The 223,726-nt window shown below is 65.4% G+C and carries 214 protein-coding genes, 4 tRNA genes, 1 other RNA gene and 2 pseudogenes (1 of these 221 cut by a window edge); 104 read left to right on the top strand and 117 right to left on the bottom strand.

Translation table 11 applies throughout. The annotated features are described in order from the left end of the window. The 4 genes in view from hrcA to ACFO0A_RS09035 are tightly spaced (at most 49 nt apart) and all read left to right on the top strand, a layout consistent with a single transcriptional unit that may run on beyond the window. On the top strand, positions 1 to 521 hold the 3' end of the coding sequence (hrcA, locus tag ACFO0A_RS09050; protein WP_379538685.1) for a heat-inducible transcriptional repressor HrcA. It extends 559 nt beyond the left edge of the window; the window shows 521 of its 1,080 coding nt (coding positions 560-1,080); the start codon falls outside the window, past its left edge; the stop codon is at positions 519 to 521. Then, positions 518 to 1,105, top strand: a complete 588-nt coding sequence (grpE, locus tag ACFO0A_RS09045) for a nucleotide exchange factor GrpE (RefSeq protein WP_379538684.1) — start codon at positions 518 to 520, stop codon at positions 1,103 to 1,105. Before hrcA ends, grpE begins: the two co-directional genes overlap by 4 nt. Continuing rightward, positions 1,102 to 2,325, top strand: a complete 1,224-nt coding sequence (locus ACFO0A_RS09040; RefSeq protein WP_379538683.1) for a threonine synthase — start codon at positions 1,102 to 1,104, stop codon at positions 2,323 to 2,325. The genes grpE and ACFO0A_RS09040 overlap by 4 nt, the downstream gene beginning before the upstream one ends. A gap of 49 nt (positions 2,326 to 2,374) precedes the next feature. After that, positions 2,375 to 3,022, top strand: coding sequence for a glutathione S-transferase family protein (locus tag ACFO0A_RS09035; RefSeq protein WP_379538682.1), 648 nt, complete (start codon positions 2,375 to 2,377; stop codon positions 3,020 to 3,022). A 19-nt stretch (positions 3,023 to 3,041) separates the two neighbouring features. On the opposite strand, the gene ACFO0A_RS09030 is transcribed toward ACFO0A_RS09035, so the two are convergent. Both ACFO0A_RS09030 and ACFO0A_RS09025 read right to left on the bottom strand, forming a co-directional pair. Beyond that, positions 3,042 to 3,509 carry a vgr related protein gene (locus tag ACFO0A_RS09030; protein ID WP_379538681.1) on the bottom strand — a complete coding sequence of 156 codons (468 nt, stop codon included), beginning with the start codon at positions 3,507 to 3,509 and terminating at the stop codon, positions 3,042 to 3,044. Between the two features lie 44 nt (positions 3,510 to 3,553). Beyond that, entirely contained in the window at positions 3,554 to 4,063 is a 510-nt protein-coding gene (locus tag ACFO0A_RS09025; RefSeq protein WP_379538680.1) for a copper chaperone PCu(A)C, read from the bottom strand. A 203-nt stretch (positions 4,064 to 4,266) separates the two neighbouring features. Between ACFO0A_RS09025 and dnaK the strand changes: the two genes are divergently transcribed. Together dnaK and dnaJ are read left to right on the top strand one after the other, a co-directional pair. Then, positions 4,267 to 6,189, top strand: a complete 1,923-nt coding sequence (gene dnaK, locus ACFO0A_RS09020) for a molecular chaperone DnaK (protein ID WP_379538679.1) — start codon at positions 4,267 to 4,269, stop codon at positions 6,187 to 6,189. 69 nt (positions 6,190 to 6,258) lie between these two features. Further along, entirely contained in the window at positions 6,259 to 7,371 is a 1,113-nt protein-coding gene (gene dnaJ / locus ACFO0A_RS09015; protein WP_379538678.1) for a molecular chaperone DnaJ, read from the top strand. Here dnaJ and ACFO0A_RS09010 read toward each other — a convergent pair. After that, the gene (locus ACFO0A_RS09010) at positions 7,330 to 9,732 is read right to left on the bottom strand and encodes a patatin-like protein (RefSeq protein WP_379538677.1); all 2,403 of its coding nucleotides are present in this window, start codon (positions 9,730 to 9,732) and stop codon (positions 7,330 to 7,332) included. The genes dnaJ and ACFO0A_RS09010 overlap by 42 nt on opposite strands. 89 nt (positions 9,733 to 9,821) lie before the next feature. On the opposite strand from ACFO0A_RS09010, the gene radA reads away from it, so the two are divergent. The 9 genes from radA to ACFO0A_RS08965 all read left to right on the top strand — a co-directional run bounded on the left by radA (position 9,822) and on the right by ACFO0A_RS08965 (position 20,895). After that, on the top strand, positions 9,822 to 11,189 hold the full coding sequence (gene radA, locus ACFO0A_RS09005; protein ID WP_379538676.1) for a DNA repair protein RadA: 1,368 nt from the start codon (positions 9,822 to 9,824) through the stop codon (positions 11,187 to 11,189). 11 nt (positions 11,190 to 11,200) lie between these two features. Continuing rightward, a complete protein-coding gene (locus ACFO0A_RS09000; RefSeq protein ID WP_379538675.1) occupies positions 11,201 to 11,731 on the top strand; it encodes a CvpA family protein in 531 nt (176 codons plus the stop codon). Then, entirely contained in the window at positions 11,728 to 12,162 is a 435-nt protein-coding gene (locus ACFO0A_RS08995) for an iron-sulfur cluster assembly scaffold protein (RefSeq protein ID WP_379538674.1), read from the top strand. The genes ACFO0A_RS09000 and ACFO0A_RS08995 overlap by 4 nt, the downstream gene beginning before the upstream one ends. Before the next feature lie 45 nt (positions 12,163 to 12,207). Next, a complete protein-coding gene (locus ACFO0A_RS08990; protein WP_379538673.1) occupies positions 12,208 to 13,851 on the top strand; it encodes an MFS transporter in 1,644 nt (547 codons plus the stop codon). Next, positions 13,817 to 14,911, top strand: coding sequence for an alanine racemase (gene alr / locus ACFO0A_RS08985; RefSeq protein ID WP_379538672.1), 1,095 nt, complete (start codon positions 13,817 to 13,819; stop codon positions 14,909 to 14,911). The genes ACFO0A_RS08990 and alr overlap by 35 nt, the downstream gene beginning before the upstream one ends. Before the next feature lie 71 nt (positions 14,912 to 14,982). Next, positions 14,983 to 15,561 (top strand): polyhydroxyalkanoate synthesis repressor PhaR, encoded by a 579-nt coding sequence (gene phaR / locus ACFO0A_RS08980; protein WP_379538671.1) that lies wholly within the window; start codon positions 14,983 to 14,985, stop codon positions 15,559 to 15,561. Positions 15,562 to 15,623: 62 nt separating this feature from the next. Then, positions 15,624 to 17,174, top strand: a complete 1,551-nt coding sequence (locus tag ACFO0A_RS08975) for an aminoacyl--tRNA ligase-related protein (RefSeq protein WP_379538670.1) — start codon at positions 15,624 to 15,626, stop codon at positions 17,172 to 17,174. Between the two features lie 60 nt (positions 17,175 to 17,234). Beyond that, complete coding sequence (locus tag ACFO0A_RS08970) at positions 17,235 to 18,593, top strand: M28 family peptidase (protein WP_379538669.1); 1,359 nt, start codon at positions 17,235 to 17,237, stop codon at positions 18,591 to 18,593. Positions 18,594 to 18,624: 31 nt separating this feature from the next. Further along, positions 18,625 to 20,895 (top strand): ribonuclease R family protein, encoded by a 2,271-nt coding sequence (locus tag ACFO0A_RS08965; protein ID WP_379538668.1) that lies wholly within the window; start codon positions 18,625 to 18,627, stop codon positions 20,893 to 20,895. Positions 20,896 to 20,899: 4 nt separating this feature from the next. On the opposite strand, the gene ACFO0A_RS08960 is transcribed toward ACFO0A_RS08965, so the two are convergent. After that, the gene (locus ACFO0A_RS08960; RefSeq protein ID WP_379538667.1) at positions 20,900 to 21,361 is read right to left on the bottom strand and encodes a universal stress protein; all 462 of its coding nucleotides are present in this window, start codon (positions 21,359 to 21,361) and stop codon (positions 20,900 to 20,902) included. A 135-nt stretch (positions 21,362 to 21,496) separates the two neighbouring features. On the opposite strand from ACFO0A_RS08960, the gene ACFO0A_RS08955 reads away from it, so the two are divergent. Continuing rightward, positions 21,497 to 22,876 carry a pyruvate dehydrogenase complex dihydrolipoamide acetyltransferase gene (locus tag ACFO0A_RS08955; RefSeq protein WP_379538666.1) on the top strand — a complete coding sequence of 460 codons (1,380 nt, stop codon included), beginning with the start codon at positions 21,497 to 21,499 and terminating at the stop codon, positions 22,874 to 22,876. Between the two features lie 272 nt (positions 22,877 to 23,148). Further along, positions 23,149 to 24,561 carry a dihydrolipoyl dehydrogenase gene (lpdA, locus tag ACFO0A_RS08950; protein WP_379538665.1) on the top strand — a complete coding sequence of 471 codons (1,413 nt, stop codon included), beginning with the start codon at positions 23,149 to 23,151 and terminating at the stop codon, positions 24,559 to 24,561. 17 nt (positions 24,562 to 24,578) lie between these two features. On the opposite strand, the gene ACFO0A_RS08945 is transcribed toward lpdA, so the two are convergent. Continuing rightward, complete coding sequence (locus ACFO0A_RS08945) at positions 24,579 to 24,899, bottom strand: PilZ domain-containing protein (protein WP_379538664.1); 321 nt, start codon at positions 24,897 to 24,899, stop codon at positions 24,579 to 24,581. Positions 24,900 to 25,029: 130 nt separating this feature from the next. Here ACFO0A_RS08945 and ACFO0A_RS08940 point away from each other — a divergent pair, with 130 nt between their 5' ends. Continuing rightward, positions 25,030 to 26,331, top strand: coding sequence for an aromatic ring-hydroxylating oxygenase subunit alpha (locus tag ACFO0A_RS08940; RefSeq protein ID WP_379538663.1), 1,302 nt, complete (start codon positions 25,030 to 25,032; stop codon positions 26,329 to 26,331). A 21-nt stretch (positions 26,332 to 26,352) separates the two neighbouring features. Here the strand turns inward: ACFO0A_RS08940 and ACFO0A_RS08935 are convergent. Further along, positions 26,353 to 26,442: transfer RNA gene (locus ACFO0A_RS08935), tRNA-Ser, on the bottom strand. A 198-nt stretch (positions 26,443 to 26,640) separates the two neighbouring features. Between ACFO0A_RS08935 and ACFO0A_RS08930 the strand changes: the two genes are divergently transcribed. From ACFO0A_RS08930 to mazG, 8 genes are all read left to right on the top strand, one after another. After that, the gene (locus tag ACFO0A_RS08930; RefSeq protein WP_379538662.1) at positions 26,641 to 27,630 is read left to right on the top strand and encodes a lytic murein transglycosylase; all 990 of its coding nucleotides are present in this window, start codon (positions 26,641 to 26,643) and stop codon (positions 27,628 to 27,630) included. Beyond that, positions 27,627 to 28,805, top strand: a complete 1,179-nt coding sequence (locus ACFO0A_RS08925) for a D-alanyl-D-alanine carboxypeptidase family protein (protein WP_379538661.1) — start codon at positions 27,627 to 27,629, stop codon at positions 28,803 to 28,805. The genes ACFO0A_RS08930 and ACFO0A_RS08925 overlap by 4 nt, the downstream gene beginning before the upstream one ends. Then, complete coding sequence (gene tmk / locus ACFO0A_RS08920) at positions 28,802 to 29,452, top strand: dTMP kinase (RefSeq protein ID WP_379538660.1); 651 nt, start codon at positions 28,802 to 28,804, stop codon at positions 29,450 to 29,452. The genes ACFO0A_RS08925 and tmk overlap by 4 nt, the downstream gene beginning before the upstream one ends. After that, complete coding sequence (locus ACFO0A_RS08915) at positions 29,449 to 30,414, top strand: DNA polymerase III subunit delta' (protein ID WP_379538659.1); 966 nt, start codon at positions 29,449 to 29,451, stop codon at positions 30,412 to 30,414. Before tmk ends, ACFO0A_RS08915 begins: the two co-directional genes overlap by 4 nt. Positions 30,415 to 30,456: 42 nt before the next feature. Beyond that, a complete protein-coding gene (gene metG / locus ACFO0A_RS08910) occupies positions 30,457 to 31,992 on the top strand; it encodes a methionine--tRNA ligase (RefSeq protein ID WP_379538658.1) in 1,536 nt (511 codons plus the stop codon). Then, positions 31,992 to 32,780 (top strand): TatD family hydrolase, encoded by a 789-nt coding sequence (locus ACFO0A_RS08905; RefSeq protein ID WP_379538657.1) that lies wholly within the window; start codon positions 31,992 to 31,994, stop codon positions 32,778 to 32,780. Before metG ends, ACFO0A_RS08905 begins: the two co-directional genes overlap by 1 nt. Next, positions 32,777 to 33,544: an MBL fold metallo-hydrolase gene (locus tag ACFO0A_RS08900; RefSeq protein ID WP_379538656.1), complete on the top strand. Its 768-nt coding sequence runs from the start codon at positions 32,777 to 32,779 to the stop codon at positions 33,542 to 33,544. Before ACFO0A_RS08905 ends, ACFO0A_RS08900 begins: the two co-directional genes overlap by 4 nt. A gap of 301 nt (positions 33,545 to 33,845) precedes the next feature. Then, positions 33,846 to 34,607, top strand: a complete 762-nt coding sequence (mazG, locus tag ACFO0A_RS08895) for a nucleoside triphosphate pyrophosphohydrolase (protein ID WP_379538655.1) — start codon at positions 33,846 to 33,848, stop codon at positions 34,605 to 34,607. A 6-nt stretch (positions 34,608 to 34,613) separates the two neighbouring features. Here mazG and hflX read toward each other — a convergent pair whose 3' ends face one another. The 7 genes from hflX to dusB form a co-directional block, all read right to left on the bottom strand. Next, positions 34,614 to 35,990, bottom strand: a complete 1,377-nt coding sequence (gene hflX, locus ACFO0A_RS08890) for a GTPase HflX (protein ID WP_379538654.1) — start codon at positions 35,988 to 35,990, stop codon at positions 34,614 to 34,616. Beyond that, a complete protein-coding gene (hfq, locus tag ACFO0A_RS08885; protein WP_379539635.1) occupies positions 35,963 to 36,553 on the bottom strand; it encodes an RNA chaperone Hfq in 591 nt (196 codons plus the stop codon). Before hfq ends, hflX begins: the two co-directional genes overlap by 28 nt. A 162-nt stretch (positions 36,554 to 36,715) precedes the next feature. Continuing rightward, the gene (ntrX, locus tag ACFO0A_RS08880; protein ID WP_379538653.1) at positions 36,716 to 38,101 is read right to left on the bottom strand and encodes a nitrogen assimilation response regulator NtrX; all 1,386 of its coding nucleotides are present in this window, start codon (positions 38,099 to 38,101) and stop codon (positions 36,716 to 36,718) included. Between the two features lie 25 nt (positions 38,102 to 38,126). Then, positions 38,127 to 40,370 (bottom strand): sensor histidine kinase, encoded by a 2,244-nt coding sequence (locus ACFO0A_RS08875; protein ID WP_379538652.1) that lies wholly within the window; start codon positions 40,368 to 40,370, stop codon positions 38,127 to 38,129. Positions 40,371 to 40,456: 86 nt separating this feature from the next. Next, positions 40,457 to 41,902 carry a sigma-54-dependent transcriptional regulator gene (locus ACFO0A_RS08870; RefSeq protein WP_379538651.1) on the bottom strand — a complete coding sequence of 482 codons (1,446 nt, stop codon included), beginning with the start codon at positions 41,900 to 41,902 and terminating at the stop codon, positions 40,457 to 40,459. Then, positions 41,899 to 43,026: a two-component system sensor histidine kinase NtrB gene (locus ACFO0A_RS08865; RefSeq protein ID WP_379538650.1), complete on the bottom strand. Its 1,128-nt coding sequence runs from the start codon at positions 43,024 to 43,026 to the stop codon at positions 41,899 to 41,901. The genes ACFO0A_RS08870 and ACFO0A_RS08865 overlap by 4 nt, the downstream gene beginning before the upstream one ends. Positions 43,027 to 43,040: 14 nt before the next feature. Beyond that, positions 43,041 to 44,057, bottom strand: coding sequence for a tRNA dihydrouridine synthase DusB (dusB, locus tag ACFO0A_RS08860; RefSeq protein ID WP_379538649.1), 1,017 nt, complete (start codon positions 44,055 to 44,057; stop codon positions 43,041 to 43,043). 71 nt (positions 44,058 to 44,128) lie between these two features. On the opposite strand from dusB, the gene ACFO0A_RS08855 reads away from it, so the two are divergent. Genes ACFO0A_RS08855 through ACFO0A_RS08845 form a run of 3 tightly spaced genes read left to right on the top strand, consistent with a single transcriptional unit; the run spans position 44,129 to position 46,392 of the window. Further along, positions 44,129 to 45,283 (top strand): bifunctional 2-C-methyl-D-erythritol 4-phosphate cytidylyltransferase/2-C-methyl-D-erythritol 2,4-cyclodiphosphate synthase, encoded by a 1,155-nt coding sequence (locus tag ACFO0A_RS08855; protein ID WP_379538648.1) that lies wholly within the window; start codon positions 44,129 to 44,131, stop codon positions 45,281 to 45,283. Positions 45,284 to 45,325: 42 nt separating this feature from the next. Next, positions 45,326 to 45,862, top strand: a complete 537-nt coding sequence (locus tag ACFO0A_RS08850) for a hypothetical protein (protein WP_379538647.1) — start codon at positions 45,326 to 45,328, stop codon at positions 45,860 to 45,862. Between the two features lie 23 nt (positions 45,863 to 45,885). After that, positions 45,886 to 46,392 (top strand): CinA family protein, encoded by a 507-nt coding sequence (locus tag ACFO0A_RS08845; RefSeq protein ID WP_379538646.1) that lies wholly within the window; start codon positions 45,886 to 45,888, stop codon positions 46,390 to 46,392. Here ACFO0A_RS08845 and ACFO0A_RS08840 read toward each other — a convergent pair. Together ACFO0A_RS08840 and lipA are read right to left on the bottom strand one after the other, a co-directional pair. Further along, a complete protein-coding gene (locus tag ACFO0A_RS08840; RefSeq protein ID WP_379538645.1) occupies positions 46,353 to 46,814 on the bottom strand; it encodes a type II toxin-antitoxin system RatA family toxin in 462 nt (153 codons plus the stop codon). The genes ACFO0A_RS08845 and ACFO0A_RS08840 overlap by 40 nt on opposite strands. Before the next feature lie 6 nt (positions 46,815 to 46,820). After that, positions 46,821 to 47,759 carry a lipoyl synthase gene (lipA, locus tag ACFO0A_RS08835; protein ID WP_379538644.1) on the bottom strand — a complete coding sequence of 313 codons (939 nt, stop codon included), beginning with the start codon at positions 47,757 to 47,759 and terminating at the stop codon, positions 46,821 to 46,823. Between the two features lie 65 nt (positions 47,760 to 47,824). On the opposite strand from lipA, the gene ACFO0A_RS08830 reads away from it, so the two are divergent. Both ACFO0A_RS08830 and ACFO0A_RS08825 read left to right on the top strand, forming a co-directional pair. Continuing rightward, complete coding sequence (locus ACFO0A_RS08830) at positions 47,825 to 48,496, top strand: carbonic anhydrase (RefSeq protein ID WP_379538643.1); 672 nt, start codon at positions 47,825 to 47,827, stop codon at positions 48,494 to 48,496. Between the two features lie 51 nt (positions 48,497 to 48,547). Next, positions 48,548 to 49,279: an NYN domain-containing protein gene (locus ACFO0A_RS08825; protein WP_379538642.1), complete on the top strand. Its 732-nt coding sequence runs from the start codon at positions 48,548 to 48,550 to the stop codon at positions 49,277 to 49,279. 63 nt (positions 49,280 to 49,342) lie between these two features. Here the strand turns inward: ACFO0A_RS08825 and ACFO0A_RS08820 are convergent, their stop codons facing one another. Beyond that, positions 49,343 to 50,680: a hypothetical protein gene (locus tag ACFO0A_RS08820; RefSeq protein ID WP_379538641.1), complete on the bottom strand. Its 1,338-nt coding sequence runs from the start codon at positions 50,678 to 50,680 to the stop codon at positions 49,343 to 49,345. A gap of 303 nt (positions 50,681 to 50,983) precedes the next feature. Here ACFO0A_RS08820 and gyrA point away from each other — a divergent pair, with 303 nt between their 5' ends. Together gyrA and ACFO0A_RS08810 are read left to right on the top strand one after the other, a co-directional pair. Beyond that, positions 50,984 to 53,740, top strand: coding sequence for a DNA gyrase subunit A (gyrA, locus tag ACFO0A_RS08815; protein ID WP_379538640.1), 2,757 nt, complete (start codon positions 50,984 to 50,986; stop codon positions 53,738 to 53,740). A 1-nt stretch (position 53,741) separates the two neighbouring features. Further along, entirely contained in the window at positions 53,742 to 54,632 is an 891-nt protein-coding gene (locus ACFO0A_RS08810; protein WP_379538639.1) for a TauD/TfdA dioxygenase family protein, read from the top strand. Here ACFO0A_RS08810 and ACFO0A_RS08805 read toward each other — a convergent pair. Beyond that, positions 54,559 to 55,260: a lysoplasmalogenase family protein gene (locus ACFO0A_RS08805; RefSeq protein WP_379538638.1), complete on the bottom strand. Its 702-nt coding sequence runs from the start codon at positions 55,258 to 55,260 to the stop codon at positions 54,559 to 54,561. The two genes, ACFO0A_RS08810 and ACFO0A_RS08805, sit on opposite strands and share 74 nt — an antisense overlap. 75 nt (positions 55,261 to 55,335) lie before the next feature. Here ACFO0A_RS08805 and trmFO point away from each other — a divergent pair, with 75 nt between their 5' ends. Then, positions 55,336 to 56,706 carry a methylenetetrahydrofolate--tRNA-(uracil(54)-C(5))-methyltransferase (FADH(2)-oxidizing) TrmFO gene (gene trmFO / locus ACFO0A_RS08800; protein ID WP_379538637.1) on the top strand — a complete coding sequence of 457 codons (1,371 nt, stop codon included), beginning with the start codon at positions 55,336 to 55,338 and terminating at the stop codon, positions 56,704 to 56,706. Here the strand turns inward: trmFO and serB are convergent. After that, positions 56,703 to 57,587: a phosphoserine phosphatase SerB gene (serB, locus tag ACFO0A_RS08795; protein ID WP_379538636.1), complete on the bottom strand. Its 885-nt coding sequence runs from the start codon at positions 57,585 to 57,587 to the stop codon at positions 56,703 to 56,705. The genes trmFO and serB overlap by 4 nt on opposite strands. Between serB and miaA the strand changes: the two genes are divergently transcribed. The 5 genes from miaA to ACFO0A_RS08770 all read left to right on the top strand — a co-directional run bounded on the left by miaA (position 57,580) and on the right by ACFO0A_RS08770 (position 62,703). Next, positions 57,580 to 58,539: a tRNA (adenosine(37)-N6)-dimethylallyltransferase MiaA gene (gene miaA / locus ACFO0A_RS08790; RefSeq protein ID WP_379538635.1), complete on the top strand. Its 960-nt coding sequence runs from the start codon at positions 57,580 to 57,582 to the stop codon at positions 58,537 to 58,539. The two genes, serB and miaA, sit on opposite strands and share 8 nt — an antisense overlap. Positions 58,540 to 58,680: 141 nt before the next feature. Continuing rightward, the gene (ilvB, locus tag ACFO0A_RS08785; protein WP_379538634.1) at positions 58,681 to 60,429 is read left to right on the top strand and encodes a biosynthetic-type acetolactate synthase large subunit; all 1,749 of its coding nucleotides are present in this window, start codon (positions 58,681 to 58,683) and stop codon (positions 60,427 to 60,429) included. Next, positions 60,429 to 60,944: an acetolactate synthase small subunit gene (gene ilvN / locus ACFO0A_RS08780; protein WP_379538633.1), complete on the top strand. Its 516-nt coding sequence runs from the start codon at positions 60,429 to 60,431 to the stop codon at positions 60,942 to 60,944. Before ilvB ends, ilvN begins: the two co-directional genes overlap by 1 nt. Positions 60,945 to 61,015: 71 nt before the next feature. Then, entirely contained in the window at positions 61,016 to 62,035 is a 1,020-nt protein-coding gene (gene ilvC / locus ACFO0A_RS08775) for a ketol-acid reductoisomerase (RefSeq protein ID WP_379538632.1), read from the top strand. A 44-nt stretch (positions 62,036 to 62,079) separates the two neighbouring features. Continuing rightward, positions 62,080 to 62,703, top strand: a complete 624-nt coding sequence (locus tag ACFO0A_RS08770) for a YceI family protein (protein ID WP_379538631.1) — start codon at positions 62,080 to 62,082, stop codon at positions 62,701 to 62,703. 6 nt (positions 62,704 to 62,709) lie between these two features. Here ACFO0A_RS08770 and ACFO0A_RS08765 read toward each other — a convergent pair whose 3' ends face one another. After that, the gene (locus ACFO0A_RS08765) at positions 62,710 to 63,849 is read right to left on the bottom strand and encodes an epoxide hydrolase family protein (protein ID WP_379538630.1); all 1,140 of its coding nucleotides are present in this window, start codon (positions 63,847 to 63,849) and stop codon (positions 62,710 to 62,712) included. Between the two features lie 42 nt (positions 63,850 to 63,891). Then, a complete protein-coding gene (locus ACFO0A_RS08760; protein WP_379538629.1) occupies positions 63,892 to 66,012 on the bottom strand; it encodes a M13 family metallopeptidase in 2,121 nt (706 codons plus the stop codon). A 606-nt stretch (positions 66,013 to 66,618) separates the two neighbouring features. Here ACFO0A_RS08760 and ACFO0A_RS08755 point away from each other — a divergent pair. After that, positions 66,619 to 67,176 (top strand): MarR family transcriptional regulator, encoded by a 558-nt coding sequence (locus tag ACFO0A_RS08755; protein WP_379538628.1) that lies wholly within the window; start codon positions 66,619 to 66,621, stop codon positions 67,174 to 67,176. An 8-nt stretch (positions 67,177 to 67,184) separates the two neighbouring features. Here the strand turns inward: ACFO0A_RS08755 and eno are convergent, their stop codons facing one another. Continuing rightward, a complete protein-coding gene (gene eno, locus ACFO0A_RS08750) occupies positions 67,185 to 68,468 on the bottom strand; it encodes a phosphopyruvate hydratase (protein ID WP_379538627.1) in 1,284 nt (427 codons plus the stop codon). 212 nt (positions 68,469 to 68,680) lie between these two features. On the opposite strand from eno, the gene ACFO0A_RS08745 reads away from it, so the two are divergent. The 5 genes from ACFO0A_RS08745 to ACFO0A_RS08725 are packed head-to-tail and all read left to right on the top strand — an operon-like array spanning position 68,681 to position 71,041. Beyond that, positions 68,681 to 69,385 (top strand): hypothetical protein, encoded by a 705-nt coding sequence (locus ACFO0A_RS08745; protein ID WP_379538626.1) that lies wholly within the window; start codon positions 68,681 to 68,683, stop codon positions 69,383 to 69,385. Between the two features lie 31 nt (positions 69,386 to 69,416). Continuing rightward, entirely contained in the window at positions 69,417 to 69,836 is a 420-nt protein-coding gene (locus tag ACFO0A_RS08740; protein ID WP_379538625.1) for a phage holin family protein, read from the top strand. Beyond that, on the top strand, positions 69,833 to 70,171 hold the full coding sequence (locus ACFO0A_RS08735; RefSeq protein ID WP_379538624.1) for a hypothetical protein: 339 nt from the start codon (positions 69,833 to 69,835) through the stop codon (positions 70,169 to 70,171). Before ACFO0A_RS08740 ends, ACFO0A_RS08735 begins: the two co-directional genes overlap by 4 nt. 17 nt (positions 70,172 to 70,188) lie before the next feature. Then, positions 70,189 to 70,761: a hypothetical protein gene (locus ACFO0A_RS08730; protein ID WP_379538623.1), complete on the top strand. Its 573-nt coding sequence runs from the start codon at positions 70,189 to 70,191 to the stop codon at positions 70,759 to 70,761. Positions 70,762 to 70,819: 58 nt separating this feature from the next. Further along, the gene (locus ACFO0A_RS08725; RefSeq protein WP_379538622.1) at positions 70,820 to 71,041 is read left to right on the top strand and encodes a DUF4170 domain-containing protein; all 222 of its coding nucleotides are present in this window, start codon (positions 70,820 to 70,822) and stop codon (positions 71,039 to 71,041) included. Positions 71,042 to 71,056: 15 nt separating this feature from the next. Here ACFO0A_RS08725 and greA read toward each other — a convergent pair whose 3' ends face one another. The 3 genes from greA to carA form a co-directional block, all read right to left on the bottom strand. Beyond that, positions 71,057 to 71,533: a transcription elongation factor GreA gene (gene greA / locus ACFO0A_RS08720; RefSeq protein WP_379538621.1), complete on the bottom strand. Its 477-nt coding sequence runs from the start codon at positions 71,531 to 71,533 to the stop codon at positions 71,057 to 71,059. A gap of 131 nt (positions 71,534 to 71,664) precedes the next feature. Then, complete coding sequence (carB, locus tag ACFO0A_RS08715; protein ID WP_379538620.1) at positions 71,665 to 74,988, bottom strand: carbamoyl-phosphate synthase large subunit; 3,324 nt, start codon at positions 74,986 to 74,988, stop codon at positions 71,665 to 71,667. Continuing rightward, a complete protein-coding gene (gene carA / locus ACFO0A_RS08710) occupies positions 74,988 to 76,169 on the bottom strand; it encodes a glutamine-hydrolyzing carbamoyl-phosphate synthase small subunit (protein WP_379538619.1) in 1,182 nt (393 codons plus the stop codon). The genes carB and carA overlap by 1 nt, the downstream gene beginning before the upstream one ends. Before the next feature lie 201 nt (positions 76,170 to 76,370). Here carA and ACFO0A_RS08705 point away from each other — a divergent pair, with 201 nt between their 5' ends. From ACFO0A_RS08705 to rpoD, 3 genes are all read left to right on the top strand, one after another. After that, on the top strand, positions 76,371 to 76,823 hold the full coding sequence (locus ACFO0A_RS08705) for a GatB/YqeY domain-containing protein (RefSeq protein WP_379538618.1): 453 nt from the start codon (positions 76,371 to 76,373) through the stop codon (positions 76,821 to 76,823). 120 nt (positions 76,824 to 76,943) lie between these two features. Beyond that, on the top strand, positions 76,944 to 78,839 hold the full coding sequence (gene dnaG / locus ACFO0A_RS08700) for a DNA primase (RefSeq protein ID WP_379538617.1): 1,896 nt from the start codon (positions 76,944 to 76,946) through the stop codon (positions 78,837 to 78,839). Further along, the gene (rpoD, locus tag ACFO0A_RS08695; protein ID WP_379538616.1) at positions 78,817 to 80,817 is read left to right on the top strand and encodes an RNA polymerase sigma factor RpoD; all 2,001 of its coding nucleotides are present in this window, start codon (positions 78,817 to 78,819) and stop codon (positions 80,815 to 80,817) included. The genes dnaG and rpoD overlap by 23 nt, the downstream gene beginning before the upstream one ends. Before the next feature lie 57 nt (positions 80,818 to 80,874). Here the strand turns inward: rpoD and ACFO0A_RS08690 are convergent, their stop codons facing one another. Next, entirely contained in the window at positions 80,875 to 81,660 is a 786-nt protein-coding gene (locus ACFO0A_RS08690; RefSeq protein ID WP_379538615.1) for a transglutaminase-like cysteine peptidase, read from the bottom strand. 192 nt (positions 81,661 to 81,852) lie between these two features. Between ACFO0A_RS08690 and rpiB the strand changes: the two genes are divergently transcribed. From rpiB to ACFO0A_RS08655, 7 genes are all read left to right on the top strand, one after another. Further along, positions 81,853 to 82,320: a ribose 5-phosphate isomerase B gene (gene rpiB / locus ACFO0A_RS08685; RefSeq protein WP_379538614.1), complete on the top strand. Its 468-nt coding sequence runs from the start codon at positions 81,853 to 81,855 to the stop codon at positions 82,318 to 82,320. Further along, positions 82,317 to 83,630 carry a serine hydroxymethyltransferase gene (gene glyA, locus ACFO0A_RS08680; RefSeq protein WP_379538613.1) on the top strand — a complete coding sequence of 438 codons (1,314 nt, stop codon included), beginning with the start codon at positions 82,317 to 82,319 and terminating at the stop codon, positions 83,628 to 83,630. The genes rpiB and glyA overlap by 4 nt, the downstream gene beginning before the upstream one ends. Before the next feature lie 2 nt (positions 83,631 to 83,632). Then, positions 83,633 to 83,851 carry a hypothetical protein gene (locus tag ACFO0A_RS08675; protein WP_379538612.1) on the top strand — a complete coding sequence of 73 codons (219 nt, stop codon included), beginning with the start codon at positions 83,633 to 83,635 and terminating at the stop codon, positions 83,849 to 83,851. After that, positions 83,852 to 84,313: a transcriptional regulator NrdR gene (gene nrdR, locus ACFO0A_RS08670; RefSeq protein ID WP_379538611.1), complete on the top strand. Its 462-nt coding sequence runs from the start codon at positions 83,852 to 83,854 to the stop codon at positions 84,311 to 84,313. It abuts the gene before it with no gap. Between the two features lie 4 nt (positions 84,314 to 84,317). Then, complete coding sequence (locus tag ACFO0A_RS08665) at positions 84,318 to 85,034, top strand: RNA methyltransferase (RefSeq protein ID WP_379538610.1); 717 nt, start codon at positions 84,318 to 84,320, stop codon at positions 85,032 to 85,034. 205 nt (positions 85,035 to 85,239) lie between these two features. After that, complete coding sequence (gene rpsD / locus ACFO0A_RS08660; protein WP_379538609.1) at positions 85,240 to 85,854, top strand: 30S ribosomal protein S4; 615 nt, start codon at positions 85,240 to 85,242, stop codon at positions 85,852 to 85,854. Between the two features lie 133 nt (positions 85,855 to 85,987). Next, positions 85,988 to 86,179 carry a hypothetical protein gene (locus ACFO0A_RS08655; protein WP_379538608.1) on the top strand — a complete coding sequence of 64 codons (192 nt, stop codon included), beginning with the start codon at positions 85,988 to 85,990 and terminating at the stop codon, positions 86,177 to 86,179. Positions 86,180 to 86,285: 106 nt separating this feature from the next. Here the strand turns inward: ACFO0A_RS08655 and ACFO0A_RS08650 are convergent, their stop codons facing one another. Continuing rightward, positions 86,286 to 87,791: a M28 family peptidase gene (locus tag ACFO0A_RS08650; protein WP_379538607.1), complete on the bottom strand. Its 1,506-nt coding sequence runs from the start codon at positions 87,789 to 87,791 to the stop codon at positions 86,286 to 86,288. A gap of 106 nt (positions 87,792 to 87,897) precedes the next feature. Beyond that, the gene (locus ACFO0A_RS08645) at positions 87,898 to 88,683 is read right to left on the bottom strand and encodes a 3-hydroxybutyrate dehydrogenase (RefSeq protein WP_379538606.1); all 786 of its coding nucleotides are present in this window, start codon (positions 88,681 to 88,683) and stop codon (positions 87,898 to 87,900) included. Positions 88,684 to 88,791: 108 nt separating this feature from the next. Between ACFO0A_RS08645 and ypfJ the strand changes: the two genes are divergently transcribed. From ypfJ to ACFO0A_RS08630, 3 genes are all read left to right on the top strand, one after another. Beyond that, complete coding sequence (ypfJ, locus tag ACFO0A_RS08640; RefSeq protein ID WP_379538605.1) at positions 88,792 to 89,655, top strand: KPN_02809 family neutral zinc metallopeptidase; 864 nt, start codon at positions 88,792 to 88,794, stop codon at positions 89,653 to 89,655. A 93-nt stretch (positions 89,656 to 89,748) separates the two neighbouring features. After that, positions 89,749 to 90,408 (top strand): hypothetical protein, encoded by a 660-nt coding sequence (locus ACFO0A_RS08635; protein ID WP_379538604.1) that lies wholly within the window; start codon positions 89,749 to 89,751, stop codon positions 90,406 to 90,408. Between the two features lie 47 nt (positions 90,409 to 90,455). Continuing rightward, positions 90,456 to 91,604, top strand: a complete 1,149-nt coding sequence (locus ACFO0A_RS08630) for an alpha-hydroxy acid oxidase (RefSeq protein WP_379538603.1) — start codon at positions 90,456 to 90,458, stop codon at positions 91,602 to 91,604. Here the strand turns inward: ACFO0A_RS08630 and creD are convergent. The 6 genes from creD to sdhC all read right to left on the bottom strand — a co-directional run bounded on the left by creD (position 91,601) and on the right by sdhC (position 98,336). After that, complete coding sequence (gene creD, locus ACFO0A_RS08625; protein ID WP_379538602.1) at positions 91,601 to 93,001, bottom strand: cell envelope integrity protein CreD; 1,401 nt, start codon at positions 92,999 to 93,001, stop codon at positions 91,601 to 91,603. The genes ACFO0A_RS08630 and creD overlap by 4 nt on opposite strands. Positions 93,002 to 93,088: 87 nt before the next feature. Next, entirely contained in the window at positions 93,089 to 94,666 is a 1,578-nt protein-coding gene (locus ACFO0A_RS08620) for a M56 family metallopeptidase (RefSeq protein ID WP_379538601.1), read from the bottom strand. Then, positions 94,663 to 95,067, bottom strand: coding sequence for a BlaI/MecI/CopY family transcriptional regulator (locus tag ACFO0A_RS08615; RefSeq protein WP_379538600.1), 405 nt, complete (start codon positions 95,065 to 95,067; stop codon positions 94,663 to 94,665). Before ACFO0A_RS08615 ends, ACFO0A_RS08620 begins: the two co-directional genes overlap by 4 nt. Positions 95,068 to 95,657: 590 nt before the next feature. Beyond that, positions 95,658 to 97,499, bottom strand: coding sequence for a succinate dehydrogenase flavoprotein subunit (sdhA, locus tag ACFO0A_RS08610; RefSeq protein ID WP_379538599.1), 1,842 nt, complete (start codon positions 97,497 to 97,499; stop codon positions 95,658 to 95,660). 1 nt (position 97,500) lies between these two features. Next, positions 97,501 to 97,884: a succinate dehydrogenase, hydrophobic membrane anchor protein gene (sdhD, locus tag ACFO0A_RS08605; RefSeq protein ID WP_379538598.1), complete on the bottom strand. Its 384-nt coding sequence runs from the start codon at positions 97,882 to 97,884 to the stop codon at positions 97,501 to 97,503. A gap of 11 nt (positions 97,885 to 97,895) precedes the next feature. Beyond that, positions 97,896 to 98,336 carry a succinate dehydrogenase, cytochrome b556 subunit gene (gene sdhC / locus ACFO0A_RS08600; RefSeq protein WP_379538597.1) on the bottom strand — a complete coding sequence of 147 codons (441 nt, stop codon included), beginning with the start codon at positions 98,334 to 98,336 and terminating at the stop codon, positions 97,896 to 97,898. 199 nt (positions 98,337 to 98,535) lie between these two features. Between sdhC and ACFO0A_RS08595 the strand changes: the two genes are divergently transcribed. From ACFO0A_RS08595 to ACFO0A_RS08580, 4 genes are read left to right on the top strand one after another with little or no spacing between them, the layout of a single operon-like run. Then, a complete protein-coding gene (locus ACFO0A_RS08595) occupies positions 98,536 to 99,282 on the top strand; it encodes an SDR family NAD(P)-dependent oxidoreductase (protein ID WP_379538596.1) in 747 nt (248 codons plus the stop codon). Next, positions 99,279 to 100,190 (top strand): 50S ribosomal protein L11 methyltransferase, encoded by a 912-nt coding sequence (locus ACFO0A_RS08590; protein WP_379538595.1) that lies wholly within the window; start codon positions 99,279 to 99,281, stop codon positions 100,188 to 100,190. Before ACFO0A_RS08595 ends, ACFO0A_RS08590 begins: the two co-directional genes overlap by 4 nt. Beyond that, positions 100,163 to 100,891, top strand: coding sequence for a DUF2459 domain-containing protein (locus tag ACFO0A_RS08585; RefSeq protein WP_379538594.1), 729 nt, complete (start codon positions 100,163 to 100,165; stop codon positions 100,889 to 100,891). The genes ACFO0A_RS08590 and ACFO0A_RS08585 overlap by 28 nt, the downstream gene beginning before the upstream one ends. Before the next feature lie 40 nt (positions 100,892 to 100,931). Next, positions 100,932 to 101,282 (top strand): hypothetical protein, encoded by a 351-nt coding sequence (locus tag ACFO0A_RS08580; protein ID WP_379538593.1) that lies wholly within the window; start codon positions 100,932 to 100,934, stop codon positions 101,280 to 101,282. Positions 101,283 to 101,288: 6 nt separating this feature from the next. On the opposite strand, the gene ligA is transcribed toward ACFO0A_RS08580, so the two are convergent. The 7 genes from ligA to ACFO0A_RS08545 form a co-directional block, all read right to left on the bottom strand. Continuing rightward, positions 101,289 to 103,349: an NAD-dependent DNA ligase LigA gene (gene ligA, locus ACFO0A_RS08575; RefSeq protein WP_379538592.1), complete on the bottom strand. Its 2,061-nt coding sequence runs from the start codon at positions 103,347 to 103,349 to the stop codon at positions 101,289 to 101,291. Next, entirely contained in the window at positions 103,346 to 104,047 is a 702-nt protein-coding gene (locus ACFO0A_RS08570; RefSeq protein ID WP_379538591.1) for a GNAT family N-acetyltransferase, read from the bottom strand. Before ACFO0A_RS08570 ends, ligA begins: the two co-directional genes overlap by 4 nt. Further along, a complete protein-coding gene (gene recN, locus ACFO0A_RS08565) occupies positions 104,044 to 105,708 on the bottom strand; it encodes a DNA repair protein RecN (RefSeq protein WP_379538590.1) in 1,665 nt (554 codons plus the stop codon). The genes ACFO0A_RS08570 and recN overlap by 4 nt, the downstream gene beginning before the upstream one ends. A 68-nt stretch (positions 105,709 to 105,776) precedes the next feature. Further along, complete coding sequence (locus tag ACFO0A_RS08560) at positions 105,777 to 108,242, bottom strand: TonB-dependent receptor (RefSeq protein WP_379538589.1); 2,466 nt, start codon at positions 108,240 to 108,242, stop codon at positions 105,777 to 105,779. Between the two features lie 114 nt (positions 108,243 to 108,356). Next, positions 108,357 to 108,536: a YezD family protein gene (locus tag ACFO0A_RS08555; RefSeq protein WP_379538588.1), complete on the bottom strand. Its 180-nt coding sequence runs from the start codon at positions 108,534 to 108,536 to the stop codon at positions 108,357 to 108,359. A gap of 91 nt (positions 108,537 to 108,627) precedes the next feature. Continuing rightward, positions 108,628 to 109,056 (bottom strand): RrF2 family transcriptional regulator, encoded by a 429-nt coding sequence (locus ACFO0A_RS08550; RefSeq protein WP_379538587.1) that lies wholly within the window; start codon positions 109,054 to 109,056, stop codon positions 108,628 to 108,630. Between the two features lie 66 nt (positions 109,057 to 109,122). After that, complete coding sequence (locus tag ACFO0A_RS08545) at positions 109,123 to 109,932, bottom strand: outer membrane protein assembly factor BamD (RefSeq protein ID WP_379538586.1); 810 nt, start codon at positions 109,930 to 109,932, stop codon at positions 109,123 to 109,125. A 203-nt stretch (positions 109,933 to 110,135) separates the two neighbouring features. Between ACFO0A_RS08545 and ACFO0A_RS08540 the strand changes: the two genes are divergently transcribed. After that, positions 110,136 to 110,534 (top strand): response regulator, encoded by a 399-nt coding sequence (locus tag ACFO0A_RS08540; protein ID WP_379538585.1) that lies wholly within the window; start codon positions 110,136 to 110,138, stop codon positions 110,532 to 110,534. A gap of 16 nt (positions 110,535 to 110,550) precedes the next feature. Here ACFO0A_RS08540 and ACFO0A_RS08535 read toward each other — a convergent pair whose 3' ends face one another. The 5 genes from ACFO0A_RS08535 to ACFO0A_RS08515 form a co-directional block, all read right to left on the bottom strand. Continuing rightward, entirely contained in the window at positions 110,551 to 112,071 is a 1,521-nt protein-coding gene (locus ACFO0A_RS08535) for a sensor histidine kinase (RefSeq protein ID WP_379538584.1), read from the bottom strand. Positions 112,072 to 112,149: 78 nt separating this feature from the next. Then, positions 112,150 to 113,658, bottom strand: a complete 1,509-nt coding sequence (locus tag ACFO0A_RS08530) for a Ppx/GppA phosphatase family protein (RefSeq protein ID WP_379538583.1) — start codon at positions 113,656 to 113,658, stop codon at positions 112,150 to 112,152. Further along, positions 113,655 to 115,820: an RNA degradosome polyphosphate kinase gene (locus ACFO0A_RS08525; protein WP_379538582.1), complete on the bottom strand. Its 2,166-nt coding sequence runs from the start codon at positions 115,818 to 115,820 to the stop codon at positions 113,655 to 113,657. The genes ACFO0A_RS08530 and ACFO0A_RS08525 overlap by 4 nt, the downstream gene beginning before the upstream one ends. Positions 115,821 to 115,909: 89 nt before the next feature. Next, positions 115,910 to 117,712, bottom strand: coding sequence for a translation elongation factor 4 (lepA, locus tag ACFO0A_RS08520; protein WP_379538581.1), 1,803 nt, complete (start codon positions 117,710 to 117,712; stop codon positions 115,910 to 115,912). Positions 117,713 to 117,776: 64 nt separating this feature from the next. Further along, positions 117,777 to 120,026: a putative bifunctional diguanylate cyclase/phosphodiesterase gene (locus tag ACFO0A_RS08515; protein WP_379538580.1), complete on the bottom strand. Its 2,250-nt coding sequence runs from the start codon at positions 120,024 to 120,026 to the stop codon at positions 117,777 to 117,779. A 178-nt stretch (positions 120,027 to 120,204) separates the two neighbouring features. On the opposite strand from ACFO0A_RS08515, the gene ACFO0A_RS08510 reads away from it, so the two are divergent. The 7 genes from ACFO0A_RS08510 (at position 120,205) to ACFO0A_RS08480 (ending at position 128,129) form a co-directional block, all read left to right on the top strand. Next, entirely contained in the window at positions 120,205 to 121,032 is an 828-nt protein-coding gene (locus tag ACFO0A_RS08510; protein WP_379538579.1) for an alpha/beta fold hydrolase, read from the top strand. A gap of 57 nt (positions 121,033 to 121,089) precedes the next feature. Further along, a complete protein-coding gene (locus ACFO0A_RS08505; protein WP_379538578.1) occupies positions 121,090 to 122,787 on the top strand; it encodes a PHA/PHB synthase family protein in 1,698 nt (565 codons plus the stop codon). A 26-nt stretch (positions 122,788 to 122,813) separates the two neighbouring features. After that, complete coding sequence (locus ACFO0A_RS08500; protein WP_379538577.1) at positions 122,814 to 123,635, top strand: alpha/beta fold hydrolase; 822 nt, start codon at positions 122,814 to 122,816, stop codon at positions 123,633 to 123,635. After that, positions 123,635 to 124,957 carry an FAD-dependent oxidoreductase gene (locus ACFO0A_RS08495; protein WP_379538576.1) on the top strand — a complete coding sequence of 441 codons (1,323 nt, stop codon included), beginning with the start codon at positions 123,635 to 123,637 and terminating at the stop codon, positions 124,955 to 124,957. The genes ACFO0A_RS08500 and ACFO0A_RS08495 overlap by 1 nt, the downstream gene beginning before the upstream one ends. 68 nt (positions 124,958 to 125,025) lie before the next feature. Further along, positions 125,026 to 126,774: an N-acyl-D-amino-acid deacylase family protein gene (locus tag ACFO0A_RS08490; protein ID WP_379538575.1), complete on the top strand. Its 1,749-nt coding sequence runs from the start codon at positions 125,026 to 125,028 to the stop codon at positions 126,772 to 126,774. Further along, on the top strand, positions 126,771 to 127,787 hold the full coding sequence (locus tag ACFO0A_RS08485; RefSeq protein ID WP_379538574.1) for a zinc-dependent alcohol dehydrogenase family protein: 1,017 nt from the start codon (positions 126,771 to 126,773) through the stop codon (positions 127,785 to 127,787). The genes ACFO0A_RS08490 and ACFO0A_RS08485 overlap by 4 nt, the downstream gene beginning before the upstream one ends. A gap of 69 nt (positions 127,788 to 127,856) precedes the next feature. Then, on the top strand, positions 127,857 to 128,129 hold the full coding sequence (locus tag ACFO0A_RS08480; protein WP_379538573.1) for a DUF4242 domain-containing protein: 273 nt from the start codon (positions 127,857 to 127,859) through the stop codon (positions 128,127 to 128,129). 37 nt (positions 128,130 to 128,166) lie between these two features. Here ACFO0A_RS08480 and dnaN read toward each other — a convergent pair whose 3' ends face one another. From dnaN to ACFO0A_RS08455, 5 genes are all read right to left on the bottom strand, one after another. Further along, positions 128,167 to 129,294, bottom strand: a complete 1,128-nt coding sequence (dnaN, locus tag ACFO0A_RS08475; RefSeq protein WP_379538572.1) for a DNA polymerase III subunit beta — start codon at positions 129,292 to 129,294, stop codon at positions 128,167 to 128,169. Positions 129,295 to 129,491: 197 nt separating this feature from the next. Then, positions 129,492 to 130,040, bottom strand: a complete 549-nt coding sequence (locus ACFO0A_RS08470; RefSeq protein WP_379538571.1) for a hypothetical protein — start codon at positions 130,038 to 130,040, stop codon at positions 129,492 to 129,494. Continuing rightward, the gene (fabG, locus tag ACFO0A_RS08465) at positions 130,037 to 130,804 is read right to left on the bottom strand and encodes a 3-oxoacyl-[acyl-carrier-protein] reductase (protein ID WP_379538570.1); all 768 of its coding nucleotides are present in this window, start codon (positions 130,802 to 130,804) and stop codon (positions 130,037 to 130,039) included. The genes ACFO0A_RS08470 and fabG overlap by 4 nt, the downstream gene beginning before the upstream one ends. 2 nt (positions 130,805 to 130,806) lie before the next feature. Then, on the bottom strand, positions 130,807 to 131,742 hold the full coding sequence (gene fabD, locus ACFO0A_RS08460; protein WP_379538569.1) for an ACP S-malonyltransferase: 936 nt from the start codon (positions 131,740 to 131,742) through the stop codon (positions 130,807 to 130,809). Positions 131,743 to 131,766: 24 nt separating this feature from the next. Beyond that, positions 131,767 to 132,600, bottom strand: coding sequence for an LD-carboxypeptidase (locus tag ACFO0A_RS08455; protein WP_379538568.1), 834 nt, complete (start codon positions 132,598 to 132,600; stop codon positions 131,767 to 131,769). 123 nt (positions 132,601 to 132,723) lie between these two features. Here ACFO0A_RS08455 and ACFO0A_RS08450 point away from each other — a divergent pair, with 123 nt between their 5' ends. Continuing rightward, the gene (locus tag ACFO0A_RS08450; RefSeq protein ID WP_379538567.1) at positions 132,724 to 134,142 is read left to right on the top strand and encodes a glutamate ligase domain-containing protein; all 1,419 of its coding nucleotides are present in this window, start codon (positions 132,724 to 132,726) and stop codon (positions 134,140 to 134,142) included. Between the two features lie 58 nt (positions 134,143 to 134,200). Here the strand turns inward: ACFO0A_RS08450 and ACFO0A_RS08445 are convergent, their stop codons facing one another. Continuing rightward, complete coding sequence (locus ACFO0A_RS08445; protein WP_379538566.1) at positions 134,201 to 135,445, bottom strand: S8 family serine peptidase; 1,245 nt, start codon at positions 135,443 to 135,445, stop codon at positions 134,201 to 134,203. 234 nt (positions 135,446 to 135,679) lie between these two features. Between ACFO0A_RS08445 and rpsF the strand changes: the two genes are divergently transcribed. The 4 genes from rpsF (at position 135,680) to ACFO0A_RS08425 (ending at position 138,477) form a co-directional block, all read left to right on the top strand. Beyond that, complete coding sequence (gene rpsF / locus ACFO0A_RS08440; protein WP_379538565.1) at positions 135,680 to 136,099, top strand: 30S ribosomal protein S6; 420 nt, start codon at positions 135,680 to 135,682, stop codon at positions 136,097 to 136,099. 3 nt (positions 136,100 to 136,102) lie between these two features. Next, positions 136,103 to 136,327, top strand: coding sequence for a 30S ribosomal protein S18 (gene rpsR / locus ACFO0A_RS08435; RefSeq protein WP_379538564.1), 225 nt, complete (start codon positions 136,103 to 136,105; stop codon positions 136,325 to 136,327). 12 nt (positions 136,328 to 136,339) lie between these two features. Continuing rightward, on the top strand, positions 136,340 to 136,939 hold the full coding sequence (rplI, locus tag ACFO0A_RS08430; protein WP_379538563.1) for a 50S ribosomal protein L9: 600 nt from the start codon (positions 136,340 to 136,342) through the stop codon (positions 136,937 to 136,939). 98 nt (positions 136,940 to 137,037) lie between these two features. Then, positions 137,038 to 138,477, top strand: a complete 1,440-nt coding sequence (locus ACFO0A_RS08425; protein ID WP_379538562.1) for an AMP nucleosidase — start codon at positions 137,038 to 137,040, stop codon at positions 138,475 to 138,477. A gap of 10 nt (positions 138,478 to 138,487) precedes the next feature. Here ACFO0A_RS08425 and ACFO0A_RS08420 read toward each other — a convergent pair whose 3' ends face one another. From ACFO0A_RS08420 to ffh, 12 genes are all read right to left on the bottom strand, one after another. Further along, positions 138,488 to 138,979, bottom strand: coding sequence for a YbjN domain-containing protein (locus ACFO0A_RS08420; protein ID WP_379538561.1), 492 nt, complete (start codon positions 138,977 to 138,979; stop codon positions 138,488 to 138,490). Between the two features lie 56 nt (positions 138,980 to 139,035). Then, positions 139,036 to 139,797 carry an alpha/beta fold hydrolase gene (locus ACFO0A_RS08415; protein WP_379538560.1) on the bottom strand — a complete coding sequence of 254 codons (762 nt, stop codon included), beginning with the start codon at positions 139,795 to 139,797 and terminating at the stop codon, positions 139,036 to 139,038. After that, on the bottom strand, positions 139,794 to 140,231 hold the full coding sequence (locus ACFO0A_RS08410) for a GFA family protein (protein WP_379538559.1): 438 nt from the start codon (positions 140,229 to 140,231) through the stop codon (positions 139,794 to 139,796). Before ACFO0A_RS08410 ends, ACFO0A_RS08415 begins: the two co-directional genes overlap by 4 nt. Next, the gene (locus ACFO0A_RS08405) at positions 140,228 to 140,875 is read right to left on the bottom strand and encodes a 2-hydroxychromene-2-carboxylate isomerase (RefSeq protein WP_379538558.1); all 648 of its coding nucleotides are present in this window, start codon (positions 140,873 to 140,875) and stop codon (positions 140,228 to 140,230) included. The genes ACFO0A_RS08410 and ACFO0A_RS08405 overlap by 4 nt, the downstream gene beginning before the upstream one ends. Next, entirely contained in the window at positions 140,872 to 141,339 is a 468-nt protein-coding gene (locus ACFO0A_RS08400) for a GFA family protein (RefSeq protein ID WP_379538557.1), read from the bottom strand. The genes ACFO0A_RS08405 and ACFO0A_RS08400 overlap by 4 nt, the downstream gene beginning before the upstream one ends. A 16-nt stretch (positions 141,340 to 141,355) precedes the next feature. After that, the gene (locus tag ACFO0A_RS08395; protein WP_379538556.1) at positions 141,356 to 141,985 is read right to left on the bottom strand and encodes a hypothetical protein; all 630 of its coding nucleotides are present in this window, start codon (positions 141,983 to 141,985) and stop codon (positions 141,356 to 141,358) included. A 5-nt stretch (positions 141,986 to 141,990) separates the two neighbouring features. Continuing rightward, positions 141,991 to 143,016, bottom strand: coding sequence for an aspartate-semialdehyde dehydrogenase (locus ACFO0A_RS08390; RefSeq protein WP_379539634.1), 1,026 nt, complete (start codon positions 143,014 to 143,016; stop codon positions 141,991 to 141,993). Between the two features lie 102 nt (positions 143,017 to 143,118). After that, the gene (gene rplS / locus ACFO0A_RS08385; protein WP_379538555.1) at positions 143,119 to 143,505 is read right to left on the bottom strand and encodes a 50S ribosomal protein L19; all 387 of its coding nucleotides are present in this window, start codon (positions 143,503 to 143,505) and stop codon (positions 143,119 to 143,121) included. Further along, positions 143,502 to 144,245, bottom strand: coding sequence for a tRNA (guanosine(37)-N1)-methyltransferase TrmD (gene trmD / locus ACFO0A_RS08380; protein WP_379538554.1), 744 nt, complete (start codon positions 144,243 to 144,245; stop codon positions 143,502 to 143,504). The genes rplS and trmD overlap by 4 nt, the downstream gene beginning before the upstream one ends. Beyond that, positions 144,242 to 144,736, bottom strand: coding sequence for a ribosome maturation factor RimM (gene rimM, locus ACFO0A_RS08375; protein ID WP_379539633.1), 495 nt, complete (start codon positions 144,734 to 144,736; stop codon positions 144,242 to 144,244). The genes trmD and rimM overlap by 4 nt, the downstream gene beginning before the upstream one ends. Next, positions 144,733 to 145,260, bottom strand: coding sequence for a 30S ribosomal protein S16 (gene rpsP / locus ACFO0A_RS08370; RefSeq protein ID WP_379538553.1), 528 nt, complete (start codon positions 145,258 to 145,260; stop codon positions 144,733 to 144,735). The genes rimM and rpsP overlap by 4 nt, the downstream gene beginning before the upstream one ends. 34 nt (positions 145,261 to 145,294) lie before the next feature. Then, complete coding sequence (gene ffh / locus ACFO0A_RS08365; protein WP_379538552.1) at positions 145,295 to 146,740, bottom strand: signal recognition particle protein; 1,446 nt, start codon at positions 146,738 to 146,740, stop codon at positions 145,295 to 145,297. Positions 146,741 to 146,998: 258 nt separating this feature from the next. Between ffh and ACFO0A_RS08360 the strand changes: the two genes are divergently transcribed. From ACFO0A_RS08360 to ACFO0A_RS08335, 6 genes are all read left to right on the top strand, one after another. Then, positions 146,999 to 148,693: a putative bifunctional diguanylate cyclase/phosphodiesterase gene (locus ACFO0A_RS08360; protein WP_379538551.1), complete on the top strand. Its 1,695-nt coding sequence runs from the start codon at positions 146,999 to 147,001 to the stop codon at positions 148,691 to 148,693. 65 nt (positions 148,694 to 148,758) lie between these two features. Beyond that, on the top strand, positions 148,759 to 149,574 hold the full coding sequence (dapF, locus tag ACFO0A_RS08355; RefSeq protein WP_379538550.1) for a diaminopimelate epimerase: 816 nt from the start codon (positions 148,759 to 148,761) through the stop codon (positions 149,572 to 149,574). Then, on the top strand, positions 149,571 to 150,752 hold the full coding sequence (locus ACFO0A_RS08350; RefSeq protein WP_379538549.1) for a MiaB/RimO family radical SAM methylthiotransferase: 1,182 nt from the start codon (positions 149,571 to 149,573) through the stop codon (positions 150,750 to 150,752). The genes dapF and ACFO0A_RS08350 overlap by 4 nt, the downstream gene beginning before the upstream one ends. After that, positions 150,749 to 151,675 (top strand): signal recognition particle-docking protein FtsY, encoded by a 927-nt coding sequence (ftsY, locus tag ACFO0A_RS08345; RefSeq protein ID WP_379538548.1) that lies wholly within the window; start codon positions 150,749 to 150,751, stop codon positions 151,673 to 151,675. The genes ACFO0A_RS08350 and ftsY overlap by 4 nt, the downstream gene beginning before the upstream one ends. Positions 151,676 to 151,716: 41 nt before the next feature. Continuing rightward, a complete protein-coding gene (locus tag ACFO0A_RS08340; RefSeq protein WP_379539632.1) occupies positions 151,717 to 152,385 on the top strand; it encodes an inner membrane-spanning protein YciB in 669 nt (222 codons plus the stop codon). A 58-nt stretch (positions 152,386 to 152,443) separates the two neighbouring features. Beyond that, complete coding sequence (locus ACFO0A_RS08335) at positions 152,444 to 153,034, top strand: urate hydroxylase PuuD (RefSeq protein ID WP_379538547.1); 591 nt, start codon at positions 152,444 to 152,446, stop codon at positions 153,032 to 153,034. A 120-nt stretch (positions 153,035 to 153,154) separates the two neighbouring features. On the opposite strand, the gene ACFO0A_RS08330 is transcribed toward ACFO0A_RS08335, so the two are convergent. The 14 genes from ACFO0A_RS08330 to ACFO0A_RS08265 all read right to left on the bottom strand — a co-directional run bounded on the left by ACFO0A_RS08330 (position 153,155) and on the right by ACFO0A_RS08265 (position 164,231). Then, on the bottom strand, positions 153,155 to 155,095 hold the full coding sequence (locus ACFO0A_RS08330; protein WP_379538546.1) for a potassium transporter Kup: 1,941 nt from the start codon (positions 155,093 to 155,095) through the stop codon (positions 153,155 to 153,157). 175 nt (positions 155,096 to 155,270) lie between these two features. Further along, entirely contained in the window at positions 155,271 to 155,918 is a 648-nt protein-coding gene (locus tag ACFO0A_RS08325; protein ID WP_379538545.1) for a tetratricopeptide repeat protein, read from the bottom strand. Further along, positions 155,915 to 156,331, bottom strand: a complete 417-nt coding sequence (locus ACFO0A_RS08320) for a cytochrome c-type biogenesis protein (protein ID WP_379539631.1) — start codon at positions 156,329 to 156,331, stop codon at positions 155,915 to 155,917. The genes ACFO0A_RS08325 and ACFO0A_RS08320 overlap by 4 nt, the downstream gene beginning before the upstream one ends. Continuing rightward, positions 156,331 to 156,909: a DsbE family thiol:disulfide interchange protein gene (locus tag ACFO0A_RS08315; protein ID WP_379538544.1), complete on the bottom strand. Its 579-nt coding sequence runs from the start codon at positions 156,907 to 156,909 to the stop codon at positions 156,331 to 156,333. Before ACFO0A_RS08315 ends, ACFO0A_RS08320 begins: the two co-directional genes overlap by 1 nt. After that, positions 156,906 to 158,867 (bottom strand): heme lyase CcmF/NrfE family subunit, encoded by a 1,962-nt coding sequence (locus tag ACFO0A_RS08310; protein WP_379538543.1) that lies wholly within the window; start codon positions 158,865 to 158,867, stop codon positions 156,906 to 156,908. Before ACFO0A_RS08310 ends, ACFO0A_RS08315 begins: the two co-directional genes overlap by 4 nt. 10 nt (positions 158,868 to 158,877) lie before the next feature. Continuing rightward, complete coding sequence (gene ccmE / locus ACFO0A_RS08305) at positions 158,878 to 159,345, bottom strand: cytochrome c maturation protein CcmE (protein WP_379538542.1); 468 nt, start codon at positions 159,343 to 159,345, stop codon at positions 158,878 to 158,880. Further along, positions 159,342 to 159,491 carry a hypothetical protein gene (locus tag ACFO0A_RS08300; protein ID WP_379538541.1) on the bottom strand — a complete coding sequence of 50 codons (150 nt, stop codon included), beginning with the start codon at positions 159,489 to 159,491 and terminating at the stop codon, positions 159,342 to 159,344. Before ACFO0A_RS08300 ends, ccmE begins: the two co-directional genes overlap by 4 nt. A 17-nt stretch (positions 159,492 to 159,508) precedes the next feature. After that, on the bottom strand, positions 159,509 to 160,252 hold the full coding sequence (gene ccmC / locus ACFO0A_RS08295; protein ID WP_379538540.1) for a heme ABC transporter permease CcmC: 744 nt from the start codon (positions 160,250 to 160,252) through the stop codon (positions 159,509 to 159,511). Between the two features lie 138 nt (positions 160,253 to 160,390). Beyond that, a complete protein-coding gene (locus ACFO0A_RS08290) occupies positions 160,391 to 161,455 on the bottom strand; it encodes a Glu/Leu/Phe/Val family dehydrogenase (protein ID WP_379538539.1) in 1,065 nt (354 codons plus the stop codon). Positions 161,456 to 161,508: 53 nt separating this feature from the next. Beyond that, a tRNA-His gene (locus ACFO0A_RS08285) sits at positions 161,509 to 161,585 on the bottom strand. A 160-nt stretch (positions 161,586 to 161,745) separates the two neighbouring features. Then, complete coding sequence (gene gspK, locus ACFO0A_RS08280) at positions 161,746 to 162,747, bottom strand: type II secretion system minor pseudopilin GspK (protein WP_379538538.1); 1,002 nt, start codon at positions 162,745 to 162,747, stop codon at positions 161,746 to 161,748. Beyond that, on the bottom strand, positions 162,744 to 163,346 hold the full coding sequence (gene gspJ, locus ACFO0A_RS08275; RefSeq protein ID WP_379538537.1) for a type II secretion system minor pseudopilin GspJ: 603 nt from the start codon (positions 163,344 to 163,346) through the stop codon (positions 162,744 to 162,746). The genes gspK and gspJ overlap by 4 nt, the downstream gene beginning before the upstream one ends. Then, positions 163,346 to 163,741, bottom strand: coding sequence for a type II secretion system minor pseudopilin GspI (gene gspI, locus ACFO0A_RS08270; protein WP_379538536.1), 396 nt, complete (start codon positions 163,739 to 163,741; stop codon positions 163,346 to 163,348). Before gspI ends, gspJ begins: the two co-directional genes overlap by 1 nt. Further along, positions 163,728 to 164,231: a GspH/FimT family pseudopilin gene (locus tag ACFO0A_RS08265; protein WP_379538535.1), complete on the bottom strand. Its 504-nt coding sequence runs from the start codon at positions 164,229 to 164,231 to the stop codon at positions 163,728 to 163,730. Before ACFO0A_RS08265 ends, gspI begins: the two co-directional genes overlap by 14 nt. Before the next feature lie 78 nt (positions 164,232 to 164,309). Here ACFO0A_RS08265 and ACFO0A_RS08260 point away from each other — a divergent pair, with 78 nt between their 5' ends. Then, the gene (locus ACFO0A_RS08260; RefSeq protein WP_379538534.1) at positions 164,310 to 164,960 is read left to right on the top strand and encodes a prolyl hydroxylase family protein; all 651 of its coding nucleotides are present in this window, start codon (positions 164,310 to 164,312) and stop codon (positions 164,958 to 164,960) included. Here the strand turns inward: ACFO0A_RS08260 and ACFO0A_RS08255 are convergent. From ACFO0A_RS08255 to rpsB, 13 genes are all read right to left on the bottom strand, one after another. Next, entirely contained in the window at positions 164,957 to 165,844 is an 888-nt protein-coding gene (locus tag ACFO0A_RS08255; protein WP_379538533.1) for a lysozyme inhibitor LprI family protein, read from the bottom strand. The genes ACFO0A_RS08260 and ACFO0A_RS08255 overlap by 4 nt on opposite strands. 191 nt (positions 165,845 to 166,035) lie before the next feature. Further along, positions 166,036 to 166,263 (bottom strand): 50S ribosomal protein L31, encoded by a 228-nt coding sequence (gene rpmE / locus ACFO0A_RS08250; RefSeq protein WP_379538532.1) that lies wholly within the window; start codon positions 166,261 to 166,263, stop codon positions 166,036 to 166,038. Between the two features lie 102 nt (positions 166,264 to 166,365). Then, the gene (gene fabZ / locus ACFO0A_RS08245) at positions 166,366 to 166,860 is read right to left on the bottom strand and encodes a 3-hydroxyacyl-ACP dehydratase FabZ (RefSeq protein WP_379538531.1); all 495 of its coding nucleotides are present in this window, start codon (positions 166,858 to 166,860) and stop codon (positions 166,366 to 166,368) included. Positions 166,861 to 166,880: 20 nt separating this feature from the next. After that, entirely contained in the window at positions 166,881 to 167,540 is a 660-nt protein-coding gene (locus ACFO0A_RS08240) for an OmpH family outer membrane protein (RefSeq protein WP_379538530.1), read from the bottom strand. Beyond that, a complete protein-coding gene (bamA, locus tag ACFO0A_RS08235) occupies positions 167,540 to 170,245 on the bottom strand; it encodes an outer membrane protein assembly factor BamA (RefSeq protein WP_379538529.1) in 2,706 nt (901 codons plus the stop codon). Before bamA ends, ACFO0A_RS08240 begins: the two co-directional genes overlap by 1 nt. Before the next feature lie 166 nt (positions 170,246 to 170,411). Next, the gene (rseP, locus tag ACFO0A_RS08230; protein ID WP_379538528.1) at positions 170,412 to 171,527 is read right to left on the bottom strand and encodes an RIP metalloprotease RseP; all 1,116 of its coding nucleotides are present in this window, start codon (positions 171,525 to 171,527) and stop codon (positions 170,412 to 170,414) included. Next, positions 171,528 to 172,688 (bottom strand): 1-deoxy-D-xylulose-5-phosphate reductoisomerase, encoded by a 1,161-nt coding sequence (dxr, locus tag ACFO0A_RS08225; RefSeq protein WP_379538527.1) that lies wholly within the window; start codon positions 172,686 to 172,688, stop codon positions 171,528 to 171,530. It abuts the gene before it with no gap. Then, positions 172,685 to 173,410 (bottom strand): phosphatidate cytidylyltransferase, encoded by a 726-nt coding sequence (locus ACFO0A_RS08220; RefSeq protein WP_379538526.1) that lies wholly within the window; start codon positions 173,408 to 173,410, stop codon positions 172,685 to 172,687. The genes dxr and ACFO0A_RS08220 overlap by 4 nt, the downstream gene beginning before the upstream one ends. Then, entirely contained in the window at positions 173,397 to 174,041 is a 645-nt protein-coding gene (uppS, locus tag ACFO0A_RS08215) for a polyprenyl diphosphate synthase (protein WP_379539630.1), read from the bottom strand. The genes ACFO0A_RS08220 and uppS overlap by 14 nt, the downstream gene beginning before the upstream one ends. A gap of 83 nt (positions 174,042 to 174,124) precedes the next feature. Continuing rightward, positions 174,125 to 174,682, bottom strand: a complete 558-nt coding sequence (frr, locus tag ACFO0A_RS08210; RefSeq protein WP_379538525.1) for a ribosome recycling factor — start codon at positions 174,680 to 174,682, stop codon at positions 174,125 to 174,127. Position 174,683: 1 nt separating this feature from the next. Next, a complete protein-coding gene (pyrH, locus tag ACFO0A_RS08205; RefSeq protein ID WP_379538524.1) occupies positions 174,684 to 175,406 on the bottom strand; it encodes a UMP kinase in 723 nt (240 codons plus the stop codon). A gap of 118 nt (positions 175,407 to 175,524) precedes the next feature. Further along, positions 175,525 to 176,451 (bottom strand): translation elongation factor Ts, encoded by a 927-nt coding sequence (gene tsf, locus ACFO0A_RS08200; protein WP_379538523.1) that lies wholly within the window; start codon positions 176,449 to 176,451, stop codon positions 175,525 to 175,527. A 63-nt stretch (positions 176,452 to 176,514) separates the two neighbouring features. Continuing rightward, positions 176,515 to 177,309 carry a 30S ribosomal protein S2 gene (gene rpsB, locus ACFO0A_RS08195; protein WP_379538522.1) on the bottom strand — a complete coding sequence of 265 codons (795 nt, stop codon included), beginning with the start codon at positions 177,307 to 177,309 and terminating at the stop codon, positions 176,515 to 176,517. A 345-nt stretch (positions 177,310 to 177,654) separates the two neighbouring features. Here rpsB and ACFO0A_RS08190 point away from each other — a divergent pair, with 345 nt between their 5' ends. Beyond that, positions 177,655 to 177,915: a hypothetical protein gene (locus tag ACFO0A_RS08190; protein WP_379538521.1), complete on the top strand. Its 261-nt coding sequence runs from the start codon at positions 177,655 to 177,657 to the stop codon at positions 177,913 to 177,915. On the opposite strand, the gene ACFO0A_RS08185 is transcribed toward ACFO0A_RS08190, so the two are convergent. The 3 genes from ACFO0A_RS08185 to ACFO0A_RS08175 form a co-directional block, all read right to left on the bottom strand. Further along, the gene (locus ACFO0A_RS08185) at positions 177,869 to 178,708 is read right to left on the bottom strand and encodes a CDP-alcohol phosphatidyltransferase family protein (protein WP_379539629.1); all 840 of its coding nucleotides are present in this window, start codon (positions 178,706 to 178,708) and stop codon (positions 177,869 to 177,871) included. The genes ACFO0A_RS08190 and ACFO0A_RS08185 overlap by 47 nt on opposite strands. Then, positions 178,708 to 179,457 carry a phosphatidylserine decarboxylase gene (locus ACFO0A_RS08180; RefSeq protein WP_379538520.1) on the bottom strand — a complete coding sequence of 250 codons (750 nt, stop codon included), beginning with the start codon at positions 179,455 to 179,457 and terminating at the stop codon, positions 178,708 to 178,710. Before ACFO0A_RS08180 ends, ACFO0A_RS08185 begins: the two co-directional genes overlap by 1 nt. 105 nt (positions 179,458 to 179,562) lie before the next feature. Then, positions 179,563 to 179,648: transfer RNA gene (locus ACFO0A_RS08175), tRNA-Tyr, on the bottom strand. Between the two features lie 145 nt (positions 179,649 to 179,793). On the opposite strand from ACFO0A_RS08175, the gene rlmB reads away from it, so the two are divergent. Continuing rightward, the gene (rlmB, locus tag ACFO0A_RS08170) at positions 179,794 to 180,600 is read left to right on the top strand and encodes a 23S rRNA (guanosine(2251)-2'-O)-methyltransferase RlmB (RefSeq protein WP_379538519.1); all 807 of its coding nucleotides are present in this window, start codon (positions 179,794 to 179,796) and stop codon (positions 180,598 to 180,600) included. Positions 180,601 to 180,632: 32 nt separating this feature from the next. Next, positions 180,633 to 181,487: a hypothetical protein gene (locus ACFO0A_RS08165; protein ID WP_379538518.1), complete on the top strand. Its 855-nt coding sequence runs from the start codon at positions 180,633 to 180,635 to the stop codon at positions 181,485 to 181,487. 101 nt (positions 181,488 to 181,588) lie between these two features. On the opposite strand, the gene ACFO0A_RS08160 is transcribed toward ACFO0A_RS08165, so the two are convergent. The 8 genes from ACFO0A_RS08160 to ACFO0A_RS08125 form a co-directional block, all read right to left on the bottom strand. Continuing rightward, positions 181,589 to 181,861, bottom strand: coding sequence for an HU family DNA-binding protein (locus ACFO0A_RS08160; RefSeq protein ID WP_379538517.1), 273 nt, complete (start codon positions 181,859 to 181,861; stop codon positions 181,589 to 181,591). A 222-nt stretch (positions 181,862 to 182,083) separates the two neighbouring features. Next, on the bottom strand, positions 182,084 to 184,501 hold the full coding sequence (gene lon / locus ACFO0A_RS08155; protein WP_379538516.1) for an endopeptidase La: 2,418 nt from the start codon (positions 184,499 to 184,501) through the stop codon (positions 182,084 to 182,086). Between the two features lie 144 nt (positions 184,502 to 184,645). After that, positions 184,646 to 184,984 (bottom strand): YbaB/EbfC family nucleoid-associated protein, encoded by a 339-nt coding sequence (locus tag ACFO0A_RS08150; protein WP_379538515.1) that lies wholly within the window; start codon positions 184,982 to 184,984, stop codon positions 184,646 to 184,648. After that, positions 184,981 to 186,690, bottom strand: a complete 1,710-nt coding sequence (locus tag ACFO0A_RS08145; protein WP_379538514.1) for a DNA polymerase III subunit gamma/tau — start codon at positions 186,688 to 186,690, stop codon at positions 184,981 to 184,983. Before ACFO0A_RS08145 ends, ACFO0A_RS08150 begins: the two co-directional genes overlap by 4 nt. Before the next feature lie 36 nt (positions 186,691 to 186,726). Then, an RNA gene (ffs, locus tag ACFO0A_RS08140) (signal recognition particle sRNA small type) lies at positions 186,727 to 186,821 on the bottom strand. 36 nt (positions 186,822 to 186,857) lie between these two features. Beyond that, positions 186,858 to 187,136, bottom strand: a complete 279-nt coding sequence (locus ACFO0A_RS08135) for an ETC complex I subunit (RefSeq protein ID WP_379538513.1) — start codon at positions 187,134 to 187,136, stop codon at positions 186,858 to 186,860. Between the two features lie 48 nt (positions 187,137 to 187,184). Then, the gene (gene hrpB / locus ACFO0A_RS08130; RefSeq protein ID WP_379538512.1) at positions 187,185 to 189,653 is read right to left on the bottom strand and encodes an ATP-dependent helicase HrpB; all 2,469 of its coding nucleotides are present in this window, start codon (positions 189,651 to 189,653) and stop codon (positions 187,185 to 187,187) included. 23 nt (positions 189,654 to 189,676) lie between these two features. Then, positions 189,677 to 190,633 carry a polyprenyl synthetase family protein gene (locus ACFO0A_RS08125; protein ID WP_379539628.1) on the bottom strand — a complete coding sequence of 319 codons (957 nt, stop codon included), beginning with the start codon at positions 190,631 to 190,633 and terminating at the stop codon, positions 189,677 to 189,679. Positions 190,634 to 190,754: 121 nt separating this feature from the next. Between ACFO0A_RS08125 and ACFO0A_RS08120 the strand changes: the two genes are divergently transcribed. Further along, positions 190,755 to 191,072 carry a chorismate mutase gene (locus tag ACFO0A_RS08120; RefSeq protein WP_379538511.1) on the top strand — a complete coding sequence of 106 codons (318 nt, stop codon included), beginning with the start codon at positions 190,755 to 190,757 and terminating at the stop codon, positions 191,070 to 191,072. A 10-nt stretch (positions 191,073 to 191,082) separates the two neighbouring features. Here ACFO0A_RS08120 and ACFO0A_RS08115 read toward each other — a convergent pair whose 3' ends face one another. From ACFO0A_RS08115 to ACFO0A_RS08100, 4 genes are all read right to left on the bottom strand, one after another. Next, on the bottom strand, positions 191,083 to 192,435 hold the full coding sequence (locus tag ACFO0A_RS08115; protein WP_379539627.1) for a sensor histidine kinase: 1,353 nt from the start codon (positions 192,433 to 192,435) through the stop codon (positions 191,083 to 191,085). A gap of 85 nt (positions 192,436 to 192,520) precedes the next feature. Beyond that, complete coding sequence (locus tag ACFO0A_RS08110) at positions 192,521 to 193,198, bottom strand: response regulator transcription factor (RefSeq protein WP_379538510.1); 678 nt, start codon at positions 193,196 to 193,198, stop codon at positions 192,521 to 192,523. Positions 193,199 to 193,300: 102 nt separating this feature from the next. Next, positions 193,301 to 193,600, bottom strand: coding sequence for a PepSY domain-containing protein (locus ACFO0A_RS08105; RefSeq protein ID WP_379538509.1), 300 nt, complete (start codon positions 193,598 to 193,600; stop codon positions 193,301 to 193,303). 75 nt (positions 193,601 to 193,675) lie between these two features. Then, positions 193,676 to 194,392 (bottom strand): SIMPL domain-containing protein, encoded by a 717-nt coding sequence (locus ACFO0A_RS08100; RefSeq protein WP_379538508.1) that lies wholly within the window; start codon positions 194,390 to 194,392, stop codon positions 193,676 to 193,678. A 126-nt stretch (positions 194,393 to 194,518) separates the two neighbouring features. Between ACFO0A_RS08100 and ACFO0A_RS08095 the strand changes: the two genes are divergently transcribed. Continuing rightward, positions 194,519 to 196,315 (top strand): ABC-F family ATP-binding cassette domain-containing protein, encoded by a 1,797-nt coding sequence (locus ACFO0A_RS08095; RefSeq protein WP_379538507.1) that lies wholly within the window; start codon positions 194,519 to 194,521, stop codon positions 196,313 to 196,315. Between the two features lie 9 nt (positions 196,316 to 196,324). Here the strand turns inward: ACFO0A_RS08095 and ACFO0A_RS08090 are convergent, their stop codons facing one another. Beyond that, the gene (locus ACFO0A_RS08090; RefSeq protein WP_379538506.1) at positions 196,325 to 196,810 is read right to left on the bottom strand and encodes a DUF6456 domain-containing protein; all 486 of its coding nucleotides are present in this window, start codon (positions 196,808 to 196,810) and stop codon (positions 196,325 to 196,327) included. 117 nt (positions 196,811 to 196,927) lie between these two features. Between ACFO0A_RS08090 and ACFO0A_RS08085 the strand changes: the two genes are divergently transcribed. Together ACFO0A_RS08085 and ACFO0A_RS08080 are read left to right on the top strand one after the other, a co-directional pair. Next, positions 196,928 to 197,500, top strand: coding sequence for a helix-turn-helix domain-containing protein (locus ACFO0A_RS08085; protein WP_379538505.1), 573 nt, complete (start codon positions 196,928 to 196,930; stop codon positions 197,498 to 197,500). 11 nt (positions 197,501 to 197,511) lie between these two features. Continuing rightward, positions 197,512 to 198,717, top strand: a complete 1,206-nt coding sequence (locus ACFO0A_RS08080; protein WP_379538504.1) for a glycosyltransferase — start codon at positions 197,512 to 197,514, stop codon at positions 198,715 to 198,717. Here ACFO0A_RS08080 and secF read toward each other — a convergent pair. The 3 genes from secF to yajC are packed head-to-tail and all read right to left on the bottom strand — an operon-like array spanning position 198,714 to position 201,715. Further along, positions 198,714 to 199,688 (bottom strand): protein translocase subunit SecF, encoded by a 975-nt coding sequence (gene secF, locus ACFO0A_RS08075; RefSeq protein ID WP_379538503.1) that lies wholly within the window; start codon positions 199,686 to 199,688, stop codon positions 198,714 to 198,716. The genes ACFO0A_RS08080 and secF overlap by 4 nt on opposite strands. 11 nt (positions 199,689 to 199,699) lie before the next feature. Beyond that, the gene (gene secD, locus ACFO0A_RS08070) at positions 199,700 to 201,304 is read right to left on the bottom strand and encodes a protein translocase subunit SecD (RefSeq protein WP_379538502.1); all 1,605 of its coding nucleotides are present in this window, start codon (positions 201,302 to 201,304) and stop codon (positions 199,700 to 199,702) included. Positions 201,305 to 201,364: 60 nt separating this feature from the next. Next, positions 201,365 to 201,715: a preprotein translocase subunit YajC gene (gene yajC / locus ACFO0A_RS08065; protein ID WP_379538501.1), complete on the bottom strand. Its 351-nt coding sequence runs from the start codon at positions 201,713 to 201,715 to the stop codon at positions 201,365 to 201,367. Positions 201,716 to 201,920: 205 nt separating this feature from the next. Between yajC and ACFO0A_RS08060 the strand changes: the two genes are divergently transcribed. Together ACFO0A_RS08060 and ACFO0A_RS08055 are read left to right on the top strand one after the other, a co-directional pair. Beyond that, a tRNA-Pro gene (locus ACFO0A_RS08060) sits at positions 201,921 to 201,997 on the top strand. A gap of 166 nt (positions 201,998 to 202,163) precedes the next feature. Then, positions 202,164 to 202,643, top strand: a pseudogene (locus tag ACFO0A_RS08055) (acyl-CoA dehydrogenase family protein); the annotation flags it as partial. Positions 202,644 to 202,751: 108 nt separating this feature from the next. On the opposite strand, the gene ACFO0A_RS08050 reads toward ACFO0A_RS08055, so the two are convergent. Next, positions 202,752 to 205,064, bottom strand: coding sequence for a TonB-dependent receptor (locus tag ACFO0A_RS08050; protein ID WP_379538500.1), 2,313 nt, complete (start codon positions 205,062 to 205,064; stop codon positions 202,752 to 202,754). A gap of 59 nt (positions 205,065 to 205,123) precedes the next feature. On the opposite strand from ACFO0A_RS08050, the gene ACFO0A_RS08045 reads away from it, so the two are divergent. Next, entirely contained in the window at positions 205,124 to 205,333 is a 210-nt protein-coding gene (locus ACFO0A_RS08045) for a hypothetical protein (RefSeq protein WP_379538499.1), read from the top strand. Between the two features lie 199 nt (positions 205,334 to 205,532). Here the strand turns inward: ACFO0A_RS08045 and ACFO0A_RS08040 are convergent, their stop codons facing one another. Beyond that, positions 205,533 to 206,303, bottom strand: a complete 771-nt coding sequence (locus ACFO0A_RS08040) for an enoyl-CoA hydratase/isomerase family protein (RefSeq protein WP_379538498.1) — start codon at positions 206,301 to 206,303, stop codon at positions 205,533 to 205,535. A 200-nt stretch (positions 206,304 to 206,503) separates the two neighbouring features. On the opposite strand from ACFO0A_RS08040, the gene ACFO0A_RS08035 reads away from it, so the two are divergent. From ACFO0A_RS08035 to ACFO0A_RS07995, 9 genes are all read left to right on the top strand, one after another. Beyond that, positions 206,504 to 207,643, top strand: a complete 1,140-nt coding sequence (locus tag ACFO0A_RS08035; RefSeq protein ID WP_379538497.1) for an acyl-CoA dehydrogenase family protein — start codon at positions 206,504 to 206,506, stop codon at positions 207,641 to 207,643. Beyond that, the gene (locus ACFO0A_RS08030) at positions 207,640 to 208,626 is read left to right on the top strand and encodes an acyl-CoA dehydrogenase family protein (RefSeq protein WP_379538496.1); all 987 of its coding nucleotides are present in this window, start codon (positions 207,640 to 207,642) and stop codon (positions 208,624 to 208,626) included. Before ACFO0A_RS08035 ends, ACFO0A_RS08030 begins: the two co-directional genes overlap by 4 nt. 13 nt (positions 208,627 to 208,639) lie before the next feature. Further along, positions 208,640 to 209,818, top strand: a complete 1,179-nt coding sequence (locus ACFO0A_RS08025) for an acetyl-CoA C-acyltransferase (RefSeq protein ID WP_379538495.1) — start codon at positions 208,640 to 208,642, stop codon at positions 209,816 to 209,818. A gap of 127 nt (positions 209,819 to 209,945) precedes the next feature. After that, positions 209,946 to 210,932, top strand: a complete 987-nt coding sequence (locus ACFO0A_RS08020; protein ID WP_379538494.1) for a thiamine pyrophosphate-dependent dehydrogenase E1 component subunit alpha — start codon at positions 209,946 to 209,948, stop codon at positions 210,930 to 210,932. Continuing rightward, positions 210,929 to 211,936: an alpha-ketoacid dehydrogenase subunit beta gene (locus tag ACFO0A_RS08015; protein WP_379538493.1), complete on the top strand. Its 1,008-nt coding sequence runs from the start codon at positions 210,929 to 210,931 to the stop codon at positions 211,934 to 211,936. Before ACFO0A_RS08020 ends, ACFO0A_RS08015 begins: the two co-directional genes overlap by 4 nt. A 3-nt stretch (positions 211,937 to 211,939) precedes the next feature. After that, entirely contained in the window at positions 211,940 to 212,170 is a 231-nt protein-coding gene (locus ACFO0A_RS08010) for a biotin/lipoyl-containing protein (protein ID WP_379538492.1), read from the top strand. A 133-nt stretch (positions 212,171 to 212,303) separates the two neighbouring features. Then, positions 212,304 to 212,861 carry a nuclear transport factor 2 family protein gene (locus tag ACFO0A_RS08005; RefSeq protein WP_379538491.1) on the top strand — a complete coding sequence of 186 codons (558 nt, stop codon included), beginning with the start codon at positions 212,304 to 212,306 and terminating at the stop codon, positions 212,859 to 212,861. A gap of 85 nt (positions 212,862 to 212,946) precedes the next feature. Continuing rightward, positions 212,947 to 213,507 (top strand): nuclear transport factor 2 family protein, encoded by a 561-nt coding sequence (locus tag ACFO0A_RS08000; protein WP_379538490.1) that lies wholly within the window; start codon positions 212,947 to 212,949, stop codon positions 213,505 to 213,507. Positions 213,508 to 213,534: 27 nt separating this feature from the next. Then, the gene (locus ACFO0A_RS07995; RefSeq protein WP_379538489.1) at positions 213,535 to 214,452 is read left to right on the top strand and encodes an alpha/beta hydrolase; all 918 of its coding nucleotides are present in this window, start codon (positions 213,535 to 213,537) and stop codon (positions 214,450 to 214,452) included. 80 nt (positions 214,453 to 214,532) lie between these two features. On the opposite strand, the gene ACFO0A_RS07990 is transcribed toward ACFO0A_RS07995, so the two are convergent. Beyond that, entirely contained in the window at positions 214,533 to 215,744 is a 1,212-nt protein-coding gene (locus tag ACFO0A_RS07990) for a helix-turn-helix transcriptional regulator (protein WP_379538488.1), read from the bottom strand. Between ACFO0A_RS07990 and ACFO0A_RS07985 the strand changes: the two genes are divergently transcribed. Together ACFO0A_RS07985 and ACFO0A_RS07980 are read left to right on the top strand one after the other, a co-directional pair. Continuing rightward, positions 215,728 to 216,900: a sulfotransferase family protein gene (locus ACFO0A_RS07985; RefSeq protein WP_379538487.1), complete on the top strand. Its 1,173-nt coding sequence runs from the start codon at positions 215,728 to 215,730 to the stop codon at positions 216,898 to 216,900. The genes ACFO0A_RS07990 and ACFO0A_RS07985 overlap by 17 nt on opposite strands. Positions 216,901 to 216,928: 28 nt before the next feature. Continuing rightward, complete coding sequence (locus ACFO0A_RS07980) at positions 216,929 to 217,411, top strand: VOC family protein (protein ID WP_379538486.1); 483 nt, start codon at positions 216,929 to 216,931, stop codon at positions 217,409 to 217,411. A gap of 120 nt (positions 217,412 to 217,531) precedes the next feature. Here ACFO0A_RS07980 and ACFO0A_RS07975 read toward each other — a convergent pair whose 3' ends face one another. The 5 genes from ACFO0A_RS07975 to ACFO0A_RS07955 form a co-directional block, all read right to left on the bottom strand. After that, a complete protein-coding gene (locus tag ACFO0A_RS07975; RefSeq protein WP_379538485.1) occupies positions 217,532 to 219,271 on the bottom strand; it encodes an FAD-binding protein in 1,740 nt (579 codons plus the stop codon). 138 nt (positions 219,272 to 219,409) lie between these two features. Continuing rightward, positions 219,410 to 220,588, bottom strand: a complete 1,179-nt coding sequence (locus tag ACFO0A_RS07970; RefSeq protein WP_379538484.1) for a cytochrome P450 — start codon at positions 220,586 to 220,588, stop codon at positions 219,410 to 219,412. Between the two features lie 77 nt (positions 220,589 to 220,665). Continuing rightward, a complete protein-coding gene (locus ACFO0A_RS07965) occupies positions 220,666 to 221,904 on the bottom strand; it encodes a cytochrome P450 (RefSeq protein WP_379538483.1) in 1,239 nt (412 codons plus the stop codon). Between the two features lie 57 nt (positions 221,905 to 221,961). Beyond that, positions 221,962 to 222,621: a TetR/AcrR family transcriptional regulator gene (locus ACFO0A_RS07960; protein WP_379538482.1), complete on the bottom strand. Its 660-nt coding sequence runs from the start codon at positions 222,619 to 222,621 to the stop codon at positions 221,962 to 221,964. Positions 222,622 to 222,649: 28 nt separating this feature from the next. Next, complete coding sequence (locus ACFO0A_RS07955; protein ID WP_379538481.1) at positions 222,650 to 222,937, bottom strand: GMC oxidoreductase; 288 nt, start codon at positions 222,935 to 222,937, stop codon at positions 222,650 to 222,652. A gap of 321 nt (positions 222,938 to 223,258) precedes the next feature. Here ACFO0A_RS07955 and ACFO0A_RS07950 point away from each other — a divergent pair. Next, positions 223,259 to 223,726 (top strand): annotated as a pseudogene (locus tag ACFO0A_RS07950) (IS6-like element IS6100 family transposase); the annotation flags it as partial.

Genomic DNA, 223,726 nt, shown 5'->3' with positions numbered 1-223,726 from the left:
CGGGCAACTACCTCTCGCGCCGCCTGGCGGGGCGCACTCTCGCCGAGGCGACGGGGGCGATCCGGGCCGAGATTTCCAGCGGCCGCAGCGCGCTCGACGATGCGAGCCGCAACCTGGTCGAGCGCGGGCTGGCGGTGTGGAGCGAGGACGCCGCGCGCCGCCCGGTGCTGATCGTGCGGGGGCAGGCGAACCTGCTCGACGACACCGCCGCACGCGACATCGAGCGCGTCCGCCAGCTTCTCGACGAGCTGGAAAATGCCGAGTCCATCGCGGGCGTTCTCGACGCCGCGCGCGAGGCGGAGGCCACGCGCATCTTCATCGGCAGCGAGAACCGGCTCTTCTCGCTTTCCGGCTCTTCGGTGATCGCCTCGCCGTGGCGCGATGGGGAAGGGCGGATCGTCGGCGTGGTAGGGGTGGTCGGGCCGACGCGGTTGAATTATGCGCGGGTGGTCCCCATGGTGGACTTCACCGCTCAATCGCTGAGCAAACTCATCGGAAAAGACGGATTCTCGCGCACATGACGGATAACGATACCACCGCCGACGAGGCTCGCGCCCAGGCCGAAGCCAAGGCCGCGGAACTCAAGGGCGTGCCGGAAGAACTGATCGACCGCGAGGACGATGCGGCCGACGGAATGAACTCGCTCGCGGGCCTTCAGGAAGAACTCGCGACCGCCAAGCAGGACGTCCTCTACGCCCGCGCGGAAACGCAGAACGTGCGCCGCCGGATGGAGAAGGACATCGCCGATGCCCGCGCCTATGCCGCGACCGGCTTTGCCCGCGACATCCTTTCGGTCGCCGACAACCTCGCCCGTGCATTGAGCGCGATCCCCGCGGACCTGCGCGACGACGAGCGGCTCAAGGGCCTTGTCGCCGGGATCGAAGCCACGGGACGCGAGATCGACAAGACTTTCGCCGCGCATGGCATCAGCCGCATCGCCGCGGTGGGGCTTCCGCTCGACCCGCACCAGCACCAGGCCATGCTCGAGGTCCCCAGCGCCGATGCGGAACCCGGCACCGTGCTGCAGGAGCTTCAGGCCGGCTACATGATCAAGGACCGCCTGCTGCGCCCGGCGATGGTCGCGGTGGCCAAGAAGGGCGAGTGAACGGCAACCTTTCAGCCGAACGGCAGACTTTCGTCACCCACCTCGAGTGCTCGCTGACCGGCGAGCACTACGCGGCCGACACTCTCCACGGGCTGTCGCGGGCAGGGCGGCCCTTGCTCGTCCGCTACGACCTCGAGGCGGCAGGCAAGGCGCTGGATCGCGACGCGCTGACAAGGCGCGAGACCGATCTGTGGCGGTGGCGCGAACTGCTGCCCGTGCGCCAAACGTCGAACATTGTCAGCCTTGGCGAGATCGAGACTCCGCTCGTCCCGATCCCCGCCTCGGGCGGAGCCGAAGTGCTGGTGAAGGACGAGGGGCGGCTGCCGACCGGTTCGTTCAAGGCGCGTGGCCTAGTCATGGCGGTGACGATGGCGCGCGAGCTGGGCGTCAGGCGAATCGCGATGCCGACGAACGGCAACGCCGGCGCGGCTCTGGCCGCCTATGCCAGCCGCTGCGGGATCGAGACGGTCGTGTTCTGCCCCGACGACACGCCCGAGATCAATGTCCGCGAGATCGCTGCGCAGGGCGCCCGGGTCTATCGCGTCAACGGGCTGATCGACGAATGCGGCGCCTTGGTCGCGCGCGGTGCCGCCGAAGGGCTGTGGTTCGATTTCTCCACGCTCAAGGAGCCCTACCGGATCGAGGGCAAGAAGACGATGGGCCTGGAGCTGGCGGCGCAGTTCGACTGGCGCCTGCCCGACGCAATCTTCTATCCCACGGGCGGCGGCACTGGCCTCATCGGCATGTGGAAGGCGTTCGACGAGCTTGAGCAGCTTGGCTGGATCGGGCCCGAGCGGCCCAAAATGTTCGCGGTTCAGGCCAGCGGCTGCGCGCCGATCGTCAAGGCATTCGAGGACGGCGTCGAGCATGCCGAGCGCTGGGAGGACGCGCACACCGTCGCCGCGGGCATCCGCGTGCCCAAGGCGGTAGGAGACTTCCTGATCCTGCGCGCCGTGCGTGAAAGCGGCGGGCGCGCGCTGGCGGTGGACGACGCCGCGATTCTTTCGGCAGTAAACGTCTGCGCGCGGCGCGACGGCCTGCTGCTATGTCCCGAAGGCGGCGCGACGCTGGCCGCCTACCGCGATGCGCTGGCTGCCGGACTGGTGAGCGCCAGCGACCGCGCGGTCCTGTTCAACTGCGCCACGGGGCTGAAATACCCGATGCCCGAAGCCAATGCGGCGCTCGACAAGAACGCCGCCATCGACCTCGCGGCGTTGTGATCGGCCCCGCCTTGATGCACCCTGTCGGGGGCACGAGAGGATCGACGGCATGACCGGATTGACCATCTGGACTTACGATTGGGTTCCCGAGGGGCCGCGAGGCTTCGTGCGCGACCTGCGGCTGCGGTGGGCGTGCGAGGAAGCCGGCCTGGACTACGCCATCGCCACGGTCCCGTTCGACGGCCGCGAGACCAATCATCTCGATCGGCAACCGTTCGGGCAGGTCCCGTACCTGTCGGACGGTTCGGTGGAGATGTTCGAAAGCGGCGCGGGCCTGCTCCACATTGCGGGCAAGAGCGAGGCTCTGATGCCGTCCGATGCGACGGGCAAGGCGCAGACCTTGCAGTGGACGCTCGCCGCGCTCAATTCGATCGAGATGGTTACCCTGCCTTGGTGGTTCCTGGCCCTGTCCGGCGACGAAAGCAGCGCCCTGTCAGGCTGGGTGGCCAAGCGCCTCTACCAGCTTGAAACGGTCTTGGCCGGGCGCGAGTGGCTTGCCGCTGACCGCTTTACCGTTGCCGACCTCTTGATGGCGGATGTCCTGCGAATTCCGAAGGTGCGCTCGTTCGGACAGCGCCCGGCAAGCGAGGCGTTCGTCGCGCGGCTGACGGATCGCCCGGCTTTCCGGAAGGCTCACGCCGACCAGATAAGTCAATTCGAAGCTGCCGACCGGACCAGAGCGCAAGCCACCGCCTGAACGTCCTCCAAGGCGAACTTCACCCCATTCTGAACGGCAGGATCGCGCGCATCGCCTCGGCCGGAAGCGACCCCGCGACCGGATGGCCGCGCTCGGCCAGGAAAGTGTGCTTCACGATCTCGGCCTGCTGCTCGATCCCGTAGCGTGCCAGCGGCCAGCCGGGCCGGATCGCATAATCGTAGCGGCAGAGCGGGTGGCGCATCGCGACCAGCCACCAGCTTCCATGCTGCTGTGCCTGCCAGACGTGAGTCAGCTCGTGAATGAACAGGGCCTGCCGGGAAAGCGGAGCGCCAGCGAAGTCGTCGGTATAAAGGTCACCGCGGGGATGGAAATGCAGATGCCCGCGCGGCGCCATTGCGGTCTGCCGGGGCTGGAACGGGAAGAACTTGCGGCGCCGGATCGAGACTCGGGAATAGTCGATCGCCGATCCGAACACCGACTGCGCCAGCGCAATCTCGCCGGAAGTAAGCGGGCGCGCCCCGCCCACCGCGCAGGCGGGGGCGGAGGCAACCGTGGCGGACAGCGGGTCGTTCAGTGCGCGCTCCCCGCGTTGCCGACCGTCGTAACCGTCGCCGGCACGCTTGCCTTGTCGCCGTTGTCGAAGGTCAGGGTCAATTCGGTCTTGTCGCCCGCTTTCAGCGTGGGCGCCAGGTCATAGACCATGACGTGCATCCCGCCCGGCGCGAAGCGGACCGTCTTGCCTGGCTCGACCAGAACGCCGCTCACCGGCTTCATCGAGGACATGCTGCCGGGCATCGAATCCATCGTCTGGTGAAGTTCGGCGCGGCCCGCGCCCGCGACGTCGACGCTGACGATCCGCCGCGGCGGACCCGAACCCTGGCTAACCTCGAAATAGGCGGCGCCGGGACGGCCCGCGATGACGGGAAGCTGCACGGTCGCCTGGCCCACGGAGATGCCCGGAGCGTTCTCGGGCGTGGCATCGGCGGTCTCGCTCGGGGCGGGAGAGGGCGCCTTGCCCTCGCATCCGCCAAGGGCAAGCAAAACGGTGGCTGCTGCAATCGGGAAAGCGCTTCTGAACATGACAGGCTCCAGCGTGCCGCAGGTATGGGCCGCGCGCGCTTGCCTAGTGCGGCAACGGCCTTGTGCCAAGCACTTGTCCCGGCACTTGTCCCGCGCGAAACCCGCCCTATATCGCGCCCACCAAGAGCCGCCGAAGCGCGCTTGCCCTGCGGGGGAGCGCCCAGCGCGCGGTGTCCAATTGCGAAAAGGAAATGGGGTAAACCATGGCAAAAGTTATCGGTATCGACCTTGGCACCACCAACAGCTGCGTCGCTGTGATGGACGGGGGCAAGCCCAAGGTCATCGAGAATTCCGAAGGCGCGCGTACCACGCCCTCGATCGTCGCCTTCACTAAGGACGGCGAGCGTCTTATCGGCCAGCCGGCGAAGCGCCAGGCGGTCACCAACCCCGACAGCACGATCTTTGCCGTGAAGCGCCTCATCGGCCGCCGGTTCGACGATCCGGTGACCAAGAAGGACACCGAGCTGGTTCCCTACACCATCGTCAAGGGCAAGAACGGCGACGCGTGGGTCAAGGCGGGCGAGGAATACTCGCCGTCGCAGATCAGCGCGTTCATCCTCCAGAAGATGAAGGAAACCGCCGAGAGCTATCTCGGCGAGACCGTGACCCAGGCGGTCATCACTGTTCCCGCGTACTTCAACGACGCCCAGCGCCAGGCGACCAAGGACGCCGGCCAGATCGCGGGCCTCGAAGTGCTGCGCATCATCAACGAGCCGACCGCGGCGGCGCTGGCCTATGGCCTCGAGAAGAACGACGGCAAGACCATCGCGGTCTATGACCTCGGCGGCGGCACCTTCGACGTCTCGATCCTCGAGATCGGCGACGGCGTGTTCGAGGTGAAGTCGACCAACGGCGACACCTTCCTGGGCGGCGAGGATTTCGACTCCAAGCTGGTCGAATATCTGGCCGACCAGTTCAAGAAGAAGGAGAACATGGATCTCCGCACCGACAAGCTGGCCCTCCAGCGGCTGAAGGAAGCCGCCGAAAAGGCGAAGATCGAGCTGTCGAGCGCGCAGACCACCGAGATCAACCTGCCCTTCATCACCGCGCGCATGGAAGGCGGGGCGACCACCCCGCTGCACCTCGTCGAGACGATCACCCGTTCGGACCTCGAGCGCATGGTCACCGACCTGATCAAGCGGACGATGGACCCGTGCAAGAAGGCGCTGGCCGATGCCGGGCTCAAGGCCTCGGACATCGACGATGTCGTGCTCGTCGGCGGCATGACCCGCATGCCCAAGGTGCGCGAGGCGGTGAAGGACTTCTTCGGCAAGGAACCGCACACCGGCGTCAATCCCGATGAAGTCGTGGCGATGGGCGCAGCGATCCAGGCCGGCGTGCTGCAGGGCGACGTCAAGGACGTGCTGCTCCTCGACGTGACGCCGCTGTCGCTGGGCATCGAGACGCTGGGCGGCGTGTTCACCCGGATGATCGATCGCAACACCACGATCCCGACCAAGAAGAGCCAGACCTACTCGACCGCGGACGACAACCAGCAGGCGGTGACCATCCGCGTGTTCCAGGGCGAACGCGAGATGGCGGCGGACAACAAGCTGCTCGGCCAGTTCGACCTCGTCGGCATTCCGCCGGCGCGGCGCGGCGTGCCGCAGATCGAGGTCACCTTCGATATTGACGCCAACGGCATCGTGAACGTCAGCGCGAAGGACAAGGGCACCGGCAAGGAGCAGCAGATCCGCATCCAGGCGTCGGGCGGGCTCAGCGACGCGGACATCGACCAGATGGTCCGCGACGCCGAGAAGTTCGCCGAGGAGGACAAGAAGCGGCGCGCCGATGCCGAGGCGAAGAACAACGCCGACAGCCTCGTCCACGCGACCGAGCGCCAGCTTGAAGAGAACGGCGACAAGATCGACGCCGAGCTCAAGAGCCAGATCGAGGCGGCGATCGCCGAGGCCAAGACCGCGATCGAAAGCGGCGACGCCGAGGCGATGACCGCCAAGACCCAGGCGCTTACCGAAGTCGCGATGAAAATGGGCCAGGCCATTTACGAGAAGGAGCAGGCCGCAGGCGCCTCGCCCGGCTCGGAAGGCGGGGCCGCGGCGTCCGAGGGCGGTGCCGACGACGATGTCGTCGATGCCGAGTTCTCGGAAGTCGACGACAACAAGTGATGCAATAGGGAATGAACGCGAGCGCCGGTCCCGTAATGGGGCCGGCGTGACCGTTCAGGGGTCATCACCATGTCAGTCCAGACCGATTACTACGAACTGCTCGAGGTCGAGCGAAACGCCGACGATCGCACGATCAAGTCGGCCTATCGCCGCATCGCGATGCAGTGCCATCCCGACAAGAATCCCGGCTGCGCCGATTCCGAGGCGCGGTTCAAGTCGGTGAGCGCGGCCTACGCCTGCCTCAGCGATCCGCAGAAGCGCGCGGCTTACGACCGCTTCGGTCATGCCGCGTTCGAGAACGGCGGAATGGGCGGCGGAAACGGCGGCGGCGCCGACTTCGGCGATCTCGGCGACATCTTCGAGACGATCTTCGGCGGCGCATTCGGCGGACGCCAGCAGCAGGCCCGCCGAGGCGCGGACTTGCGCTACGACATGGAGATCGGCCTCGACGACGCCTTTCACGGCAAGAAGACCGAGATCGAGATCGAGGTCTCGACGGCTTGCGAGCCGTGCAACGGCTCGGGAGCGGAGCCCGGCACTTCGGCCCGGCGCTGCAACCTGTGCGGCGGCCACGGCAAGGTCCGGGCACAGCAGGGCTTCTTCATGGTCGAACGCGCCTGTCCGACCTGTCACGGCCGCGGCGAGGTGATCGAAAGCCCCTGCCGTGCCTGCGGAGGAGAGGGCCGCGTCGACCAGGCCCAGACGCTGAGCGTCGAAATCCCCCCGGGCGTCGACAACGGCACCCGCATCCGCCTTGCCGGCAAGGGTGAGGCCGGCCCCTTCGGTTCGCCCCCGGGCGACCTCTACATCTTTCTCCACGTGAAGCGCCACGCGCTGTTCGAGCGTGACGGCACGACCCTGATCACCCGCTGCCCGATCAGCTTCACCACCGCCGCGCTTGGCGGGGAAATCGAGATTCCGGGGCTTGACGGCGAACGCCACGTGATCGCGATCCCTTCGGGAATCCAGTCGGGCAAGCAGCTGCGCAAGCGCGGGGCCGGGATGCCGGTCCTCCAGGGGCGCGGCCACGGCGATCTGGTGGTGGAAATCCAGGTCGAGACGCCGAGCAAGCTCAGCGCGCGGCAGCAGGAATTGCTCAGGGAGTTACAGCAGACCGAGACGGGAGAGGAATGTCCGCAGTCACGCGGGTTCTTCGACCGCATCAAGGCGGTCTGGTCCTGAACTGACCGCAGTTGGCGCAGGTGCGGGCCGGGCGAGAGGAGCCATCGAGATCTCCACCTCGCCACGGAGCGTGCCGACCAGCGTGGGATCGGCCTGAAGTTGGCCTTCCTCCTCATCGAGGATCGCGAGGAACGCCCGCCGCTTGAAGTCAGCCAGGACTCCCGCGTCGAGCGGCTCCTCGACGGTCGAGGCGATGAGGTCGATGACCCGCTCGGCGCCGTGAAGCCGCCCCCACAGGTAGTCGTTCTCACGGTAGGCGCGGCTGAAGAACGCGCCGAAGCTGAAGAACTCGACCCCGCGCAAGGTCGCGGCGGTGCCGCCCTTGCGGATTGAGCCGCAGTCCTCGGGCGAGATGCGGTCGACCTTCACCGGGTCGTATTCGTTCAGCCCTTCGCCGCGCAGCAGCGGCAAGGTCGCCACGTCGTAGAACGGGAAGCCGAGGTAGGTCAGCATCACCCGGCGGCGCAGCGCGCGCGGCATTGTCGCCATCGCATCCGCAAGGATCCTGTCCACCTCGAGGTCGAGCGCGGCAAGGTCGCGGGTGCGCGCGATGTGATCGAGCGCGGGGCCCGGATCGTCGAGCGCCCCGTCGGCAAGGCTGGCGAAGTCCTCGCCCAGCGAGGCTAGCGGTTCGAGCGCGATATAACGCGCCAGCGCGGCGAACACCGCCTCGCGCGCCGCCTCGCGCGCGGTCCCGGCAACATCCTCGAGATCGGCCCAGCCCACCGCCAGCCGCCGCGCCAGCAATCGCAGGCGCCTGATGCGGAAAGGCAGGTCGTGCGCCCGGAAGAACGTAATGGCCGGCGCGGTTGCCCCACCGCGCAGCGAGGCCATGCGGTCGAGCCCGGTTTCGTGGAGATGCTGCCAAATTCGCGCCGCCAGCGCGCCGCGCGTCGCGGCGGTCGAACCGCCCATCGCTGCGGCGATCGTCGCCGATAGCTGCTCGACGATTCCGGCGGCCTTGGTCTGGGCATATGCGTGGAATGCAAACCCCGCACGCTCCGCCGCCGCCTGCTGCGCCTTGGCCCGCCACGCGGTGAGCCGGCGCGCGGTGGGCCGGTAGAGCGACAGCGTGCGCCCGAACAGGTGCTCGACCGCCTCATCCACCTCGGGGCGCAGCGCTTCGACGATGCCGCGCATCTTGGCCATCTCGCGCGATTGCTCGGCGATCGCCTCGAGGTTGTCGCGGATCGGCTGCTCGCGCGGGATGCTCGACAGCGATCCGGCGATCGCGGCGAAGAAGCCGACATGGCGGTTGGCGCGCGCGCCTGCTTCCACCTTGTTCCGGTCGGGCCGGGGATCGATGTACACGATCCTGCGGTCCACCTCGCGTTGCGCAGGGCGGTCGCGCAGGACCGCGATGGCCTGCGAGAACGGCGCGTTGACGAGAACCGACCCGTCGACGAGCGAAACCTGGTCCACGTCGCCGCGCCCGGTGTGGTGCGGCATGATCCGCGCCAGGAACGCCGACCGGCCGGGCCAGGCGATGCCGCGCTCGTCGGCCAGGCGGTCGATCTCGGCCACTGTCAGCGGAGGGAAGGCTCCGGGAAAGCTGGCGGTGGCGCGGGCGGCCATGATCAGTTCGGGCGGCGGGGCGAGATCGTCGACATTGCTCGCCGAGCGGCGCGAAACAGCGCGGAAGCCGATCGACAGGCGGTGCTCGCTTTCCTCGACCACCGGCGGGCTGTTGAGCCGCAGGACCTCGGCGTGGCCGTTGAAATCGGTCGCGGTGACGAACAGGTCTAGCGGATGGCCAGGCGGCAGCAGCGGGCCGTCGCCGCCGCCTTCGTCCATGGTCTCCAGCGCGTCGGCGATCAGGCGGGTAAAGCCGATTCCGCTGAACGGCGGGGCGAACCAGCGCGCCCGGATCAGCCGCGAGAGTTTCAGCCGGACCTCGGCCCGCGTTTCTGGCGCGACGGTGCTCGACACCACGTTACCCGGACGCTTGAGCATGAACCACACCAGCGGCTGCGCCCAGAACTTGCTGAAGCGCGAAAAGGGCCGCGCGTCGGGATCGAGCAGGACATCGACATCCGCTTTTTCCAGCCACAGGCTGGTCAGCGGCTCGAGGCTCTGCCCGCTGGCGATGGCCTGGGAAAGGAACACGCCGTTGATCCCACCGGCGCTCGCTCCCGCGACGATGTCGGTCAGCACGCGCACGCGAAGCGCGCGGTCGCGCTCTATCGCCGCGAGCAACGCGCGGTAGATGCCTTCCACCCCCGGCGGCGGTGCGGTCCCCTCCAGAAAGCCCCGGCTCGCCCGCGTGGCGCGCCAGACTTCCTTGGTGACCCCGTGCATGTAGACCGCAAGGCTGATGCCCCCGTAGCAGATCAGCGCAATACGCAGTTCTTTCTGCCGCATCGTGCGAGAATGTCACGTTGCGGCCAAACCCTCAACCATTGCGGTGCGCGGCATTGCGTTCGCACTATGTTCCAGCTATCCGCTGGCCCATGAGCAAGGCCAAGCGCAAATACGTCTGCCAGGCATGTGGCGGGGTTTCGCACCGCTGGCAGGGCCAGTGCGCCGACTGCGCCGAATGGAATACCCTGGTTGAGGAAGCCGCCGCGACCGTGTTCTCGGAAAAGCATGACCTGTCCTCGGGCGGGCGCGCGTTCCAGTTCGTCGCTCTCGATGCGCCGCTGGCGCTGCCCCGGCGCCAGCCCACTGGGCTTGGGGAGTTCGACCGGGCTCTCGGCGGCGGGCTGGTGCCGGGCTCCGCAATCCTGATGGGCGGCGATCCCGGGATCGGCAAGTCGACCCTCCTGCTCCAGGCCGCGGCCCGGATTGCGCTGGCGGGCGGCGACGCGGTTTACATCAGCGGCGAGGAAGCGGCCGACCAGGTCCGCCTTCGCGCGGATCGCCTGGGGCTGGGCAAGGCGCCGATCCGGCTCGCCTCGGCCAGCTCGGTGCGCGACATCCTGACCACGCTGGGCCAGATGCGCCCGCCTTCGCTGCTGGTGATCGATTCGATCCAGACCATGCACTCCGACCAGATCGAAGGTGCGCCCGGCACCGTCAGCCAGGTTCGCGGCTGCGCCTTCGAACTCATCCGCTATGCCAAGCAGAACGGCGTGGTCCTCGTGCTCGTCGGCCACGTCACGAAGGACGGCAGCATTGCGGGTCCGCGGGTGCTCGAACACATGGTCGACGTGGTGATGAGCTTCGAGGGCGAGCGCAGCCACCAGTTCCGCATCCTGCGCGCGCTGAAGAACCGTTACGGCGCGGTCGACGAGATTGGGGTGTTCGCCATGGCCGGGGCGGGGCTGGAGGAAGTCGGCAATCCCTCGGCACTGTTTCTCACCGGCCGCGAGACCGCGGTACCGGGCAGCGCGGTATTCCCCGTGCTGGAAGGGACGCGGCCCGTACTGGTCGAAATCCAGGCGCTTACCGTCAGGCTGGCGAGCGGGGCCACCCCGCGCCGGGCCGTCGTGGGATGGGACAGCGGCCGCCTGGCAATGGTGCTGGCGGTGCTCGAGGCGCGCTGCGGGCTGAACTTTTCCTCCGCCGAGGTCTATCTCAACGTCGCCGGGGGCTACCGCCTGACCGATCCCGCCGCCGACCTGGCCGTTGCCGCCGCGCTCGTTTCGGCGCTCGCGGACCGGCCGCTTCACGCCGAATCGGTCTGGTTCGGCGAGCTTTCGCTGGCGGGAGAGGTGCGGCCTGTCTCGCATGCCGCCTTGCGCGGCAAGGAAGCCGCCAAGCTTGGCTTTCGCGTCGCCTACGGACCCGAGCCGACCGGCGAACCGATTGCCGGCCTGCGTCACGAAACGGTTCGGCTGCTGCCAAATCTCGTTGACCGGATCATGGGCGCGCAATAGCTTAGCCACGCATGACGGGTTTCGACATTGTGGTTCTCCTGATCATCGGCGTCGGCGCCGTATCAGGCTTCATGTACGGCTTCGTGCAGGAAGTGCTTTCGCTCGCCGCGTGGATTCTCGCGCTGTTCGCGATCCACTATCTCCACACCCCGCTGTCCGTGGAACTGGCCAAGTTCTTCCCGACGGAGACTGGCGCCACCGTGCTGGCCTTCGCGCTCCTTCTGCTCATTCCCTACGGGGTGATGAAGCTGCTGGCCCGCTGGGCGGGCACCGCATCGCGCAATTCCGTGCTCGGCCCGATCGACCGGCTGCTGGGGTTCGGCTTCGGTGCGGTGAAGGGCCTCATCATCGTCGTCCTGGGTTTCTCGGTCCTCGTGCTGGGCTACGATACGGTCTGGGGCGTGGGTGGCCGTCCTTCGTGGATCGTACTCTCGCGCAGCTATCCCTTCATCAACGCCAGCAGCGAGGCGCTGGTGACCATGATCGGCGAGCGCCGCGCAGAGGCGGCGGCGGCGGCCCGGGAAAAGCCGGAAGTGAAGTGAGCGCCGCGGCGCTCTATACCCCGCAAGTCCTCGCGGCGGCAGTCGACCTGGCCGCATATCCCCTCGATCCCGGCGCGCCGTTCCAGGGTCATGCCAGTGCGCGCGCCTGCGGCAGCACGCTCGATCTCAGCATCACCCTCGACGATGCGGGCACGATCCAACGCATCGGGGCAAGGGCGCGCAGCTGCGCGATCGGGCAGGCCGCGGCGGTTCTGTTCGTGCGCGGCGCGGCGGGCCACACCGGTGCGACCATCGCGGCGGCGCGCGATGCCATGGTCCGCTGGCTGGCCGATGCCGAAGCGCCGCTGCCCGACTGGCCCGGCCTCTCCCTGATCGAGCGCGCCCGCGCCTACCCGGCCCGTCACGGCGCGATTCTGCTGCCGTGGAATGCGGCGCTGGATGCGCTGGCATCGGTGGCCGTGCCCGGCTAGAGAGCGCGCATCGGGCCGGGTGTGGCGGCCTTTCGGGGAGGGTAAATGGCCGCCAGTCAGCCGCAGCCGAGCGCGTCGGACATCCGCTTGATCATCGCCGCGTCGTCGGCCGGCACGATCTTCGAATGGTACGATTTCTTCATCTACGGAACGCTCGCCGCGATCATCGGCAAGGCGTTCTTCCCCGCCGGCAACGAAACGCTCCAGCTGCTGCTGGTGTGGGCAGGCTTTGCCGTGGGCTTCGGGTTCCGGCCGCTGGGCGCGGTGCTGTTCGGATTTCTCGGCGATCGGCTCGGGCGCAAATACACCTTCCTGGTGACGGTCACCCTGATGGGCATCGCCACGGCGGGGGTGGGGCTGACCCCGTCCGCCGCCAGCATCGGCATCGCGGCGCCGGTCATCATCATCCTGCTGCGCGTGATCCAGGGGCTGGCGCTGGGCGGCGAGTACGGCGGCGCGGCGATCTATGTGGCCGAGCATGTTCCGTTCGAGAAGCGCGGCTTCTACACCAGCTTCATCCAGGCCAGCGTGGTCGGCGGATTCGTGTTTTCGCTTATCGTGGTCCTTTTGTGCAAGGCTTCGATGAGCGAGGACGTCTGGAACGCCTGGGGCTGGCGCATTCCGTTCATCCTCTCGCTCGGTCTCCTGGCGATCTCGCTGTGGATGCGCCTCAAGCTTTCGGAAAGCCCGGTTTTCCAGGCGATGAAGGATGAAGGGTCGCTTGCCGCCAACCCCTTCGTCGAGAGCTTCACTTATCCCGGCAATCGCAAGCGCCTGTTCGTGGCGCTGTTCGGGATCGCCGCTGGCCTCACGGTGATCTGGTACACCGCGATGTTCTCGGGCCTCAGTTTCCTCAAGGGCGCGATGCGGATGTCCGATACCGCGGCCGAACTGGTCGTGGGCTTCAGCGCGGCGATCGGGATGATATTCTACCTGATCGCCGGCCGCTTTTCCGACCGGGTCGGACGCCGGAAGCCGATCCTGTGGGGATATGCGCTGACCCTCCTGATGCTGTTCCCCACCTTCTGGCTGATGGGCAATGCCGCCAATCCCGCGCTGGCCGCGGCGGCCAAGGACTATCCGGTCGCGGTTTCCGGGCCCGATTGCCACTACAACCCCTTCGCGCAGGAACAGAAAAGCGACTGCGGCAAGCTGCTGGGCGATCTTGCCGCGCTGGGCGTCCCCTATGACCTCCGCGCCGCGCCGACCCTGGGCGTAACGGTGGGCGCGGGCACCGCGCTCCCGATGGAAAGCTATGCCTGGGCCGACAAGGCCGCGCGCGGGAAGCAGCTTGGCGAATGGCTTAAGCAGGCTGGCCACTACGACCTTGCCAAGCAGACGCCGCCCGCTGCGAACATCGCGGTGATCATCCTAGCGCTGCTGGTGCTCATGGCGCTGTCAGCCGCGACATATGGGCCGGTGGCGGCGCTGCTGGCCGAGATGTTCCCCCCGCGCATCCGCTACAGCTCGATGTCGATCCCCTACCATATCGGCACCGGCTATTTCGGCGGGTTCCTGCCGTTGATCGCAAGCTACGTCGTGGCCCGCACGGGCAATCCCTATTCGGGCCTGTGGTACACCTGGGGCGTCGTTGCGGTCTCGCTCGTCGTCGCATGGTGGGGCCTGCGCGGCGGCGCGCCGGAGGAATTCCGCGATGATGTGGCAACGGGCGATGCCGTTGCCGCCTGAGATTGCCCCTTCGCCTGCGCCGCTTCCGTCATCTCCGCTGCGCCTGCGCCTCGACACGCAGGCTCTCGCCGACAACTGGCGCGCGCTCGACCGGCTGTCAGGGAGCGCTGCTGCCGGCGCCGCGGTAAAGGCCGACGCCTATGGCCTTGGCGTCGCCGTTGCAGTGCCGGTCCTTGCCGAAGCGGGCTGCCGCGATTTCTTCGTCGCGCATTGGGGCGAGGTGCCTGCTCTGGCCGGGCTCGTCCCGGCAGACCGCGTGGCGGTGCTTCACGGGCCGATGAACGATGCGGAGGCTGCGTTCTGCCGTGCCAGCGGCGTGCTGCCGGTCATCAACAGCGTCCCCCAGGCCGCGCGCTGGTCGGCTACCGGCGGCGGCCCCTGCCACCTGATGGTCGATACCGGGATCAACCGCCTCGGCGTCGAATCCCATCGCCTCGGCGATCCGGCCATCGCCGGGCTCGAGGTCGAGACGTGCCTCAGCCACCTGGCCAGCGCCGACGAGAATTCGGCGCAGAACGCGGTCCAGCTCGCCCGCTTTGCCGAAGTGCGCGCGGCGGTCCCGGCGCGGCGCTACAGCCTGGCCAACAGCGCGGGCATCGCGCTGGGGAACGCCTATCACGCCGATCTCACGCGGCCCGGCCTCGCGCTCTACGGCGGCATCCCGCGCGACGAGCTTGCCGGGCATATATCCCAGGTCGCCTACCCGCAGGCCGCGGTGATCCAGGTCCGCGAGATCGCGGCGGGCGACAGCGTGGGCTACAACGCCACATTTACCGCACCCGCGCCGATGCGCGTCGGCGTGATCGCGCTCGGCTATGCCGATGGCTACTTGCGCTGCTGGTCGGGCAAGGGTCGGTTTTCCTGGCAGGGCAGGGACGTTCCCGCTCTGGGCCGGGTGTCGATGGACATGACCGTCGTCGACCTGACCCATGCTCCGGGATGCGCCGAGGGCGATTGGCTCGAGGCGGCGTACGAGCCGCTCGCGGCCAGCGCGGCGAGTGGGCTGTCGCAATACGAATTGTTCACGCTTCTGGGCCAGCGTTTTCAGCGCGGTGGATAGCGATGTTGCGCTGCACATGCTGCGCCTGCTAAGGTGACTGCAACGCACGCATTGCGAACAAGGGGTGCAGCATGAGCCAGGCGAAGAAGGATGCCGAGGGTGAAACCGTCGTCATCAAGAAGTACGCGAACCGCCGACTCTACAACACCCGTTCGTCGAGCTACATAACGCTCGAACATCTCGCGCAGATGACCCGCGACGGGGTCGAATTCCAGGTCCTCGACGCCAAGACCGGCGCCGACATCACCCATTCGATCCTCACCCAGATCATCATGGACGAAGAGGCGGGGGGAGAGCAGATGCTGCCCACCAGCTTCCTGCGCCAGCTCATCGGCATGTACGGCAATTCCATGCAGGCCCTGGTCCCCGGCTACCTCGAAGCGTCGATGGAGCATTTCCGCGAGAACCAGGCCAAGCTGCGCAAGGCGATCGAGGACAGCATGGGCACCAATCCGCTGGCCCAGCTTGCCCAGCGCAACATGGAAATGTTCAAGGCCGCGGCCACCGCGTTCGTCCCCGGGATGAAGGGCGCCGGCACCCCGGCCGAACCCGCCCCGGCCGCCGAAGGCGACAAGGATCAAGAGGAACTGGCCCAGCTCCGCGCGCAGATGGCCGAAATGCAGCGCAAGCTCGACGCGCTCAGCAAGTAGGCGCTTTCGGTCAGGCCTCGCGCCTCTGGCGCTAGGCCGGACGGCGCGCTAACGCCCGCGCCATGAATCAGAGCCCAGCCATCCGTCACGCGCTTTCCGTCAAGCGTTCCGAAGACTTTGCCCAGTGGTACCAGGCCGTGATCGCCGAAGGCGACATGGCCGAGGAATCGGGCGTGCGCGGCTGCATGGTGATCAAGCCGTGGGGCTACGGCATCTGGGAGCGCATCCAGGCGTTGCTGGACGCCGAGATCAAGGCCACCGGCCACGACAACTGCTATTTCCCGCTGTTCATTCCGCTGAGCTTCTTCGCCAAGGAGGCCGAGCACGTCGAAGGCTTCGCCAAGGAAATGGCCGTGGTCACGCACCACCGCCTGATCGCCGACGGCAAGGGAGGCCTCGTTCCCGACCCCGACGCGAAGCTCGAAGAGCCGCTGGTCGTGCGACCGACTTCGGAAACCGTGATCGGCGCGGCGATGAGCCGGTGGATCCAGTCGTGGCGCGACTTGCCGCTGCTCACCAACCAGTGGGCCAACGTGGTGCGCTGGGAAATGCGCACGCGGATGTTCCTGCGCACCAGCGAGTTCCTCTGGCAGGAGGGCCACACCGCCCACGCCGACAAGGCCGAGGCGATGGAAGAGACGCTCAAGATGCTCGAAGTCTATCGCGCGTTCGCCGAGGGACCGCTGGCGATGCCGGTGATCGCCGGCGAAAAGCCCGAGAACGAGCGCTTCCCCGGCGCCGACGCGACCTATTCGATCGAGGCGATGATGCAGGACGGCAAGGCCCTCCAGGCCGGCACGTCGCACTATCTCGGGACCACCTTCGCCCAAGCCGCCGACATCCGCTACCAGGACCGCGAGGGCCAGCAGACGCTATGCCACACGACGAGCTGGGGCGTTTCGACCCGGATGATCGGCGGGCTGATCATGACTCACGGCGACGACGACGGGCTGCGCGTTCCGCCGCAGGTGGCGCCGCACCAGATCGTGCTTTTGCCGATGCTGCGCGAGAATGACGGCGATGCCGCGCTCCTCGAATATTGCGAGGGCATCCGCAAGGAGCTCGCCGGCCTGTCCGCGCTGGGCGAGCCGGTTCGCGTGCTGCTCGACAAGAAGGCCGGCAAGGCCACTGCCAAGCGCTGGGCCTGGGTGAAGAAGGGTGTGCCGATCATCCTCGAGATCGGCGGGCGCGATGCCGAAAGCGGGCAGGTCAGCGTGCTGCGCCGCGACCGCCTGTGGCGCAGTGACGCCAAGCCCGATTTCGCCGTGCGACCGCGCGCCGACTTCATCGCCGATGCCGGCGCGACGCTGGAGGACATCCAGTCGGGCCTTTACGCCGAGGCGCGCGAACGCCGTGACGCCAACATCCGCCGCGACGTCGCCGACGTCGCCGCGCTCGAAGCGCTCTACGGCGAAGGCTCGGACTTCACGGGCTGGGCCGAGATGGTCTGGTCGCGCCCTACCGGCGCGGCGCTCGATGCGGTCGACGCCAAGCTCAAGGCGCACAAGCTGACCATCCGCAACACGCCGATGGACGGCGCGCCTGTCAGCGGCACTTGCCCGTTCACCGGCGAGCCGGCGGTCGAGCGGATCTACGTCGCCCGGTCGTACTGACGACAGCGGAGTTTGCCGCGGCACTTGCCAGCGCGTTCGCGGCGGGCAAGTGTCGCAAGCATGACTCGCAAGCCCCTGATATTCGCCGCGTTGCTCGCCGCGCCGCTTCCCGCTCTTGCCCAGGGCGCGCCTTCGCCCGCGCCCGAAGCCGCCGTTTCGCAAGAACGGCTGCACAAGGATGTGGAGCGACTCGTCGCTTTCGGTACGCGCCACACGCTGTCCGACCAGCAAAGCAAGAAGCGCGGGATCGGGGCGGCACGCCGCTGGGCGGAGGCGGAATTCCGCAAGACCTCGAAGGCATGCGGCAATTGCCTCCAGATCGTGCTGCCCGAAAAGATGGTCACGGGACCGCGCATCCCCACGCCCGTCCGCTTGGTTGACGTCGTGGCGATCCAGCGCGGGACCGAGCGGCCGAACGAGGTCGTGATCGTCCAGGGCCACATCGACAGCCGCGGCAGCGACGTCATGGATGCGAAAGTCGATGCCCCGGGCGCGAATGACGACGGATCGGGCACCACGCTCGTGCTCGAGGCGGCGCGCGTCCTCGCCGGGCGCAAATTTGCCGGCACCATCGTTTACGCGGTCCTGTCCGGGGAAGAGCAGGGCCTGTTCGGCGGCCAGCTTCTGGCCGATTATGCCGCGCAGCAGGGCTGGACGGTCAAGGCCGTGCTCAACAACGACATCGTCGGCGGAACACACGGCTCGGACGGGGTGGTCGACGACACGCATGTCCGCGTGTTCTCGGAAGGGCCGCGCGCCGACGCCGACGACAAGCTGCGCGCAGCCGCGCGCCGCGACGGGGGTGAGAACGACAGCCCGTCGCGCAATCTCTCGCGCTTCGTTGCGGGTCTGGCCGGCGACAAGGACGGCGACCTGGCGGTTCGCCAGGTCTGGCGCGCGGATCGCATGGGCCGGGGCGGCGATCACCTGCCGTTCCTCGACAAGGGCTTTCCCGCGATCCGCTTCTCGGTGGCGATCGAGGATTACGAGCACCAGCACCAGGACGTGCGGACCGAAAACGGGGTGAAGTTCGGCGACACGATCGACGAGATGGACTTTCCGTACCTCGCCAAGGTGGTGAAGCTCAATGTCCGGACGCTGGCGGCGCTCGCCCGCGCGCCGATGCCGCCCGCCACGACCGCGCAGGCTGCGGTGCAGACCTTCACCGACGTCAAGTGGGACGCGGTGCCCGGCGCGGTCGGCTACACCGTTTGGCGCCGGCGGACAGACGAGGCCAACTGGTCCGAGCCGCTAATCGCCGATGCCGCCGCGACCAGCGTCCGCCTGGCCGGGGTGCGGGGCGACGACTGGGTGTTCGGCGTCAGCGCGCGCGCCGCCGACGGCAGCGAGAGCCCGGTCGCATCGGCGGTGCCCGGAGGCGCTTTCGCGCCGCTCGCCGCGACCAAATCGGTCCCTTGATCGCGCCGGGGGCGCGGCCCATAGGAAGGCCATGCCCTCACGCAAAGCCGCACCCGCCGGTCTCCCCTCGCGGGCCCAGATCCTCGAGTTCATCAAGACCGCGCCCGGCGTTGCCGGCAAGCGCGAGATCGCGCGCGCCTTCGGGTTGCACGGTCACGAGAAGATCGCGCTCAAGGCATTGCTCAAGGACATGGCCGACGAAGGGCTGATCGACGGCGACAAGCGCGCCTTCCACCGCCTCGGCGGCGTACCCAAGGTCACCGTCCTGCGGGTCGTGGACATCGAGGACGGCGAGGCCATTGCGATCCCCGACGCCTGGCAGCCTGATGACGCCACGCCGCCCCCGCGCCTGCGGGTGATCGAGCGGGGGAAGGGCCGCCAGGCCCAGCCCGCGCTGCGCAAGGGCGACCGCGTGCTGGCGCGGACCGAGGAAGCGGGCAAGGGCTGGCTCGCCCACCCGATGAAGCGCCTCCCCGCCTCTGCCGACCAGACGCTCGGCGTCATCGAGTTCGACGGTGCGGGCAAGCCGTGGCTCGCCCCGGTCGACAAGCGGATTCGCAATTCCTCGCCGGTCAGCGATCTGGGCGGGGCCGAAGCCGGGCAACTGGTGCTCGCCGAACCCTCGGGCCGCTCGCCGCGCGCCGGGGTCAAGGTGACCGAAATCCTCGGCGATCCGCTCGCCCCGCGCGCGTTCAGCCTGATCGCGATCCACAAGCACGGCATTCCCTTCGCCTTCGCTCCCGAGACGCTGGCCGCCGCCGAAGCCGCCGCGCGCCTGCCGCTGAGCGAGGAGCAGCGCGAGGATCTCCGCGCCCTGCCGATCGTCGCGATCGACCCGGCCGACGCCCGCGACCACGACGATGCGATCTGGGCCGAGCCTGACGGCAGTGCCGACAATCCCGGCGGCTTCCGCGCGGTCGTCGCCATCGCCGACGTCAGCTTCTACGTCCGTCCCGGCAGCATGATCGACCGCGAGGCGCGCAAGCGCGGCAACTCGGTCTATTTCCCCGACCGGGTCGTTCCCATGCTGCCCGAGGTGCTTTCGGCCGAGGTGTGCTCGCTCAAGGCCGGGGCCGACCGAGCTGCGATGGCCTGCCACCTGACGATCGATGCCCACGGCCGCGTCACCGGATGGCGCTTCACCCGCGCACTGGTGCGGATCGCCGAAGTGATCGCCTACGAGGACGCGCAGGCCCGCATCGACGGCGGCACCGCGGGCGAGCCGTTGCGTCACCTGTGGGCCTGCTGGGCGCTGCTGGCCAAGGCCCGCGCCGCGCGCGATCCGCTCGAGCTCGAGCTGCCCGAGCGCCGGGTGGTTCTCGACGAGCAGGGCAAGATCGCCGAAATCGCGCTGCGCGAGCGGCTCGATGCGCACCGCGTGGTCGAGGATTTCATGATCTCGGCCAATGTCGCGGCGGCCAAGGCGCTCGAAAGCAAGGTCGCGCCGGTGGTGTACCGGATCCACGAGACGCCGGGCCGCGAAAAGCTCGTCGCGCTCAAGGATTATCTCGCCACGTTCGACCGCAAGCTGGCGCTGGGTCAGGTCATCACGCCATCGCTGTTCAACCGCATGCTCAAGGACATCGCCGACGAAAGCGAGAAGGCGCTGATCATGGAAGCCGTGCTGCGCAGCCAGACCCAGGCTTATTACGGCCCGCGCAATGCCGGGCACTTCGGCCTGGCGCTGGGCAGCTACGCGCATTTCACCTCGCCCATCCGGCGCTATGCCGACCTCCTCGTCCACCGCGCGCTGGTCGACGGTTTCGCGCTGGAGCAGCCGCGCCCGCAGGACCGCTCGATCCCCGCGACTTCCGGGCTGTCCGACGTCGACCGCGACGACCTGACCCGGATCAGCGAAGTCATCAGCACGACCGAGCGCCGGGCGATGGAAGCCGAGCGCGACACCATCGACCGCTACGTCGCCGCATGGCTTGCCGGACGGGTCGGCGAGGTGTTCGAGACGCGCGTCACCGGCGTGCAGAAATTCGGCCTCTTTGCGACCATCGTCGGCCTGGGCGGTGACGGCCTGGTCCCGGTGTCCACGCTGGGCGCCGAACGCTTCGATTACGACGAGAAGGCCCGCACTCTCGTCGGCGCGCAAACCGGCGAGGCCTATTCGGTCGGCCACCGGATGAAGCTGCGCCTTGCCGAAGCCAATCCGCTGACGGGCGCGCTGAAGTTCGAGCCCGTCGACCTTGTGCCGGGCAGCGGCCGGGTGGAGCGGCGCGGCGCGCGTCCCGGCCCAGTGATGGGCAAGCGCGGCCGCCCCGCCAATATCCGTCACCAGGGGCGGCGGCGCTAGGCGCTCAGCTCATCCGGTCGATCTCCTCGTCGGTCATCGATCCGGGCACGATCATCAGCGGACACGGTAGCTGGCCGGGATGCCCGGCGGCAAAGTGCGCGACGAGCGGGCCCGGCCCGCCCTGCGCCGCCGCGCCGAGCACCAGCGCCGAAACCTCGGGATGGTCGGCGAGGTAATCCTTGATGATCTGCACCCCGTCGCCCTGCTGAACGGAGATGACCGGCATTTGCCCGCTTTCGCTGGCCAGATGTCCGGCGGCTGACGTCACGAGAACCTCGGCGCGGTTGCGCGCTTCTTCCTCGATAGTGGCCTGGACACCGCCGAAGGCGACGAAATCCTGCCGTGGCACCAGTGCCACGATATGCACCTGTCCGCCGGTACGCGCGGCGCGCCGCGAGGCGAATCGCAAGGCGAGGCGCGCCTCGTCGGTCTCGTCCATTATCACCAAATAGATGCGTTGCGGCATCGCAGGTCCCCTCTATCAGGGCTTGTGCGGTCAGATCGGGGCGGGCGCAAGCCGCTTGCCCCTTGACCCCTTGGGCGCAGGGGGCGAAATGGCCGTTCCGCGCGCCCAGCCGAACCATACAGGGGACCACGCCCAATGCCGATCGCGATCAAGATGCCAGCCCTGTCGCCAACGATGGAAGAAGGCACGCTGGCAAAGTGGCTGGTCAAGGTCGGCGACAAGGTTTCCTCGGGCGACATCATGGCCGAGATCGAGACCGACAAGGCGACGATGGAGTTCGAAGCGGTGGACGAAGGCGTCATCACCGCGATCGAGGTGCCCGAAGGCTCGGAAGGGGTGAAGGTCGGCACCGTCATCGCCACCCTGGCCGAAGAAGGTGAGGATACGAAGGCCGCCCCCGCCGCAGCCTCGGCCCCGGCTCCAGCTCAGGCCCCAGCTCAGGCCAAGGCAAAGGACGAACCCGCACCGGCGGCAGCTGCTCCCGCACCGACCCCATCTCCGGCACCCGCACCGGCCCCGGCACCCGCCGCGCAGGCAGCGCCCGCCCCCGCACCGGCAGCCGCCGCAAGCGCTCCCGCTGACGACGACCGCATTCTTGCTTCGCCGATCGCGCGCCGGATCGCGGCCGAAAAGGGCATCGATCTGTCGAGGATCAAGGGCACCGGTCCTGGCGGCCGGATCGTGAAGGCCGATGTCGAAGGCGGCGAGGGCGCTCCCACCGCGGCGGCCGCTCCCGCTCCCGCTGCCGAGCCTGCGCCTGCCGCGGCTTCCGCGCCTGCGGCCGCCAAGGCTCCGGCGCCCGCCGCGGCGGTGTCGGATTTCGGCATTCCGTACGAGGCGACCAAGCTCAACAACATCCGCAAGGTCATCGCCCGCCGCCTGACCGAGGCGAAGCAGACCATACCGCACATCTACCTCACGCTCGACGTGCGGCTCGATGCGCTGCTCAAGCTGCGCGGCGAACTCAACAAGGCGCTCGAACCGCAGGGCGTGAAGCTCTCGGTCAACGACCTGCTGATCAAAGCGCTGGCCAAGGCGCTGGTCCAGGTGCCCAAGTGCAATGTCAGCTTCGCCGGTGAAGAACTGCGCACCTACAGCCGCGCCGACATTTCGGTCGCGGTCGCCGCGCCTTCGGGTCTCATCACCCCCATCATCGTCGATGCCGGCAACAAGTCAGTCTCGGCGATCAGCACCGAGATGAAGGCGCTCGCCGACAAGGCGCGCGAGGGCAAGCTGCAGCCGCACGAATACCAGGGCGGGACCGCGAGCCTCTCCAATCTCGGCATGTTCGGGATCAAGCAGTTCGACGCGGTGATCAATCCGCCCCAGGCGATGATCCTGGCGGTCGGCGCCGGCGAGCCGCGCCCATATGTGGTGGACGGAGCGCTGGCCATCGCCACGGTGATGAGCGCGACCGGCAGCTTCGACCACCGGGCCATCGACGGCGCCGACGGCGCGGCGCTGATGGCCGCCTTCAAGGCGCTGGTGGAGGCACCGCTCGGCCTGGTCGCCTGACCGTGAACGGGTGGCGCTGTCCTACTTCACCGGGATCTGACACGGTCCCGGAATGACGACCGGCCCGACTCTCGACGAACGTGCGGCAGCGAAATTTCCGAACAGCCGCGCGCAACAGGATTTTAATTTCCCGCGACAGGCAATGTGTCGCTTTATCCCTTCAGACTGGCGCAAACGCGCGGGTTCGGGCCAGGTGACGGCGAGGGTGACAGGTGTCACTTGTGTCACCCTGGGCGCGGATCGAACCAGGGCCCGGGGCCACGGAGATATGCATGGCTGACCAATACGACCTTATCGTTCTCGGCTCCGGCCCCGGCGGCTATGTCGCCGCGATCCGTGCAGCACAGCTTGGCCTCAGGACCGCGATCGTCGAGCGCGAGCTGCTCGGCGGCATCTGCCTCAACTGGGGCTGCATCCCGACGAAGGCCTTGCTGCGCTCGGCAGAGATCTTCCATTACATGAACCACGCCAAGGATTACGGCCTGGCGGCAGAAAAGATCACTGCCGACCTCAACGCGGTGGTCCAGCGCAGCCGCGGCGTGGCCAAGCAGCTCAACCAGGGCGTCACGCACCTGATGAAGAAGAACAAGATCGCGGTTCACATGGGCACCGGCAAGCTCGTCGCGCCGGGCAAGCTCGAAGTGACCGGCGACAAGGGCACCGAAACGCTCGAGGCCAAGCACATCATCGTCGCCACCGGCGCGCGGGCGCGCGACCTGCCGTTCGCCAAGGCCGACGGCAAGCGCGTCTGGACCTATCGCCATGCGATGGTTCCGCCCGAGATGCCGACCAAGCTGCTGGTCATCGGCAGCGGCGCCATCGGGATCGAGTTCGCGAGCTTCTATAACGACATGGGCGCAGATGTTGCCGTCGTCGAGATGCTCGACAGGGTGGTTCCGGTCGAAGATGCCGATGTCTCGGCGTTCCTCGAAAAAGCGCTGAAAAAGCAGGGGATGACGATCATGACCGGCGCGGGGGTGGAAAGCCTTGCCGTGTCGGATGCGGGCGTCGCGGCGAAGATCAAGGGCAAGGACGGCGCGGTCGTCGACGGCCAGTTCAGCCACGTGATTGTTGCGGTGGGGATCGTGCCCAACACCGAGTCGATCGGGCTGGAGGAAGTGGGCGCCAAGCTGGACCGCGGCTTCATCCAGATCGACGGCTACGGCCACACCGGGGTGCCCGGGCTATGGGCGATCGGCGATTGCGTCCCCGGACCATGGCTGGCCCACAAGGCGAGCCACGAGGGCGTCACCGCAGCCGAGTCGATTGCCAAGGAACTGGGCAACGCCGACGTTCATCCGCACCCGCTCGACCCCAACAACATCCCCGGCTGCACCTACTGCCACCCGCAGATCGCCAGCGTCGGGATGACCGAGGCCAAGGCCAAGGAGGCGGGCTTCACGGTGAAGGTCGGCGCGTTCCCGTTCATGGGCAACGGCAAGGCCATCGCGCTCGGCGAGGCCGAAGGCTTCGTGAAGACGGTGTTCGATGCCCGGACGGGCGAGCTGCTGGGCGCGCACATGATCGGCGCCGAGGTGACCGAACTCATCCAGGGCTATGTTGTCGGCAAGACCCTGGAGACGACCGAAGCCGAACTGATGAACAGCATTTTCCCGCACCCCACCCTGTCCGAGATGATGCACGAATCGGTACTGGCCGCTTACGGCCGCGCGCTTCACATCTAGGACCGGGAACTTGCCGCTCAGGCGGCGGCGCGGGCCACGATATTTTCGAACACGGCGATGTGAAGGCGGCGTTCGAATTCGCAGCCGACGATCTTCTGGGCAGTCCAGCAGATCCGCGCGTTGAGGATTTCGAACCCCGGAATGCGCACCCGCACCGGTAGCGCGGCGTCGTATTCGGGAAGCCAGGCGATGCGGAAGCCGGTTTCCGAGATGTCGCTGAGTCGAACGGGTTTCCACGGACGCAGGCCTTGGCGAATCTCGCAGACGAGCGACACTTCCGCCCGGTTCCCCTGCTTGCGCACCGGCAGGCCGTCGATGGAAAAGTTTTCGTGACGCATCTGGACCCCGTTTTGTTTCGTTTCCGAACAGAGACTAGCGCGGCCCTCTTGCGGAATGGTTAGCGGCAAGGGTGGCCAGCGAAGTTTCCGTCTCACCATCGCTGCTTGAGATAGTAGCACGCGTAATATAATGATCGGTTATCCGGGGCGTCGCAAGGTCGGGAGAGGTCGAGTGAAGGAAGAGGCGCGCAAGCAGCTGGAGTTTGTCGCGGAGGATGTCCTGCGACATTTCGATGCTGGCACCGTCCGGCTCGAACCGGAAATCGGAAGCGTCGAAAGCTCGGTCTACACCGATCCCGAGCGCTTTGATCGCGAACGCGAGCACATCTTCCGCAATCTCCCGCTCATGCTTGCGATGAGCTGCGAGCTCGAGGGACCCGGGAGTTACAAGGCGCTGCAGGTGGCAGGAACGCCCGTGCTGATCGTGCGCGGCAAGGACGGCACGGCGCGCGCGTTCCTCAACGCCTGCTCGCACCGCGGCGCCATTCTGGACGAAGACTGCGGCAAGGCCGCGCGCTTTACCTGCCCCTATCACGGCTGGACCTTCGGCCGCGAAGGCGAGCTGCTCGGCGTCGCCTATTCGAAGATCTTCGGCGAAGCAGACCGCGGATCACTGGGGCTGAAGCCTTTCCCGACCTTCGAGAGGGCTGGCATGATCTGGGTCATCCTGAACGAGCATTCGAAGCTAGACGTGTCGGCATTCCTGCAGGGCTATGACGACATGCTGGAAGGTTTCGGGTTCGAGAACTGGCGCATGATCAGCCGCCGCGTTCTCAACGGTCCGAACTGGAAGCTCTGCTTCGATGCGCACCTTGAGTTCTATCACATCCCGGTGCTTCACAAGGACAGCTTCGGGTCAATCGATCCGCGTACGCTCTATTACAACTACGGACCGCACCAACGCCTTGCACGCCCGAGCGAAGGCCGGAACGGACCTGACAACGTCGACATATTCCAGATGCGGGATCGAGCGTCCGAGGACTTGCCGGACGAAAGTCTGATGTTCGGCGAGTGGATCATGTTTCCGAACGTCTCGATCAATACGTTCTACGCTGGCGGCAGGGGCGTCATCGTTTCTCAGGTCATCCCCGGCGAAACGGTGGATCAGTCGGAGACCATCCAGCTTTTCCTGCTGGCCGACGAGCCTGACGTCGCAGGGCGGAACGAGGCCGCGCAGACAGCCGATTTCCTTGCGAAGGTCGTGGGCGAAGAAGATTTGCCGACCTCGCTCGGACAGCAGACCGTGATGCGCTCGGGCGCGATGGACCGCATCCTCTTCGGTCGAAACGAAGGGGGGCTTCAGCAATTCCATAGCTGGGTCGAGCGCATCGTTTCGACGCCCTTCGACGATTTGCCGTCGCTCTTCGCGTCTGCGCGCGGAGTTGGGGACAAGGCCGCCATGTTCCGAGAGCCTGAAAGCGTTCCCGGCTGACTCCCTGGGAAGAAAGTAAATTGGCGGACAGGGTGGGATTCGAACCCACGGTGAGCTTCCACCCACGGCGGTTTTCAAGACCGCTGCCTTAAACCACTCGGCCACCTGTCCGGGATGACGGCGGCTAGCGTTACGAGGACGGTTTGTCACCTGCCGTATGCCAGGGGCGTCGCGGCGCGATCGATCTGCAAATGCCTGGGAAAAGGGATTCCCTAGAACGAAACTCCGTGCGACAGTTGGCGGATGCCTAATTTCGCGCCGCTGCGGCGACTTGCCCGACCGATCCTGGCGCTTTTTGCCGCAGGGCTGATGTCCGCGCCCGCAAGCGCGCAATTCTCCGACGAGGCAAGCGGGTTCAACGCTTACCTTCAATTGCTCGCCGCACGCGCTCGCAGCGAGGGAGTGAGCGAGAGGACGATAGCGCTCACGACTTTGGGACTGACCTTCAATCCGCGGGTCATAAGCCTCGACCGCTCGCAGCCCGGGGGCGGCCCGACCGGCAATACCTTTACTCCGTTCGAGCCCTACTTGCGCTCCCACGTCGATTCGGCGCGGATCAGTGCGGGGCAGCGGCAGTTCGCCGCGGCCGCTAGCCAAGCTTATTCAATCGAACGTAAATATGGCGTGCCGGCCAAGATCCTGTTTGCGATCTGGGGGCACGAAACCAACTACGGCACCTATACCGGCGATTTCGATCTGGCGCGCTCGCTGGCGACGCTCGCTTACGAAGGTCGTCGGCGTGACCTGTTCGCCGAGGAATTCATCGCCCTGATGAAAATGATTGATCGCGGCGTGCCGCGTTCGCGGCTTCAGGGCAGCTGGGCTGGCGCCTTCGGCAATCCACAGTTTCTGCCATCGATCTACCTTCGCGTCGCAGCCGATGGCGATGGCGATGGCTTTCCCGACATCTGGTCAAGCCGCGCTGACACGCTCGCGTCGATTGCCAACTACCTGCGCGACGCTGGGTGGCGACCGGGGCAACCCTGGGGGATGGCGGTGAACGTCCCGGCATCGCTTGACCGGGCGTCGCTCGGCTCCACGCTCGCTTCGCCGCGTTGTCCCCAGGTCCATGCCCGGCACAGTGAGTGGAAATCGATGGCGGAATGGCGGGCGCTCGGGATCGCACCGCAGAGGGGCGTTTGGGCCGCGGACAATGTCATGGCCACGCTCCTCGAGCCGGACGGCCCCGGACGGACTGCATATCTCCTGACCGGCAATTACCGCGTCATCCTCGATTATAACTGCTCGAACTATTACGCCTTGTCCGTGGGGCTACTGGCCGACGCCATCGCATCGTGAACGGGCCATCAAGGATCGCTTTGGGCACACTCGGCAATGCAGGCCTGTTCCTGCTTGCTCTCGCCGCCCAACCTGCTGCCGCCGGCGCGCAGCCCGCTCAAGCCGAACAGGTGAGAGCGCCAATCGCTTTGCTTAGCGACCTTGGGTCCGGCCGCGTCCTGATCGCGCGCGATGTCCATCGCCGCTTCATGCCCGCCTCCCTGACGAAGATCATGACGGCCTACGTTGCGTTCGAATTGATGCAGGAGGGCAAACTCCAGCCCGGGCAGCGCTTTGTCGTCTCGGATGATGCCTTCCGGAAATGGGCGAACGTGGGATCGACCATGTTCCTCTCCCGAGGGTCGACGCCGACCGTGGATGAGCTACTCGGCGGAATCATGACCGTCTCGGCCAACGATGGCTGCATCGTCCTGGCTGAGGGGATAGACGGATCGACCGCAAGGTTCGTCTCACGAATGAATGCCACCGCACGCAAGCTGGGCATGAAGGACAGCCATTTCGGCTCGCCCAACGGATGGCCGGACCAGGGCGCGACATATACGACGGCGGCCGACCTTGCGACTTTGGCAGCCGCTATGATGCGCCGTCATCCCTTACTCTATCGGCACTATGTCGGCCACCAGTCGATGACCTACAACGGCATCACTCAACCGAACCACGTCCCTCTTTTCGGGGTCGTAGTCGGGGCCGATGGACTGAAGACAGGATTTACAAACGAATCCGGCTACGGGCTTGTGGGGTCGGCTTTGCGCAACGGCCGCCGCCTTCTCGTGGTCGTCGCAGGGTCGGACACCCCCCGGCAACGCAAGGACGAAGCGCGCGATCTGCTCGAATGGGGTTTCGCACGATGGAGTGACGCAAGCGTCGCCCCGGCCGACAAGGTGATCGGTTCTGCTCGTGTGCAGGGCGGCGCAGCGCGTAGTGTCGACCTCGTCGCACCCCAGAGCTATTTCCTCACAGTTCGCCGGGGCGAGCCACTGGATCACACGTTGGCAATCCGTTACAGCGGGCCTCTTTCCGCACCCATCGGCAAAGGCCAACCCATCGCCGACCTCGTGATTCGCGCACCCGGACAGCCGCCTCATCTATTCCCCCTGGTCGCCGCGGTCGATGTGCCCGTTGCAGGCTTCTGGGCGCGGCTGCGGGACGGGCTGCTGGGGCTCATCGGGCTGTGAGCGACCATGAGGCTGCGCGTGGGCGCTTCATCGTTTTCGAGGGCGGGGAGGGCGTGGGCAAATCCACCCAGGCTCGCCTTCTTGCCAACGCCCTGCGCGCAACCGGGCTAGCAGTCGACCTGACACGCGAGCCCGGCGGAACTCCGGGGGCCGAGGCCATTCGCGCGCTGCTGCTCGATGCCGGAGGGTCCGATTGGGGACCAAGGGCCGAAGCACTGCTCTTCGCGGCGGCACGGTCGGATCACGTCGAAAAGCTCATAATGCCTGCCCTGGAAACGGGGCGCTGGGTCGTATGCGACCGGTTCATCGACAGCAGCCGTGCATACCAGGGCGCGGCCGGAGGGATGTGCGATGACGACATCCTTGCGCTGCACCGCATCGGCAGCGCCGGCTTGTTGCCCGATCTCACGATCGTCTTGCGACTTGAGCCACAAGCAACGCAAACCCGTCTTCGCGCGCGTGACGGAGACGCTAGCGATCGTATCGGCGGTCGCGCGCCAGAATATCATGCAGCGGTCGCCTCGGCTTTTGAGGGGTTCGCCGCGGCCGAGCCCGCCCGCTTCGTGATTGTCGAGGCGAGCGGTGAGGCGGAGGAAGTCCATGGGCGGGTGATGATAGCGCTGAAACGCTTTGAGCACGGCCGATGACACGCCTCAGAGGACACGAGGATGCCTGGGCAACCTGGCGCGGCGCAATGCGGGGCGGACGCATGCACCACGCGTGGATCCTGGCTGGGCGTCGCGGGCTCGGCAAAGCGCAGTTTGCCTATCGCGCCGCATCTGAGCTCGTGGCTGAGGACGGCCACGAACAATTACCCGCAACAGGGCATCCCGACATTCTTGGCCTCACGCCGCTCGCGGCCACCGAGGATGAAGAGAAAAAGCGCCTCGAAGGAAAAGCATTCCTGGCCAAGCGCAACATCTCCGTCGAGCAAATCCGGCAAATGCAGCGCCGGTTGACCACGCGGCCCACAATGGGTGCGCGCCGGGCCATCGTGATCGATGCGGCGGACGACCTGGAAAAGAGCGCGTTCAATGCCTTGCTCAAAAGCCTTGAGGAACCTCCGCAAGGTACCTTCTTCCTGTTGATCGCGCATCAGGCCGGACGACTGCCGGCGACGATCCGCTCGCGATGCCGAATCCTTCGCTTTGCCGATCTTCCAGACGAGCTGATCGACGGTATTCTCGTCGAAGCGGCTCCTGACAGTTCAAATGAAGAACGACGCGCAGCGCGGATGGCGGCAAACGGATCTCCGGGTGCCGCCTTGGCGTTCCTCGACCGCGGATTGGGCAACGTACAACATCTCTTCGAGCGACTGGCGGGGGAGGGTGACGCTGACCTTGCACTTCGTGGGCAGTTGGCAGGCGAGATTGGCCCCCGTCCCGATCGCGAGAAGATTGCGGCAGTTCTGGAGGCCGCGCGCATGGTCCTGGTTCGTGCGCTGCCTGATGCCGAACCGGGCCGGCAGCGGCGGATCGTCGCCGCGCATGGCAAGGTTTCAACGCTTATCGGCCAGGCGCCGGTGTATAATTTCGATCCCGGCATTCTGATGCTTGAAATTGGCGGGTTGCTGGCGTCGACCGCTGATCCTAGAGATGCGGCGCATTAGCGCCGGAAACCGGCCGCAACGGAAAAGAACAGAACCCGGCCGATGGCGGACCCCTATTACATAACCACTGCAATCAGTTACCCCAACGGCCCGCCCCACATTGGCCACGCATATGAGGCGATCGCGGCTGACGTCGTGGCGCGATTCCAGCGACTGCGCGGGCGCGACGTCCGTTTCCAGACGGGCACCGACGAGCATGGTCTAAAGATGTTTCAGAAGGCACGTGAGCTCGGCGTGGAGCCGGCAGCGCTTGCCGAAGAAATGTCATCCTATTTCATCAGGATGTGCGACGCCCTGAATGTATCGTATGACAATTTTCAGCGGACCTCCGACCCAAGGCATCATGTTGCCAGCCAGGCACTGTGGCAGGCGATGGCGGCGAACGGCGATCTCTATCTCGATCGCTATGAAGGCTGGTACTCGGTCCGCGACGAGGCATACTACGACGATAGCGAACTGAGCGAAGGGGAGGGCGGGGAACGACTTTCTCCACAAGGCACGCCGGTTGAGTGGACGGTCGAGGAAAGCTGGTTCTTCCGCCTGTCGCGCTATCAGGAACCGCTGCTCGAGCTCTATCGCAACAATCCGGGGTTTCTGCGCCCGGAAAGCCGGCGCAACGAAATGACCGCGTTTGTAGAAGCCGGACTGCGCGACCTCTCAGTATCGCGGACGAGCTTCGACTGGGGCGTGCAAGTGCCCGGATGGCCCGAACATGTGATGTACGTCTGGATCGATGCGCTCACCAACTATCTGACGGGCCTCGGGTACCCTGAGAAGACCCCGGAAATGGCGCGCTACTGGCCGGTCGACGTTCATCTGATCGGCAAGGATATCGTGCGCTTTCATGCCGTTTACTGGCCGGCCTTCCTGATGAGCGCCGGAATCGCGCTCCCCCGCCAGGTATTCGGTCACGGATTCCTGCTGAATCGCGGACAGAAGGAATCCAAGTCGCTCGGAAATGTGACCGATCCGCTGGCTCTCGCCGAGCGCTTCGGCGTCGATACACTTCGTTATTTCCTCATGCGCGAGGTCGTGTTCGGTCAGGACGGAAGCTACTCCCCCGAAGCGATCGTCGCCCGGGCCAACGCCGAACTTGCCAACAGCTTCGGCAATCTCGTCCAGCGCGTATTGTCATTCATCGCGAAGCAGTGCGGCGGCGTTCTGTCGCCATCCCCCGCGCCGCTGGATGGCGACCTCGAACTGGCTCACAAAGTTCGCACTGCCTGTGCGACGGAACTTCCCGACGCGTTCGAACGCCTTGCGTTCTCTGTGGGAATGGACGCGTGGATGCAGGCGGTATTCGCCTGCAACCAGTACGTTGATGAACAGGCGCCTTGGGCTCTGCGGAAAACCGATCCGGAACGGATGGAGCGCGTGCTCACGACTTTGTGCGGCTGTATCCGCGACCTCGCCATCGCTATTGCGCCGGTCGTCCCCGTAGCTAGTTCCCGCATTCTCGACATGCTCGATGTACCGGTAGATCAGCGCACCTATGCGGATCTCGAACGCGACCTCGCAAGATTTCGCGTCGTCGATCCCGCGCCTGTCTTTCCGCGTCTGGATCTGGACCAGTCCTGATGCTTGTCGATTCGCATTGTCACCTTAATTACAAGGGTTTGGTCGACAAACAGCAAGAAGTGCTCGAACGCGCACGCGCGGCGGGCGTTGGCGGATTTCTCAACATCTCGACACGCCAATCCGAGTGGGGCGCAGTGGTCGCGACCGCCGAGCGCCAGCCCGACGTTTGGGCGAGCGTGGGCATTCATCCTCACGAAGCGGACGAGCACGCCGACCTTGGTGCCGGCGCCCTGATCGCTGCCGCCGGGCACCCGCGCGTGGTGGGGATTGGCGAGACCGGACTGGATTATTACTACGATCATTCCGATCGTGAGGCTCAGCGCGCGTTGTTCCGAGTTCACATCGATGTCGCACGCCAGACAGGCCTGCCGCTGATTGTCCACACCCGCGATGCAGAGCACGACACTGCATCGATCATCGCGGAAGAGATGGAGAAGGGCGCTTTTCCGGCCCTCATCCACTGTTTTACGGCGTCGGCGGATTTCGCCGCACGGATGCTCGTCCTTGGCCTGACTATCTCGATTTCAGGAATAGTGACGTTTAAGAACGCCCGCGACTTGCAGGAAGTCGCGCGCAAATTGCCGGCTGACCGGCTTCTGGTCGAAACGGATTCACCCTTCCTGGCGCCTGTGCCTTATCGCGGCAAGACATGTGAGCCCGCATTCGTTGCCGATACAGCTCGCTTCCTCGCAGCCTTGCGCGACACCTCGTTCGATCGCCTGGCGCAGGAAACGACTGCGAATTTTAGAAGGTTGTTTTCCAGAATTCCGGAAACAACCGCGGCATGAAGTTGGTCATGCTCGGCTCCGGAACGTCAACCGGCGTCCCCCGGATCGGAAACGACTGGGGCCTGTGCGATCCGGATGAACCTCGCAATCGGCGTACGCGGGTTTCGATAGTGCTGGAAAGCGCCGCAGGGACCCGCTTGCTCGTCGATACATCGACCGACTTGCGCCAACAGCTTCTTTCGAACCGTATCTCGCAGATCGACGCAGTGTTCTGGACTCATGACCATGCGGACCATTGCCATGGCATTGACGACCTGCGTCCACTCCGCATGGCGCGCACCGCTGCAATTCCGGGATATGCGGCAGACGAGACGGTTCGGCGACTGAGGCAAAGGTTCGGATACGTCTTTGCCGGCCAGCATGGCTATCCCACGATTGTCGCGCTCGACACTCTCGATCGCCTGCGGATCTGCGCTGGGTTTGGAGTCTTGACCTGCCAGATGCCTCACGGACCGGCACAGAGCACGGGTTATCGGTTTGAATGCGACGGTTTTTCCGTAGGTTACGCCACTGACTTCAGCGCAATTACGGACGGCATGGTTGCACTCTTTGCAGACGTTGATCTTCTTGTCGTAGACGCTCTGCGGCGCGAACCGCACCCGACACATGCCCATTTAGGCATGGCGCTTGAACTCATTGAACGATCCAGCGCCAGGCGCGCAGTTCTGACGCATCTGGACAAGAGCATGGATTTTGCGACGCTTGTGCGCGAGTTACCGTCCAATACCGAGCCGGGTTACGACGGGCTGGAGATCACGCTTTGAATCAGATGACGGCAATTGCCTTGGTCGGTCTCTTGATGGCTGCGGTCGTTGTGGGCGCAAACTTTCGTTCGACGCGCGTTCGGGGCGTCACTGGGTCGAGGCGGCTCGCGATCATTCTCATTTGGGTTGCTTTGATTTGCGTGACGGCGTTCGCTTTTACACGATCCGGCTGGCGGTAGTTCTTACCGCAACCCATCGTGTATTTAACATAATATATATTATCAGTTTGCCAAGGTGGGCTTAGGCACCTCCTCAAGCCCTGCGCGGGGGACCCCAGATGCAACCGCATGATAGTAAGCCCATGACCCGGCTCCTCGCAATCATGGCCCGGCTACGCGATCCACAGACAGGCTGCGAATGGGATCGCGTGCAGGACTTTTCAACGATCGCCCCATACACGATCGAGGAAGCTTATGAGGTTGCTGATGCCATTCAGCGGCAAGACATGGCAGACCTCAAGGACGAGCTTGGCGACTTGCTCCTCCAGGTCGTTTTTCATGCACGCATGGCTGAGGAAGCCGGCCTGTTCGACTTCGCCGATGTCGCGACGTCGATCTCTACGAAGCTCGAAACCCGTCATCCGCATATTTTCGCCGACGGAACTCAGGACAGCCGACCGCAGAGCGACCGCTGGGAGGACCTGAAAGCTGCCGAACGACTAGCTCGCGGCGCTGGCGGTGCTCTCGATGGTGTAGCACTCGCCTTGCCTGCGCTCCTTCGCGCAGAGAAGCTGCAGCGACGCGCTGCCCGACAAGGCTTTGACTGGCCGGATATCCAAGGCCCAACGGAAAAAGTTCAGGAAGAACTCGAGGAGCTTGCCGCTGCGGCAACGCCCGAGGAACGGGTTGAAGAAGCCGGCGATCTCCTCTTTGCCGTGGTCAACCTGGTCCGCAAAAACGGCGTCAGTGCAGAAGAAGCGCTGCGAGCGGCCAATTCCAAGTTCGAGCGTCGCTTCAAAGCGATGGAGGATCACGCGGCGAAACAGGGCGAACCGTTCGCTGAACGCTCTCTCGACGATCAGGAAGCCCTATGGCAGGCCGTCAAGTCAGCAGAACGAGCCTGACTACGATCAGGCTGGTTCGGATTGCTGGGACCAGCGCCCGAATTCGCGGGCGGTAAGCCTCACCGTCACACGTCGCTGGGCGCCCTCCTCATCGCTCGACGGTTCGTCGGATAGCACCTCGCCATGCGCATGAAGCCAGGCCAGGCGTTGTCCGTCCGAGGCCGGGACGAGGAATTGATATCTTTTCGCCTCACCCGTCAGGATGCCTGCGATCCTCTCGAGAAGGGCATCGACCCCTTCGCCGGTCAGCGCCGAAACCGGCACGGCCGGCCGGTTGGCGGGCTGTACCGAAACAAGATCCTTTCGGACCGCAATTTCATCTCCTTCAAGCAGGTCGAGCTTGTTCCACGCCTCGATGATCGGGATTGTGCTCTCGCCCCCGCCTTCTGAGACGATGTCCAGTTCGGTGAGTACTTGTTCGACCTGCGCCTTTTGCATCGCAGTTGCCGGGTTGGCGATGTCCCTGACATGGACGATGCAATCAGCAGCGGTGACTTCCTCAAGGGTGGCGCGGAATGCCGCAACGAGCTGCGTCGGCAAATCGGATATGAACCCAACGGTGTCGGACAGGATTGCCTTGTCGACGCCGGGCAGGCGGATGGCGCGCATCGTGGGATCAAGAGTTGCGAATAGCAGGTCTTCCGCCATCACCCCGCTGCCGGTCAGCCGGTTGAACAGGGTAGACTTGCCCGCGTTGGTGTAACCCACGAGAGCCACAATAGGCCAAGGCGCGCGCTGGCGGCGTTCGCGGTGCAAGCCACGAGTGCGCCTCACCTGCTCAAGCTCACGGCGGATGCGGGCCATCCGCGTGCGGATCATCCGCCTATCCGCCTCGATCTGGGTTTCGCCGGGGCCGCCGAGGAAGCCGAAACCGCCGCGCTGACGTTCGAGGTGAGTCCAGCTGCGGACGAGCCGACCGGCCTGATAATCGAGGTGAGCGAGTTCGACCTGCAACCGACCCTCAGCGGTCGCCGCCCGTTCCCCGAAGATTTCGAGGATCAGGCCGGTTCTATCGATAACCTTGCGGCCAAGCTTTTCCTCGAGATTGCGCTGCTGGACCGCGCTGAGCGAGCCGTCGACCACAATCAGGTCGGCATCTTCCTGTGCCGCCTCCACCCGGATGCGGTCGATCTGTCCTTCCCCGAACAGCGTGGCGGGACGGACAGCGCGCACGCCGATTGCGAAGGCTGCGACAATCTCCAGCCCTATCGCGCGCGCAAGTCCCTGCGCTTCTTCGAGCCGAAGATCCACGTCGCCCCCGCTGCGGCCGCGGATATCCGGATGGACGACAACCGCCCGGGCACCCCGGGTGACTTCGCCGACAGTCTCGTCGGCACCGAACGTTGGACCGTCGCTCAGCTCGATTCGTCCTCGTTGTCCCACTCACCGGTGAGATCGACGGGCGCGGTGGGCTGAATGGTCGAGACCGCATGCTTGTAGGCGAGTTGCACGTAACCGTCTCGTTCCAGCATCGTGCAGAACAGGTCGTAGGCCGCTACCCGGCCTTGCAACATCACGCCGTTGACCAGGAACATCGTCACGGGAACTTCCGCATTGCGAATGCTGGACAAGAAAACATCCTGCAGGAGCCGTGCCTTGCGGTTGGTATCATCGCCGCTTTCGAGGAACGGCTCGAGAGCTAGCGGCTGCCCCGGCATGATCGTGGATATCGCATGCTTGTAGACCAGTTGCGACTGACCGTCCCGCCGCAGCAGGATCGAGAAATTGTCGAACCAGGTGACGATGCCCTGAAGCTTGACCCCCTTCACCAAGAACATGGTGACGGGAATCTTCCCCTTCCGCAGGTGATTCAGAAAAACGTCCTGCAGGCTTTGCTGCCTTCCGGAGGCTCCTGCCGCCTTCTTGGCAGCGGCGGGCTTCGGGCTTTCCGCTACCGGTTCCGGAGCGGGGGGTTTGGGACGAGCGCTCAAGGTCTTACCAGCCATCATTTTTCTCCGTGGCTCATTGGCGGCGCCCGGTGGGGACGCCGCGATCTGGCCCTGCACAGCGCGGACTTTTTCCGCTGCGGTTGCCGGACCGGGTTCCTGCAAGATCACCTTAATCCGCCGCTCACGCGCCGTAAACGGATTTGAGGGAGCGAGGTTCCGCTATTCGGGATCGTCGCCGTCGCGGCGCTCTACCATGCCGAGTAGCTTGAGCTTGCGGTGCAGCGCGGACCGCTCCATCCCGATGAAACTGGCGGTCTTGGAGATGTTGCCTGAGAAGCGGCGGATCTGGACTTTCAGGTATTCACGCTCGAAGTTTTCCCGCGCTTCGCGAAGGGGCACTCCCATAAGCGCCGAAGAGCCGTTTTCCGCGCCGACTTGGCTGCTGACCAGTTCGGAAGGGAGCATGTCGGCATCGATCCGGCCAAGCCGCTCCCGCGGGGCGAGGATGACGGTCCGCTCGACGACATTGCGCAATTGCCGGACGTTGCCAGGCCAGTCGTAGCTTTGCAGCGCGGCCATCGCTTCGATTGAGACACCCGGGGCGGCGACACCGTGGTCCGCGGCGTAGCGCGCGAAGAAATGATCGGCGAGCGCGGGTATGTCATCCCGCCTCTCAGCCAGCGAGGGAATCGTGACCGGAACTACGTTGAGCCGATAGAAAAGATCCTCGCGAAACCGCCGCTCGGCGATTTCCCTTTCGAGGTTCCGCGACGTTGCAGACACGACCCGCACATCGACCCGGATCTGGCGGTGCCCCCCTACCCGTACGAATGCCTGTTCCGTAAGCACGCGCAGGATCCGCGCCTGGCTCGACGCGGGCATGTCCGCCACCTCGTCGAGGAACAGCGTTCCGCCATCGGCCATTTCCAGCAGGCCGGCACGGACAAGCTTGCCCCCCTCCTCTTCCCCGAACAGTTCCTGCTCAAAGCGTTCCGGCGTGATGCGAGCCGAATTGACCGTAACGAAGGCGTTGCCCGCGCGCGGGCTCCAGCTGTGGAGAAGACGAGCCGCGACCTCCTTTCCCGACCCCGCAGGGCCAGTGATCAAGAGCCGGCTGCCGGTATTGGCAACCCGCTTCAGGGTGGCACGCACCTGATTGATCAGCGGACTATTGCCCGTGAACTCGTCAGCGATTGCGAAGTCCTGGCGCAAGCGGGCGTTTTCCCGGCGCAGGCGCTCTGTCTCGGTCGCACGCTCGACCAGCAAAAGCAGGCGTTCTGCCTCGAACGGCTTTTCGATGAAATCCATCGCGCCGCGGGCTATCGCCGAAACAGCGGTATCGATGTTTCCGTGACCGGAAAAAATGATTACGGGCAGCTCGGGCTCTCGCGCCTTGATTGCATCTAGCACTTCGAGCCCGTCCATCGGGCTGCCATGCAGCCAGACGTCGAGTAGGACGAGGCTGGGTCTGCGCTCGTCGATCGAGGCAAGCGCCGCTTCGCTGTCTCCCGCGGTTCGGCAGCTATAGCCTTCATCGCTGAGGACGCCCGAAACAAGTTCACGAATGTCTCGTTCATCGTCAACGATCAGGATGTCGAGCGCCATCAGGCAATCTCCGGTGTTGAATACGTCATTCGGCGGCCGCCCGACCGTCGCCGGCCTCGCGTTCGGCACCTTGTTGGAGCGGTGAACGAGCAAATGTCAGCGTGACTTCGGCCCCACCTTCGGGCGCGGTGGCAAAGGTCATCTCACCGCCGTGTTCCTCCACGATCTTGTTGACGATCGCGAGGCCCAGTCCGGTGCCCTTCTCGCGGGTTGTAACATATGGCTCCACGATTCTCTCGCGATCCTGGGGAAGGCCGATGCCATTGTCAGCGACCTTGACCGTCAGAGTCCGGTCACTGCCCCTGACATCGACCGAGATGCGGCCGCGATAATCCGGCTCGGCCCCGCGCTGGCGCGCCTCAATCGCTTCGACCGCGTTTTTCAGCACGTTCGTCATTGCCTGGCCGAACTGGTGGCGGTCGCATTCAATCTCCCCCGCCCCTTCCGCGCTGTAACGGAAGTCGATGCCCGGAGCGCCAACCTCTTGGAGAAACACGGCTTGGCGGACGAGGTCGCCCGCGTCTTCCGAGCGGAAGACAGGCTTGGGCAGACGGGCGAAGCTCGAAAACTCGTCCACCATCTTCCGAAGGTCGCCGACCTGCCGGATGATCGTATCGATCAGTTCGTCGAACAATTCAGGATCGAGTTGGATCTGCTTGCCGTAGCGGCGCCGCAATCGCTCGGTAGCAAGCTGGATCGGCGTAAGCGGATTCTTGATTTCGTGAGCGATGCGCCGCGCCACGTCGGACCAGGCTGCCTGCCGCTGGTCCAGGAGCTGGCGGGTAATATCTTCGAACGTGATAACGTGACCGATCGGATCCTTGGCGATCTTCACGGCCAAGGTAAGCAGTTCGCCCCCCCGATTGTACTGCACGACCCCATTGGACAACGCGGCATCGACAAGTGAGGCAAGCTGGGGTGCGAACTCGGCGAGCGGCTGACCCAGGTGAGGATAGCCATCGCGGCCAAGAAGTATCCGGATTGCGGAACTGTTGATGAGCCGAACCATGCCTTCCTCGTCGACCGAGATGATTCCGGCGCTGATCGATTCCACGACAGCCTCGATGAAGGCCCGGCGATCCTCGAGTTGGGCGTTCGCGCCAACCAGCGCCCGCGTCTGCCGGTCGATCTGTTCGGTCATCCGGTTGAACGCGCGATTCAGGAGCCCGATCTCGTCCGCGCCCGAACGATGGGGAACGCGCATGGCAAAATTCCCGCTTCCGACCGTCCGCGCCGCCGAGACGAGCTCTGCCAGCGGGGCCACTTGGCGGTCGGCAAATCGCAGCGCGAACCATACCGAAAGGGCGACAAGTGCAAGGCTGATGAACAGCAGTGCCAAGTTGAAACGAAGCTGAAGATTGCGGGCGCGCTGGGTGAGAACGTCGTAAGCCTTGAGCACGCCCTGCGCACGCTCCCATTGACTAAGCGCAAGGGCATCGGAACTGCGAGCGGCATAGAGATACACGCCCGACGCCGCGTCGATAGCTGTCGCGCCTTCGATCCGGCTGGCCGTTGCGGATACGACCACTTGCTCTCCGGCATCGAGCTTGCGCAGCGTCTCTGGGGAAATGCGCGTTCGCGAACTGTCCTTTTCAGGATCGACGATCGCTGCGGTCAGTAGCTTTCCGTCGGTAGTACGTTGAAGAATGGCGCTTTCGTTGAGCCGGCGGCTGACGACCTGGAACGAGTAACCCTCGGCAAACTCAGGGCTCGTGATCTTGGCCTGCGAAAGATAGTCACGCAGGTCTCCCGCCATGGCGACGGTCTCGTTCCCGACATCGCGAAGGTTCTGTTCATAGTAACCGCGCGCGAGCTTGTTCGCATTTTCGAGCATCCCCCGCGAATTGTCGGAGAACCAGAACTCAACGCCGGACTGGAACAGCAGCGACGCGAACAGGACTACGAGCAGCGTCGGCACGGCGGCAACGAGCGAGAAGAGCCAGACGAGCTGGACATGCAGCCGTCCCGTGCTGCCCATGATATTCCGCTGTGCGCGCCGAAGCGCTGCACGCCGCCCGACCAGCACGATGAGCGCCATTGCAGGAACAAGGGTTCCAACCAGCAGACTCGCCGCAAGGGTGGACGGGAGGAGTTGAGACTCTGCCTGGCGGGAATCGACGGCAAACCAACTGGTGATGCCCATGCCGACCAGCGAAATGCCGGCGATGACTTCCAGCCATCCGTAGATATTGCTTCGGCGAAGTGCGATGGACAGCCGTCGCCACCAGCGGGGCCATCGCTTGGGGCCCGGGAAAGTGTCGGCGGCCATCGTGGCTAATCTACAACGCTGCTGTTGCCTGTTTGCAAGCGCTAATCGTTGAATTGCGGCAGAAACGCCACATATCTAGTAATCGTCTAGTGTCGCGCAGCGAAATCTTCGGCTGAAATCGACAACTCAACAAGCCGCTTGCGCAGTGTGTTGCGATTTAGGCCCAGCAGTCGCGCCGCCTTCACCTGGTTGCCGGCCGTCGTCGTAAGGGCATGGGCAAACAGCGGGCGTTCGAACGCTGCGAGCGCGGCGTCGTAGAGGGTGCCCGCGGGAGGAGTCTCGATCGCAAGCCATCGCGCAAGTGCCGACCCGATCCCGGCATCGATCGATTGCGCATCCCTAGCTTCGGGCAGATGCCTGTCGCTACGCGGCGTACTTTGCTCGAGAAGTGCAACAACCGCGCCACGATCAACGGTTTCATCTCGCGCCAGCAAGGCCAGGCGAAAGATAAAATTTCGCAACTCGCGCACGTTCCCGCGCCAATACTGCTCCGCGAGCGTAGCGACCGCGTCCGCCGAGAGCCGGCGGCGCGGCAATCCCTCGGCGCTGGCTTGGGCCAGAAAATGACGCGCCAGAGGCTCAATATCGTCTCGCCGCTCGCGCAACGCGGGCAGTTCGACCGGCACGACGTTCAGGCGATAGAACAGATCCTCGCGAAACTGTCCTTCGGCGATCATCGGGGCAAGGTCGCGGTTGGTTGCGGCGATGATTCGCGTGTCCACGCGTATTTCGTCGCGGCCTCCAACCCTGCGTACGCTGCCCGACTGAAGAGTGCGAAGTAGTCGAGTCTGGGCCTGCATCGGCATGTCACCGATCTCGTCGAGGAACAGGGTTCCACCGCTTGCCTGCTCAAACTTTCCAATATGGCGCGCCATCGCCCCGGTAAATGCGCCTTTCTCGTGTCCGAAAAGCTCGCTCTCGATCAGCTCCGCGGGAATGGCTGCTGCATTGACCGCCACGAAGGGACCGCTTGAACGATTGCCGAGGTTATGGATCGCTTCGGCGACCAGTTCCTTCCCGGTGCCGGACTCGCCCAGGATAAGAACCGTAAGGTCGTTGCGCAGCACGCGCGTGATCATGCGATAGACGTGCTGCATCGGCGCGCTGTGCCCGACAAGCGGCAATGATGGAGGGAGATCGACTCCGCCGTCGACGATGTCGGATTCGGCAGAAAGACCTGCCGCCCGGTCCACGGCACGGACCAGTTCGTCGAGGTCGAAGGGCTTGGGGAAGTATTCGAACGCACCCGTGTCACTGGCGCGGACTGCGGTATCGAGTGTGTTACGCGCCGAAAGAATGATGATCGGCATGTCGGGCTTCAGCGCGCGGACTGACCCGAGTGTCTCGATACCGTCCCCGTCCGCGAGCACCACGTCGGTAAGCATCGCAGCGAAATCGTGATCGCGCAGAAGCCGGTCGCGTCCGGCGATGCTGTCGCTGCGGCTGACGGCAAAACCTTCAGCCTCGAGCGCGGCGGTGATCACGACGGCAATCGATGCGTCGTCCTCAACAAGCAGGATGCGGCGAGTCATTTCGCACTGGCCTCTCGTTGTGCCGGCATTGGTCGCTCGGCGGCTACTGGTAGGTGGACCCGGAAATGGGTCAAGCTCGTAGCAGCGTCGCGATCATGCGTGATCCGGCCGTTCATCTCGCGTACGAGTTTCTGGACCATGGCAAGGCCAAGGCCCTGACCGTGATCCTTGCCGGTCACGAACGGATCGAAGATGTGATCCCGCAGCGCCGGATCCACACCGGGTCCGTTGTCGCTCACGCGTAACTCGATTGGAAGCCTAACGGGAGCGCGGTCTTTGCCGCCGACAAGGCGGATCCCGCTCGCAAATCGCGTGCTCACTATCACGCGCGGATTACGGACCCCGTTGCTCGCCTCGCGCGCGTTCGTCAGCAGATTGAGAACCACCTGGACCAGCGCGTCGGCGCTAGCCAGTATCGGCGGCAGCGAAGGATCGAACTCCTCTTCGATCGACCAGCTACCGTTGCTTCCGGCAGCAATAACAGCTTGCGCGCGACGCACCGCCTCGTGGAGATTGCAGGGCGCGGAAGGTTCGGTCCCAGCGCGGCTGAGGGACTGCATGCGGTCGATAAGCTTCGCGATGCGATCGACTTCGGATGTGATCAATCCCGTCAAGGCGAGGTCATCGTCGCCGAGCTTGCGGGCTAGCAGCTGTGCCGCGCCCCGGATGCCCGCCAACGGGTTCTTGATCTCGTGTGCAAGAACCTCGGGAGCGCGCAAGGCTATGCCTTCGCCGGCGCCGGACCCAGCTCCATCACCTGTCAGGGCCTCGACCCCGATGGGCTCGTTGAGCGTCAGGAGCTGCCACCCAGGACAATGAGCGACCGGCGCAATTGCAATGTCCAACGGGCGCGTCTCGCGCCCGGCAATCCGGGTAACGACGCCGCGTGCGAGTAGCTGCGCGTCTCCCTCCCCCAACGCTTCGAGCACGCGCGGTTGATCAAGATCGAGGAGGGCACGGACAGGCCGCCCGATCAGGCGGCGGGCCCCCTGCCCCGTCAACTGCTCAGCCGCCGGATTGGCGGCTGCGATCGTCAGATCCGGTCCGACGAGCAAGACCGCCAATGGCAGGCTGGCTACGATCCGCTGGGGATCGGGTCGCCTGAAGTCGGCAAGGCCGCTCATCCGACCACCTCAGGTCACGCGGCCGCGCGCGCCACGGCGGGATCGTAAAACGCCTCGAGCGCGTGGCGCACGGCTTGCGGATTGTCGATGAAGTTCACGCGATTGCGGAACTCGGCAGAGCCCGGCAGACCCCGCGTGTACCAGCCCAGATGCTTGCGCGCCATCTTGACCCCGACCTCGGTGCCGTAATGCTCGAGCATGGCGTCATAATGCTCTATAATCAGGTGATATTGCTGGTCGAGCGTCGGAGCGGGAAGCTCGGTACCGTGACGCAGCCAGTGCATCACCTGGCCCAGCAGCCAAGGCCGACCGTAGGCCCCTCGGCCGATCATCACCCCGTCAGCACCGCTTTGCGCCAGAGCTGTCGCGACATCGCCGATCCCGCAGATGTCGCCATTCACGATGACAGGAAGCGAAACTGCTTCCTTTACCCGGCGGACGAAAGCCCAATCCGCCTCGCCCTTGTACATCTGGCAACGGGTCCGGCCGTGGACGGTGATGAGCTGCGCCCCGAGATCCTCGGCGATATGGGCCAGCTCGGGTGCATTGAGGGAGGCGTGATCCCAACCCATGCGCATCTTGACCGTAACCGGCACGTCGACGGCTTCGACCGTCGCCCTGATCAGAGCGGCGGCTAGCGGCAGATCACGCATGAGCGCCGATCCGGCATCGCCGTTGACGACCTTCTTCACCGGACAGCCCATGTTGATGTCGATAATCGCGGCGCCGCGATCGGCATTGAGCTTTGCGGCCTCGGCCATTTCGTTCGGGCTGCATCCGGCGAGCTGTAGCGAAACGGGTTCTTCCACCGCATCCCAAGCCGCCTTCTGAAGGGACTGGCGTGTTTCCCTTATCATGGCCGGGCTTGCGATCATCTCGGTCACATTCAGGCCCGAACCGAAGCGGCGCACAAGCCGGCGGAACGGCATGTCGGTTACGCCGGTCATCGGGGCCAGAACCACAGGATCGGCGACCCGGACATGGCCGATCATGATCGGCGCGAGCCGTGGCGGAAGGGGTGCGATTGTCATGAAGCGTGCCTAAAAAACGGGCAGCGCATACCGCATTGGCGGAAAGGCGGCAAGGCTGATAGAGCGCGGACGTGTCCTCCCCTGCTGTCCCCACGAAAATTGCCGCAATTGTGCTTGCCGCAGGACAAGGGCTCCGCGCCGGAGCGCCTGTTCCGAAGCAGTTCGCGCCGCACCTGGGCAAGCCGCTGATGCGTCATTCGGTCGAGGCATTCGCCCACGCCGGGATTTCGCCGATTCTCGTCGCAACGCGCAGCGACCTTCATGCAGCCGCGCAAGACGCGCTCGCTGGAATAGAGGGAGTCACTCTCGTTTCCGGCGGGGCCATGCGGCAGGATTCGGTCAGGGCAGCACTTGAAAGACTGGCCTCAGATGCTCCTGACCTGGTCCTTATCCATGACGCCGCTCGCCCGGGATTGACCACAGCTGTTATCTTACGCCTCATCGATGCTCTGTCGAGCGCGCCTGGGGCGATCCCGGTGCTGCCGGTGGTCGACAGCCTCTTTCGCGAAAATGAAGGGACTGTCCCGCGAAATGGGCTGCACCGCGTCCAGACTCCCCAGGCGTTTCGCTTTCCGGAGATCCTCGCCGCACACCGCGAATGGAAAGGCCCTGCGGCTGCTGGTGACGACGCGGAAGTCGCCCGCCGTGCGGGCCTCGAGGTGGCGCTGGTCGAGGGGGACGAGGCTTTGCGCAAAGTGACGTTCGCTGGTGACCTTCAGCCTTCGGCCGTGACGAAAGCGGTCCATCCGCGCACCGGGACCGGTTTCGACGTCCATCGGCTGGTTGCGGGCGAAGAGCTCTGGCTTTGCGGCGTCCGTATAGACCACGATCGCGGTCTTTCCGGCCACAGTGACGCCGACGTCGCGCTCCATGCCCTGACCGACGCCGTTCTCGGGGCTGCCGCCTGTGGCGACATCGGCGAACATTTCCCGCCGACGGATCAACGCTGGCTCGGCGCTAGTTCCGACCGCTTCCTGGCACACGCCGTCGCCCTTGCCGCCAAAAGCGGCTATGCGATTGGAAACGTTGACGTCACCATCATCTGCGAGGCGCCCAAGATCGGTCCATACCGCGCGCAGATGCGGGCGCGGATCGCCGACATCCTCGACGTTGACATCGACGCGGTCAGCGTCAAGGCAACCACGACAGAGCGGCTGGGATTTTCCGGGCGCGGCGAAGGCATAGCGGTTCAGGCCAGTGCCACAGTTGTCCCCATAGTCCCGTGATGACCCCGGGGGATTGCCCGGAATGGAAAGGATCGAATTACAATGCGCGCTACCTTCAAACATGCGGCACTCGCGCTCGCCCTTGCACTGCCTCTTCAATCGGCTGCCGCCGCGGCAACAACGAGCGCTTGCCTCACTCCGCGCGAGATCAAGTCGGTGGTCGCCTTTGCGATGCCCAGCGTGCTAACCGGAGTTATCGATCATTGCAGCGCCGCCGTGCCTAGCGACGGGTTTATGCGCCGTAACGGTCCCGCACTCATCGCAAGCTATGCGCAGGGCAAGCAAGCTGCCTGGCCGGTAGCGCGCCAAGCCTTCTTCAAGCTCGCGGGAGACAAGGACAAGAGCACCGTCGACATGGTCGCGGGAATGCCGGACGCTGCCCTGCAACCTTTTGTCGAGGGCATGATCGGTGGCATGATCGGACAGAAATTGAAGCCGGGGCAGTGCGTTATGGCCGATAACCTGATGCGACTTCTTAGCCCGCTTCCCGCCAGTAATACGGTGGAGCTCGTAGGAATTCTTGCCGGAATGGCCGGCGACGAGCAAAAGCCAGGTTCACTGCCAATCTGCAAGTCCTGACCACTGCGGGCGCAACCAGAGTGATGACCGATTCCCTTCTGCCAGACGACCTCGTCGCACTCGCCCGACGAGTGGTCGCCGCCAATCTCGCCAGCGGCAGGAAGATTGCGCTGGCGGAAAGCTGCACGGGGGGCCTGGTCGCGGGGGCGCTGAGCGAAATCCCCGGCAGTTCCGCGGTTCTGGACCGCGGATTCGTGACCTACTCGAACGAGGCGAAGCAAGAACTACTGGGGGTATCGCGCGACCTCATCGAGACCTTCGGCGCGGTTTCGGTCGCCGTCGCCTGGTCGATGGCGCAAGGCGCCCTCGCCCACAGCCATGCCGATGTGGCGGTTGCGATCACGGGCATCGCCGGTCCCGATGGCGGTTCCGAGCAAAAGCCGGTCGGTACGGTCGTGTTCGCCTGCGCGCATCGCGGCGATACCGAAGAAGACGCCAATGCCGAGATGCGGATATTCGAGGAGGCGAAAACCCGCGCGGATGTGCGTCGTCAGGCTGTCCTGGTCGCGCTGGAACTGCTGCTACCATAAAGCGCGGCGGCTCGCGCCTCGAAGGCCGAGACCATCTTACGAAAGGCGCGGTCCAGATACTGGCCGGCTAGTGCCTCGAAGATCGTGCTGCGAAAGGTGAAATCGACGCAGAACTCGATGCGGCTGCGTTCTGGCCCGAGCGGGTGGAATTGCCAGACATTGTCCAGGCTGCGCATCGGACCGTCAACATAATCGACGTCGATCATCGAGGGCCGGGCCTTGACCACGCGTGAAGTGAACTTCTCGCGGAGCGCGTTGAACCCGACCACCATATCGGCGACCATCGCTTCTTCGCTGTCGCTTCGAATTCGGGTCGCGATGACCCAGGGCAGGAACTCAGGATAGCGTCGAACGTCGGCGACAAGGTCGAACATCTGTTCGGCCGACCAGGGAAGCTCGCGGGTTTCGGTGATCCTGGGCAAGGTGCGTCAGGCGCCGGCGCGGGCCAGCTTTTCCTCACGGGCGGTGCGCATCGCGCGGAAATCATCGCCCGCGTGGTAACTGGACCGGGTCAGCGGGCTCGACGCCACCTGCAGGAAACCCTTTGCGCGCGCGATCGCGCCGAAGGCGCCGAACGCCTCCGGCGTCACGAAATCCTGCACCTTGGCATGGCGCGGAGTGGGCTGGAGGTACTGGCCCATCGTCAGGAAATCGATGTCGGCGCAGCGCATGTCGTCCATCACCTGATGGACTTCAAGCCGCTCCTCTCCGAGGCCCAGCATGATGCCCGACTTGGTGAAGATGCGCGGATCGTGCCGCTTCACCTCTTCAAGAAGGCGCAGGGACGCATAATAGCGCGCCCCTGGGCGAATGGTGGGATAGAGCCGCGGCACCGTCTCGAGATTGTGGTTGTATACGTCCGGACCCGCCGCGACGATGGCTTCGACCGCAGGGCGCATCTTGTTCCGAAAATCGGGCGTCAGGATCTCGATCGTCGTACCCGGTGTCGTCCGGCGTAGCGCCTCGATCACCTTCACGAACTGGCCGGCGCCGCCATCAGGCAAATCGTCGCGGTCGACCGACGTGATGACGATGTGTTCGAGCCCCAGGCTGGCGGCGGCCTGGGCGACATGCTCCGGCTCGTCGCGGTCCACCACGCGCGGCATGCCGGTCTTGACGTTGCAGAATGCGCAGGCGCGCGTGCAAACGTCGCCGAGGATCATCACGGTGGCGTGCTTTTTGGTCCAGCACTCGCCAATGTTGGGGCAGGCTGCTTCCTCGCACACCGTGTTCAGGCCGAGATCACGCATGAGCTTGCGCGTCTCGCCATAGCCCTTGCTGGTGGGGGCCTTCACCCGAATCCAGTCAGGCTTGCGCTGGCGGTCGGGACGAGCGGTGATTGCAGGCACGGCGGCAGGGCTGTTCATGCGGCCCAGATAATGGCGAACACACACCCTTGCCAGTGCCAAATGTGCGCGCCATGAGGCCAGTTATGACCGACACCACTCCCCCCGCCTCCGCCCCTTCGCCCGTTTTCGAGAATCTGGTCGCCGGTTACAGGCGCTTTCGCGAAACCGGTTGGACGCCCAGACGCGATCGGTGGGCCGAACTCCGCGAGGGCCAGGAGCCCGAGGTGATGGTGATCGCCTGCTCCGACAGTAGGGTGGACCCGGCGCAGATATTCGATGCAGCCCCCGGCGAAATGTTCGTGGTGCGCAACGTCGCTGCGATGGTACCTCCCTTCGAGACCGCGCCGGGTCATCACGGCGTCTCTGCCGCGCTCGAATTCGCAGTCCAGGTCATCGGCGTGAAGGAGATCGTGGTGCTGGGCCACGGCATGTGCGGCGGGGCCCGTGCTGCGCTGACCCGTGAACTTCATGGCAACCCCCCGGGCGAAGGCGGCTTCATCGCCGATTGGATCGCCATGCTCGACGAAGCACGCGCCGAAGTCGTGCCCCGGCTCGGAACCACCGGGCGGACAGCGGAGCGCGCGATGGAAGAGGCCGGTGTCAGGGTAAGCCTGGCAAACTTGCGGACCTTCCCGTGCATTCGACGCAAGGAACGTGAGGGAACGCTGAAGCTGCGCGGCGCATTTTTCGCGATCTCGGACGGCGTCCTGCACGTTATGGACGAAGTGACGGGCGAATTCCTCCCGACCGTCTAGCGCTCCCGTGGCGGCAGTTGCTCCGAGTCCGGTGCTGCGCCACAAGAGGGCATGGATGATCTAAGCCCGCCGCTGCGCAACATCGCCTTGTTGATCGATGCCGATAATACCTCGCCCGCCGGCATCGACCCTGTTCTCACGGTCATGGCCGAGCTTGGGCAGGTGAACATACGGCGCGCTTACGGCAACTTCGCCAAGCAGGGCCTGTCAAAGTGGGACAAGATAACGAATCGCTTCGGCATCCGTCCGCATCAGCAGTTCGACGTTTCCAAGGGCAAGAACGCCACCGACATGGCGATGACGATCGATGCGATCGATCTGCTCTATCAGGGAAAGGTCGATGGGTTCGGGATCATGAGTTCCGACAGCGATTTTACCCCGCTCGTCAGCCGCCTGCGCCAGGACGGGATCGTCGTATACGGCTTCGGGAGTTCCAAGACGCCCGAGGCGTTTCGCACGGCTTGCACCCGTTTCATCGACGTCGATGCACTGATCGCCAACGATGCTGCAGATAACGGAGGGCGCCAGGAATCCGAGCCCCCCCAGAAGTTGCCGGTGGAGGAAGAGCTGAACGATCTTCTCGGCGCTGCGTGGAAGGCATCGAAGCGCGATGAGGAAGGGTTCGCGGCACTCAGCGAAATGGGCAACATCGCCGGAAACCGCTCCAGCTTCGACGTTCGAAACTATGGTTACAAGCGGCTGTCCGACCTCCTGAAGGACAGCACCCGGTTCAAAGTCGAGCGGCGCGAGGACAAGCAACTCTACGTCAAGCGACTTCGCTGAAGCCCGGAATCAGAACGGGCGACAGTTGCCTGCCGCCCGCCTGTTTGATTGGGTTACCTTTAATCAGCCTGCAGCGCCGGCCATCTTCTGGTTGACGTAGATCAGCCACATCTTCGCGAGCGGCAGACGGGTTCCCCCGACCTTGCTGAAGCTGTCCTTGGCCGCAGCCCACTTGCCTTGGTCGACCTGAGCGATGCCCAGACGGGTATAGGCGCGATCCTTGTCGATTCCGCCCTTGGCGATCGCCGCCTGATAGAGCGATTCGGCCTGTGCCGCGTTGCTGTAGTTCAGGTAGGCGTCGGCCAGCGAAAGAGCTGCAGTTCCATTCGGGGAAGCCTTTGCGCTCGCAACCTGCCCGCCAAGTGAAGCCTTGTCGCTCGAGATGCGCCCGTTTGCCGTCGCACGAGCTTCGGAAACCCAAGGCGCCGATGCGCTCAGCTTGCCCGCGGCGATGCCGCTGTCGAGGATCTTGAGCACTTCTCCGGGGAGCCGGCGCGCATCGAGAGCTTCGACGTATTCCTTGTACTCTCCCTGCACGTACTGCGCATCGTTGTTGAAGGCGCCCGTGCGCTGCATCAGCCGGAACAGATCGACGTTTTCCTGCGGACCGTAGTTGGCAAAACGGCGAACGAGCTGGGTCGAGCCGAGCCAGTTGAACGCGGTCGGGTAAAGTTCGACCTGCGTCATCGCCCAATCCATCGCCTGCGGCCCCAGCTTGGCATTGTAAGCGATCAGGTTGGCGCGCTTCAGCCAGTTGTTCGGAACGGTCTGGCCGGCGGCGCGACGCGCGTCGACGGCGCTCCGGATCTGGGCCAGGCCGCCGGCGGGATCGCCCGCCTTCACATAGCTGTCTGCGAGAAGCTCGACCGCGTCGTCCGACGGATACTTGCCCGCGACGGCAGCGGCGAGCGCGGTCTTGGCGGCAGCGTAGTCCTTGTTCGCATAGGCAAAGTTGCCAAGGTAATACTGGAACTCCGGTAGCTTGTCGGCCCCGATCTGTCCGCTGTCGACAATGTACTGGGCGCCGCGCTGACGCAGCTTGATGTCATTGTTGTAGCCACCGAGATTGATCGCGAACTGGCCAGCGACAAGTCGGTCGGTCGGCGTCTGGATGGCAGCTTCGGCGGCCGCCATCATCGCGGCAGTGCCGGCGAGCGCCGCATCGAGCTCAGCCTGGCCGGCGGGACCTTTGGCCTTGGCGACCTTTGCCTTGTCGAGCGCGATCTGCAGCGGCTGCGCTGCGGCCGCAAATTCCTTCGAAAATTTCCCGGCTGCCTTGGCCTCCGGCTTCGGCTTTTCAGTCTTGGCCTGCGCGGGAACAGCGGCGCCGGCGACGGCCACGCCTGCCGCGAGAACCACGCCCAAGGTGATGCGCCCCGAAGTGAAGCTGAACTTGCCCATGTCATCGTCTCCTGATGGAGCCGCTCCTAAGCGGCCCTTGATCGCTAGAATTCCGCCGCGGCTAGTGGCGTCAATTCCACTGCTTGGCAACCAGCGGCCTGCTAAGGTTCTGGCGCTGAACGGTAATTGAATGTTTCCCGCTACTCACGTTCAGAAATAGTTCGGTCTGGCTGAACGTACGTGCATCGATGTGTGGAAAACTCGTTCCAGCGCGGCCCGTTCCCGGCACGATTGCTGGCATTCTTCGCGCCATTGCCGTAACTGGTTTTCTCCCCCGCCAGCAACGAAAAGACCCGGCCCGAAGTGAGCGACGATACCGACATTCTCGAGGCAGCCGCCCCAATTCCCGATCCCGAATTCCAGCGGATCGACATCGTCGACGAGATGAAGACAAGCTATCTCGATTACGCGATGAGCGTGATCGTGGCGCGGGCCCTGCCCGACGTGCGCGACGGTCTGAAACCAGTTCACCGCCGGATCCTGTTTGCCAGCCAGGAAGGCGGCTTTGTCGCGGGGCGGCCCTATCGGAAGTCGGCCAAGATCGTCGGCGATGTGATGGGCAACTATCACCCGCACGGCGACAGCGCGATCTACGATGCGCTGGCGCGCATGACCCAGGACTGGTCGATGCGGCTACCGCTAGTCGATGGCCAGGGCAACTTCGGGTCGATGGACCCCGACCCGCCGGCCTCGATGCGGTATACCGAGGCAAGACTCGCCCGCGTCGCAAACAGCCTGCTCGACGATCTCGACAAGGACACTGTCGATTTCGTCGACAATTATGACGGATCGCGGACCGAGCCCCAGGTTCTGCCTGCCCGCTTTCCCAACCTGCTCGTCAACGGCGCCGGCGGCATCGCGGTCGGCATGGCGACCAACATCCCGCCGCACAATCTGGGCGAAGTGATCGACGGCTGCCTGGCGATGATGGATAATCCGCTGATCTCGGCGGACGAACTGTTTGCCATCATTCCCGGACCCGATTTTCCGACAGCTCCGATCATCCTCGGCAATGCCGGCGCGCGCGCTGCCTACACCCAGGGTCGCGGCTCCATTCTGCAGCGATGCCGGCACGTCGTCGAGGAATCGCGGGGTGATCGCCGTTCGATCGTGCTCACCTCGATCCCGTTCCAGGTTGGCAAGAACGGCCTGGTCGAGAAGATCGCCGAGGCCGCCAAAGACAAGCGGATCGAGGGCGTTGCCGACATCCGCGACGAATCGAGCCGCATGGGCGTGCGCGTCGTCATCGACCTGAAGCGCGATGCAACGCCTGAAGTGGTGTTGAACCAGTTGTGGCGCCACAGCCCCGCCCAGTCGAGCTTCCCAGCTAACATGCTGGCAATCCGCGGCGGCCGGCCTGAAACGCTCTCATTGCGCGAGATCATCGCCGCATTCATCTCCTTCCGCGAGGAGGTGATCACCCGCCGGACGAAGTTCGAACTCAACAAGGCGCGGGACCGCGCGCATCTGTTGCTCGGCCTCGTCATCGCAGTGACGAACCTCGATGAGGTGGTCCGCATAATCCGGGCCGCGCCCAACCCCGCAGCAGCCCGTGAACAGTTGCTCGCACGGGAATGGCCGGTGGGCGAAATCGCCCAATATATTCGCCTCGTCGAAGCGATTGAAGACGACCTCGACGACGGGACCGAAGGACCGGGCGCCACCTATCGCCTGTCCGAAGCCCAGGTCCGGGCGATCCTCGACCTTCGGCTTCACCGTCTTACCGCGCTCGGACGGGACGAGATCGGTGGCGAGCTTCAGGAACTTGCCGACGCTATTGCCGGCTACCTGGAAATTCTCGCCGACCGCCGCAAGCTTTACGCCGTAATGCGCGAGGAACTGGTCGAAGTGCGCACTGCCTTCGCCACGCCGCGCGTCTCCGAGATTGCGCCCGCTTGGGACGGGATCGAGGACGAGGACCTAATCGAGCGCGAGGAGATGGTCGTGACCGTCACGCTCGACGGTTACATCAAGCGCACGCCACTCTCGACGTTTCGTGCCCAGGGCCGCGGCGGCAAGGGCCGCGCCGGGATGGCGACGAAGGAAGAAGATGCGGTCGCGACGATGTTCGTCACCAGCACGCACAATCCCGTCCTGTTCTTCTCGACCGCGGGGAAAGCCTATCGCCTCAAGGTCTGGCGCTTGCCGGAAGGCGGGCCGGCAACGCGCGGCCGGCCGATCGTCAACCTGCTGCCTGCGCTGGACAAGGACGAGACGATCGCTGCCGTCCTCACCCTGCCCGAGGATGAAGACAGCTGGAACGATCTCCACGTCATGTTCGCGACCGCGCGCGGCGTGGTGCGGCGCAATTCGATGGGGGCGTTTTCGAACATCCCGTCGAACGGCAAGATCGCGATGCGGTTCGACGAGGATAGCAACGACCGGCTGATCGGCGTCGCGCTGCTCACGCCGAACGACGACGTCCTGCTCGCGACGCGCCAGGGCAAGGCGATCCGCTTTGCCGCCGACGACGTGCGCGAGTTCCAGAGCCGGACTTCGACCGGCGTGCGCGGCATGACCCTCAAGCGTGACGACGAGGTCATCTCGCTCTCAATCCTCCACCGGCTCGACGCTGATGCCGAAAAGCGCGAACAATACCTGCGCTTCGCCCCCTGGAAGGGAGAGCGCGAGGGCGATCCCTTGCTTGACGAAGCCACGATGGCGGCGATGGACGAGGACGAGCAGTTCATCCTCACTGTCTGCGCCAATGGCTACGGCAAGCTGTCCTCGGCCTACGAGTACCGCCGTACCAACCGGGGCGGTCAGGGGATCACGAATATCGACAATATCGCGCGCAACGGGCCTGTCGTGGCGAGCTTTGCGGCGACCAAGATCGATCAGCTCATGCTGGTCACAGATCAGGCAAAACTCATCAGGCTGCCGCTTGAGAGTCTGCGCGTCATCGGCCGCGGCAGCGCCGGCGTGCGCCTTTTCAACGTGGCCGACGATGAGCACGTGGTCAGTGCCGTGCGCCTTGCCGACGCCGGCGACGACACGGACGAGCCGGAGGGTGAAGCGGAAGCGACGACAACGCCTGAAACCCCGGACGGCGAGGATTGACGTGATCGAGGTCGAACCTTCCGGAGCGGCGTGCGGAGCGCGCGTCACCGGAGTCGACCTCACCCGGCCGCTGGACGCGGAATCGATATCCGCGATCCGGCGCGCATGGCTCGACCACCAGGTTCTGGCGTTTCCGGGTCAGAAGATGGACGACGACGATCTTGAACGATTTACCGTCGCGTTTGGTGGGTTCGGCACCGATCCGTTCTTCGCCCCCATACCTGGACGCGAGCATGTAGCGGCGATCTTGCGCGAAGCGGACGAGCAGACCCCGTTATTCGCGGAGAACTGGCATACCGACTGGAGCTTTCAGGCCCGTCCGCCCGCCGGGACCTGTCTTCTCGCGGTCGATATTCCACCCTTCGGCGGCGACACCCTGTTTGCGAATCAGAATGCCGCGTGGGAAGCGCTTGAGCCCGAACGCCAACGCGAGCTGGAAGGCCTAGTCGCGATCCACTCGGCCCGCCTCGCCTATTCGCCCGATGGTACCTATGGGAAGGGTGACGCGGGGCGCAGCATGGCCATTCGCCCGAGCGAGGAAGCCCTGGCGACACAAGCCCACCCTCTCATTGCGATCCATCCCGAAACCGCAAGAAAGGGCTTCTTCTCCTGCCTCGGGTACATCATCGGAATCGAAGGTATGCCTCAAGCCGAGGCGACCGCCCTGCTCCGCGAACTCTACGCCTGGCAAAGCTCGGACCGGTTCGTTTACCGCCACAAATGGGAACCCGACATGCTCGTGATGTGGGACAATCGCGCCGTTCTCCACCGCGCCACGGGCGGCTACGAAGGGCACCGGCGCGAGCTTCACCGGACAACTATCGCGGCATGGGACGATGCCCGGCGGAACGACGATCAACCCGGGGATGTGCGGCCGCGCGAAGCATCTTGAGCACGCCCGTGCAGATCAGCAGCTGCCCGCAATAGTACAGCGGCCAGATCAGGATGTCCGGAAGCGCAGAATTGGCGAGCGGCCCCATGCGCGCAAAAATCAGAAGATCCGAGGCAACGAACAGGAGCGCGCCGGTCCCAACGCGATAGCGGGGAAACGAGCTCGTCCACGCCATTCCAGCCATGCCCCCTAGCGCCAGCGCATAAAGCGCGATCGGAAGAGCCATGTTCCTCTCGGAAGGAAGAAAGTAGCCGCTCAACGGGACGCCGATGAGAAGCGCGACCGCAAGCATCTTCTGGCTCGCGGTCGTGGTATCCCGACGATGTCGCGCGTAAAGCGCAATCGCGAAGAGATGGGCGGCAAAGAACGCCGCCCCTCCCGCAACGGGATCGATTTCGATGGCGCAATCGCCGACCGCTCCAAGGGCCATAACCGCCGTGAGCAACCGTCCGTCGGTTCCGGCGTGGCGGGCAAACGCGTATATCGCCAGAAATCCGACGCCTGCGCCCTTCCAGCCAATCTGGTAGAGGCCGGGAAGTCGGCTCTCGCCAACGAACATCCAGGTCACGCCGAAAAACAGGCTGGCGAGAAGCCAGGGTCGCTTTTCAGCCAGAGCTCGACGCGGCATGGAAATGTTCCCCCAGTTGCATTCCCCAGACCAATGACATTGGCAATCGGCCAGCGCCAGCCGTATGGACGGCCGATGATCCATGACATTCATATCATCGGCGGCGGATTGGCCGGCAGCGAGGCTGCGTGGCAGTTGGCCCGGCGTGGGTTGCGCGTCCGACTTTCCGAAATGCGCGGAAGCGGCGAGCGCACTCCCGCCCACCACACCGATTGTCTGGCTGAACTCGTCTGTTCGAACAGCTTCCGATCCGATGATTCGGACAAGAATGCCGTTGGCCTGCTTCACGATGAAATGCGCCGCTGCGGCTCGCTTATCATGGCCGCCGCTGACAAGGCTCGCGTTCCCGCCGGCTCGGCGTTGGCCGTCGATCGCGACATTTTCTCCGCTGAGGTGGAGCGAGCGATTGGCGCACTGCCGAACTTGACGATAGCGCGCGAGCGGATCGACCAGCTTCCCGAAGCCGGGCTGACGATCGTTGCGACCGGCCCACTTACCGCCACTTCGCTCGCTGAAAGTATAGCCGGCGCGACGGGCGCCGATGCGCTGGCCTTCTTCGACGCGATCGCGCCGATCGTCCACCACGACAGTATCGACATGGACATCGCCTGGATGGCGAGCCGATGGGACAAGGGCTCCGGTCCCGACGGCGACGGCAAGGACTACATCAACTGCCCGATGGACCGGGATCAGTATGAGGCGTTCCATGCCGGGCTGCTTGCAGGGGACAAGACGCAGTTTCGCGAATGGGAAGCTAACACGCCATATTTCGATGGATGCATGCCGATCGAGGTCATGGCCGAGCGAGGCGTCGAAACCTTGCGGTTCGGCCCGATGAAGCCCGTGGGCCTCGACAATCCACGCACCGGGCGCTGGCCTTACGCGGTGGTGCAACTGCGGCAGGACAATGCCCTCGGGACACTGTGGAACATGGTGGGCTTCCAGACCAAGCTGAAGCACGCCGCGCAGGTCGAGCTTTTCAGAACCATACCCGGATTGCAGAACGCCGAATTCGCACGGCTGGGCGGACTGCATCGCAACACCTTCATCAACTCGCCGATGCTCCTGGACCGGCAATTGCGCCTCAAGTCAGCTCCACATGTCCGCTTCGCCGGCCAGATCACCGGTTGCGAAGGGTATGTCGAAAGCGCTGCAGTCGGCCTCCTCGCGGGCATGATGACCGCAGCAGAACTCAGCGGCCGCGAGTGGGCGCCGCCGCCTCGCACCACCGCTTTAGGTGCGCTGCTCAGCCACATCACGGGTGACGCCGAGGCTGCGACCTATCAGCCGATGAACGTCAATTTCGGACTCTTCCCGCCAATGGGCGACGTAAAGAAGAAGGTGCGTAAGGAAGCCTACACCGCCAGGGGCAAGGCTGACCTGGCGGCCTGGCTCGCGTCACACGCGGTCGGGGAAAGCCCCGTCCTCGCCACCGCGGCGAGCTAGTCGCGCACCCATTCGGTACGGGGAATATCGAAAAGGTCCAAGACCGCGGTCAGGTCGCCGCGCTCGATCCATCCTTGTCCGGCCTCGCGAGCGGCAGGCTTGGCCCGGTAGGCAACGCCCCAAGTCGCCGCGGTCAGCATCGGGATGTCGTTTGCGCCGTCGCCCATGGCCAGGCTGGTCGTATGATCGCCCAGTCTGTGCTGTTCTTCCTGCAATACGTGAGCCTTGACGCTGCTGTCGGTGATCGAACCGACCAGCCCGCCGGTCAACCTCCCATCCTGAACCTCCAGGCGGTTCGCAACAACCCGATCGAACCCCAGAAGTTCAGCGACCGGATCGGCAAAGGCGTGAAATCCGCCCGTGACCAGGACCGTATAGCAGCCCTTCTCCCGCAGTGTTCGCACCAACGTCCTTGCCCCCGGCATCGGGGCGATGCGTTCATCCAGGCATTGAGTGATCGCGCTGTCGGGCATTCCTGCAAGCAGGGAGACGCGCTCGCGCAGGGCGCCTTCGAACTCCAGTTCTCCGCGCATCGCCCTTTCCGTTATCGCAGCGATCTGCGGCTTGATGCCGGCGAAATCGGCGAGTTCGTCGATGCATTCCGCAGCGATCATCGTGCTGTCCATGTCCGATACGAACAGCTTCGGCACCTCGAAGGGCCTGTCAGAAACGATCAGATCGCTTGGCGAAAAGCACTCATCGAGGATGGCACGCACTGCCTGCTGCTCTCCGTCGGGGAGCAGTATCTCGATCGCGTCGCTTCCGCTGCGCACCGTCTCGGCCATGGCCACGATCCAGCCCCGCGCACGCAGCATCTCGCGTGCACGATCGAGATTGTCCGCAATCGACGCGGTCTCTGCTAACAGGCGGGCGATGAGCAATTCGATCTCCTTGGCCGACACTGGCGACCAGCCGAAGCTGGCGCTTATTGCTGGGCCGACCGCGAGCGGCAAGAGCGAACTGGCGGTCAGGCTGGCCTTCCAGCTTGGCCAGTCCGGCCGCGATGCCGTGGTCATCAACGCTGACTCGGCGCAGGTTTACCGAGATCTGACTGTTCTGAGCGCCCGCCCTACCGAAGCCGAAATGCGCGGTGTGCCGCACCGCTTGTTCGGGACCTGGGATGGCTCCGTGGCGTGCTCGGCGGCGGACTGGGCCGCGGCTGCGAAGGCCGAGATCGACGCTGCTCACCACGCCGGGGCGATACCGATACTCGTCGGCGGCACGGGCCTTTACATCAGGACGCTGCTCGACGGGATCGCGCCTGTTCCGCCGATCGACCCTTCGATCCGCGCGGAAGTGCGCTCCCTTTCCCCCGCCGATCTAGGCGAAATGCTCAGGCGCGAAGACCCCGCCGCGGCCTCGCGGATTGCGGCGGCGGACCGCACACGCCTTGCTCGGGCTCTTGAAGTCGTCCGGTCAACAGGCCGACCCCTGTCTGAATGGCAATGTCAACGCGCGGGCGGAATTGCACAGTCCGTCGACCTTCACCCCCTGATCCTGCTGCCCGAACGAGACGCACTTTACGCAAGATGTAACGCGCGATTCGGAGACATGATCGAAAGAGGCGCGGCCGAGGAGGTGATCGCGCTTCTCGAACGAGGGCTCGACCCGGCCCTCCCGGTAATGCGCGCGATCGGTGTACGTGAGATCGCCGCATGGCTGGATGGATCGATTGGGCGTGACGAGGCAGTAAGTCGCGGGCAGCAGGCAACCCGCAATTATGCGAAGCGGCAATACACCTGGCTGGCCCATCAGCCCCCGGCACATTGGATGCGCCTGTCGCCACAATCTTGCGATATCACCGGCCAATTTGCATCTTTATTTCGCATTTAACCGGTTGACAGAGCATTTTATGTCTTCTAGCGCGCTCTCACGAACTTGGAGAGGCGGCCCGGCCAGCGAAAAGCTGCGTCGGGCCGGTTTCTTGATGGGCGGCGGACGTTGCGGTCGGCCCGAGCAAACGAGGAAAGCACAGTGAGCAGCGAGCGCAGTGGCGCCGAAATCCTGATCGAAAGCCTCGTCGCGCGCGGGGTCGAATTCGTATTCGGCTATCCGGGCGGAGCGGTGCTCCCGATCTATGACGCCCTCTTCTCGGACGAGCGGATTCGCCACATCCTCGTGCGCCACGAGGCAGGGGCTGCCCATGCCGCGGAAGGCTATGCCCGTTCGACCGGCAAGCCCGGAGTCGTGCTCGTGACATCCGGTCCGGGCGCGACGAATGCGGTCACCGGGATTGCCGATGCATTCATGGATTCGATCCCCATGGTAGTCCTCACCGGCCAGGTCGCCACCGGGCTGATCGGCTCGGATGCCTTCCAGGAGGCCGACACGATCGGCATCACCCGCCATTGCACTAAGCATAACTACCTGGTGAAGAATCCGGCAGACCTCGCGGCCACAATCGACGAGGCTTTCCGCATTGCCACCGAAGGACGTCCCGGCCCCGTGCTGGTCGACATTCCCAAGGACGTGCAAGTCGCCACAGCCAACTGGGACGATCGCATCCCGCAACAGCGCAACCGGTACCTGCCGCAGGTGGCCGCACCAGAAAATGACGTTGCTTCTGCCGCAGCCTTGATTGCGGCGGCGCGTGCGCCGGTGCTGTACACCGGCGGCGGCGTCATCAACTCGGGACCCGAGGCAAGCCGCCTGTTGCGTGAATTGCAAAAGCTGACCGGCGCACCGGTGACCTCGACCCTGATGGGGCTCGGCGCCTTCCCGGCTGCCGACCCTGCCTGGCTGGGCATGTTGGGTATGCACGGGACCTACGAAGCCAACATGGCCATGAACCGCGCCGACCTGCTGGTCTGCGTCGGCGCGCGGTTCGACGACCGCGTCACCGGTCGGCTCGACGCATTTTCGCCTGGATCCACCAAGATCCACATCGACATCGATCGTGCATCGATCAACAAGACCGTGGCGGTTGATCTGCCCCTGATCGGCGATTGCGCGCAGGTCCTTGGCCAGATCATAGATGCCTGGACATCCGCGGGCCACAAGCGCGCGGACCTTTCCGAATGGACCGCGCGGATCAATGGCTGGCGCGCACGCGACAGTCTGGCCTATCCGCGATCGTCTTCGGAGATCATGCCACAGCTGGCGGTCGAGCGGCTCTATGCCCTTACCAAGCACCGCGATCCGATCATCACGACCGAAGTCGGCCAGCATCAGATGTGGGCGGCACAGCATTTCCATTTCAACGGTCCGAACAAATGGCTCACCTCGGGAGGACTCGGAACGATGGGTTATGGCCTGCCTGCCGCGATTGGCGCGCAGTTGGGTTCTCCGGACGCGCTGGTCATCGACATCGCTGGCGAAGCATCGATCCAGATGAATATCCAGGAACTTGGGACTGCGAGCCAGTATCGGCTTCCGGTCAAGGTGTTCATCCTCAACAACGAGTTCATGGGAATGGTCCGCCAGTGGCAGGAACTCACTTACGAGAGTCGTTACTCCAACTCCTATTCGGATAGCCTGCCGGACTTCGTGAAGCTGGCCGAGGCCTATGGCTGGAAGGGCATTCGCATCACCAGCGAGAGCGAGCTGGACGCCGGTATCCATGCGATGCTCGATCACGATGGCCCGGTGATCGTGGATTGCCTCGTTTCCAAGGAGGCCAACTGCTACCCGATGATCCCTTCCGGTGCGGCGCATACCGACATGATCCTCCACGGCGACGCGGTTGCCGGGACGATGGACGACGAAGCAAAGGCTCTCGTGTGATGAAGATTGCCGAACAGCAGGGCGAACGGCACGTCCTGACAGTGACGGTCGACAACGAGGCCGGCATCCTTGCGCGCATCGCTGGCATGTTCACGGCGCGTGGCTACAATATCGACAGCCTGACGGTCGCCGATATCTCCGAGAACCATCAGGTCAGCCGGATCACAATCGTCACGCACGGGCCACCCGCGGTGATCGACCAGATCCGCGCGCAGCTTGAGCGGCTCGTTCCGGTGCACAAGGTCATCGACCTGACCGAGATGGGCGCCCACGTCGAGCGCGAGCTGGCTCTGGTCAAAGTCACGGGCAAGGGCGATACCCGCGTGGAAGCCCTGCGCGTCGCCGACGTATTCCGGGCGAAAGTTGTCGACACGACGACGGGAAGCTTCATCTTCGAGCTGACCGGAGCGCCCGACAAGATCGACAGCTTCGTTGTCATCATGCGCGAGCTCGGCCTCGTTGAGGTCGGCCGAACCGGAATTGTCGGGATGATGCGCGGCGCCGAGGGGGCCTGAGCCTCCAGCTTAGCTCGCACTTCGATTTCAGTCACTTGCCCGGTGGACGGGCACCCGAAGAGGAAACTAACGTGAAAGTCTATTACGACGCAGATGCGGACCTGAACCTGATCACCGACAAGAACGTCGCGATCGTGGGATATGGCAGCCAGGGCCACGCTCATGCGCAGAACCTGCGCGACAGCGGCGTCAAGAACGTCGCGATCGCCCTGCGCGATGGCTCGGCGACCGCGAAGAAGGCCCAGGACGCCGGCTTCAAGGTGATGAACAATAAGGAAGCGGCCAAGTGGGCCGACATCTTGATGATCCTCGCGCCGGACGAGCATCAGGCCGCCATCTGGGAAAATGACCTTGCCGGGAACATGAAGCCAGGCGCCGCGCTTGCCTTCGCCCACGGCCTGAACGTTCATTTCGGCCTGATCGAGCCACCCAAGGACATCGACGTCATCATGATCGCCCCCAAGGGACCCGGACACACGGTTCGTTCGGAATATGTCCGCGGCGGCGGCGTTCCTTGCCTCATCGCGATCCACCAGGACGCGACCGGCAACGCGCATGACGTCGCGCTGGCCTACGCCAGCGGCGTTGGCGGCGGGCGCTCGGGCATCATCGAGACCAATTTCAAGGAAGAATGCGAAACCGACCTCTTCGGCGAGCAGGCGGTCCTTTGTGGTGGGATAACGCACCTCATCCAGGCCGGCTTCGAAACGCTGGTCGAGGCGGGTTATGCGCCCGAGATGGCTTATTTCGAGTGCCTTCACGAGACGAAGCTCATTGTCGATCTGCTCTATGAGGGCGGCATCGCCAACATGCGCTACTCGATCAGCAACACCGCGGAATACGGCGACATCACCACCGGACCCCGCATCATCACCGACGAGACCAAGGCAGAGATGAAGCGCGTGCTGAAGGACATCCAGTCCGGCCGTTTCGTGAAGAACTTCGTCCTCGACAACCGCGCCGGGCAGCCTGAACTCAAGGCCGCGCGCAAGGCGGCAGAAGCTCACCCGATCGAGAAGACCGGTGCCCAGCTTCGCGCGATGATGCCCTGGATCGGCGCCAACAAGCTGGTCGACAAGGCGAAGAATTAAGGCGATCAGCGCACCGGTGGTCCCATCTCAAGGAGCCGACGCCGGTGCGCCATTCGCTGATCCTCGCTGCCCTGATTTCCCTGCCGCTCGCGGCAGTCGCGGCACAAACGCCGCAGCTTCCGCGGGAAGCCCCCGGCAAGCCGCTGCCCAAGCGCGCGGTCTCCGGACGGTACAAGGTCGACCCGGCGCACACCCAGGTGCTGTTCCGGGTCAACCACCTGGGCTTCAGCGAATATACGGGCCAGTTCACGCAGCCGAACGGTACGCTGGTGCTCGACGCGAAGAGGCCATCGCGCAGCAGGGTCGAGGTGCGTTTCCCGATCGCTGCAGTGAAAACGACTGATCCCGAACTGGACAAGCACCTTCAGGCGGCGGATTTCTTCGATGCGAAGCGCTTTCCCGAAGGACGCTTCGTCTCCACCATGATCCAGGCCAGCGGGACGCGGGCGATGATATCCGGCAACCTTACCTTGCACGGCGTCACACGTCCGGTGGTGCTCAATACCCGGCTTGTCGGCGCCGGGCCTGGTTTTCCCGACGGCAAGCCGAACATCGGCTTCGTGGCGCAAACCACCGTCAAAAGGAGCGACTTCGGGATCAGTTCCGGTATCCCGCTGGTCTCCGATCAGGTTGACCTGACGATCAACGCAGCCTTCATGGCAGAATAAACGCGCCTAGCGGATCTTCGCGAAGCAGGTCCGCATTTCGCTCACGAACAGAGCAGGTTGCTCCCAAGCGGCAAAGTGTCCGCCCGCTTCCAGTTCGTTCCAGTGGATGAGGTTGTGCAGCGTGCGCTCCACCCATTTGCGCGGCGCAGGGATGACTTCCTTCGGGAACGCGCTGACCCCCACCGGCAGTCTGATATCTCGCGGGGCGAACTGTCCGAAGCTTTCCCAATAAAGTCGGGCCGCTGAGCCGCCTGTTGCGGGCAACCAGTAGAGCATGATGTTGTCGAGCATCGCGTCGCGACGCAGGGCGTCTTCGGCCTTGCCCTGGTTATCTGTCCATGCCCGCATCTTTTCGTAGATCCAGCCTGCCAGCCCGACCGGCGAATCTACCAGCGAATAGCCGATGGTTTGAGGGCGAGTTGCCTGCTGCTTGGAATAACCGGAATCCCATTCCTGGTAGAACTGCAGTGCGGCCAGCGCCCGCTGTTCAGCTTCGGAGGGCGCTGCCAGGTCCTCGGGCGTCGGGCGGCCTATCGGCATGTTAAGGTGGATCCCGATGCATCCGGGCGGTTCCTGCACGCCGATCTGCGTCGTGACGGCCGATCCCCAGTCCCCGCCCTGCGCCACCCAGCGGTCGTAACCGAGCCGGCGCATGAGTTCGGCCCAGGCCCGAGCGATGCGCTCCACCCCCCACCCGGCCTCGGTCGGCTTGCCCGAAAAACCGAATCCAGGGAGCGACGGAATGACGAGATGAAACGCGTCCGCAGAGTTCCCCCCGTGGGCCTCGGGGTCGGTCAGAGGTGCTATGACGTCCATGAACTCGATGACCGAACCCGGCCAGCCATGCGTCAGCAGGAGCGGCAGCGCGTTTTCGTGTCTCGAGCGGACATGGAGGAAGTGAATGTCCAGGCCATCGATCGCGGTCTTGAACTGCCCCAGCGCGTTCAACCGCCTTTCGCAGGGGCGCCAGTCGTAACGCTCGCGCCAATAGGCGACGAAGTCCTGAAGCTGCGCAAGCGGCGTGCCTTGCGTCCAGTCGTCGACCGGTTCCTTTTCCGGCCACCGGGTCGCGGCCAGCCGGTGAGCCAGATCGTCGAGTTGGGCTTGCGGTACGGTAAGAACGAAAGGTTCGATAGCGCTGCTCATGAGAGCAGCTTACCGTACCGCAAGCGGTTCACAACCCGCGCGTCACCAGACTTTCACGCGCTTTTCCGGAGCGAGGAACAGCTTGTCGCCAGGCTGCACGTCGAACGCCTTGTACCAAGCGTCGAGGTTGCGCACTGTCAGCGCGCGATACATGCCCGGCGCGTGGCCATCGGTTGCAAGGCGAACGCGCATCAGCTCGTCGCGCATCTTGGTCGCCCAGCTTTGCGCGAAGGCTATGAAGAACCGCTGGTCACCGGTGAATCCGTCGATCACCGGCGCTTCCTTGCCCTTGAGCGAGGCGCGATAGGCGTCGTAGGCAGCCTGCAGGCCAACGACGTCGGCGATGTTCTCCCCAAGCGTCATCTTGCCGTCGACATGCATGCCGGGAAACGGAGCGTAAGTGTCGTACTGTTGGGCCAGCATGTTGCCCGACTGTTCGAACCGGGAAAGGTCGGCCGGCGTCCACCAGTTGCGCATCTTGCCCGTCGCATCGAACATCGCGCCGCCGTTGTCGAAGCTGTGGCTGATCTCGTGCCCAATCGTGGCGCCAGTGGCGCCGTAATTGGCCGCGGGATCCGCCGCCGGATCGAAGTCGGGCTTTTGCAGAATGGCCGCCGGAAAGTTCAGCGCATTCTGGACAGGCAGGTTCACGGCGTTGACCAGCTGCGCATTCATCCACCACTCGCTGCGGTCAAGCGGCTTGCCGATCTTGGCAATCTGCTGCGCGTAGCGCGCCTTCTCGCCGGCGATCGCATTGGCGTAGGCATTGTGGGGATCGACCGTGAGCGCCGAATAATCGGTCCACTTGTCGGGATAGCCGACACCGACGACGATGGAATTGACCTTGGCCAGGGCCTCTTTCTTCGTCTCCGGCGCCAGCGTGGTGATCCCCTCTACCCGCTTGGCGAACGCCGACTTGATGTTCCCGACCATGTCTTCGATCTGCGCCTTGGCCGAAGCCGGGAAGTACTTCTCGACGTATAGCTTGCCGACGGCGTCGCCCATCGCGTCACCCAGTGCGACGGCGTTCGAATAAGGGGGACGGCTGCTTGCAGCGATCGCCCGCTTGTCGCGCGCTAAGTCCTGGGTCGTGCCCTGAAGGGCAGTTCCATAGAATGCGAAGTGATCTGCGCGCAGCTTCGCCGGCAGGACTTCGGCATGAGAATTGAGCTGATGGAATATCAGCCAGTCCTTCCACGCGTCGAGCGGCTGAGACGCCACGAGCGCCGAAAGCTTGGGGACCGACCCGTCGTGATAGACCGCGAAGGTCTGCTGTCCGCCGAGCTGCGCCGCGCCCAAAAATGCGTTCCAATCGATGCCGGGAGCTTTGCTGGCAAGATCGGCGCTGCCCCACTCGCTCGCACGCTTGTTCCAGTCATCGCTTTCGTCGCGGGTCATGTGAGCCTGCGCAATTTTCATCTCGAGATCATAGATGCGCTGCGCCTTGGCCGCTGCGTCGGGTATTCCGGCATCGGTGAGGAACTGGGCGATATAGGCCCGGTACTTGTCGCGCAGACCGGCCATCTTGGGGTCCGCGGCGAGATAGTATTCGCGCTCCGGCATCCCGAGGCCGCCCTGAAGGATGTACGGCATAACTCCGTTACCGGCGAGCGATTGGGTGACGAATATTCCGAACAGGTTCTCGGTCGCGAAATTGGTCGAGTTGAGCGGATCGACATCGGCCCGAACCTGCTCGCCGAGAACCTTCGACAGACCGGCAACGTCCCTGATCGCGGAGAAGCGGGCAAGATCGGCCTGAACGGGCTTCAGGCCCGCCGCGTCGATCGCGGCGGTATCCATGAACGCGTTGTAGTAGTCCTTGATCTTCGCCGCGTCCGAACCTGCGGCAGGCTCGGACTTAAGCAAGCCGGCGATCAGCTCGCCCATGTTGGCTTCGGTCGTCTTCTGCGATTCGAACGAACTGCTGACACTGGAACGATCGCCCGGGATTTGGGTGTTCTTCATCCAGGCACCGTTGGCGTAGGCGTAGAAATCGTCGCCAGGCTTGACCGTCTTGTCCATCCAGTCGGTACGGATTCCAAGAGCTGTGCCGGTCGTCGCTTCGCTCGCCGGAGCATTGGCCCCGGGTACGTTGCAGGCAATCGGTCCCGCCAGGGCGGTCGCGGTAAGGAGAAGAGCGGGCAGTATCTTGCGCATTGTCATCGTCAAAAATCCTTCCTGGCGGCAGCGCGCCGCGACGGCGAGCGTCGCATGATGGCGGGGGCTATAGAGCGCAGGCCCGGTTCCACCAAATCAGGAAACGCAGCACGCTCCTGCTCGTGCCGGAGGTGCCTCAATTGGCCTGAGCGCTAACAACCGGAAGAATGATTGACCCAAACCGGAACAATGCCAACGCGCGCCGCCCGCCCCTCTTTCGCCGCGCGCCTGTCCATCTAAATTCCTGCTAACGTATGACTAATCAGGCATCCGATGAACTTCGCACCGATTCCCCGTGGCCCCTCCTTTGCCGCCACGATTGCCCAACTGGAAACTTGTCTTGGCGCGGTTGACGCGCTGAAGGCGGGTGCGGCAGGAGCGCATCTCGACCGAGCGATCGACGCTTTGCGTGCCGAAATGCACCGGCGCGAATTTATATCGGAAACGGAGGGACTCCGGCGTGACTAAGGCGTGGAGGCTGTGGCCTTCACAGCCCTGCCATGACGCCGCCATTTGCTCCAGCCGCGATCGATCTCGCCAGCCTTGAAGGGTCTTACGGCGCGCCAACGTTCGCATCGCTCATTCCGGGCCGACCCAGAGCATCAGCGCAACATGGCGCCTGATCCGGCCGCGCGCAGCCTCGCCAGGCGCCTGATCGCCACTGCAAACGAGCTTCTTGCCATCGCGCGGAATATCGAGCGTGGTCCGGTGGCGGGGGCCCTGGAAGCATCGGAGGGGCCCACTGGCGACGATCCGCTTTGGGGCGAGCTTGCCCGCCAGGCCTACCGTGACAGGCGCAGCCGCAACGCGATCTTCGGCAATGACGCGCTGTTCGGCGAGCCGGCCTGGGACATTCTTCTCGACCTTTTCATAGCCTCGAAGGAGCGCAAGCTCGTTCCGGTCACCGGCGCCTGTATCGGCGCGGCAGTGCCGCCGACGACAGCGCTTCGCTGGCTGCAAGTCCTGGAAAGCGAGGGGCTGGTCGTTCGCGAAAGCGACAAGCGTGATGCCCGCCGGGTCTTCGTGCGGCTAAGCGCGCAAGCCTATGAGCACATGGTCGTCTATTTCCGGGGGATCAGCCGCCCGCAGCGCAACAGCGCCGACGAGTTTCTGCTCGTACCGGCTGACGCGCCTTCAGGTCGCCGCGCGCTCGTGCGCACCAACGACTGACATGGGGATCAAGCGAGGCGGCCGAAGGCGCCCTGCCCCGCATATTGCGCCGCGTCGCCCAGTTCCTCCTCGATACGGATGAGCTGGTTGTACTTCGCGAGACGGTCGGACCTGGCCAGGCTTCCGGTCTTGATCTGCCCGCAGTTGGTCGCGACCGCCAGATCCGCGATGGTCGCATCTTCGGTCTCGCCCGAGCGATGGCTCATTACCGCCGTGTAGCCGCTGCGCTGCGCAATGCTCACTGCCTCGAGCGTTTCGGTCAACGTCCCGATCTGGTTGACCTTGACCAGCAGCGAATTGGCCAGCCCCTTGCCAATGCCCATGCGCAGGCGCTCCGGATTGGTCACGAACAGGTCGTCCCCGACTAGCTGGACCGTGCTGCCGACCTTGTCGGTCAGCGCCTTCCAGCCATCAAAGTCGTCCTCGCTCATCCCGTCTTCGATCGAGCGGATCGGATAGCTGGCGCACAGCGCGGCCAGATAGTCCGCCATTTCCACCGGACCCAGGCTCAGGCCCTCGCCGCTGATCTCGTACTTGCCGTTGCGGAAGAACTCGGTGGCCGCGCAATCGAGCGCGAGCACGATGTCACTGCCCGGCTTGAACCCTGCGCGTTCGATCGAGGTCATGATGAAGTCCAGCGCCGCCCGGGTGCTGGCGAGGTTGGGCGCGAACCCGCCCTCGTCGCCGACCGCCGTAGCCAGTCCTTTTTCATGCAGGCCCTTCTTCAGGGTGTGAAAGATCTCCGCACCCCAACGGACCGCTTCGGCAAGCGTCGGAGCGCCGACCGGCATGACCATGAATTCCTGAAAATCGATGGGGTTGTCGGCATGCTCCCCGCCGTTGATGATGTTCATCATCGGCACCGGCAGGACATGTGCGCCTATTCCGCCGACATAGGAGTAAAGCGGCAGGCCGCGAGCAGCCGCAGCGGCCTTGGCGCAGGCCATGCTCACGCCCAGGATCGCGTTGGCGCCGAGGCGCGCCTTGTTGTTCGTCCCGTCGAGCGCGATCATGGCCAGGTCGAGATCGCGCTGATCCTCCGCGTCGAAGCCCAGGAGCGCATCGCTGATCTCGCCGTTCACCGCCGCGACCGCCTTCGTTACGCCTTTCCCGAGATAGCGCTTCGCATCGCCGTCGCGGAGCTCGACGGCCTCGTGCGCGCCGGTCGAGGCGCCCGAGGGCACCGCGGCGCGACCCATGCTGCCATCATCCAGCAGAACATCGACCTCCACCGTCGGATTGCCTCGGCTGTCGAGAATTTCGCGGGCGTGGATATCGATGATGGCGGTCATGGCGGTCTTTCCTGGCGAACGTCCCGTGGCCTGTGCCGGCCGGTGCGCTGAGCCCCTATCCACTGGAACAATGGCAGGCAAGCTGCGTTCAACTGCCATATCGACGAGCGCACGCTCGCCGTTCGCCATTGCGCACCCGCCTCGTCTGCGCGACAAGGAATGGTCGCAGGACAACGAACGGACACGACTCCCAAGGCAAAGGAAGCATTGCGATGGCCGACACCCCCGACAAGCCGACCACAACTTCAAACACTTCGGCATCGACTGCCGGCTCCGGCGCGACAAAGACGCCTTCGGCACGCAAGGCTTCGCCGCGCGCCGCAAAGCCCCGCAGCACTACTTCGGCGAAGTCCTCCTCGGCCAAGAGCGGGACGACCGCGCGCAAGCCAGCGACCGCTTCGCGCGCATCGTCATCTTCTCGGGGCAATGGCACGGGTTCGACCTCGCGCGCGAAAAGCCGGTTCAATGCTGCGATCGAGGAAGCCAAGGCAGGCGTCGATGCTTTGCGCTCCGAAGCTGTCAAACGCGGCGAATCCTATCGCGCCATGGCAGCCGATGGCGCTTCGGACTGGGTCGAGGAAGCGAAGGTTCTCGGCGCTCAGGCCAAGACGAAGGCAGCTACGCTGGCCAAGGACGGGAAGAGCCGCGCCAGTGACACGATCGCCGCGCTCGGCAAGACGGTCTCGCAGAATGCAACGACCATCGACGAAAAGCTGGGCGCCAAATACGGCGATTACGCTCGCACCGCCGCCCGGTCGATGCAGGAAGCTGCCGCCGCTCTGGAATCCAAGGACTTCGGCGAGCTTGGCGACGACGCGCGGGAATTCGTCCGCAAGAGCCCCGGCGCCGCAATCGGCATCGCGGCCGTCGCAGGCTATTTCATCGCGCGGATGTTCAAGGGCAACGGCGACGATTGACGCGGGAGCCAGTGCCGCTCACTGACCGCAAATGATGATCGACAGCGAGGCCACCGCCAGCACCGACGCGCGCAAGGAAGCGATCGCTTCGGCGGACGTCGATGGCGACGGCTCGCTGGTCGATGACCTGCGCGCCCTGGCCGACGACGTGCAAACGGCTTTCGAGGCCGAGCGCGCGTTTCAGAGCGAGCGCGCCGCTTTTTTACTCAACCGGTCCAAGGGCATCGCAGGCCTCCTGCTTCTGGCGCTCGGATGCGTGTACTTCGCAATGGTCGCGCTCGTGGTGGGACTCCTCCTGGCGTTGATTCCCCTCGTCACGGTCTGGGGCGCGCTGGCAATCGTCGGCGTGACCCTTCTGCTGCTGGGTTTCATCGCGCTTTCGATGGCCCGGACGCGGCTCAGGCGCATGCAAGCGGCAGCCATGCCGCCGCCGCTCAAGGCCGTCCCATGAGCGCGTCCGACGATGTGGCCCGCCTTGCCGAATTCCGGTCGCTTCGTGACGACGCGTGGGCCCTGCTCAAACTGGATGTCGAACGCATCCGTGCCGATCTCGACGCGCGCGGGGTTGGCGAGCGGATCAAGGATAAGGTAACCGACGAGGCACACGACGTCTGGGAGACGACGCTCGACGTCGCTTCGGAGCATCGCGGGATCGTCGGCGCAACGGTCGTCGCCCTGCTCGCCTGGCTGCTGCGAGGACCGATTGGCGATGCCGTGGCGGCGCTGTTCCAAAATGATGATGAAGCGGACAGCTCGGAACATCACCCGGTCCAAAGCGTCGAGTAGGGCGAAGGAGACTTTCAGTGACTGACGAATCCGCCAAGGCGCAGCGAATCCGCGACAAGATTTCAGCCTCGCAAGCTCGTGCAAAGGGCACGGGCTCTCCGCGCAAGGCCAAGACCTCAAAGAGCGACTACCGTCCCTCCAATTCGCAGGGCACGACATTCACCCAATTGGTCGAAGATCACCCGTTGGCCATGGTCGCGGGCGGCCTGGTACTTGGTGCCGCTGTCGCCGCCATTCTCCCCGCGGCGTTCGGCCGCAGGCTCAGTTCAAGGCTCGCGGGGATCGCTACGGTCGCCGGCGAGCTTGGGACGATCTACGGAAGCAAGGCGCTGGACATCGCTGCCGAAGCGGGCCGCGCTGGTCAGGAAAAGCTCGGGGAACTGTCCGAGGATTTTGCTGAAACGAGCGCCGAGGCACGCCGCCGGGCCTCCGACCTCAGCTCGCAAGCGACACGCCGCGCAGTAGATCTGGGCAGCGACGCTGGGCGCCGCGCCGGGAAGCTTGCGGAAGAAGCGACCAGGTCTGCGCGCGATGCAGGCGGCACTGCATTCAAGGCCCTGTTGGACCTTGCCGGCAAGGTCCGCCACTAGCCGTGCCCTCGGCAAAGGGTTGTTGTAAATCGCCCCGATATCGCTAAGCGCCCAGCCCATGCAGAAGCTTCATCTGGTCATGGGCGGGCGCGTTCGCGATCCGCAAGGTCTCGAATTCGTTGAACTCGACAAGCTTGATCTTGTCGGGGTGTTTCCCGACTACGCTTCGGCAGAGGACGCCTGGCGCAGCCACGCCCAGCGAACCGTCGACGATGCCGAGATGAAGTACGTGATCGTCCATCTGCACCGGCTGCTGGAGCCGGATATCGAAATCAACTGAGTACTGCTCAGATCGTCAGACGAACTCGATCTTTTTGACGAGATAGCACCGGTCGCCCGACGGAACCGTAACCTCGACTTCCTCATCGACCCGGCGCCCGATGAGCGCCTTTCCGAGCGGTGAGTTGTAGCTGATCCGGCCGATCTTGGCGTCAGCCTCGGTCGGTCCCACGATCTGGTACTTGATCGGCTTGTCGTCGTCGTCGAGCAGCGAAACGGTTGCGCCGAAGACGATCCGATCGCCCGAAAGCGTCGTCGGATCGATGATCTGGGCGCGGCTGATGCGGTCCTCGAGGTCGCCGATGGTGGCTTCGACCTGGCCCTGACGTTCCTTCGCGGCGTGATATTCGGCGTTCTCGGACAAATCGCCATGCGCGCGCGCTTCCTCGATCGCCTCGACGATCAGAGGACGTTCTTCACGCAGAGCCTTCAGGTCAGCGACCAGCCGTTCGTAGCCTTCTGCCAACATCGGCAGCTTTTCGACACTCGCCATTTGCCCCAATCGTCCTTCACTAGTTCTGCACGTCCCGTGGGGACGGCTGTAAGGGAAAAGAGTTCCCCCGCCGGCGATGCTTGCGCACCGGTTAGGCTAAATTTGTCACTTCTGTCGGGAAAGTGCCGCCGTCAGCTATAATAATCCTGAAGCGAGCGCACTTCAAGGTGCGCGGTCCGGAGCGCCGCGATCGCCTCCGCGGCGGCGACCGATGCTGCCGCGGTAGTGAAATAGGGCACGCGGCCATGCAGCGCGGAGGCGCGGATCGAGGCGGAATCCCGGTGGCTTTGCCAGCCTTCGGTCGTGTTGAAGATCAGCGCCACCTCGCCGTCGATAATGCGGTCGACGATGTGCCGCCGTCCTTCAGCGACTTTGTTGACGCGCTCGACCGGAATTCCGGCGTCGGCGAGATATTTCTGCGTGCCTCCGGTGGCGATGATATGGAAGCCCAGGTCGACGAGGCGGCGCACCGCGGGCAGGATCACCGGCTTGTCGGTGTCCTTGACGGAAACGAACAGGACGCCCCCGTCCGGAAGCCTGGTGCCGGCGCCGAGTTGCGCCTTCGCGAAAGCGATCGGGAAATTGCCATCGATCCCCATGACTTCGCCAGTCGACTTCATCTCGGGGCTGAGGACCGGATCGACGCCCGGGAAGCGGGCAAAGGGGAACACCGCCTCCTTCACCGCCATGTAATCCATCTCACGGCGGATCGGCGGCAGGTCGGCCAGCTTCTCACCCGCCATGATCCGGGCGGCGTACTTGGCGATCGGCTGGCCAATGGCCTTGGCCACGAACGGAACCGTCCGGCTTGCCCGGGGATTCACTTCGATCAAGTAGACAAGGTCGCCCTTCACCGCGAACTGGATGTTCATCAGGCCCACGACGTTGAGCGCGCGCGCAAGCAGCGCGGCCTGGCGCTCCATCTCGGCGATCAAGTCGGGACCCAGGCTGTATGGCGGGAGGGTGCAGGCACTGTCGCCGGAGTGGATCCCGGCCTCTTCAATGTGCTGCAAAACGCCCGCCACGACGACGTCCGTTCCGTCACACAGCGCATCCACGTCGCACTCTATGGCGTCTCGCAAATACTGGTCGATCAGCACCGGAGAATCGCCGGATACGTTCACGGCCGTCGCGATGTAGTCATCGAGCTGCGCCTGGCTGTCGACGATTTCCATCGCCCGGCCCCCAAGCACGTAGCTCGGCCGCATCAAAACCGGATAGCCGATCCGGCTCGCTACGGCGACGGCCTCGTCGCGGCTGCGGGCGATGCCGTTGTCGGGCTGGCGCAGCTTGAGCTTGTTGACGAGCTTGGCGAACCGCTCTCGGTCCTCGGCAAGGTCGATCGCATCGGGCGAAGTGCCGAGAATTGGAATCCCCGCGTCCTCGAGCGCCTGCGCGAGCTTTAGCGGGGTCTGTCCGCCAAACTGGACGATCACGCCGACCAGCTGGCCTGCCTGCTGCTCGACCGACAGGACCTCGAGCACGTCCTCCGCAGTCAATGGCTCGAAATAGAGGCGGTCCGACGTGTCGTAATCGGTGCTAACCGTCTCGGGATTGCAGTTGACCATGATCGTCTCGAAGCCAGCCTCCTCGAGCGCGAAACAGGCATGGACGCAGCAATAGTCGAACTCGATTCCCTGGCCGATGCGATTGGGTCCACCCCCAAGAATGACGATCTTGCGCCGGTCGGACGGCGCGGCTTCGTTTTCCGCTTCGCCGAACATGGGTGCCTCGTAGGTCGAGTACATGTAGGGCGTAATGGCCTCGAACTCAGCCGCGCAGCTATCGATCCGCTTGAACACGGGACGCACGCCCAGGCGGTGGCGCAACGCGCAAACTTCGGCCTCGCTGGTCGCGCCGGCCATGGCGCGCAGCGTGTCGTGGAGGAGGCCCGAGCGCTTGGCCTGCGTTTCCGCGAGCCCCCCCGCCACGCCGATGGAACGGACTGCAAGCGTTGCGAGACGCCTGTCGGAAAAGCCCATCGCTTTGAGTCGCCGCAGGCCCTCCGCCGTGCCCGGAAGTCCGTTTGCGGTGATCGCAGCCTCTTCGGCGATTATCTCCTCGATGTGACGCAAAAACCAGGGATCATACGAGGTTACCGCGTGCACCTCTTCGACGGTGAAACCTTCGCGGAACGCTTGTCCGACGTTGAGCAGTCGGTCGGGAGTCGCGCGGCTGAGGGCGGCGTTGATCTCGTCCCGGCCGGCCCCGTCCAGTTCGGCGACGCGGTTGAAGCCGTCCAACCCCGTTTCAAGGCCGCGCAGGGCCTTCTGCAGACTTTCCTTAAAGTTGCGGCCGATCGCCATGACCTCGCCGACCGACTTCATCGCGGTGGAAAGAAGGTTAGACGAGCCCTTGAACTTCTCGAAAGCGAAGCGCGGGATCTTCGTCACGACGTAATCGATCGTCGGCTCGAACGCGGCCGGCGTGGCGCCAGTGATGTCGTTGACGATCTCGTCGAGCGTATAGCCCACTGCCAGCTTCGCCGCGACCTTGGCGATGGGAAAGCCGGTAGCCTTCGACGCCAGTGCGCTGGAGCGCGAAACGCGGGGGTTCATCTCGATGACGATGAGCCTGCCGTCCTTGGGGTTGACCGCGAACTGGACGTTGGAACCGCCTGTTTCGACGCCGATTTCCCGCAGCACCGCGATCGATGCGTTGCGCATGATCTGGTATTCCTTGTCGGTCAGCGTCAGTGCTGGGGCGACAGTGATCGAATCCCCGGTGTGGACGCCCATCGGGTCGACGTTTTCGATCGAGCAGATGATGATGGCGTTGTCGGCGCGGTCGCGCACGACTTCCATCTCGTACTCCTTCCAGCCGAGCAGCGATTCCTCGATCAGAACCTCGGTCGTGGGAGAGGCTTCCAACCCGCCGCGAACGATGGCGAGGAATTCCTCGCGATTGTAGGCGATGCCGCCACCTGTCCCGCCCAGGGTGAAGCTGGGTCGGATGATCGACGGCAGGCCTGTCCGTTCAAGCACGGCCAGCGCCTCGGTCTCGTTGTGCGCGATTCCCGATCGCGCGGACTCGAGCCCGATACGGTCCATCGCCTCGCGGAACTTCTGGCGGTCCTCGGCCTTGTCGATCGCCTCTGCGTCCGCGCCAATCATGATGCAGCCGTACTTCTCGAGCGTCCCGTCGCTTGCCAGCGCGAGCGCCGTGTTGAGTGCGGTCTGTCCGCCCATGGTCGGCAGAACCGCGTCAGGCCGTTCCTTGGCGATGATCTTGGCGACGACCTCGGGGGTGATCGGCTCGACGTAGGTGGCGTCGGCGAATTCGGGATCGGTCATGATCGTGGCAGGGTTCGAATTCACGAGGACAACGCGATAGCCCTCCTCCTTCAACGCCTTGATCGCCTGCGTTCCGGAATAGTCGAATTCGCAGGCCTGGCCGATGACGATCGGACCTGCGCCGATCACGAGGATCGAGGATATGTCGGTGCGTTTGGGCATCAGCCGAGCATCCCCACAAATTTTTCAAACAGATAGAAGCTGTCCTGCGGACCGGGACTGGCTTCGGGGTGATACTGGACGCCGAAAGCTCGCTTGCCCTTGATCGCGATGCCGCAATTGCTGCCGTCGAACAGCGAAACGTGGGTTTCCTCGATCCCTGCGGGCAGGGAGGCGTTATCGACTGCGAAGCCGTGATTCATGCTGGTAATCTCGACCACTCCATCCGCAAGCCGCTTGACAGGATGGTTTGCCCCGCGATGACCCTGATGCATCTTGCTGGTCGTCGCCCCGGCGGCGAGCCCTAGCATCTGATGGCCAAGGCATATGCCGAAGATCGGCACGTCGCGCTCGAGCAATTGGCGGATCACCGGCACGGCATACTCGCCGGTCGCCGCTGGATCGCCAGGACCGTTGGACAGGAACACGCCGGCAGGCTCGAGCGCAAGGACCGTCTCGAGTGAAGTTTCGGCAGGTACGACAGTCACTTGGGCCCCCGCCTTTACGAGATTGCGGAAGATGTTGTCCTTCGCGCCAAAATCCATTGCGACAACGTGCGGACGCTTGTCGTGGGGCGAGCGGGCATAGCCCTGCCCCAGATGCCAGACGCCGCCCTCCCAATCCTCGCTGCCTTCGCGGCTGACGACGCGGGCAAGGTCCATGCCTTCGAGTCCCGGCCACTCTCGGGCGATCTTGGTCAGCGCCTTCAGATCGAACTTACCGTCGGGATGATGGGCGATCACGGCATTGGGCGCGCCGGCGGTCCTGATCCGGCGGGTTAGTGCGCGGGTATCGAGCCCGGAAAGGCCTATCTTGCCGCGCGCCGCGAGCCATGAGGCGAAATCGCCCTGGCTGCGAAAGTTCGACGGCGCGGTAATTTCCTCGCGCACGATGCACCCTACCGCGCCGGGAACATGGGCCTCGACGTCCTCGTCGTTGATGCCGACGTTGCCGATGTGGGGAAACGTAAAAGTGACGATCTGCCCGGCATAGGAAGGATCGGTCATCACCTCCTGATAACCGGTCATCGCCGTGTTGAAGCACACCTCACCCACGGCATGGCCGACATGACCGAATCCCTTGCCCCAGGCCACGCTGCCATCGGCCAGGACCAGCACGCCGGTTGCGCCGGCAGGAGGCTTGCCGCGGGTGCTGCGCGCAGGCGCGGGGGCAGGATCGGCCATGGGAAAGGGCGCTCCGTTACGGGAAATTCCGGCGATGTCGCTAAGGCTCGTCCGCTAGACCCCGGATACCGGGGGGTCAACCCCGCCGCCGCCTACCCACTAAGGATTTTTGCCGCTATCCCCTGTCGAGTGGTCGGGCAAGGCGCCCGGCTCAACGCCACATTCACGACAGGCATATTCTCGACAGGACGGGCACCCACGATGATTCGCGATGAGATAAAGTCCGCGCAGGTTGCGGCGATGAAGGCCGGCGACAAGCCCCGCACCGCGGCTATCCGGCTGATCATGGCCAAGCTGAAGGACCGTGATATCGAGTTGCGAACGGCGAGCCAGGTTCCGGACGACGATGCCGTCGTCGTCGAGGTGCTGCAGAAAATGGCCAAGCAGCGGCGCGAATCGATCGCGCTTTACCAGCAGGGCGGTCGCCAGGAACTCGCCGACGCGGAGCAGGCGGAACTCGCTGTGATCGAGGAATACCTGCCAAGCCAGATGGACGAGGCTGCGACCAACGCCGCGATTGCCGCGATCAAGGCCGAGCTTGGCGCCACCAGCGTCAAGGACATGGGCAAGGTGATGGCGGAACTGAAGGCTCGCCACGGCACCGAACTCGACATGAGCAAGGCCAGCGGGTTGGTTAAAGCCGCATTGGCCTGATTTTCGCGCTTTTGGGCGGGCGCAGGGTCGCGTGCGCTCCCCCAGCCATGCTATCCCGACTCACCCCAATGCCATGCGGGATTTGCCGCCCGCTTGCTCAAGGATCCGCCGCTTCTTCCGATGTTGCTTTCTCCCGCCTTTCTCGACGAACTCCGGTCGCGGATCTCGCTCTCGGCGGTCATCGGCAGGACCACCCGCCTGACCAAGGCCGGACGCGAATTCAAGGCATGCTGCCCGTTCCACAACGAGAAGTCGCCCAGTTTCACGGTCAATGACGAGAAGGGCTTCTATCACTGCTTCGGCTGCGGCGCGCACGGCGATGCGATCCGCTGGATGACCGACCAGCGCGGGCTGGCGTTCATGGACGCAGTAAAGGAGCTGGCTGCCGAAGCGAGGATGGATGTGCCTGCGGCCGACCCCCGCGCCGCTGCCCGGGCCGAACAGGCACAGACCCTGAGTGACGTCACGACGGCAGCGCAAACGTGGTTCGTTGCCTGCCTCGCGGCGCCGGAAGGCGCGGCCGCCCGCCGATATCTCGAAGGCCGGGGGTTTCCAGCCGATATCGTCGAGCGCTTCGGGTTCGGGTTCGCGCCCGACAGCCGGACCGCCATGAAAGACGCACTGCGCCAGATCCCGGGCGAATTGCTGGTCGAGGCCGGTCTGCGGATCAAAGTCGACGACAAGGAGCCTTACGACCGGTTTCGCGGCAGGCTGATGCTGCCGATCCGCAATCCTCGCGGGACAGTGATCGGCTTCGGCGGACGTATCCTCGATCCCGCCAAAACAGATGCGCCCAAGTATCTGAATTCGCCCGACACCCCCCTGTTCGACAAGGGACGAACGCTCTACAACCTCGACCGCGCCGGTCCGCTGGCGCGCAAGTCCGGGCGGCTCGTGGTGGTCGAAGGCTACATGGATGTCGTCGCGCTGGCCGCCGCGGGGATCGAGGAGGCGGTCGCGCCGCTAGGAACCGCGCTGACTGAGGCGCAGATTGAGCTGCTCTGGCGCGTTTGTGAAACGCCGGTGCTTTGCTTCGATGGGGATGCCGCCGGGCAGCGCGCGGCCAGGCGCGCGATCGTCCGCGCCCTGCCGCTCCTTCGCCCCGCGCACAGTCTCGCGATCGCGACGCTTCCGGCCGGGCTCGATCCCGACGACCTGATCAAGCAGCGCGGATCGGGTGCGATGCTCGCGCTACTGGGAGAGGCACGATCGCTGGTCGAAACGCTCTGGGACGCAGAGCGCACGGCCGCCCCCCTCGTCACGCCCGAGGACAAGGCAGGCTTGAAGGCGCGGCTGCTCGAACATGTGGCGACGATCCAGGACACCGACATCAAGGCCCTCTACCGCCGCGACCTCCTCGATCGATACGATGCGCTGGCATTCGCCCCTCGCCCATCGCGGACAGTAGACAAAACGTGGACAAAGGGCGCGCCGCAGCGTCCCTTCGCGGGGCCGCTTTCCCCGGCCAGCGCGGGGCGGCTTCGCGCGGCAAGCGGGAGCGAGGCGCAGGACACCCTGTTCGCGGCGGTAATCGCCGGCTTCATCCGGCATCCCTCGCTGCTTCCCCGTCACGGCGACGCGCTGGCGCGGATGCGCGCGCCAAACATGCGCCTCGCCACGCTGATCGAGGCGCTGCTCGAAGTATCCGACGGCGGCGCTCTGCTTGAACCGGGCGCGGTCGATACCATATTGGCCCAACGGCGGATTCCGCCCGTCGCACCGAGCGACTATGCAGGCAAGCGGTTCGCGTTTCTCGATCCCGCTGCGGACAGCGCCGCAGCGGCGGAAGAACTGGCCGCGGCGGTGGCGATGCTGGTCGAACGGCCGGCACTGCGCGAGGCGAAGGAAGCGGCGCTGGCACGATTTGTCGATGATCCCGAGGGAGCATCGGTCGAACTCAAGCGTTTGAACGAGAGAGAACTGGCGTTCGAACGGCGCTTGATGCAAAGGGCGACCGCGCGAGCGGGCAACGATCACGAATTGAACGGGCAAAATGGCGGCAACCGAAAAGACTGAAAGCGGCGATGCGCCGCTCATCGACCTCAACGAAGCCTCGATCAGGAAGCTGATCGCGCGCGCCAAGAGGCGCGGCGTGATCACTTACGACGAGCTCAACGAGGCCCTTCCGCAGGACCAGATGAACTCCGAGCAGATCGAAGACATCATGGCCGCGATCTCGGAAATGGGCGTCAACATCGTCGAGAGCGACGAGGATGCCGCCGAGGCGGAAGATCCCGCGGTTGACGAGATCGAGGATACTGACGGCGTGGGCGAGAAGCCCGCGCTGGAGAAGAAAAAGGAAACCGTCGAGCGCACCGACGATCCGGTGCGGATGTACCTGCGCGAGATGGGCGCGGTCGAGCTGCTCAGCCGCGAAGGTGAAATCGCCATCGCCAAGCGGATCGAAGCCGGGCGCGACACGATGATCCTGGGGCTGTGCGAAAGCCCCATAACCTTCCACGCCATCATCACCTGGTCAGAAGCGCTGAATGCCGGCGAGATGCAGTTGCGCGAGATCCTGGATCTCGACGCGATGCTGTCGAAGGAGCCCGCGCCCGAGAACCTCACCGAGGACGGCGAGGAAGACGACGATGCCGAAATCTCCGAGAAGACGGCCGGCCCCTCCTACAAGGAGGAAGAGGACGTCGAGGAAGAGCCCGAGGCCGACGAGGACGAGGATGGCGAGCCCCGGACCCGCCGCCCGGTCGAGGAAGAGGAAGAGGACAACACTCTCAGCCTCGCGCAGATGGAAGCGCAGCTCAAGCCCGAGGCGCTCGAGAAGTTCGCACTGATCACCTCGCTCTTCAAGAAGTTCGAGAAAATCCAGGGCGACCGGCTCGAGGCGCTGGGCGTGGGCAATCCGTTCCCCGCGGCCAAGGAGAAGCAGTACCAGTCGCTGCGCGAAGAGCTCACCGCACAGGTCGAGAGCGTGCAGTTCCACGCTTCGAAGATCGAATACCTGGTCGACAACCTCTATGCCTTCAACCGCCGCCTGACCGCGCTCGGCGGCCAGATGCTGCGCCTCGCCGAACGCCACAAGGTGCCACGCAAGGACTTCCTCGACAGCTATGTCGGGCGCGAGCTCGACGACGTCTGGCTGCAGGACATGGCCGGCAAGGACAAGAAGTGGAGCGCTTTTGCGCTGAACGAGGCCGATGCAGTCGAGCGCATCCGCGCCGAGATTGCCGACATCGCCTCGGCCACCGGCATGTCGCTGGGTGAATTCCGGCGGATCGTGAACATGGTCCAGAAGGGCGAGCGCGAGGCGCGCATCGCCAAGAAGGAAATGGTCGAGGCGAACCTGCGCCTCGTGATCTCGATCGCCAAGAAGTACACCAACCGCGGGTTGCAGTTCCTGGACCTCATTCAGGAAGGCAACATCGGGCTGATGAAGGCGGTCGACAAGTTCGAGTACCGCCGCGGCTACAAGTTCAGCACTTACGCCACCTGGTGGATCCGCCAGGCCATCACCCGCTCGATCGCCGATCAGGCACGCACGATCCGCATCCCGGTCCACATGATCGAGACGATCAACAAGCTGGTCCGCACCAGCCGCCAGTTCCTGCACGAGCAGGGCCGCGAGCCGACGCCGGAGGAAATGGCCGAGCGTCTTTCGATGCCGCTCGAAAAGGTTCGCAAGGTGATGAAGATCGCCAAGGAACCGATCAGCCTCGAGACGCCGATCGGCGACGAAGAGGATTCGCACCTCGGCGATTTCATCGAGGACAAGAACGCGATCATCCCGGTCGATGCCGCGATCCAGGCCAATCTCAAGGAAACGGTCACCCGGGTCCTTGCCAGCCTCACCCCGCGCGAGGAGCGCGTGCTGCGGATGCGCTTCGGCATCGGTATGAACACGGATCACACGCTCGAAGAAGTCGGCCAGCAGTTCTCGGTGACCCGCGAACGCATCCGCCAGATCGAGGCCAAGGCGCTGAGAAAACTCAAGCACCCGAGCCGCAGCCGCAAGATGCGCTCGTTTCTGGATCAGTAAGGAAAGGCCCCGCTTCGGCGGGGTTTTTCTTTGGCTGGAACAGCCAGGACCGTGGGTTCAGCGCATCGGCTTTCCGTAAGTCCACGCGAACGAGCCCGAGAAGCTCAGGATCGGGGTGTAATCGTCGACCTGCTCGGCGGTCAGCAGCCGGTCGGTCCGATTGTCGAGGACGTAGCGGCGGCCTTCGCGGCTGACCACGAGAACCGCGTGCTGATCGCCCTGCCGATCATGGAGAAGAACCAGGTACATGCTATCGGCGGGAATGCCGAGAGCGCCCAGCAACGCCATCTTGGCGAGCGCAAAGTCCTCGCAGTCGCCGTATCCGCGGGCCAGAGTGGTCGCGGCGCTGGCCCATTCGTCGGACGGATCGTTGCGATACCGGACGTGCCAGTTAACCCACTGATTGACCATGCCGATCGGGTTGCCGCCGGTTACCCGGTTGGCCTGCGCGACAAGTTCTTCCCACGGACCGGGATGCCCGGCGAGCGAGCTTTCGCGGGCATGTTCCCATTTGCGCAGCGCCGGCGAATAGCCGATCGGCAGGGCCATCATGTGAAAGAGGCTCGGCGCCGGCGGGCGGACCGGGGGCGGCGGTTCCGATGGAGCGCAGGCCAGGGCGTTGGGATCCGCAGGATCGGGCGGCAGGGTGAACGTCAGTCCCGATGTCGGCATCACCACAGCAGCGGCGGGCGCAGGGCAGACGAGCGGCGCGGGCTGCGGCAGCGACGGATCAGTGACTGACGGCGGCGCGCCCGGCGCCTGCCCTAGAGCAGCGGTCGAGGCACCGCAGGCGATTATCGCCAGCGCGGCTGCCACGAAGCCAGACAAGTGACCTGCCCTCATTATCTTTACGTCCCGATCCTGCGGCACGATGGCCGCAATCCCTCGGCTACGCAATCCGCGGAGGCAGGATCCGGCTCCATTCCAGCACCGCATGGCGCAAATGCGGTCCAAAGCCATATCATGTGGCCTTCCGCGCCCGTTCGCACTATGCGCGGGGGCCTACCCGAATCCACCAATCGAAACGGAGCCGCCTTGCGTATCGCGATCGCTTCCGACCATGCCGCCATCGAGCTGAAAGCCCTCCTGCGCGAGCACATGATCGAGCAGGGCCACGAGGTCGCCGACCTCGGGCCGGAAACCGCCGAGCGCGTCGACTATCCCGACTATGGTTACAAGCTGGCCTCGGTCGTGGCAGACGGAACTGCGGAATACGGGGTCGCCCTTTGCGGGTCCGGGATCGGCATCTCGATCGCCGTGAACCGCGAGGCCGCAGTGCGCTGCGCCCTCGTTTCCGAACCGCTTTCCGCCCGCCTCGCGCGCGAGCACAACGATGCCAACGTCATCGCGATGGGCGCGCGCCTGCTCGGCCCCGAAATGGCGGTGGCCTGCCTCGACACCTTCCTGTCCACAGCGTTTTCGGGCGGTCGCCACTGCGGCCGGGTGGACAAGCTCTCCCATCCCCCGCACCGCGCCGACAGCAACTCCGGAGTTTCCGCATGACCGCCACCCTCGAGGCCAATGCCCCGATCCGCACCGCCGGCTTCTTCACCGAGCATCTCGCCAGCGCGGACCCTGAAGTCCATACCGCGATTCGCGGCGAACTCGGACGCCAGCAGCACAAGATCGAGCTGATCGCGAGCGAGAACATCGCCAGTTTGGCCGTGCTCGAAGCGACCGGCTCGGTCTTCACCAACAAGTACGCCGAGGGCTACCCGGGCAAGCGCTACTACGGCGGCTGCGAATATGCCGACGTTGTCGAGACGCTGGCGATCGAGCGCGCCAAGCAATTGTTCGGCTGTGCCTTCGCCAACGTCCAGCCCAACTCGGGCAGCCAGATGAACCAGGCGGTATTCCTCGCCCTGCTCAACCCCGGCGACAGCTTCATGGGGCTCGACCTGAATGCCGGCGGCCACCTTACCCACGGCTCGCCCGTGAATATGAGCGGCAAGTGGTTCAAGCCGATCCCCTACGGCGTGCGCAAGGATGACGAGCTGCTCGACATGGACGCGGTCGCCGCCATCGCGCGCGAGCACCGGCCCAAGCTGATCATCGCGGGGGGCACCGCCTATTCCCGCACCTGGGACTTCGCTCGTTTCCGCGAGATCGCCGACGAGGTCGGTGCGTGGCTGATGGTCGACATGTCGCACTTTTCGGGCCTCGTCGCCGGCGGCGCGCATCCCAGCCCGTTCCCCCATGCCCACGTCGTCACGACGACCACACACAAGTCGCTGCGCGGGCCGCGCTCGGGCGTGATCCTGACCAACGACGAGGATCTGGCCAAGAAGTTCAACAGCGCGGTGTTCCCCGGCCTTCAGGGCGGGCCGCTGGTCCACGTCATCGCCGCGAAAGCCGTTGCCTTCGGCGAGGCGCTGAAGCCCGAGTTCAAGGCCTATGCGAGCCAGATCGTCGCCAACTCGCGCGCGCTGGCGGCCAGTCTCTCCCAGCACGGTCTGCGGATCGTCTCGGGCGGGAGCGACAACCACCTGATGCTGGTCGACCTCACTGCGCGCGACGTGACCGGCAAGGCGGCCGAAAAGGGCCTCGATCGTGCCTGGCTCACCTGCAACAAGAACGGCATCCCGTTCGACACCCGCTCTCCCTTCGTCACTTCTGGTATCCGCCTCGGCACTCCGGCGGGGACGACCCGCGGGTTTCGCGAAGAAGAGTTTGCCGAGATCGGCCGCCTGATTTCCGAAGTGGTTGACGGACTTGCTCACAACGGCGTAGCCGGCGACGCACAGATCGAGGAACGCGTGCGCGGCCAGGTCGCCGACCTGTGCGCACGCTTTCCCATTTACCCGGAGCTTTGAACATGACTGGCCCCAATGATCCCGACCGCGATCTCGTTGCCGATGCCAAGGCCGAAATCGCCGGCATGGCCAAGGAAGGCCTCGCCCACCCGTCGACCAAGCCGGTCCTGACCGGCGCGGCGATTGGCGCCGTGGCGGGCGCTCTCCTGCCTGTCGTGTCCTTGCCGATGGGGCTGATCGCCGGTGCGGGCTACGCTTTCTACCGGCGCCTGCAGCGGTAGATGCGCTGCCCGTTCTGCGCGCATGACGACAGCCAGGTAAAGGACAGCCGGCCGACAGAGGACAACACCTCGATCCGTCGGCGGCGCCAGTGCGAGAGCTGCGGCGCCCGCTTCACTACCTTCGAACGGGTCCAGCTGCGCGAATTGACCGTGGTGAAAAGCGGCGAGAAGCGCGAGCCCTTCGACCGCGAGAAGATCGAGACCAGCGTCGCCCTCGCGACCCGCAAGCGCGGGATCGACCAGGAACGTCTGGACCAGCTCGTCTCAGGCATCGTCCGCCAGGTCGAGACGATGGGCGAAAGCGAGATCCGCGCGCAGGCGATCGGCGAAATGGTGATGGACGGACTGCGCCAGCTTGATTCGGTCGCCTACATTCGCTTCGCCAGCGTCTATCGCGACTTTTCCGAGGCGCGGGACTTCGAGGAATTCGCCAGCTCGGTACGGGACATTGGCGGGAGCTGAGTTCGTGTCCCCTGCCCCGGTCATCGTCCTCGTTCGTCCCCAGCTTGGCGAGAACATCGGCAAGGCGGCGCGCGCGATGCTCAACTTCGGACTGACCGAACTGCGCCTCGTCTCCCCGCGCGACGGTTGGCCCAATCCTTCGGCCGGACCGGCCGCGGCGGGCGCCGACCTGGTGCTGGAGCGTGCCCAAGTCTTCGCCTCCCTGGCCCAAGCGGTTCACGATTGCCCGCGGGTCTATGCCACCACCGTCCGCAAGCGCGGCGTGAGCAAGCCGGTTGTCGATCCGGCGGCGGCGGCCGCTGCGATCCGTAGCGCACCGGCGCGCAGCGCAATCGTGTTCGGGCCGGAGCGCGCCGGCCTCGAAACCGAGGACGTGGCCCTGGCGCGCACCATAATCACCGTGCCGATCAATCCCGAGTTCGGCTCGCTCAATCTGGCTCAGGCGGTGATTCTGTGCGCTTACGAGTGGTCGAAGGGTGAAGCGCTGGCCCAGCCTCCGGCCGAGGACCTGCTTCCCCCTGCCCCGCAAGAGGAACTGGAGGGCATGATCGCGCAGATCGAGGGGATGCTCGAGCCGCGCGACTATTTCACGCCGCACAGCCGCGCGACCGCGACGCGCCTGACCTTGCGCAACATGCTGACCAAGCCGGGCTGGAACAGTCTCGAGGTGCGCACTTTCCGCGGGGTGCTGAGCGCGCTCAACCGCACGCCGCGTCGCTGAGGATCACGCCAAGCTTGACTTTCCGCGGCCCGCCCGCCATGGGCGCGCCTTCGCAATTGGCCCCGCACCCCGGTGAAGCGGCGGCCGCATCCAGCATCTGGCTGGATGGTGCGGCTCCGGGTTCGAACAACGGGCGGTTCAACGCCTGTGCCACACCTCCGGCTGGGGCTTGCCCCGGCGGGCAGCAAATTGAAAGGAACGCGCCGTGTCAAAGCGCAATTCGTCGAAGTACAAGCTCGATCGCCGCATGGGCGAGAACATCTGGGGCCGTCCCAAGAGCTCGGTCAACCGCCGCAGCTACGGTCCCGGCCAGCACGGCCAGCGCCGCAAGAGCAAGATCTCCGACTTCGGTGTTCAGCTCCGCGCCAAGCAGAAGCTCAAGGGCTACTACGGCGACGTCACCGAGAAGCAGTTCAAGCGCACCTATGCCGAAGCCAGCCGGATGAAGGGCGATACTGGCCAGAACCTGATCGGCCTGCTCGAGCAGCGCCTCGACATGGTGGTCTATCGCGCCAAGTTCGCCCCGACGATCTTCGCCGCTCGCCAGATCGTCAGCCACGGCCACATTCAGGTCAACGGCGTGAAGTGCAACATCGCCAGCCGCCGCGTGATGCCGGGCGACGTCCTCAGCCTGGGTACCAAGGCCAAGGAAATGGCGCTGATCATCGAGGCGCAGTCGCTCCCCGAGCGCGAGATTCCCGACTATGTTTCGGCCGACGGTACCGACAAGGTCACCTACGTCCGCGTTCCGACGCTCGACGAGGTCCCCTACCCGGTGAAGATGGAGCCGAACCTGGTCGTCGAATTCTATTCGCGCTGATCGTTCGGCACAAACCGAGACAAGTAGGCGGCCTTTCGGGGCCGCCTTTTTTGTTGCGACAAACCGTTCGACGATGCGCAAAAAGTAAAACTTTGTCGCAAGACCAGTCCGTTGCGGAACCGCCGGCGCGCTGGTGAATTATCGCGAAACCATGACAGTCTTTCGCTTCGTTACACCCCACCGCCGCGGCAAGTGGTACCCCGATCTCAAGCTCGCCCAGCGCTTTGCAAATGCGATCGGAGCGGGCTTCTGGGAGAAGCGAAGCGGGCGCTTCTACCAGTATCCCGGCACTCGCCTGGAAACCGCCAACGTCCCCGACGTGTAAGGAACCACGCCGCGCTAACGCGCCTTGGCAGGAAACTTCTTGGCGTCGGCGAACCAGCGCACCATCGCGATGTGGAAGCCCCCGACGTGTAAGGAACCACGCCGCGCTAACGCGCCTTGGCAGGAAACTTCTTGGCGTCCGCGAACCAGCGCACCATCGCGATGTGGAAGCCGACGTCATCGGCCGCGCCGCCCAGTTCAAGCCCGGGTCCTGCCTGGTCCGAAGGGCGATGGTACGTGTCTTCCATGAATTTCTCGAGGCGGACCGGATCCGAGTAGCTGCTGCTGACCATCACGGTCGGAATATCGTGGCGCAGCAATGCCCAGCCGTCCTGCCGCCGCAGGAAGCTGTCGGCCACCGGGTTGCCCTCCACCGTGCGCTTCAGCGACTTGGCCAGCCGCAGGATATCCGCGTCGAGGCCGGTCTTGCCGTGGCCGACGATCGCCAGCGGCCGGCCGGCGGGGGCCAGCGCATCGCTGTCGACATTAAACGCGGCGACGATCTGATCGAGCGGCAGCGGCGGGTTCTCGGCGAATGCCTCGGCGCCGAGCAGACCCAGTTCCTCCGCCGTGGTCGCAAGCAGATAGACATCGCGATCGAGCGGCTTTCCGCGAGCGAGAGCGCGCGCGACTTCGGTGATCACCGCGAGGCCGCTGGCATTGTCGACCGCGCCATTGCAGATCAGGTCCTCGGCCGGCGGCGCCGCGCAGGTCCCGAAGTGGTCCCAGTGGGCAACCAGCAGCACCGCCCCTTTGGCGGGTTGGCGGCCAGGAAGCTTGCCGATGAGATTATGCGTGTTGATTCGCGTCTCGCGGGTCGTCGCCTCCAGCGTCGCGTTCACCCCCAACGGACGGGGCACGAAGCCTGCCGCATCGGCGGAGCGGGCAAGGTCGGCAAGGGGCGCACCTAAGACGCGGGCGGCGATGGCGGGGCTCATGAACCCTTCGAGGTCTCCCCCCACAGAATCTTCGGCCAGCGCATAACCCGCGCGGTGGCGGCGTGCGGCAACATCCTCAAGCGTGCGCGGACCGTCGAGCACCGTGAGCACGGCCGCCGCCCCGCCTGCCAGAAGCGCGCTCTGCCGATCTTCCCCCGCCGCGGCCGCGGCGCCGTTCGGCCCGTCGAGAAGGACCGCGATCCTTCCGGCGAGTTCGGTCCGGGTAGGCAGTGGCCCATCGGCCCGGCCCACGAAAAGAAGCGGGGCGTTCTCGACCAGGTTGCGGGCCCCAGAGGTCAGGATGAGGATTCCGTCCTGCGTCGCCGTCAGCCTGCGGCGGCCCCGCTCGAAACTGGCGAACGACTTGTCGGGCACCCGCTCGACCACCCGCACCGGCGCGAACCAGGCGTTGCCCGGATCGTTGGTGCCGGAGACGAGCCCCATTTCGAACCACTCCTTGGCGAGGTAGCGCAGCGTCTTCTGCTCGCCTTCGGTGCCGGGTTCGCGCCCGCCGAAATCGTCGCTGGCGAGGATCGAGATATGATCCCGCAACGCGGCTTCGACCGATGGCGATGCCTTGCCTGCCGCGCCGCCTGCGGGAAGCGAAACGGAGACCACGGCGAGGCCCAGGGCAAGCAATGCTCTGCGCAGACCCACCTTGACCAAATCCCCCACTCGCTTCGCCGCTGAACCGTTACGCTTCATCGCATAAACGGCACATGAGCAAAAGCGCGCTGGGCGACCTATGTTCCCCGCCCGCCCTCGGTCCGTCGCAAATCTCTCACTCGGCGGTCCAGCCCCCGTCCATGCTGAGGTTCGCGCCGGTCACGTTGGCGGCCTCGTCGCGGCACAGGAACACCGCCAGCGCGGCAACCTGTTCGGGCGTCACGAATTTCTTGGTCGGCTGCTTGGCGAGGAGAACGTCGTTCATCACCTGCTCGCGGGTCATGCCGCGGGCCTTCATGGTGTCCGGGATCTGCCCCTCGACCAGCGGGGTCCATACATAGCCGGGGCTGATGCAGTTGGCGGTCACGCCGCTCGTGGCCAGCTCAAGCGCGATCGTCTTCGTCAGGCCCGCAATGCCGTGCTTGGCCGCGACATAGGCCGACTTGAACGGCGAGGCGGTGAGCGAGTGCGCCGAGGCGGTCGAGATGATCCGACCCCATCCCTTGGCCTTCATGTGCGGGATCGTAAGGCGCGCGGCATCGAACGCGGCGGTGAGGTTGAGCGCGATGATCGCGTCCCACTTGTCCACGGGAAATTCCTCGACCGGGGCGACGTGCTGCATCCCGGCATTGTTGATGAGGATGTCGACCCCGCCGAAAGTGTGGACCCCGGTGGCGACGAGCGCCTCCACCCCGTCGCGACGCATCAGGTCGGCGTCGGAATATACCGCTTTCGCACCACTTTGCGCCGCAAGCTCGGCGCACAGCGCGTCGATCTGGTCGCGGTCGCCGAAGCCGTTGATGACCAGCCCCGCACCCTCGGCGGCGAGCGCGCGGGCGTAGGCCAGACCGATCCCGGAGGTTGAGCCGGTGACGATGGCGGATTTTCCACTGAGGAACATTCGAAAGCTCCGGGTTTTGTGTCAGGAAGGTCCCACGCCTGTTGCGAGACGGCGCGGTCTTGTCCAGTTCCAAGTTCGCGCCAGGCGGCGCCAAAGGGGGAGGGTGTTATGCGGCTCGACGATTTCGATCCCAACAGCGTGAATGTCGAGGATCAGCGCGGCAGCGGCTTCAGCATCGGCGGCACCGGCGGCCGGGTCGGCTGCGGCGGCATCGTGATTGCGCTGATCGCCGCGCTCGTCTTTGGGGTCGATCCCTCGCAGATGCTCGGGACGATGGCCGGCAGCGATTCCGGTCAGGTCACGACGCAGGGCGGAACCAACGCCAGCGAGAGCTGCAACGTCGACCAGTTCAGCAAGGAAAGCTGCAATTCGCTGTCCTCGCTCAACAAGACCTGGGCCCCGCTGTTTCAGCAGGCAAACATCCCGTTCACTCCGCCCAAGCTGGTGTTCTATTCGCAGATGGGCCGTTCGGGCTGCGGCACCGCGCAGAGCGCGATGGGGCCGTTCTATTGCCCCAACGACCAGGGCATCTACCTCGATACCGACTTCTACACCGAGATGGACAAGCGGCTTGGTGCCAGCGGCGATTTCGCCCGCAACTACGTGATCGCGCACGAATACGGCCACCACATCCAGGCGCTGACCGGCCTTGCCGAACAGATTCAGAGCGCGCAGGCGCAGAATCCCAGCCAGGCGAACCAGCTTCAGGTGGCGATGGAACTTCGGGCGGACTGCTATGCAGGCGTCTGGGCATCGCGCAACAAGGACAAGATCGAGGCCGGCGATCTCGAGGAAGGCCTGAACGCCGCCCATTCCATCGGCGACGACGTCCTGATGGAGCAAGCCGGGCGCCGTCCGGTCGAGGCTGCGTTCACGCACGGCTCGGCCGAACAGCGCATGCAGTGGCTGCGCAAAGGCATCGAAACCGGCGACGAGGATCAGTGCGACACCTTCGCGGCGTTCAAACGCTGAACCGGCGGAGGCGCGGGAACCGGGGCGGCCGTGCTGCGTAATCGCTGGCAAGGCAGCGGCAGAACGCCGCGCCGGCAATTCGGGGCGCGACGCATGCATCGACTTCAAGGGCCGCTGATGGCTGCCGCCGCATTAATTTCAGGCGTGGCAGCCACGACCCCCGCCCTCGCCCAGACCGCAGTCGATCCGGCCAACGTTCGCGCCGAGGACGTCGCGCTCAGCCCGCTGTCCGACATGAACATCGTCAAGAAGGGAATCCCCGTCGTCCTGTCCTCGGCGATCAGCGATCCCTACTCGCTCAACGGGATCGCGACCTGTGCCGGCCTCACGACCGCCATCGTCGATCTCGACGTGGCGCTGGGCGACGACATCGACGTGGCTACCGGCAAGACCCGGGGCGAAACGATGGGCAACAGTGCGGGCGCCATTGCCAAGTCGCTGATCGGCAGCTTCATCCCCTTTCGCGGGGTGATCCGCGAGGTGACCGGCGCCAATGCTCACCAGAAGGCCTGGGATCGCGCGCTTTATGCAGGGTCGGTGCGCCGGGCATTCCTGAAGGGCGTGGGCAAGCAGCGCGGCTGCGCTTACCCTGCCAGCCCCGCGACGCCCCAGGTCATTGCCGCGCTGCGGGCACCGACACCCAAGGTGGAGCATACAAAAGGCGAAGCGGTCGCCGTCCCCGCTCCCGTACTCGCCGCCGGCCCCACCTACACCGCCACGCCAGTCGTCCAGACCATCGCTTCGCGGCGCTGACGAAAGCGGACTTCAACGCGCGGGCATAATCGCGTAGCGCGCATCGGATGCGCCTGACCGATTGCCACAACATCGACGATTTCCGCCGCCTTGCGAAAGCGCGGCTACCGTGGCCGGTCTTCGACTACATCGACGGCGCCGCCGACGACGAGCAGACCCGCATCCGCAACACCGCCGCCTATGGCGACGTCGACCTCGTGCCGGACGTGCTCGCCGGGGTGGCCGAGATCGACACCTCGTGCACGATCATGGGGCGCCGAAGCGCGCTGCCGCTGATGCTGTCGCCGACCGCTCTTCAGCGCGTGTTCCACTGGCAGGGCGAACGAGCCGTGGCGCGCGCCGCGGAGAAGTTCGGGGTGTGGTTCGGCATTTCCAGCCTGGCGACCGTCAGCATCGAGGAAATCGCTGCGTTGACCAAGGGCCCCAAGCTGTTCCAGCTTTACGTCCACAAGGACAAGGGCCTCAACCGCTCGATGATCGAGCGCTGCCAGGCCGCGAAATTCGACGCCATCGCGCTTACCGTGGACACGATCGTCTCGGGCAAGCGCGAGCGCTGCCTGCGCAGCGGCTTCACCTCGCCGCCGCGCTTCACCCCCAACTCGGCGCTAAGCTATGCGATCAAGCCGCGCTGGGCCCTGGACTATGTCCTGCGCGAGAAGTTCAGCCTGCCCCACCTCGACGGTCACGTTTCAGAGGGCACCGGCAAGGCGGTCTCGATCCAGGAATACTTCAATACGATGCTCGACCAGTCGATGGACTGGGATACCGCCGCCTCGATCCGTCAGGAATGGGGCGGCACCTTCTGCCTGAAGGGCGTGATGAGCGCGGCCGACGCGCGCCGCGCGGTCGAGATCGGGGCCGACGCGATCATGATATCGAACCACGGAGGCCGCCAGCTCGATGGCAGCCGCGCGCCCTTCGACCAACTGGCCGAGATCGTCGACGCCGTGGGCGGCGCGATCGAGATCATCTGCGACGGCGGGATCCGCCGCGGCACGCATGTGCTCAAGGCACTCGCCACGGGGGCAACCGCCGCGTCGGGTGGCCGGCTATACCTCTATGCGCTCGCGGCCGCTGGCCAGGCGGGGGTCGAACGCGCTCTGACCATCCTGAGCGAGGAGATCGTGCGCGCGATGAAGCTCATGGGCGTCCACTCGGTCGGCGAACTCAACCGCGAGCGTCTGCGCCGCCGCTAGGCCGCCGGGGCCGGATCGGTCCCCGGCTTGCCGATGGCCGACCAGTCGATCCGCCGGGTGGCGAACATCACCCCTGCCAGCGCCGCGAACAGCAGCAGCGATCCGATCAGGAGCGACCACGCCTCGAGGTTCAGCAGGACATAGAGCAGCGCGTAGAGCCCGACGAGCAGCGCGCCGATGAACCGCGCCCGCGCCCACGTCCCCAGCACCGCCGCGCTGTAGGCCGTCAGCAGCCCGATGATCGCCGCGCTGGCGAGGAGGTAGGCCGGCGTGAAGCCGATCACTTCGGCAAAGGCGAGCAGCAGCACGAAGAACAGTACGAGTCCCGCACCGGTCAGCAGGTATTCCGCCGCCGCGACCCGCGCGCCGCCGACAATGTCGAACATCAGGAAGGCGAGGAAGGTAAAGCCGATGAACAGGAAACCATACTTCACCGCCCGATTGACCTGCGCGTAGAGGTTCACGGGTTCGATCAGGTCGACGCTCATCGCCGCGCTCGGCCCGCGATCGCCGCCGCCGATCGCGACCGGAGACGTGGCATATTCGTCGCCGAGAAGCTGCGGCGGTCCGGGATCGTCGGACAACACCGGCGCCTGACCGAGGGCAAGGTTGGTCACCGCGTAGTCGGCAGAGAAGCCGCTTCCCGCGACCGATTTGGTATCGGGCAGAAAGCTGCCGCCGAAGCTCGGGCTGGGCCAGGTCGAGCGGACCTGCCAGCGGGTGTGCGCGCCGCGCGGCACCAGCGCGAGCGAGCGGCTGCCGCGCAGGCCATAATTGTAGGCTACGTCGAGCGGGGCCGTGCCGTCCCAGGTCACAAAAGCGAAGAACCCGGCATTGCCGCTGGCGGCGAGGCCCTTGCCCGGCTGGAGTGGCACAGGCGTGCCCGCGACCACGACCTTGCTGCCGCCGCGCAGGCCGCGCGCGTCTGACACGCCAAAGCGCACCTCGGCGCGGTTCATTTCCAACGATTCGCGCGCGATGCCGTAGCGGGGGAGATCGGCAGGCAGCGCAAAGCGCGCCGTGCCCGAAATCGCTGCGTCGTAGAGCACGCTGGCATAGATCGACTTGCGCCGGATCTCGGGCTGCATCTGGGTCGTCGCGCGATGTTCGACAGGGGCGACGAACAGCTCGCGTTCCACCTCGACGGTCCGTGCGACGCGCTGGCCGTTCTGCTCCTCGGTGTTGGTCTGCGTGGTCTTGTAGGGGATCACGAGCACCGGCCCGGAAACGACCTGCGGCCCGCCCCAGCCCTGGGTGATGCTGGCCTGCGCGGTCTGCGACTGGCCCTGGCGGTCCCACACCAGCGCGAAGACCATCAGCAGCGGGATCGCCAGCGCCAGGCCGATGAGGCAGGCAAACAGCAGCTTGGCGCCTGGCGAGCGTTCCCGAACGATCATGCATTCCCCCTCACAAACGGCAATGGCGGCAAGAGTCGCCCCTCGCCGCCAGCGCTGTCAACTGCCGCTCGTCGAACGATTGGGGGTTCAGCCCTCCTTCTCGAGCCGGGCGATGCTTTCGTCGAGCTGGCGCAGCACTTCGGCGCGCACGCTGTCGGGCAGGTTGGCCTTGGCGCTCATCCGCTCGCGCGCGCGGCGCACGGCGGCCAGCGCCTGGGCCTTGCCCTCGCCTGGCTTGCCGCAGATCAGGACGCGGGTCCTGTCCTTGCTGGTCTTCCCGCCTTCGTCGACCGTGGCGTCCGCCATCGCGTCGGCGAGGGTCGATGCCTCGCAGCGCCCGCGGTCGATCGCCAGCGCCATCGCGCCGGGTGCGCCGTCGCCGTGCATCACGATCCGGCGGATCTCGCGCTTGTCGCTCGGCACGGCGGGCGGCATTGGAGGCTCGGGCGGCATCGGCGGAGCGATCGGGTTGGCTTCGATCTCGGCGACCTTGGCGGCAAACTCGGCATCGCTCAGCGGCCTGGAGGTGACGATCCGGATGGTCTTGTCGCCGTGCTTCATCTCGCGCGAGAATTTGGCGTCCTTGTCATGTCCGGCGTGGTCGACTCCGACATGCTCGATGATAACTTGCTCGATCCGGCGCGGTGCGGCGGGCGCGGGCGGAGCGGTCACGCTTGCGGGCGGGGAGAGCGGCACGGGCGGCACGGGCGGCGCGTCCTGGCTGGCATAGCTGATCGTCGCGGTCAGCGGCAGCGCGAGCACGCCCGCGGCGATGAAGCCCCACCGGCCCAACCTGCGGCGACGGGGTGAAATCTCGGTCATCGTCAGGCTCCTCAAACGGTGGATTATCGATTTGTCGCCCAAGACAGGACAGGCCATCGGCGCGGCCAGCGTGGTCGGCGCTGCGCCTCGCCCGGCGCAGGCAAACGAGGCGATCACGCGGGCGTAGCGGGCACGGGTGGCAAGATCGCGACCCCGCATCGCGCGGGCATCGCATGCCGCTTCCTGATCGCGGCGCATCGCTTCCCACGCGGCCCAGGCCAGCGGGTTGAACCAGTGCAGCGCGAGCAGCGGCTGCGCGGCGAAATTGGCGAGCAAATCGTGCCCGCGATGGTGGGCAAGCTCGTGCTCGAGCGCCAGCGCGCGGTCGACGAGATGCCCGGTGATGAGGAATTCGGGCGGCAGCGCCACCACCTTGTCACGCCAGCCGAAGGCGACCGGCGCGGCGACGCCCGGCGTTTCCACGATCCGCACCCCATCGCGCTTGTCGACAAGCCGCGCGTCGGCCAGCAGGTCGCGGCGCATCGCGTGATAGCCACGCCAGCGCATCCACAGAAACAGCGCCGCGCCCCCCAGCCACACCATGATCAGCAGCGCCTGCAGGCTGGGCCAGTAGCTTGCGGCTTCAGCCGCGGCGCTGCCGCCCGTGGCGTCGATGACCATCGTGGCCGATGACGTCACGGTGGACGCGGCCTCCACAGGAGACTGCGGCGCGAACGCCGCGGGCAGGACGATGGGCGGCAGCACGAAGCGCACAAGCGGCAGCGCCCACAGCGCGTAAGCGAAGCCGGGGCCGAACAGTCGGGCGACCGGGCGGCGCAGGACAAGAACGACCGCGATCATCGCGGCGGTTACCCACAGGGTCTGGACGATCCAGGCGATCATGCGCGGTCTCCCCGGTCCTTGAGCGTGGCGAGCAGCGCCTCGATCTCGGCGATGTCGGCCTCGTCGAGCGCTTCGGCCTCGGCGAGATGGGCGAACAGCGGGGCGGCGCGGCCGCCGAAGAGGCGATCGACGAGACGGCGCGATTCGCCCTCGACATAGTCGGTGCGGGCGATCGCCGGGCTATAGAGGAACCTGCGGCCATCGGCCTCGGTAGTCACCGCGCGCTTCGCAGCCAGGCGCGAGAGCAACGTCTTGACCGTGGCAAGGCCCCAACCCCGTTCCTCGACCGCTTCGGCGACCTCGGTGGCGGACAGCGGGGCCTGTTGCCACAGCGCTTCCATCACCGCGTGTTCGGCATCGCTGATCCGTTCGGGTGCCTGCGCTTCTTCCGCATCGGCCACAGCCAGTCTCCCTCAACGCTTACAGGTGTAGTCGACTACGACTGTAAACATGAAGCCCGGATGAACGAGCCTGAATGGAAGAAAAGCTTGAGGGCGAGCGCCATCGCCCGCTGGCGAGGCCGGGTTTTGCCGGGTGAAAACACGGAAACGCGCGACCGGCGCGGCGCCTGCCAAAGGCGCCGGCGGGGGCGATCGTGCAACGCTTGCGAACGGCCGGGGAAGGCAGCAATCCAGCCCGGCTCGACCTTGTCATGACAACGGCCAAGCGACCGGGCGAGGCTCGCAAACGAACTGGCCGCTCCCGCGGCTGATCCGCCGCGCCACTGGCGGCCACCGGGGCGGCCGCTGCATCCTTTGTCGACGGCTGGCGCTTGGGTACCTGGCCGGGGCTTGGTTGTCGCCCGAAGTGCCTGCGCCCGCGCCGGTCGCGCCGCGGCCCTCTCCGACGAAAGGCCCGCGTGAGGAGCGGATGGCCGGTGCGGCCATGCGCATGACCACCCGCGACCTGCCGTTTCCGATGGCGCGGGCAATTAACCTAATTGGTTCGCTTTGTCAAGTCCAGGCGGGCAGAGACGCGCCGTGACTCGCGCTTAGTACACCCGCTTCTTGGGCTTGATGTACGCGACATCGTCGGTGAGCGTGTATTCGTGGACCGGGCGGTAGTCGATCTTGACCCCGCCGCCCTTGCCGCCCCAACCATCGAACCATGCGGCGGTGTGCTTCATCCAGTTGGCATCGTCGCGCTCGGGGAAATCCTCGTGCGCGTGGGCACCGCGGCTTTCCCTGCGGTTCGACGCGCCGTGGATGGTCACGGTCGCCTGGCTGATGAGGTTGTCGAGCTCGAGCGTTTCGATCAGGTCGGAATTCCAGATCAGGCTGCGGTCCGAGACGTGGATGTCCTCCATCCGCTTGTAGGTCGCGGCGAGCTGGGCCTTGCCCTCGTCGAGCAGTTCGTCGTTGCGGAAGACCGCGCAGTGCTTCTGCATGTTCTTCTGCATCTCGACCCGCACTTGCGCGGTGGGCGAACCACCCTTGGCATTGCGGAAGTGGTCGAGCCGGGTGAGCGCGAGATCGGCGCTGTCCTTGGGCAACGCGGCATGCGCGCTGCCGGGCTTGATCAGTTCCTTGAGGCGATGGCCGGTCGCACGGCCGAACACGACGAGGTCGATCAGCGAGTTCGAGCCGAGTCGGTTCGCTCCGTGGACCGAAACGCAGGCCGCCTCGCCCACCGCAAACAGGCCCGGCACCACGGTTTCGGGGTTACCGTCGGCGCCGATGGTCATCACCTCGCCGTGGTAGTTCGTGGGGATGCCGCCCATGTTATAGTGCACTGTCGGGGTGACCGGCAGCGGCTGGCGGGTCAGGTCGACGCCGGCGAAGATCTTGCCGCTTTCGGTGATGCCGGGCAGGCGTTCGGCCAGAACCTTGGGATCGATGTGGTCGAGGTGCAGGAAGATGTGGTCCTTTTCCGGGCCCACGCCGCGCCCTTCGCGCATCTCCAGCGCCATCGAACGGCTGACCACGTCGCGGCTGGCGAGATCCTTGGCCGAGGGGGCGTAGCGTTCCATGAACCGCTCGCCTTCCGAATTGGTCAGGTATCCGCCCTCGCCCCGCGCGCCCTCGGTGATGAGCACGCCCGCGCCGTAGATCCCGGTGGGGTGGAACTGGACGAATTCCATGTCCTGCAGCGGCAGGCCCGCGCGCAGCACCATCCCGCCGCCGTCGCCAGTGCAGGTGTGGGCGCTCGTCGCGGTATAGTAGCAGCGGCCGTAGCCGCCGGTCGCCAGGACCACGGCATGGCTCTTGAAGCGGTGGATGGAGCCGTCGTCCATGCACATGGCGATCACGCCGCGGCACTGGCCGTTCTCCATGATCAGGTCGATCGCGAAGTATTCGATGAAGAAGTCGGCGTCGTACTTCAGGCTCTGCTGGTAGAGCGCGTGAAGCATCGCATGGCCGGTACGGTCGGCCGCGGCGCAGGTGCGCTGCACCGGCGGGCCTTCGCCCATGTTCTGCATGTGCCCGCCGAAAGGCCGCTGGTAGATCGTGCCCTCGGGATTGCGGCTGAACGGCACACCGGCATGTTCCAGCTCGTAAACCGCCTGCGGCGCCTCGCGGACCATGTATTCGATCGCGTCCTGGTCGCCGAGCCAGTCCGATCCCTTGACGGTATCGAACATGTGCCAGGTCCAGTGATCCGGGCTGTTGTTGCCCAAGCTGGCGGCGATCCCGCCCTGCGCCGCGACGGTATGGCTGCGGGTGGGGAAAACCTTGGTGATGCAGGCGGTCTTGAGGCCGCTTTCGGCGCTGCCCATCGTGGCGCGCAGCCCCGATCCGCCCGCACCGACGACGACGGTGTCATAGGTGTGGTCGACGATCTTGTAGGCCGGCTGGACCGAGCCCGAGGTCGCGTTGCTGGGGGTCGTGGCCATGTCAGGCGCCTCCCAGCGCGATGCGAAGGACGGAAATGACGCCGAACACGGCGCCGGCCAGCGGCAGCGCGTTGAGCAGCGCCATCACCGCGAACTTGTTGCCATCGGTATGGACGTAATCCTCGGCCATCACCTGGACTCCCAGGCGCGCGTGCCAGAAGGTGCTGACGATCAGCAGAATCATCGCCGTGGCAGGCAGCGGCCGCGCGAGCCAGGTCTGGATCGTGGTATAGTCGTACGACGGCATCAGCGCGAGGCTGACCACAAGCCAGACCACCAGCACGACGTTGCCGATCGCGGTGTAGCGCTGGAGCAGCCAGTGGCCCGCGCCGTGCTTCGACGAGCCGAGGCCGCGGACGCGGCCGATCGAGGTTCCGTTACCCATCGTCCAGTCCTTCAGCGCAGCAGGATCGTGGCCCAGAACAGCGCGGTGAGCGCGATCGCGATCACCGGGACTGCCCACGACCAGGCATTGTTCGTGTCAAGTTCGTAGCCCGCGCCAAGATCGAGCACGAAGTGGCGCAGGCCCGAGCACAAGTGCTCGAAAAACGCCCAGCTCAGACCCACGAGCGCGATCTTGCCGAGGATGTTGGCGATGGTGTGCGCGGCATCTGCCTCGGCCGCGTGCCAGACCCAGCCGGTGAAGCTGGCATAGGCCTCGGGGCCGCTCGCCAGCGCGCCCAGCCACCACAGCAGCAGCGGCAGCCCGACGAACGCCATCGCATTGCCCGACACCCGGTGGAGGATCGACACGGCCATCGCCGGGCCCCACCGCCAGATCGAGAGATGCGGCGACAGCGGGCGACCGCTTGCCGCGCCATGTCCTGCCTGTGCCATGTCTTGGCCCCCTTGCCTGCGCGTGTGGTTCGTATCTCGGCGAGCCCTCCCGCCGCGCGGCGGTGAGCCCTGCCCGGCTATTAATCGCTATTCGACCGGGTGCAAGCCGCTGGGGGATGGTTTTCTTCACGCGCTGCTCCGCGCTGCCCGGCCCGAACCGCCATTGCCCCGCCCGCGCCCCCTCGCCTAAGGCTGGATGATGAGCAGCGCGCAACCCATCGCCCCAGCCCCCGTCGTTCTCGTCACCGGCAGCACCCGCGGCATCGGCGCCGCGATCGTCACCGCACTCGACGCGCGCGGCGCGCGGGTGATCGGCCACGGCAGCAGCGCGCGCGCCGGAGCGATCGGCGCCGACCTCGCCGATCCCGGCGCCCCGCAGGCGCTGTGGACCGCCGCGCTCGACGCCGCCGAGGAATTCGGCGAGCGGCGGATCGATGTCCTCGTCAACAACGCCGGCCTGTTCTCGGCCAACCCCATCGCCGGCTCCGACATAGCCTGGCTCGACGGATGGGAGGACACATTGCGCATCAACCTGACCGCCGCGGCGCAGCTTTCGCGCTTCGCGGTCAAGGCCTGGCTGGAAGACGGGCGCGGCGGCCGCCTCGTCAACGTCGCCAGCCGCGCCGCCTATCGCGGGGATTCGCCCGATCACTGGCACTATGCCGCCGCCAAGGCGGGGATGGTGGCGATGACCAAGACCATCGCGCGCGGTTATGCCGGCCAGGGCGTGCTGGCCTACGCGATCTGCCCCGGCTTCACCGACACCGCGATGGCTGGCGACTATCTTTCAAGCAGAGGCGGCCCGGGTTTGCTGGCCGACATCCCGCTGGGACGCGTCGCCCTGCCGGCCGAGATCGCGACCATCGCAGTGTTCTGCGCGCTCGACGCGCCGCCGAGCATGACAGGCGCGGTGATCGACGCCAACGGCGCCAGCTTCGTACGATGAGCGAGAGTTGGAAGGTCACCGCTCTCGCCCCGCGCGAGATCGTCACCGCGGCGCTCCTCGCGCATGAGGAAGTGCCCGACTGGGACGGCGACATCGTGATCGGCGGCAGCGAGCTGGCCGAGGACCGGCCGGACGAGTGGCGACTCGAAGCCTGGCTACCGCGCAAGCCGCGCAAGGTGGACCTGAAGGCCATCACCGCGCTGTTCGGCAACGAAGCGCCGACGCTGACGAGCGAGCGCCTCCCCGATGCCGATTGGGTGACGTTGAGCCAGCAGGGACTCGAGCCGATCCGAGAAGGCCGCTTCCACGTCCACACGCCCGACCGCGTTCCGGTGAACGAGCCGGGGGTGCGCGACTTCGTTATTCCAGCGAGCCGGGCGTTCGGCACCGGCCAGCACGCGACCACCGCCGGATGCCTCGCCATGCTTGCCGCCATGAAGGCGCGCGGCACGGTCGTCCGCAACCTTGCCGACATCGGCACCGGCACCGGGCTGCTGGCCTTCGCCGCGATGGATCTGTGGCCACGCGCGCTGGCCACGGCGAGCGACATCGACGCGGTCTGCGCGCCGGTGGTGCTCGAAAATGCCGAGGCCAACGGCATCGCGCTGGGCGGCGGGCCGGGCGCGCTGACGATGGTCGTCGCGCCCGGGCTCGATCACCCGCTGATCGCGGCGCGCGGTCCTTACGACCTCGTCATCGCCAACATCCTCGCCGGGCCGCTAGTCGAACTGGCGCCCGCCTTCGCCGCTGCGCTGGTGCCGGGCGGACACCTCGTGCTGGCGGGGCTGTTGACCACGCAGGAGCCTGCCGTGCGCCGCGCCTGCCGGGCAAGCGGCCTGCGCCTCGCCGCGCGGATGGAACGCGGCGACTGGTCGATCCTGTGGCTCCGGCGACGCGCCGCCCGCTGATCCGCCGCGCCGAGCGGGTGCTTGCCTTGCTGGCGCTGGCCATCGCGCTTTATCCGCTGGCCGGCTGGATCGGCTCGTCGCTGCCCGCCGCCCGTCGCGCCTTACCGCCCGCCTCTGCCGACGCGGTCGAGATCATGGTCGAGCGCAACCCGATCCATACCGGGATCGTCGTTCCGCTCGTCAGCGACGACATGGACTGGCGGCCGGTGTTCCCGGCAAGCGACCTTCGCGATCCCGATCGCCCTTACACGCATCTCGCCATCGCCTGGGGCGAGCGGCGGCTGTTTCTCGAAACCCCCACATGGGCGGACCTTCGCTTCGCGACCGTACTCAACATCGTGGCGGGCGGCGGGCGCGGGCTGCTTCACGTCGCGCACTACGTCCGCCCGGCGCCTGGGGAGGACATGCGCCCGCTGCGGATCACTCGCGCCCAATACCGCATCCTCGTGAGGCACATCCTGGCGATGCGCGGCGAAGGCGGGCGCAAGTATCCCGGCTATGGCAACGATGACGCGTTCTACGACGCGCGGGGCCACTATACCCTGCTGCGCACCTGCAACACCTGGACCGGCAAGACGCTGGCGGCCGCGGGCGTGCCGATGGGACGGTGGACTCCGTTCGCCGGCGGGGTGATGAAGTGGATCGACGAACCCGCGCCCTCACCGGCTCCGGAACCGGTTGCGGGTTCCGCTGTTCCCTGACTGGACGCGTGCCCGCGGGGCGCGAGAAGGAGCGCAAGCCATGACCCGATTTCCGCTTTTCGCCGCCATCGCGCTGGGTGCGCTGAGCCTTGCCGGCTGCTCCGAGCAGACCAAGGATTCGGCCCAGAAGACCCTCGATTCGGCCAAGGAGGACGCGCGGGCCAATGCCGATGTCGTGGTCCACGACAAGGCCAAGGAAGCCGGCGCAGTGGTCGGCAAGGCGGTCGAATCGGCGATTTCGGATACCGCGACCGAGGCTGCGCGCGCCGTGAACAGTGCCGCCGAAGACGTGCATCGCGAGGTTGCCGAGCGGCGCGCAAAGCGCCTCGAGTACCCGACGCCGACCCCCACCGTGACGGTCACGGTCACGCCGACGCCGCAGGCCCGCTAGGCCCGCCTAACCCGCGTCGGCGACGATCGCGGCCCAAGCTGCCTCGTCGATGACCTCGATGCCGAGCGCCGCGGCCTGCTTCAGCTTCGATCCGGCCCCCGGGCCTGCCACCACCAGGTCGGTCTTCGCGCTGACCGATCCCGCCGACTTGGCGCCGAGCCGCTCCGCCTGCGCCTTGGCCTCGTCGCGGCTCATCGTCTCGAGCTTGCCGGTGAAAACTACGGTCTTGCCCGCGACCGCGCTGTCCTTCGTCTCGACGATGTAGTCGGGCGGCGAAAGCTCGCGCAGGAGGTCGTCCCACACCGCGCGGTTGTGATCCTCGTGGAAGAAATCGCCCAGCGCCTCGACCACCACCGGGCCTACGCCCTCGATCCCCAGAAGCTCGGCGCGGGCCTCGGCATCGCCGGCGTCTGCCGCTTCGACCGTGGTGCGCAGCGCGGGAAGCGTGGTGAAGCGTTTCATCAGGTCGCGTGCGGTAACCGCCCCGACATGGCGGATGCCCAGTCCGAACAGCAGCCGCGCCGCGTCGGGCGTGCGCCTCGCCTCGATCGCTGCCAACAGGTTATCCACAGACTTGTCCTGCCACCCGGCGCGTCCGACGATCTCGCCGCGGCGATCCTTAAGGCGGAAAATGTCGGCGGGGCTTTCCAGCCAGCCTTCGGCGAAGAATTCTGCGATGGTGCGCTCGCCCAGTCCCTCGATATCGAGCGCAGCGCGGCTCACGAAGTGCTGGAGCCGCTGGGTCCGCTGCGCCGGGCAGATCAGCCCGCCTGTGCAGCGCACGTCGACCTCGCCTTCCTCGGCCACCGCCTCGCTGCCGCAGTCGGGACAGTGGTCGGGAAAGACGTATGGCTCGCGCGGCGTGTCGCGGGTGAGATTGTCGACCACCTGCGGAATCACGTCGCCAGCGCGCTGGAGCACGATCCGGTCGCCGACGCGCAGGCCGAGCCGGCCGATCTCGTCGCGGTTATGCAGGGTCACGTTGAACACGGTTACCCCTCCGACGAGCACCCCCGCGAGCCGGCCCACCGGAGTGAGCTTGCCCGTGCGGCCGACCTGGATGTCGATCGCCTCGAGCGTCGTCTCGGCCTGCTCGGCGGGAAACTTGTGCGCCAGCGCCCAGCGCGGCGCCTTGGCGACGAAGCCCAGACGTCCCTGGAGATCGAGCCGGTCGACCTTGTAGACGACCCCGTCGATGTCATAGGGCAGGCTCGCCCGCCGCGTGCCGATGCTGCGGTAATGCTGCAGCATCTCCTCCAGCGTCGAACACCGGACGAGGTCGGGCGACACCGGACCGCCCCACTCCTCGATCAGCTTCATCATGGCGAACTGGGTGGCCTCGGGCACCGCGCTCGCCGCGCCCCAGCCATGCGCGAGGAAGCGAAGCGGGCGCGCCGCGGTGACGCTGGCATCCTTCTGGCGCAGCGATCCCGCCGCAGCATTGCGCGGGGTCGCGAACAGCCGTTCGTCGCGCTCGGCCTGTGCCGCGTTCAGTGCGGCAAACGCCTGTTTTTCCATGTAGACTTCGCCGCGGATCTCGAACACCTCGGGCACCGTGCCGCGCAGCATTTGCGGAATGTCGGGAATGTGCGCGACATTGGGCGTCACGTCCTCGCCCACCTGCCCGTCGCCACGCGTCGCAGCGCGGACGAGCCGCCCCCCTTCGTAGCGCAGGGAGCAGGACAGGCCGTCGATCTTGTCCTCGGCAGTGCACACAACTTCCGCCTCGACCGGCAGGTTCAGGAAGCGGCGCACGCGGGCGAGAAACTCGGCCACCTCCTCGTCGGCGAAGGCGTTGTCGAGGCTCATCATCCGCACTTCGTGGCGGACCTTCGCCAGCGGCGATGCGGCAACCTCGTGGCCGACGGCGCGGCTCGGGCTGTCGGGCCGGACAAGGTGCGGGAACTGCGCCTCCAGCTCGGCATTGCGGCGGACCAGCGCGTCGTACTCGGGATCGCTGATCTCGGGCGCATCCTCGGCGTGGTAGCGGCGATTGTGGTGCGCGATACTGCGCGCGAGCCGCATCAGTTCGTTGGCGGCCTCGGCCTCGGTGATCACACCCTTCATGCCGCGCCGCCGTTCCAGACGATCACGGTCACCGTCATCGGGCAGCGAATGGCAAAGCCAAGCCGCTCGTACAGCGCGATGGCCCCGGCGTTGTCGCGGTGGACGTGGAGGAAGGGGACCTGGTCGCGTTCGGCAAAGCCCAGCATGACCCGCCCGATCAGCGCCGCAGCCAATCCCTTCCCGCGCCAGGCAGGATCGGTGCAGACCCCGCTCACCTCGGCATATCCGCCGGGCCGCATCCGTTCGCCCGCCATGGCGACGAGGCGACCACGCTCGCGGATGCCATAGAACGCGCCGTAGCGGATGGTTTCGGGCGCCCACGGTCCGGGCTCGGTCGCTTCGGCCAGGATCGCCATTTCGGCCATGTCGGCGCGGCCGAGCAATTCCACGGCGGGATGGTCGCCGTGCATCCTGGGCGCCGCGCACACCATCTGGACGAGCGGTGCCGAGGCGACGACCGTCGTTCCGGGCGCGGGCGCCACTTCCTCCCTCTCCACTTGCGCAAGTGGCCCAAGGCCGCGGGCCAGTGCGGCGAGCGCGCGCTGCGCTTCCTCGCCGAGGTCGCGCGCGGCGCCGAACGGCCCGATCGCGGGATCAACCCGCAACGCTCGCGCGTCGCCATGCGCAAGGTCGCGCTGCTGGCCCGACAGCGCATGCCAGAGCGGCCGGTCGAGCACGTGGCCGGCGGCGCTCGTCACACGTCCTCCAGCAGCCGATCGGCCTGGGCCCGGGCCTCGGCGGTAATCTCGGCGCCAGACAGCATCCGCGCAATCTCCTCCTTGCGCCCGCCGGCGTCGAGGAGGTGGACGGAGGTGCGCGTCACGGTGCCTTCGGACGATTTGGCGATAACGTAGTGCGTGTTCCCGCGCGCGGCGACCTGCGGACTGTGCGTGACCGCGAGAAGCTGGCCGCTCGCCGCAAGCCGCGCCAGACGCTCGCCGATCGCGCTGGCGACAGCGCCGCCGACGCCGCGGTCGATCTCGTCGAAGATCACGGTCGCCGCGCCGCCCTGTTCCGCCAGCGCGACCTTGAGCGCGAGGATGAAGCGCGAGAGCTCGCCGCCGCTCGCGATCTTGGCGAGCGGGCCGAACGGCGCGCCGGGGTTGGTGGCGATCAGGAACTCGACCGCGTCGGCGCCCGCCGGGCCCCAGCGTTCCTCGGGCAGCGGGGTCACCGACGTGCGGAACCGCGCGGCATCGAGCTTGAGCGGGGCAAGTTCGCCCGCGACCGCGCCATCGAGCCGGGCGGCCGCTGCGGTGCGCTGCGCCGAAAGGTCGGCGGCGAGCGCGCGGTACGCTTCGCCCAGCGCCGCCTCCTCGCGCTCCAGTTCCGCGATCCGGGCCTCGCCGCCCTCAATGGCGTCGAGGCTGGCGCGCATCGCGAGCATCCGGTCGGGCAGGTCGTCGACTTGGCAGCCATGCTTGCGCGCAGCGGCGCGCAAGTCGAACAAGCGGGTTTCGTAGCGGTCCAGCGCGGCGGGATCATGGACCAGCGCCTCGGCGGCGCGGGCGAGCTTGTCCTCGGCCTCGCCAGCCTCAATCACCGCCCGGTCGAGAGCCTCGAGCGCCTCGCCCAGCAGCGGGTGCTCGGCGGCGATCCGGTCAAGCTTGCGCGCCGCGGTGCGGAGCCCGGCCAGCGCGCTGTCCGAACCCGACCATAAGTGCTGCAGCTCGGCCAGATCACCGGAAAGCCGCTCGCCCTTCTGCAGGTCGCTGCGCGCGCCGGCAAGAGCCTCCTCCTCGCCCCGTTCGGGCGCGAGCGTGGTCAGTTCGGCGAGATGGGCGAGCAGCAGTTCCTGGTCGGCTGCAGACCGCGAAGCGGCCTCGCGCGCCGCCTCCAGCGCATCGCGCACACCGCGCCATGCGCGCCAGGCATCGGCAACGCGGCCCATGTCGGCCCCGGCGAAACGGTCCAGCAACTGCCGGTGGCCACGCGGGTTGACCAGGCCGCGGTCATCGTGTTGCCCGTGGATCTCGACCAGGCTGGAAGCGAGTTCGCGCAACAGACCGGCGCTGACCGGCTGGTCGTTCACGAAGCCCTTGCTGCCGCCATCGGCGCGCAGGCGGCGCTTGAGCAAAAGCGGCTCGCCCGGTTCGTGATCCACCCCGGCATCTGCCAACGCCTGCGCCACGGCGCCGGGAAGGCTCGCGAACTCGAAGCTGGCGGTAACGCTCGCCAGATCCTCGCCCGCACGAACCAGGCCGGTGTCGGCGCGGTTGCCGAGCACCAGCCCGAGCGCGTCCAGCAGGATCGACTTGCCGGCGCCGGTCTCGCCGGTGAGGACGCCCAACCCGCCGTCAAAGGCAAGGTCGAGCGCCTCGATCAGGACGACATTGCGGATGGAAAGCTGGGTAAGCATGTTCGCGACGCGTTCTAGCGAAGCGAACCGCGCCCGTCATCCGCAGATGGCGGTTCCTTCCCCCGCGATCAGAACTGCACCTGGAAGGTGGCGCCGTAAGTCCGCTCGTCGCCCGGGCTGCCGACGACGAGCCCGGTGCTGCCCGACTGGGTGGCCAGGACCTCGTAGTACTTCTTATCGAAGGCGTTGCGGACCCACCCGTAGAGATTGAACCTGTCCTCTACCCGGAAGCCCGCGCGCAGATTGACCAGGGCATAGCCGTTCACGTCGGTATAGGCCGAGCGCGACGGGTTGGACGAGAACTTCGAGCGATAGCTTCCGTCGACGCCGAAATAGGTCTCTCCATCTGCGCCCAGGATGCTTGCCGGGACATTGTATTCGCCGCCGAACGAGGCCGCCCAGCGCGACACGCCGGGCAGCCACTGGCCCGAAATGTCGCAATTGGCTGGGCTGAACCCGCCGGGTGTGCCGGGCGCCGAGGGGGTCTGGCCCACCGTGGCGGTGCTTCCCCCTGACAGTTCCGGCGGGCATGGCGCATCGACGAACTTCACGTACTCGTGATCGGTGAATGCGCCGCTGGCATAGAGATTGAGCCGCTTGCTAGGCTGGACCTTGAGGTCCGCCTCGATCCCGCGCACCCGCACCTTGTCGGCGTTGGCGAGGTAGCCGCGCAGCACGCCGAGCTGGCCGTTGGTCACCGTCGCCTGATAGTCGCGGATGTTCGTCCAGAATCCGGCGAGGTTGAGCGTCGCCTTGCGGTCGAGGAACTGGGTCTTGAGCCCGAATTCGAAGTGGTCGACCTTTTCGGGCTTGACCGTCGCGGCGCTGAGGATGGGGTTGTTGCTCGCGTCGAGCGGAAGACCCGACAGGTTGATGCCGCCGGACTTGAAGCCCTTCGACACGGTCGCATAGGCCATGACGTCGCGCGACACGTCGAAGCTCGCGGTAAAATCGCCCGAGATGTTCCAGTCGCTGAACTTCGGGCGATAGCTTTGCGGCGCCAGCACTCCGCGCTGGTCGGCGTTGAGCACGGTGCTGCCGGTGCCGGTGGTCACCACCGAAACGTACGAGCCGCTCTTCTTGTCGTAATTGACCCGCAGGCCCGGCTGGAGGCGCAGCCTGTCGCTGACGTGCCAGGTGAGTTGGCCGAACGCGGCAAGGCTCGTGGTCTTGAGCCGGATGTCATTCTCGGCGCGAAGGCCGTTTAACACCGCCGGATTGCAGGCATTCGCGGTGGGCGTGGCGCAGCCGGCAGAGCCAGGCGCGACGTTGCCGGGATTCAGCAGCCATCGGCTTGCCGCGATGCCCTGTTCCTGCGCGCCGGTGGTATGCTGGTCCTGGTGATAGGCGAACAGTCCGGCGACGTAATCGAACCGGTCGCCGGTCGCGGCGTAGCGAAATTCCTGGCTGTACTGGTTCTGCTTCGATGGATTGGCCGAAACCGTGGTGATCGGCAGGCCGGTGAAATCGCGGTCGTTTGACGGTCCCCAGTTCCAGAACCGCCATGCGCTGACCGAGGTGAACGTGCCGGGGCCGAGGTCCCATTCAGCCCGCAGCGACGCGCCGCCGATCTCCTGGAAGGCATCGAGCGGGGTATCGAGGTCGGTAAGCCGGTCGAAGGCGTTGGTGCTGCGCGGGGCATAGTCGAACGCGGCAGCAAGCGCGGCGAACTGGCGGTTGAGCGGGCGCTGCGTCACCCCCGTGCGAACATAGATCTGGGCGCAGCACTCCGGATCCTGGCGGTTGTAGTCGCCCGTCAGGGTAAGCTGAAGGTCGTCCGTCGGCTTCCACAGCAGCACCCCGCGCAGCCCGAGGTTGTCCTGCTCGTTCACCCACTTGTCGGTGGTGACGTTGTAGATTGTGCCCTTGCGCGAGGTGCGCGAGGCGGCAAGCCGCAGCGCCAGCTTGTCGGCGACCAGCGGGCCGGAAACCGAGGCCTTGGCCTGGACGTAGTCGAGATTGCCGACCGACAGCTCCGCCCGGCCCTCGAACTCGAAGCTGGGCGGACGGGTCGTGATGTTGATCGCGCCGGCGGTGGTGTTCTTGCCGTAGAGCGTGCCTTGCGGGCCGCGCAGCACCTCGACCTGCTTCACGTCGAGAAAGTCGAACGTCGCGGCGGCGATGCGGCTGTTGTAGACCTGGTCGATATAGACGCCCACGCCCTGCTCGATGCCGTCGTTCGTTAGCCCGAACGGCGCGCCGAGGCCGCGGATGTTGGCGGCGGAATTGCGCGGATTGGTCGAATAGAACTGCAGGCTGGGCTGAAGCTGGGTCAGCTTGGACACGTTTATGCTCCCGGTGGCGTCGAGCTGGCGCTCGTCGACGATGGAGACAGCGACAGGCACGTCCTGCACGTCCTCGTCGCGGCGGCGAGCGGCCGTGACCACGATCGTCTCGCCATCCTGCGCAGCGGCGGTCGCCTGCGGATCGGTCGCGGGAGCGGCAGCGCCGGCAGGCGCTCCCTGGGCGTGGGCGGCGGCAGTGGTCGTGGCAACGGCAATGGCAAGCGCGGACGCGCGAACGAACGAATGCATATCCAAATCCTTTGGAAGAAGGGAATTGGATGCATCCGGCGGTCCGGTCTGCATCGACCGGGCGAAGAGGGAAGCCCGGTGGGTCTGATTTTACGGAAGAAGCCCCCTGATGGATCAGGTGAAGCGGCGGCGCTCGGTCACCTGCATCTGAACCAGCCGGCCGTCGTGGACGACCAGTTCGATCGCTCCGTACTTGAGCCGCGAGAGCGCCTCGGCAATCTCGCCTAGGGCAAGCGCCGGGCCACCGGGAACTTCGCGGGTACGGTCGGAAGCGGAAAGCGTGTTGGCGGCCATGAGTCTCTCCTTCGCCGCCGCTTTTAACTCTACTGATTATGTAGACAAGGCACTCAAAGCTTGCTTGCGACGAAGCGCAGCTATCGCGCGCTCAGGCGATACCCGGTTCGGTCGGGATCGGATCGGCCAGAGTCGTCTCGTCCAGCATCCGCGCCATCGCATCGCGCAGGGTGAGCATGAGCCCGCGCAAGCGGCACTCCGATTCGGGCAGGCAGTTGGCGCAGTGTTCGTGCGCGAAACGGCTGGCGCAGGGGACGAGCGCAAGGCTTCCCCGCGTTAGCCGGATAATGTCGCCATAACGGATATCGACGGGATCGAGCGCGAGCTCGTAACCGCCGTCACGCCCGCGGCGCGAACTGACGAGGCCTTCGCGGACCATCTCGCTGAGGATAACGGTCAGGAATTTGCGGGGGATGTTCTGGGCCGCGGCAATCGCGTCGAGCCGCACTGGCCCTTGCCGATATTCGTCGGCCAGGTGCTGGAGGGCGCGGATCGTGTAGCGGCTTTTCTGCGACAGCATGGGCCGCAGTTCCAGCGCGTTTCAGACCTTAATGTCAACCGCTCCGGTTGAGAGTGAGGCTGATCCTCAGGTTGCGTTGGTACTGGGCGCGTACTTGTTCATCAGCTTGTATGCGCGCTGATACCATTCGTTGCCCGGATAGTTCGCACCCAGGACCGCGGCGGCCTTCTGCGCTTCGGCGGGGACGCCGAGCGAGAGATAGGTCTCGACGAGGCGGAACAGCGCTTCGGGCGCGTGGCTGGTCTGCTGGAACTTGTCGACCACGGTGCGGAAGCGCAGGGCGGCTGACAGCCACCGGCCCGACCGTTCGTAATATCGGCCGATCTCCATTTCCTTGCCCGCCAGGTGATCGTTCACGAGATCGATCTTGAGCTTCGCGTCGCTGGCGTAGCTGGTGGTGGGATAGCGGCGCACCACTTCGTTCAGCGTGCGCAGTGCCTGTTCGGTGATCTTCTGGTCGCGCGTGACGTCGCTGATCTGCTCGTAATAGCAAAGCGCGATCAGGTAATAGGCGTAAGGCGCGTCCTTGTTGCCGGGATGGATCTGCAGGAAACGCTGCGCCGACTGGACCGACTTGTTGTAGTCCTTGGCCATGTAATAGCTGAACGCGCTCATCAGCTGGGCGCGACGAGCCCAGGGCGAATAGGGGTGCTGGCGTTCCACCTCGTCGAACAGCGCGGCCGCCTGCTTCGGCTGGCCGCGGTCGAGCCGGTCCTTCGCCGCGAAATAGAGCGTGTCGACATCGCGGGCGACATAGGCGGTATCGACCGCCTTGCCCCGTCCTGCGCAACCGGCGGTGAGCGCGGCGGCAACGCTGGCGCAAGCGAGAAATGCAAGCCGCAGACGGCTCCGGTTCGGCGAGGGGCTGAGGATCATGCGCAGCCCTATAGCCAGCGGCCGAATGAACGCCAAGTGAAGTTCGCTGCCAATCGGCGCGATGCGGGGACAGGCCCTTGCAATCGTGGCAAATCGGCCCAACTTTCCATGTTGCGTTGCAGCATAAAATGCAATTAACCGGCCAAAAGTCGGGAACTGCCGGGGTCCTGCGGCATTTCGACTTAAACCTTCAGAGCGAGCCAATGTCCAAGCACACCATCCTCATTGTCGAAGACGAGATTTTCGTGGCGATGGATATCGAGCGGATTCTCGCGGACGCTGGGTATCAGGTGCAGGCGATCGCCGCCGACCGGGCCGAGGCCATGGCCGTGGACGAAGCCCCGCAAATCGCCTTCGTTGACATCAACCTGCGCGATGGGCCGACCGGGCCGGGCATCGCCTGCGACCTCGCCTCGCGCTATGGCACCAAGGTCATCTACGTGACCGCCAACCCCGCGCAGATCGATCCCCGCGCGTCAACCGCGATCGGTTACATCCGCAAGCCTTTCAGCGACGATTCGATCCTCGCTGCCGCCAGCTTGGCCATCGGCGGGGCTGCTGCAGCGACAAACGCCAGCGGCATCACCTTCTTCAAGCACTAAAATTCGTGCCGCTTTTCTAGGAGCGCCGCATCGCGGTGGCGGGGACGCGCGCCGCGAAATGCAGGCCCTCGCGGGTCCAGTCGCGCTTGTATGTTCCGCCAAGCTGGCGGCGGACAGCCATTTCGATCAGCTGGCTTCCGAAGCCTTCCTTGAGATCTCCGGCACGCTCTGGCGCATCGATCTCGCGCCAGTCGATGGCGATGGCGCCGTCATTCTCTTTCAAACCCACCTCGACCCGGCCGGAAGGGACCGACAGCGCGCCGTATTTGGCTGCGTTAGTCGCCAGCTCGTGGAACAGGAGCGCCAGGGGGGTTGCTGACTGGTCGTCGATCTCGGCATCGTCCCCGACGATCCGGACCCGCTCGCCGCGCGTGTCCTGATAGGCGGAAAGCAGGTCCTCCAGCATCCCCTGCAAGCTCGTCTGGCTTCTGGCCGGGCGCGAGTTCTCGCTGTGCGGGCGAACGAAGTCGTGCGCCCGGCCAAGCGCCATGACCCGTCCGCGCAAGTCTTCGGCAAGGCCCTGAATCTCGGGATAGCGCCGCGATGACAGGCCGATCAGACCGCCGATGACCGAGAAGATGTTCTTGATGCGGTGACTCAGCTCATGCGAAATGATTTCGCGCTGCTCCATCGCCGCCTTGTGATCCTGGATGTCGGTGCACGTCCCGAACCAGCGGACGATCCGGCCTTCGCCATCGCGGGTCGGCAGCGCGCGCCCGAGAACCCACCGATACGATCCGTCGGCGGCACGCAGGCGGTACTCGATCTCATAGGGATCGCCAGTTTCAAGGCTCTGGCGCCAGACGGTCCATGCGCGCTCCTGGTCGTCGGGATGGAACACGTCGTTCCAGCCGTCGCCGTCCGTCGATCCTTCTTCCAGGCCAGTGAACTCGTACCACCGCGCGTTGTAGTAGTCGTGATAGCCGTCGGGCTGCGTCGACCAGACCATCTGCGGCATCGTGTCGGCCAGCACGCGGAAGGCCTGCTCCTGCCGGTCGCGGTCGATGGCCAGGTGCGCCCGTGCCGCCTGCCCCTCGCGCTCGGCCTTGCGGGCGGCGAGCAGTGTCATCACCGCATCGGCGAGCGTCTGCAACCCCTTGCGCTGCGCCGGGGCAAGCCCCGTACGTGGCTTGCCGTCGATCACGCACAGCGTGCCCAGGACGGAGCCGCCCTCGTCCCGCAGCGGCGCGCCGGCGTAGAACCGGATGTGCGGCTCGCCCGTGACCAGCGCATTGTCGGCAAACCGGGGGTCGGCACGCGCGTCTGGGACTTCCATCACTTCGGGCGAATTGAGCGCATGGGCGCAGAACGAAACGTCACGCGGGGTCTGCGTCAACGTGGATCCGGTGGTCGCGGCGAACCACTGGCGGTCGTCCTCCACAAGGCTGACAAGGCTGACCGGCGCATCGCACAGCGCCGCGGCGAGGTCGGTGATCCCGGTCAGCCGCGGATCGCCGCGAAGTCCCTCGATCCCGTAATCCCGCAGTACCGCCAGGCGCGCTTGTTCGGCCTGTTCAGCGCTTTGAGTCTCGGTCAAGTCATGGTCCTTCGGGATTATCCGGTTTCGTGGCGGATCGTTCGCAAACGCGTGAAGCGGCGTTCGGTTCACCCGGTTCTAGTCGCGCCCTGATTTTTCTTTCAAGCCCGCCACTTCCAGTTCGCGCTGAAGCTTTGCGCCGAGGTTCCTCCACGCGGGCTCCACGACTTCGTTGAACAGCGCAGGCGCGCGCGAAACGTCGAGCACCAGCCGTCCATCCGCGCTCACGAGCGCGGTGTCCTCGAGCGGGGCGGCGAGCCCGGCGGAGAACTTTTCGGCAAAGCGCATGATCGCACCGAAAGTCGCGGCCTGCTCGATGGCGGCGGCCGAAGTCAGCCGCGTCAGGCCTGCCGGCACGTCGCGCTCTCCCACGTGGGCGAGCAGCGCCGCCGCGAGCCAAGCCCTGCCCGCCGCGTCGATCCCCACGTACTTCTCGTCCAGCGCCAGACCCAGAACGTGCGCACGCCGCCGGGCGCGATCCGGCACCCGCGCGCCGTGGGCGAGCCAGCAGGCCGCGATCCGCAGGCGCTCCTCACCGGGCTCTGGCGGAGGCAGCGGCCCCGAGCACCACTGCGCCATCAACGGGCCGGTCGACCAGCCCGACCGGCTGCGTGCGCGCGCGGCGAGATCGGCGAGCAAGGGATCCTCACGCCGGACCTCCCGCGAATGCGTGGCGTGGATCAGCCCTTCGCGCAGGCCGAAGGTCGAGACGACGACCGCGCTCGGCCTGATCCTGCGAACCAGTGCTGCGAGCAGCAATGCCGCATCGCCCAGGCTTCCGATACGTGCCGTGTTGAGCCCAGGGACCTTTTGCAGGTTGCGCGCCTGTGTGTGGGCGAGGACGTTGACGAGGTGAGGCACCTCCGCCGGGTTGATCACGTACCCGTGCGGGCTGCGCACCGGCCATTTGGCGTCGTGGATCGCGACCTGGGCCAGCGCGCGCCACGACCCGCCGGCAATGTAGAGCGGCCGCCCCTCGCCGCTGCGCGGTATTTTCGCGCGCTCGATCAGCTTGCCCATCTGGCGCAGCGCATTCGGCTGGCCGCCGGCGCGCATCGCCGCAAGGCGCAGCGTCCCGAGGGGAAGGGTCGTGCCCTTGCCCGGCTCGCCCTGGACGAGTTCGACAAGTTCGAGGCTGCCCCCGCCAAGGTCCGCTACGATCCCCTCGGCGTCGGGAAAGGCGCACAGGACGCCCCGCGCGGCTGTCGCGGCCTCCTCCGTGCCCGAAAGCAGGACCGGCGAAAGGCCGAGGGCGCGCACCCTGTCCAGGAATTCGGGTCCGTTGGAAGCATCGCGGACTGCCGCGGTGGCGACGACGAACAACTCACTCACCCCGCTGGCGGCGGCAAGGCGTGCGAATCGCGCCAGGGCGCGCAACGTCACGTCCATCGCCTTGTCCGGCAGGCGACCGTCGGCCTGGAGGGCCTTGCCGAGGCGGGCCTGGATCTTCTCGTCGATCAGCGGCCACGGCACGCGGTCATCGGCACGGTAAACCACCAGCCGGACCGAGTTCGAGCCAATGTCGATCACCCCGCAGCGGTGCTCGTCGACCGATGCGGTGCTACCCGTGAATTGCAGCGCGCTCACTTCGCGGGCGAACTCGGACCCAGGCGTTCCGCCAGCGAGGGAACGTCGCCGACACCGTGCAAGGCCGTCCCGCGACCCGAGAGGGAAGGATTCGTCATGAAGTAGCGGTGCAGGTTGAACGTCCGCCCGTCCAGCGCAAAGCGGGTGTAACTGCCATCCGACGCGAGCCGCCAACTCTGTTCGGTGTCGAGCAGGTTGGCAACGAGCACCTGGTCGAGGACCTGGCTGTGGACCGTAGGATTCTTGATCCGCACGAGGCATTCGACCCGCCGGTCGAGATTGCGGGTCATGCCGTCGGCGGACGAGATGAACACGGCCGCGCTGGCGCTGGGCAGCGCCTCCCCGTTGCCGAAGGCCCAGATGCGGCTGTGCTCGAGGAAGCGGCCGACGATCGACTTGACCCGGATGTTCTCCGACAGCCCCGCAACCCCGGGCCTCAAGGCGCAAATGCCGCGCACCACCAAATCGATCGGCACACCCGCGTTGCTCGCGGCATAGAGCCGGTCGATCAGCCTGCTGTCGGTAAGCGAGTTGAGCTTTGCCCAGATGCCCGAGGGTCGTCCCGCCTCGGCGCTGGCAATCTCGCTGTCGATCAGCCCCGTCAGGCGCTCGCGCAGGTTGACCGGCGAGACTGCGAGCGACGGACTCGTATGCGGCGTTACGTAGCCGGTGATGAAATTGAACACCTGCGCCGCGTCGTTCGCCAACTCGGGATCGGCGGTGAAGTAGCTGAGATCGGTATAGATGCGCGCCGTGACCGGGTGGTAATTCCCGGTACCAAAGTGACAATAGGTCGCAAACCCGTTGCCCTCGCGCCGGATCACCAGGCTCATCTTGGCGTGGGTCTTGTAGTCGACGAAGCCGTAGATCACCTGCACGCCGGCACGTTCGAGCTGCGCGGCCCACAGCAGGTTCTGCTCCTCGTCGAAGCGGGCGCGCAGTTCGACGACCGCGGTTACCGCCTTTCCGGCCTCGGCCGCCGCGATCAGCGCATCGATCACCGCCGGCTGCTTGCCAGCGCGATAGAGCGTCTGCTTGATCGCCACGACATCGGGGTCGGCGCCGGCCTGCTTGAGAAAGTCGAGCACCACCTCGAAAGTCTCGTACGGGTGCTGGACGATGAAATCCTTCTCGCGGATCGCGGCAAAGCAATCGCCATCATGCTCGGCGATCCGCTCGGGATAGCGGGGCGAATGGGGCGGAAAATGGAGGTCGGGTCGGTCCTGAACGTCGATTACCGGCCCGAACGCCGACAGGTCGAGCAGGCCTCTGACCCTTGCGACGGTGGCCTCGCGCGTTCCGATGGACCGAAGCAGCAGCTCTTCCAGCGCGGGATCGCAGCGCGCCTCGATCTCGAGCCAGATCACCTTGCCGCGGCGACGCCGCTGTATCGCCGTGCGATAGTGCCGCACGAGATCCTCGGCATCTTCCTCGATCTCGATGTCGCTGTCGCGCAGCAGACGGAACAGCCCGCTACCCCTGACCGCGAAGCCGGGGAAGATCAGCGGGGCAAAGCGTCGGATCGTCTCCTCCAGCGAGACGTAGCGCGCTTCGGCGCCAGGCAACCTGATCAGGCGGGGAAGCGTGGCCGGGACGAGAATCATCTCGATCACCGACGCGGCCCCCTCTTCCCGTTCGAGCCGGAACAGCAGGCCCATGCCCTGGTTGGCGATGAACGGGAACGGGTGCGCCGGATCGAGCGCCTGGGGCGTGATCACCGGAAAGATCTGTTCGCGGAAGTAGGTTTCGAGCCAGGCGAGGTCGCTGCGGGTCAGCCGCGTGGTGGTAAGCGCGATGCCGGCTGCGGCCAGCGGTCGCCTCAGCGCAAGGAGCACCCGCTGCTGGCGTACGCGAAGCCGGGCAATGGCGGCGTCGATCGCGACGAGCTGCTGCGCCGGCGTGCAGCCGTCGTTGGAAAGCTCGTCGATCCCGCGGCGGACCTGTCCCTTCAGTCCCGCGACGCGAACGACGATGAATTCATCGAGGTTGGCGGCCGAGATGGCGAGGAAACGAAGCCGTTCGAGCAAGGGGTGGCGGTCGTTGCACGCCTCATCCAGCACCCGATGGTTGAACGCGATCCAGCTCAGTTCGCGGTTGAAGAAGCGAGCGGGTCCGAACTGTGAAGGCTCGGCGGGCGGTGAGCCGTCCTGAAATGCCGTCACGTTCCCTCCACCCCGCCGTCCAGCGACATTGGAGGGCATTTGTGACGGCTGCGTGACGGTCTGCGCGTCCATTACATCTCCGGCGGGACCTATTCCTCGCCCATCCGCAGAGCGGCAATAAAGGCCTCCTGCGGGATTTGCACGTTACCGTATTCGCGCATCCGCTTCTTGCCCTCTTTCTGCTTTTCGAGGAGCTTTTTCTTGCGGCTGATGTCGCCGCCATAGCACTTGGCGGTCACATCCTTGCGCAATGCGCTCAGCGTTTCGCGCGCGATCACCTTGGCCCCGATCGCGGCCTGGATCGGGATCTTGAACATGTGCCGGGGAATGAGCTCCTTCAGGCGCTCCACCAGGTGGCGGCCGCGCGCATCCGCCTGGCTGCGGTGGACGATCATCGACAATGCATCGACCGGCTCGTTGTTGACGAGGATGTTCATCTTTACGAGGTCGCCGACGCGCAGGCCGATCTGCTCGTAATCGAAGCTGGCGTAACCGCGGCTGATCGACTTGAGCCGGTCGTAGAAGTCGAACACCACTTCATTGAGCGGCAGCTCGTACGAAACCTGCGCCCGCCCGCCGACGTAGGTCAGCCCAGTCTGGATTCCGCGCCGGTCCTGGCACAGCTTGAGGATCGAGCCGAGGTATTCGTCGGGCGTATAGATCGTCGCCTTGATCCACGGCTCCTCCATTTCCGCAATTCGCGCGGGGTCGGGCATGTCGGACGGATTGTGGAGCTCGAGCACCGAACGGTCGGTCATCGTCAGGCGATAGACGACCGAGGGCGCGGTGGTGATGAGGTCGAGATCGTATTCGCGGGTCAGCCGCTCCTGGATGATCTCGAGGTGGAGTAGCCCCAGGAAGCCGCAGCGGAAGCCGAATCCGAGCGCGGCGCTGGTCTCCATCTCGAAACTGAACGACGCGTCGTTGAGGCGCAGCTTGGCGATGCTTTCGCGCAGCTTCTCGAAGTCGGCGGCATCGACCGGGAACAGGCCGCAGAACACGACCGGCTGGACTTCCTTGAAGCCCGGCAGCGCCTGGGTCGCGCCGCCCTTCACCGTGGTGATGGTGTCGCCCACGCGGGCCTGCGCCACTTCCTTGATCTGCGCGGTGATGAACCCGATCTCGCCGGGACCCAGTTCGGCAAGCTGCTCGATCTTGGGGCGCATGCAGCCCACCCGGTCGATAAGGTGCTCGGTCCCGCCGGCCATGAACTTGACCTGCAGGCCCTTCTTGATCACGCCGTCGATCACGCGGACGAGAATGACCACGCCGAGGTAGGGATCGTACCACGAATCGACCAGCATCGCCTTGAGCGGCGCATCGCGGTCGCCGCCCGGCGGGGGAATGCGGGTCACGACCGCCTCGAGCACTTCGGCAATGCCGATGCCGGACTTGGCGCTGGTCAGCACCGCCTGGCTCGCGTCGATCCCGATAATCTCCTCGATCTCGGCCCGGACTTTTTCCGGCTCGGCCGCCGGAAGGTCGATCTTGTTGATCACGGGCACGATCTCGTGGTCGTGCTCGATCGACTGGTAGACGTTCGCCAGAGTCTGGGCCTCGACCCCCTGAGCCGCGTCGACCACCAGCAGCGCGCCTTCGCACGCGGCCAGGCTGCGGCTGACTTCGTAGGCGAAGTCGACGTGGCCGGGCGTGTCCATCAGGTTCAGCTCGTAGGTCTTCCCGTCCTTCGCGGTGTAGTCGAGCCGCACGGTCTGCGCCTTGATGGTGATCCCGCGCTCGCGCTCGATGTCCATGTTGTCGAGCACCTGCGCGCTCATCTCGCGCGCGGACAGGCCGCCGGTTTCCTGGATCAGGCGGTCGGCAAGCGTCGACTTGCCGTGGTCGATATGGGCAATGATGGAAAAATTGCGGATCAGCGCGAGGTCGGTCATCCCGCGCCCTTAGCCGTGCCGCCCGCCGCTGTCAGCAGCTACCGCAACCGGCGGGCACGCTATCTCACGCCGCCTTGCCGCGCTTTCGCTGGTCGGTCGCCTGGGCGAACCGGGGCAGGGAGAAAGCGCGGCCCGGATCGGGCAGCCCCATCTGGGTGTAATTCCCCGGCGGCAGCGCGGCGAGCGGCATGCCGGCGGCGGCCATGACGTAAGGCGAAAGGCGGTGCCGCGTGCACAGCCCGTCGGCGCCGTCGCTGATTAGCGGCAGTTCGAATTCCAGGCCCTGCGTCGGCCCGTGGCTGCGCCGCACCCGCGCGACGGCGAGCTGGCCCTCGCCGAAATCGACGACAAACTGGGTATCGAGCGGGACGTCTAGCAGCCCGGTGATCATCGCACCCGTTTCCGAGAGGTTGCGCATGGTCACCTCGTAGCGATGGTCCTCATGGATCACCCCGATTTTGCGGAACATCGTGCGGCGCGAAGGGCGCTGGCGCGACGGGCCCGAGGGCTCGATGGTCAGCTCGCCCGCCGCGAAACGTTCGAGCACCACCTGCTGCGGCATGGCCTGACTGTAGATGAAGCCCTGGATGTGGCTGACGCGGCGTTCGCGCACGAGGTCGAGCTCGTCCAGCGCCTCGATACCTTCGGCGGTAGTGTCCATGTCGAGCGCTTCGGCCAGGCTGACGATGGCGGTGATGATCGCGCCGTTGCGGCTGCCCGGCAGAGTCACCCCGCGGATGAAGCTCTGGTCGATCTTGATCTTGTCGAAGGGCGCCTTCTTCAGATAGCCGAGCGACGAATAGCCGGTGCCGAAATCGTCGAGCGCCAGCCGCACCCCCACGTTCTTCAGCGCGCTGAACATCTCGTCGGTGCTGGTGCTCTCGCTCAGGAACACGCCCTCTGTGATTTCCAGTTCGAGCCGGTCGGGTGAAAGCCCGCTGGAGGCCAATGCCGAGCTCACTACGGCGGGCAGTCCCACGTTGGCAAACTGGACGGGCGAGACGTTGACCGCGACGCGGATCGTCTCGGGCCACTCGGCCGCATCGGCGCAGGCCTGGCGCAGCGCCCATTCGCCCAGCGCGCCGATGATGCCGGTTTCCTCGGCGATGGGGATGAACAAGGCGGGCGAAATGGCGCCCCGGTCAGGGTGATCCCAACGCATCAACGCCTCGAAGCCTTCGACCTGGTTGGTGGCTGCGGCCACGACCGGCTGGTAGGCAAGGCTGATCTCGCCGCGCTGCAGAGCGTCGCGCAAGTCGTTCTCCAGCGCGCGCCGCTCTTCAGCGATGGAATGCAGGTCTCCCGAATAGAACCGGTACTGGCCGCGACCGCCGCCCTTGGCGGCATAGAGCGCGAGGTCGGCGCTGCGGATCAGTTCCTCCGAATTGATCCCGTCATAGGGCGCGATGGCAATGCCGACCGACGCCCCGATGACGCAGCGGCTGCCTTCGATCGAATAAGGCTGCGAGACGATCGAGATGATCTGGTTGGCGATTTCGCCCAACCGCCCGCGGTCGTCGAGGTCGGGCAGCATGATCTGGAATTCGTCGCCTCCCAGCCGGCCGATCTCGCACGAGTGGGCGTCGCAGACGCCCTTGATCCGCTGGGCAACCTGCTTCAGCAGTTCGTCGCCCGCGGGGTGGCCGAGCGTGTCGTTGACCTGCTTGAAGCGGTCGAGGTCGATCAGCAGGACCGCGCAGCTACGCTTGGCCGCAGTGTAGGCGGTAAGCGTGGTGTTGAGGCGCTGGGCCATGTGGTGCCGGTTGGCGAGGCCGGTGAGCGAATCGTACATCGCCAGGCGCGACGCGGCGTGCTGGTCGCGCCGGCTTTCGGTGATGTCGACGCCATTGCCACGATAGCCGATGAACGTGCCCGCTTCGTCGCTGTAGGGCCGGCCCGACAGCGCCCACCAGCATTCGTCGCCCGGCAATGCGGCGCGAACCGGGAGGTCGGCGAACTGGTTACGGGCGCCCAGAAGGAAGGGCAGCGTGCGCTCCGCTCGGTCACCGGTGGAGGTCGCGGTGCTGTCCTTGCGGACCAGCGAGCTAAGGCGTTGGCCAAGCACTTCGTCGCGCGGTCGCCCGGTTCGTTCGATGATCGCCGGCGAAAGGTAGGTGAGATTGCCCGAAGGATCGGTCGACCAGAAGAAGCCCTGGCGTGAATCCTCGAAGTCGCGGAGCAGCTCGATCGCGTGGCGCATCTCGTCGGACGCGGCAACGCTGGCGCCCGCAGACCCCGGACGACGGCCGAAGATTCCCGACAGGCGCGATCCTGCGGGCTCCGTCGACTGCGGGGGGACGCTCGTGCCGCGCATCGTATCCTTTCCTTGCCGCCGACAGCCGGCGCCATGCGCGCGATGGCCGCGCCAAATTCCTACGTACTTTTAAATCCTTGCCATCCGGTAACCACCGCGCGGGGCCGTAAATGGGGGATAGCCCATACGCATAGGGCTCTATGTTGCATTGCAGCAAAAGCCTGCTAGGGGTGACTCAATGGCCGATACCGAACCCCGCCTGTCAATGAAGGTCGTCATGGGACGCCGTCTGAGGGTTGCCGAGTGGCGGCCGGAACTTGCCGAAAGCGGCGCCGTCCCCCTGCTTATGTTCAACGGAATCGGCATCAACCTCGAACTGATGGCCCCGATCGCCCAGGACCTGGCGGAGCGCCCGGTCGTGCTCTTCGACATGCCGGGGATCGGCAAGTCTCCCGATCCCGTCGTGCCTTATACTCCGGTAACGATGGCGATGACCGCCAATGCGCTCCTCGACCGGTTGGGGTTTGGCGAGGTCGACGTGCTCGGCATCAGCTGGGGCGGCGGGATCGCCCAGCAGTTTGCGCTTCAGCACCGCTCGCGGATCAACCGCCTCGTGCTCGCTGCGACCAGCGCCGGAATGACGATGGCGCCGGGCGACCTGCGAACCGTGAAGCGCTTGCTCGATCCGCGCGAATATACCCTGCCCCGCACGCTCGAGCGCAACCTGGCGATGATGTTCAACGGCGGTGGAACCGGGCCCGCGGTCTCGCTGAATGCGGTTACCCCGCCCTCGCCCGTCGGCTGGCTCTATCAGCTCGGCGCGGTGATGGGCTGGACCAGCGTGCCGATGCTGCCCCTGCTGGACGTGCCGACGCTGATCATGGCCGGGGCACAGGACCAGGTCGTCCCGCCGATCAACGCCCAGTTCCTCCACGGCCTTATCCGCGGCAGCCGACTAAAGACGTTCAGCGGCGGGGGGCACTTGTTCATGCTCAGCCAGCGCGAGAAATTCGTGAACGAATTGCGTGCTTTTCTCGATGAGGAGAAGGTTGGCCTCGCGGCTTGAATTGCCTCGCCCGGCACGGCATGCTCGCCATCGATAAGGATTAGCGGGGGCGAGGACATGGCCAAGCAAGGCGTTTCGCTGGAAAACGAGGCCGCGCAATCGACCAATGCCCTAGGTCCGCTGGTCGGTCTCGCGCGCGAGGATTTCGTCGGCGCCATCGCCCTGCTGCTGCGCGAAACCGCGGGTGATCCGGCGCGAACGATGCGCCACGCGCGCAACTTCGGCGAGGAAGTGGTCAGGATCTTCTCGGGCAAATCCGAACTCGCGCCCGATGCGCGCGACAAGCGCTTCATGGACCCGGCCTGGCGCTACAATCCGTTCTACCGCGCCGGGGCGCAATATTACCTCGCGGTGCAGAAGGGCATTCGCAGCTGGCTCGACGAACTCGAACTCGACGACCTCGAGCGAGATCGCGCCAATTTCATCACCAACATCGTCATAGATTCGCTCAGCCCGACGAACACGCTGGCGGGCAACCCGATGGCGCAGAAACGCCTGATCGACAGCGGCGGCCTCTCGCTCATCAAGGGGCTGAAGAACGCCTACGACGACATGGTCCACAACAACGGCATGGTCAGCCAGGTGGACAAGAAGCCGTTCAAGCTGGGCAAGAACGTCGCTACTTCCCCGGGGGCCGTGGTCTATCGCAACGCGATGATGGAACTGATCCAGTACCAGCCGACGACCGCGCAGGTGCATGAGATCCCGCAGCTCACGATCCCGCCGCAGATCAACAAGATGTACATCAACGACCTTTCGCCCGAGAAGTCGGTGGTCAAGTGGCAGGTCGATAACGGCATCCAAACCTTTGTCATAAGCTGGAAAAACCCGACCAAGGCCGAAGGCGTGTGGGACATGGCCGATTATATCGGCGCGTGCCGCACCGCGATCGACGTGATCTGCGAAATCACTGGCGCGAAGAAGGTCAACGTCTCGGGCGGGTGCTCGGGCGGGCAGACGACCGCCCTGCTCGCGAGCGCGATGACCGCTGCGGGCGACGACCGCCTGGGCGCGATCACGCTGATGGTCTGCGTGCTCCACCCGCAGCAGAACGACATCGAGGCAGGCGCGCTCATCTCGAAGCACGGCATGGCGCTGGCCCGCAAGCGCGCCGCGAAGAAGGGCGTGATCGAAGGCAACAGCCTCGCCCGCGGATTTGCGTGGCTGAGGCCGAACGACCTGATCTGGAACTACGTCATCAACAATTACCTGATGGGCGAGGATCCGCCCGCGTTCGACGTGCTGTTCTGGAATGCCGACGCGACCAACCTGTCGGCGGCGCTGATGGGCGACTTCCTCACCCTCTTCGAAACGCTGGCCTTCACCCGAAAGGGCGAAGTCGAGATGGCTGGGCACGCGATCGACCTGTCCAAAGTGAAAAGCGACGTCTTCATCCTCGGCGGGGTGACCGATCACATCACCCCGTGGCGGGCTTGCTATCGGTCGACCCAGCTCTTTGGAGCGAAGGACGTAACCTTCGTCCTCAGCCAGTCCGGCCACATGCAGGCGATCCTCAACCCTCCGGGCAATCCCAAGGCCAAGTATTTTCGTGCGGTCAAACCCGGCCACCCGCCCGCCGATGTCGAGCAGTGGATGAAGGGCGCCGAGGAAGTTGCCGGAAGCTGGTGGCCGTTCTGGATGGAATGGGTGCAGAAGCGTTCGGGCAAGATGGTGCCAGCGCCCGCGAAGCTGGGGAGCAGCAAGCATCCGCCGAGCGATCCCGCGCCTGGGCTTTACGTGCTCGACAAGTGCTGAGAGGAAACGCGCGCTTGAAAACTAACATGACCGCCGAAATCACAATGGAGACCATCGGCGGAAGGACACTGCGCGTGGCGCGGTGGCATTTCGACAAGCCGTCGGATCACCTGCCGCTCCTCTTCTTCAACGGGATCGGCGCGAACATCGAGGCGGTCGCCCCGCTGGCGGAAGCGCTGACCGAGCGCCCGTTCATCATGTTCGACATGCCCGGCGTGGGCGGCTCCCCCGCCCCGGTGATGCCCTACACGCCGGTCACGATGGCGTTCACGACCAAGGCCTTGCTCGACAAGCTCGGAATCGGCCGGGTCGACATGATGGGGGTAAGCTGGGGGGGCGCGATGGCGCAGCACTTCGCGCTTCAGCATCCGGGGCGCGTGCGCCGGCTCGTGCTCGCCGCGACCAGCCCGGGAATGCTGATGGTGCCGGGCAAGCTTTCGGCCCTGTCGAAGATGGCGGACCCCCGGCGCTACGTGGACGCGGCGTTCATGGAAAAGCACTTCCGCACGCTCTACGGCGGTGCGGCGGGTGGCAAGGACGGCCATATCGGCCGGATCACCCCGCCGACCAAGCGCGGCTATCTCTACCAGCTCATCGCCATGCTCGGCTGGACGAGCGCACCGGCGCTGCCCTTCATGACGAAGGAAACGCTGATCATGATGGGCGACGAGGACGCGATCGTCCCCCTCGCCAACGGCAGGCTGCTCGAAGCGCTGATCCCCAACAGCCGGCTCGAGATTTTCGCGGGCGGCGGGCATCTATTCATGATCAGCCACCGCGAACAGACCATCTCCTCGTTGCGCGGTTTTCTCGACGCGCCTGCATCGACCGAAAGGGCCGCAGCCTGATGCGCCACATTGCAGTTATCGGTTCCGGCCCCGCCGGCTACTACACCGCCGAAGCCGCCCAGAAGCAGTGGGGCGACGACGTGCGGATCGACATCTTCGATGCCCTTCCCGTTCCCTACGGCCTTATCCGCACCGGCGTCGCGCCCGATCACCAGTCGATCAAGGCAGTCGCCTCGCGGTACGAGAAGGTCGCGCTTTCCGACAACGTGCGTTTCGTCGGCAACGTCATGGTGGGCGAGAAAATCTCGATCGCCGAGCTCGAGGCGCTCTACGATGCGGTGGTCCTCGCCACGGGCGCGCCGAATGATCGGACGCTCGACCTGCCCGGCGCCGGACTGCCGGGAGTGATCGGCAGCGCCGCCTTCGTCGGCTGGTACAACGGCCACCCGCAATTTGCCGCGCTTGATCCCGATCTGTCGCACGAAACCGCGGTGATCATCGGAAACGGCAACGTCGCGCTCGACGTGGCGCGCATTCTTGCCAAGACGCGCAGCGAGTTCGCCGGCAGCGACATCGTCGCCCACGCCCTCGACCGCCTTGAAAACTCAGGCATACGGCGCATCGTCATCCTCGGGCGGCGCGGCCCGCACCAGATCGCCATGACTCCCAAGGAGCTCGGCGAGCTGGGCCATCTCAAGCGCGCCAGTCCGCGCGTCGACAGCGCCGACCTGCCCGATCCGGGCGAGGACGCGCTGCTCGAGCCCGGTCAGCGCAAGTCGGTGACTCACCTGCGCAGCTTCGCCGCGATCCCCGAAAGCAGCCGCGCCGACATGCTACAGGAGATCGAATTCGATTTCTTCGCCGCGCCGGTCGAGATCATCGGCGGCACGCATGTCGAGGCGATCGTGGTGGAGCGCACCAGGCTGGAGGACGGCCGCGCTGTCGGTACGGGAGAGACCTACACGATCCCCTGCGGCCTCGTGATCTCGTGCATCGGCTACAAGACCTCGCCTATCCCAGGCGTGCCGTTCGAGGCGAGCGAGGGCCGCTTCGCGAACGACGAGGGGCGTATCGTCCCCGGCCTCTATTGCGTCGGCTGGGCGCGGCGCGGCCCATCGGGAACGATCGGTACCAACCGCCCGGACGGCTATTCGGTGGTCGAGCGGATCGCCGAGGATCTGGGCCAGGTCGGGGGCAAAGGCAGCGGGAAGAAGGGCCGCGCCGGGTTCGACGCGCTCGCCGAGGCGCGCGGCATCGACGTGGTGACGTTCCGCGACTGGAAGCGGATCGAGGAGGCCGAAACGCGCGCAGCGCGCGACGACGCCCCGCGCGAGAAGTTCGTCGACGTCGCGGCAATGATTGCGGCGCGCGGAGAGATTTAAGCGGTCGATTAAACTCGACTCGATGGCGCCGCAATGGCACTCTCTTCGGCAAAAGAGCGGAGAGAGACATGCCAGCCTACGACCTCATCATTCGTAACGGTTCCATCGTCGACGGAACGGGCGCGCCGGCCTTCACCGGCGATATCGCGGTCAAGGACGGACTCATCGCCGCGGTCGGCTTCGTGCGCGGCGATGCAGCCGAGGAGATCGACGCCGCCGGACTTACGGTCACCCCCGGCTTCGTGGACATTCACACCCACTACGACGGGCAGGCGACCTGGGACCAGGAAATGGCGCCGTCGAGCTGGCACGGCGTTACAACCGTCGTCATGGGCAACTGCGGCGTGGGCTTCGCGCCCGCCGCTCCCGACCGGCACGACTGGCTAATCCGCCTGATGGAAGGCGTCGAGGACATTCCCGGCACGGCACTGGCCGAAGGTATGAAGTGGAACTGGGAGACTTTCCCCGAATACATGGACGCGCTGGAGGAACTTCCACGCAGCATCGACGTCGCTACTCATGTCCCCCACGGCGCGGTGCGCGCCTACGTCCTGGGTGATCGGGAAAAGCCGGGCGCGGTCCCAACGGACGAGGACATGGACCGCATGTCTGCGATCGTGGAAGACGGCTTGCGCGCCGGCGCGCTCGGTTTTTCGACTAGCAGGACAGTGATCCACAAGTCGGTCGACGGCGAGGTGGTGCCCGGCACCACGGCAACCGCCGAGGAGCTGATTCGCATCGGCCGCGCGATGGGCCGGGTGGGCCACGGCGTGTTCGAGATGGCCTCCGACATGAGGCGCCAATGGGACGAATTCGGCTGGATGGGCGCACTTAGCCGCGAGACCGGCCTTCCGGTGACCTACGCCGCGCTGCAATCCATCGCCAAGGAAATGCCGCTCGACGAGCAGATCGCCGAAATGACCCGGCAGAACGAGAGTGGCGCCAATATCGTCGCGCAGATCGCGCTGCGGGGCAACGGCATCGTGATGGCGTGGCGCGGCACGGTCCACCCCTTCCGCTTCCGCCCCTCGTGGGTCGAGATCGAGAACCTGCCGTGGGACGAACAGCTCGCCCGGTTGCGCGATCCGGCGTTCAAGGCAAAGCTTCTGGCGGAAACCAACGTCTATCCCGAGACCGACATCATCGGACTGCTGATGATGATCGGCGAGGTCTGGACCAACCAGTTCGAGATGGACCCCGACTTCGACTACGAGCCGCAACCCGAGGCGAGCATTGCCGCCCGCGCCGCGGCTCGCGGCGTCAGCCCGGCGGAATATGCCTATGACCTGCTGACCGCGGGCGACGGCACGGGGTTCATCTACCTCCCGATCCTCAACTACGCGGACGGCAACCTCGATTTTCTCGAGGAACTGCAGAACCGCGACGATTGCGTGAATTCGCTGTCCGACGGCGGCGCGCATTGCGGGACGATCTGCGACGCGGCGAGCCCGACCTTCATGCTCCAGCATTGGGTCCGCGACCGCAAGCGCGGCGGCCGCCTGTCGCTGGAGCATGCGGTCAAGCGCCAGTGCCACGATACCGCGCGGCTGTACGGCCTCGACGATCGCGGCGTGCTGGCGCCCGGCTACATCGCCGACCTCAACCTGATCGACATGAACGCGATCCGGCTGGGCCGGCCGTGGCTGGCCTTCGACCTTCCGGCGGGCGGCAAGCGCCTGCTCCAGAAGGCGCAGGGCTATGTCGCGACGATCAAGGGCGGCAAGATCACGTTCCGCGACGGGGAGTGGACTGGAGCAACGCCGGGCGGCCTGATTCGCGGTCCGCAACGCGCCGAGCTGCTGGAGGCTGCCGAATGAGCGTGACCAATGCCATCCGGGTGAAGAGCCCGGCATCGCTCAACACGCTCACCTACTCCCAGCTTCCCGATCCCGGCCAGCCCGGACCCGGCGAAATCCGGGTCCGGATCCGCGCCTCCTCGCTCAACTTCCACGATTTTGCGGTCGTGACCGGGATGATCCCCGCTGCCGACGGACGCATCCCGATGTCGGACGGCGCAGGAGAGGTTGTGGCGGTCGGCGACGGTGTCACCGGCTTCGCGGTGGGCGACACCGCGCTGTCGCTGTTCTTTCCCGAGTGGATCGACGGCGGACCGCCGAGTTCGGCCTTCCGCACCGTCCCGGGCGACGGAGTCGATGGCTACGCGCGCGAGGACGTGGTCCTGCCCACATCGTGGTTCACCCGCATCCCCAAGGGATACAGCGCCGCGGAGGCAGCGACCCTGACCTGCGCGGGCCTGACTGCGTGGCGTGCCCTGTTCGTCGACGGGGTGACCAAGCCTGGATCAACCGTCCTGATCCAAGGCAGCGGGGGCGTGTCGATATTCGCGCTCCAGTTCGCCAAGGCGGCCGGCGCGCGAGTGATTGCGACCAGTTCATCGGGCGAGAAGCTAGACCGGCTGCGCGATCTGGGCGCCGACGAATTGATCAATTACAAGGAAGTAGCGGAGTGGGGCAAGAAGGCTCTTGAACTCACCGGCGGGCAAGGCGTCGATACGGTGGTCGAGATCGGCGGGGCCGGCACGCTCGATCAATCGATGCAGGCCGCGCGTGTCGGGGGTCATGTGGCGCTGATCGGGGTCCTCGCCGGGTTCGCCGGTCCCGTCCAGACCGGGCTTCTGATGGGCAAGAACCTGCGCGTGCAAGGCCTTACCGTTGGCAGCCGCATGCAACAGATGGACATGATCGCAGGGATCGAGGCCAACGGCATCAAGCCCGTGATCAGCGATCACTTCCCGCTGACCGGCCTAGCCGACGCGTTCCGCCACCAGGCCGCTAACAAGCACTTCGGCAAGATCGTCGTCGATATCTGACGCGGAATCGGGCTGGACACTTCCTGCTGGGGGGCGCAGCCTTCGCGCCTTTCAGCAGGAGTGCGAGCCATGCCGCAATTCGTGATTGAACGGGAAATGCCCGGCGCCGGGTCGCTCGGGAAGGATGAGTTGAAGGGCGCCAGCCAGACTTCATGCTCGGTGTTGCGCGACCTCGGACCGGAGATCCAGTGGGTCCACAGCTATGTGACCGACGACAAGATCTACTGCATCTACCGCGCGCCGAGCGCCGACCTGATCCGCGAGCATGCCGACAAGGCAGGCTTTCCGGCCAACAGCGTGTCGGAAGTACGCAACGTGATCGATCCCACGACCGCTGAATAGCGGCTCTCCCGCGGGCGAAGACGCCCCAGCGGTTCGATCAGACGCGCATCGGCATCAGGACGTAGAGCGCCGGGCTCTTCTCATCCTGGCGGATGAGCGTGGGCGCGCCGGCATCGGCGAGGTGAAGCTCCACCGTGTCGCCGTCGATCTGGCTCAGGATGTCCTTGAGGTAATTGGCATTGAAGCCGATCTCGATCCCGTTCGACTTGTAGTCGGCGGCGATTTCCTCCGCGGCCGTGCCGTTGTCGGGGCTGGTCACCGAAAGCGTCACCCGGTCGTCGTCGAGCGCCATCTTGACCGCGCGGGTCTTTTCAGTGGCGATCGTCGCGACGCGGTCGACACCTTCGAAAAAGCTGCGCGGGTCTAGCCGCAGCAGCTTGTCGTTGCCGGTCGGAATGACCCGGCTGTAATCCGGGAAGGTTCCGTCGATCAGCTTGCTGGTCAGGACGACGCCGTTCTCGCCGCCGAGGGTAAAGCGGATCTTGCTGGCCGAAAGATCGATCTCGACGTTCTTGTCGAGCGCTTCTTCAAGCAACTTGCGAAGCTCGGCCACGCATTTGCGCGGCACGATCACGTCGGGCATTCCCTCCGCGCCGTCGGGCCGGGGCAGCGTGAAGCGGGCAAGGCGGTGGCCGTCCGTCGCTGCGGCCTTAAGCGTTGGCTGGTCCTCGTCCGAAACGTGGAGGAAGATGCCGTTGAGGTAGTAGCGCGTTTCCTCGGTCGAGATCGCGAAACGGGTGCGGTCGATGAGCTGGGCCAGCGTGGCGGCCGGAATCTCGAAGCTGGTGGGCAGGTCGCCCTCGACGATCACCGGGAAATCGTCGCGCGGCAGGGTGGGAAGCTGAAAGCGGCTGCGCCCGGCCTTCACCGTCATCCGGTTATCGGCGGTTTCGAAGCTCACCTGGCTGCCATCGGGCAGCTTGCGCGCGATGTCGAACAGGAGGTGCGCCGAAACGGTGATCGCTCCGGGGCTGTCCACGGTCACCGCGGGGACGGTCTCGACCACCTGAAGGTCGAGATCGGTCGCCATCAGCTTCACCGCACCGCCCGTCGAAGCCTCGATCAGCACGTTGGAAAGGATCGGAATCGTGTTCCGCCGCTCGACCACCGACTGGACGTGGGACAGGCAGCGCAGCAGGGTTGCGCGTTCGATGGTGGCCTTCATCTCGTATCATGTCCCCCAGTCGCGCCGCGGGCGTTTCCGCCCGGCGGCCGGCTCGCCGCAGTTCGCCCGGACGGGCGCGGGAAATGCGCCGCGCGACCCCGGTCCGGACCATCTTCTCTAGCGCGCCGCACCGGACCATCAAGGGCAGAGCGACGGGCGGTGCCCGAAGCTGTGAATAAATCGCGTTAACTGCGCGCCTAGCGCAGCTTCGCGAGCGATTGCCACATCAGCGAGGTCGTGGCGGCATAGGCGCCGACCATCGCCCAGGTCTCGTCACTGACCTTGTCCGTGTCGAGTCCGGTGGCCGCGAGCGCCGACAGCAGCGCAGTCACCTGCGCTTCCGAAAGCGATCCGGTTATTACCGGGTTGGCGCGGCCCGCGCCGAAGCCGAGCGTGTCGTCGATGACGGTGGCGGGGACTCCCTGCTCGCCCAGTTTATCGACGTAGGTTTCACGCGGAAGCCGGGCGAGCGAATAGGTGAAGTAGCTTTCCATCTTGGCGGGATCGAGTTTGTTCGCGGTCGCGCATTGCGAGGCGATGTCGGCGAAGGTGTCCATCATCGACTCGGTCTCGTTCACCGTCTCGTCCGACAGCATGGACATTGCGATCTTCTCGCGGAACGCCGGTGTCACCTTGAGGAAGCTGCATTCGAGCAGATCCTCGGACTGGGCATGCGCGGGAAGCGGCAGCATCGCTGCCGCCAGCGCCAGAGAGCCCAGCGCGGCAAATGCGCTGCGCGCGATCACGACATCATCGCCATGCCGCCGTTCACGTGAAGCGTCTGCCCCGTCACGTAGCCCGCCTCGCGCGACGCGAGATAGGCGACCGCGGCGCCGATATCCGCGCCCTCGCCCATCCGGCCCATCGGGATCCGGGCGTTCAGCGCGTCCTTCTGGGCGTCGGGCAGCACTTCGGTCATCGCGGTGCGGATGAAGCCGGGAGCGACGCAGTTCACCGTGATCCCGCGACTGGCGAGTTCCTGGGCAAGGCTCTTCGACATCGCGGTCAGGCCGCCCTTTGCCGCGGCATAGTTCATCTGGCCGGGGTTGCCGGTCGCGCCGACAACGCTCGTGATAGTTACGATCCGGCCGAAACGAACCTTCATCATCGGCCGCGCGGCGGCGCGCATGAGGCGGAACGCGGCCTCGAGGTTGATCCGGATGACGTCGGACCATTCCTCGTCCTTCATCCGCATGGCCAGGTTGTCGCGCGTGATGCCAGCGTTGTTGACCAGGATGTCGATCTTGCCGAGCGTGTCGACCGCGGCGGGAACGAGCTTTTCGACGTCGTCCGGATCGGCAAGATTGCATTTGATCGCAACGTGATCGACGCCATGCTTGAGATGAAGGCTATGCTCGTCCATCTCTTCGCGGAACGCCCGCAACTTGTCGCCGTTCGATCCCGACAGGGCCAGCCGCGCGCCCTGTGCCGCCAGCGAACGGGCGATGGCGGACCCGATTCCTCCGCTGGCGCCGGTCACCAGCGCGGTCATTCCGGTAAGATCGAACATTCTCACAGTTCCTTCGCCAGCGCTTCGATATCGGCCATCGTCACGACGCTTGTCGTGGTGACTTCAGGCGCGATCCGTCCGATCATCGGCCCCAGGACCTTCCCACCCAGCTCGATAAGCCGGTCCGTCCCCGCCGCATGCATGGCCAGAACGCTCTCGCGCCAGCGCACGCGCCCCGTGACCTGCTCGACCAGCAGGCTTTGCACCTTGGCCGGATCGGTGACGACCGCGGCAGTGACATTGGCATAGAGCGGCACGGTAAGCGCGCCCGGCGGGCTGCGATCCAGCGCCTCGGCCATCGCCGCGGCGGCAGGCGCCATCAACGGGCAGTGGAACGGCGCGGACACCGGCAGGAGGACGCCGCGCTTGATCCCGAAGTCCTTGACCATGGCGACCGCGCGCTCGATCGCCTCGCGATGCCCGGAAAGCACGACCTGGGTCGGGTCGTTGTCATTGGCAACGGTGCAGACTTGCCCTTCGGCGGCGGCGTCGGCCAGCGCCTGCGCCTTCTCGACGTCAGCGCCCAGAAGCGCACACATTGCGCCTATTCCGACCGGCACGGCCGCCTGCATCGCCTCGCCGCGCAAGCGCAGGAGGCGGGCGGTATCGGCGAGGCCGAAAGCACCCGCGGCACAGAGCGCGGTATATTCGCCCAGGCTGTGACCCGCGACGGCCTCGGCCTTGGTCGCAAGGGTCATGCGGCCGTCCAGTTCGAGCACGCGCAGTACGGCGATGGCATTGGCCATGATCGCTGGCTGGGCATTGGCGGTGAGCGTCAGTTCTTCCTCGGGCCCTTCGCGCATCAGCACTGAAAGTTTCTGGCCCAGCGCATCGTCGACTTCCTCGAACACCGCGCGCGCGGCGGCGCTGGCCGCGGCGAGATCGGCACCCATGCCGACCTTCTGGCTGCCCTGCCCGGGAAAAACGAATGCACTCATGAACTTCTCCTTCGGCGGCGCGGGTTATTGGCCCCGCGCCCTTCCCGCAAGCCCGAACGGCACGATTCGATTGTCCGCGTCGTGGCCGATGTCGGCACGGCCAAGATACGCTATCCCGCTGCGCTCGCACCAGTAGCGCATCATCGCCTCCGGCTCCGAGCCGAACGCGCGGTCGTTTTCCGGCACGTCGCTGACCCGGCCAAGGCGAAGCCCGGCGACGCCCACAGGCGCAAGGTGCGTGACGAGGTGAAACAGCAGGCGGTCGACGGCATAGAGGTGCTCGGCGACTTCCTCTACCATCACCACATGCCCGGCGAGGTCGGGCATCAGCGGAGTGCCGACGAGCATTGCCAGGGTCATCAGGTTGAACGCCACGACGGGCTGAGCGCAAATGGTGCCCTCCAGCCCCGCACTCCCCCCGGCGAGATAGTCCAGTGCACGCCTTACGGCAGCCTCGCCGCCAGCCCGGCGGATATCGGTGGGCATCGGCCCGTGCACCGGCCGACCGACGCCCGCGCGATAAAGCCCGGCAAGCAGCGTCCCGGCATCGCTGTAGCCTAGAAACACCTTGTCGCGGGCCGCGTCCCCCAGTTGCGCGATGGACGCTTCCGCGATCCGGTTGGCTCCGTAGCCGCCGCGCACAAACCAAACCGCGTCGGCTCCCGGATCGTTTGCGCAGTCGATCAAAGCAGCCATCCGCACTCCGTCCGAACCCGCGAAATGACCCTCCTCCGCAAAGCACTGCTCGTGGAAATCGAGCGCGAGACCGGGGTATTCAGCCCCGGCAATCGCGGTCACCCGGGCCGCATCCTCGCGGGTGAACGGTGTCGACGGGGCACAGATGGCGATGCGCTTCATGGCTCGGCACTAGCACTTCGCCGCAGGATTGTGAGTCCCCCCGCGCCCCGACCGTGGCGAGTGGGTGGACTGGGCGGCGGCTTGATGTAGAGCCTTGTCGCTTCGACCATCTGCCGGACCGACATGACCACCATCGACGACCTCACCACGCATCCCTGGTTCTTTTGCGGCATCGGCGGCTCGGGCATGCTGCCCCTCGCGCTCATCCTGCGCGGCGTTGGAGCCACGGTCGCCGGATCGGATCGCAGTCACGACCAGGGGCGCAGCGCGGACAAGTTCGCCTGGCTGGAAAGCCTCGGGTTCGCGCTCCACCCGCAGGACGGGAGAGGCATCACTTCGCCCACCCAGACTCTCGTAGCCTCTGCCGCGGTGGAGGATACCGTGCCCGAGGTCGTGCGCGCGACGGCGCTTGGCTGTTCCCGGATGACCCGGGCGGAACTGCTCGCCACCCTGTTCAACGCCGCTCCGACCGGGATCGCGGTGGCGGGCACCAGCGGCAAGTCGACCGTGACAGGCATGCTGGGCTGGATCCTGACTGCAACGGAGCGGGACCCGACGATTATGAACGGGGCGGTGATGAAGAACTTCGTGCGCCCCGACGCCCCGTTTGCCAGCGCCCGCGTGGGCAACGGGGGCACGTTCGTCTCCGAGGTCGACGAAAGCGACGGCTCGATCGCGCTCTACCGCCCGGCGGTGGCGGTCCTTAACAACGTCAGCCTCGATCACAAGACGATCGAAGAGTTGCGCGTCCTGTTCGGCGATTTCCTTGCCGCTTCGCGCGCCTGTGCGGTCAACGCGGACGATGCGGAGGCTGCCGCGCTCGCCCACCGCGGGAGTTCAACGCTGATGTTCGGCTTGCAGTCGCCGGATGCCGCTATCACCGTGGATAGCACGACCGTCGTCGCGCGCGACGACGGGATTTCTGCGACGGTGCTCGACCGGCGTGATGGATCGCGGCATGCGCTTTCGCTCGGACAGCCCGGCCGCCACAACCTTGCCAACGCGCTGGCGGCCATTGCCGGCGCGTTCCTTGCCGGCGTTGCCGTTGCCGACGCCGTTGCGGCATTGGCCACGTTCACCGGCCTGGCACGCCGTTTCGACGTCATCGGGACAACTGCCTCGGGCATCACGGTGATCGACGATTTCGGCCACAACCCCGAGAAGATCGCCGCCACGCTCGCCACGCTTTCGGCGCGGGCGGGACGGGTGATCGCATTCTTTCAGCCGCACGGGTTCGGACCATTGCGCAAGATGGGCGCCGAACTGGCGGAAGTCCTGGCCCACAGCCTTGGCCCGGACGACGTCACGATCCTGTGCGACCCGGTCTATTTCGGCGGAACGGTCGACCGCAGCGTGGGCAGTGCGGAGGTCGTCGCGATGATCGGGCGCGCGGGCGGGCATGCCGAACATATCCCGTCGCGCGAGGCCTGCGGCGATCGCATCGTCTCGCTTGCCCGGCCGGGCGACCGGATCGTGATCATGGGCGCGCGCGACGACACGCTGACCGCGTTTGCCCGCTCGATCCTCGACCGGGTGAATTGAGCCGAGGCAATGACGGCACCCGGCGCAATGAGCCGGGTGCCGCAAACTGCCCGAAAGCCTAGTGTATGCCAATCGTATCGGGCTTGCCGTCAGGATCGTTCTTGGCCGTCCCACCCGAGCGTACGCCGCCCAGCAGGAGAACGCCCGCCATGTGCGGCGTGGCCATCGAGGTGCCCGAGATCGTGTTGTAGCCGGCATCCTTCCACGTCGACAAAATCGACACGCCCGGTTCCGCATAATCTACCGGCGGATTGCCGTAGTTGGAGAAGCTGGCGAAGGTATCGGTCTTGTCGATCGCCGACACCGTATAGATGTTCGGGCCGTTCGCGCGTGCAGGCGAATGGTTGTTGGCATTGTCGGTCTCGTTGCCTGCAGCGAGCGCGAACTTGACCTTGGATGACGCGCCGACAACCGCATCGTCCAGAGCCTGGGACACCGGCCCGCCGAGGCTCATGTTGGCGACGTCGCCTGCAATGCCGTTCTTGGCGACGTAATCCACGCCCGCGATGACATCGGAATAGGCGCCGCTGCCACGCCGGTCGAGCACGCGCACCGCAACTAGCGTCGATCCTGGGGCGACTCCGACCACGCCAATCGTGTTCAGCTTGGCCGCGATCGTGCCCGAGACGTGGCTGCCGTGACCGTTGAGATCGTCAGGAGAGGTTTCGCGCGTGACGAAGTTCTGGCTGCGCGCCAGGTCGACGTTGAGATCGGGGTGATCGAGGTCGATCCCGGTGTCGATGACCCAGGCGGTGCCGTTTGAGGCAGTGGTCCCGCCATTGACCCGCGTGATCCCCGCCGGGATCGACTGGGCGGGCTGTGTCGTGCCGCCGCCGCCGCCGGGCCGTGCCAGCGCATCGATCGGATCGATGATCGTCGCGATCTGGTCGGCCTCGCAATAAGCGATCTTGGGATTATGCGCCCTCATCTGCTGAAGGCCGTTGGAAGAGATGTGGAGCGAGAAGCCCTGAATGGCAAAGCCATAAACATGGTCGACCTTGCCGCCGCCGGCATTCGCCGCGCGCGCCGCCTCGCTCGCTTCCGAGCCGCGCCCGACCGCGCCGCGGGCGAAGACGCAGATGTAGCTGTCCTTGATCCGCTGCGTAACATCGTCGCCGGCATAGGCGGCGTCGACCACGCCCGGCGTGGCGCGAAGCGCGGACGGTGCGCTCACCCCGCCCGAACCGGCGGGCAGGAGAACCATCGAATCGCTGCCAAGTGAACGAAGCCCACCGGCTGCCGCAAAGCCCACGCCAGCCACGACGAGAGCGGCAAGCGACACCGTAATTGCAATCTTGCGCATGTTTGACCCCTTCCTCATTTGTCTTATGGGACGAAACTTACGCACTGCGGACCATCTGCAAACAACTTTCGATACATCTCGCGACAAATCGCGGCGGGGCCCCGGCGCTTGCTTTCGCGGTGAATGTCGCTAAGGGCCACGGTTCGCTTCCGCCAGGAGGCGAAGCAGAAAGCCGGAGGGGCCCCGCAATCGTGCGGATCAGCCAGCGATCGGCCCAGATACGAAGGAACAGCGATGCCGCTGTACGAACATGTGTTCCTGGCGCGCCAGGACCTGAGCCAGGCTCAGGTCGATGCGCTCGCCACCGCCGCCACCGAAATCGTCGAGAGCAACAAGGGCAAGGTCGTCAAGACCGAGACCTGGGGCCTGCGTTCGCTGGCCTACAAGATTCAGAAGAACCGCAAGGCGCACTTCGTGCTGCTCAACATCGACGCCCCCGCTGGCGTCGTCGCCGAGCTCGAGCGCCAGACCGCGATCAACGAGGACGTCATCCGCTACATGACCGTCCGCGTCGACGAACACGAAACCGGCCCTTCGGCCATGATGCGCAAGAACGAGCGCAGCGATCGCGGCGACCGCGGCGATCGGGGCGACCGTGGTGATCGCGGCGACCGGGGGCCCCGCCCTCCCCGCCGTGAGCGCGAAGGAGAATAAGCGATGGCCCGTCCGTTTTTCCGCCGCCGCAAGTCGTGCCCGTTCTCGGGCAAGAACGCACCCAAGATCGACTACAAGGACGTGCGCCTGCTGCAGGGCTTCATGTCCGAGCGTGGCAAGATCGTGCCCAGCCGCATCACCGCCGTTTCCGCCAAGAAGCAGCGTGAGCTCGGCCAGGCGATCAAGCGCGCCCGTCACCTGGGCCTTCTGCCCTACCTCGTGAAGTAAGGAGCAGATATCATGCAGATCATCCTGCTCGAACGCATCGAGAAGCTCGGCTCCATCGGCGATGTCGTTTCCGTCAAGGACGGCTACGCGCGCAACTTCCTGCTGCCGAACAAGAAGGCGCTGCGCGCCAACGAAGCCAACCGCAAGGTTTTCGAAGCCAACCGCGCCCGGATCGAGGCGGATAACGCCGACCGTCGCGGCAAGGCCGAGAAGCACTCCGAAAAGGTCGAGGGCAAGCAGGTCGTCCTGATCCGCGCCTCGTCCAACTCGGGCCAGCTTTACGGCTCGGTCTCGGTGCGCGACATCGTCGACGCGCTGAACGAGGAAGGCGCCGGGGTGACCAAGGCGATGGTCGTCCTGGAACGCCCGATCAAGACGATCGGCGTGTTCGAGGTCAAGGTCACGCTTCACCCCGAAGTGGTCGTCCCGGTTTCGGTCAACGTCGCGCGCTCGCCCGACGAAGCCGAACTCCAGGCCCAGGGCGTCGACGTCACCGCCGCGATGTTCGACAACGACACCGGCGGCTTCACCGAAGCCAAGGACCCGACCCTCGAGCCCGGCGAGATTCCCGCCGACATGCTCGAGCAGCCGGCCGACGAAGAAGAAGCCTGATACCGATCGGGAGCCCGGCTGCGGCCGGGCTCCCCACCGGACGAATGCGCGCCAGCATTCGCTTTGAATTGTCATCGCCCGCGCGCTAGACGCCCGCGATGGAATCACCCGACACGATCATCGCCGAACTGGCCCGCATCTACGATGCCGCCGTCGCCGCCCTCCGCAACGACATCACCGCCTACGCCGCCGATGGGACGCTTCCCGCGCCCGAGCGCCGCCGCAACGGCAGCTACTGCTATCCCGAGCTGCGGATTCATTACTCCGGGATCGATCATCCCGCCGACATCAGTCACGCCTTTGGCCGCCTGACGCAGCACGGAACCTATACCTGCACCGTCACCCGGCCGCTGCTCTACGCAGATTACCTGCGCGAGCAGCTCGAGCTCATAACCGCCAGCTACGATGTCCGGGTAGAGGTTCGCCCCTCGCAGCAGGAGATGCCGTTTCCCTACGTCCTCGACGGCGTGTACGGCGCAGGGCTTGGCGCGATCAGCCCGCAGGAGCTCGCCCGGCATTTCCCCGCGACCGAGCTTGCCATGATCGGCGACGAGTTGGCGGACGGCTACGACCTTGCCGGCAATCCGTGCGAGATCCCGCTGTCCTTGTTCGATGGCCTGCGCACCGATTTCAGCTTGGCGCGCCTGGCGCACTACACCGGCACCGCGCCCGAGCATTTCCAGCGCTACATCCTGTTCACCAACTATCATCGCTATGTCGACGAGTTCGTGGACTGGGCGGGCCAGCAACTGGGCAACGGCCGCTACACCTCGCTCGCCGGCGCGGGCGGATTGCTGGTCGGGGAAAAGACCGACAAGGCCCATTCGCTGGTGGCCGACACCGCGTGGCGCCGCCACCAGATGCCGGCCTATCACCTTTGCGCGCCTGATCGCAGTGGGATCAGCCTCGTCAACATCGGGGTCGGCCCATCCAACGCCAAGACCATCACCGATCACTTGGCGGTGCTGCGGCCAGAGGCATGGCTGATGATCGGCCACTGCGGCGGGCTGCGGCCCACGCAGAAAATCGGCGACTACGTGCTCGCCCACGCCTACCTGCGCGACGATCACGTGCTCGATCCCGTCCTTCCGCCCGAAATCCCGATCCCGGCCATCGCCGAAGTCCAGCAGGCGCTCGCCAAGGCGGCGGAGATGGTCAGCGGCACCGGCGGCGCGGATCTCAAGCGGCGGATGCGAACCGGCACCGTCGTCACCACCGACGACCGCAACTGGGAGCTACGCTACACCCATTCGGCCCGTCGCCTCAGCCTGAGCCGCGCGGTCGGGATCGACATGGAAAGCGCGACCATCGCGGCGCAGGGTTATCGCTTCCGCGTGCCTTACGGCACCTTGCTGTGCGTGTCGGACAAGCCGCTGCACGGGGAGATCAAGCTACCGGGCCAAGCAAACCGCTTTTACGAAGAAGCGATCGGCGCGCACCTCGCCATCGGCACCACAGCCTGCGAACTGTTGCGCCAGGAAGGACCCAGGCTCCACAGCCGCAAGCTGCGCGCGTTCAACGAGCCGCCATTCCGCTGAACGCTGGCCGCTAGCGCGCGGCGGGGTAGAGCTGGCCGCCCAGGGCAGCAAGCGTCGCGGCGAACTGGGCTGCGGCCTCCTGGAATACCGCGCGCGGCACGCCAGCGCCCATCCACACATCCCAGGTGACCACCGGATCGCCCTTCGCATCGAGTGTCAGCGCGCCGTAACGGCGGGTCGCGACGAAGCGCAGCGCGTCGGCCGCGCTCATCCCCGGCGCGTCGGCATCGAACTTGGCGCGGAACTGCACCGACCGGCAACCGTCGTGGCTTGCGGCATCGCAGTCGTAGAAGAGCAGCGCGCCCTTCCACCCCGAGAGCTCGAGATTGATCAGCGGATCGCCGGTGTCGTCGCGTGAGAGTGCCGCGACGTAGCCCTTGGCGACAAGCGCATCAACGAGGCCCTGGGGCTTGTGGGCACTGACCAGATCGGGGGCGGCGACGGCAGGGCTTGCCAGCGTCAATGCGGCAAGCGCGGCAAGTGTCTGTATCCGCATGCCCATCCTTCCAATCCCTTTGCCATCACCGGCAGCCGTTGTTCTCTGCAACCCGTCGTCCGTCAATCGGCTGCGAGCCAGCGGACGATCGCCTTCCCCAGCGCCTTGCCGGTGACCGAGCTCATGTGCGTGCCGGGAATGGTTTCGCGGGTCGCGTTGGGCAGGGTTTCGGCAAGCCGGTCGGCTGAACCGTTGTCGTCGTCCTCGCTTCCGCACACGACCAGCGTCGGCATTGAAATTCCGGCGAGCGCCTCGGGCGCGGTGTTTTCCATTGAGCCAAGAAGCAGCGCCGCAGCTTCGCGGTCCACCCCGGTGGACTTCATGAACTGCTGCGCGAAATAGGCCGGATCGCCCGGCTTGATCGTGCCGTAGCGGGCGATCACGTCGAGGAAGAACGAACGGCGATCACCCCATCCCGTCAACCCTTCGAGACCCATGCCCCCGAGCACCAGACGGCGCGGGGCCAGGCCCGCCAGAACTGCCCGCACCGCGGTCCGCGCACCCAGCGAAAACCCGCAAAGGTCGAAATGTGTCAGCCCGAGATGGGCGACCAACGCCTGGAGGTCGAGCGCCAGGACGTCCGGGGGGTAGGCGGACGGTTCGTGCGGGGCGGCGCTGTCGCCGTGTGCGCGAAGATCGGGCATCAGCGCCTCGAATCCTGCCTCAGCGAGCTGCGCCGCGTGTCCGAACTTGATCCAGTTCGTTTGCGCATCGGAGAACAGGCCATGCAGCAGGATCACAGGACGACCGGTCCCAAGACGGTGAAGCGCTAGTGACGCACCGCCGAAACCGGGAAATCGCTCGTCTCGAACGCTATCGCTCATGGCACCTCGCGCCCCGCCGCCTGCCAGCGCGACACGACGCTCTGGATCTCATCGCTGCGATGACGCGGCAATCCGGAAGTGTCGAGCCACGCTTCATGGATGCCCTCGGCGCCCGCATGAAGGATCGGCACGAGCGCCGACGGATCGTCGAAACTGCCCACCGTTAGGTCGAGCCCGGTGCCGTCCTTGAACATGAAGGCCAGTGGCGTCCCGCAGGCCGAGCAGAACCCGCGCCTGGCGATGGGCGAGCTTTCGTACCAGTCGGGCTCGTGATCCCACGTGACGCGGGCGCCATCGATCTGGACGAAGGCCGCGGCGAACCCGCCGGTGGCGCGCTGACACATCCGGCAGTGGCACAGATAGGCCTCGTCGCTGGGCAGGTCGGCGCGGTAGCGGATGCGTCCGCATTGGCAGCCGCCGGTATGTCCGGTCATTTCTGCGCCAGCCCCTTCTGCTCCATCCGCCAGATTGCCATGGCGATGCGATCCTGGCCGAAAAACGGCTCGCCTTCCAAGACCAGCGTCGGAACGCCCCAGTGTCCCGCTGCCTCCAGCGCGGACTGGTTCTGGTCGATCTCTGCGTCGAGCTCATCGGCCCGATCCAGCACTTCGGCGTCCAGTTCCGCGAGGTCCAGGCCCGAGCGTTCCGCCGCACCCGCGAGGTGGTCTCCCTCGTTCCAGCCGACAGCGCCGCCCCAGATGAGCTTTGCTGCCTCGTGCGCGAAAGCCAGCCCCTTCCCCTGGTTGGCGGCCGCCTGCCCCAGCCGTGTTATGCACCGGATGCGCGGCTGATCCGTGGCGATCTGCCGCGTGACGATGTCCTGAACGATGGGATCGGGCCGCGGCGGCCCGAACGGGATGTCGTGAAACTGCGCGACGCGGAACATGTCCAGCATCGTGTAGCGCAGCCAATTGGGATGGCTGCGCTCGAAGAAATCGGGCTGACGGACTGCGAGCGGATAGACCGGGCGAAGCGTGATCGCGACATCGCGGCTCTCGGCAAGCTCGCGATAGCGGCCAATCGCCAGATAACTGTAGGGCGAGCGAAAGCTGAAATAGAGGTCGGCGGCTAGCGTCATCGGGCAATCCGGGCGAACAGGGAGGCCCATTCATCCGCGTCCGCGGGCTGCCGGTCAACTGCGGGCACATCGTCGGGAATGACGATCCACGGCTGCCGGCTCGAAACCCACACGTGAAACGCCGGCACGATGCTTGCGCTGTCGTCGAGCGTGCCGGCGCGCAGGTTGGCGATCCCCGGCCGCTGGTCGTTGGTCGTGTAGATCCGCGTGAGGCAGCGGGTGCAGGCGACGATCCGCGCCATCGCGCCGCTCGGCTGGACGTGGGTGCCCTCGACAGTCTCGCCTGTCACGACCAGCCTTGCTTCCGGAACAGCCATCTGCAGGCCAAAGGCGCTGCCGGTGCGGGTCTGGCAATCGGTGCAGTGACAGGCATAGACCGGCGGCCTGCGCCGCAGCGAAACCGCGTACCGCACGGCACCGCACAGGCAGCCACCGGCAAGGGTCTCATCGGTCGGTTCGGTCATGGCCGTGGCGGTCCGCTCAGCGAAAGAAGCAGTTCACCCCTGCATAGAGCGAAACGATCTTTCCGCCAGCGCCGGCGCCTTCGGAAAAGCCGCTGATGGTCGTTCCGTCGGGGACCGCATAGGAAAACTCGCCCGGAAGCGTGCTGCGAGCGAGTGTGACCTCACGCTCATGCCGCAGGTCGTCGAGGGTGATCCCTGGCGCGATCCCGTCGCTGGTCGCCACGTTTCGGCCCGCCTCGGACATCCAGCCGACAAGCTTGCCTTTCTGGTAATTGAGCTTGACCGGGCCAATCGCGCTGAACTCCATCGCCCCGGCGCCGCATTCACCCAGCCTGGTGAGGACCGGGCGCGCGCCGAGCGCCGCGGCAACGGCCGAATCCACTGCCGTTCGATCGGTGCCAAACGGGAAGGCCGTGCGAATACCCTTCATCCGGACGGCGATGCCGCCGGCATCGAGCACGACAAGTCCTGTCCCGGCGGGCGCTGTCGTCATTGCCGCTGGCGAAGCCGCAGCCGGCTCGGCGGGTGTGCCGGTCGATGCCGGCTGCACGCTTGCCTCGCCCGTTTGGGCAGAAGGCTCCGCCGACTGCTCGCGCGTGCCGCAGCTCGCCAGCGCGAGGGCGGCGACGATCGCGACCGCACGCATGCGGATCAGCCCTTCTTCAAGTGGCGGCGCCCGAGCAGTTCGGCGATCTGCACGGCGTTGAGCGCCGCGCCCTTGCGCAGGTTGTCGCTGACGCACCAGATCACCAGGCCGTTTTCGACCGTCGGATCTTCGCGCACGCGGCTGACATAGGTCGCACCGTCGCCGACGCACTCGATCGGGGTCACGTATCCGCCGTCCTCGCGCTTGTCGATCAGCATGACCCCGGGCGCCTCGCGCAGCACGTCCTGCGCTTCCTTGGCGCTGATCTCGTCGGCGAACTCGATGTTGATCGCTTCCGAATGGCCGACGAACACCGGCACGCGGACGCAGGTGGCGACCACCTTGATCTTGGGATCGAGGATCTTCTTCGTTTCGACCACCATCTTCCACTCTTCCTTGGTGAAGCCGTCATCAAGGAACACGTCGATGTGGGGAATGACGTTGAAGGCGATTTGCTTGGTGAACTTGCGCGTCTCCACCTCGTCACCGACGAAGATGGCGCGGCTTTGCTCAAACAGCTCGTCCATACCCGGCTTCCCGGCGCCCGAGACGGACTGGTAGGTCGAGACGACGACGCGCGTGATCCGCGCCGCATCGTGCAGGGGCTTGAGCGCGACGACCATCTGCGCGGTCGAGCAGTTGGGATTAGCGATGATGTTGCGCTTGGCATAGCCGTCGATCGCGTCGGGGTTCACCTCGGGCACGATCAGCGGGACGTCGGGGTCCATGCGGTAGAGCGACGAGTTGTCGATCACCACGCAGCCGGCGGCAGCGGCCTTGGGCGCATATTCCTTCGCAGGGCCCGATCCGGCCGCGAAGAGCGCGATGTCCCAGCCGGTGAAGTCGAAGTGCTCGATGTTGTGGCACTTGAGCATCTTGCCGGTTTCGCCGAACTCGATCTCCACGCCGGTGGAGCGGGGGCTGGCGACAGCCGCGATCTCGTCGCAGGGAAATTCGCGCTCGGCCAGAACATTGAGCATTTCGCGCCCGACGTTCCCCGTCGCGCCGACAACCACCACCCGGTAACCCATCATGCAGTCCTCTTGATACGAAAACGGCCGGCGTTCCTGTTCTGGAAGCCGGCCGTCTCGGTCTGTGTTGCAGCCCGATCGTCAGTCAGATCGGTCTTCAGCTCATTCCGCGGCAACCGCGCCGGTTTTGGCAACCTTGCGCTCGGCAATACGTGCGCGCTTGCCGGTACGGCCGCGCAGGTAATACAGCTTCGCCCGGCGCACCACACCGCGGCGAACGACGGTAATGCTGTCGATGTTCGGCGAGTAGAGCGGGAATACGCGCTCGACGCCTTCGCCGAAGCTCATCTTGCGAACGGTGAAATTGCTGCCCAAGCCGCGGTTCGAGCGCGCGATGCACACGCCCTCGAATGCCTGAACGCGGGTACGCTCGCCTTCAACGACGCGCACACCGACGCGGACGGTATCGCCCGCGCGAAAATCGGGAATCGACTTCCTCGACTTGAACTCCTCGATGGCCTCGGCCTCGAGCTGCTGGATAAGGTTCATGACCCGTCCTTCGTTTCCTGCCGCGCGCCAGAGGCAGATCGAACCCGAGCGCCGATATGACGCTCCCAAAGGTCCGGCCTGCGTAACCGTGTCTGATCCTCTGCCTGTTGCTTTCGCCAGGCAGCGATCTTCGCATGATCCCCCGATCGCAGCACTTCGGGGATCGTGCGCCCTTCCCATTCGACGGGCCGGGTATAATGCGGGTACTCGAGAAGTCCGTCCTCGAACGATTCCTCGGCCCCGCTGGAAGCCGCGCCCATTACGCCGGGAAGCAGCCGAATGCAAGCGTCGAGCAGCGCCAGTGCGGCAGGCTCTCCGCCCGAAAGGATTATGTCGCCAAGGCTGACTTCCTCGATCTCGCGCGCGGCGAAAATCCGCTCGTCGAAGCCCTCGAACCGGCCGCACAGGATCGTAACCCCCGGACCCGTCGAAAGCGCCCGCACGCGATCCTGGGTAAGGGGTTTGCCGCGCGGCGTCATCGCCAGCACCGGGCAGGCGGGATGCGCTGCGAGCGCGTGGTCGATCGCTGCCCCCAGCACATCGGCGCGCAGGACCATTCCCGCGCCGCCGCCTGCGGGCGTATCGTCGACCGTACGGTGCTTGTCCGCCGCGAAGTCGCGGATCTGGATGGCTTCGAGCGACCACGTTCCCGCTTCGAGCGCGCGGCCGGCCAGGCTGACCCCCAGGGGTCCAGGGAACATCTCGGGGTAAAGCGTGAGGACGGTGGCGGCAAAGGTCATGACGCGGCGTAGATCGCGTCGATCACCACCCGCTCACCGTTCCACTCGGGCACGGCATCGGCACGCATGGGCACCATGAACCGGCTCTTGTCGGCGCGCTCGACCTCCAGAACGTCGCCCGCGCCGAAATTCTCGACTGCGACGACGACGCCAAGCGGCATGCCCGCATCCGACACCGCCGGAAGTCCCAGCAGGTCGGCGTGGTAGTACTCGTCCTCCGCAAGCGGCGGGAGGGCGCTGCGGGGAACGGTCAGGGCCGTCCCGCGCAGGGCCTCGGCACCGTTGCGGTCGGTGATTTCGGCGAAGCGGGCGATTGCCCCGCCCTTGCCGTCGTCGCGCAGCTTGGCGACGGTCAGCGCGCCCCCGTTGAAGGCGCGGTGCGCCTTGAGCGACGCGATCCCATCACCGAACAGCTTCAGGCGGACCTCGCCCGTCACCCCGTGCGCGCCGATAACGGCGGCCAGCGTGACGGGCCGGTCCACTTCCCTCAGCCTTCGGCCGGATCCTGCGAGCTCTGGCCCTCGACGCCTTCGGCGGTGTCGCCGGCATCGCTGTCGGGGGTCGACTCGTTGACCGCAACCGCCGGCTCTTCGGCGGCGTCAGGCGCGGCGTCGACAGCCTCGGGCTCGGCTTCCGGCTCGGGAGCGGCGGCAGCAGCGGCAGCAGCTTCCTCGGCCTCGGCGGCCTTGGCGGCACGATCCTCGGCGCGTTCCTTGGCCTTCTTGCCCGGCTCGCCCTTGTTGGGGTTGTTCGTGGCAGCACGCTCCTGAATGCCCTTGGCGTCGAGGAAGCGGGCGACACGATCGCTCGGCTGCGCGCCGACGCCCAGCCAGTAGCGGGCGCGATCCTCGATCAGCTTGACGCGGTTCTCGTCATCCTTCGCGAGCAGCGGGTTGTAGGTCCCGATCTGCTCGAGATACTTGCCGTCGCGGGCGGCGCGGCTGTTGGCCACGACGATGCGATAATACGGGCGCTTCTTGGAGCCGCCGCGCGAGAGACGCATGGAAACAGACATTTACTTCACCTTTCGTTGAATTCGGGGAAATCGGTTATTTCTTGAACAATCTGGACATGTCCGGCCCGCCGAGCCCGGGCAGGCCGCCGCCGCCCATGCCCCCGCCACCGCCGCCAGGACCGCCGAGGCCGCCCTTGCCGAACATCGCGCCGAGGCCCTTGAGCCCGCCCATCTTGCGGATCTGCTTCATCGCGCCGGACATGTCCTTGTGCATCTTGAGCAGCCGGTTGACGTCCTGCACCTGCGTTCCCGAACCCTTGGCGACGCGAATCTTGCGTTTCGCGTTCAGCAGTTCGGGACGGGTGCGTTCCTTTTCAGTCATCGACGAAATGATCGCATCCATCTGGGCAAGGATCTTGTCGTTCCCGCCCTGGGCAAGCGCCTGCTTTGCCTGCTTCATGCCCGGCAGCAGCCCGGCGAGCATGCCGAGGCCGCCCATGCGGGTCATCTGGCGAAGCTGGTTGCGCAAGTCGTTGAGGTCGAACTGCCCCTTGGCGAGGCGCGCCGCCATCTTCTCGGCGTCTTCCTGCTCGATCGCAGCAGCCGCCTTCTCGACGATCGAGACGACATCGCCCATGCCGAGGATGCGACCGGCGACGCGAGAGGGGTTGAACGGCTCGATCCCGTCAAGCTTCTCGCCCGTTCCGGCGAACTTGATCGGCTTGCCCGTGACGCTGCGCATCGACAGGGCGGCACCGCCCCGCGCATCACCGTCCATCCGGGTGAGCATCACGCCGGTCAGGTCGACCTGCCCGGAAAAGCTCTGCGCGACGTTGACCGCGTCCTGGCCGGTCAGGGCATCGACGACGAGTAGCGTCTCACGCGGATTGGCGATCGCGGCGACCGCCTTCATCTCGTCCATCAGCGCCTGGTCGACGTGCAGCCGGCCAGCGGTGTCGAGCATGAGAACGTCGACCGCCTGGAGCCGCGCCGACTGGACCGCGCGGGTCGCGATCTCGACCGGCATCTGGCCGGGCACGATGGGCAGCGTTGCAACGTCGATCTGCTCGCCCAGCACGCGCAACTGGTCTTGCGCCGCGGGGCGATAGACGTCGAGGGACGCCATCAGTACTTTCTTGCCCTGGCGGTCCTTGAGCAGCTTGGCGATCTTGGCGGTGCTGGTGGTCTTGCCCGAACCCTGAAGGCCGACCATCAGGATGACGACCGGAGGGGCGGCATTCAGATCAAGCTCGGAACTCGTGGCGTCGGCGCCCTCGCCGCCCAGCATCTCGACCAGCGCGTCGTTGACGATCTTTACGACCTGCTGTCCGGGCGTGATCGACCGCAGGACGTTCTGGCCGACCGCCTGTTCAGTTACCCGATCGACGAAGCGGCGGACCACCGGCAGCGCGACGTCGGCTTCGAGCAGCGCTATCCGCACTTCGCGCATGGCGCTGCGGACATCGTCCTCGCTGAGCGCGCCGCGCCCGCGCAGACGGTCGAATACCCCGCCCAGGCGATCGGAAAGACTGTCGAACATCGCGCTGGCGCGCTCCTGCGAAACGGGCCTAGACCAACGCGAAAAACGCCGGTGGACGAAACCTCGTCAACCAGCGCGCCGCGTCAATCCGACCGACGGATACTTCGCGAAGTCCACCCTGGGCAGTCCCGCGATGTGCGCTCCCTAGCGCCAACGTGCCGCAAAGGCAAGCTCGGCCCAACCCAAGCGGCGGATTTAACGCAAAATTAGCGCAAACCATTCAGAACGCGAAGGGAACGGGACTTGGGGTTTAAGCACGTGACCACCAGAGCGGGACCACCGCAACAGCAACCGAAGCCCTCGGGCAGGCCGTACCGCTTCGGACGGGCCGAACGCGACATCGTGGCGCTCGGGATCATCACCGCGGCGATCATCCTGTTCGTGGGCACCGGCGGGACCGTCCTACCGCAGATCGTGCGCGCCTGGATTGGAACCGGCGCTGGCCCGGATCGCCTCCTCACCAACGCGCTCCTACTCAATATCGCGCTCGTCATCTTCGGCTGGCGCCGTTACGCCGACCTTACCCGCGAAATGTCGGAACTGCGCCGGGTCGAGGAGCAGGCCTTCCTGCTTGCGCAGACCGATCCCCTCACCGGTTGCCTCAACCGCCGCAGCATCGGCCCGGCGACCGATGAGCTCATCGCACGCGTGGCGCTCCGCGGACAGCTCGTCGCGATCCTCATGCTCGATCTCGACAACTTCAAGATGGTCAACGACCTTAACGGCCACCTCGCGGGCGACACGATCCTGCTAGAGACCGCCCGCCGCGTCAGCGAATGCCTCTCGCCCGAAGCCATCCTCGCCAGGCTCGGCGGCGACGAGTTCGCCTGCGTCGTGCCGTTCGAGCCCGCCCGGGCCGACGCAGTCGACCTGCTGGTCGAAAGGATCATCGAGCAGGTCGCCCGCCCGGTAGAGTTCAACGGGTCGATGCTCGACGTGACCGTTTCGGTCGGGATCGTGCGCAGCGACGATACCCGCGCGGCGAGCGACCGTCACGATGCACAGGCCATGCTCCACATGGCCGACATAGCGATGTATCACGCAAAGAAGAACGGCCGGAACCGCTACTTCTGGTTCGAGGCGACGATGGAAAACGAGCTGCGGTTCCGCAGCGAGATCGAGAGCGGCATTCGCCGGGGCATCGTCCTTGGCGAATTCGTGCCTTACTACGAGCAGCAGATCGATCTCGAGACCGGCCACTTGGTCGGCTTCGAGATGCTGGCGCGGTGGCGCTCGCCCAAGCTGGGGCTCGTCAGCCCGGAAGTGTTCATTCCGATCGCCGAGGAGATCGGTGTGATCGCCGAGCTGTCGGAACAGCTCATCGCCCAGGCGCTGCGAGATGCCGGCGAATGGGATCCCTCGTTGACGCTTTCGGTGAACATTTCGCCGATCCAGCTGCGCGATCCCTGGTTCGCGCAAAAAATCCTAAAGCTGCTGGTCGAGGCGAACTTTCCGCCCAGCCGCCTCGACATCGAGGTCACCGAAAGCTGCCTGCACGAAAACGTGGGCGTGGTGCGCTCGCTGATCACCAGCCTGAAAAACCAGGGCATTCAGATCAGCCTCGACGATTTCGGCACCGGCTATTCCAGCCTCGCGCAGCTCCGCTCGCTACCGTTCGACCGGCTCAAGATTGACCGCAGCTTCATCTCCACGCTCAATTCGAGCAAGGAAAGCTCTACGATCGTCCAAGCGATCACCTCGCTCGGCGTGGGCATGAACATGCCGATCACCGCCGAGGGCATCGAAAGCGACGAGGTTCTCGAGGAACTGCGCCGCCTCGGCAAGTTCAAGGGCCAAGGCTATCTCTACGGCCGGCCCGAAACCGCCGAGCAGGTCCGGGCAAGTCTCCAGGAACGCGGGCTCCTGGCACGCGAGACGACCGAACTCGATCTTCGCCCCGAGCATGAGCAGATGCGGGATTCGCTGCTGCGCGCGGGCGGCAGCGCGGCCTAGCCGCCCAGCCCGCCGGGGGCCGAGCCACTGGACGTAGGCGCGCTGGACGCATAGTGACCCGCGCGATGCGCGCGCCCTTCACTAAAATGCACGGACTCGGCAACGACTTCGTCGTGTTCGATGCGCGCCACGCGCCGCTGGCGATGACCGCGCAGCTGGCCGCCGCGCTGGCGAACCGTCACACCGGGATCGGCTGCGACCAGCTTATCGTCCTCGTCCCTTCGAGTAATGCCGATCTCGGCATGCGGATCTTCAATGCCGATGGCGGCGAGGTCGAATCTTGCGGCAACGCGTCGCGCGCGGTCGGGCTGCTGCTGGGCCACGCGGCGCGGATCGAGACGCTGGGCGGAATCGTCAGCGCCGAACCCGCAGGCGGCGGGGTCGCCGTCGACATGGGCAAGCCCCGGTTCGAGTGGCAGGACATCCCGTTGGCCTATGCGATGGATACGCTGCGGATGCCGGTCGGTTGGGAGGATCTCGACAGCCCGAGCGCGGTCAACGTCGGTAACCCGCATGTCGTGTTCTTCGTGTCCGATGCCGACGCCGTCGACCTCGCCCGGCTGGGTCCGCAGATCGAGCATGACCCCCTGTTCCCCGAACGCGTCAACGTGAACGTCGCCACGATCACCGGGCCGGCCGCGATCCGCCTTCGGGTTTGGGAGCGCGGCGCCGGGCTGACGCGTGCCTGCGGGACGGGAGCCTGCGCCACGACCGTTGCAGCCATCCGCCTTGGCCTCGTCGCCCGCGAGGTGAGCGTGACGCTTCCTGGTGGCGCGCTCAACATCGCCTGGCCGATGGCGGGCTCGATTCGCATGACCGGCCCCGCTGCCGAGAGCTTTCGCGGAACGGTGGACCTTGCTGCCTACGGGGCGACGAAGTGAGCGCGCCTGCCGTGATCACGCTCGGCTGCCGACTGAACATGGCCGAAAGCGCGCGGATCGAAGCGATGCTCGCGCGGGAGAGCGACGTCGTCGTCGTCAACACCTGCGCCGTCACCGCGGCGGCTGTACGCGAAAGCCGCAAGGCCGTCCGCCGCGCGGGCCGCGGTGGTGCGCCGGTTTGGGTAACGGGCTGCGCGGCGACCATCGACTCGGCTCAGTTTCATGCGATGCCCGAGGTTGCGCGAGTAGTCCCGAATTCGGCCAAGCTCCTCGGTGCGAGCTGGGGCGGCAACGCGCGGGGCGATGCCGCAGGCGGCGCCGCGGCGCTCTCGGCCTCGCATTCCCGCGCCTTCATTCCGGTGCAGAACGGCTGCGACCATTCGTGCACGTTCTGCATCATCCCCCAGGGCAGGGGCGTCAGCACATCGCGCCCCGCCGCCGAGGTGATCGCGGAAATCGCCGCGGTCGCGGATGCCGGCGTCGCCGAAGTGGTCCTGACCGGCGTCGACCTCACCAGCTACAGGCCTTCGCTCGGCGCGCTTGTCCGTGCGATCCTCGATGCGTGTCCCGACCTTGCCCGGCTGCGCCTGTCGTCGCTCGACGGGGTGGAAATCGATCCGCTCCTGTTGGATCTTATCACCGGCGAACCAAGGGTCATGCCGCATGTTCACCTCTCCCTGCAGTCGGGCGACGCGATGATCCTGAAGCGGATGAAACGCCGCCACACGCCCGGCCAGGCGCGCGAACTGGTCGGACGCCTCAAAGCCGCTCGACCCGAGATTGCGGTCGGCGCCGATCTCATTGCGGGTTTTCCGACCGAGGATGCCGCCATGCATTCCGAAAACCTCGCCGCGGTGCGCGACTGCGAAGTCGTTCACGGTCACATCTTTCCCTATTCGCCGCGACCCGGAACGCCAGCCGCGCGCATGCCGCAGGTTGATCCGGCGCTCGTGCGCGAGCGAGCCGCTGAACTGCGCGCCGCTGTCGAAGCGCAGCGCAGCGCCTGGCTTGCATCCCTGATCGGCACCGCCCAACCGGTGCTGGCCGAACGCGACGGGACGGGTCACGCCCCAAACTTCGCGCGCTTTGCCTTGCCCGCCGGCACCGAGGCCGGCGCAATCCTGACAATGACCGCAACGAGCATTGCCGACGGCATGCTCATCGGAGCCGCCCCATGACTGCCGAAACATGGACGGACCGGCTGTTCGGTGGCTTTCGCAAGACCTCGGAACGACTGACCGGGAATCTCAGCGGTATCGTGAGCAAGACGCGGCTGGACGACGAGCAGCTCGACCGGATCGAGGATGCGCTGATCCTGTCCGATCTCGGCCCGCGCGCAGCCGCCCGCATCCGCGAGCGGTTGGCGGCCGAGCGGTTCGAGCGCGGACTCGATGACATGGCGATCCGCGAGGCCGTGGCCAGTGAGATCGCCGCGATCCTGCGCCCCGTGGCCAAACCCCTTGAAATCGTCGCCTTCCCGCGGCCGCAGGTTATTCTCGTCATCGGGGTCAACGGCAGCGGCAAGACCACGACGATCGCAAAGCTCGCCCACTTGTTCCAGGAACAGGATTACGGCGTGATGCTGGCGGCGGGCGATACCTTCCGCGCCGCCGCAATCGGCCAGCTAAAGGTCTGGGCCGACCGGTTGGGAATACCCATCGTGAGCGGAGCCGAGGGCGGCGATCCCGCAGGCATCGTGTTCGACGCCGTTAAGCTTGCGACCGAGCGCGGCATCGACACGCTGATCGTCGACACCGCGGGCCGTCTTCAGAACAAGCGCGAGTTGATGGACGAACTGGCGAAGGTCCGCCGCGTGCTGGGCCGCCTCAACCCCGCGGCGCCGCACGACGTGGTGCTGGTGCTCGATGCCACCAACGGTCAGAATGCCTTGCAGCAGATCGAAACCTTCAAGGAGGTCGCGGGCGTGACGGGCCTCATCATGACCAAGCTCGACGGAACCGCGCGGGGCGGCGTGCTGGTCGCCGCTGCCGAGCAGTATGGCCTGCCGATCCATGCGATCGGCGTGGGCGAAAAGATCGACGACTTGCGCCCGTTCGACCCGGACGTGGTCGCCAAGGTCATCGCCGGAGTGGGACGTTGAACGAAACCAAGACCGTCGAACAGCGCACGGTGCGCGAGGCGCTGGCGCGGGTCGAGGGACCGCCGCGCGAGCCCGCGTCCCGCCCGCCGAAATCCTCCTGGCTCAATCTCGTGGTCGACTACGGGCCGTTGCTCGTCTTCTTCCTTGCCTACCGCCATTTCCGTCCGGACGATGACAGCTCCGGAGTGGGCGAAGTGGTTGCGGTCACCAAAAGCACGGTGACCTTCATGGTCGCCACTGTCCTGGCGCTGGTCGTGTCGAAGTGGCGGCTGGGCAAGGTGTCACCGATGCTGTGGCTCTCCTCGGTGCTGATCATCGGCTTCGGGACGCTGACGGTGTGGCTAAACGACCCGTTCTGGATCCAGGTAAAGCCGACCGTGATCTATCTGTTCTTTGCCGCGATCCTGTTCGGGGGGCTGCTGCGGGGCAAGGCCATGCTCAAGCTCCTGCTGCAGGCCGCCTTCGACGGGCTGAGCGACGAGGGTTGGATGAAGCTGTCGCGCAATTGGGCCGTGTTCTTCGTTGTCCTGGCGATCGCGAACGAGATACTTCGGCATGTCCTGACCTTCGACGGCTGGCTTCAGGCCAAGCTGTGGGGGGTCACCACTGCTTCGTTCCTCTTCACTTTCGCGCAAATCCCGATGCTGCTTCGCCATGGGCTGGGAGGCGAGCAGAAGACAGAGGTGGAAACCAATCCCCCCCAGGGTTGATGCGCGGCTTCAACCTGTGACATAGGTCAGGTCAACGGGTCGAAATGGGGGAAATTCGATGGCCAAATTCTTCGGTAATCTGCATCTTGTCCTTGTCACCGGGCTGGTCCTGGCGATCGTGGTGATGATGGCGTTCGTCGGCTGGACCGGCGAAGGCGCCAAGGAAGTGACGAACGATGTGCTGCGCTGGCTGCATGCGTTCTTTGGCATCCTGTGGATCGGGCTTCTCTATTATCTGAACTTTGTGCAGGTGCCGACGATGCCCAAGATCCCGGCCGAACTGAAGCCGGCTGTAACTGGCCACATCGCGCCCAACGTATTCTTCTACTTCCGCTGGGCAGCACTCGCGACGGTCGTGCTGGGCCTCGCGATCGCGTTCCACGACGGCTACGGCGCGCAGGCGCTCACCCTTGGTGGCAACGGCGCAGACGGCATCAACCTTATCGGAATCGGCATGTGGATGGGCCTGATCATGGCCTTCAATGTGTGGTTCATCATCTGGCCGGCTCAGAAGAAGATCCTTGGCGTGGTCGACGCCACGGCAGAGGAAAAGGCCGCAGCGGCGCCGCGCGCGCTTGCTGCGAGCCGCACCAACCTGCTGCTGTCGCTGCCGATGCTCTACTGCATGGTAAGCGCCAACCTCGCCTGATCGGCGTCCTCCCGGCAAAGCCGGAGAGCGAATTACGGGGCGCGATGTCTTGCCGGACATCGCGCCCCTTTTCGTTGTGGTGCCATTAGATCAGGCGCCGGTCAGGCCCGGCGCTCGGGCTCAAATCTCGATCTGGCTGCCCAGTTCGACCACCCGGTTGGTCGGCAGGCGGAAGAACTCCATCGCGCTCGCCGCATTGCGCAGCATCCACGCGAACAGCTTTTCCCGCCAGATCGCCATGCCCGGCTTTGCCGAGGCGATCAGGGTCTGGCGCGACAGGAAGAAGCTGGTCTTCATCATGTCGAACGGCGCGCCGCACATCGTCACCTGCTTAAGGGCGGCAGGCACGTCGGTTTCCTCGAGGAAGCCGAAACGGATCGCCATCTTGTAGAACCCCTGTCCCAGATCCTTGACCGCGTAGCGATCCGCCTGGTCGACATAGGGTACGTCCTGGATCGCGACAGTCAGGATCACGACACGTTCGTGCAGCACCTTGTTGTGCTTGATGTTGTGAAGCAGCGCGGAAGGAACTCCGGCGGCGGTGGAGGCCATGAATATCGCGGTGCCGGGAACCCGTGCCGCGCTGTTGTGGGCCGACTTGGTAAAGACCTCGATCGGGATCGACCCCTCGGCCATGTTCATCCGCATCAGCGCCCGCCCGCGCGACCATGTGGTCAAGAGCGTGAAAATCAGCAGCCCCAGGGTGAGCGGCAGCCACCCGCCATCGGGAATCTTGGTGAGGTTCGCGCCCAGGTAGGCGGCGTCGATGGCGAAGAAGATCGCGAGGAGCGGAACCGAGTAAACGGGCTTCCACTTCCAAAGGTTGAATAGCACGACCGCGAGCAGGAAATTGTCGATCAGCATCGCGCCGGTCACGGCGATGCCATAAGCCGCGGTAAGGTTGGAGGAACGCTGGAACACGACGACAAGCAGGATGACCGCGATCATCAGCGCCCAGTTGATCACCGGGATGTAGATCTGCCCCGCAGCCGTTTCGCTGGTGTGCTTGATCGTCATGCGCGGAATGAAGCCGAGCTGGATCGCCTGCTGGGTGACCGAGAACGCTCCAGAGATCACCGCCTGCGATGCGATCACCGCGGCAAGGCTGGCAACGATCAGCAGCGGCCATTGGAACCATTCGGGGGCCAGGAAATAGAACGGGCTTTCTAGACTCGCCGGATCACGCATCAGCAGCGATGCCTGGCCGAGATAATTGAGCACGAGCGCGGGAAGCACGAAGACGAGCCACGACAGGCGGATCGGACTGCGCCCGAAATGGCCCATGTCGGCGTAAAGCGCTTCAGCGCCCGTCACCGCGAGAACCGCCGAGCCCATTGCAAGAAAGCCGCGGAAGGGGTCGGCGAGGAAGAGCTCGACGGCGTGATGCGGGCTGAGCGCGCCGATCACTTCCGGCATCTGCGCAATCGAAACGACCCCGAGGACTGAGATCGTCGCGAAATATGTCAGCATGATCGGGCCGAAGAAGGTCGCAACGCGCGCCGTTCCGCGGCTTTGGATAAAGAACAGGAAAACGAGGATGCCGACAACCATCGGCACCACCAACTGGCGCAGTTCCGGCTGATACACGGCCACACCCTCGATCGCGCCGAGCACCGACACCGCCGGGGTTATCATGCTGTCGCCATAGAACAGCGAAGTAGCGAAAACGCCGAGTAGGATGATCCCGGTCGTCCATTTCTTGCCGCCCACATTCTTGTTGATCAGCGCAAGCAAGGCGAGGCTTCCGCCCTCGCCCTTGTTGTCCGCGCGCATGATCACGCTGACATACTTCAGCGTCACAATGATCATCATCGACCAGAACATCAGGCTGATGATGCCGTAGACGTGCAACTGGTCCAGTGGCAGCGGATGGTGGCCAGCGAAGGTATCGCGCAGGGCATAAAGCGGGCTGGTACCGATATCCCCGAAGACGACGCCGATGGCGCCGACCGCCAGCTTCGCGATCCCGCCGTGCATCTCGTGGCCGTGGCCGTGACCCGCGGAGATGCGTTCCATCGACCCCTCTGATGGTACCGGGCCGGGGGTGGCGTCACTGCTCATTGCACAAACGCCCCCGGTATCAGCGACCTCGCGGACCGGCCGATAGGGCGCCGGTCTCGACAACCTGCGGCCCCTAGCAGTGGACCGGGGTCGCCGCAACCGCAGCCGGCTTCGGGCGATCCGGCTTGAAACGCTGCATCGCGGCTGACGGTTCCGATGCCGGAGGCGCGGGTAATCAAGGTGCCGGAGCGGCGGCAGGACCGGACTGGGCGATCATCGCATCGAGCCGGGCCAACCGCTGCTCAAGATCATCCTTCCAGCTAGCCCCAGCCGGAGCGCGCGCGAGAAGCTCGGCCCAGATCGTGCGCGCTTCGGCAAGGCGGCCGGACTGGGCGAGTGCAAGGCCCATGAAGAACGGCGGGCCTGGATGCTCCGGTGAGATCGTGGCCGCGCGCTGGAACGCGAACTGCGCCGCGGGACCGATGAAACCGTCGCTGTGGCCGACGAGGGCGTTGCCCAGCGCAACCCACAGATCGGGGTCGTTCGGGGATTCGTGGATGCCGCTGCGCAGGATGTCGGCTGCGCTGCCATACTGGCCGCGCCGGCTCATGCTGTCGGCGATGATGAGCCAGGACTGCCCCTTGCCGAAGCCCGCTCCCATCGCCTGGCGCTCGGCGATCTGCTCCTCCTTGGCGCCTTCGGGTACGTCGACCGCCTCGCGCGGGGAACCCGGCTGGCCCGGGTGGCCTTGCAAGGCATAGCCCGCGATGCCGAGCAGTAGCGCCGCTCCGACGAGCTCCCAACCTGCCCGTGGCAGCTTGAGCAGGAACACCAGTCCGGCAAAGACGGCGAGCGCGGCGCCAAGGATAAGCACCCAGGTCATGTCGCGCTGCTCCGCGAACGGCGAAAGCGGCGCCGCAGGAGGACCGCGGCCAGAACGAGGAACACCAGCGGCGCGGCGAACAGCGGCCAGGTCAGCGGACGAAGCTGGGGCGTGTAAGTGACGTAATCACCGTAACGCTCGATCAGCCACTGCCGGATCGCCTCGGGCTCCTCTCCCGCCGCGATCCGCGTGCGGACCTGGTTACGCATGTCGCCCGCCATCGGCGCGTCAGAATCGGCAATCGACTGGCTCTGGCACTTCAGGCAGCGCAGCGTCTCCATCAGCGCCTGGGCCTTGGCTTCCTGTGCCGGATCGTCGAGCTGGCGATAGGCATACGGTGCGGGCGGAAGGAGGTCCTGCGCGCAAAGCGGGGCCGCAAAGACGAGCGCAAGCAGCGCGAGGAAGATCCGGATCACTGTGCGGCCTCCTGCAGCTTGGCCATGATGGTGGGAATATCCTCGGCCCGGATATCGCCGATGTGCTGGTGACGGATGATGCCCTTGCCGTCGATCACGAACGTCTCGGGCACTCCGGACGAGCCGATGGCAAGCTGGATCGCGCTCACGTCGTCGGCGCCGATGCGGGCGAACGGATTGCCGTAATTGGCCAGGAACCGCGCGACATCGGGCTGGCGATCGCGGATCGCGACACCGTCGATCTCAACTCCCTGCCGGGCGAGAGCGGCAAGCTGCGGGCTCTCAGCGGCGCATGGAATGCACCAGCTGGCGAAGATATTGAGCAGGCGGGGCTTGCCGTCAGTGAAATCCGCGCGTGCCAGTCCGGGGCGGTCGGGAACAGCGGGCCGCAGGGCGAACTGTGGCAGCGGCTTGCCGACAAAGGCGCTCGCCACCTCGCGATCGGCCGGACGAACCAGCCCGAAGATGACCAGGACGAAGAAACCTGCAAACAATGCAAGCGGCAGCCAAAGCCACAAGCTCGGCCGCGACGCAGGCGCATCGGCCTGGAGGTCTTCGGGAACGACGGCGGTCATCGTCCCTGCCTCTCGCGACGATAGGCGATCTTCTCGTTTGCCCGCAGCCTTCTCACGTCGTGCGCGACGCGTCCAAGAAGCGCCAGCAGGCCGCCTAGGCCGACAAGCAATCCGCCGAGCCAGATCATCGGTACGAACGGCTTCCACCAAAGGCGCAGCTGCCAGCGATTGGCACCCTGTTCGCCGGGCGCCTCTTCCCCGAGGACCGCATAGAGCTGGCCGTTCCAGCGGGTGAGCAGCGCGCTTTCGCTGGTCTGCGCCGGCGGGGTCGTGAAGGTGCGGGCCTGCGGATGGATCAACGACGGCTCGTCCCCGGCGTAGCTTGCGCCGAGTTCGGCCTCCAGTGCGGTCCAATTCGGGCCGGCTACCGGCTCGATCGAACGGAGGGTGATCGTCCACGGACCGACCCGGGGACTGTCGCCAATGCGGGCGGCGACGAGCTTCTCGATCGAGAAGGCGCTGTCGCAAGCAACCCCGAACAGCGACACGGCGATTCCGGCATGCGCGACAACCATGCCCCACGTGGCAAGCGGGGTTCGGCGCAGGTTTCGCCCCACAAGCGGCATCAGGCTGCCCACGAAGAGCGCGGGCGCGAGCGCCATGCCCAGGAACGGCAGCCACTTCACCGCGGGGACCGCGACGACGAGGCCAAGCAGCACGATCGCGGCGAGCACCGCGGGGATCGCAGCCATCGTCGATATCCGCGCGAACCTGTCGTTGCCCCAGCGCATCAGAGGCCCGATCGCCATGACCGCGAGCATCGGCACGAAAAAGATCGCCGACACCGGGTTGAAATAGGGCGGACCCACCGAAACCTTTTCGCCGAACGCCTCCGTCAGCAAGGGATAGAGCGTGCCGATCAGCACGATGCCCAAGATCGCGGTCAGCATCACGTTGTTGAACACCAGCGCGCCTTCGCGGCTGACGATAGCGAACCTGGCGCCCTCGGTCACTGTGGCGGCGCGCACCGCGAACAGCGCCAGCGCACCGCCGATGTAGATCGCCAGCAGCGTAAGGATGAAGCTGCCGCGTTCCGGGTCCACGGCGAAGGCGTGCACGCTGGTCAGGATGCCCGAACGCACGAGGAACGTGCCGATCATCGACATCGAGAACGCCACAACGCCGAGCATGATCGTCCACGCCCGCAGCGCGTCCCGCGAGGCCAGCACGCTGACCGAGTGAAGCAGCGCCGTCGCGGCCAGCCACGGCATCAGCGATGCGTTCTCGACCGGGTCCCAGAACCACCAGCCGCCCCATCCCAGCTCGTAATAAGCCCAGTACGATCCCGCGGTGATGCCGAGGCTGAGGAAAATCCAGGCACCCAGCACCCACGGCCGCATCGCGCGGGCGAAGGCCGGGCCAACATCGCGGGTAACGAGCGCTCCGATGGCGAAGCTGAACGCGACCGAGAGACCGACGTAACCGAGGTAGAGCGTCGGCGGGTGGAACGCGAGGCCCAGATCCTGCAGCAGCGGATTGAGGCCCTGTCCCTCGGGCACCGGCTCCGCCAGCCGTTCGAACGGATTGGAGGAGAGAAGGAGGAACGCGTAGAAGCCGAGGCTCACGAACGCCTGTCCGGCAAGCGTGGCGAGCATCGTATCCTCGCGCAGGCGCCGCTCGACCAGCGCCACGAACCCGCCTGCAAGTCCCATCACCGTGACCCACAGAAGCATCGAGCCTTCGTGATTGCCCCAGGTCCCCGCCAGCTTGTAGATCCACGGCTTCATCGAGTGGCTGTTCATCGCCACCAGCTTCACCGACAGGTCAGTACGCAGGAACAGCATGATGAGCGACGCGAAGGCCGCGGCGCACAGCACGCCCTGCGCAACCGCGACGGGGCGCACGACCGCCCCAAGTTCACGCCCCCGGGAGGTCAGGGCCATGCTGCCCGCGACAAGCTGGAGCAAAGCCAGCGCCGCCGCCATCCACAACAGCGCAAGGCCGAATTCCGCGATCATCGAGGCATGCTCATTTCGTTTCGGCTACCGCCGCGCGGGCCTTGGCCATGTCCTGCATCTCGCGGGGTACGTATTTCTCGTCGTGCTTGGCGAGAAGGTTGTCGGCAACAAAGGTGCCGTCGGCGCCCAGCTTGCCTTCAGCGACCACGCCCGATCCCTCGACGAACAGCGACGGCGTGATGCCGGCGAAGCGAACCGGAATGCGAGCCTTGCCGTCCTCGACGATGAAGTCGACCGTCACCCCGTCGGGGGCGGTGCGAAGCGAGCCTTTCTCGACCATGCCGCCGAGCCGCACCGCGCGATCTGGCGCGGGCGGCTTGGCGACCATGTCGGACGGCACGTAGAAGTAGGACGCCTGCGAGCGGAGCGCCCAGGCCGCGAGCAACCCCGCGCCGATGAGCGCGACGAGTGCGATCACCAGCAGGACAAGTCGCTGGTGCTTGGCCTTGAGACCGGAAGGCGCGCCGGACCCGCTCATTGCGAAGTCTTGCGCCGCGAAGCGTCGCGACGCCGCTCGGCGCGGCGCATCGTCGTCACTGACCAGGCGACCATCGCCAGCGTGCCGGTTATGCCGATCACATAGGCAGCCGCGACGAAGTCCCACTGGTTAAGCTGTTCGTGCATGAATGTCGCCCGCGCCCTCAGGCCGCCACCGCGACGGTGGCCTTGCGGCGAAGCCGGGCCTCGGCCTGGATGCCCGCCAGCAGGGTCCGCATTCGCGCCAGGATCACGCCGCCGAACAGGCAGCTGAAACCAAGCATCGCGATCAGGAGCGGCCACAGGAACGCGGGATCGATCGCCGACTTGCCCATCGTGATGCTGGGTGGCTGGTGCAGGCTGTTCCACCACACCACCGAGCGATTGATGATCGGAATATTGATCGCGCCGACCAGCCCGTAGATCGCCAGGATGCGCGACCCGCCGCCGCTGCCGGAAGCAGACTGACGCTGCGCCGCGTCGGCCAGTGCCAGGTAGCCGAAATAAAGGAAAAGCAGCACCAGGAAGCTGGTCAACCGCCCGTCCCAGACCCACCACGTTCCCCAGGTCGGCCGCGCCCAGATCGAACCGGTAACGAGGCATATCGCGGTAAAGACGCAGCCCGGCACGGCAGCGGCGCGCGCGGCAAGCGCGGCCAGCGGGTGGCGCCAGACCAGCTCGACAAGACTGGCGACGGCGATCGTCGTCCACCCTGCCATGCCCAGCCAGGCCGACGGGACATGAATGTAGAGGATGCGCACGGTATCGCCCATCAGGCGGTCGGCGGGCGCGGCCAGCAGGCCATAAGCAAGCGCGCAGCCGGCAAGCAGCAGACCGACGCCGAGCAGGATCGGCGTCAGCCAGCGCGCAATGCGCAGGAACCTGGCAGGATTGGCAAAGCCGTGCATTGCGCCGACGCGAAAGACCCCGTGAACCGAGCTCGTGCAACCCGGCGACCCCCGCCGCCGGAAGGCCATCCTCTGCCACTTGGCGCAAGGGGGAGCAAGGGCCTTGGACGAATGGGCGAGCGCAGTCGCCCCGCTGCGTCAGCGGCCGATCAGCTTCTGCGCCATCGCGTCGGCAACCTCGTCCGGGCTTCGGCCCGAGGCATCGCTTTCGCGCCAGATCGCGAACAACCGTTCGGGGATCTGCTTCAGACGCAGCCGGACCTCGTTGATGTCGCAGTGCTCGCCGCTCTGACGTGCGAGATATTCGAGCGCGACGCTGATGATGCCGCCCGCATTGATGACGTAATCGGGCGCGTAGAGGATGCCGCGCGCGGCAAGCGCCGCGCCGTGTTCCGGCAGGGCGAGCTGGTTGTTCGCCCCGCCCGCGACGATCGGCGCATCGAGCCGGGCCACGCCCTCGTCGTTGAGGATCGCGCCCAGCGCATTGGGGCTGAACACGTCGCAACTCACGCTCATGATCACGTCGGCGCCGACAGTCTGCGCGCCCAGCTCTTCGGCCAGTGCCTCGGCTCGCACAGCATTGCGATCGGCGAGCGTGAGCCGCGCACCATCGCGAGCCAGCAGCCGGGCGAGCCCGCCGCCAACGCTGCCGGTGCCCTGCACCGCGACGTGGACGCCCTTGAGATCGTCCCGGCCCAGCTTGTGCGCTACGGCGGCCTTGAGGCCATGATAGATGCCCATTGCGGTGAACGGACCCGGATCGCCGCCGGCGGCGCTGCCGTCGCCGCTCGGCAAACCCGAGACGAACGAGGTGCGCTTGGCCACCGCGACCATGTCCGCCTCGCCGATCCCGACATCTTCGGCGGTGATGTATCGTCCGCCGAGCGCCTGGACGGCGTCGCCGAACGCGGCGAGCATCTCAGGCGTCTTGGTGTTCTTGTCGTCGGCCAAGATCACGGCCTTGCCGCCGCCCATCGGCAAGCCGGCCATCGCGTTCTTGTAGCTCATCCCGCGCGACAGGCGCAGCGCGTCGCGCATCGCCAGCGACGGATCGGCATAATGCCAGAAGCGCGTGCCGCCCGCGGCAGGTCCCAGGTGGGTCGAATGGATCGCGACGATCGCGGTCAGTCCCGACGGGGCATCCCGCACCAGGGTCACCGTCTCGTGATCGTCAAAATCGCTTTCGGTCCAGAATGCCGCCACGTGCCGGTCCCACCCTTTGATTGAGGAACAAACGGCTGGCGCAAAAGGATTGATGGGGCGACCGAGGGGGCTCGAACCCCCGACCTCCGGTACCACAAACCGGCGCTCTAACCAACTGAGCTACGGTCGCCACATGCCCTGGCGCGCTTGCCGAAGCGCGCTGTTGCGGACGCGCCGAACCGCCGTCAAGCGGCGAATGACGCGAGGCGCGCCTGTTGCACAGCACCGCTGCCAAGCAAAGCGAAAATTGCCCGCAGCGAAAACTCGCGTAAGATTATTACGCGCGTCTTTCAACGCGTGTCGCGATCGCCCCAGCTTCGGCTCACGACGCGCGGGGGATCGACGCCGACATCGACCAGCGCCTCTTCTTCCAGCACCACCGAATCGACCGACACGGTCAGTCCGATGCGGAACCAGCGGCTTGTCACCTTTAGCTGGCCGATCGGTTCCGGCCCCAGCGTCTGCCCGCCAGCGGCGAACGGTCGCAGGAAATCGGCCGCCGATGCCACGCCGGTCGCCGGGCGCGCGGCAAGGATCGACTGGGCCTTGCGTACGTCGATCATCTGCGGGCTGAGCATGGCGATGAGCCGCGCCTGATCGGGCCGCAAGGTGTTCACGTCGATCGGCGAAAGCTCCGTCCCGGGAAGCGCGCAGAGCCACGGGCGAAGGCGGGCATAGATGACTGGCGTCATCCCCTTCACCGCGCGAATTTCGCTCGGATCGACGATCAGCCGCCCGCCGGTCCGGTACGGAGTGGCAAGCCCCATGTAATAGGCATCCTCCGCACCGTTCGGCAGCGGGGCATCGTCGCTGTCGATCCAGTCGACGATAGCGTCGCTGACCGGGATGTTCTCTCCCGGCGAAATGTCCAGTCCGTCCATCAAGGCGCGCAACTGGGCCAGCGCCACCGGCCGGAGCGAATACGCCCCTTCGGTACCGTCAACGAGCGAATTGAGGTTGAAGCAGTTGCCCGCATCCTCGATCCGCGCGACCACGTTACCGCGCGTCAGCGGCATCGCGAATTCGCGCCCAAGTAACCCTTGCGGATCAGCGGTCCGGTTGGGGCTGCTGTCGATCAAAGCCTTGATCCGCGCCATCGCGATGCTTTCCGCACTCACCGCATAGAGCCGGGCCTGGGTCATTGCCTGACTGTTGGCCGCCAGCCGAGTCGCCAGGTTGAGACGCTCAAGCATGACGGCTGCGATCACCGCCATCACCGCGACGAGCAGCAGCACGCTGAGCAGTGCGGCGCCGCGTTCGTGGGCCGGCGGCCCGCCAGGCGGCAGCCTCATTGGTAATTCGCTCCGACGAGCGACACGACGCGAAGTGGCTGCCCCCCACGCATGGTGATCGTCAGTTCGATCGCAACCGGCAGTTGTGCAGTGCGCTGCGGTTCCCAGCGATCGTGCCAGACGCCGTCCGCGGTGCGAAACCGCAAAACCGGCGGCGCTGCCGCATCAGCCAGCGCCGCGCCGGATTCGCTCGCCGCGCCATCGGGGTATGGCTGGCCAGCCCTTCTCAGCTTCCCGCCGCTCCACGAATAGGCGACACGCTGCAGGCTGGGCCTCGGAGAGCCGTCGAAATTACTCCATCCGCCGCGGGTCAGCCGCAGGATGGTGCCATCTGGGTTCGTGCCTTCCAGCGCCGGGCGAAGTTCTCCGTTCGCATCGCGCGAAGGCCGCGGGACGGCCTGGGCGAGGTCTGCGCTCCACACGCTAAGGAAGCGGCGCATCGCGGCGATCTGCTCGGTCTTGGTGCGACTGGCGGCCTCGGCATCGACGCTGAAGCGCAGCAGCGACAATGCTCCCCCTGCAATGAGCGCGAAGATTGCCAGGGCAATCAGCATCTCGACCAGCGTGAAGCCGTTTCGGCTGGGTGCGGGCGCCTTCATTAAACGCCGCCTTGCCGCATGAATTCCAGGGTCATCGCCTGGCTTGCCATGCCGGGAGTCGTTTCGCGGACCGACAGCAGCATCCGCAGGACGCCTGGCGCGCCCGCGGGAGCCACCGAGCGGCTCCAGGCAAAGCTGCGGCCGGCGTTCGTCGTGGTCCCCTGCGCGTCACCCAACGAAGGCGGCTGGGGGTCGGTGATCCATTCCGCCGCGAGGTTCTGCGCCACCACCTCACGCAACATCCGTTGATCGAGATCGGCGGTGCGGGAAATGCTCGCGCCTTCCATGCGCAGGAGGGCCAGCGCGGCGAGAGCGAAGACCGCGAGCGCCACCAGCATCTCGATCAGGGTGAACCCCGCCTCGCCGTGGTTGGCGCGAAGCTTAGCGCGCGCCATCGAGCGCCACCGTTCCGTCGCGAGCGATATTGACCGCAAGTTTGCCGGATCCCCGGGAAAGCATCACCCGCGCCTCGGTGCTCGACAGGCCCACCGGATCGAACACCACGCGCTGGCGCTGCGCCGCGTCGGTCCCACCGCCCAGCGCGGCGCGCGTGCCCGCCTTCCAGTCGACAATGCCGAAGCGCTGCGGATCCAGCGGCTCCCACGACTGTACGCCGCGCCGCTCGAAATAATAGCCCGCCCCACTCACAACCAAGGCGACCGGCCGGCCGCCACTGATCGCTTCGTCGCGTGCCGCGACGGTCCGCGCGGCGAACCTCTCGGCCTCGTCGCGCAGCACGCGGGAATCGCCGGGGATGGAAAGGACCGCAACCGTCGCAAGCAGTCCCATGACGAACAGCACGACCATCAGCTCGACCAGCGAAAAGCCGCTCTCGCCGAGCCCGGCTTCGGGCTGCGACGCGGGGCTGGGCATGGCGGTCGACATAGTGGCAGTGACTAGTCCCGCCCCGGACTGGCGGCAAGCTGTGGCCAGCGGCCGTCACAGCGATTATGGCGGGCCGCAATGGAGATATCCGACGGCCGGCGCACGAGCGAACACCTTCTCGCCCATCCCGGGGCGCAGCGGGTGCCGACCCCTCGCCTCGAGATGTTCATCGTGCGAAACTTTCTCGATCAGGCCGCTTGCGCCGAGCTGATCGCGCTGATCGAGGCCGACCGCCGGCCTTCGACCATCGCCGACGCGAACGGCGACGCCTATTTCCGGACGAGCGAGACCTGTGATCTGTCGCATGACATCCCGATCGTCGGTGCGGTCGACGACCGGCTAAGCGCACTGGCCGGCATCCCGACGCAGTTCGGCGAACCCCTTCAGGGCCAGCGATATGCCGAAGGGCAGGAATTCAAGTCCCACACGGACTACTTCGAGCCGCACGGCGCGGACTACGAGCGTTACTGCTCGGTGGCAGGACAGCGCACCTGGACCTTCATGGTCTATCTCAATGCACCCGAAGCAGGCGGCGCGACGCGCTTCAAGGTCATTGACAAGACCATCCAGCCCGAGCCGGGCAAACTCGTGTGCTGGAACAATCGCCGCCCTGACCTGAGCGTCAACCCGGCGACGCTCCATCACGGGATGAAGGTCCGGCGCGGTGTGAAGTACGTCATAACGAAGTGGTTCCGCGAGCGCCCATGGGGCTGGGAACCGACCGCCTAGTAATTGCCTTCCGCGATGTCGGTGATCTCGTCCATCCGGTCGCGATAGGCCTGCGCGATGCAGCCGTCGTTCGAACAGCGTTCCCGATAGGCAAGAAAGCGGTCGCGGGAGCGCCGCAGGTCGGCCCTCGTGCGCGCATCGGCGTTGTCCAGTGCGGCATAGAACCGCGCTGCCATTGCCCGATCAAGCGTCGCCAGCGAGGGATTGTCGCAGACCATGTGCTCGCTGCGCGTCCGCGCGTTGCGGCAGTTGAAACTGGGTCGCGGGGCGATTCGTTCGAGGGGTGGCTGAGCCGGGGGCGTATAGGCTGGCGGCGGAGGCGGGGCAGCTTGGGCCTGCGCTTGTGGCGCGGGCGCGGCCTCGGCGACCTGCACCTGCGTTGCCGTGACGGCGGGGCGATAGGCCTGCGCCTTGAGGTCGAACGCAGCCAGTTTGTAGACGATCGGTTCGGCCCCGCGCATCTGGTAGACGAGACCGGTTCCGTCCGCGGACACTTGCGCCGCGTATTCGATGTCGGCCTCAAGTTGGCGCTGCCCGGCGAATGCGCTTTCGGCTCCCGGCGGGACCTGGAGGATGAAGCGGCCCGAGCAAACGGTCACTCCCAGCGTTTCGTCGCGACTTTTGACGACGGGGTTTTCCATGCGGACAGTGGCATAGCGCGACAGCGTGTCGAGATTGACCGGATCGTTGTTGCGCAGGCGGATGGCCTGGTCGAACGCAACCTGTTTCAGCCGGTCGTAGGTCGCGGGAGAGGAACAGGCAGCCTGCGCCTGGCGGGTCAGCGCGGCCGCGCGGGCCGCGGCACGCGACTTGGCCGCATCGTTTGCCGGCTCGATCTTGCCGCAGCCAGCCATGACTAGCGGCGCGGCGATTGCGGCGAGCATCAGGAATCCAAATCGACGCGATGAAAGCACCCGTTCCTCCGCATGGCTCGACCGCGGACGCGGCCCGTCAGAACCAAACGCACGAGAGGCCCGATATGTTCGCGAAATTCGATTTCCGCCGCAAAGGCGGGGCGCACGAACGAAAAAGGGCGGCACGATGGCCGCCCTTCACGTTCGCCTGTGCGAAAGGCTCAGCGCTTGAGAGTGAGCCCACCGAAGCGCTTGTTGAACTGCGCCACGCGGCCACCCGAATCGAGCAGGTTCCCCTTGCCGCCGGTCCACGCCGGATGGCTGAGCGGGTCGATCTCGAGCGGCATGGTGTCGCCTTCCTTGCCCCAGGTGGAGCGGGTTTCGAACACAGTGCCGTCGGTCATCTGGACCTTGATCACGTGGTAGTCGGGGTGCGTATCGGCCTTCATGGCGGTAGTCTCTTTCACTGGCGGCCGGTTCCGACCGGCCTGAATGGAATGCGCGCCCTTAGCGGCGGGCGGGCCTGAATGCAACCGTGGCCCGATCCGGGATCAGGCTGCGGGAGGCTCCGCGATCATCGCGGTGAAGCTGACCTCGCAGGCCAGCTTGTCGCCCAGCATCGCGCGGCCAGCGAACTTGCATACCCGCGCGCGCTTCTGCGTGAACGAAACGTGCAGGTCGAGCAGGCAGCCCGGTTCCACCGGCGCGCGGAACTTGGCTTCCTCAATCGCCATGAAATAGACGAGCTTGCCGGTACCGGCGAGTTCCAGCGTCTCGACCGCAAGCACGCCTGCGGCCTGCGCCAGCGCCTCCACGATCAGGACGCCGGGCATGATCGGGCGGCCGGGGAAATGCCCCTGGAAGAAGCCCTCGTTCATTGACACCGCTTTGACCGCGTGGATCGACTCGCCGAGGACGATGCTTTCGACCCGGTCGACCAGCAGCATCGGGTAACGGTGCGGCAGGGCCGCCATCACCTTGGTCACGTCGTAAGCGAAAGGGGCCGCCGTGCTGGCAGCCCCTTCCCCGGTTTGCGTTTCGCTCACCTGCCTGGATTCCGGCGCGATCAGCGGCCCGGGGTCTGGGCGGCGGGCTGCGCCGGCTGACCCTGCTGGGCAGCCTGCTGTTCGCGCTGCGCACGCGGCAGCCAGCCGGCCGGCGGCACGAGCTGGGCGTTCGGAATGAGCGCGTTGAGCTCGTTCAGGATCGCCTGGTTGAGGTTGTACGGCTGGTCAGCCTGCACCACCGCCTGCGAATCAAGAAGCAGGGTGACCTTCTGCTTCGCCATCGCGCTCTTCGTGGCCTGCTCCAGCTTGTCGCTGATCTGCTCGATGACATAGGCGCGGCTGAGCGCAATCGGCTGCAGGATCTGGTTGATCTCCTGCTGGCCCGACTGCTCGATCTGCTGCAGCTGCATGTACTGCTGCTGGATCGACGCCTGGTTCGGGTTGGTGGCACGGGCATCGGCGTCGAGCTTGGTCGCGAGCGGACGGATCTGCGCCTCGATCTGGGTCTTGCGCGAATTGGCCTGGTCGATCTGCGCCTTGTAGGTCACCGGACGCTGGGTCTCGGCGTTCTTGAATGCGTTCGACAGGGCGACGATGGCCGAAGGATTGGCGACGGCGATGCCCTTCACGACCTGCGCGCTGGCAGGAGCCACCGCGATCATCGGCGAAGCGGCCAGAGCCAGCGCGAGCGGAACGAGCGCCTTGGAAAGATTGGTCATCAGAACTGGGTTCCTACGTTGAAAGTAAAGGATTTTGTATCATCGCCCTTCTGCTTGAGCAGGGCCTTGGCGAAGTCGATGCGGAACGGCCCGAACGGCGAGTTCCAGTTTACCCCGACGCCGATCGACAGTCGCGGCTTCGGCGAATCGCCGTAGAATTGCTCGACGAACGGCGGAATGGTGTTGCCAAGCGCGGTATTGGCGGTGCCTGCAGGCGAAGTCGCGCTGGTCGTGATGGTGGTCGTACCGTCGGTGTTGACCTGCGAGAACAGCGGCGCGCCGGTGGCATCGCGCGAAGGCAGGAAGATGCCGTTCGGGAACGGGCTGGACTGCAGGACCGGCTTGGTGATGCCCCACAGCGAGCCGACGTCCATGAAGACCGACGGCCGCAGGCCAAGCTCGCGAGCACCCGAACCCAGCGGGATTTCGAGCTCGGCATGTGCGAGATAGTAGTACTTGCCGCCCAGCGCATCGTCGGTGACCTGCTTGCGGTCGGTGACCGTAACCGGATTGCCGTTGGCATCAGCGATGATCGGGCGGCGGATGACGCGGGGACCCACGCCGCGAATGTCGAAGCCGCGGATCTGGGGTTCGCCCAGATAGAAGCGGTCGGTGAGGCGGATGTCATCCACCCCGGCCGCGGCCGAACCACGGTTCTGGAGCGACTTGATCACCCCGCCCTCGCCCGAGACCGAGAAGACGAAGCCCTTGAGCACCGGCCAGTACTTGGCGGCGTTGAACCGGCCGCGAACATACTTCACCGAACCGCCGAGGCCGGCGAAATCGGCGCTCACCGATGCGCTGTTGCCACGGGTCGGACGGGCCCGATTGTCGAGCGTGTCGTAGATGACCGAAGCGCCCAGGATCGAACTCGTACGATTGCCCAGTGCATCGCAGAGATAGCGGCCCGCGAGCAGCGGTTCGCACTTCGAGATGCCGTCGCCGTCGAGGTCCGAGAAGAACTGGTTCTTGTCGAGCGTCACGTCGTCGATGTTGAAGGTGTAGCGGCCGACCGCGGTCATATACTCCGTCAGCGGCACGCCGACGCGGCCCTGGAAGCCGGTCGTCGACTGCTGGTACGTCGTGTTGCGGTCGTTGTTCGTGTAGTTGAAGCTGTTGTAGTCGCGGCGATAGATATCGAAGCCCGCCGACACGTTCTTGTCGAACACATAGGGTTCGGTGAAGCTCACCTCGGCGCTCTTCGAATAGCGCGAATAGTTCACGCTGGCGCCGACCGTCTGGCCACGCCCGCGGAAATTCTTCTGCTCGATCGACGCCTGGAGGATGAAGCTCTCTAGGCTGGAGAACCCGGCCGACAGCTGGAGCTGCCCGGTCGGCTTCTCCTCGACATTGGCTTCGAGAATAATCCGGTCCGGCGTGCTGCCCGGCTTCTGCTCAACCTCGAACTTCTCCTGGAAGTAGCCCAGCGAGTTGATCCGGTTGGTCGAGCGCTTGACCTGGAACGAGTTGAATGCGTCGCCTTCGGCAAGGCGGAACTCGCGGCGGATTACCTTGTCCTGGGTCAGCGTATTGCCGTTGACGTCAACGCGCTCGACATAGACGCGCGGCGTCTCGTTGAGCACGTAGGTGATCCCCATCGTGAGATCGTCCTTGTTGCGCTCGAATTGCGGACGCACGTCGGCAAAAGCGTAACCGAAGGTGCCTACCGTCTCGGACAGGTTGTCGACCGTGTCCTCGACCAGCTTGGCGTTGTACCAGTCGCCCTTCTTCATTGGCAGGTTCTTGACGATCGCCTCGCCGTCGAACTCGCGCAACTGGCTGTCGACCTTCACGTCGCCGAACTTGTAGCGCTGGCCTTCCTCCACCACGTACGTGATGATGAAGTCCTTCTTGTCCGGGGTCAGCTCGGCCACCGCCGACACCACGCGGAAGTCGGCATAACCCTGGGTCAGGTAGAACTGGCGCAGCTTCTGCTGGTCGAACGCCAGACGATCGGGATCGTACGAGGTACCGCCGCTGAAGAAGCGATAGAACCGCGCCTGCTTGGTCACCATCTCGCCGCGCAGCTCGCCATCCGAGAACTTCTCGTTGCCGATGATGTTGATCTGGCGGACCTTGGACTTGGGCCCCTCGTTGATCTCGAAGACGATGTCGACGCGGTTCTGGTCGAGCGAAACCATTTTCGGCTCGACCGTCGCGGCGAAGCGGCCTTGCCGCTTGTAGAGCTCGATGATGCGGGCAACGTCGGCGCGGACCTTGGAGCGGGTGAAGATCTGGCGCGGCGCGAGCTTGATCTCGGGCGTGATCTTCTCATCCTTAAGGCGCTTGTTGCCCTCAAGGATGATGCGGTTGATGACCGGGTTTTCCTTCACCTCGATCACCACGGCGCCGGCGTTGTTGCGGACCTGCACTTCCGAAAACAGTTCGGTGGCGTAGAGATCCTTCAGCGCCTGGTCGGCGGCGGCCTGCGTATAGGGCTGGCCGACGCGCAGCTGCACATAGCTGCGGATCGTGTCAGGCTCGAGCCGCTGGGCCCCGCTGACGGTGATCGACTGGATCGTTTCGGTCGCCAGGACACTGGCCGGCGGCGAGGCTGCAGGGGCCGGAGCTGCTGCATCCTGGGCCATCGCGCCGACCGGCACACCGGCGAGAAAGGTTCCGGCGAGAAGCACAGCGGCGAACCGCGCGGTGGCTCCGGCAGGCTGGGTGGCCAGCGAGGCCAGAACCGTATTGCGTCGCGTCATCGACAACTGCCATCCCGTAAATTCATGCGACCGGCGGGGTGCCCCGGCCATGGCAAAAATGATCGCAGCCCTCTGCCCGATGCGCCTTCGTCGATCAAGCAGACAATGGACCGGCAAATGGTCTTGAAATCAGGCTCCAACCCTCTTTAGCGCCGCCTGGGCGGGGTCAGCCGCCGAATAGCCTGAGCGACGCCAGATCGTTGAAGGTGACGAAAAGCATCAGCACGACAACGAACGCCACTCCGGTGCGAAATGCCCATTCCTGGCTGCGCTGGCTGGCCGGTTTCCGCCGGACTGCCTCTGCCGCGTAGAAGGCCAGATGCCCACCGTCGAGGACGGGAATTGGCAGGAGGTTGATGAACCCCAAGTTAATTGAAATGAACGCCGCAAAGGCCACGAATGCGCGCCAGCCAAGGCTGAGCTGCTCGCCCGAATACTTCGCGATCTTGAGCGGCCCGCCAAGTTCTTCGGTCGACCGCTGGCCGGTCACGATCTGGGCGATTCCGGTCACCATCATGCCGATCATGTCGCGCGTTTCGCCCGTTGCCAGGACAACCGCCCGCAGCGGCCCGACCGGGCGAACATCAGCCTGAGCGGGCCCGATCCCGAGGTAACCACGGGTGAATTCGTTGCCGAACTGGTCTTTGTCCACTTTGCGGCCGACGGTGGCGGAGATGCCAAGCGTGCGGCCGCCGCGCTCGACCGTCATGTCGAGCGACTGGCCGGGGCGCGGAGCGACGATCCGCGTGATGTCGCCAAAGCGGTCGATCGCCTCGCCCTTTATCGCAGTTATCCGGTCACCCGACCGCAGGCCCGCCGAAGCAGCGACTGAGCCCGGCTCCACGATCCCGACGACGGGTGTCGCCACAACCTGGCCATAGGCCATGAGAAACGCCGCCAGTATCGCGATGGCGAAGATGAGATTTGCCGCCGGACCCGCAAGAACGATCAAGGAACGCTGCCACAGCGGCTTGCCCTGGAAGCAGCCTTCACGCTCTTCGGCAGGCAGCGAAAGCCAGGCCGCGTCGGGCTGGCTCGCGGGATTCATGTCGCCCGCGAACTGGACGTAGCCGCCCAGCGGCAACAGGGAGAGTTTCCAGCGGGTTCCGCGCTTGTCGGTCCAGCCGGCGAGTTCCTTGCCGAAGCCGATCGAAAAGCTTTCCGCCTTCACCCCGAACCAGCGAGCGACGATGTAATGGCCCAGTTCGTGGATGACCACGAGCGGCCCAAGCAACAGCAGGAAGCCTACAACGTAGAGAAGGACTCCGGGGCTCTGGATCACTCAGGCAAGCTCCATCAAGGCGCGGGCGTCGGCCCGGGCGGCTTCGTCAACCGCCAGGACCGCCGCCAGATCACGCGGCTCGGGCAGCACGTTGCGACCCAGGACCTCGGCGACGTATGCCGCAATTCTGGTGAACGGGATATGTCCGGCCAGGAACGCGGCGACCGCAACTTCATTCGCGGCATTGAGGACAGCGGGGGCCGAGCCGCCCGCGATCACCGCTTCGCGCGCCAGCCGTGTCGCGGGGAACAGCGCTTCGTCCGGCGCGCGAAAGGTCAGCTCGCCAATCGCAGCGAGGTCGAGCGGAGCGCAGGGACCGGCCATCCGCTGCGGCCATGCCAAAGCCGACGCGATGGGCACGCGCATGTCGGACGGCCCCAACTGAGCGAGCGTCGACCCGTCGCGGAACTCGACCATCGAATGGACCACCGACTGCGGGTGGACGATGATCGCAAGGCGCTCGTGCCCGACCGGGAAAAGGTAATGCGCCTCGATCAGCTCGAGACCCTTGTTCATCATCGTGGCGGAATCGACGCTGATTTTGGCGCCCATGTCCCAGTTGGGATGGCGCACCGCCTGTGCCGGCGTAGCCTGCTCGAGCCGGGCGCGGCTCCAGTCGCGAAACGGGCCGCCGCTGGCGGTGAGCGTGATCCGGGCGACATCGGACAGGCGATTGCCCGCAAGGCACTGGAAGATCGCATTGTGCTCGCTATCGACGGGCAGCAGGGTGGCGGCGTTCCGCGCTACCGCTGCGGTCATCACCGCCCCTGCCGAAACAAGTGCTTCCTTGTTCGCCAGGGCGACGGTTCCGCCCCGTTCGATCGCTGACATGGTGGGGGCCAGGCCTGCGCAGCCTACGATCGCCGCGATCGTGAGATCGGCGGGCCGCGCCGCCGCTTCGATCAGCGCGGCCTCCCCGCCCGCTGCCGCGATGCCGCTTCCGGACAGAGCATCGCGCAAGGCCGGAAGGCAGCTTTCGTCGGCGACGACCGCAAGTTCGGCGGAGAACTCGCGAGCAAGTGCCGCGAGTTCGACTGCCTGGCAATTGGCGGTAAGCGCCACGATACGGAAACTGTCGCGATTGCGGCGCACGAGGTCGAGCGTCGACGACCCCACCGATCCGGTTGCGCCCAGTATCGTCAGGCTTCGCGGATCGATCACCGCCCGAGCGCCCACACGCTGCCGACGATGATCGCCACCGGAAGGAGGCCATCGACCCGATCGAACACACCGCCATGCCCCGGGATGAGGCGAGAGCTGTCCTTCACCCCAGCCCGACGCTTGAGCCAGCTTTCGAAGAAATCGCCGGCTTGCGCCGCGACCGCCAGACCGGCGCCGATCGCGGCAGCCAGAACCACATCGCGAGACGCTCCAGCCGTATCGAGGCTGCGGCCGGCCCCATCGAGGCCGGCGATGGCGAAAGTCAGTCCGGCGACGGCGGCCGCGCACCAGAGCGCGCTTGCCGCCATCCCACCGCCCAGCCCTGCCCAGGTCTTCGAGGGACTTATCGATGGCGCGATCTTGGGCCCACCAATTGCCCGACCGGCGAAGTAGGCGCCCGTATCGGTGCAGATCACCGCGCCCAGCACGGCGAGAAACAGGACCCGCGGCATGCTCGCCAACGCGAGCGCGGCCCAGCCGATATAGACTGCGCCGGCCAGCAGCGCCGCGAGCCGCAAGGGGGTCGACCCGACCGCCAGCCAGACGAGCCGCGCAAACTCGCCGGCGACGACCAGCGCGAGGATGGCGATGAAGAGCTCGAAGACGAGTCCCCCACTCCAGACCGCAAAGCCGGCAACCGCCAGCAGAACGGCAGCGGATGCCGCCCGAACCGGAAGGTCCGAGCGCTTGGCCGCAGGTGCGGCGTGTTCAGCGGCCGCCATATCGCCGCTCGCGGGCCGCGAACGCCTCCAGGGCCTCGGCAAGGTGCGCCGGGGTGAAGTCGGGCCACAGCACGTCGCTGAACCACAGTTCGGCATAGGCCGACTGCCACAACAGGAAGTTCGAGAGCCGCAACTCGCCCGAGGTGCGGATCAGCAGGTCGAGCGGGGGCATGTCGGCGGTGTCGAGATGGGCGGCGATCGACTCCGCCGTGATCGGCCCTTCGGCAGCGGCCGCACTGGCAGCGCGGGCAATTTCCTGTTGCGCGCCATAGTTCAGCGCAACCGCCAGAGTTGTACCCCGGTTGCCAGCAGTTCGTGCCAGCGCATCCTCGATCAGTTCGACGATATCAGGTGCAAGCGCCAGATAATCGCCAATAATCTTGAGCCGTACTCCGTTTGCCGCGAATTCATCGATGTCACTACGGATGAAGTGGCGAAGGAGGCCCATGAGGTCGGCGACCTCGTCCTGCGGACGCTTCCAGTTTTCGGACGAAAAGGCATACAGGGTCAGCGCCTCGAGCCCCATGCGGCGCGCCGCGCGGACGACTTCGCGCACCGCTTCCACTCCCCGCTTGTGCCCGATCGCGCGCGGGAGGTGGCGCTTCTTGGCCCAGCGACCGTTGCCGTCCATGATGATCGCGACGTGGCGCGCGCCATGGCCCGCGGCCACATCCGGCGTGGCAGCGTCGATCACGACCCCGGATGGGGCGGCGCTCACTGGCTGAGGATTTCCTTTTCCTTGTGAGCCGCGACGTCGTCGGCGGCCCTGATCATCTCGTCGGTGAGCTTCTGGACCTCGGTTTCGGCCCGCTTGCGCTCATCCTCGGAAATCTCGTGTTTCTTCTCGTCGACCTTGAGCGCTTCCATCCCGTCGCGGCGGACGTTGCGGATCGCGATCTTCGCCTTCTCGGAGTATTGGCCCGCCAGCTTGGCGAGCTCCTTGCGCCGCTCCTCGGTAAGGTCGGGAATGGGCAGGCGCAGGTTCTGCCCGTCGGAAATCGGATTCAGGCCGAGCCCGGCGCTGCGGATCGCCTTTTCCACCGGGCTGATGTTGGCCTTGTCCCACACCTGCACCGACAGCATCCTGGGCTCGGGCGCCGAAACCGACGCGACCTGGTTGAGCGGCATGTGCGACCCATAAACCTCGACCGTGATCGGATCGAGCAGCGACACGTTCGCCCGCCCGGTCCGCAGCCCTGCAAGGTCGCCGCGCAGTGCTTCGACCGCGCCCTTCATCCGGCGTTCGAGATCCGCCTTGTCGTACTTGGCCATCTCAGCCTTCCTCCTGCACTATCGTCTGGGTGCCGTGGCCGGCGAGAACGCGGGCGAGGTTGCCCTGCTCGCGGATCGAGAACACGACGATCGGAATCCGATTATCGCGGCACAATGCCACCGCCGACGCATCCATTACCTTGAGATTACCTGCAAGAACAGTGTCGTAATCGACTGTATCGTAACGCTTTGCGCCGGGATTGGTCTTGGGGTCCGAATCATAGACCCCGTCAACGCTGGTTCCCTTGAGGAGAGCGTCGCAGCGCATTTCGGCCGCGCGCAGCGCAGCGCCACTGTCCGTGGTGAAGTAAGGCGCCCCGACCCCGGCCGCAAAGATCACGACCCGGCCCTTCTCGAGGTGCCGTTCAGCGCGGCGGCGAATTACCGGCTCGCAAACCTTGTCCATCTCGATCGCGGACTGGACCCGCGTCGGCACGCCCAGTTGCTCGAGCGCGTTCTGCATGGCCAGCGCATTCATCACGGTGGCCAGCATGCCCATGTAATCGGCCTGGGCCCGGTCCATGCCTTTCGCCGCGCCCGCCATCCCGCGGAAGATGTTGCCCCCGCCGATGACAAGGCAGATCTCGAGGCCGCTGTCCTTCGCGGACTTCACTTCGCCGGCCAGTTCGGTGACGAATTCGGGATCTATGCCGAACTGCTGGCGGCCCATCAGCACTTCGCCCGATAGCTTGAGCAAGATGCGCTTGTATGTCGGCAGGGCCATCGCTCGTCCCGAAAAAGGTGCGCCCGTCGGGCAGGCGTTCAGCTTCGCGCGGAAAGGTATAGGACTTGCGCGCGCGACTGCAAGCGCCCCGCCGTGTTGCCACGGCGGGGCACGCTGGTCAGTTGATCCCGGCTGCCGCGGCCACTTCGGCGGCAAAGTCGGTCTCTTCCTTCTCGATCCCTTCGCCGAGCTGGAAGCGCACGTAATCCTTCAGGGTGATCGCCGAGCCGGCATCCTTGGCGGCCTTTTCGACGACCTGGGAGATCGGGGTCTTGTTGTCGATCACGAACAACTGGCTGAGCAGCGCGTTGTCCTTGGCGAACTTGGCGATCGCCCCGTCGACCATCTTGGCCTGGACTTCGGCAGGCTTGCCGCTTTCGGCCGCCTTTTCGGCCGCAATCGCACGTTCGCGCGACAACATGTCGGCATCGAGCCCGTCGGCATTCAGCGCCAGCGGGAACGCCGCCGCGATGTGCATGGCGATCTGCTTGCCCAGAGCTTCGAGCGCGGCCTTGTCGCCCTCGCTCTCAAGCGCGACGAGCACGCCAATCTTGCCAAGGCCGGGTGCGGCAGCGTTGTGGACGTAAGGCACGACGACCCCGTTGCTGACCGAAACGGTCTTCATCCGGCGCAGCTGCTGGTTCTCGCCGATAGTTGCGACGTTGTTGGTCAGCTTGTCGCTGACGGTGCCGCCATCGGGGTACGATGCCGACTTCAGCGTCTCGATGTCGTCACTCGACTGACCCAGGGCGACTTCGGTCGTCTTGCGGACGAAGTCCTGGAACTGGTCGTTCTTGGCGACGAAGTCGGTTTCGGAGTTCACTTCGACCGCGACGCCCTTGGTGCCGTTGACGGCCACGCCGACCAGGCCTTCGGCCGCGGTGCGGCTCGACTTCTTTGCCGCGGCGGCCAGGCCCTTGGCGCGCAGCTGGTCGACCGCGGCCTCAATGTCGCCATTGGTTTCGTCGAGCGCCTTCTTGCAATCCATCATGCCGGCGCCGGTGCGCTCGCGCAGGTTCTTCACGTCAGTGGCGGTATAAGCCATTGCGTCTATCCTCTTGAATTTGAGAAGTTGCCGGCGGAACGAGAAACGTCCCGCCGGACTGGATCATGCTTCGGTGGCGGCGGGCTCGGCGGCCTCGTCAGCGGCCGGAGCGGCAGCTTCCTCGGCGATCGGCTCGTCCATCGCGCCGATATCGGCACCCGATGCGACGACCGCCTCGCGGTTGCCCTTGGTCGCCGCGGCGCCCACGGCCTCGCAGTAAAGACGGATCGCGCGGCTGGCGTCGTCGTTCGCCGGAATCGGGAAGGCGATGCCGTCGGGCGAAACGTTCGAATCCAGGATCGCCACGACCGGGATGCCCAGGACGTTGGCTTCCTTGATCGCCAGTTCTTCCTTGTTGGCGTCGATCACGAACATCACGTCCGGAATGCCGCCCATGTCGCGGATGCCGCCCAGCGAAAGCTCAAGCTTGTCGCGCTCGCGCGTGAGCTGGAGCACTTCCTTCTTGGTAAGCCCGGCAGTGTCGCCCGAAAGCTGCTCTTCAAGCGTCTTGAGGCGCTTGATCGAGTTGGAAATCGTCTTCCAGTTGGTGAGCATGCCGCCCAGCCAGCGGTGATTGACGAAGTGCTGGCCCGACTGACGAGCAATGTCAGCGATCGGCTGCTGCGCCTGGCGCTTGGTGCCGACGAACAGGACCTTGCCCCCGGCCTGGACGGTTGAGGAGACGAAATCGAGCGCGCGCGCCATCAGGGGCACGGTCTGCGACAGGTCGAGGATGTGGATGCCGTTGCGGGCGCCGAAAATGTACGGCTTCATCCGCGGGTTCCAGCGGTGGGTCTGGTGGCCGAAGTGTGCGCCGGCCTCGATCAATTGCTGCATGGTGACGACGGGAGCCGCCATAGGTCATTCCTTTCCGGTTTGTGCCCCGAGGGGCCCTTGTGGGAAACTGGAACCGAGCGGAGACCCCGCAAAGGCACCGGTATGGGCGTTTCCCATGTGGATTTGCCGCATTGCCACGGGACGTGAAGCTGTCGGCACGCGCCCCTTAGCGGCCCGATGGGCAAAAAGCCACCCGGATTTCGTCCCGCCCACAAAACGGCCCAGCGCGGAATCGCTTGACACAGTGGAACAGAACAAGAACAGTGGCGCAATCGAGCGGTTAGCAAGGAACTGTTAACCATAAGTAGAGTTATCCACACGATGTCCACAGGCTTGTCAGCACTGGGCTAACCGAAAGAGACTCCGATGGCTGCCGTGATCGTTTCAGTTGGATTTGCATTGACCATGGTGCTGGCGGTTGCGGTCATCGCTTCCACATGGCGCACCTATCGGGGCGCAGCGCTGGCCAATCTGGCCGCGCTTCGCGCCCTCTCCGATACTCGCGAATTCCGTGTCTCCACGATTGCCCAGGGCCGCGTCCCGCTGGTCCCGGGCCTTCGCGCCGGAATGCTGCGCGTGTTCAGCCGTCGTCCCGCGCCGCGCCATGCGCTGCGCGCTGCCGCCTGACGCGGGCATATCGAACTATTCCATAGGGCATCAGCGCCAGGTAGAGCGCGCATATCCCCACCAAGGTGAGCCAGGGCTCGGTCAGGAGCGCAGCAAGCGTAAGGCCGACCAGCGCAATCACTTCCAGCCGAATATTCCGCCGCGGTCGCAGCGATGTCCAGCTTAGCGTGGCCACGTTGGAGATCATCAGAAAGGCGATTGCCGCCACCCACAGCGCGACCACGACCGGCTCGCGAAATTCTTCACGCCCGCTGGCGATCCACAGGTACATCGGAAGGAACGCCAGCCCTGCCCCGACCGGCGCGGGAATTCCAGTAAGGAACCCGGCCGACTTATGGGGCTGCTCTACCACATCGATGCGGGCATTGAACCGGGCAAGGCGCAGCGCGCAGCAGACCGCGAAGGCAAGACTCGCGAACCAGCCGATCCGTGGGACTTCCTGAAGCGACCACAGGAAAAGGATGAGGGCGGGAGCGACGCCGAACGAAAGCGAATCAGCAAGGCTGTCCAGTTCCGCGCCAAAGCGCGACTGGGCCTTCATCATCCGCGCGACCCGGCCGTCGATGCCGTCGAGCACGCCGGCAAGGATCACCGCCAGCAGCGCCTTTTCCCAATCCCCGTTGATGGCGAAGCGAATTCCCGTCAACCCGGAGCACAGGGCCGCAGAGGTAATCGCATTGGGAACGAGCGCACGAAGCGTAAGCCCGCGGGGGTTCCGGCCGCCGTGCCCGAATTCCTGCTCTTCGGAGTCCTCGTCTGCCTCGGAAATCGGTCGCCCGTCCGGTCCCAGGATCACTGGCCGACACCTTCGATCAGGGCGGTCTGTCCGATTTCGGCGATGATCGTCTCGCCGGCGATGGTCTTCTGCCCCAGGAGCACGCGGGGTTCGGTTCCCTCCGGAAGGTATACGTCCACGCGGCTGCCGAAGCGGATCAGGCCCACGCGCTGCCCCGCAGCGACGATGTCGCCCTGCTTGACGAACGGCACGATGCGCCGCGCCACCAGGCCGGCGATCTGGGTAAATCCGATAAGGACGCCGTCGTTGCGCTCGAGCAGGAAATGCTGGCGCTCGTTATCCTCGCTCGCCTTGTCGAGATCAGCGTTCACGAACTTGCCGGGGATGTAGACCACGCGCCGTACGGTGCCGGCGACCGGCGCACGGTTGATGTGGACATCGAACACACTCATGAAAATGGACACGCGGGTCACGGGCGCGCTGCCCATGCCCCCTGCCTCGCCGCCTTCGGCAGCCTGAAGTTCACGCGGGGGCGGCACCTTCTGGATGAGCGTGACCAGCCCGTCCGCCGGCGCAACGATGGACTTGTCGTCCTGCGGCGTGATCCGGCGAGGATCACGGAAGAAGGCCAGCACACCCAGCGTCAGGAACGCCAGGGGCCATGCTATCGTCTCCCATGCCAACAGGGCGAAAGCCGCGCTCGCTGCGGCAGTGATAAGGGCGAACTTGCGTCCCTCCGGATGAACGGGTGGCCAGCTCCAGCCAGCGTGTCCGTTTCCGCGATTGTCGAGTATTTCTCCGGGCATCGGCTACCTCTAGGGGCTGGGGCCCGCGCGGACAAGCGGACCGGGGCAGGAACCGGTAAAACCGGCGCCGCTCTTTCGTTCCGCCACGCGGGAAGGAAAAGGGGTTGGTGGACAGGGCTGGATTCGAACCAGCGTACGCTCTCGCGGGCAGATTTACAGTCTGCTGCCATTAACCACTCGGCCACCTGTCCACACAAGCACGCTGGCGAAAAACGCGTTTCGAACGCCCGATTCCGGACCGCCAGACCGAGAAGGCGGCCTTCTGGCGAAGCAGCGCTTGCCTGTCAATGGGGCCACTGGCAGGGAGTGCGCGGCCATGGCGGCCGGGAAAAAACAATGGCTCGTAACGAAGAACAATCCCGCGGACCGGTGCGCGAGCGCGCCTTGCGCGGACGCGCCGGGCGCATGCGCGGCGGACGCGGCAGCGGGCGGACGGGCGCGCCGGTTCGGCTCTGGGGCCGCCATGCGGTCGAAGCCGTACTCGTCAATCCCGATCGGACCATCCGCAAGTTGTGGGCAACGCGCGATGCGCTGGCCGAACTCGAAGGTGAAGTGCCGTCGGGACTGGCGGTCGATTACGCGCAGGCGGTCGACCTCGCCCGCCTGGTGGCGCGCGACGCGCCGCACCAGGGGATAGTGATCGAATGCGACCCGCTTCCCCTCCTCGGCCTCGACGACCTTGAGCCTGCCGATCCCGCGCGCCCGATCGTGGTGCTCGACCAGGTAACAGACCCCCATAACGTCGGCGCAATTCTCCGCTCCGCCGCCGCGTTCAATGCCGCTGCGATCGTGACCCAGGATCGCCATTCGCCGCCCGAATCGGGTGTCGTCGCCAAGGCCGCCTCAGGCGCTCTGGAGATCGTGCCGTGGCTGCGGGTGGTGAACCTGTCGCGCGCGCTGGAGGAAATGGAGGACGCTGGATACTGGCGGATCGGGCTTGCCGGCGAAGCCGAGGCTTCATTTGCCGAGGCTCTGCCCGCCGGGCCCGTCGCCCTGGTGCTGGGGGCCGAGGGAGAGGGACTGCGCCACAACGTCGCGCAGCACTGCGATGTCCTTGCACGCCTTCCGATCTCGGCGGCTATGGAAAGTCTTAATGTATCGAATGCAGCAGCGGTCGCGCTCTATGCGATAGCCACGCGCTAAGCGGGCGAATCGCCTGACAACGGGGGAAAGTCATGATCCGTCGCAAGCTCGCGCTGCTTGCAGCAGCTTTCGCAGGGTGCCTGGCGCTGGCCGGCTGCCTGATCAGTCCCGGCAAGTTCACCTCGCGGCTTGATCTTCACCGCGACGGAGCTTTCGCGTTTTCCTACTCGGGCGAAATCTATCTCCTTGCCCTGTCAAAACTCGCGACCGCGGGGATGACCAAGGACAAGCCCGTCTTCAAGGCAGAATGCGTCGACGAGGAAAACTTCAAGCCGCGCCCCTGCAGCGACGAGGAGACCGCCGACCAGCGCAAGACTTGGGATGCAAATGCTTCCTCTCGGGAGGCGGAGACACGGCGCAACTCAGAGGCCATGCGCGCGATGCTTGGCGGGATCGACCCCGCGGATCCTGCCGCTGCCGACGAGCTTGCGGCCCGGCTGCGAAAGCAGAAGGGCTGGCGATCGGTAGTGAACAAGGGCGATGGGTTGTTCCTCGTCGATTACGCTATCGAAGGGCGGCTCGACCACGACTTCGCATTCCCAGCGATGGAACGGATGCAATATGCAAATCCCTTCGTCGCGATTTCGCTGCACCAGGACGGGACAGTGCGGGTCGATGCGCCTGCCTTCTCCGCAGCGTCCAGCACCGGCAATCCGTTCGCGGCGCTCGCCCAGATGGGCGCGCTCGACAAGGCGGGAGAGAATGGCGCCGGGATGCCGAAGATGCCGCAACTCGACGGCAGGTTCACGATCGTGACGGACGGCGAGATCCTGGCGAATAATACCGATGAAGGTCCATCGGCTGAAACGTCCGGCAAGCGGCTCGATTGGACGATAACGCCGCGCACCGCCGCCGCGCCAACCGCCCTCGTCAAGCTCCAGCGCTAGAGAGCCGAACGGAGTCGAGCACCAAAGCAAACGCCGCGCCCACCCGTCGGTGAGCGCGGCGCAGTAAACGCGGCCCGAAGGCCGCGCCTAGCTGAAATCGATCAGTTGACCGCGTCCTTGAGGCCCTTGCCGGCCTTGAACTTGGGCTGGGTCGAAGCCTTGATGCTCATCGGCTCGCCGGTGCGCGGGTTGCGCCCCGTCGAAGCCTTGCGCTTGGCCACCGAAAACGTGCCAAAACCGACCAGGCGAACTTCGTCGCCCTTGCCCAGCGCGCCGGAGATCGAATCGAACACGGCTTCGACAGCCTTGGTCGCATCGCCCTTCGTGAGGCCGCTGGAATCGGCAACGGAGCTGATCAGATCGTTTTTGTTCATCGAGGAACCCCCTACCTTTGGTGAAATCGAAAGCGTGGAATCGCTTATCGGCTGCGGCGGAATTGAGCGGAAGAAGAATGGGCTGTCAAAGCCTAAAAGGGCAAGAATCGCCGGATATCCCGCGATTCTTGCCCCTTTTGAGACGAAGCGTGCATCACCGGGCGATCAAACCGCCGGTCAACGCCGCCCAGAGTGCAGCAATCCCTTGCCGATACGCGCTTTTCAGTGCGCCGTCGGGACGCTCGAAGCCGGAATCGGCGGCGCCGCCGGGACCGGCTGACTGGCGATGTCGTCAGCCTCGGTCCATTCGATCGGAGCGAGCTCTGCTGTCAGAGCGCGGCTGAGAACCTCGTCAACGTGGCTGACCGGGATGATCTCCAGCCCGTCCTTCACGTTGGCCGGGATCTCGGCCAGATCCTTGCGGTTCTCTTCGGGGATAAGGACGGTCTTGATGCCGCCGCGCAAAGCGGCGAGCAGCTTCTCCTTCAGCCCCCCGATCCCCAGCACGCGACCGCGAAGCGTGACCTCGCCGGTCATCGCGATATCCGCGCGCACCGGAATGCCGCTCAGCGTCGACACGATCGACGTGACCATGCCGATGCCGGCCGATGGTCCGTCCTTCGGAACCGCGCCCTCGGGCAGGTGGATGTGGATGTCCTTGCGGTTGATCAGCGACGGCTTGATCCCATAGGCGGGCGCGCGCGCCTTCACGAAACTGAAGGCAGCCTGCACGCTTTCGTTCATCACCTCGCCGAGCTTGCCGGTCGTGCGCACCGCGCCCTTGCCGGGGACGGTCACGGCCTCGATCGTCAGAAGCTCGCCGCCGACCTCGGTCCAGGCCAGACCCGTGACCGCCCCGACCTGGGCTTCCTCGTCGGAAACGCCATGGCGGTATTTGCGGACCCCGGCGAACTCGCCGAGGTTTTCCGGCGTCACCACGACGGCAGTTTCCTTGCCTTCGAGTATCCGGCGGAGCGATTTGCGCGCCAGTCGCGCGATCTCGCGCTCGAGCGTGCGGACGCCGGCCTCACGCGTGTAATAGCGGATCAGGTCGCGCAGGGCCTCGTGCGTCAGGGTGAATTCGCCCTGCTTGAGCCCGTGCGCCTCGATCTGCTTGGCGATCAGGTGGCGCTCCGCGATCTCGACCTTCTCGTCCTCGGTGTAACCTTCGAGCCGGATGATCTCCATCCGGTCGAGCAGCGCCTGTGGCAGGTTGAGGCTGTTCGCGGTGGTCACGAACATCACGTCGGACAAGTCGTAATCCAGTTCCAGGTAATGGTCCTGGAACTTGGAGTTCTGCTCGGGATCGAGGACTTCGAGCAAGGCCGATGCCGGATCGCCGCGGAAATCCTGGCCCAGCTTATCGATCTCGTCGAGAAGGAACAGCGGGTTGCTGGTCCCGGCCTTGCGCAGGTTCGTGATGATCTTGCCCGGCAGCGAGCCGATGTAGGTCCGGCGGTGGCCGCGAATCTCCGCTTCGTCGCGCACGCCACCCAGGGATTGGCGGATGAATTCGCGCCCAGTCGCGCGCGCGATCGACCGCCCGAGGCTGGTCTTGCCGACGCCCGGAGGTCCGACCAGGCACAGGATGGGACCCTTCAGCTTGTTGGTCCGCGCCTGGACCGCGAGATACTCGACGATCCGGTCCTTGACCTTTTCGAGCGCGTAATGATCCGCATCGAGCACTTCCTGCGCCTTGGCGATATCGCGCTTCAGCTTGCTCTTCTTGCCCCACGGCAGGCCGAGCAGAACGTCGAGGTAATTGCGGATGACGGTCGCCTCGGCGCTCATCGGCTGCATGCCCTTGAGCTTCTTCAGCTCGGCAGTGGCCTTCGCCCGCGCTTCCTTCGAGAGCTTGAGCTTGTCGATCTTCTCGGCCAGTTCGGCCAGCTCGTTCGCTTCGTCGCCATCGCCGCCGCCCAGTTCAGACTGGATCGCCTTGAGCTGCTCGTTGAGGTAATATTCGCGCTGCGTTTTCTCCATCTGGCGCTTCACGCGCCCGCGGATCTTGCGTTCGACCTTCAGCACGCCGAGCTCGCCTTCCATGAAGCTCATCACCATTTCGAGGCGCTTCAGGGGATCGGCTTCGGTCAGGAGTGCCTGCTTGTCGGCCACCTTGGCGGCGATGTTCGCGGCCACGGCGTCACCCAGCTTCGACGCATCGTCGATGTCGCCAAGCTGCGCGCCCGCGTCCTGCGGCAACTTCTTGTTGAGCTTGGCATAGTCGGCGAACTGGTCGACGACGCTGCGCATCATCGCCGCAACTTCGGTTCCCGCCGCGGTAACCTGCGCCATGAGCGAAACCTGCGCCACGACCATGTCGCCGCCGCTGCCGCTTTCCTCGCGCAAGCTTTCGATCGATCCGCGCTGCTGGCCTTCGACCAGTACGCGAACGGTCCCGTCGGGCAGCTTCAGAAGCTGGAGGACGGTCGCGGTCACGCCGACGTCGTAAAGATCGTCGCGATCAGGTTCGTCGCAGCCGGGGTCGAGCTGGGCGAGTAGAAAAATTTCCTTGTTGCCGGCCATCGCCGCCTCGAGCGCGGCAACCGACTTTTCGCGTCCCACGAAGAGAGGGACGACCATTCCCGGAAACACGACGATGTCGCGAAGGGGAAGCAGGGGGTAGAGATTCATCGTCATATCCGTCCACTATAGCGCAGCATGCGCCGGTTCCGGCACGAAGCCGGTGTCTTGGCTGTGGATATGGGATGCCCCCCGCCTTCCCGCAATCCCGGCACCCACCGCCTGCGCGGCCGATCGTGCCCGGGATGCGCGAAAGCGGTTCTACATCCCCGGAAGCTTGAAGCCCGCCGGAATGCCTGCCGCATTCTGCACGCGCTGCATTTCCTCGGCGGTGACCGCATCGGCGCGGACCCGCGCATCGTTGAACGCGGCGGCAACGAGATCTTCAAGCATCTGCTTTTCGCTTGCCGCCATCAGGCTGTCGTCGATCGCGACGCCGATAACGCGTCCCTTCGCGCTGCAGCGGATCTTGACGAGCCCGCCACCCGCTACGCCTTCGACTTCGATCTGGTCGAGCTTGGCCTGGGCCTCGCCCATCTGCTTCTGGATCGTGGCCGCCGCCTGCTGGGCGGCCTGGATCATTTCTTCCATCGATTTCATGCGCGTCTGCTCCATGGGGGAGAGGAGCGCTCGGCGCGCTCCTCGTCAATCAGTTCTGCGTCGGGAAACGCGGCGAAGGCGGCCTTCACCAGCGGATTGGCGAGCAATGCGGCCTGGCCGGCGCGTTCCTCGCTCTCCTTGCGTTCGCGCAAGCTCGGCTGCGCCTCGCCCACACTGCGCTCGACCCTCCATCGTTCGCCGGTCAGCCGGTCGAGCGCGTCGGCCATGTCGCGAGCAGGGTCTTCGGTCAGACCGGGAACGAGTTGGAACAGCAAGGTGCCGTTCGTCACTTCAACCGGGCGAACCCAGTTTCGCATCGTTCCGCCGATCAGCGGCTGGCTGTCCTCGACCCGCGAAACGAGCTGTTCCCAATCGATCGACGCGGCAGGCACCCCTGCGCCCGGCGAGACGTGCGTGACTGCCGGTGGCGACGCGTTCGCGGCTATTTCCTGCAGCTTGCGGGCGAGACCGCCGGGGTCGGGGAGGTCCGCGGCATGCATCACTCGCAAAAGTGCCATTTGCGCGGCGGCAAGCGGGTCGGGCGCGAAACGGACCTCGTCGTGTCCCTTGAGAACGAGCTGCCACAGGCGATGCAACTGGCCGGCGCTGAGTCCCTTGGCCCAACCCTCGATCGCCTCGCGTTCCTCGCTCGAGCGGGCGTCGGCGCCGCTCTGCCCGAGCTGTGCAATCGTGATCCGGTGAACGAGGTTCATCTGCGCGCGCATGAGGGCGAGCGGCTCGACCCCCAGCGCGTATTGCTGCTCGATCAGGTCGAGCAGTTCACGGCCCTCGCCCGCCAGCAGCGCGGCGAAAAGGCGCCGCTGGGCGGTCTTGTCCGCCAGGCCCAGCATGTCGCGGACCTTCTCGGCGGTGACCATGCCGTCGCCGCCAAGGTCGGCGTGGGCGATCGCCTGGTCGAGGATCGACAGCCCGTCGCGGACCGAACCTTCCGCCGCTACCGCGATCATCGACAGGGCTTCGTCTTCTGCCGGAACCTGCTCCAGCGAGCAGATATGCGCGAAGTGCGCCGAAAGCGCCGGCGTGGCGATCCGCCGCAGGTCGAAGCGCTGGCAGCGCGAAAGCACGGTAACGGGCAGCTTGTCCGCCTCGGTCGTCGCAAACAGGAACTTCACGTGGGCGGGCGGTTCCTCAAGCGTCTTGAGCAGCGCATTGAAGGCGCTGTTCGACAACATGTGGACCTCGTCGATGATGTATATCTTGTAGCGCGCGGATACCGCCGCATAGCGCACGGCTTCGATGATCTCGCGCACGTCGTTGACGCTGGTGTGGCTGGCCGCGTCCATCTCGATCACGTCGATGTGACGGCCCTCGGCGATGGCGACGCACGGCTCGCAGACCCCGCATGGCTCGATCGTGGGCCCGCCCTGCCCGTCCGGCCCGATGCAGTTGAGCGCCTTGGCGATCAGCCGGGCGGTGGATGTCTTGCCGACCCCGCGCACCCCGGTCATCAGGAAGGCGTGAGCCAGCCGGTCGCGCTTGATCGCGTTGCCAAGGGTGCGAACCATCGCTTCCTGGCCGATCAGTTCGGCAAAGGTTCGCGGCCGGTACTTGCGCGCAAGGACGCGATAGGGTTGCGCCGTGTCGGCGCGCTGCGGCTGCGCAGGCTCGTCGAGGCCCAGCCCGGGCATCTCCGCGGCATCGGGTTCGCGCGGCTCTTCGCCGAATATGTCGGGGGATTCGCCCATCGCTTCAGGCTAGAGACTTAGGCCGCTGATGTCAGGGAAAAAGGAGCCGGGTGACCCGCCGCAATCCGTTGTGGCTGCTTCCTTCCGGACCTGACCAGGTTGGCGAACGCAAACGTCCACCCGACTCCCGGCGCGCGATATGGCGGGGCCCGTCAGGGAATGCAAGCTCAGCGGAAATTGTCGGCGTAAGTCTGCAGCTTGAGCTTGCGCGGCGGGGTCGGAACCACGTGCGCCTCGATCCCGTAACGCGCGGCGTAGGCCTGCGCTTCCTCCGCACTCGTAAAGGTGAGCGTGACCTGCTGCTGCATGTCGCCCGAACCTGCCCAGCCCATCAGCGGATCGGGGCGCTTCGCCTCGGCGGGCACGAAGTCGAGCAGCCATTCCTCGGTCCGGGCGCGGCCGGACTGCATGGCGTTCTTGGGGCGTTGGAATATCCGTGCGGGCATGGCGCCGCGCTATCCCCATTCCCGGCGCCAAATCAAGCGCCGAGATGTTCAGTTACCGCGCGATCGTTCGAATGCGTTGCGGGTCTTCAGGCTCGGATCCTCGCGCCACGGCTCGTCAGGCCAGCGATGGCGGGGATAGCGGCCCTTCATGTCGCGCTGGACGTCGCGCCAGGTCCCTCGCCAGAAGCCCGGGAGATCGCGGGTGGACTGCAGCGGGCGGCCCGCCGGCGAAGTCAGCCTCAAGAGCAACGGGCGGGGCGGCTCGCCGAAAGTCGGATGACTGTCGAGACCAAACAGTGCCTGGACGCGGACTTCGACCGCCGGTCCGCCCTCGCCGGCATAATCGATTGGGTGCCGTGTTCCCGCTGGCGAGACGAACTCGGGCGGGGCCAGCCGGTCCAGCGCCTGGCGCTCGTTCCAGTCGAGCCGATCCAGCAGTGCCTGGTGCAGCCGGGATTGCGGGATCGCCCGCAGGCTGCGTTCGTCTTCGATCAGCGGACCGAGCCAGTCTTGCGCGGACGCAATCAGGCCCTCGTCCGAAAGGGCTTCGACGCCGGCGAATTTGGCGCGAGCCAAAAACGCCTGGCTCGCCTCCGAAAGCGGCAATGCGGCAAGGCCGCGCCTCGCGAAGTTGTCCAACAGCATCGCGGCTATCGCATCACGGTCCGCATCCGGATCGAACCCGCGCGACAGGGAAATTGCCCCGAGAAGACGTTCGCGAACCGGTTCGACGGTTTCGCTCTCGTCGCGCCAGCGGAGTTGGTGGCGGACGATGACACGGTGCTGCAACCAGACGCTGATGTCGCCCTCGTCGAGCGCGATCGCAGCGGTTATCCGCGCGCCGTTCGCCTGCCCTTGCGCGTCGGCGATCACCAGCCAATCGGCCTGGCCCGGAACCTCGGCGGGGTCGAGCCGGTAGGCCCGGCCACTGGCCGCAAGCCATTCCTCTCCGCCCGCTCTGCGGCGCCGGGCAATGCGACCGGGAAACGCCTCGGCCAGCAGGACGGCGAGCGGAGGTTCGCGCGTGCCGTTCGCGGGAGGGGAGATGAGCGCCGCCGACTTCGACCAGCGAGCCGCGAGTTTGCGCGATTCCTCTGCTCGACGAGAGCGGTCGCGGTCCCAGCGGTCCAGCCGGTGCGCGAGATCCACGTCGCGGCTGCCAAGCCCCCGCTCCTGCAAAAGCAGCGCCAGTCGAGCGCCCGTTTCGGACACGCCGTGCCGGGCGGCGAACAGGAGCATGTGCGCCACGGCGGGCTCCATCGGCAATTGCGCCATCGCGCGCCCGTGCGTCGTGATGCGGCCGTCGTTATCCAGCGCGCCGATTCCGGCCAGCTCAGATCGGGCGACGCCTACCATCGCTTGTGGTGGCGGATCGAGCCAGGTTAACTCCGCCGGGTCGCCGCTTCCCCACTGCGCCAGCGCCAGCACCAATGGAGCGAGGTCGGATGTCTCGATCTCGGGAGGGTCGAAGGCAGGCCGGCCCGCATGCGATGCCTTCTCCCACAGGCGATAGGCTGTTCCCGGCCCCTGCCGCGCCGCCCGGCCCGCGCGCTGATCGGACGAGGCCCGGCTCGCCCGATGCGTGACCAGCCGCGTCACACCGGCGGCTGCGTCGAACTCGGCGCGGCGGGAAAGACCGGCGTCGACGACGATCGTCACGCCGTCGAGGGTAAGGCTTGTTTCGGCGATGCTAGTCGCCAGTACGATCCGGCGGCGGCCGGCCGGATCGCGGCGGATCGCAGCTCGCTGCGCGGACGGCTCGACCTGCCCGTGCAGCGGCAGGACGACCGCCTGCGGCAAGCGTTCGGCAAGTCGTTCGGCGGTTCGCTCGATCTCCCGCACGCCGGGCAGGAAGACGAGGATGTCGCCCGGACCTTCACGCCATGCCGTGACTACTGCGGTCGCCACGCTGTCTTCCAGCCGCAACTCTGGATGCGCGCCAAGCCAGCGGATCGCCAGGGGATGGGCACGGCCCGCGCTTTCGATAAGCGGCGCTGAACCGGCGTTGTTACCAAGCAGCGCGGCAAATCGCATTCCGTCGATCGTTGCCGACATGACCAGGATCCGCAGGTCGGGCCGCAGGACCTGCTGGCATTCCCGCGCAAGCGCGAGGCCCAGTTCGCTGTCGAGATGCCGCTCATGCGCCTCGTCGAAAAGGACGGCGCTGACGCCCGACAACTCCGCATCGCTGAGGATCTTCGATACGAAGATCGCCTCGGTGACCACCAGTATTCGCGTGGCGGGCGATCGGCGGCTGTCGAGCCGCGTAAGATAGCCGGCGCGCCCACCGGCATCCTCGCCGAGCAACTCCGCGATCCGCTCCGCCGCCGCACGCGCCGCTACGCGCCGCGGGCTGAGAAGGATGATTATCCCGTCGCACCAGGTCTGGCTCAGGAGCGCCGGAGCGACCGCCGTGGTCTTGCCCGCGCCGGGCGGCGCGATAAGAACGGCTCTGTTCGAGCGAGCGAGCGCATCCACCAGGTCCGGCAAGACTTCGTGTATCGGGAGGTCAGTCATGGCGCCCTGGCGGTGCCGACGATCTAGTAAGTGCGGGCCACCGCGAACTCGGCCGCCTCGATCATCGCGGCTCGCGCCTGGCTGGCGGGAAAGCCCGCGACGGCATCGATGGCCCGCGCGGCGAAGTGGCGCGCCCGCTCGCGCGTGGTGTCGAGCGCCTGGTGCCGGCGGATAAGATCGGTGGCATGGGAAAGGTCGCTGTCGGAGACCCGGTGCCCCGCAATCGCATCGCGCCAGAACGCGCGTTCCTCGTCGTTGCCGCGCGCATAGGCGAGGATCACCGGCAAGGTCATCTTGCCTTCGCGAAAATCGTCGCCTCGGCCCTTCCCCATCGTGCCTTCGTCCGAATCGTAATCGATGGCATCGTCGACAAGCTGGAAGGCGATCCCGAGATTTCGGCCGTAGTCGTCGAGCGCGCGTTCATGCGCCTCGCCGCTTTCCGCAACGACCGCCGAGATCCGGCATGCGGCCGCAAACAGGGCAGCGGTCTTGGCATTGATGATGTCGAGGTAGCGTTCCTCGCTCGTCTCGATCTGGCGCTGGGCGGTAAGCTGATCGACTTCGCCTTCGGCAATCACGGCCGAGGCACCTGAGAGTATCTTGAGAACCTTCAGGCTGCCGTCTTCGACCATCAGTTCGAACGAGCGGCTGAACAGAAAATCACCTACGAGAACCGTCGCGGCATTCCCGAAGACGATGTTCGCTGCCTGCTTTCCCCGGCGCAGGCCCGACCCGTCGACCACGTCGTCGTGGAGCAAAGTGGCGGTGTGGATGAATTCGACCGCGGCGGCCAGCTTGTGGTGCCGGGTGCCCGCGTAATCGAGCAAGGCCGCGCTCGCCAGCGTCAGCATCGGCCGCATCCGCTTGCCTCCGCCGGAGATGAGATGGCCGGCAAGTGTCGGAATCAGTGGGATCTGCGACTGCATCCGATCGAGGATCACCGCGTTCACGCTGTTCATCTGCGGCGCGACCAGGGCCATCAACGGCTCAAGCGACGGCTGGGCCGCACGCGTAAAGGGAAGGATGGAAGCGCTCACCGCCGTCACTTGGAAGGGCTGCAGGAACTTGGCAAGCGCTGAATCGCGCCTTACGGCAACCGCGATGAGCCAGCAGACCGCCCCCGCACCCGCCGCCGGCGAGCCCGACCCGGTCCTTGCCGGCTATCGCGCCAGCATCGACAACTTCGACGCCGCACTGATCCACATCCTTGCAGAGCGCTTTCGCACCACCCAGGCCGTCGGCGCCTACAAGGCCGCCCGCGCGCTGCCGCCGTCAGACCCCGGTCGCGAGGAGCGGCAGATCGCGCGCCTGCGCAAGCTGGCGGGCGAAGCCAATCTGGATCCCGAGTTTTCCGAGAAATTCCTGCGCTTCATCATCGAGGAAGTGATCCGCCACCACGAAAAAGCCCAGCGCGGCTGAGGCACTCGGCCTAGCGCGCGCGAGGCAGGCGCAGCGTCACGAGGAGCCCGCCCAGATCCTCGCTTTCGCCCAGTTCCACCGATCCGCCATAGATTTCGGCGACATCGCGGACAATGGCAAGGCCGAGGCCAGTGCCAGGCTTTCCGGTATCCAGACGCGCTCCGCGATCGAAAATGCGGACGCGTTCCTCTTCGGGAATGCCCATCCCGTCGTCCTCGACCCATATCTCGCAGAAGCGCGGATCGTCAGAGGTAGCGCAGACGGTCACGAAAACGCTTCCGCCGCCGTATTTGGCCGCATTCTCGATCAGGTTGCCGAGAATCTCGTCGAGGTCCTGGCGTTCGATCGCCACCGCCGCCTCGCGGTCACCGTCGAGGTCCAGGCGGACGCTCTCGTAAAGCCGTGCGACCGACCGTACGACGGCTTCCGCGCTGTCCCACACGGTCGCGCGCGAATGGCCCACCGCACGACGGCCGACGGCGCGGGCGCGAGCAAGATGGTGATCCACCTGGCGGCGCATCACCGCGGCTTCGCGGATCGTCGTATCGGCTAGATCGGGTGCCTTGGCGGTCGCGGCATTCATGATCACCGTGAGCGGGGTCTTGAGCGCATGGGCCAGGTTGCCCGCATGCGTCCGCGCCTCCTCGGCCTGACGCTCGACGTGAGCGAGAAGCGCGTTGAGTTCCTCGACCATCGGCTGGACCTCGAGCGGCAATGGCTCCGTGACGCGATTGGCGCGGCCTTCGCGCATCTCGACGATGGCTCGGCGAACGCGGCGCAAGGGCCCAAGCCCGTAGTAGATCTGCAGCGCCGCCATCAGAAACAGGCCGAAACCCAGGATCGCGAAACTCCACACCAGGATCGAGCGGATCCGGCGCAACTGCGCATCCAGTTCACCTCGCGCTGCTGCGACGGTGAACCACCAGCGGACCTTGCTGTCGGGCAGAATGATCGACCGTTCGATAACCCGCAACGGCTCGCCCGCGAACTGGTCGCTGTCGTAGATATGCGGTTCGCTATCGACGTGATCGGTTCGCACCGCGAGGCTGCGGTCCCATAGCGAGCGCGAGGGAAAGTCCTCGTGGCCCCGCCCGCTGATCTGCCAGTAAAGCCCGCTGCCCGGCTCGAGGAAACGCTGGTCACCGAGCGGCCGGTTGAAGAACACCTCGCCGTCGGGGCCAATCTCGGCCGAAGCGACCATCGCGGTGAGCATGTAGCCGAGCTGGTCGTCGAAATTGCGCACGACCAGTCCGGTCAGCGTGCGGTCCAGCGCCACCCCGCCACCGATCAGGAGAACGAGAATCCACGCTGCGGCAATGAGCAGCATGCGCCGCGTGATCGACCCGGTATTGCGCGAAGCCATTTCCGCCGGAGCGGACCGATCGTCCGGACGCGGATCGGCGGCGCGCTCCGCCTCGGCGGAAGGCGTGCTCCCGCGCGGCGGCGGATCAGCCGCGGCCGGGACCGGCGGGATCGTCGAGGCTGTAACCGAGGCCACGGATCGTGGTTATCACGTCGGCACCCAGCTTCTTGCGAATCCGGGTCACGAAGACCTCGATCGTGTTCGAATCGCGGTCGAAGTCCTGATCGTAGATATGCTCGATCAGTTCAGTGCGGCTTACCACCTTGCCCTTGTGATGGAGAAGGTAGCTGAGGAGCTTGTATTCCTGGGCGGTGAGCTTGACCGGCTCGCCCTGCAGCGTGACGCGGCCCGAACGGGTGTCCAGCCGCACGTCGCCTGCGATGAGCTCGGATGAGGAGTTGCCCGAGGCGCGGCGGATGAGCGCGCGCAGCCGGGCAATCAGTTCCTCGGTCTGGAAGGGCTTGGCCAGGTAATCGTCGGCGCCCGCATCGAGGCCGGCGACCTTGTCCGACCAGCTGTCGCGCGCGGTCAGGACAAGGACTGGAAACTTGCGCCCCTCCTTGCGCCACATGCCCAGCACGGTCAGCCCGTCAATCTCCGGCAGGCCGAGATCCAGGATCACTGCGTCGTATTCCTCGGTCGAGCCAAGGAAATGGCCGTCCTCGCCATCGGTCGACAGATCCACGGCATAACCGGTCTGCTCGAGCGTCGACTTGAGTTGCTTGCCGAGAGTCGGTTCGTCCTCGACGATCAGGATGCGCATCGCTTGTCCCCTTTTGCGCCATTTGCTGGCGCACTGCGAAGTGCCGAAATGGTGTGTTTGGCAGGGCCGGTCAAGCGCGAGGCCCTAATAGGCGATGGCAAACTAACGCGACTGATGCAGGACTTGGCCGCTGCGCGCGTCGACATCGACGAAGACCACCCGGCCGTCGCGGATGAACTTGAGGCGGTAGGCCATCGCGGTCGCGTCGTATTCGGGGCCAAGGTACTGCATCCCCGACATAGAGGGCAGGACGCGCCGCTCGATGTCGCGCAGGGGACGCACGTTGCCTTCGCGCATTTCGCGGCGAACCTGGCCCTGCTCGTCACGCCGGGGTTCGGCGTGCGCGACCAGCGGGAGCAGGACAAGGGCCGTTGCGGCAAGATGAAGAGCGGTACGGCGCATGATGCTGGCATGCCTAAGCATCTCGCATTGAACAACCCGTGAATGCCGTGACCGTCCATCGTTCAGGATCCCGCCCTAGCGCGTCATCTCATATTTGACGGTAAGGTTCACGCCGGTGCCTACCTGACCCGGCTCTACCGGCGTCTTGGCGACGCGCTGCGCCGTGACCATCACCGCATCGGCGGCGTAAGGAACAGGCCCGCGGCCCGTAAAGGCCTCGGAAACTTCCAGTAGGCGCAGCCCGCTGAAACCCGCCAGCCTGGCGAATTCCATCGCCTCGCTCTGCGCGCGCTGGAAAGCGTTCTTGCGCGCGGTGGCGCGTGCAGCTTCGTCCTTGTCGAGGCTGAACGACGGACCATTGATGTTGGTCGCGCCGGCGGACACCAATGCGTCCAGCGTCCCGCCCACGCGGTCGAGATCGTGCAGGATCACCGAAACCTGATTGGATGCCTCATAGCCGAGAAAACGGGGCGGCATGTTGTCGTTATTGTACTGGTATTGCGGGCTGAGCGAGATGCTTGCGGTCTGGATGTCGTCCCGCGCGATGCCGAGCGCACGCAGCCTTGCGATGACCTTGTCCATCGCCGCGGCGTTCTGCTGCATCGCCGCCGTTGCAGTGGGCGCACGCGTGCTGACACCTGCTCCCACCGTTGCGGTGTCGGGCGCGGAGCGCACGACCTCGTTGACCGTCATCTCGACGACGGGTCCCTGCACGCCAATCTGCACCTCGGCAGCCAGCGCGGGAACGGGTAAGGTCGCGGCGGCAAGCGCCATTGCAACGGTCATGCGCATGAATTGTGTCCCTCCAAAGTCGAGGGCCGGATCGCTGCCCCTCGATGCATTACGCAGCGCTGAACCTTGTGGTTCCCGCACGCGGCGGGTGGACGCGCTCCGATCTCGCCGCTAACCCGCGCCGCCATGGCCGCAGCACCGATACTATCGTGGGAAGGCCTTGGTCTGATCCAGGGCAATGGCTGGCTTTTCCGCGACCTCGACATCCACATCGGTCCGCGCGACCGGCTCGCGCTCATCGGGCGGAACGGCGTCGGCAAGTCGACCCTCCTTCGGCTCATTGCCAACCAGATCGAGGCCGACCGGGGCAAGCGCTCGGTCCAGCCAGGCACCAGGATCGTCATTCTCGAACAGGATCCGTTCTACATTGGCGGGGAAACGCTGCTCGACTTCGCCACTACCGGTCCCGACGCGCCCGAACGCCACGCGGTTGAGGCGATTGCCGACCAGATCGGCATCGACCTTTCCCGCCCGACCAACAGCGCCAGCGGCGGCGAACGGCGGCGCGCGGCGATCGCCCGGGCACTGGCTTCGGAGCCCGACCTGCTCCTTCTGGACGAGCCGACCAATCACCTCGATCTTGCGGCGATCGACTGGCTCGAATCCTGGCTTCAGCGCTACACCGGCGCGTTCGTCGCGATCAGCCACGACCGGACGTTCCTCACCCGCCTGACGAAGGCAACACTGTGGCTCGACCGCGGTTCGCTGCGGCGCAAGGACGTCGGCTTCGGTGGTTACGAGGCATGGATGGAAAGCGTCTATGCCGAGGAAGCGCGGGCGGCCGAAAAACTCGACGCGAAGCTTAAGCTCGAAGCGCACTGGCTCGAGCGTGGCGTCACGGCCCGGCGCAAACGCAATCAGGGAAGGCTGGAGAAGCTTTACGAAATGCGCGCGACGCGGGCCGCGATGCTGGGGCCCGCGGGACCGGCCAAGCTCCAGCTCGGCAGCGACGACGTGCGCTCGAAATCGGTGATCGTTGCCGACAAGGTGTCGAAATCATTCGGGGGCCGCCACATCATCCGCGACTTTTCGCTGCGCATCCAGCGCGGGGACAGGATCGGGCTCGTCGGCGCCAACGGCGCCGGCAAGACCACGCTCCTCAAGCTGCTGACGGGGGAGATCGCGCCCGACAGCGGAACGGTGACCCTCGCAAAATCGCTCGACGGAGTGATCATCGACCAGCAGCGCAGCCTGATGGCGCCGGAGAAGACCGTACGCGACGTGCTTGCCGCCGGCGGCGACTGGATCGATGTGCGCGGGGTGCGCAAGCACGTCCAGGGCTATCTCAAGGACTTCCTGTTCGATCCCTCGCTGGTCGACACCAAGGTGGGCATCCTTTCGGGCGGCGAGCGCTCACGCCTTCTGCTCGCCCGCGAATTCGCGCGCCTTTCAAACCTTCTGGTCCTCGACGAGCCGACCAACGACCTCGATCTCGAGACGCTGGACCTTCTGCAGGAAGTCATCGCGGACTACGACGGGACGGTGCTGATCGTCAGCCACGACCGCGATTTTCTCGACCGGACGGTGACAGTCACTCTCGGTCTGGACGGGTCGGGCACGGTCGATATCGTCGCGGGCGGCTATGCCGACTGGGAGGCCCGGCGAAAAGCGCGCGATGCAGCCCGGGCCAAGCCTGCGCTGGCACGCGCGCCCTCGGCACCGGCACCGGCCGCGGCCCCGCCGTTGGCGAAAAAGGTGAAGCTGAGCTTCAAGGATCAGCGCGATTACGACCTTCTCCCCGGGAGGATCGAGGAACTTTCTGCACAGATCGCGCGGGACGAGGAAGCACTGCACGATCCTGATCTCTACTCGCGTGATCCCGCCCGCTTCGCTTCTCTGACGCAGGCGATCGAGACCGCGCGAAAGGAAGTCGAGGCGGCGGAAGAGCGCTGGCTCTCGCTCGCAGAGTTAGTCGACGGCTAGGATCGCGAACTAGCTCAAGCGGTAGAAATCGGCGACGCGGTCGAGCGCCAGGCGGAGCACCAGCTTGCCGCTGCGCACCGGCCAGGCCAGCGCGCGCTCGGCGACCGGGACGCTTTCCCCGGCACAGGCAACGCGCCACAAAATGTCGGACAGCCCCGGTCCTGCTGCCGCCACCGCCGCGTCGAAGCGCGTCCGCGCGGCAAGCTGCCGCTCGCCTGGCGTCAGGTCCCCCGATGCGCTTCCCTGCCCTCGAACCGGATCCCATCGCATGGTGATCGAAGGCGCGCGCTGGCCCTTCTCCCAGTCGGTGCGCAATCGCTCGCCCGCGTCGTACTGCCGGTCGGTGAGATGGCCGTGAGCATGCAGCCAAGCCAGCGGCGACTCGCCGAGATTCACGGTCACGCTCCGCTTTCCCCGCAGCGCCTGACCACCCTGCCCTTGCGTGCGGCGCGGCCCTTCGGAGGTCAGTTCGCGTTCGACCAGATATCTTGCCATTCCCGTATGCCTTTCGCCCAGACGTGCCGAATCCTCGGCTGTCCGGCCTTGCCAATGCTGGCCGCCTGTAGGAAAGTGAAAAACCATATTGGTTCGCGCGAAAGGTGCCGGCTTACCATGATCAACCGCATTCGAGACGTTCGACGGCAGAGGCGCATGACCCTGGCCGATGTCGCGGTGCGGTGCGATCCGCCGACCACCGCGCAAACCATCGGGCGGCTCGAAACCGGCATGCGCAATCTCTCGCTCGACTGGATGAACCGCATTGCCGCGGCACTTGAAGTCGAGCCGGAGGCGCTTGTCCGGGGGGCAGAAGCGGCGACCCCCAAGATGATCGCGCGCCTGGTTGAATCGGGAGCGGAGGCCCTGCCCCGCGAAATGGAAGCGATCCTGCCCAGCACGCTTGGCGGCGACGGGACGATGGTGGCGCTGGCGATAGAGGTCGGCGCGGGCGATTATCGTGCGGGCGACCAGGTGTGGTTGCGCCAGCTCGCCCACGACGATTTTGGCCGCGCGCTCAATCGCGATGTGCTCGCCCCCCGTCCCGCCGGGCGCTTTGCCTTCGGCCGGATGATTGACGGTCGTGACGGACGGATCGCTATCCTTCCGCCCGGCGCCGGCCAGCGGCAGGTGGTGATCGACCGCCCGCCGTGGCTCGCTGTTGCCGAAATGCTGGTCCGGTCGCTGTGACGGCCGGGGACGTGGCAGCCCCTCGCCGCGTCCTGTCGCTGGCGACGCTCTATCCGAACCCGGTGCGGCCCGCGTTCGGCACGTTCGTCGCCCGGTCGCTAGAAGCGCTCGCGGCGCGGGGCGATTGGGAGGTGACGGTGATCAATCCCTTGGGAATGCCGACAGTGCCTTTCGGCCAGTATCGCGAAATCGCGGACCTGCCGAGTCTCGCCGTCGAAGGCGGGATCGACGTCCATCGGCCGCGCTTTACGCTTGTTCCAAAGCTGGGCGGCCGGTGGAATCCCGCGCTCATTGCCCGGGCGGTGCTGCCACTGGCACAGCGCCTTCACCGCGCCACCCCGTTCGACTTGATCGACGCCCAATTCTTTTATCCCGACGGCCCGGCAGCCGCGCGGGTCGCGGCATCGCTTGGCCTGCCGCTCTCGATCAAGGCCCGTGGCGCCGACATCCACTATTGGGGTCAACGAGGCTTCGCGCGCCGGCGGATGCTTTCTGCGGCGAGCCAAGCGCGCGGTTTGCTCGCCGTGTCGGATGCGCTGCGGCGCGACATGATCGCGGTTGGCATGCAACCGGAAAAAATTTCGGTTCACTATACCGGCCTTGACCGTCAGTTGTTCGAGGTAACCGAGCGCTCGCAGGCACGCGCACAACTTGCGGAAAACGCCGGCCTCCACGTTGCTACATCGGGCAAGCTCCTTGTCACCGTGGGAGCCTTGACGCCCCGCAAGGGCCAGCGCCTCGCCCTGCGCGCTCTGGCGATGCTGCCCGATGCAGTGCTGAAGGTTGTCGGGACCGGGCCAGACGAAGGAGATCTCCGCCGCCTTGCCGCCGAGCTGGGGTTGAGCGACCGGGTGCAGTTCCCGGGATCAGTGCCCCATGAACAGCTTGCGACTATCCTCTCTGCTGCCGACGCAATGGTCCTGCCATCGGCGAGCGAAGGCCTTGCCAATGCCTGGATCGAGGCGCTGGCCTGCGGCACGCCGATCGTGATCAGCGACGTCGGCGGTGCGCGCGAATTGCTCGACACGCCGGTCGCGGGACGCCTTGCTGCCCGCAATCCCGATGCGATCGCACAGGCGGTGGGCGAGATATTCGCCGATCCTCAGCCGCAAGAAGCAGTGGCTGCAACGGTCACGCGCTTCAGCTGGGAAGCCAACGCCGCCGCGCTTGCCCGCCACTACGACGGTTTGCTCGGCGGCGGACGGTCCTTGCCCTAGCGCGCGCGGGCGGCGCGTTCCTGCCGCTCGACCGCGCTCTCGGTCGGAATGAAGCTGCTCGACGTCACCCGCAGCCAGATCAGGATCGGCGCGGCCATGTAGATTGAGCTGTACGTGCCGACGAAGATGCCCAGCGTGATCGCCGCCGTGAACCCGAACGTCACGTGAGGTCCGAGCAGGAGCAGCGCGAGCAGCGTAATCAGGACGGTCAGCGAGGTCATGACGGTGCGCGCCAGTGTCTCGTTGACCGAGAGATCAAGCAGCTCGGGCAGCGGCATGCGCCGGTATTTCTTCAGATTTTCGCGAATCCGGTCGTAGACCACAATCGTATCGTTGAGCGAGTAACCGATGATCGTGAGGATTGCCGCCACGATGTTGAGGTCGAATTCGAGCTGGGTTAGCGCGAACATCCCCATCGTCAGCGAAACGTCGTGCACCAGTGCAAACAACGCACCGACGCCGAACTGCCATTCGAATCGCACCCAGATATAGGCGGAGATCGCAATCATCGCGGCGATGAGCGCCGTCATCGCGGTCTTGTAGAGCTCTCCCGAAACCTTGCCCGAAACCGAATCGACGCCGTCGATCCTTGCGTCGGGATGTGCCGCCTTGATCGCAGCGGTGATCTTGCGGCTCATCGCGTCGGCCTGCCCCGGGTCCTTTCCGGAAAGTTGGGGCAATTTCATCCGGATCGAGACTTCATTGGGCTTGCCATAGCGCTGAATAATCGGATCGCCGTAGCCGAGCGCCGCGACCTCGCCGCGCAGCGAAGCGACGGGGGCCTCCGCGCTTTGCGTGAAGGTGGTGCGGATCATCTGGCCGCCGACGAAATCCACTCCCAGGTTCAGCCCTTGCGTGAAGACCAGCGTCCACGAAGCCGCCATCAGGATGAGGCTGACGACGTAGAACGGCACCCGCCAGCGCAGGAAATGAATGTTGGTGTCCTCGGGGACGAGCTTGAGCAGGCGCATCGCGGCGATCCCTAGATTTCGATGGTCGAGGGCCGCGCGCGGCGCAGCCACTGGGCGACCCACAGGCGGGTCAGTGTCACAGCGGTGAAGACCGAGGTAACGATACCGATCATCAGCACCACGGCGAAACCGCGCACCGGACCCGAGCCGAACAGGAACATCAGTACCGCCGCGATTACGTTCGTTAGGTTGGCGTCAAAGATCGCGCGGCTCGCTTCCTTGTAGCCCGTTTCCACGGCCTGGACGACCCTTCTACCTCGCTTGCGCTCTTCGCGGATGCGCTCGTTGATCAGCACGTTCGCGTCGACGGCGGCGCCGATGGTCAGCACGAAGCCGGCGATGCCTGGCAGCGTAAGCGTGGTGTTAGCGATCGCCATGATGCCGAGGATCATGAGGACGTTGATGATCAGCGCCAGATCCGCGTAGATGCCGAACCGGCCGTAGGTCACCCCGATGAAGACCATCACCAGCACGGTGCCGACAAGCATCGCGATCATGCCCTTGCGGATCGAATCGGCGCCGAGGTCCGGGCCCACGGTGCGTTCCTCGATCACCTTCAGGTCGACCGGAAGCGCACCCGAACGCAGCGAGATGGCAAGCTGGTTGGCGCTTTCGACAGTGAAGTTGCCGCTGATCTGCGCGCTGCCGCCCAGGATCGGTTCGTTGATGTTGGGGGCGGACAGAACCTTGCCGTCGAGGATGATCGCGAACGGGCGATTGACGTTCTCGGTCGTCAGCCGCGCGAACTTGGCGCCGCCTTCCTGGTTGAAGGTGATCGAGACGACCGGACGGTTGTTCTGGTCATAGCTCTGCTTGGCGTCGGTAAGCTGATCGCCCTTGATCCCGCCGAGGCGCTTGACCGCGATCGCCCCGGTGGGCTGTCCTTGGGTGCCTTCGGCATAGGGAACGATCTCGCTGCCCGGAGGCGCGATGCCCTGGGCCACGTCCGACGGTATCGCCGTCGGGTCGACGAGCTTGAACTCGAGCTTTGCGGTCTGGCCCAGCAGGCTCTTGAGCGCCTGCGGATCGCTGAGGCCCGGGACCTGAACGACGATGCGGTTGTCGCCCTGGCGAATGATCGTCGGTTCGCGGGTGCCGAGCGCGTCAATGCGCTTGCGCACCACTTCGGTCGCGGTGTCCATCGCCTGGCTGATCGCCTGGTCGATGCCTTCCTGCGTTGGGGTCATGACGAACCGGTTTCCGTCGACGACCTGGATGTTCCAGTCGCGCTGGCCGGTCAGGCCCGCGCCGCTGGTGAGCGGGAGAACCAGCTCGCGTACTTGGTCGACTTGTGTCGGGTCCTGGACCATGAACGTCAACGAACCGCCGCGGCTGGAAATGTCGCCGATCCGCACCGGTGTAGTCGCGGTCCGCAGTTTGGCGCGGACGCTCTCTTCCATGTTCTCGAGCCGCTGGCGGGTAACCTGCGCGGGGTCAGCCTCGAGCAGGATGTGGCTACCGCCGGCAAGGTCGAGGCCGAGGTTGATGCGCGGCGCGGGCAAGGCGGCGGGCCAGGTGATGCCCATGGTGCTGCTGAGCGAAGGCAGGGCGCAAAGCGCGCAAACCAGCGTGATAGTCCACAGCCAGATGACCTTCCACTTAGGAAAATCGAGCATTCGCAATCCGTTCCAGAAATGCGCGACCGCCCTCAGGCCGGGTCGCCGGTTGTCGAAGGATCAGTCGTTCGCCGGAGTGGCGCCGCCCGCGGGGACGATGTCGCCGATGGTCGACTTGACCGCCTTGACCTTGACGTTGGGCCCGAGTTCCAGGTCAACGTAATGCTCGTCGACCCGCAGAACCTTGCCGATCAGGCCCCCGGCGGTGACGACCTGGTCGCCCTTCTTGATCGAGGCGATAGTGGCCTGGTGATCCCTCTGGCGGCGCATCTGGGGCCGGAGGATGAGGAACCAGAAGATGAAGCCCATCGCGACGAGCGGAAGGAACTGCATCCAGGCAGGCGGCCCGGCGGGATCGGCAGCCCCCGCGGAAGCCGCCGAAAGAAACGAAACGAGCGAAGGTGATGTCATGGGGCTGGGCGAACTCGAAAGGGGCAGGGAAGACGGAAAAACCGCACGTGAGCGCGGCTTGTGGTCTTCACCGGCAGACAACGGGCGCGCCTAGCAGCAAAGGCTTTGCATGGCAATCGAACGCCCTACGGCGGGACTTTCCGGGGTTACCCCCGCGCGCCCTTGCCATTGCGCGAACCCCCGCTTATAGCGCGCGCCTTCCGGTCGGGACGTAGCGCAGCCTGGTAGCGCATCACACTGGGGGTGTGGGGGTCGGAGGTTCGAATCCTCTCGTCCCGACCAATAAATCAATCACTTAGCTGAGAACTTGCACCGCCCCCGGGAGGCTCTCTGGCTCCTGTGGTGCACTGATGGTGCAGATTTTCGGAACAGGATGCATCCGCTTGGGACGGATCGCAGCGCGAGATTCGCTGCGTTTGGTTTAGCTCGGCCCTGGAACGGCCCAGTCTCCGGTCTCGGGTTCAAGCTTGCGCAGATCCGGCTGAGCCCGGCGCGGCTGTCGCACTGCATGCGCTGGCACGGCGCCTGCCAGCGGGCGCACGAGATCGCCACCGATTACGCCAATCGCCGCCAGGCCTTCGGCAAGCCATTGATCGACCACGAGGGCGTGGGCTTCATGCTTGCGGAAAACCTGATCGATCTCAGGCAGGCCGAACTGATGATCGACTGGTGCGCCGGCGTGCTCGACACAGGCTCGCTCGGCACGGTCGAAAGCTCGATGGCCAAGGTGGCAGTGTCCGAAGCGCTGATGCGGATCGCCGATCGCTGCGTCCAGGTGATGGGCGGCACCGGGGTCACCGACAAGACGATCGTCGAGCAGGTGTTCCGCGAGGTGCGTGCGTTCCGCATCTATGATGGCCCGACCGAGGTGCACAAATGGTCGCTTGCCAAGAAGATCAGGCGCGACTGGAAGGCGGCGCAGGAGTAAAACGAAAAATCAGCGCGAATGCACCGACTGAACGCCGACACAATTGAGGCGATGGAGTGCGGCCCCCACCTATTTCGGTGCGGGGCCGACCACTCTAACAAATCAGGATCAGAACTTGTAGGAAAGCTCGAAACCGTAGGTTCGCGGTTCTCCATAGGTGCTGGAGATGTAGCCGGCTTCCCGATAAATTCCGATGACGCCGACGCGGTAGAACTTGTCGGTCAGATTGTTCACGAACGCGGCAGCGCCTATTCCGGTACCCTTGATGTTGCCAAGCGAGGCGCGGAGATTGACCAGGGCATAGCCCTTTTCCAAACTCTGGTCATCGTTGAGGTCGAGCCAGGTGCTGCTGCGATAAGACATGCTGGCATTGAGGTTCAGGTCCCCCAAACCGGCAATCGGAGTTCCATAGTTCAGCGTGACGCCGACCTGGTGATGGGGAGCACCCACGAGTTCATGCTCGAACGGTTGACGCCCCTTCGTGATGTCGATGTTCACATAAGCGTAGGACAGCGTCATGTCGAACGGACCGGAACGCAGGCTTGCATCGAACTCTGCACCGTAGTTGTGCTGGGCAGCGGTATTCGAGATGATTGTCGTGACGTTGCCGCCACCGTCGATGCCGGACTGCTGCTTCTGTACGTTCCTGTAGTTCTGGAAAAACAGGGCCGTAGCAGTCGTCAGGCGAGCACCGCCAAGGTCCGTGCGCGTTTTCAGGCCGAGTTCGTACTCCTGCACCTTCTCGGGATTGAACGGCGCGAGCTCGGCGTCCGATGTGGCTCGGAGCGAGAAGCCGCCGGCGCGGAAGCCCTTGCGGGTGGCAATATAAGCCGTCAGCGCGTCTGATGGCTGATATTGAAGAGTCACGTCCCAGGTGAAGGCATTCCAGGTATGGGAATTCGAGTGAGTGCACTGCGCGAGCGGGAAGCTCGTCCCGTCAGGCCGGCGATAGAGGCAGATGCCGAGCGCCGGTAGTTGCGGAGACACGGTCGCGCGGCGCTTGTCGGATGTATAGCGCCCGCCGGCGGACAGTTGCACCTTGTCGGAGAACTTGTAGGTGCCTGCAAGGTAGCCGGCCAAGGCCTCCGCGCGCCCGCTTCCACCAAGAGCATTCCGGAACAGGACGGCAGGTGTGGTCAACGGCAATCCCTGACTGACAAGCGCCAGCTCAGGAAACTGTTCGGAGGTCGATCCATCGGTTCCTTGTTCAAGGAAGTAGTAGAGCCCGGTAACAAAATCGAGGCGATTTTCGAGTGCCTTCCCCTGTACCTGAAATTCTTCGCTGTATTGCTCGATATTCCGGGTCTGCCCGGAGTTGATCAAGAACGCTGGAACCCCGTCCAGGTCCTGAAAGGAAGCATAGTCAACTTTACGGTAGCCGAACACATTCTTCACTTTGAGATCGCCAACCGGGATTGTCGTACGGTTGGTAATCCCCCAGTTCTTGCTATATTCGAAGGGCTTGAACCCATAGGCGTCGAGATTGCCGCCGTCACCGAAACCCTGATCGAACTGCTGTCGACCCAACGTCTTTTGCCGGGCAAATTGTGCAACTGGATCGGAGACGTTCAATCCGATTGAGCGAAAGAAGGCATAGCCACCGATAGCCGGTGCGGTGGGATCGATTGCGGTCGGATAAAGCGCAGACCCATGAATGCGGCTTCGCAGCCAGTCGAAGATGGTGGTCGATTCGATGCCGCCGCCTGGCGTCAGCCGAAGTGAAACGCGGAAGGTATCGTAGTTCTGGTCATCATAATCCCGACCATCGCTGACGTCGGTCGTGTACCCCTTGCGTTCGCGGGTCTTGCCGGCAACACGCAGCGATGCCCAGTCGGCCAGCGGAATGTTGAGCATGCCGTAGACGTCGTGCATCTTGTAGTTGCCGACTTGCGCGACAACTTCGCCCTCCAGTTTGTCGGTTGGACGATTGGGCTCCACCAACACCGCACCACCAGTCATGTTGCGGCCGAAAAGCGTGCCCTGGACGCCCTTGAGCACCTGGACCGACTGGATGTCGTAAAGCGATGATGCGAACCCGATGGATCGCGCCTGCAGCACTTCTGCAAAATAGGCACCGACCGGCTGGTCAGTCAGCAACTGAGCCTCGTTCGTGCGCTGTCCGCGCAACGAGAGGGCGAAGGCCGTACGACTGGTCCCCTGGGTGGTGATCGTCAGGGACGGCGCGACTGCCTGGATGTTGGCAATGTCCGTGGCTCCCGTCTTGACGAGCGCGGCGCCGGAAACCGCAGTCACGGCGATCGGCACGTTCTGCAGGGATTCCTCGCGGCGCCGCGCCGTCACGACAATATCGCCGGCATCGCTACCGTTAGCAGCAGCCGGATCGGGTGCAGGTGCGGGCGTTGCCTCCTCGGCCCAGGCATGCCCGGAAGCCGAGATCAATGCCGCAGAAGCCAGCAACATCCGCCCAAACATCCTCATAGCATCTTCCCCTCGAATTTTGGTCTGCAAGGAGCGGGATATTGGCAACTCGGCGGGACGAACAGGGCGACGGCCTGTTGATCGCAATCGCGATGGCGGTCGCGCAAATCCTCACCCAATCCTGTGATAAGATTAGAGATATCTGCCGAATTGCTTGCCATGCAGGCTTCGCGTTGGCTCGCTTTGACGAAGCAACAGGTGGAATGCAGAGCCAGCGGATTCCGGCCAGCAATTGCAATTTGCGATTTTGACGAAGGCCTTCCGGCGTCTTTCTCGCGAAGCAGGTCGATTTACGATCTTGCCGTCAAACCTGCTCCGCTTACCTGCACAGCAAGCGCACGCCACGCGGATGATGAGGCATAAAGCCAGGCCGTTGATCAAGGTCCCTACGACATTCGCAGCGTTGATGATCCGACACTGGCAAAATGGCGATCGGGTGCGCGCCCGCCCTCAGGCTCCGCGATATGCCGGCTTGCGCTTTTCCTTGAACGCCCGGGTGCCCTCGGCAAAGTCCTCGGTCCAGGTCATCAGGGCCTGCACTGCGGCTTCGAATTCCAAGGCCTCGTCGAGCGACTGGGACGGCGCGCTGTCGAACTGGCGCTTGATCTGCGAAAGGGCGAGCGTCGGGGCAGTCGCGAGGCTGGCGGCTAGTTCGTTCGCACGAGCGAGTGCAGAACCCGGCGCGACCGATTCTAGCGCAAAGCCGAGCCGCGCCGCTTCCTCGCCGCTCACGAAGCGTCCGCTATAGGCGATCTCCTTGGCACGCATGACGCCAACGTGCCGCTCGAGCAGCCAACCGGCAGCCCCGTCCATCGCCAGCCCGATGTGGCGGAAGGCGAACTGGAAACGCGCGTTCTCAGCGCAAACGATGAAATCGCACGACAGCGCCAGCGCAAATGCCACGCCGATGCAAACGCCTTCCACGGCGGCGATCACCGGCTTGTTCGTATGCGCAACGCTGCGGACCATGCGATGGAGCGTGCGGGACTTGACCATGTTGCCGCGCACCCCGCCGGTGCCCATCTCGCCAACGTCGGCGCCCGCTGCGAAATCGCCGCCCGCGCCGGTGAGGATGATCGCGCGGACCTCGTCATCGTCCTGCAAGTCCTGAAACACGCTCTGGAAAGCCTGCCGCATCGCCATGGTGACCGCGTTCTTGCGTTCCGGGCGATTGATCGTGACGGTGGCAACCCCACCCTCACGGGTCACATCGATCGACATCAACAGTTCTCCTGCAATCCGCGTTGAAGCTCGCTCTGGGCCGGTCCGCCGCCGGCGGCGAGCGACATTTGTAGCAGCCGGCAGAGCCCCAGCCAGCCTGCCAGTCCGGCATATCGCTGCTGTGATGAACCAAAGCGCGCGATTGGCGGACCAAAGCGACTGCGTCACAAAAGCGATGAAACAGCAGGCAGAAATACGTCGTGCAGACTTTTGCGATCCAGGCGCTGTCCTGGCCGGACGAGGGCGCTGCCCTGCGCCGTCAAGTGCGTGCCCTGGTGAAGGAGCATGTCGGTGAAGGCGATCCGGCGGCGCGAACAAACTGCTGGGCGGTAGCCGATCCGGCATTCAGTCGGGCGCTCGGCGGCGCCGGGCTGCTGGGTATGACCTGGCCAAGGGAATATGGCGGGCATGAGCGCAGCCCGCTCGAGCGCTACGTGGTGCTCGAGGAACTGCTTGCTGCCGGGGCACCGGTCGGTGCGCACTGGATCGCGGATCGGCAGACCGGCACGCTGCTCCTTCGCTACGGCCACGAGGAAGAGCGCCGCCGATGGGTGCCCGGCATGGCGCGCGGCGAGGTCTACGCATGCATCGGTCTCTCCGAACCAGGTGCCGGGTCCGATCTAGCCTCTGTCCGGACGACCGCGCGGCGTGATGGCGATAGCTGGGTCATCGATGGCCAGAAGGTCTGGACCACCAACGCACACAATGCGCACGTAATGATCGCCCTCGTCCGCTCGCAAGAGGGCTCGCAGCGCAATGGCGGTCTCAGCCAGTTCATCATCCCGATGGACACGCCGGGGCTCACCGTGCGCCCGATCATCGACCTCACCGGTGGGCATGACTTCAACGAGGTGTTCTTCGACGGCGTCCGCCTTCCAGACACCGCGCTGCTCGGAGTGGAGGGCCAGGGGTGGAAGCAGGCAACCGCCGAGCTCTCGCTCGAGAGGTCCGGGCCGGAGCGGTATCTGTCGTGCCTTGTGCTGCTGACCGAGTTGATCCGCGCGGTCGGTCCGGAACCGGGCGAGGCGGTGCGTGCGCTGATCGGTCGGCTCGTGTCCGAGACCTGGACCCTGCGGTTGATGTCGGCATCGGTTGCGGCTCAGATCGCCGCCGGCAATGATCCCGCGCTCGAAGCAACGATCGTGAAGGACCTAGGCAACAGCTTCGAGCAAGCAATGCCCGAACTGGTACAGGCAGCGGTCGAAGCAGATCTGTCGAGCGAGGCTGCGCTACCGGTCATGCTCGGCCATCTGCTTCAGGTCTCGCCCTCGTTCTCGTTGCGCGGCGGTACGCGCGAAATCCTCAAGGGCATCATCGCGCGGGGGCTGGGCCTCAGATGAACGAACAACAACAAATGCTGGCCGACATGGCCGATGGTCTGTTCGCAAGCCTCGGGCCAACTGCGACCGTCGAGCGTGACTGGGCCCAAGTGGAGGAGCTCGGTTTGCCCTCCCTTGTGCTAGCCGAAAGCGCCGGCGGTTTTGGCGGGAGCTGGCAGGATGCGCTGATCGTGTTCCGGCTGCTAGGGTACCATGCGCTCGCACTGCCGCTTGCCGAGGCGGCGATTGCCGCCCGGCTGGCTGCCGATCGTGGCTTCGCTGGAAGAGGCACGATAGCATCCGGTTCAAACGGAAAACTAGTCGACGATAGCTTCACTGGCACGATCCTGGGCGCCGCCGCGAGCGAGGGAGCAGGGTTCATTGCCGCACCGCATCCGAGCGGAACAGGCGGGACCATGCTCATTGCAACAGACGGCGCGGTGAGCATCGCCGGTCGCAACCCGGCTGGGGAACCGCGCGATGTCCTGCACTTTGACCAAGCGGCGGTACGCTTCGCAAGCGAGGATGTATTCACGCTTGGTGCTTTCGCCCGCGTCGCTCAGATTGCCGGGGGACTGGACGCGGCGCTCGCCATGTCGGTCAACTACGTAAACGAGCGACAGCAATTCGGACGGCCGTTGGCCAGGTTCCAGGCGGTGCAGCAGTCGCTCGCCAGCTTCGCCTGCGAGGCAGCGGCGGCGAACTGCGCGGCGATGGGCGTGGCGCAGGCCCTCGATCGCAACGGCGGTGACGCGAGCTACGAGATCGCCGCCGCAAAACTTCGCGCCAATCGAGCGGTGGGCGCAGGCACCGCGGCTGCGCACCAGGCACACGGCGCGATCGGCTTCACGCAAGACTATGGCCTGCACCCGATCACCCGCCGGCTGTGGTCAGCGCGCAGCGAGTTCGGCGGTGACAGTTACTGGTCCGGGGTACTTGGCGGCCGCGTCGCTGCTGCGGGAGCAGACCGCTTCTGGGCCGACCTCACCGCCCTCACTGACTGACAGGACCCACCCCATGCCCGAAGCCGTAATCGTCGCCACCGCCCGCACTGCCATCGGCAAGGCGGGTCGCGGCGCGCTGAACAACCTCGACGGAGCCGACCTGGGCGCGCTGGTCATTCGCGAGGCGATGGCGCGGGCCGGTCTCGAAGGCCCCGAAATTGAGGACGTGCTGCTCGGCGCTGCCCGGCTTGAAGGGCCGCAGGGCGGCAACTTGGGGCGAATGGCGGCCCTGCGCGCAGGGCTGCCGGTTTCGGTTCCGGGCTTTGCCATGGATCGAAAGTGCGCCTCCGGTCTCAACACCATTGCCCTTGCCGCGCAGCGGATCATGGCTGGCGAAGGCGACGTCTATGTGGCTGGCGGCCTGGACAGCTGCTCGCTCGCGCTACCCGGAACTCGTGGTGACCGGCTCCAGAATCCCTGGCTCAAGGATCATGTGCGCGGAGTTTACGACAGCATGATCCAGACTGCCGAGACCGTCGCGGCGCGATACCGGATCAGCAGAGAGGCGCAGGACGAGTTTTCGCTGCTGAGCCAGCAGCGCATCGCCGCAGCACAGGCCGAAGGTCGGCTCGACGCGGAGATCGTGCCCGTCACAGTCACCAAACTCGTCAAGGACAGGGCCGGCGCGGTCATCGGCGAGGAGACAGTGACGCTCGCAAAGGATGAAGGCAATCGGCCCGAGACCACGATCGAGGGCCTCGCCGAGCTTCGTCCGGTGATCGAGGGCGGCACGGTGACTGCGGGCAATGCCAGCCAGCTTTCCGACGGAGCGAGTGTCTGCGTGGTGATGAGCACCCGCGAGGCGGCGCGGCGTGGGTTGCAGCCGCTTGGCGTGTTTCGTGGATTTGCCGTCGCGGGTTGTGAGCCCGACGAGATGGGCATTGGGCCAGTCTTCGCGGTGCCCAAACTGCTGGAACGCGCAGGCCTGTCGGTGGACGACATTGGGCTGTGGGAGCTCAATGAGGCCTTCGCAGTCCAGGCGATCTATTGCCGCGATCGATTGGGTATTGATCCGGAGCGGCTCAATTTGATTGGTGGCGCCATCGCGATCGGCCATCCCTTCGGGATGTCTGGTTCCCGCCTGACAGGCCACGCGCTAATCGAGGGCAAGCGCCGGGGCGAGAAATACGCAGTGGTGACGATGTGCGTAGCGGGCGGGATCGGTGCGGCCGGGCTGTTCCAAATTACCTGAAGGGATACAGTCATCGGCCATACGATGGCTGGCCCGAGCCTCTCGACAGTCATCGTCCGGCTTGCCACTCCGACCACAATAGCTCTCGGCACAGACCCGAGAGAACATACCGGACGGAGACGCAGGCATGACCAGCAACTATGCGCCCGACGGTGCGACCCAGCTTGAGATCTACCGCAAGGTTGCGCTGCTGAAAGCGAACGACGAGCGCAGCCGCAAGGTGATCATGACCGGGCGGCTCGTCATGCCTTACTACAGCTATCGTGGGCAGGAGGTGATCCCCGCTGCGATGGCGACCGCGCTCACCGATGACGATTACTGGGTGACAATCTACCGCGGCATTCACGACATGCTCGCCAAGGGCATGCCGCTCAATGACTTGTGGGCCGAGATCGCGGGCCGGGTCGACGGGACCTGCAAGGGCAAGGGCGGGCCGATGCACCTCACCTACCCCGAGAAGGGGATCATGGTGACAACCGGTATCGTCGGATCCTCGATGCCGATCGCCAACGGGATCGCCTGGGGCTCGCAGCTCAAGGGCAACGACCGGGTGACCGTAGCGACCTTCGGCGACGGCGCCTCGAACATCGGAGCGTTTCACGAGAGCCTCAACCTCGCCTCGGTGTGGAAGCTGCCGGTGATCTTCCTGTGCCAGAACAACCTCTATGGCGAGCACACGACTTACGAGAAGGCGACCGCGGCCAAGCGCGTCGCCGATCGCGCGGCGGCCTACAACATGCCGGGCGTACGGGTGAACGGCAACGATCCGATCGAGATGTATGCCGCCGCGCGCGAGGCGGTCGACCGCGCCCGCGCCGGCGAGGGCCCGACATTGATCGAGGCGATGACCTTCCGCTTCCACGGCCACGTCTTCGGCGATGCCGATGCCTATATGGACAAGGCGCAGAAGAAGGCCGCCATGGACGCTGACCCGGCGCCGCTGTTCCGTGCCCGGCTGATCGCCGAGGGGATCGCCAGCGAGGCCGAACTCGCGGCGATCGAGGCCGAGGTCGAGGCGCGGATCGATGCGGCGGTCGAGTTCGCGCTGGCCTCGCCCTTTCCCGAGCTCGATGAACTCACCCGGGATGTCTACGCCGAGGGAGAAGCGGCATGAGCGGGACCGCAACGAAGACCAAGCCGGTCACCATCCTCCAGGCAATCAGCAGTGCTCTCGCCGATGCGATGGCCGAGGACGAGACCGTGCTCGTGCTCGGCGAGGATGTCGCCGATCCCGAGGATGGCGGTGTTGTCGGTGTAACCAAGGGACTGTCGACCCGCTTCGGCGACCACCGCGTGCGCTCAACCCCCATCGCCGAACAGGCGATCATCGGCGCGGCGATCGGCGCGAGCCTTGTTGGCTTTAGGCCCGTCGCCGAGATCATGTTGATGAACTTTACCACGGTGGCGATGGACATGATCGTCAACCACGCGGCGAAGCTCAGGTTCATGTCCGGCGGGCAGACCCACGTGCCGATCGTGATCCGCACCATGACCGGGACCGGGTTCGGCTCCGGCGGCCAGCACTGCGACTACCTCGAGGCCTGGTTCGCGCATACCGCGGGGATGAAGGTTGTCGCGCCATCGAACCCGGCCGATGCCTACGGGCTGATGCGCGCCGCGATTCTCGATCCCGATCCGGTGCTCTACATCGAGAATCTTCCGGCCTACTGGACGCCCGGCGAGGCGCCGCCGGCTGGCCATGTCGTCCCGCTGAGCAAGGCGCGGGTGGCGAAGGAAGGCACCGACGTCACAATCGTCAGCTACTCGCGCGTGCTCACCGAGGTCCTTGGCGCGGTCGATGCGATGGAGGCAGCCGGGGTCTCGGCCGAGGTGATCGACTTGCGCACGATCTCGCCGTGGGACAGGGAGACGGTATTCGCTTCGGTGGCGAAGACTGGCCGCTGCCTGATCGCGCACGAGGCAGTCACCCAGTTCGGCGTCGGTGCCGAGATCGCCGCGACGCTCCAGGCCAAGTTCTTCGGCCGGCTCAAGGCGCCCGTGGGGCGGCTCGGCGCGCCCTACGCGCCGGTGCCGTTCTCCAAGCCACTCGAAACCGCTTATGCCCCAACTGCAGACCGGATTGCCGAAATCGCGATCGCGCTGACCAAGGACCACTGACTTATGGCAACTGAAGTTCTCCTGCCCAAGATTGGCTTCTCGATGAACGAAGGCGTCCTCTCCGAATGGCTCGTTGCCGACGGCGACCAGGTCAGCGAGGGCCAGGTGATCTATTCGCTCGAGAGCGACAAGTCGACCAATGAAGTCGAGAGCCCGGCTAGCGGAACAATTCGAATCGCGGCCCAGGTAGGCGAAACTTACGAAGTCGGCGCAGTGCTCGCAGTCATCGAATAAAAATTTGGCTTTCAGCGCCAACGTCTGGCCTGATCCACCCTTTGAGCAAGTTCAACCATGATTGGCGCGTCCTCGCCAGGCCAGCGTAGGTTTGAAGGCGTTGTGCGCTTATCTGCAAGAGACTGAAAAGCCAATGAGCGACACGACGATTACTCCCGACCTCATCGAATACATCCGACAGGCAAAGGATCGACAGGAGATCCACGACTGCCTTTTGCGATACACCCGAGGAGTGGACAGGCACGATAAGGCACTGATGATGTCTGCGTACCATGCCGACGCTTGGGATGAGCATGGCGTCGCTGAAGGCGACCCCGAGACATTCTGTGATTGGGCAATCGGCTGGCATGCCCAAGCGCAGACACGCCACCAACATATCATCACCAATCATACCGTCGAGCTGGACGGCGATACCGCCCATGCCGAAACATATTACCTGTTCCTGGGGGAGAACCGCGAAGGTCCACCGTCGCTCGCCTTCGGGCGCTATGTCGACCGATTTGAAAAGCGTAACGGTCGGTGGGCCATCGCGCACCGCGTCTGCATCAACGAGAAGGCGGGCGCCTTCGTAGACATCGACATACCCGATGCGTGGCTCGCGGCGATGCGTTCCACCGGTCCCGATCGCCGTGACACAGATGACATATCCTACAGGCGCCCGTTGATCAGGGCTGGCGGGACGGCCAGTTGACCGCCGAAAGCCGACCAGTTGCGGCAGAATTTCGATTTTGTCTCATTGGATTGCCTAGTTCGTAAGGCCACATGGGAGGTCTGGGATGAGCGATTTCGCCGCGCTGGCTCGCCGGATCGAACGAATCGAAGCACGACAGGCGATCGGGGAACTCCCGGCGCGCTATGCGCTTGCGGTTGACGCTCGTGATATCGAGGCCTGGGTCAACTTGTTTGTCGAGGACGTGGACTGTGGCCGCCGTGGCAAGGGTCGCGATGCGCTACGCAACTTCATCAAGCCGAATGTCCGCACCTTCTATCGATCGATCCACCAGATCTGTGGGCACACGGTCGATTTCATCGACGACGATCATGCGACCGGCACTGTCTACTGCCGGGCCGAGCACGAGGACGGAGACAAGTGGGTGGTCATGGCGATCGTCTACTTCGATCGCTACGCCCGGCGCGACGGGCGCTGGTACTTCGAGCGGCGGCAGGAGAAACACTGGTACTCGTCAGATATCCTCGAGCGCCCTGCCCCCCCGTTTCAGCTATGGGAGGCTTGGGCGAGCCACTTACCAGACTTGCCCGGAGACTTCCCGACTTGGCGGCCATTCTGGGAGGGGACGGCGCAGGACGCGCTTTCAGCTCTGACCCGCCAGCCATGAGGGCATCCCCCTCTTAAGGAGAACGCTATGAGCGTGAAGACCATCCAGTTCGTCAGTCAGGGCACCACCTGTGAGGGCGATCTGCACCTTCCCGAGGGGTTCGATGCCCAACGTAAGTACCCCGCCCTGGTCATCGGTCATGGTTTCACGGTGTCGCGCAGCAGCCTGGTGCAGGAAGCGCGGCTTTTTGCCGAAGCGGGTTATGTGACTCTGGCGATCGACTATCGCCATTTTGGTACATCCGGCGGCGAACCGCGCGGGCGGCTCTGGCCCTTGCAGGAAGTCGAGGACTTCCGCGCCGCGATCGACTGGCTCGAAGCTCAGCCGGGCGTCGACGAGACTCGCATTGGCATCTGGGGGACAAGCTTCGGTGGCGGCATCGTCACTCACGTGGCGGCGCATGACATCCGCGTTCGCGCTTGCGTGGCGCAGGCGCCGATCCTCGACGGCGACTTCTGGATACGTTCGCTTAATCGCGAAACCGATTATCTGGCCGTCCGCAAATACCTCCTTGCCGCACGGCGCAAGCGCGCTGTGGAAGGTGGCGATCCGGCGATGCCCATGGGCGCGCTGCCCGAGGATGGTTTCACGCCAATGCCGGCCGATCCCGCGATGATCGAGGACGTGATGGGCTGGTACCAGAAAACCGGGGACATGCTGATGCACTCTGCTCCCGAGATCACCATCGAGAGTTTCGAAAACGTCATGCAGTTTGACGCGACCTACACCGCACGCAAGATCGCTCCGCGCGCCTACTGCATTGTCCAGCTCACGGGTCACGACGTGTACCATCCCAACGAGCCGATCCAGACCGCGTACCGCGCCGCCGGCGAGCCCAAGCGCATGGTGTCGCTGAAGATGGACCAGCTCGATGCTTACAAGCCGGGCTTTCGCGAACAGGCGATCGGCGCTGCAGCGGCCTTCTTCAACGAATATCTCGCCTGAGCTTCGTGGAGAATCCCCGATCCGAACAGCGTCTCTTCGTGGCCCGGCTAGGCGGCACCCTCCGCCACCGGCTGCGGGCGTCAGGCAAGGTTTAGAGTGCTGGTCAGCAGAACACGAACAAGCTCTGCCTGCCGTCGGGTGCCCGTTTTCTGGAAGATGCGCTTCGAGTAGGTTCGCGCTGTTTGCAACGTAATGCCCATCAATTGCGCGGCCTCCGCAAGCGTGTGTCCCTTGCCCAGTGCCAAGGCCAGTCGTGCCTCGGACCCGGTCAGCCGAAACATCTCGGCCAGTGACTCCGCGCTATTTATGGCCGTTCGCGCATCGCAGTGCACATAGGCGCGCAGCACCGGCGTATGCCGACCGGTGGCAGGTCGCTCGGTCACAGGCAGGAGTAGCATGTCGGCTCCCGCCGCATCGCCGAGCCGGAGCGCCCGAGGCCGGCAAGTCGGCTCGCGAGCGAAGTCCCGAAGCGCTGCAGCGAGGGTCCGTCCAGCCCCGCCATAATGCAGCACCAGCCGCCCCCGCGGATCGCGCGACATGACTTCGCCGGCAGCGATCAGCCGGCTGACCAGCGGGTCGGAATCGATGATTTGCCCGTCGGCCGCCAGCGTGACCAGCCCGACATTGAGCCGGTCCATCGCCCCTGCATAGGCCGCCAGCCGGGAGCGGGCACCCACAAGTTGCACGTAGGATTCAAGGGCGATGCCCAGATGCACGGCAAGGCGCGCAAGAATCTCGCGGTCCGAACCGGAAAAGCCCGGATCATCAGCCATGACTGTCAGCCATGCATTCGCCCCGTGAGGCTCCGTGATCCGCACGATCAGGAGGTGCTTGGCGCCCAGGTGGTGCAACAGCCCTCGCATCCGGGCCATGCCGGCCCCATCGGCGGGTCCGAACAACTCAGAGAGAGAATAGACCTGCCCTGCGTCGAGCCGATAGTAAGGTAGAGGGTCCTCGCGGTGAAAGCCGCCGAAATAGAACCGAGAGATTTCCTCTTCATATCCACCGCTAGCGAAAGAGGTGAGTTCAGACATTGGCGCATCGGTTCGTCGCAGCGTGAAATTCGCGTGGATCGCTCCGATCGCCTGGCGAAGAGCAGCGGCGAACGGTTGCCAGCCGGCTGAATCGACCACCCCCCGATGTACGGCAGCGATCAACCCGTTCTCGGCTTCAGCGTCTATGGCCCCCTCCCATTTTTGCGTTGCCATTTGGGGACGGTGGCAGGCCGCATTACGGCTAATATGCGCATTGGAAGGCTTGGGAAAGGAGCATAGGGTGAGCACGATCGCCAACGCGGGCGAAGGCAGCCATTTTGCTGGCAGCCGCGAGGAACTATGCGCCGAAGCAGCCCGTAGAACCGGCCTCGATGACTTCGGCAAGCCGGACTTTCACGAAGGTCTCGACCGACTGCTCGATGAACTCGATGGCGCAGGCCTGTCGTCGCAAGGAGCGATTGCCACCCGCGAAAGCATACTCGGCCACCTGACTGGGCGGCTCCGCTCCATTGACGGCTTCAAGCGTCACGCTGACGCAATGCTGCGCCCGGTGGTTCGGCCCCTGATCGTGACTGGCATTGTTCGTTCGGGCACCACGGCCTTGCACAAGCTGCTCTCGATGGACCCGCAGTTCCAGGGAGCAGAGCATTGGCTCTGCGCTGCGCCTCAGCCGCGTCCGCCGCGCAGCGCCTGGGCCGACAATCCGGACTTCAGGCAGTCGAAGTCAATCCTTGATGCGATGATCGCACAGGCTCCTGAATTCCTTGATGATCACGGCATGGCGGTGGACACCGTTGAGGAATCTCTCAATTTGCTGGCCCAACGTTTCTGTTGCAACATGTTCCCGTCTCAGTTCGTCGTCCCGAACTATGATCGCTGGTATCGAACGCAGGATGACACTCCAAGCTATCGCCATTTCGCCGACAATCTCCGGTTGATCGGTGCTAATGACCCGGACCGGCGATGGCTGCTGAAGAACCCCACCGACACGCTTTCGCTGCGCGAGGTTCTGGCAGTCTTCCCGGATGCGATGGTGGTTCAAACGCACCGCGATCCGCTGCAGTCGATTCCATCCGTCGTTAACCTGATCGGCGCCGCGCACCGGATGTTCTGCGGTGAAAACGCCGATGTCGCGCGTGTATACGCGCGCGAAGAGGAGTTCTGGGAGCTCGCTTTGCGGCGCGCAGACGAAGTCAAGGCCGATCATCCAGGTCAGGTCTTCGACGTCCAGTTTACTGATTTCGTCCGCGACCAGATCGGTTTCGTGCAACGCATCTATGACCACTTCAGCCTTGATCTGTCCGTGGAGGCTGAAGATGCGATGCGTGAATGGCTTGCCGCCAACCCCCGACGCTCGACCACGATGCAGCGCTTCACCCCCGAAGACTTCGGCGGCAGCAGCGGCGTGCTGAAGGAGCGCTACGCCGCTTACCGTGGACGCTACGGCTACTGACCCCCTGCGCTCAATGGAGACAACCGCGATGACCCCTCCCCTGTTGGACAGGATTTTCCAGATTGCCTACGTGACGAACGACGTTGCCCAGGCGGAAGCGCTGTTCCGCGAAGGGTTCGGCACGGGCTCATTTACCAGGATGGACCCTCCGGGCGGTTTCATGCGGATCTCGCTCGCCTTTGCGCAGCAGACGATGATCGAACTGATCGAACCGATCGGCGATACCGTGGAGCTCTACGCGAAGTGGATTGCTGGTCGGGAGGGGTTCGTCGTTCGACATCACCATTTCGGCATGCTGGTCGACAGCAAGGCCGAACTCGCAGCCATCCGGGCCGCACACGTCGAAAACGGCACCGCCGTTGCGATGGAGGGCGAAATGCCCGGCGCTCTCGACTATCTCTATGTCGACACAACGCCGGCCCTCGGACACTTTCTCGAGTACATCCGGCTGGAAGAGGGCGGACGAGCCATGTTTGCGGCCGTTGAGGGCAGCACCTTCCAGGCGACCTGATCGCACCTCCGCCTCGATCTCGGTCATACACCTCAAGGGCACGGGTTGGCCGCTCTCAAATCGTCCAGCGAGAGCGGCGGCCGGGGGGCCATCTACAAGCTCTAGCCAGTCCGCCGCCCTTCAGGCGAAAATGCGTTCCAGCTCGTTCGACCCGGTTGCATGGTGCGCGGCGATGAAGCCAAACGTGAACGACGCACCAATACTCGCCCCCGCCGCCGGGTAGCAACGACCGAAGACCGATGCTGTCGAGTTGCCGGTGGCGTAGAGGCCCGGGATTATCGATCCATCATCCCTGAGCACGCGCGCGTACTCGTCGGTGACAACGCCGCCGGCGGTGCCGACATCGCCAGGGTAGATCGCAACGGCGTAAAACGGCCCCTGCTCAACCTTGCCAAGGCTGGGGTTCGGCTTGACCGTCGGATCGCCATGGAGCCGGTCGAAGCGACGGCTGCCCCGGCCGAAATCCTCGTCGACTCCGGCATCGCAAAATCGGTTGAAACGTTGAGCCTCGGCGACCAGTCCGTCCGGGTCGATACCGCAGAGTTTCGCGACATCCTCGAGCGTATCGGCCTTCTTCATGTAGCCACTGTCGAGCCAGGACCGCGGCGTCTTGCCGGGCGGCATCGCACCCCAGGGATATCGCTCGCGATGGCGTTTTTCGAAGATGACCCAACAGGGTACCGCCCTGCCTCCGGTTTCCCGATTGCGTTCGTATATGCGCTCGCCGATTTCCATGTAGGCACCGGCCTCGTCGGCGACGCGACGGCCATTCTGGTCGACCATCATCGAATGTGGCATGCTGAGGTCGAGGTGGTGCATGAAGGGGAACACGCGCCCGTCCTTCCAGATCGCACCCTCTGGCCACTCGCCGTTGGTGTTGCGTGAAGTGACGACCCACCAGGCGGTGTCGAGGCAATCGGTCGCAGCGCCGATGTCCATCATCGCCTGTACCATCTCGCCCGTGTCGCCGGGGTTTGCGCTGGTCCACTCATCGGTTGTCGGACCATCTGTAACCTTCTCACGGAATGCCTTGTTGCGGGAAAAGCCGCCGACGTTGATAAGCACTCCCTGCCGGGCACGAACGGTTATAAGCTGACGATCTTGCTCGATTACCACGCCGGTGACCCTGCCACCCTCGACAATCAGGTCGCGCGCCGGACTGCCCAGCTGGATGTCCAGCCCCTCGCGCAGCGCGATCTGGAGCATCCGCCCCTGAATCGCCGAACCATTGCCAACCGTTTGCCGGCCGGTCAGCTTGTCACGGAGCATGAGCCAGGCCATGCGCAGCGCCTTGCGCTTGCCGGCCCAAGTCCGCTTCATCAGGAACAGCGTGGGGAACTCCTCAGCCGGCATCGGAAGGGACGCCATCGGCGGATAGAGCGCCAGGTGATTTTCCCACTCGCCCAGATCGTGCAGGTTGAATGGTTCGGGCATGATGGAGCGGCCGTGCGGTTCGCCACCCGGCAGATTGTCGTAGTAGTCGGGCCAATCGTCGCGCGGTCGCCGGACCTTGAGACCCTTGTCGCGCAGCCAGTCCAGCATCCGCGGCGCCGCCTTGAGGAACGCATCCCTCCGTTGAGGGGTAACGGCGGGCCCCTCATACGTGACGCAGCTGTCGAAATACTCGCGTGAGCGATCGAAGCTGTCGGCAATCCCCGCCTCGCGCAGCAGGCTGTTGTTGGGAATCCACCAGACGCCGCCCGAGAAACTGGTCGAACCGCCAAAGCGGGTCTCCTTCTCGAGGATGACCGCGCTTTTTCCCTGCTGCTTCGCGACAAGCGCGGCCGGTACCGAGCCACCTCCCGAACCGACGATTACCAGGTCGTATTCGGCTTCAAGTGGCGGATTGACAATCGCCATAGCTGGCCGTTCTCCTTGCATGCCGGCATCGACGGGACGTAGCAGTGCATTACGCTAGCCGCACGATCGCCAATCACCAGTCCTTGGCTCCAGGTCGCGGCGCGACATCGCGTCTGCGATCCAAGCCCTCCGCCGGATTCACGACCACGAAAGCTCCAGCTTGAGGATGCCGTTCACCATGCCCGTCGCCATGACAGGGGGAGCCCCCGGCTTGATCCGGAACTCGGGAATGCGACGGAGCCATTCCTTCAAAAAGATGCGGAGTTCGCGCCGAGCAAGGATCGCACCGGGGCAGGCATGGGGCCCGTTGCCGAATGCGGCATGGACACCTCCCTGACGTGCAAAATCGACCGTCAAAGGATCCGGGTTTACCCTGTCGTCCAGGCCTACGAGCAGGTTCGGAGGCAGCAATCGATCGCCGGCCCGGAATGCCACGCCTTTGTACTCGAAATCACGGGTCACCACGCGAGCGGTGTTCGCCATGCCATGCCGGCGGATCAGTTCCTCGATTGCGCGCTTGAGAAAAGCATCGTCGTCGAGGCGTTCGACAATCTCGCGGCGGTGCGCATCATGAGTTGCGAGATGGCGCGCAAAAAATGAGAGCATTCCTGCAACCGTGTCGAGCCCACCGAAAAGGACAAGCGCCGCATAGGAAATTGCTTCCTCATGTGAAATGCGCTGGCCGCCGATCTCAACGTTCACGATCTGCGTGAGAAGGTCGTCCCCCGGTGCCTCTCGCCGTTCGGTCACCCACTTCTGCAGGTAGGCACCCATCGCCATCATCGATTTGTAGCGAGTTTGCGCATCGCGACCGCGGACCGAATCCTCTGCGATCGGCAGCAGGAAATCCTTGTCCTCGAGTGGCAGGTTCACCATCCGCAAAAACACGTGGATCGGCAGGACCTTGGCAAAATCCAGCACGAACTCGCATCCCCCCAGAGGAACGAGACGCTCGATTGTCTCTACGGCCACGTCATGCACGCCCCGCTCGAGCTTCGCCACCGCGCCGGGTTGAAGCGCCTGCATGAGGGGTCTGCGGTAGTGTGCATGCTCGGGAGGGTCGAGCTCGAGCGGGATCTGCCGGGGGGTTGCCTCGGGCATCGGCGGCAGTGTGATATGGCGATACGAGAAGCGCTGGTGATCCTTCTGCATCACCAGTATATCCTCCGCCCGGGTAGCCACCCAATGGCCGCCGTTGCGCGGCGTCCAGAAGATATCCGGGCATTGCATCTGAAACCGGCGGTAGGCGGCCTGGATGTCCTCGTCCGATCCCGGCAGCGCGTAAAAATCGAAATCGACGACGAGGGCCTCGGGCACATGGTCAGGCCGGCGAGCAAGCGACGATTGAATCGCTGCGGACATTGCCGGCCTCCCTCGTCTGCAGCTTCCGAGTGTCAGGCGTCGAAGCGTACGTAAATGTGGGCGGGGACCCGCATCATCATGCCGCGGATCTCGGGGGCAGGCCGCTCGGGATCGAGCCGCAGCCCCGGCAGCTTGTCGAGAACCGCGTGGAGTGCGCGCGTCATTTCCACCTTCGCCAGGTGCTGACCGACGCAGATATGCGGTCCTCGCGAGAATGAAAAATGCGGTCGCCGGTCGCGGAAGATGTCGAAACGGTCGGGATCCTTATAGACCTCCGGGTCTCGGTTTGCTGCGCCGGCAAGCACATCCAGAGACGCCCCCGCAGGAATATGAACTCCGCCCAGGACTGTATCCTCAATCGATACGCGCAGCTGGGACAGCACAGGTCCATCCCAACGTAGCGCTTCTTCGATTGCTGCGGGTATAAGGTCGCGATCCGCGCGGATTGCGGCGAACTGATCTGGATTACGCAGCAACGCGGTGAGCAGCACACTGGTGCCACGGTAGGTAGTGTCGCCCGCCGCGTTCATGAGCTGGCGCAGGAACGAGACGAGGACGATTTCCGGCAAGTGTTCGCCATCGACCTCCGTAGTGGCGAGCAGGCTGACCAGGTCGTTGCCTGGCGCGGCCCGTCGCGCATCGATGAGCGCACGGAAATACTGACCAAGCTTGAGGCCCGCCTCCTGCGCCTGCGCCATATGGACATAGTCGGTCTGGCCGATAGCCAGGCGCTGGAATGTATGGACGTCACTCTCTGGCAGGTCGAGTTGGTGGTAGATAACCTCGAACGGGTACCGCTGCGTAAATTCCTCCACTAGGTCTGCCGAGCCGCGGGAAAGGAACTTAGCCATGAGCCCGTCCACCACTGGATCGACTATGGTGGTGCCCCAGGTGCGCACGTACTGGGGCAGGAATATCTTCTGAAAGATCCGTCGCCACCGAACATGCTCGGGATTGTCGAGCGTACTGATGCTGCCCATTCCAAACGTGGTGCCTAGCGTGGGTCGGTAACCCGAGTTGGAAAAACGCGATGCATCAGTAAGGACCTCTTCGGCCTCTCGACTTCCCAGGACCGTGAATTTCGGCCCATCACCGTAAAAGCAGGGGTACCCCATGTGCTCGCGGTACGACCCAGGGATGACTGCCCCACCTGCCCGCAAGGCGTGAATGCGCGGATAAGGATCGAGATCGTCGCCGAAGTTGACCTCGTCGGAGGTGAACGGGTCGTACGAGGCATCGTCAAATTCCTCGATCCGTAGTGGGGTTGTCATTTTCAGCCCATCCTCTCTTATGGAGTGATCACTACATAAATGCGGGGGGTCGCTGGGTCAATCAGACAGTACCGTTTCCGGACCAGGATCGAGAGCGCGTCCGACCATGCCCTCAAGCAGCGAGACAATCTGGTCGTTCGAAGGAGCACCTTCGGGAAAGAGCCAGTCGCGCAGCAAGACTGAAGCTGCGAGCATTCCGAACGCCAACCTTAAGCCAAGACCAACATCGAAAGACGGTGACTCGCCGCGCTCGGCATATTTCTGAAGTTGTTCGGCCGTGCCGGCGCGGAAAAACGAAACCAAACCTTCAAACTGTGGCATCGAGCTAGTCTCACTTCGTGGCCCGTGAGCCGAGAGCAGCGCGGTAAACAGTGCGCGATTCTCCTCGATCAGGCCGTAGACCGCTGTAAAGATGAAGTGCTGGTCAGCCCGCGGATCGGTACTGGTCGGGCGCTGCGCGAGGAAGTCTTGCAACAGGCGGTTGAACGGTTGCAGCACGACTTCATCGAAAAGGACTGCCTTGTTGCCATAGTAGCGAAACAGCAAAGTTTCGGACACGTCGGCGACCCGCGCAATTTCGCGCGTGGTCGCGCCATGATAGCCAAGTTCGGCAAAGAGCCTTCGCGCGGCATCGTGGATGCGCTGGTTGACGTCCGCGCGCGAACGCCGCCGGCGGCGAACAGCGTCGGCGGCTGGTTGCGCAGAAAGACCTGGCACGGCGCCTATCGGTTCCTCCCCTCAAGAATCAGCAAAGCGGCTCGCCAATCAGACGCCGTAATCGGACCGTAGCTATTGACCGGACCATTGTCGGCATAATCGATCCATCCACCACCCTGAGGCCCGCGAACCCGCGCACGCGCAGCTTTTCATCGAACACCGCATCGGGAAATTCGCCCATCCGTCTAGTGGCGCAGGCATGGTGTCCGGCCCGCCCCTCCGCACGATAGACTTTTAGAACGTCTTCGGCGGTGCGGAAAGAACGGCTCGGCTCGCGTTCCCCTTCAATCATGGAAGCGATCGCTGGGTGCTTCATCCACTAGCCCTTACGGCGGTGCATCGCGATGGTCACGGCGCAATCGTATGGATCGGAAAGATAGCCTGCTCGATTACACACAGAAGTGAGCGGATCACGCGAGGCATTCAGACCGAGCCGTATGCGTGAAGGCACTGGATAGCCGAAGTGAGTGACGCCAGGCGCCCGATCAACAGCGAGTTTCCCACTTTTGTCGGATAGGGGGGCACGGTTGAAAAGTGGATTCCGATGTCAGAAGCGGCTGATTTCGCAAGCACGCGGGCTCTGTTGCAAAAATCGTGAAGCTTGAGCATGCTTGGCGGAGATTGGACGGACGGAACGATGACGGATTTCAAGTGGCGCCATTTCCAGGGTGATGTGATCCTGTGGGCGGTGCGCTGGTATTGTCGCTATCCGATCAGCTATCGCGACCTTGAGGAAATGCTGGCGGAACGCGGCATTTCGGTCGACCATACGACGATCTATCGCTGGGTCCAGTGCTACGCCCCGGAGATGGAGAAGCGGCTGCGCTGGTTCTGGCGGCGTGGCTTTGATCCGAGCTGGCGCCTGGATGAAACCTACGTCAAGGTGCGGGGCAAGTGGACCTACCTGTACCGGGCAGTCGACAAGCGGGGCGACACGATCGATTTCTACCTGTCGCCGACCCGCAGCGCCAAGGCAGCGAAGCGGTTCCTGGGCAAGGCCCTGCGAGGCCTGAAGCACTGGGAAAAGCCTGCCACGCTCAATACCGACAAAGCGCCGAGCTATGGTGCAGCGATCACCGAATTGAAGCGCGAAGGAAAGCTGGAC

The sequence above is a fragment of the Novosphingobium tardum genome (genome assembly GCF_042652045.1).
Taxonomy (GTDB): Bacteria; Pseudomonadota; Alphaproteobacteria; order Sphingomonadales; family Sphingomonadaceae; genus Novosphingobium; species Novosphingobium tardum.
This window is presented reverse-complemented; position numbering and strand designations above follow the sequence as displayed.

Bases quoted from the DNA above. Each gene is read 5' to 3' on its own strand.
- ACFO0A_RS08745 (WP_379538626.1), top strand. From the start codon at position 68,681: ATGGCCGACACCCCCGACAAGCCGACCACAACTTCAAACACTTCGGCA.
- creD (WP_379538602.1), bottom strand. From the start codon at position 93,001: ATGATCGTTCGGGAACGCTCGCCAGGCGCCAAGCTGCTGTTTGCCTGC.
- ACFO0A_RS08825 (WP_379538642.1), top strand. From the start codon at position 48,548: ATGGATGATCTAAGCCCGCCGCTGCGCAACATCGCCTTGTTGATCGAT.
- ACFO0A_RS08480 (WP_379538573.1), top strand. From the start codon at position 127,857: ATGCCGCAATTCGTGATTGAACGGGAAATGCCCGGCGCCGGGTCGCTC.
- ACFO0A_RS08410 (WP_379538559.1), bottom strand. From the start codon at position 140,231: ATGACCGGACATACCGGCGGCTGCCAATGCGGACGCATCCGCTACCGC.
- rpmE (WP_379538532.1), bottom strand. From the start codon at position 166,263: ATGAAGGCCGATACGCACCCCGACTACCACGTGATCAAGGTCCAGATG.
- tsf (WP_379538523.1), bottom strand. From the start codon at position 176,451: ATGGCTTATACCGCCACTGACGTGAAGAACCTGCGCGAGCGCACCGGC.
- phaR (WP_379538671.1), top strand. From the start codon at position 14,983: ATGAGCCAGGCGAAGAAGGATGCCGAGGGTGAAACCGTCGTCATCAAG.
- ACFO0A_RS07965 (WP_379538483.1), bottom strand. From the start codon at position 221,904: ATGACAACCCCACTACGGATCGAGGAATTTGACGATGCCTCGTACGAC.
- ACFO0A_RS09000 (WP_379538675.1), top strand. From the start codon at position 11,201: ATGACGGGTTTCGACATTGTGGTTCTCCTGATCATCGGCGTCGGCGCC.
- gspJ (WP_379538537.1), bottom strand. From the start codon at position 163,346: ATGAAGGCGCCCGCACCCAGCCGAAACGGCTTCACGCTGGTCGAGATG.
- ccmC (WP_379538540.1), bottom strand. From the start codon at position 160,252: ATGCACGGCTTTGCCAATCCTGCCAGGTTCCTGCGCATTGCGCGCTGG.
- dnaK (WP_379538679.1), top strand. From the start codon at position 4,267: ATGGCAAAAGTTATCGGTATCGACCTTGGCACCACCAACAGCTGCGTC.
- lipA (WP_379538644.1), bottom strand. From the start codon at position 47,759: ATGAACAGCCCTGCCGCCGTGCCTGCAATCACCGCTCGTCCCGACCGC.
- dnaJ (WP_379538678.1), top strand. From the start codon at position 6,259: ATGTCAGTCCAGACCGATTACTACGAACTGCTCGAGGTCGAGCGAAAC.
- ACFO0A_RS08325 (WP_379538545.1), bottom strand. From the start codon at position 155,918: ATGACCTGGGTGCTTATCCTTGGCGCCGCGCTCGCCGTCTTTGCCGGA.
- ACFO0A_RS08630 (WP_379538603.1), top strand. From the start codon at position 90,456: ATGCGCCTGACCGATTGCCACAACATCGACGATTTCCGCCGCCTTGCG.
- ACFO0A_RS08740 (WP_379538625.1), top strand. From the start codon at position 69,417: ATGATGATCGACAGCGAGGCCACCGCCAGCACCGACGCGCGCAAGGAA.
- ACFO0A_RS08620 (WP_379538601.1), bottom strand. From the start codon at position 94,666: ATGATCGCCTGGATCGTCCAGACCCTGTGGGTAACCGCCGCGATGATC.
- ACFO0A_RS07955 (WP_379538481.1), bottom strand. From the start codon at position 222,937: ATGAAGCACCCAGCGATCGCTTCCATGATTGAAGGGGAACGCGAGCCG.
- carB (WP_379538620.1), bottom strand. From the start codon at position 74,988: ATGCCCAAACGCACCGACATATCCTCGATCCTCGTGATCGGCGCAGGT.
- sdhA (WP_379538599.1), bottom strand. From the start codon at position 97,499: ATGGCCACGACCCCCAGCAACGCGACCTCGGGCTCGGTCCAGCCGGCC.
- ACFO0A_RS08010 (WP_379538492.1), top strand. From the start codon at position 211,940: ATGGCAACTGAAGTTCTCCTGCCCAAGATTGGCTTCTCGATGAACGAA.
- fabG (WP_379538570.1), bottom strand. From the start codon at position 130,804: ATGTTCGATCTTACCGGAATGACCGCGCTGGTGACCGGCGCCAGCGGA.
- greA (WP_379538621.1), bottom strand. From the start codon at position 71,533: ATGGCGAGTGTCGAAAAGCTGCCGATGTTGGCAGAAGGCTACGAACGG.
- rpsP (WP_379538553.1), bottom strand. From the start codon at position 145,260: ATGTCTGTTTCCATGCGTCTCTCGCGCGGCGGCTCCAAGAAGCGCCCG.
- ACFO0A_RS08165 (WP_379538518.1), top strand. From the start codon at position 180,633: ATGATCCGTCGCAAGCTCGCGCTGCTTGCAGCAGCTTTCGCAGGGTGC.
- ilvN (WP_379538633.1), top strand. From the start codon at position 60,429: ATGAAGATTGCCGAACAGCAGGGCGAACGGCACGTCCTGACAGTGACG.
- ACFO0A_RS08390 (WP_379539634.1), bottom strand. From the start codon at position 143,016: ATGGGTTACCGGGTGGTGGTTGTCGGCGCGACGGGGAACGTCGGGCGC.
- ACFO0A_RS08025 (WP_379538495.1), top strand. From the start codon at position 208,640: ATGCCCGAAGCCGTAATCGTCGCCACCGCCCGCACTGCCATCGGCAAG.
- ACFO0A_RS08260 (WP_379538534.1), top strand. From the start codon at position 164,310: ATGGAGATATCCGACGGCCGGCGCACGAGCGAACACCTTCTCGCCCAT.
- ACFO0A_RS08590 (WP_379538595.1), top strand. From the start codon at position 99,279: ATGAGCGAGAGTTGGAAGGTCACCGCTCTCGCCCCGCGCGAGATCGTC.
- ACFO0A_RS08505 (WP_379538578.1), top strand. From the start codon at position 121,090: ATGGCCAAGCAAGGCGTTTCGCTGGAAAACGAGGCCGCGCAATCGACC.
- ACFO0A_RS08555 (WP_379538588.1), bottom strand. From the start codon at position 108,536: ATGGCCGCCAACACGCTTTCCGCTTCCGACCGTACCCGCGAAGTTCCC.
- ACFO0A_RS09035 (WP_379538682.1), top strand. From the start codon at position 2,375: ATGACCGGATTGACCATCTGGACTTACGATTGGGTTCCCGAGGGGCCG.
- ACFO0A_RS08930 (WP_379538662.1), top strand. From the start codon at position 26,641: ATGTCCGCGCCCGCAAGCGCGCAATTCTCCGACGAGGCAAGCGGGTTC.
- ACFO0A_RS07980 (WP_379538486.1), top strand. From the start codon at position 216,929: ATGACCCCTCCCCTGTTGGACAGGATTTTCCAGATTGCCTACGTGACG.
- bamA (WP_379538529.1), bottom strand. From the start codon at position 170,245: ATGACGCGACGCAATACGGTTCTGGCCTCGCTGGCCACCCAGCCTGCC.
- ACFO0A_RS08160 (WP_379538517.1), bottom strand. From the start codon at position 181,861: ATGAACAAAAACGATCTGATCAGCTCCGTTGCCGATTCCAGCGGCCTC.
- recN (WP_379538590.1), bottom strand. From the start codon at position 105,708: ATGCTTACCCAGCTTTCCATCCGCAATGTCGTCCTGATCGAGGCGCTC.
- dnaG (WP_379538617.1), top strand. From the start codon at position 76,944: ATGTTGCTTTCTCCCGCCTTTCTCGACGAACTCCGGTCGCGGATCTCG.
- ACFO0A_RS08330 (WP_379538546.1), bottom strand. From the start codon at position 155,095: ATGAGCAGTGACGCCACCCCCGGCCCGGTACCATCAGAGGGGTCGATG.
- nrdR (WP_379538611.1), top strand. From the start codon at position 83,852: ATGCGCTGCCCGTTCTGCGCGCATGACGACAGCCAGGTAAAGGACAGC.
- ACFO0A_RS08515 (WP_379538580.1), bottom strand. From the start codon at position 120,026: ATGCGCGGCACGAGCGTCCCCCCGCAGTCGACGGAGCCCGCAGGATCG.
- ACFO0A_RS08970 (WP_379538669.1), top strand. From the start codon at position 17,235: ATGACTCGCAAGCCCCTGATATTCGCCGCGTTGCTCGCCGCGCCGCTT.
- ACFO0A_RS08830 (WP_379538643.1), top strand. From the start codon at position 47,825: ATGACCGACACCACTCCCCCCGCCTCCGCCCCTTCGCCCGTTTTCGAG.
- ACFO0A_RS08690 (WP_379538615.1), bottom strand. From the start codon at position 81,660: ATGAGGGCAGGTCACTTGTCTGGCTTCGTGGCAGCCGCGCTGGCGATA.
- ACFO0A_RS08510 (WP_379538579.1), top strand. From the start codon at position 120,205: ATGGCCGATACCGAACCCCGCCTGTCAATGAAGGTCGTCATGGGACGC.
- ACFO0A_RS08490 (WP_379538575.1), top strand. From the start codon at position 125,026: ATGCCAGCCTACGACCTCATCATTCGTAACGGTTCCATCGTCGACGGA.
- ACFO0A_RS08310 (WP_379538543.1), bottom strand. From the start codon at position 158,867: ATGATCGCGGAATTCGGCCTTGCGCTGTTGTGGATGGCGGCGGCGCTG.
- ACFO0A_RS08450 (WP_379538567.1), top strand. From the start codon at position 132,724: ATGACCACCATCGACGACCTCACCACGCATCCCTGGTTCTTTTGCGGC.
- hfq (WP_379539635.1), bottom strand. From the start codon at position 36,553: ATGGCTGGTAAGACCTTGAGCGCTCGTCCCAAACCCCCCGCTCCGGAA.
- metG (WP_379538658.1), top strand. From the start codon at position 30,457: ATGGCGGACCCCTATTACATAACCACTGCAATCAGTTACCCCAACGGC.
- lpdA (WP_379538665.1), top strand. From the start codon at position 23,149: ATGGCTGACCAATACGACCTTATCGTTCTCGGCTCCGGCCCCGGCGGC.
- ypfJ (WP_379538605.1), top strand. From the start codon at position 88,792: ATGCGGCTCGACGATTTCGATCCCAACAGCGTGAATGTCGAGGATCAG.
- ACFO0A_RS08755 (WP_379538628.1), top strand. From the start codon at position 66,619: ATGGCGCCTGATCCGGCCGCGCGCAGCCTCGCCAGGCGCCTGATCGCC.
- glyA (WP_379538613.1), top strand. From the start codon at position 82,317: ATGACCGCCACCCTCGAGGCCAATGCCCCGATCCGCACCGCCGGCTTC.
- ACFO0A_RS08455 (WP_379538568.1), bottom strand. From the start codon at position 132,600: ATGAAGCGCATCGCCATCTGTGCCCCGTCGACACCGTTCACCCGCGAG.
- ACFO0A_RS07975 (WP_379538485.1), bottom strand. From the start codon at position 219,271: ATGGCGATTGTCAATCCGCCACTTGAAGCCGAATACGACCTGGTAATC.
- ACFO0A_RS08300 (WP_379538541.1), bottom strand. From the start codon at position 159,491: ATGCACGAACAGCTTAACCAGTGGGACTTCGTCGCGGCTGCCTATGTG.
- ACFO0A_RS08425 (WP_379538562.1), top strand. From the start codon at position 137,038: ATGGAATCACCCGACACGATCATCGCCGAACTGGCCCGCATCTACGAT.
- dapF (WP_379538550.1), top strand. From the start codon at position 148,759: ATGCGCGCGCCCTTCACTAAAATGCACGGACTCGGCAACGACTTCGTC.
- ACFO0A_RS09010 (WP_379538677.1), bottom strand. From the start codon at position 9,732: ATGCGGCAGAAAGAACTGCGTATTGCGCTGATCTGCTACGGGGGCATC.
- ACFO0A_RS08955 (WP_379538666.1), top strand. From the start codon at position 21,497: ATGCCGATCGCGATCAAGATGCCAGCCCTGTCGCCAACGATGGAAGAA.
- ffh (WP_379538552.1), bottom strand. From the start codon at position 146,740: ATGTTCGACAGTCTTTCCGATCGCCTGGGCGGGGTATTCGACCGTCTG.
- ACFO0A_RS08405 (WP_379538558.1), bottom strand. From the start codon at position 140,875: ATGACGCTAGCCGCCGACCTCTATTTCAGCTTTCGCTCGCCCTACAGT.
- ligA (WP_379538592.1), bottom strand. From the start codon at position 103,349: ATGAAGGGTGTGATCACCGAGGCCGAGGCCGCCAACGAACTGATGCGG.
- ntrX (WP_379538653.1), bottom strand. From the start codon at position 38,101: ATGGCGCTCGACATCCTGATCGTTGACGATGAACGAGACATTCGTGAA.
- ACFO0A_RS08180 (WP_379538520.1), bottom strand. From the start codon at position 179,457: ATGCCCGGAGAAATACTCGACAATCGCGGAAACGGACACGCTGGCTGG.
- ACFO0A_RS08545 (WP_379538586.1), bottom strand. From the start codon at position 109,932: ATGATCCTCAGCCCCTCGCCGAACCGGAGCCGTCTGCGGCTTGCATTT.
- ACFO0A_RS08150 (WP_379538515.1), bottom strand. From the start codon at position 184,984: ATGAAATCGATGGAAGAAATGATCCAGGCCGCCCAGCAGGCGGCGGCC.
- ACFO0A_RS08765 (WP_379538630.1), bottom strand. From the start codon at position 63,849: ATGAGCAGCGCTATCGAACCTTTCGTTCTTACCGTACCGCAAGCCCAA.
- ACFO0A_RS08315 (WP_379538544.1), bottom strand. From the start codon at position 156,909: ATGACCGCCGTCGTTCCCGAAGACCTCCAGGCCGATGCGCCTGCGTCG.
- ACFO0A_RS08725 (WP_379538622.1), top strand. From the start codon at position 70,820: ATGCAGAAGCTTCATCTGGTCATGGGCGGGCGCGTTCGCGATCCGCAA.
- hrpB (WP_379538512.1), bottom strand. From the start codon at position 189,653: ATGACTGACCTCCCGATACACGAAGTCTTGCCGGACCTGGTGGATGCG.
- ACFO0A_RS08050 (WP_379538500.1), bottom strand. From the start codon at position 205,064: ATGTTGCTGGCTTCTGCGGCATTGATCTCGGCTTCCGGGCATGCCTGG.
- sdhC (WP_379538597.1), bottom strand. From the start codon at position 98,336: ATGGCACAGGCAGGACATGGCGCGGCAAGCGGTCGCCCGCTGTCGCCG.
- ACFO0A_RS08100 (WP_379538508.1), bottom strand. From the start codon at position 194,392: ATGCGCATGACCGTTGCAATGGCGCTTGCCGCCGCGACCTTACCCGTT.
- gspK (WP_379538538.1), bottom strand. From the start codon at position 162,747: ATGAGGCTGCCGCCTGGCGGGCCGCCGGCCCACGAACGCGGCGCCGCA.
- rpsB (WP_379538522.1), bottom strand. From the start codon at position 177,309: ATGGCGGCTCCCGTCGTCACCATGCAGCAATTGATCGAGGCCGGCGCA.
- frr (WP_379538525.1), bottom strand. From the start codon at position 174,682: ATGGCCAAGTACGACAAGGCGGATCTCGAACGCCGGATGAAGGGCGCG.
- rplI (WP_379538563.1), top strand. From the start codon at position 136,340: ATGCAGATCATCCTGCTCGAACGCATCGAGAAGCTCGGCTCCATCGGC.
- mazG (WP_379538655.1), top strand. From the start codon at position 33,846: ATGACCCGGCTCCTCGCAATCATGGCCCGGCTACGCGATCCACAGACA.
- ACFO0A_RS08085 (WP_379538505.1), top strand. From the start codon at position 196,928: ATGATCAACCGCATTCGAGACGTTCGACGGCAGAGGCGCATGACCCTG.
- ACFO0A_RS08735 (WP_379538624.1), top strand. From the start codon at position 69,833: ATGAGCGCGTCCGACGATGTGGCCCGCCTTGCCGAATTCCGGTCGCTT.
- lon (WP_379538516.1), bottom strand. From the start codon at position 184,501: ATGACGATGAATCTCTACCCCCTGCTTCCCCTTCGCGACATCGTCGTG.
- grpE (WP_379538684.1), top strand. From the start codon at position 518: ATGACGGATAACGATACCACCGCCGACGAGGCTCGCGCCCAGGCCGAA.
- ACFO0A_RS08105 (WP_379538509.1), bottom strand. From the start codon at position 193,600: ATGCGCCGTACCGCTCTTCATCTTGCCGCAACGGCCCTTGTCCTGCTC.
- radA (WP_379538676.1), top strand. From the start codon at position 9,822: ATGAGCAAGGCCAAGCGCAAATACGTCTGCCAGGCATGTGGCGGGGTT.
- trmD (WP_379538554.1), bottom strand. From the start codon at position 144,245: ATGACCTTTGCCGCCACCGTCCTCACGCTTTACCCCGAGATGTTCCCT.
- uppS (WP_379539630.1), bottom strand. From the start codon at position 174,041: ATGGACGGCAACGGTCGCTGGGCCAAGAAGCGCCACCTCCCGCGCGCG.
- ACFO0A_RS08395 (WP_379538556.1), bottom strand. From the start codon at position 141,985: ATGCGTGCGGTCGCGATCGTCGCCGCCCTCGCGCTGGCGAGCTGCGGC.
- ACFO0A_RS08020 (WP_379538494.1), top strand. From the start codon at position 209,946: ATGACCAGCAACTATGCGCCCGACGGTGCGACCCAGCTTGAGATCTAC.
- ACFO0A_RS08595 (WP_379538596.1), top strand. From the start codon at position 98,536: ATGAGCAGCGCGCAACCCATCGCCCCAGCCCCCGTCGTTCTCGTCACC.
- ACFO0A_RS08005 (WP_379538491.1), top strand. From the start codon at position 212,304: ATGAGCGACACGACGATTACTCCCGACCTCATCGAATACATCCGACAG.
- yajC (WP_379538501.1), bottom strand. From the start codon at position 201,715: ATGACATCACCTTCGCTCGTTTCGTTTCTTTCGGCGGCTTCCGCGGGG.
- pyrH (WP_379538524.1), bottom strand. From the start codon at position 175,406: ATGGCCCTGCCGACATACAAGCGCATCTTGCTCAAGCTATCGGGCGAA.
- dusB (WP_379538649.1), bottom strand. From the start codon at position 44,057: ATGACAATCGCACCCCTTCCGCCACGGCTCGCGCCGATCATGATCGGC.
- ACFO0A_RS08760 (WP_379538629.1), bottom strand. From the start codon at position 66,012: ATGACAATGCGCAAGATACTGCCCGCTCTTCTCCTTACCGCGACCGCC.
- ACFO0A_RS08675 (WP_379538612.1), top strand. From the start codon at position 83,633: ATGACTGGCCCCAATGATCCCGACCGCGATCTCGTTGCCGATGCCAAG.
- carA (WP_379538619.1), bottom strand. From the start codon at position 76,169: ATGGCCGATCCTGCCCCCGCGCCTGCGCGCAGCACCCGCGGCAAGCCT.
- ACFO0A_RS08870 (WP_379538651.1), bottom strand. From the start codon at position 41,902: ATGACTCGCCGCATCCTGCTTGTTGAGGACGACGCATCGATTGCCGTC.
- ACFO0A_RS08500 (WP_379538577.1), top strand. From the start codon at position 122,814: ATGACCGCCGAAATCACAATGGAGACCATCGGCGGAAGGACACTGCGC.
- ACFO0A_RS08110 (WP_379538510.1), bottom strand. From the start codon at position 193,198: ATGCGCATCCTGATCGTCGAGGACGAACCGACTCTCGGCAAGCAACTC.
- ACFO0A_RS08905 (WP_379538657.1), top strand. From the start codon at position 31,992: ATGCTTGTCGATTCGCATTGTCACCTTAATTACAAGGGTTTGGTCGAC.
- ACFO0A_RS08265 (WP_379538535.1), bottom strand. From the start codon at position 164,231: ATGTCGACCGCCATGCCCAGCCCCGCGTCGCAGCCCGAAGCCGGGCTC.
- ACFO0A_RS08135 (WP_379538513.1), bottom strand. From the start codon at position 187,136: ATGCCCGCACGGATATTCCAACGCCCCAAGAACGCCATGCAGTCCGGC.
- ACFO0A_RS08125 (WP_379539628.1), bottom strand. From the start codon at position 190,633: ATGGCCCTGGTCGCGCCGCAGATGAACAGCGTGAACGCGGTGATCCTC.
- ACFO0A_RS08705 (WP_379538618.1), top strand. From the start codon at position 76,371: ATGATTCGCGATGAGATAAAGTCCGCGCAGGTTGCGGCGATGAAGGCC.
- ACFO0A_RS08990 (WP_379538673.1), top strand. From the start codon at position 12,208: ATGGCCGCCAGTCAGCCGCAGCCGAGCGCGTCGGACATCCGCTTGATC.
- gspI (WP_379538536.1), bottom strand. From the start codon at position 163,741: ATGGCGCGCGCTAAGCTTCGCGCCAACCACGGCGAGGCGGGGTTCACC.
- ACFO0A_RS08560 (WP_379538589.1), bottom strand. From the start codon at position 108,242: ATGCATTCGTTCGTTCGCGCGTCCGCGCTTGCCATTGCCGTTGCCACG.
- ACFO0A_RS08845 (WP_379538646.1), top strand. From the start codon at position 45,886: ATGACCGATTCCCTTCTGCCAGACGACCTCGTCGCACTCGCCCGACGA.
- ACFO0A_RS08900 (WP_379538656.1), top strand. From the start codon at position 32,777: ATGAAGTTGGTCATGCTCGGCTCCGGAACGTCAACCGGCGTCCCCCGG.
- ACFO0A_RS08095 (WP_379538507.1), top strand. From the start codon at position 194,519: ATGGCCGCAGCACCGATACTATCGTGGGAAGGCCTTGGTCTGATCCAG.
- ACFO0A_RS09025 (WP_379538680.1), bottom strand. From the start codon at position 4,063: ATGTTCAGAAGCGCTTTCCCGATTGCAGCAGCCACCGTTTTGCTTGCC.
- ACFO0A_RS08485 (WP_379538574.1), top strand. From the start codon at position 126,771: ATGAGCGTGACCAATGCCATCCGGGTGAAGAGCCCGGCATCGCTCAAC.
- ACFO0A_RS08120 (WP_379538511.1), top strand. From the start codon at position 190,755: ATGAGCCAGCAGACCGCCCCCGCACCCGCCGCCGGCGAGCCCGACCCG.
- secF (WP_379538503.1), bottom strand. From the start codon at position 199,688: ATGCGCCTGCTCAAGCTCGTCCCCGAGGACACCAACATTCATTTCCTG.
- rplS (WP_379538555.1), bottom strand. From the start codon at position 143,505: ATGAACCTTATCCAGCAGCTCGAGGCCGAGGCCATCGAGGAGTTCAAG.
- ACFO0A_RS08875 (WP_379538652.1), bottom strand. From the start codon at position 40,370: ATGGCCGCCGACACTTTCCCGGGCCCCAAGCGATGGCCCCGCTGGTGG.
- alr (WP_379538672.1), top strand. From the start codon at position 13,817: ATGATGTGGCAACGGGCGATGCCGTTGCCGCCTGAGATTGCCCCTTCG.
- lepA (WP_379538581.1), bottom strand. From the start codon at position 117,712: ATGACCGACCTCGCGCTGATCCGCAATTTTTCCATCATTGCCCATATC.
- ACFO0A_RS08945 (WP_379538664.1), bottom strand. From the start codon at position 24,899: ATGCGTCACGAAAACTTTTCCATCGACGGCCTGCCGGTGCGCAAGCAG.
- ACFO0A_RS08190 (WP_379538521.1), top strand. From the start codon at position 177,655: ATGGCTGCCGTGATCGTTTCAGTTGGATTTGCATTGACCATGGTGCTG.
- ACFO0A_RS08975 (WP_379538670.1), top strand. From the start codon at position 15,624: ATGAATCAGAGCCCAGCCATCCGTCACGCGCTTTCCGTCAAGCGTTCC.
- fabD (WP_379538569.1), bottom strand. From the start codon at position 131,742: ATGAGTGCATTCGTTTTTCCCGGGCAGGGCAGCCAGAAGGTCGGCATG.
- ACFO0A_RS08335 (WP_379538547.1), top strand. From the start codon at position 152,444: ATGGCCAAATTCTTCGGTAATCTGCATCTTGTCCTTGTCACCGGGCTG.
- ACFO0A_RS07995 (WP_379538489.1), top strand. From the start codon at position 213,535: ATGAGCGTGAAGACCATCCAGTTCGTCAGTCAGGGCACCACCTGTGAG.
- secD (WP_379538502.1), bottom strand. From the start codon at position 201,304: ATGCTCGATTTTCCTAAGTGGAAGGTCATCTGGCTGTGGACTATCACG.
- ACFO0A_RS08145 (WP_379538514.1), bottom strand. From the start codon at position 186,690: ATGGGCGAATCCCCCGACATATTCGGCGAAGAGCCGCGCGAACCCGAT.
- ACFO0A_RS08550 (WP_379538587.1), bottom strand. From the start codon at position 109,056: ATGCTGTCGCAGAAAAGCCGCTACACGATCCGCGCCCTCCAGCACCTG.
- rpsF (WP_379538565.1), top strand. From the start codon at position 135,680: ATGCCGCTGTACGAACATGTGTTCCTGGCGCGCCAGGACCTGAGCCAG.
- ACFO0A_RS08445 (WP_379538566.1), bottom strand. From the start codon at position 135,445: ATGCGCAAGATTGCAATTACGGTGTCGCTTGCCGCTCTCGTCGTGGCT.
- ACFO0A_RS08090 (WP_379538506.1), bottom strand. From the start codon at position 196,810: ATGGCAAGATATCTGGTCGAACGCGAACTGACCTCCGAAGGGCCGCGC.
- ACFO0A_RS08400 (WP_379538557.1), bottom strand. From the start codon at position 141,339: ATGACCGAACCGACCGATGAGACCCTTGCCGGTGGCTGCCTGTGCGGT.
- trmFO (WP_379538637.1), top strand. From the start codon at position 55,336: ATGATCCATGACATTCATATCATCGGCGGCGGATTGGCCGGCAGCGAG.
- rlmB (WP_379538519.1), top strand. From the start codon at position 179,794: ATGGCTCGTAACGAAGAACAATCCCGCGGACCGGTGCGCGAGCGCGCC.
- ftsY (WP_379538548.1), top strand. From the start codon at position 150,749: ATGACTGCCGAAACATGGACGGACCGGCTGTTCGGTGGCTTTCGCAAG.
- ACFO0A_RS08415 (WP_379538560.1), bottom strand. From the start codon at position 139,797: ATGAGCGATAGCGTTCGAGACGAGCGATTTCCCGGTTTCGGCGGTGCG.
- ACFO0A_RS08015 (WP_379538493.1), top strand. From the start codon at position 210,929: ATGAGCGGGACCGCAACGAAGACCAAGCCGGTCACCATCCTCCAGGCA.
- ACFO0A_RS08255 (WP_379538533.1), bottom strand. From the start codon at position 165,844: ATGCTCGCCGCAATCGCCGCGCCGCTAGTCATGGCTGGCTGCGGCAAG.
- rpoD (WP_379538616.1), top strand. From the start codon at position 78,817: ATGGCGGCAACCGAAAAGACTGAAAGCGGCGATGCGCCGCTCATCGAC.
- ACFO0A_RS08030 (WP_379538496.1), top strand. From the start codon at position 207,640: ATGAACGAACAACAACAAATGCTGGCCGACATGGCCGATGGTCTGTTC.
- ACFO0A_RS08495 (WP_379538576.1), top strand. From the start codon at position 123,635: ATGCGCCACATTGCAGTTATCGGTTCCGGCCCCGCCGGCTACTACACC.
- ACFO0A_RS08040 (WP_379538498.1), bottom strand. From the start codon at position 206,303: ATGTCGATCGATGTGACCCGTGAGGGTGGGGTTGCCACCGTCACGATC.
- eno (WP_379538627.1), bottom strand. From the start codon at position 68,468: ATGACCGCCATCATCGATATCCACGCCCGCGAAATTCTCGACAGCCGA.
- ACFO0A_RS08940 (WP_379538663.1), top strand. From the start codon at position 25,030: ATGATCGGTTATCCGGGGCGTCGCAAGGTCGGGAGAGGTCGAGTGAAG.
- ACFO0A_RS08820 (WP_379538641.1), bottom strand. From the start codon at position 50,680: ATGGGCAAGTTCAGCTTCACTTCGGGGCGCATCACCTTGGGCGTGGTT.
- ACFO0A_RS08000 (WP_379538490.1), top strand. From the start codon at position 212,947: ATGAGCGATTTCGCCGCGCTGGCTCGCCGGATCGAACGAATCGAAGCA.
- miaA (WP_379538635.1), top strand. From the start codon at position 57,580: ATGAGCAATTCGATCTCCTTGGCCGACACTGGCGACCAGCCGAAGCTG.
- ccmE (WP_379538542.1), bottom strand. From the start codon at position 159,345: ATGAGCGGGTCCGGCGCGCCTTCCGGTCTCAAGGCCAAGCACCAGCGA.
- ACFO0A_RS08540 (WP_379538585.1), top strand. From the start codon at position 110,136: ATGTCCAAGCACACCATCCTCATTGTCGAAGACGAGATTTTCGTGGCG.
- ACFO0A_RS08220 (WP_379538526.1), bottom strand. From the start codon at position 173,410: ATGGCGGCCGCTGAACACGCCGCACCTGCGGCCAAGCGCTCGGACCTT.
- rpsR (WP_379538564.1), top strand. From the start codon at position 136,103: ATGGCCCGTCCGTTTTTCCGCCGCCGCAAGTCGTGCCCGTTCTCGGGC.
- ACFO0A_RS08850 (WP_379538647.1), top strand. From the start codon at position 45,326: ATGCGCGCTACCTTCAAACATGCGGCACTCGCGCTCGCCCTTGCACTG.
- ACFO0A_RS08865 (WP_379538650.1), bottom strand. From the start codon at position 43,026: ATGAGCGGCCTTGCCGACTTCAGGCGACCCGATCCCCAGCGGATCGTA.
- ACFO0A_RS08240 (WP_379538530.1), bottom strand. From the start codon at position 167,540: ATGACCAATCTTTCCAAGGCGCTCGTTCCGCTCGCGCTGGCTCTGGCC.
- sdhD (WP_379538598.1), bottom strand. From the start codon at position 97,884: ATGGGTAACGGAACCTCGATCGGCCGCGTCCGCGGCCTCGGCTCGTCG.
- ACFO0A_RS08645 (WP_379538606.1), bottom strand. From the start codon at position 88,683: ATGTTCCTCAGTGGAAAATCCGCCATCGTCACCGGCTCAACCTCCGGG.
- ACFO0A_RS08635 (WP_379538604.1), top strand. From the start codon at position 89,749: ATGCATCGACTTCAAGGGCCGCTGATGGCTGCCGCCGCATTAATTTCA.
- ACFO0A_RS08805 (WP_379538638.1), bottom strand. From the start codon at position 55,260: ATGCCGCGTCGAGCTCTGGCTGAAAAGCGACCCTGGCTTCTCGCCAGC.
- ACFO0A_RS08420 (WP_379538561.1), bottom strand. From the start codon at position 138,979: ATGGGCATGCGGATACAGACACTTGCCGCGCTTGCCGCATTGACGCTG.
- dnaN (WP_379538572.1), bottom strand. From the start codon at position 129,294: ATGAAGGCCACCATCGAACGCGCAACCCTGCTGCGCTGCCTGTCCCAC.
- ACFO0A_RS08580 (WP_379538593.1), top strand. From the start codon at position 100,932: ATGACCCGATTTCCGCTTTTCGCCGCCATCGCGCTGGGTGCGCTGAGC.
- ACFO0A_RS08115 (WP_379539627.1), bottom strand. From the start codon at position 192,435: ATGGCTTCGCGCAATACCGGGTCGATCACGCGGCGCATGCTGCTCATT.
- ACFO0A_RS08915 (WP_379538659.1), top strand. From the start codon at position 29,449: ATGACACGCCTCAGAGGACACGAGGATGCCTGGGCAACCTGGCGCGGC.
- ACFO0A_RS08965 (WP_379538668.1), top strand. From the start codon at position 18,625: ATGCCCTCACGCAAAGCCGCACCCGCCGGTCTCCCCTCGCGGGCCCAG.
- ACFO0A_RS08960 (WP_379538667.1), bottom strand. From the start codon at position 21,361: ATGCCGCAACGCATCTATTTGGTGATAATGGACGAGACCGACGAGGCG.